194 protein-coding genes, 13 pseudogenes and 1 riboswitch (1 of these 208 running past the window's edge) are annotated in these 229808 nt (G+C 70.4%); of the genes and pseudogenes, 100 read left to right on the forward strand and 107 right to left on the reverse strand.

All coding sequences use genetic code 11. The annotated features are described in order from the left end of the window. The first annotated feature begins 582 nt into the window (after positions 1-582). The 3 genes from ACIBCM_RS06350 to ACIBCM_RS06360 all read left to right on the forward strand — a co-directional run bounded on the left by ACIBCM_RS06350 (position 583) and on the right by ACIBCM_RS06360 (position 4910). On the forward strand, positions 583-2970 hold the full coding sequence (locus tag ACIBCM_RS06350) for a Helicase associated domain protein (protein ID WP_399240806.1): 2388 nt from the start codon (positions 583-585) through the stop codon (positions 2968-2970). Between the two features lie 58 nt (positions 2971-3028). Next, positions 3029-4711, forward strand: coding sequence for a hypothetical protein (locus tag ACIBCM_RS06355; protein ID WP_399240807.1), 1683 nt, complete (start codon positions 3029-3031; stop codon positions 4709-4711). Between the two features lie 73 nt (positions 4712-4784). Next, entirely contained in the window at positions 4785-4910 is a 126-nt protein-coding gene (locus ACIBCM_RS06360) for a hypothetical protein (RefSeq protein ID WP_399240808.1), read from the forward strand. 175 nt (positions 4911-5085) lie between these two features. Here the strand turns inward: ACIBCM_RS06360 and ACIBCM_RS06365 are convergent, their stop codons facing one another. From ACIBCM_RS06365 to ACIBCM_RS06375, 3 genes and pseudogenes are all read right to left on the reverse strand, one after another. Then, on the reverse strand, positions 5086-5814 hold the full coding sequence (locus ACIBCM_RS06365) for a hypothetical protein (protein WP_399241288.1): 729 nt from the start codon (positions 5812-5814) through the stop codon (positions 5086-5088). 160 nt (positions 5815-5974) lie between these two features. Next, positions 5975-6406: pseudogene (locus ACIBCM_RS06370) on the reverse strand (helix-turn-helix domain-containing protein); the annotation flags it as partial. 121 nt (positions 6407-6527) lie between these two features. After that, entirely contained in the window at positions 6528-6650 is a 123-nt protein-coding gene (locus tag ACIBCM_RS06375; protein WP_399240809.1) for a hypothetical protein, read from the reverse strand. A 53-nt stretch (positions 6651-6703) separates the two neighbouring features. Between ACIBCM_RS06375 and ACIBCM_RS06380 the strand changes: the two genes are divergently transcribed. The 3 genes from ACIBCM_RS06380 (at position 6704) to ACIBCM_RS06390 (ending at position 8256) form a co-directional block, all read left to right on the forward strand. Next, the gene (locus tag ACIBCM_RS06380; protein WP_399240810.1) at positions 6704-6832 is read left to right on the forward strand and encodes a hypothetical protein; all 129 of its coding nucleotides are present in this window, start codon (positions 6704-6706) and stop codon (positions 6830-6832) included. A gap of 555 nt (positions 6833-7387) precedes the next feature. Continuing rightward, positions 7388-7573 (forward strand): hypothetical protein, encoded by a 186-nt coding sequence (locus ACIBCM_RS06385; RefSeq protein WP_399240811.1) that lies wholly within the window; start codon positions 7388-7390, stop codon positions 7571-7573. Between the two features lie 104 nt (positions 7574-7677). Beyond that, on the forward strand, positions 7678-8256 hold the full coding sequence (locus ACIBCM_RS06390; protein WP_399240812.1) for a hypothetical protein: 579 nt from the start codon (positions 7678-7680) through the stop codon (positions 8254-8256). 166 nt (positions 8257-8422) lie between these two features. Here ACIBCM_RS06390 and ACIBCM_RS06395 read toward each other — a convergent pair whose 3' ends face one another. From ACIBCM_RS06395 to ACIBCM_RS06410, 4 genes are all read right to left on the reverse strand, one after another. Beyond that, a complete protein-coding gene (locus tag ACIBCM_RS06395; protein ID WP_399240813.1) occupies positions 8423-9391 on the reverse strand; it encodes a hypothetical protein in 969 nt (322 codons plus the stop codon). 109 nt (positions 9392-9500) lie between these two features. Next, positions 9501-9953: a hypothetical protein gene (locus ACIBCM_RS06400; RefSeq protein ID WP_399240814.1), complete on the reverse strand. Its 453-nt coding sequence runs from the start codon at positions 9951-9953 to the stop codon at positions 9501-9503. A gap of 164 nt (positions 9954-10117) precedes the next feature. Then, positions 10118-10591: a peptidoglycan-binding protein gene (locus ACIBCM_RS06405; protein WP_399240815.1), complete on the reverse strand. Its 474-nt coding sequence runs from the start codon at positions 10589-10591 to the stop codon at positions 10118-10120. 115 nt (positions 10592-10706) lie between these two features. Next, complete coding sequence (locus tag ACIBCM_RS06410) at positions 10707-11162, reverse strand: peptidoglycan-binding protein (protein ID WP_399240816.1); 456 nt, start codon at positions 11160-11162, stop codon at positions 10707-10709. Between the two features lie 1870 nt (positions 11163-13032). On the opposite strand from ACIBCM_RS06410, the gene ACIBCM_RS06415 reads away from it, so the two are divergent. From ACIBCM_RS06415 to ACIBCM_RS06425, 3 genes are all read left to right on the forward strand, one after another. Then, a complete protein-coding gene (locus ACIBCM_RS06415; protein WP_399240817.1) occupies positions 13033-13188 on the forward strand; it encodes a hypothetical protein in 156 nt (51 codons plus the stop codon). A gap of 242 nt (positions 13189-13430) precedes the next feature. Further along, complete coding sequence (locus ACIBCM_RS06420) at positions 13431-13580, forward strand: hypothetical protein (protein ID WP_399240818.1); 150 nt, start codon at positions 13431-13433, stop codon at positions 13578-13580. Positions 13581-14236: 656 nt separating this feature from the next. Further along, positions 14237-16339 (forward strand): M4 family metallopeptidase, encoded by a 2103-nt coding sequence (locus ACIBCM_RS06425; protein ID WP_399240819.1) that lies wholly within the window; start codon positions 14237-14239, stop codon positions 16337-16339. Positions 16340-16556: 217 nt separating this feature from the next. Here the strand turns inward: ACIBCM_RS06425 and ACIBCM_RS06430 are convergent. After that, a pseudogene (locus tag ACIBCM_RS06430) lies at positions 16557-16901 on the reverse strand (transposase); the annotation flags it as partial. A gap of 81 nt (positions 16902-16982) precedes the next feature. Between ACIBCM_RS06430 and ACIBCM_RS06435 the strand changes: the two are divergent. After that, a complete protein-coding gene (locus ACIBCM_RS06435; RefSeq protein WP_399240820.1) occupies positions 16983-17264 on the forward strand; it encodes a hypothetical protein in 282 nt (93 codons plus the stop codon). A gap of 489 nt (positions 17265-17753) precedes the next feature. Beyond that, positions 17754-17900 carry a hypothetical protein gene (locus ACIBCM_RS06440; protein WP_399240822.1) on the forward strand — a complete coding sequence of 49 codons (147 nt, stop codon included), beginning with the start codon at positions 17754-17756 and terminating at the stop codon, positions 17898-17900. A 280-nt stretch (positions 17901-18180) separates the two neighbouring features. Here the strand turns inward: ACIBCM_RS06440 and ACIBCM_RS06445 are convergent, their stop codons facing one another. Further along, a complete protein-coding gene (locus ACIBCM_RS06445; RefSeq protein WP_399240823.1) occupies positions 18181-18693 on the reverse strand; it encodes a hypothetical protein in 513 nt (170 codons plus the stop codon). Between the two features lie 117 nt (positions 18694-18810). Here ACIBCM_RS06445 and ACIBCM_RS06450 point away from each other — a divergent pair, with 117 nt between their 5' ends. The 4 genes from ACIBCM_RS06450 to ACIBCM_RS06465 all read left to right on the forward strand — a co-directional run bounded on the left by ACIBCM_RS06450 (position 18811) and on the right by ACIBCM_RS06465 (position 22349). Further along, positions 18811-19059 carry a hypothetical protein gene (locus tag ACIBCM_RS06450; RefSeq protein ID WP_399240824.1) on the forward strand — a complete coding sequence of 83 codons (249 nt, stop codon included), beginning with the start codon at positions 18811-18813 and terminating at the stop codon, positions 19057-19059. Positions 19060-19858: 799 nt separating this feature from the next. Continuing rightward, a complete protein-coding gene (locus ACIBCM_RS06455) occupies positions 19859-20011 on the forward strand; it encodes a hypothetical protein (RefSeq protein WP_399240825.1) in 153 nt (50 codons plus the stop codon). Positions 20012-20212: 201 nt separating this feature from the next. Further along, positions 20213-21247 carry a helix-turn-helix transcriptional regulator gene (locus ACIBCM_RS06460; protein ID WP_399240826.1) on the forward strand — a complete coding sequence of 345 codons (1035 nt, stop codon included), beginning with the start codon at positions 20213-20215 and terminating at the stop codon, positions 21245-21247. Between the two features lie 484 nt (positions 21248-21731). Continuing rightward, positions 21732-22349: a hypothetical protein gene (locus tag ACIBCM_RS06465; RefSeq protein WP_399240827.1), complete on the forward strand. Its 618-nt coding sequence runs from the start codon at positions 21732-21734 to the stop codon at positions 22347-22349. Between the two features lie 667 nt (positions 22350-23016). Here the strand turns inward: ACIBCM_RS06465 and ACIBCM_RS06470 are convergent. Then, positions 23017-23605, reverse strand: a pseudogene (locus ACIBCM_RS06470) (transcriptional regulator); the annotation flags it as partial. Between the two features lie 16 nt (positions 23606-23621). On the opposite strand from ACIBCM_RS06470, the gene ACIBCM_RS06475 reads away from it, so the two are divergent. Together ACIBCM_RS06475 and ACIBCM_RS06480 are read left to right on the forward strand one after the other, a co-directional pair. Continuing rightward, on the forward strand, positions 23622-24371 hold the full coding sequence (locus tag ACIBCM_RS06475) for a maleylpyruvate isomerase family mycothiol-dependent enzyme (protein WP_399240828.1): 750 nt from the start codon (positions 23622-23624) through the stop codon (positions 24369-24371). 258 nt (positions 24372-24629) lie between these two features. Continuing rightward, entirely contained in the window at positions 24630-24902 is a 273-nt protein-coding gene (locus tag ACIBCM_RS06480) for a hypothetical protein (protein ID WP_399241289.1), read from the forward strand. A gap of 23 nt (positions 24903-24925) precedes the next feature. Here the strand turns inward: ACIBCM_RS06480 and ACIBCM_RS06485 are convergent. From ACIBCM_RS06485 to ACIBCM_RS06515, 7 genes and pseudogenes are all read right to left on the reverse strand, one after another. Then, positions 24926-25066, reverse strand: a pseudogene (locus tag ACIBCM_RS06485) (pyridoxamine 5'-phosphate oxidase family protein); the annotation flags it as partial. 46 nt (positions 25067-25112) lie between these two features. Next, on the reverse strand, positions 25113-25961 hold the full coding sequence (locus tag ACIBCM_RS06490) for an ABC transporter ATP-binding protein (protein WP_399240829.1): 849 nt from the start codon (positions 25959-25961) through the stop codon (positions 25113-25115). Beyond that, positions 25958-26968: a FecCD family ABC transporter permease gene (locus tag ACIBCM_RS06495; RefSeq protein ID WP_399241260.1), complete on the reverse strand. Its 1011-nt coding sequence runs from the start codon at positions 26966-26968 to the stop codon at positions 25958-25960. The genes ACIBCM_RS06490 and ACIBCM_RS06495 overlap by 4 nt, the downstream gene beginning before the upstream one ends. 41 nt (positions 26969-27009) lie before the next feature. Continuing rightward, positions 27010-27963: a FecCD family ABC transporter permease gene (locus ACIBCM_RS06500; protein WP_399241261.1), complete on the reverse strand. Its 954-nt coding sequence runs from the start codon at positions 27961-27963 to the stop codon at positions 27010-27012. An 83-nt stretch (positions 27964-28046) separates the two neighbouring features. Further along, entirely contained in the window at positions 28047-29108 is a 1062-nt protein-coding gene (locus ACIBCM_RS06505; protein WP_399240830.1) for an iron-siderophore ABC transporter substrate-binding protein, read from the reverse strand. 654 nt (positions 29109-29762) lie between these two features. Continuing rightward, positions 29763-29987 (reverse strand): hypothetical protein, encoded by a 225-nt coding sequence (locus ACIBCM_RS06510; RefSeq protein WP_399240831.1) that lies wholly within the window; start codon positions 29985-29987, stop codon positions 29763-29765. A gap of 394 nt (positions 29988-30381) precedes the next feature. Next, a complete protein-coding gene (locus tag ACIBCM_RS06515; RefSeq protein WP_399240832.1) occupies positions 30382-31134 on the reverse strand; it encodes an SDR family oxidoreductase in 753 nt (250 codons plus the stop codon). A gap of 85 nt (positions 31135-31219) precedes the next feature. Between ACIBCM_RS06515 and ACIBCM_RS06520 the strand changes: the two genes are divergently transcribed. The 3 genes from ACIBCM_RS06520 (at position 31220) to ACIBCM_RS06530 (ending at position 33583) form a co-directional block, all read left to right on the forward strand. After that, on the forward strand, positions 31220-31693 hold the full coding sequence (locus ACIBCM_RS06520) for an RrF2 family transcriptional regulator (protein ID WP_399240833.1): 474 nt from the start codon (positions 31220-31222) through the stop codon (positions 31691-31693). Positions 31694-32277: 584 nt separating this feature from the next. Beyond that, positions 32278-32793, forward strand: coding sequence for a hypothetical protein (locus ACIBCM_RS06525; RefSeq protein WP_399240834.1), 516 nt, complete (start codon positions 32278-32280; stop codon positions 32791-32793). 529 nt (positions 32794-33322) lie between these two features. Continuing rightward, a complete protein-coding gene (locus tag ACIBCM_RS06530; protein WP_399240835.1) occupies positions 33323-33583 on the forward strand; it encodes a hypothetical protein in 261 nt (86 codons plus the stop codon). 83 nt (positions 33584-33666) lie between these two features. On the opposite strand, the gene ACIBCM_RS06535 is transcribed toward ACIBCM_RS06530, so the two are convergent. After that, a complete protein-coding gene (locus tag ACIBCM_RS06535) occupies positions 33667-33888 on the reverse strand; it encodes a helix-turn-helix transcriptional regulator (RefSeq protein WP_054237256.1) in 222 nt (73 codons plus the stop codon). Then, on the reverse strand, positions 33888-34379 hold the full coding sequence (locus tag ACIBCM_RS06540; RefSeq protein WP_399240836.1) for a DUF2975 domain-containing protein: 492 nt from the start codon (positions 34377-34379) through the stop codon (positions 33888-33890). Before ACIBCM_RS06540 ends, ACIBCM_RS06535 begins: the two co-directional genes overlap by 1 nt. A 577-nt stretch (positions 34380-34956) precedes the next feature. After that, a riboswitch (cobalamin riboswitch) is annotated at positions 34957-35146 on the forward strand. 543 nt (positions 35147-35689) lie between these two features. On the opposite strand from ACIBCM_RS06540, the gene ACIBCM_RS06545 reads away from it, so the two are divergent. The 8 genes and pseudogenes from ACIBCM_RS06545 to ACIBCM_RS06580 all read left to right on the forward strand — a co-directional run bounded on the left by ACIBCM_RS06545 (position 35690) and on the right by ACIBCM_RS06580 (position 43689). After that, positions 35690-36679, forward strand: a complete 990-nt coding sequence (locus ACIBCM_RS06545; protein ID WP_399240837.1) for an ABC transporter substrate-binding protein — start codon at positions 35690-35692, stop codon at positions 36677-36679. A 47-nt stretch (positions 36680-36726) separates the two neighbouring features. Then, the gene (locus tag ACIBCM_RS06550) at positions 36727-37806 is read left to right on the forward strand and encodes a FecCD family ABC transporter permease (protein WP_399240838.1); all 1080 of its coding nucleotides are present in this window, start codon (positions 36727-36729) and stop codon (positions 37804-37806) included. Beyond that, a complete protein-coding gene (locus tag ACIBCM_RS06555) occupies positions 37803-38630 on the forward strand; it encodes an ABC transporter ATP-binding protein (RefSeq protein WP_399240839.1) in 828 nt (275 codons plus the stop codon). The genes ACIBCM_RS06550 and ACIBCM_RS06555 overlap by 4 nt, the downstream gene beginning before the upstream one ends. A gap of 234 nt (positions 38631-38864) precedes the next feature. Next, positions 38865-39478: pseudogene (locus tag ACIBCM_RS06560) on the forward strand ((2Fe-2S)-binding protein). A 136-nt stretch (positions 39479-39614) separates the two neighbouring features. Next, the gene (locus tag ACIBCM_RS06565) at positions 39615-39737 is read left to right on the forward strand and encodes a hypothetical protein (protein WP_399240840.1); all 123 of its coding nucleotides are present in this window, start codon (positions 39615-39617) and stop codon (positions 39735-39737) included. Between the two features lie 78 nt (positions 39738-39815). Next, a complete protein-coding gene (locus tag ACIBCM_RS06570; RefSeq protein ID WP_399240841.1) occupies positions 39816-41147 on the forward strand; it encodes a YcaO-like family protein in 1332 nt (443 codons plus the stop codon). Between the two features lie 77 nt (positions 41148-41224). Beyond that, positions 41225-42247 (forward strand): LLM class F420-dependent oxidoreductase, encoded by a 1023-nt coding sequence (locus ACIBCM_RS06575; protein ID WP_399240842.1) that lies wholly within the window; start codon positions 41225-41227, stop codon positions 42245-42247. Positions 42248-42366: 119 nt separating this feature from the next. After that, positions 42367-43689, forward strand: a complete 1323-nt coding sequence (locus ACIBCM_RS06580) for an MATE family efflux transporter (RefSeq protein ID WP_399240843.1) — start codon at positions 42367-42369, stop codon at positions 43687-43689. Between the two features lie 182 nt (positions 43690-43871). On the opposite strand, the gene ACIBCM_RS06585 is transcribed toward ACIBCM_RS06580, so the two are convergent. From ACIBCM_RS06585 to ACIBCM_RS06605, 5 genes are all read right to left on the reverse strand, one after another. After that, positions 43872-44723: an RNA polymerase sigma-70 factor gene (locus ACIBCM_RS06585; protein ID WP_399240844.1), complete on the reverse strand. Its 852-nt coding sequence runs from the start codon at positions 44721-44723 to the stop codon at positions 43872-43874. Beyond that, complete coding sequence (locus ACIBCM_RS06590; protein ID WP_399240845.1) at positions 44720-45277, reverse strand: carboxymuconolactone decarboxylase family protein; 558 nt, start codon at positions 45275-45277, stop codon at positions 44720-44722. The genes ACIBCM_RS06585 and ACIBCM_RS06590 overlap by 4 nt, the downstream gene beginning before the upstream one ends. 833 nt (positions 45278-46110) lie before the next feature. Then, entirely contained in the window at positions 46111-47286 is a 1176-nt protein-coding gene (locus tag ACIBCM_RS06595) for an RNA polymerase sigma factor (protein WP_399240846.1), read from the reverse strand. Continuing rightward, a complete protein-coding gene (locus ACIBCM_RS06600; RefSeq protein WP_399240847.1) occupies positions 47280-47627 on the reverse strand; it encodes a YciI family protein in 348 nt (115 codons plus the stop codon). Before ACIBCM_RS06600 ends, ACIBCM_RS06595 begins: the two co-directional genes overlap by 7 nt. A gap of 853 nt (positions 47628-48480) precedes the next feature. Further along, a complete protein-coding gene (locus ACIBCM_RS06605; protein ID WP_399240848.1) occupies positions 48481-50136 on the reverse strand; it encodes an amidohydrolase in 1656 nt (551 codons plus the stop codon). A 361-nt stretch (positions 50137-50497) separates the two neighbouring features. On the opposite strand from ACIBCM_RS06605, the gene ACIBCM_RS06610 reads away from it, so the two are divergent. From ACIBCM_RS06610 to ACIBCM_RS06625, 4 genes and pseudogenes are all read left to right on the forward strand, one after another. Beyond that, on the forward strand, positions 50498-50758 hold the full coding sequence (locus ACIBCM_RS06610; RefSeq protein WP_399241262.1) for a 3,4-dihydroxy-2-butanone-4-phosphate synthase: 261 nt from the start codon (positions 50498-50500) through the stop codon (positions 50756-50758). A gap of 133 nt (positions 50759-50891) precedes the next feature. Continuing rightward, positions 50892-51968 (forward strand): LLM class flavin-dependent oxidoreductase, encoded by a 1077-nt coding sequence (locus ACIBCM_RS06615; RefSeq protein ID WP_399240849.1) that lies wholly within the window; start codon positions 50892-50894, stop codon positions 51966-51968. Between the two features lie 42 nt (positions 51969-52010). Beyond that, positions 52011-52937 carry an alpha/beta hydrolase fold domain-containing protein gene (locus ACIBCM_RS06620; protein ID WP_399240850.1) on the forward strand — a complete coding sequence of 309 codons (927 nt, stop codon included), beginning with the start codon at positions 52011-52013 and terminating at the stop codon, positions 52935-52937. After that, positions 52937-53424, forward strand: a pseudogene (locus ACIBCM_RS06625) (flavin reductase family protein). The gene ACIBCM_RS06620 and the pseudogene ACIBCM_RS06625 overlap by 1 nt, the downstream one beginning before the upstream one ends. On the opposite strand, the gene ACIBCM_RS06630 reads toward ACIBCM_RS06625, so the two are convergent. The 3 genes from ACIBCM_RS06630 to ACIBCM_RS06640 form a co-directional block, all read right to left on the reverse strand. Next, on the reverse strand, positions 53372-55717 hold the full coding sequence (locus tag ACIBCM_RS06630; RefSeq protein ID WP_399240851.1) for an ATP-binding protein: 2346 nt from the start codon (positions 55715-55717) through the stop codon (positions 53372-53374). The pseudogene ACIBCM_RS06625 and the gene ACIBCM_RS06630 sit on opposite strands and share 53 nt — an antisense overlap. Before the next feature lie 69 nt (positions 55718-55786). Continuing rightward, positions 55787-57331: an AMP-binding protein gene (locus ACIBCM_RS06635; protein WP_399241263.1), complete on the reverse strand. Its 1545-nt coding sequence runs from the start codon at positions 57329-57331 to the stop codon at positions 55787-55789. 111 nt (positions 57332-57442) lie between these two features. Beyond that, the gene (locus ACIBCM_RS06640; protein WP_399240852.1) at positions 57443-58621 is read right to left on the reverse strand and encodes an aromatic ring-hydroxylating dioxygenase subunit alpha; all 1179 of its coding nucleotides are present in this window, start codon (positions 58619-58621) and stop codon (positions 57443-57445) included. 497 nt (positions 58622-59118) lie between these two features. Between ACIBCM_RS06640 and ACIBCM_RS06645 the strand changes: the two genes are divergently transcribed. From ACIBCM_RS06645 to ACIBCM_RS06655, 3 genes are all read left to right on the forward strand, one after another. Beyond that, complete coding sequence (locus ACIBCM_RS06645; protein ID WP_399240853.1) at positions 59119-60558, forward strand: MFS transporter; 1440 nt, start codon at positions 59119-59121, stop codon at positions 60556-60558. Positions 60559-60760: 202 nt separating this feature from the next. Further along, positions 60761-61300, forward strand: coding sequence for a hypothetical protein (locus tag ACIBCM_RS06650; RefSeq protein ID WP_399240854.1), 540 nt, complete (start codon positions 60761-60763; stop codon positions 61298-61300). A gap of 153 nt (positions 61301-61453) precedes the next feature. After that, complete coding sequence (locus ACIBCM_RS06655; protein ID WP_399241264.1) at positions 61454-62557, forward strand: NAD(P)-dependent oxidoreductase; 1104 nt, start codon at positions 61454-61456, stop codon at positions 62555-62557. On the opposite strand, the pseudogene ACIBCM_RS06660 reads toward ACIBCM_RS06655, so the two are convergent. Beyond that, a pseudogene (locus ACIBCM_RS06660) lies at positions 62515-62721 on the reverse strand (winged helix-turn-helix transcriptional regulator); the annotation flags it as partial. The gene ACIBCM_RS06655 and the pseudogene ACIBCM_RS06660 overlap by 43 nt on opposite strands. A 226-nt stretch (positions 62722-62947) precedes the next feature. Here ACIBCM_RS06660 and ACIBCM_RS06665 point away from each other — a divergent pair. Further along, positions 62948-64414, forward strand: coding sequence for an MFS transporter (locus ACIBCM_RS06665; protein WP_399240855.1), 1467 nt, complete (start codon positions 62948-62950; stop codon positions 64412-64414). 90 nt (positions 64415-64504) lie between these two features. Here ACIBCM_RS06665 and ACIBCM_RS06670 read toward each other — a convergent pair whose 3' ends face one another. The 5 genes from ACIBCM_RS06670 to ACIBCM_RS06690 all read right to left on the reverse strand — a co-directional run bounded on the left by ACIBCM_RS06670 (position 64505) and on the right by ACIBCM_RS06690 (position 69273). Further along, entirely contained in the window at positions 64505-66667 is a 2163-nt protein-coding gene (locus tag ACIBCM_RS06670; RefSeq protein ID WP_399240856.1) for a SpoIIE family protein phosphatase, read from the reverse strand. A 426-nt stretch (positions 66668-67093) separates the two neighbouring features. Next, a complete protein-coding gene (locus ACIBCM_RS06675) occupies positions 67094-67300 on the reverse strand; it encodes a hypothetical protein (RefSeq protein WP_399240857.1) in 207 nt (68 codons plus the stop codon). A gap of 84 nt (positions 67301-67384) precedes the next feature. Next, on the reverse strand, positions 67385-68059 hold the full coding sequence (locus ACIBCM_RS06680; protein ID WP_399240858.1) for a hypothetical protein: 675 nt from the start codon (positions 68057-68059) through the stop codon (positions 67385-67387). Positions 68060-68267: 208 nt separating this feature from the next. Beyond that, complete coding sequence (locus tag ACIBCM_RS06685) at positions 68268-68585, reverse strand: DUF6221 family protein (protein WP_399240859.1); 318 nt, start codon at positions 68583-68585, stop codon at positions 68268-68270. 166 nt (positions 68586-68751) lie between these two features. Further along, positions 68752-69273, reverse strand: coding sequence for a hypothetical protein (locus ACIBCM_RS06690; RefSeq protein ID WP_399240860.1), 522 nt, complete (start codon positions 69271-69273; stop codon positions 68752-68754). A gap of 25 nt (positions 69274-69298) precedes the next feature. Here ACIBCM_RS06690 and ACIBCM_RS06695 point away from each other — a divergent pair, with 25 nt between their 5' ends. Together ACIBCM_RS06695 and ACIBCM_RS06700 are read left to right on the forward strand one after the other, a co-directional pair. Continuing rightward, the gene (locus tag ACIBCM_RS06695) at positions 69299-69490 is read left to right on the forward strand and encodes a hypothetical protein (protein WP_399240861.1); all 192 of its coding nucleotides are present in this window, start codon (positions 69299-69301) and stop codon (positions 69488-69490) included. Further along, a complete protein-coding gene (locus ACIBCM_RS06700; RefSeq protein WP_399240863.1) occupies positions 69487-70923 on the forward strand; it encodes an amidase in 1437 nt (478 codons plus the stop codon). The genes ACIBCM_RS06695 and ACIBCM_RS06700 overlap by 4 nt, the downstream gene beginning before the upstream one ends. A gap of 226 nt (positions 70924-71149) precedes the next feature. On the opposite strand, the gene ACIBCM_RS06705 is transcribed toward ACIBCM_RS06700, so the two are convergent. The 3 genes from ACIBCM_RS06705 to ACIBCM_RS06715 all read right to left on the reverse strand — a co-directional run bounded on the left by ACIBCM_RS06705 (position 71150) and on the right by ACIBCM_RS06715 (position 74441). Next, positions 71150-71653 (reverse strand): hypothetical protein, encoded by a 504-nt coding sequence (locus ACIBCM_RS06705; RefSeq protein WP_399240864.1) that lies wholly within the window; start codon positions 71651-71653, stop codon positions 71150-71152. Between the two features lie 199 nt (positions 71654-71852). Then, on the reverse strand, positions 71853-72746 hold the full coding sequence (locus ACIBCM_RS06710) for an RNA polymerase sigma-70 factor (protein ID WP_399240865.1): 894 nt from the start codon (positions 72744-72746) through the stop codon (positions 71853-71855). A gap of 507 nt (positions 72747-73253) precedes the next feature. Then, positions 73254-74441: an NAD(P)/FAD-dependent oxidoreductase gene (locus tag ACIBCM_RS06715; RefSeq protein ID WP_399240866.1), complete on the reverse strand. Its 1188-nt coding sequence runs from the start codon at positions 74439-74441 to the stop codon at positions 73254-73256. A 222-nt stretch (positions 74442-74663) separates the two neighbouring features. Here ACIBCM_RS06715 and ACIBCM_RS06720 point away from each other — a divergent pair, with 222 nt between their 5' ends. Beyond that, complete coding sequence (locus ACIBCM_RS06720) at positions 74664-75374, forward strand: hypothetical protein (RefSeq protein ID WP_399240867.1); 711 nt, start codon at positions 74664-74666, stop codon at positions 75372-75374. Positions 75375-75401: 27 nt separating this feature from the next. Here ACIBCM_RS06720 and ACIBCM_RS06725 read toward each other — a convergent pair whose 3' ends face one another. Then, entirely contained in the window at positions 75402-76667 is a 1266-nt protein-coding gene (locus ACIBCM_RS06725) for an MFS transporter (RefSeq protein WP_399240868.1), read from the reverse strand. Between the two features lie 87 nt (positions 76668-76754). On the opposite strand from ACIBCM_RS06725, the gene ACIBCM_RS06730 reads away from it, so the two are divergent. After that, positions 76755-77222, forward strand: coding sequence for a winged helix-turn-helix transcriptional regulator (locus tag ACIBCM_RS06730; RefSeq protein ID WP_399240869.1), 468 nt, complete (start codon positions 76755-76757; stop codon positions 77220-77222). Positions 77223-77547: 325 nt separating this feature from the next. Here the strand turns inward: ACIBCM_RS06730 and ACIBCM_RS06735 are convergent, their stop codons facing one another. Both ACIBCM_RS06735 and ACIBCM_RS06740 read right to left on the reverse strand, forming a co-directional pair. Continuing rightward, entirely contained in the window at positions 77548-78360 is an 813-nt protein-coding gene (locus tag ACIBCM_RS06735) for an alpha/beta hydrolase (RefSeq protein ID WP_399240870.1), read from the reverse strand. Beyond that, the gene (locus ACIBCM_RS06740) at positions 78357-78974 is read right to left on the reverse strand and encodes a flavodoxin family protein (RefSeq protein ID WP_399240871.1); all 618 of its coding nucleotides are present in this window, start codon (positions 78972-78974) and stop codon (positions 78357-78359) included. Before ACIBCM_RS06740 ends, ACIBCM_RS06735 begins: the two co-directional genes overlap by 4 nt. A 200-nt stretch (positions 78975-79174) precedes the next feature. Between ACIBCM_RS06740 and ACIBCM_RS06745 the strand changes: the two genes are divergently transcribed. The 3 genes and pseudogenes from ACIBCM_RS06745 (at position 79175) to ligA (ending at position 82335) form a co-directional block, all read left to right on the forward strand. Continuing rightward, entirely contained in the window at positions 79175-79687 is a 513-nt protein-coding gene (locus ACIBCM_RS06745; protein WP_399240872.1) for a MarR family winged helix-turn-helix transcriptional regulator, read from the forward strand. A 204-nt stretch (positions 79688-79891) separates the two neighbouring features. Continuing rightward, a pseudogene (locus tag ACIBCM_RS06750) lies at positions 79892-80092 on the forward strand (dihydrofolate reductase family protein); the annotation flags it as partial. 197 nt (positions 80093-80289) lie between these two features. Continuing rightward, complete coding sequence (gene ligA, locus ACIBCM_RS06755; protein WP_399240873.1) at positions 80290-82335, forward strand: NAD-dependent DNA ligase LigA; 2046 nt, start codon at positions 80290-80292, stop codon at positions 82333-82335. Between the two features lie 225 nt (positions 82336-82560). Here the strand turns inward: ligA and ACIBCM_RS06760 are convergent, their stop codons facing one another. Continuing rightward, a complete protein-coding gene (locus tag ACIBCM_RS06760; protein WP_399240874.1) occupies positions 82561-83388 on the reverse strand; it encodes an IclR family transcriptional regulator in 828 nt (275 codons plus the stop codon). Positions 83389-83738: 350 nt separating this feature from the next. Beyond that, positions 83739-84554: an alpha/beta fold hydrolase gene (locus ACIBCM_RS06765; protein WP_399240875.1), complete on the reverse strand. Its 816-nt coding sequence runs from the start codon at positions 84552-84554 to the stop codon at positions 83739-83741. A 922-nt stretch (positions 84555-85476) separates the two neighbouring features. Between ACIBCM_RS06765 and ACIBCM_RS06770 the strand changes: the two genes are divergently transcribed. The 6 genes from ACIBCM_RS06770 (at position 85477) to ACIBCM_RS06795 (ending at position 92426) form a co-directional block, all read left to right on the forward strand. Continuing rightward, positions 85477-85893, forward strand: a complete 417-nt coding sequence (locus ACIBCM_RS06770; protein ID WP_399240876.1) for a Zn-ribbon domain-containing OB-fold protein — start codon at positions 85477-85479, stop codon at positions 85891-85893. Beyond that, positions 85886-87046 (forward strand): thiolase family protein, encoded by a 1161-nt coding sequence (locus tag ACIBCM_RS06775; RefSeq protein WP_399240877.1) that lies wholly within the window; start codon positions 85886-85888, stop codon positions 87044-87046. Before ACIBCM_RS06770 ends, ACIBCM_RS06775 begins: the two co-directional genes overlap by 8 nt. A gap of 46 nt (positions 87047-87092) precedes the next feature. After that, positions 87093-88274, forward strand: a complete 1182-nt coding sequence (locus ACIBCM_RS06780) for a CaiB/BaiF CoA transferase family protein (protein WP_399240878.1) — start codon at positions 87093-87095, stop codon at positions 88272-88274. Beyond that, a complete protein-coding gene (locus ACIBCM_RS06785) occupies positions 88271-88978 on the forward strand; it encodes an enoyl-CoA hydratase/isomerase family protein (protein WP_399240879.1) in 708 nt (235 codons plus the stop codon). The genes ACIBCM_RS06780 and ACIBCM_RS06785 overlap by 4 nt, the downstream gene beginning before the upstream one ends. 976 nt (positions 88979-89954) lie before the next feature. Then, positions 89955-91256 carry an MFS transporter gene (locus ACIBCM_RS06790; RefSeq protein ID WP_399240880.1) on the forward strand — a complete coding sequence of 434 codons (1302 nt, stop codon included), beginning with the start codon at positions 89955-89957 and terminating at the stop codon, positions 91254-91256. 711 nt (positions 91257-91967) lie between these two features. Next, positions 91968-92426 (forward strand): MarR family winged helix-turn-helix transcriptional regulator, encoded by a 459-nt coding sequence (locus ACIBCM_RS06795; RefSeq protein WP_399240881.1) that lies wholly within the window; start codon positions 91968-91970, stop codon positions 92424-92426. 165 nt (positions 92427-92591) lie between these two features. Here ACIBCM_RS06795 and ACIBCM_RS06800 read toward each other — a convergent pair whose 3' ends face one another. Together ACIBCM_RS06800 and ACIBCM_RS06805 are read right to left on the reverse strand one after the other, a co-directional pair. Beyond that, complete coding sequence (locus ACIBCM_RS06800; RefSeq protein WP_399240882.1) at positions 92592-93206, reverse strand: NADPH-dependent FMN reductase; 615 nt, start codon at positions 93204-93206, stop codon at positions 92592-92594. A 60-nt stretch (positions 93207-93266) separates the two neighbouring features. Next, positions 93267-94601: an LLM class flavin-dependent oxidoreductase gene (locus ACIBCM_RS06805; RefSeq protein ID WP_399240883.1), complete on the reverse strand. Its 1335-nt coding sequence runs from the start codon at positions 94599-94601 to the stop codon at positions 93267-93269. A 540-nt stretch (positions 94602-95141) separates the two neighbouring features. Here ACIBCM_RS06805 and ACIBCM_RS06810 point away from each other — a divergent pair. The 3 genes from ACIBCM_RS06810 to ACIBCM_RS06820 all read left to right on the forward strand — a co-directional run bounded on the left by ACIBCM_RS06810 (position 95142) and on the right by ACIBCM_RS06820 (position 98599). Then, on the forward strand, positions 95142-97463 hold the full coding sequence (locus ACIBCM_RS06810; RefSeq protein ID WP_399240884.1) for a SpoIIE family protein phosphatase: 2322 nt from the start codon (positions 95142-95144) through the stop codon (positions 97461-97463). 101 nt (positions 97464-97564) lie between these two features. After that, complete coding sequence (locus tag ACIBCM_RS06815; RefSeq protein WP_399240885.1) at positions 97565-97957, forward strand: hypothetical protein; 393 nt, start codon at positions 97565-97567, stop codon at positions 97955-97957. Between the two features lie 66 nt (positions 97958-98023). Beyond that, positions 98024-98599: an SMI1/KNR4 family protein gene (locus tag ACIBCM_RS06820; RefSeq protein ID WP_399240886.1), complete on the forward strand. Its 576-nt coding sequence runs from the start codon at positions 98024-98026 to the stop codon at positions 98597-98599. 66 nt (positions 98600-98665) lie between these two features. On the opposite strand, the gene ACIBCM_RS06825 is transcribed toward ACIBCM_RS06820, so the two are convergent. The 8 genes from ACIBCM_RS06825 to ACIBCM_RS06860 all read right to left on the reverse strand — a co-directional run bounded on the left by ACIBCM_RS06825 (position 98666) and on the right by ACIBCM_RS06860 (position 114082). Continuing rightward, the gene (locus ACIBCM_RS06825; protein ID WP_399240887.1) at positions 98666-103093 is read right to left on the reverse strand and encodes a hypothetical protein; all 4428 of its coding nucleotides are present in this window, start codon (positions 103091-103093) and stop codon (positions 98666-98668) included. A 316-nt stretch (positions 103094-103409) separates the two neighbouring features. Further along, positions 103410-104663, reverse strand: a complete 1254-nt coding sequence (locus ACIBCM_RS06830; RefSeq protein WP_399241265.1) for an ABC transporter permease — start codon at positions 104661-104663, stop codon at positions 103410-103412. Next, entirely contained in the window at positions 104663-105370 is a 708-nt protein-coding gene (locus ACIBCM_RS06835) for an ABC transporter ATP-binding protein (protein ID WP_399240888.1), read from the reverse strand. The genes ACIBCM_RS06830 and ACIBCM_RS06835 overlap by 1 nt, the downstream gene beginning before the upstream one ends. Further along, positions 105367-106635, reverse strand: a complete 1269-nt coding sequence (locus ACIBCM_RS06840; RefSeq protein WP_399240889.1) for a peptidoglycan-binding protein — start codon at positions 106633-106635, stop codon at positions 105367-105369. Before ACIBCM_RS06840 ends, ACIBCM_RS06835 begins: the two co-directional genes overlap by 4 nt. A 541-nt stretch (positions 106636-107176) precedes the next feature. Further along, a complete protein-coding gene (locus ACIBCM_RS06845) occupies positions 107177-108157 on the reverse strand; it encodes a hypothetical protein (protein WP_399240890.1) in 981 nt (326 codons plus the stop codon). A 4-nt stretch (positions 108158-108161) separates the two neighbouring features. Next, positions 108162-108350, reverse strand: a complete 189-nt coding sequence (locus ACIBCM_RS06850; protein WP_399240891.1) for a hypothetical protein — start codon at positions 108348-108350, stop codon at positions 108162-108164. An 890-nt stretch (positions 108351-109240) separates the two neighbouring features. Continuing rightward, positions 109241-110908, reverse strand: coding sequence for an IS1182 family transposase (locus ACIBCM_RS06855; protein WP_399240892.1), 1668 nt, complete (start codon positions 110906-110908; stop codon positions 109241-109243). Between the two features lie 138 nt (positions 110909-111046). Further along, positions 111047-114082: a family 16 glycoside hydrolase gene (locus tag ACIBCM_RS06860; protein ID WP_399240893.1), complete on the reverse strand. Its 3036-nt coding sequence runs from the start codon at positions 114080-114082 to the stop codon at positions 111047-111049. A gap of 734 nt (positions 114083-114816) precedes the next feature. On the opposite strand from ACIBCM_RS06860, the gene ACIBCM_RS06865 reads away from it, so the two are divergent. Continuing rightward, complete coding sequence (locus tag ACIBCM_RS06865) at positions 114817-118527, forward strand: protein kinase (RefSeq protein ID WP_399240894.1); 3711 nt, start codon at positions 114817-114819, stop codon at positions 118525-118527. Positions 118528-118646: 119 nt separating this feature from the next. Here ACIBCM_RS06865 and ACIBCM_RS06870 read toward each other — a convergent pair whose 3' ends face one another. After that, positions 118647-119882, reverse strand: a complete 1236-nt coding sequence (locus ACIBCM_RS06870; protein ID WP_399240895.1) for an MFS transporter — start codon at positions 119880-119882, stop codon at positions 118647-118649. A 465-nt stretch (positions 119883-120347) separates the two neighbouring features. Then, positions 120348-121121 (reverse strand): methyltransferase domain-containing protein, encoded by a 774-nt coding sequence (locus tag ACIBCM_RS06875; protein WP_399241266.1) that lies wholly within the window; start codon positions 121119-121121, stop codon positions 120348-120350. A gap of 28 nt (positions 121122-121149) precedes the next feature. On the opposite strand from ACIBCM_RS06875, the gene ACIBCM_RS06880 reads away from it, so the two are divergent. Next, positions 121150-121587, forward strand: a complete 438-nt coding sequence (locus ACIBCM_RS06880; protein ID WP_399240896.1) for a MerR family transcriptional regulator — start codon at positions 121150-121152, stop codon at positions 121585-121587. A gap of 362 nt (positions 121588-121949) precedes the next feature. On the opposite strand, the gene ACIBCM_RS06885 is transcribed toward ACIBCM_RS06880, so the two are convergent. From ACIBCM_RS06885 to ACIBCM_RS06900, 4 genes are all read right to left on the reverse strand, one after another. Beyond that, positions 121950-122705 (reverse strand): hypothetical protein, encoded by a 756-nt coding sequence (locus ACIBCM_RS06885; RefSeq protein ID WP_399240897.1) that lies wholly within the window; start codon positions 122703-122705, stop codon positions 121950-121952. Positions 122706-123340: 635 nt separating this feature from the next. After that, positions 123341-123508, reverse strand: coding sequence for a hypothetical protein (locus ACIBCM_RS06890; RefSeq protein ID WP_399240898.1), 168 nt, complete (start codon positions 123506-123508; stop codon positions 123341-123343). 183 nt (positions 123509-123691) lie between these two features. After that, complete coding sequence (locus ACIBCM_RS06895) at positions 123692-124867, reverse strand: DUF418 domain-containing protein (protein WP_399240899.1); 1176 nt, start codon at positions 124865-124867, stop codon at positions 123692-123694. Positions 124868-125309: 442 nt separating this feature from the next. Next, a complete protein-coding gene (locus tag ACIBCM_RS06900) occupies positions 125310-126263 on the reverse strand; it encodes a hypothetical protein (protein WP_399240900.1) in 954 nt (317 codons plus the stop codon). A gap of 332 nt (positions 126264-126595) precedes the next feature. On the opposite strand from ACIBCM_RS06900, the gene ACIBCM_RS06905 reads away from it, so the two are divergent. Together ACIBCM_RS06905 and ACIBCM_RS06910 are read left to right on the forward strand one after the other, a co-directional pair. Further along, positions 126596-127546 carry a helix-turn-helix domain-containing protein gene (locus ACIBCM_RS06905; RefSeq protein ID WP_399240901.1) on the forward strand — a complete coding sequence of 317 codons (951 nt, stop codon included), beginning with the start codon at positions 126596-126598 and terminating at the stop codon, positions 127544-127546. Positions 127547-127743: 197 nt separating this feature from the next. Then, positions 127744-129456, forward strand: coding sequence for a hypothetical protein (locus ACIBCM_RS06910; protein ID WP_399240902.1), 1713 nt, complete (start codon positions 127744-127746; stop codon positions 129454-129456). 85 nt (positions 129457-129541) lie between these two features. On the opposite strand, the gene ACIBCM_RS06915 is transcribed toward ACIBCM_RS06910, so the two are convergent. Next, the gene (locus ACIBCM_RS06915; RefSeq protein WP_399240903.1) at positions 129542-130234 is read right to left on the reverse strand and encodes a response regulator; all 693 of its coding nucleotides are present in this window, start codon (positions 130232-130234) and stop codon (positions 129542-129544) included. Then, on the reverse strand, positions 130231-131475 hold the full coding sequence (locus ACIBCM_RS06920; RefSeq protein ID WP_399240904.1) for a sensor histidine kinase: 1245 nt from the start codon (positions 131473-131475) through the stop codon (positions 130231-130233). The genes ACIBCM_RS06915 and ACIBCM_RS06920 overlap by 4 nt, the downstream gene beginning before the upstream one ends. A 216-nt stretch (positions 131476-131691) precedes the next feature. Between ACIBCM_RS06920 and ACIBCM_RS06925 the strand changes: the two genes are divergently transcribed. Continuing rightward, on the forward strand, positions 131692-133065 hold the full coding sequence (locus ACIBCM_RS06925; RefSeq protein WP_399240905.1) for a tannase/feruloyl esterase family alpha/beta hydrolase: 1374 nt from the start codon (positions 131692-131694) through the stop codon (positions 133063-133065). A gap of 327 nt (positions 133066-133392) precedes the next feature. Here ACIBCM_RS06925 and ACIBCM_RS06930 read toward each other — a convergent pair whose 3' ends face one another. Further along, positions 133393-134520 (reverse strand): N,N-dimethylformamidase beta subunit family domain-containing protein, encoded by a 1128-nt coding sequence (locus ACIBCM_RS06930; RefSeq protein ID WP_399240906.1) that lies wholly within the window; start codon positions 134518-134520, stop codon positions 133393-133395. Positions 134521-135472: 952 nt separating this feature from the next. Between ACIBCM_RS06930 and ACIBCM_RS06935 the strand changes: the two genes are divergently transcribed. Then, positions 135473-136738: a cytochrome P450 gene (locus tag ACIBCM_RS06935; RefSeq protein WP_399240907.1), complete on the forward strand. Its 1266-nt coding sequence runs from the start codon at positions 135473-135475 to the stop codon at positions 136736-136738. 108 nt (positions 136739-136846) lie between these two features. Here the strand turns inward: ACIBCM_RS06935 and ACIBCM_RS06940 are convergent, their stop codons facing one another. The 3 genes from ACIBCM_RS06940 to ACIBCM_RS06950 form a co-directional block, all read right to left on the reverse strand. Continuing rightward, a complete protein-coding gene (locus ACIBCM_RS06940; protein ID WP_399240908.1) occupies positions 136847-138310 on the reverse strand; it encodes an aldehyde dehydrogenase family protein in 1464 nt (487 codons plus the stop codon). Between the two features lie 111 nt (positions 138311-138421). Then, positions 138422-139351 carry an ROK family protein gene (locus ACIBCM_RS06945; protein ID WP_399240909.1) on the reverse strand — a complete coding sequence of 310 codons (930 nt, stop codon included), beginning with the start codon at positions 139349-139351 and terminating at the stop codon, positions 138422-138424. Beyond that, on the reverse strand, positions 139348-140070 hold the full coding sequence (locus ACIBCM_RS06950; protein ID WP_399240910.1) for a flavin reductase family protein: 723 nt from the start codon (positions 140068-140070) through the stop codon (positions 139348-139350). Before ACIBCM_RS06950 ends, ACIBCM_RS06945 begins: the two co-directional genes overlap by 4 nt. A 66-nt stretch (positions 140071-140136) precedes the next feature. Here ACIBCM_RS06950 and ACIBCM_RS06955 point away from each other — a divergent pair, with 66 nt between their 5' ends. Continuing rightward, positions 140137-141339 (forward strand): ROK family transcriptional regulator, encoded by a 1203-nt coding sequence (locus ACIBCM_RS06955; RefSeq protein WP_399240911.1) that lies wholly within the window; start codon positions 140137-140139, stop codon positions 141337-141339. A 202-nt stretch (positions 141340-141541) separates the two neighbouring features. Here ACIBCM_RS06955 and ACIBCM_RS06960 read toward each other — a convergent pair whose 3' ends face one another. After that, on the reverse strand, positions 141542-142735 hold the full coding sequence (locus tag ACIBCM_RS06960) for an N-acetylglucosamine kinase (protein ID WP_399240912.1): 1194 nt from the start codon (positions 142733-142735) through the stop codon (positions 141542-141544). A gap of 66 nt (positions 142736-142801) precedes the next feature. Between ACIBCM_RS06960 and ACIBCM_RS06965 the strand changes: the two genes are divergently transcribed. The 6 genes from ACIBCM_RS06965 to ACIBCM_RS06990 all read left to right on the forward strand — a co-directional run bounded on the left by ACIBCM_RS06965 (position 142802) and on the right by ACIBCM_RS06990 (position 149985). Then, positions 142802-144073: a 6-phospho-beta-glucosidase gene (locus ACIBCM_RS06965; protein ID WP_399240913.1), complete on the forward strand. Its 1272-nt coding sequence runs from the start codon at positions 142802-142804 to the stop codon at positions 144071-144073. A 189-nt stretch (positions 144074-144262) separates the two neighbouring features. Beyond that, positions 144263-145552 carry an extracellular solute-binding protein gene (locus ACIBCM_RS06970; protein ID WP_399240914.1) on the forward strand — a complete coding sequence of 430 codons (1290 nt, stop codon included), beginning with the start codon at positions 144263-144265 and terminating at the stop codon, positions 145550-145552. After that, complete coding sequence (locus ACIBCM_RS06975) at positions 145530-146543, forward strand: carbohydrate ABC transporter permease (protein WP_399240915.1); 1014 nt, start codon at positions 145530-145532, stop codon at positions 146541-146543. Before ACIBCM_RS06970 ends, ACIBCM_RS06975 begins: the two co-directional genes overlap by 23 nt. A 42-nt stretch (positions 146544-146585) precedes the next feature. Further along, positions 146586-147578, forward strand: coding sequence for a carbohydrate ABC transporter permease (locus tag ACIBCM_RS06980; protein WP_399240916.1), 993 nt, complete (start codon positions 146586-146588; stop codon positions 147576-147578). After that, positions 147575-149203 carry a GMC family oxidoreductase gene (locus ACIBCM_RS06985; RefSeq protein ID WP_399240917.1) on the forward strand — a complete coding sequence of 543 codons (1629 nt, stop codon included), beginning with the start codon at positions 147575-147577 and terminating at the stop codon, positions 149201-149203. Before ACIBCM_RS06980 ends, ACIBCM_RS06985 begins: the two co-directional genes overlap by 4 nt. Before the next feature lie 107 nt (positions 149204-149310). Next, positions 149311-149985, forward strand: coding sequence for a type 1 glutamine amidotransferase domain-containing protein (locus ACIBCM_RS06990; protein ID WP_399240918.1), 675 nt, complete (start codon positions 149311-149313; stop codon positions 149983-149985). Positions 149986-150053: 68 nt separating this feature from the next. Here ACIBCM_RS06990 and ACIBCM_RS06995 read toward each other — a convergent pair whose 3' ends face one another. After that, the gene (locus ACIBCM_RS06995) at positions 150054-151106 is read right to left on the reverse strand and encodes a hypothetical protein (RefSeq protein ID WP_399240919.1); all 1053 of its coding nucleotides are present in this window, start codon (positions 151104-151106) and stop codon (positions 150054-150056) included. 559 nt (positions 151107-151665) lie between these two features. Here ACIBCM_RS06995 and ACIBCM_RS07000 point away from each other — a divergent pair. Genes ACIBCM_RS07000 through ACIBCM_RS07015 form a run of 4 tightly spaced genes read left to right on the forward strand, consistent with a single transcriptional unit; the run spans position 151666 to position 155171 of the window. Beyond that, on the forward strand, positions 151666-152004 hold the full coding sequence (locus ACIBCM_RS07000) for an antibiotic biosynthesis monooxygenase family protein (protein WP_399240920.1): 339 nt from the start codon (positions 151666-151668) through the stop codon (positions 152002-152004). Beyond that, entirely contained in the window at positions 152001-152891 is an 891-nt protein-coding gene (locus ACIBCM_RS07005; RefSeq protein WP_399240921.1) for an NAD(P)-dependent oxidoreductase, read from the forward strand. Before ACIBCM_RS07000 ends, ACIBCM_RS07005 begins: the two co-directional genes overlap by 4 nt. After that, a complete protein-coding gene (locus tag ACIBCM_RS07010) occupies positions 152881-153933 on the forward strand; it encodes an amidohydrolase family protein (RefSeq protein WP_399240922.1) in 1053 nt (350 codons plus the stop codon). The genes ACIBCM_RS07005 and ACIBCM_RS07010 overlap by 11 nt, the downstream gene beginning before the upstream one ends. Beyond that, the gene (locus ACIBCM_RS07015; protein ID WP_399240923.1) at positions 153930-155171 is read left to right on the forward strand and encodes a cytochrome P450; all 1242 of its coding nucleotides are present in this window, start codon (positions 153930-153932) and stop codon (positions 155169-155171) included. The genes ACIBCM_RS07010 and ACIBCM_RS07015 overlap by 4 nt, the downstream gene beginning before the upstream one ends. A gap of 75 nt (positions 155172-155246) precedes the next feature. On the opposite strand, the gene tpg is transcribed toward ACIBCM_RS07015, so the two are convergent. The 6 genes from tpg to ACIBCM_RS07045 form a co-directional block, all read right to left on the reverse strand. After that, positions 155247-155804, reverse strand: coding sequence for a telomere-protecting terminal protein Tpg (tpg, locus tag ACIBCM_RS07020; RefSeq protein WP_399240924.1), 558 nt, complete (start codon positions 155802-155804; stop codon positions 155247-155249). Between the two features lie 4 nt (positions 155805-155808). Continuing rightward, positions 155809-157884: a telomere-associated protein Tap gene (gene tap / locus ACIBCM_RS07025; protein WP_399240925.1), complete on the reverse strand. Its 2076-nt coding sequence runs from the start codon at positions 157882-157884 to the stop codon at positions 155809-155811. A 432-nt stretch (positions 157885-158316) separates the two neighbouring features. Next, positions 158317-158943 carry a DUF6099 family protein gene (locus ACIBCM_RS07030; RefSeq protein WP_399240926.1) on the reverse strand — a complete coding sequence of 209 codons (627 nt, stop codon included), beginning with the start codon at positions 158941-158943 and terminating at the stop codon, positions 158317-158319. 3 nt (positions 158944-158946) lie between these two features. Next, positions 158947-159456, reverse strand: coding sequence for an RNA polymerase sigma factor (locus ACIBCM_RS07035; protein WP_399240927.1), 510 nt, complete (start codon positions 159454-159456; stop codon positions 158947-158949). Positions 159457-159945: 489 nt separating this feature from the next. Further along, complete coding sequence (locus ACIBCM_RS07040) at positions 159946-160236, reverse strand: hypothetical protein (RefSeq protein ID WP_399240928.1); 291 nt, start codon at positions 160234-160236, stop codon at positions 159946-159948. A gap of 334 nt (positions 160237-160570) precedes the next feature. Next, positions 160571-161410, reverse strand: coding sequence for an alpha/beta fold hydrolase (locus tag ACIBCM_RS07045; protein ID WP_399240929.1), 840 nt, complete (start codon positions 161408-161410; stop codon positions 160571-160573). Between the two features lie 65 nt (positions 161411-161475). Between ACIBCM_RS07045 and ACIBCM_RS07050 the strand changes: the two genes are divergently transcribed. Together ACIBCM_RS07050 and ACIBCM_RS07055 are read left to right on the forward strand one after the other, a co-directional pair. After that, positions 161476-161985: a MarR family winged helix-turn-helix transcriptional regulator gene (locus tag ACIBCM_RS07050; protein WP_399240930.1), complete on the forward strand. Its 510-nt coding sequence runs from the start codon at positions 161476-161478 to the stop codon at positions 161983-161985. Positions 161986-162512: 527 nt separating this feature from the next. Then, on the forward strand, positions 162513-163205 hold the full coding sequence (locus tag ACIBCM_RS07055) for an N-acetylmuramoyl-L-alanine amidase (RefSeq protein WP_399240931.1): 693 nt from the start codon (positions 162513-162515) through the stop codon (positions 163203-163205). 15 nt (positions 163206-163220) lie between these two features. Here the strand turns inward: ACIBCM_RS07055 and ACIBCM_RS07060 are convergent, their stop codons facing one another. Next, positions 163221-164720 (reverse strand): M1 family metallopeptidase, encoded by a 1500-nt coding sequence (locus ACIBCM_RS07060; protein WP_399240932.1) that lies wholly within the window; start codon positions 164718-164720, stop codon positions 163221-163223. A 179-nt stretch (positions 164721-164899) separates the two neighbouring features. Next, positions 164900-165730 carry a sigma factor-like helix-turn-helix DNA-binding protein gene (locus ACIBCM_RS07065; protein ID WP_399240933.1) on the reverse strand — a complete coding sequence of 277 codons (831 nt, stop codon included), beginning with the start codon at positions 165728-165730 and terminating at the stop codon, positions 164900-164902. 102 nt (positions 165731-165832) lie between these two features. Here ACIBCM_RS07065 and ACIBCM_RS07070 point away from each other — a divergent pair, with 102 nt between their 5' ends. Continuing rightward, positions 165833-166201, forward strand: coding sequence for a hypothetical protein (locus ACIBCM_RS07070; protein WP_399240934.1), 369 nt, complete (start codon positions 165833-165835; stop codon positions 166199-166201). A 325-nt stretch (positions 166202-166526) separates the two neighbouring features. Then, positions 166527-166937: a nuclear transport factor 2 family protein gene (locus ACIBCM_RS07075; protein WP_399240935.1), complete on the forward strand. Its 411-nt coding sequence runs from the start codon at positions 166527-166529 to the stop codon at positions 166935-166937. A gap of 296 nt (positions 166938-167233) precedes the next feature. On the opposite strand, the gene ACIBCM_RS07080 is transcribed toward ACIBCM_RS07075, so the two are convergent. The 4 genes from ACIBCM_RS07080 to ACIBCM_RS07095 all read right to left on the reverse strand — a co-directional run bounded on the left by ACIBCM_RS07080 (position 167234) and on the right by ACIBCM_RS07095 (position 169542). Continuing rightward, positions 167234-167719 (reverse strand): iron chaperone, encoded by a 486-nt coding sequence (locus ACIBCM_RS07080; RefSeq protein ID WP_399240936.1) that lies wholly within the window; start codon positions 167717-167719, stop codon positions 167234-167236. A gap of 71 nt (positions 167720-167790) precedes the next feature. After that, positions 167791-168468, reverse strand: coding sequence for a glyoxalase (locus ACIBCM_RS07085; protein WP_399240937.1), 678 nt, complete (start codon positions 168466-168468; stop codon positions 167791-167793). Between the two features lie 5 nt (positions 168469-168473). Beyond that, entirely contained in the window at positions 168474-169004 is a 531-nt protein-coding gene (locus ACIBCM_RS07090) for a helix-turn-helix transcriptional regulator (RefSeq protein ID WP_399240938.1), read from the reverse strand. 127 nt (positions 169005-169131) lie between these two features. Then, a complete protein-coding gene (locus ACIBCM_RS07095) occupies positions 169132-169542 on the reverse strand; it encodes a VOC family protein (RefSeq protein WP_399240939.1) in 411 nt (136 codons plus the stop codon). Positions 169543-170145: 603 nt separating this feature from the next. Here ACIBCM_RS07095 and ACIBCM_RS07100 point away from each other — a divergent pair. After that, positions 170146-170457, forward strand: a complete 312-nt coding sequence (locus ACIBCM_RS07100) for a hypothetical protein (RefSeq protein ID WP_399240940.1) — start codon at positions 170146-170148, stop codon at positions 170455-170457. Between the two features lie 170 nt (positions 170458-170627). Here ACIBCM_RS07100 and ACIBCM_RS07105 read toward each other — a convergent pair whose 3' ends face one another. The 4 genes from ACIBCM_RS07105 to ACIBCM_RS07120 form a co-directional block, all read right to left on the reverse strand. Further along, the gene (locus ACIBCM_RS07105) at positions 170628-171368 is read right to left on the reverse strand and encodes a class I SAM-dependent DNA methyltransferase (RefSeq protein ID WP_399240941.1); all 741 of its coding nucleotides are present in this window, start codon (positions 171366-171368) and stop codon (positions 170628-170630) included. Between the two features lie 406 nt (positions 171369-171774). Beyond that, positions 171775-172281: a cupin domain-containing protein gene (locus ACIBCM_RS07110; RefSeq protein WP_399240942.1), complete on the reverse strand. Its 507-nt coding sequence runs from the start codon at positions 172279-172281 to the stop codon at positions 171775-171777. A 137-nt stretch (positions 172282-172418) separates the two neighbouring features. Further along, on the reverse strand, positions 172419-172886 hold the full coding sequence (locus ACIBCM_RS07115; RefSeq protein ID WP_399240943.1) for an SRPBCC family protein: 468 nt from the start codon (positions 172884-172886) through the stop codon (positions 172419-172421). A 157-nt stretch (positions 172887-173043) separates the two neighbouring features. After that, positions 173044-173502 (reverse strand): carboxymuconolactone decarboxylase family protein, encoded by a 459-nt coding sequence (locus ACIBCM_RS07120; protein WP_399240944.1) that lies wholly within the window; start codon positions 173500-173502, stop codon positions 173044-173046. A gap of 86 nt (positions 173503-173588) precedes the next feature. On the opposite strand from ACIBCM_RS07120, the pseudogene ACIBCM_RS07125 reads away from it, so the two are divergent. After that, positions 173589-174463: pseudogene (locus tag ACIBCM_RS07125) on the forward strand (sigma-70 family RNA polymerase sigma factor). A 37-nt stretch (positions 174464-174500) separates the two neighbouring features. Here the strand turns inward: ACIBCM_RS07125 and ACIBCM_RS07130 are convergent. Together ACIBCM_RS07130 and ACIBCM_RS07135 are read right to left on the reverse strand one after the other, a co-directional pair. After that, positions 174501-175013, reverse strand: coding sequence for a hypothetical protein (locus tag ACIBCM_RS07130; RefSeq protein ID WP_399240945.1), 513 nt, complete (start codon positions 175011-175013; stop codon positions 174501-174503). Between the two features lie 329 nt (positions 175014-175342). Continuing rightward, positions 175343-176274, reverse strand: a pseudogene (locus ACIBCM_RS07135) (RNA polymerase sigma-70 factor). Positions 176275-176465: 191 nt separating this feature from the next. Here ACIBCM_RS07135 and ACIBCM_RS07140 point away from each other — a divergent pair. Next, entirely contained in the window at positions 176466-176945 is a 480-nt protein-coding gene (locus ACIBCM_RS07140) for a carboxymuconolactone decarboxylase family protein (RefSeq protein ID WP_399241267.1), read from the forward strand. Between the two features lie 503 nt (positions 176946-177448). Here the strand turns inward: ACIBCM_RS07140 and ACIBCM_RS07145 are convergent. Then, the gene (locus tag ACIBCM_RS07145) at positions 177449-178150 is read right to left on the reverse strand and encodes an NADPH-dependent F420 reductase (protein WP_399240947.1); all 702 of its coding nucleotides are present in this window, start codon (positions 178148-178150) and stop codon (positions 177449-177451) included. Between the two features lie 1051 nt (positions 178151-179201). Here ACIBCM_RS07145 and ACIBCM_RS07150 point away from each other — a divergent pair. Next, entirely contained in the window at positions 179202-179753 is a 552-nt protein-coding gene (locus ACIBCM_RS07150; protein ID WP_399240948.1) for a hypothetical protein, read from the forward strand. Positions 179754-180073: 320 nt separating this feature from the next. Here ACIBCM_RS07150 and ACIBCM_RS07155 read toward each other — a convergent pair whose 3' ends face one another. From ACIBCM_RS07155 to ACIBCM_RS07170, 4 genes are all read right to left on the reverse strand, one after another. After that, positions 180074-180847: an SAM-dependent methyltransferase gene (locus tag ACIBCM_RS07155; RefSeq protein WP_399240949.1), complete on the reverse strand. Its 774-nt coding sequence runs from the start codon at positions 180845-180847 to the stop codon at positions 180074-180076. A 706-nt stretch (positions 180848-181553) separates the two neighbouring features. Beyond that, a complete protein-coding gene (locus ACIBCM_RS07160; protein WP_399240950.1) occupies positions 181554-181967 on the reverse strand; it encodes a hypothetical protein in 414 nt (137 codons plus the stop codon). A 145-nt stretch (positions 181968-182112) separates the two neighbouring features. Next, positions 182113-182802: a response regulator gene (locus ACIBCM_RS07165; RefSeq protein WP_399240951.1), complete on the reverse strand. Its 690-nt coding sequence runs from the start codon at positions 182800-182802 to the stop codon at positions 182113-182115. A 35-nt stretch (positions 182803-182837) separates the two neighbouring features. Beyond that, positions 182838-184994, reverse strand: a complete 2157-nt coding sequence (locus tag ACIBCM_RS07170; RefSeq protein WP_399240952.1) for an ATP-binding protein — start codon at positions 184992-184994, stop codon at positions 182838-182840. Between the two features lie 450 nt (positions 184995-185444). Here ACIBCM_RS07170 and ACIBCM_RS07175 point away from each other — a divergent pair, with 450 nt between their 5' ends. Together ACIBCM_RS07175 and ACIBCM_RS07180 are read left to right on the forward strand one after the other, a co-directional pair. Continuing rightward, complete coding sequence (locus ACIBCM_RS07175; protein WP_399240953.1) at positions 185445-185786, forward strand: hypothetical protein; 342 nt, start codon at positions 185445-185447, stop codon at positions 185784-185786. Next, a pseudogene (locus ACIBCM_RS07180) lies at positions 185764-186069 on the forward strand (contact-dependent growth inhibition system immunity protein); the annotation flags it as partial. The gene ACIBCM_RS07175 and the pseudogene ACIBCM_RS07180, both read left to right, overlap by 23 nt. Positions 186070-186258: 189 nt before the next feature. Here ACIBCM_RS07180 and ACIBCM_RS07185 read toward each other — a convergent pair. Further along, positions 186259-186366, reverse strand: a pseudogene (locus tag ACIBCM_RS07185) (IS5/IS1182 family transposase); the annotation flags it as partial. 312 nt (positions 186367-186678) lie between these two features. On the opposite strand from ACIBCM_RS07185, the gene ACIBCM_RS07190 reads away from it, so the two are divergent. After that, positions 186679-187122: a hypothetical protein gene (locus ACIBCM_RS07190; protein ID WP_399240954.1), complete on the forward strand. Its 444-nt coding sequence runs from the start codon at positions 186679-186681 to the stop codon at positions 187120-187122. A 166-nt stretch (positions 187123-187288) separates the two neighbouring features. Here ACIBCM_RS07190 and ACIBCM_RS07195 read toward each other — a convergent pair whose 3' ends face one another. Next, entirely contained in the window at positions 187289-188026 is a 738-nt protein-coding gene (locus ACIBCM_RS07195; RefSeq protein WP_399240955.1) for an SDR family oxidoreductase, read from the reverse strand. 178 nt (positions 188027-188204) lie between these two features. Further along, positions 188205-188903, reverse strand: coding sequence for a TetR/AcrR family transcriptional regulator (locus ACIBCM_RS07200; RefSeq protein ID WP_399240956.1), 699 nt, complete (start codon positions 188901-188903; stop codon positions 188205-188207). A 277-nt stretch (positions 188904-189180) separates the two neighbouring features. Between ACIBCM_RS07200 and ACIBCM_RS07205 the strand changes: the two genes are divergently transcribed. The 5 genes from ACIBCM_RS07205 (at position 189181) to ACIBCM_RS07225 (ending at position 194506) form a co-directional block, all read left to right on the forward strand. Next, positions 189181-189624, forward strand: a complete 444-nt coding sequence (locus ACIBCM_RS07205) for a GNAT family N-acetyltransferase (RefSeq protein ID WP_399240957.1) — start codon at positions 189181-189183, stop codon at positions 189622-189624. Between the two features lie 274 nt (positions 189625-189898). Next, positions 189899-190378, forward strand: coding sequence for a diadenosine tetraphosphate hydrolase (locus ACIBCM_RS07210; protein WP_399240958.1), 480 nt, complete (start codon positions 189899-189901; stop codon positions 190376-190378). A gap of 480 nt (positions 190379-190858) precedes the next feature. Further along, the gene (locus ACIBCM_RS07215; protein ID WP_399240959.1) at positions 190859-191557 is read left to right on the forward strand and encodes a L,D-transpeptidase; all 699 of its coding nucleotides are present in this window, start codon (positions 190859-190861) and stop codon (positions 191555-191557) included. Positions 191558-191876: 319 nt separating this feature from the next. Then, positions 191877-193544 (forward strand): right-handed parallel beta-helix repeat-containing protein, encoded by a 1668-nt coding sequence (locus ACIBCM_RS07220; RefSeq protein ID WP_399240960.1) that lies wholly within the window; start codon positions 191877-191879, stop codon positions 193542-193544. Between the two features lie 251 nt (positions 193545-193795). After that, a complete protein-coding gene (locus ACIBCM_RS07225; protein ID WP_399240961.1) occupies positions 193796-194506 on the forward strand; it encodes a response regulator in 711 nt (236 codons plus the stop codon). Between the two features lie 93 nt (positions 194507-194599). On the opposite strand, the gene ACIBCM_RS07230 is transcribed toward ACIBCM_RS07225, so the two are convergent. The 6 genes from ACIBCM_RS07230 to ACIBCM_RS07255 form a co-directional block, all read right to left on the reverse strand. Next, positions 194600-195781: a GAF domain-containing sensor histidine kinase gene (locus tag ACIBCM_RS07230; RefSeq protein WP_399240962.1), complete on the reverse strand. Its 1182-nt coding sequence runs from the start codon at positions 195779-195781 to the stop codon at positions 194600-194602. A 141-nt stretch (positions 195782-195922) separates the two neighbouring features. Next, entirely contained in the window at positions 195923-196591 is a 669-nt protein-coding gene (locus ACIBCM_RS07235) for a helix-turn-helix domain-containing protein (RefSeq protein ID WP_399240963.1), read from the reverse strand. Between the two features lie 38 nt (positions 196592-196629). Next, positions 196630-197694: an alcohol dehydrogenase catalytic domain-containing protein gene (locus tag ACIBCM_RS07240; RefSeq protein ID WP_399240964.1), complete on the reverse strand. Its 1065-nt coding sequence runs from the start codon at positions 197692-197694 to the stop codon at positions 196630-196632. A gap of 255 nt (positions 197695-197949) precedes the next feature. After that, complete coding sequence (locus tag ACIBCM_RS07245; RefSeq protein ID WP_399240965.1) at positions 197950-200346, reverse strand: glycoside hydrolase family 65 protein; 2397 nt, start codon at positions 200344-200346, stop codon at positions 197950-197952. Next, positions 200343-201110, reverse strand: coding sequence for an HAD-IA family hydrolase (locus tag ACIBCM_RS07250; RefSeq protein ID WP_399240966.1), 768 nt, complete (start codon positions 201108-201110; stop codon positions 200343-200345). The genes ACIBCM_RS07245 and ACIBCM_RS07250 overlap by 4 nt, the downstream gene beginning before the upstream one ends. A gap of 343 nt (positions 201111-201453) precedes the next feature. Next, positions 201454-202410 (reverse strand): GlxA family transcriptional regulator, encoded by a 957-nt coding sequence (locus tag ACIBCM_RS07255; protein ID WP_399240967.1) that lies wholly within the window; start codon positions 202408-202410, stop codon positions 201454-201456. 72 nt (positions 202411-202482) lie between these two features. On the opposite strand from ACIBCM_RS07255, the gene ACIBCM_RS07260 reads away from it, so the two are divergent. From ACIBCM_RS07260 to ACIBCM_RS07280, 5 genes are all read left to right on the forward strand, one after another. Next, the gene (locus ACIBCM_RS07260) at positions 202483-202818 is read left to right on the forward strand and encodes a cupin domain-containing protein (RefSeq protein WP_399240968.1); all 336 of its coding nucleotides are present in this window, start codon (positions 202483-202485) and stop codon (positions 202816-202818) included. 252 nt (positions 202819-203070) lie between these two features. Beyond that, positions 203071-204102: a hypothetical protein gene (locus ACIBCM_RS07265; RefSeq protein WP_399240969.1), complete on the forward strand. Its 1032-nt coding sequence runs from the start codon at positions 203071-203073 to the stop codon at positions 204100-204102. 325 nt (positions 204103-204427) lie between these two features. Further along, a complete protein-coding gene (locus ACIBCM_RS07270; RefSeq protein ID WP_399241268.1) occupies positions 204428-205258 on the forward strand; it encodes a hypothetical protein in 831 nt (276 codons plus the stop codon). 97 nt (positions 205259-205355) lie between these two features. Continuing rightward, positions 205356-205886, forward strand: coding sequence for a carboxymuconolactone decarboxylase family protein (locus ACIBCM_RS07275; RefSeq protein ID WP_399240970.1), 531 nt, complete (start codon positions 205356-205358; stop codon positions 205884-205886). An 81-nt stretch (positions 205887-205967) separates the two neighbouring features. Further along, positions 205968-207254: an MFS transporter gene (locus ACIBCM_RS07280; protein WP_399240971.1), complete on the forward strand. Its 1287-nt coding sequence runs from the start codon at positions 205968-205970 to the stop codon at positions 207252-207254. Between the two features lie 216 nt (positions 207255-207470). On the opposite strand, the gene ACIBCM_RS07285 is transcribed toward ACIBCM_RS07280, so the two are convergent. Next, positions 207471-207812, reverse strand: a complete 342-nt coding sequence (locus ACIBCM_RS07285) for a hypothetical protein (protein WP_399240972.1) — start codon at positions 207810-207812, stop codon at positions 207471-207473. 176 nt (positions 207813-207988) lie between these two features. Then, positions 207989-208654, reverse strand: a complete 666-nt coding sequence (locus tag ACIBCM_RS07290) for a hypothetical protein (RefSeq protein WP_399240973.1) — start codon at positions 208652-208654, stop codon at positions 207989-207991. Positions 208655-209692: 1038 nt separating this feature from the next. Here ACIBCM_RS07290 and ACIBCM_RS07295 point away from each other — a divergent pair. Continuing rightward, positions 209693-210166, forward strand: a pseudogene (locus ACIBCM_RS07295) (zinc-binding dehydrogenase); the annotation flags it as partial. Positions 210167-210591: 425 nt separating this feature from the next. Here the strand turns inward: ACIBCM_RS07295 and ACIBCM_RS07300 are convergent. Beyond that, complete coding sequence (locus ACIBCM_RS07300) at positions 210592-211050, reverse strand: nuclear transport factor 2 family protein (RefSeq protein WP_399240974.1); 459 nt, start codon at positions 211048-211050, stop codon at positions 210592-210594. Between the two features lie 77 nt (positions 211051-211127). Here ACIBCM_RS07300 and ACIBCM_RS07305 point away from each other — a divergent pair, with 77 nt between their 5' ends. Then, on the forward strand, positions 211128-211736 hold the full coding sequence (locus ACIBCM_RS07305; protein WP_399240975.1) for a TetR/AcrR family transcriptional regulator: 609 nt from the start codon (positions 211128-211130) through the stop codon (positions 211734-211736). Positions 211737-212195: 459 nt separating this feature from the next. Beyond that, complete coding sequence (locus ACIBCM_RS07310) at positions 212196-212834, forward strand: isochorismatase family protein (RefSeq protein WP_399240976.1); 639 nt, start codon at positions 212196-212198, stop codon at positions 212832-212834. A gap of 219 nt (positions 212835-213053) precedes the next feature. Here ACIBCM_RS07310 and ACIBCM_RS07315 read toward each other — a convergent pair whose 3' ends face one another. Beyond that, positions 213054-215834, reverse strand: a complete 2781-nt coding sequence (locus tag ACIBCM_RS07315; protein ID WP_399240977.1) for an AAA family ATPase — start codon at positions 215832-215834, stop codon at positions 213054-213056. Positions 215835-216246: 412 nt separating this feature from the next. Between ACIBCM_RS07315 and ACIBCM_RS07320 the strand changes: the two genes are divergently transcribed. Further along, on the forward strand, positions 216247-216720 hold the full coding sequence (locus ACIBCM_RS07320; protein ID WP_399240978.1) for a MarR family winged helix-turn-helix transcriptional regulator: 474 nt from the start codon (positions 216247-216249) through the stop codon (positions 216718-216720). A 748-nt stretch (positions 216721-217468) separates the two neighbouring features. On the opposite strand, the gene ACIBCM_RS07325 is transcribed toward ACIBCM_RS07320, so the two are convergent. From ACIBCM_RS07325 to wrbA, 3 genes are all read right to left on the reverse strand, one after another. After that, positions 217469-218200 carry a CE1759 family FMN reductase gene (locus ACIBCM_RS07325; protein ID WP_399240979.1) on the reverse strand — a complete coding sequence of 244 codons (732 nt, stop codon included), beginning with the start codon at positions 218198-218200 and terminating at the stop codon, positions 217469-217471. A gap of 70 nt (positions 218201-218270) precedes the next feature. Next, entirely contained in the window at positions 218271-219458 is a 1188-nt protein-coding gene (locus ACIBCM_RS07330; protein ID WP_399240980.1) for a CE1758 family FMN-dependent luciferase-like monooxygenase, read from the reverse strand. 67 nt (positions 219459-219525) lie between these two features. After that, positions 219526-220167, reverse strand: coding sequence for an NAD(P)H:quinone oxidoreductase (gene wrbA, locus ACIBCM_RS07335; protein WP_399240981.1), 642 nt, complete (start codon positions 220165-220167; stop codon positions 219526-219528). Positions 220168-221072: 905 nt separating this feature from the next. Here wrbA and ACIBCM_RS07340 point away from each other — a divergent pair. Next, positions 221073-222332, forward strand: a complete 1260-nt coding sequence (locus ACIBCM_RS07340) for a ricin-type beta-trefoil lectin domain protein (RefSeq protein ID WP_399240982.1) — start codon at positions 221073-221075, stop codon at positions 222330-222332. Positions 222333-222624: 292 nt separating this feature from the next. Beyond that, complete coding sequence (locus ACIBCM_RS07345) at positions 222625-223722, forward strand: chemotaxis protein (RefSeq protein ID WP_399240983.1); 1098 nt, start codon at positions 222625-222627, stop codon at positions 223720-223722. Positions 223723-223818: 96 nt separating this feature from the next. On the opposite strand, the gene ACIBCM_RS07350 is transcribed toward ACIBCM_RS07345, so the two are convergent. Both ACIBCM_RS07350 and ACIBCM_RS07355 read right to left on the reverse strand, forming a co-directional pair. Next, the gene (locus tag ACIBCM_RS07350) at positions 223819-224316 is read right to left on the reverse strand and encodes a DinB family protein (protein ID WP_399240984.1); all 498 of its coding nucleotides are present in this window, start codon (positions 224314-224316) and stop codon (positions 223819-223821) included. 35 nt (positions 224317-224351) lie between these two features. Continuing rightward, positions 224352-224978 carry a class I SAM-dependent methyltransferase gene (locus ACIBCM_RS07355; protein WP_399240985.1) on the reverse strand — a complete coding sequence of 209 codons (627 nt, stop codon included), beginning with the start codon at positions 224976-224978 and terminating at the stop codon, positions 224352-224354. A gap of 87 nt (positions 224979-225065) precedes the next feature. On the opposite strand from ACIBCM_RS07355, the gene ACIBCM_RS07360 reads away from it, so the two are divergent. Next, positions 225066-225677 (forward strand): helix-turn-helix domain-containing protein, encoded by a 612-nt coding sequence (locus tag ACIBCM_RS07360; protein WP_399240986.1) that lies wholly within the window; start codon positions 225066-225068, stop codon positions 225675-225677. Between the two features lie 212 nt (positions 225678-225889). Here ACIBCM_RS07360 and ACIBCM_RS07365 read toward each other — a convergent pair whose 3' ends face one another. Next, on the reverse strand, positions 225890-226318 hold the full coding sequence (locus tag ACIBCM_RS07365) for a VOC family protein (RefSeq protein ID WP_399240987.1): 429 nt from the start codon (positions 226316-226318) through the stop codon (positions 225890-225892). A gap of 1563 nt (positions 226319-227881) precedes the next feature. Here ACIBCM_RS07365 and ACIBCM_RS07370 point away from each other — a divergent pair. The 3 genes in view from ACIBCM_RS07370 to ACIBCM_RS07380 are tightly spaced (at most 38 nt apart) and all read left to right on the forward strand, a layout consistent with a single transcriptional unit that may run on beyond the window. Further along, complete coding sequence (locus tag ACIBCM_RS07370; protein ID WP_399241269.1) at positions 227882-228661, forward strand: ABC transporter ATP-binding protein; 780 nt, start codon at positions 227882-227884, stop codon at positions 228659-228661. Beyond that, positions 228658-229581, forward strand: coding sequence for an ABC transporter permease (locus ACIBCM_RS07375; protein WP_399240988.1), 924 nt, complete (start codon positions 228658-228660; stop codon positions 229579-229581). Before ACIBCM_RS07370 ends, ACIBCM_RS07375 begins: the two co-directional genes overlap by 4 nt. A 38-nt stretch (positions 229582-229619) precedes the next feature. Further along, positions 229620-229808: the 5' end (the start) of an ABC transporter substrate-binding protein gene (locus ACIBCM_RS07380; RefSeq protein ID WP_399240989.1), read on the forward strand. The gene runs 942 nt beyond the window's last position; only the first 189 of its 1131 coding nucleotides appear in the window; the start codon lies at positions 229620-229622; its stop codon lies off the right edge, out of view.

Here is a 229808-nt window from a genome sequence, read left to right on the forward strand (position 1 = left end):
CCCGCGGAGCGGGATATGCCCCGATAAATCGGGGCATAGAAAATGACTCCGCTGACGCTCCGTCAAATTCTCTCGCAAGCGAGAGAATAGCATTCCGCTAGCGGAATGCTGAAGGGTTGTCAATTCGCGCAAGCGCGAATTGACGGAGTCTCGCAAGCGAGACTCCTCATGGCTGGCAGCAAGAGGGGGTGCATCGCGTGCGGGTCTGTGTAGGGCTTGAGAATCCCAGCCACCACCCCGGTAGCGAGAGTGGCGGACTGTCGGCCTGACGGGGTGCCGACCTCACTGCAGTGACGGGCTCCGCTGCGCTCCACCCGAACCCCTTCTCCATTTTTCCTCGAACCCGGCCGTTCACGTCCACTAGTACCCTCTCCAGTTGCTCCAGCGTACCCTTGAATCGTGCGCACGGGGCGAGATTCGGCCAAGTATCAGCCTGCAGGGGGAAGCTATCGCATGGGTGATGCATCACGGGTTCTGGCTGTGTAGAGTCTGGGGCTAGACACCACCACCCGGCCCGCCACTCATCGCGCCGGACTCTCATTTCTATTACGCGCCGCATTCCGCGAAGAGGAGAACACGGGAATGGCCGTGAAACTGCGTGAACACCAGATTGAGGCCGTAGCAGCCATTGTGCGCGGCCTCGATATCCCCCCGGGCGGTATTCCCTGGAATGGTCTGCGCGGGCAGGTGCACGCCGCGTGTGGAACGGGAAAGACCATCATCGCAGCGGCCTCCGCGAAGCGGATTGTGCCCAAGGGCCGCATTCTCGTGGTGGTGCCGACCCTGGATCTCCTGGCGCAGACCGTGAAGGCGTGGAGTGGTGCCGGGCACAAGGGGCCGGCGGTCATGGTGTGCTCGCCGCTGGACGATCCGGAGCTGTGGCACCTGGGGGTGCGGTGCACCACCAACCCTGTGCAGTTGGCGCTGTGGCACGGGACGGGGCCGGTGACCATCTACGCCACCTACGCGTCGCTGGATGTGCTCACGGAGGCGTTCGAGGGCGCCTACGGGCAGAAGCTCGCCCCGGTGGACCTGGCGGTGGTCGATGAGGCGCACCGGACCAGTGGGTCGATGGGGAAGGCGTGGGCGGACATCCACGACCAGGAGAAGATCCCGGCGCACCGCCGGCTGTATCTGACGGCGACGCCGCGGATCTGGCAGGAGCGGCCGCCGCACTGGGAGGTCGCGGAGGGGGTGCGGGACGCGCTGCCGCGCGAGATGGCGGCCTCCATGGACGACGAGAAGGTCTTCGGGCCGGTCCTCTACAAGCTCTCGCTGGCGTCGGCGGTGTCGCGGAAGCTGCTGGCGCGGTATCAGATCATCGTCCTGGAGCTCCAGGACCCGGTCGTGACGCCCGAGCGGCTGATGGGCGAGGAGCGGCACACCGAGGAGGTCCGCGGCCAGCGCCTGGGCGCTCTGCAGGCCGCGCTGCTGCACACGATGGAGCAGCACAACCTCCAGACCTGCATCACCTTCCACCACCGGACCATAGAGGCCCAGGCGTACGCGGAGGGCCTGGAGCGCGTGGCCAAGCGGCTGCACGCCGACCAGCCCGAGAAGTACCCGGCTCAGATCTGGGCGGACTGGCTGTGCGGCGAGCACGTCCCCGAGCGCCGGCGGGAGGTGCTGGGCACGTTCGGGACCACCGCCCGGCGGGCGGTGCTCTCCAACTGCCGTGTCCTGGGTGAGGGCGTGGACATCCGGGCCGTGGACTCGGTGGCGCTCCTGGACCCGAAGGGCGCGCCGCACGACATCGTGCAGGCGATCGGCCGCGCGCTGCGTCAGAAGCCCGGACAGGGAAAGCTCGCCTCTTTGATCGTGCCGGTATTTCTTCAGCCCGATGAACAGCCGGAGGACATGTTCACCTCGGGTTCGTACCGGCCTTTGGTGAAGGTATTGGAAGGTCTGCGGGCTCACGATGAAGAGGCCGTGGAATTGCTGGCGATCCCGCAGGAGCCTCAGAAGGACGTCGCGCAGCCCTCCGAGTACATCGATGCCGCGCCCGGTGATAACGAGGAAGAAACCCGGCTGTTGCTCCGTTTTGCGGCTCCGCGTGACCCGGTGATGGTCGCGGACTGGGTCAGCTTCAACGTGATCGACACGGAGCGGCAGGACTGGGCGCGCGGCTGGGCGAAACTCAAGGAGTTCACGGAGCGTGAGCATCACGCCCGGGTGCCGTACGAGCACAAGGAGGGCGCGTTCCCGCTGGGGACCTGGGTCGCGGAGCAGCGACGGGCGTACGGGGCCGGGCAGATGACCGGACGCCGGGCGCAGCGCTTGGAGAAGCTGGGCATGGCCTGGTCGGCGGCCGACGCACGGTTCCAGGAGAACCTGGCGGCGGCCCGGGTCTACTTCGCGGAGCACTGGACGCTGTGCGCCCCTCGGTCGGCCGCCGCGCTGGACAAGCCGGTCGGGCAGTGGCTGTCCAACCTGCGCCGTCCCGGTGCGCTGGCCGAACACCCGGAGTGGGAAGCCGCGCTCCTGGCGATCGACGAGGACTGGAACCCGTCGTGGCCGGCGGAGTGGCAGCGGCACTACGCCGCGCTGCGCGAGCTGGTGCGCGACGAGGAAGGTCCGGCGGAGGTCCTGCCCGGCTTTACCGTGCACGGGATGGACGTGGGGAAGTGGCTGGCCCGGCAGCAGACGCCGAAGGTGTGGGCGGCCCTGGCCGACGGGCAGCGCGAGCGCCTGGAGGCCATCGGCGTTCTCCCGCACGCACCCGAGCCGGAGGAGCCTGCGAAGCCGTCCACGGCGCCCGTGAGCCCCTTCGAGAAGGGCGTGGCGGCCCTGGCGCAGTACAAGGCCCGCACGGGCTCTGTGGCGGTCCCCAGGGCCCACGTAGAGGCGCTGCCGGACGGGTCAGAGGTGAAGCTCGGGGTGTTCCTGTCCAACAGCAAGAGCCGCCGGGCCAAGCTGACCGCCGACAAGCTCGCCGCGCTCGCCGACCTCGGGCTGGAATGGGCAGCGTAGATGTCTAGGCGCGACTGGCTGTCAGATCGGGGTGCAACGATGTTGTGGGGAGGCGTGCATGAAGATCGAGTGGGCTCATCTGGGTCAGCCGGCTTACGACCGGCTTGTTGAGTTGATCTTGTATCGGGTCATCAGTGGTGTGGGTCGGGTCGAGGCCGTCAATGGCAGGGGCGGCGACGGCGGGATCGACGTGCGCATCGTCCGAGGCGCTGAACTGGAGATCGTCCAGCTGAAGTTCTATCCCGATGGCTTTCCGACGTCCGCGCGCGGCCGGCGCAGCAAGATCCGGGAATCGTTCTCGCGGGCGGCGCAGCAGCAGCCTCAGATCTGGACGCTGGTGCTGCCGTGCACTGTCAGTGAATCCGAGCGTGATTTCGTCATGGGTCTGGGGGGCGGTGCTCCGGCCCCCCTCATCAGAATCGTGGACCGTACGCAGCTCGACTCCTACCTCACCCTCTACCCGGACGTCGCAGAGTATTGGCAGCGCGACAGTCTCCTGGAGGCGGCGAAGATCTACGGCCAGGAGACGGCCTTCCTCACAGGTGGTGTCGCCGATCTGAGGAAGCGGGTACGGACGCTCGGGGAGAGAGCCGATGCCCTGGACCCTCACTGGGGAATCAACTTCACTCGGCAGGGTGACACGACGATCCACACTCTGCGGCCCAAGCATCCCCAGGCCCCCGAGGTGAGCCCGATCAATCTGCATCTGACCACCCGGACGGAAGGTGCCCAGCGTGAGCTTGCGGAACGACTGTTCGGCTTCGGTACCGCGGAAGCGCTCACGCTGTCCGCGAGCGAGGTGGAGGAGTTCCGTCTTGAGGGCCCGGAGTGGCTGCGGGAGACAAGCCATCATGTAGCGGTAGAGATCCGCCCTGTGGGGAGGGAGCCGGAGACGCTGCGTGACGTGGACCTGGTCTTCAGGAACGGGGAAGGTCAGGAATTGGCCTCGTTCGGGGCGGTGGTGAAGGCGATCGGCGAGGGAGGGTTGGGCCGTTCTGTCGAGGCGAGCGTCCAGGGGCGAGGGGCGATGAGGCTGCTCCTGCCCCACGACACGACGCGGCCGGCGAAACTGGATTACACCTTCCAGTTGGAAGGCCTCACGCCCTCCGAGTCCCTTCAACTGCTTGAGCTTCGCAGACTACTGTCCAGCCCCGGACACTTCTCCTTGGAGGTCGATGGCCAGCAGGGGGTCTCGGGTGAGTTTCCCGAAGGCTCAGTCGACGATCCCGCAGCGCTGACCGAGGTTGACGCACTGGTGGCCTATGTCGAAGACCTGGACGTACTGCAGCGCCACTGCCGGCGGTTCTTCCCGGTCGACTTTGATATTTCCTGGTCGGACCGGCTGTGGGTTCGGCGAGCCCGGCTCCTTATCGAAGGGAAATGTGTCACGGTCCCCCACCGGAACCTGACTGTGACGCTCAATGGCTCCGATAGCACGATCCTCCGCAGCGCACTCAGCGAAGGCGGCTGTCTGACGATCGAATCGAACCAGTGCCCCATCCCGGTAGGTCGGCGGACCCTGAACCTCGGCCCCTTCGCCGTCTACCACCCGCGCATGCGCGCCGAGAACGGAAGAGCAGCCGAGGCCGCCCTGGACAGCAGGCGAGCCTCAGGATTCCGCGTGGTCTACGCGCCCCAGGACGGCGAGCACCTGCGGGCCTTCCTGCCAGCGACTACGCCCCCCGACCAGCCGCTCGCCCCGACGCCCCTCGGACTGCCGAACGCCGTCGACCTTCCATGACCGCGCCGCGTACGGCTCGCCGGTCCCGGCCCGCCGGGGCACGCTGGTCGAGGCGGCGGAGACGCAGCTCGGCATGGAACTGTGTGCTCGCCTCCAGCAGTTCCAGGACCGCTACGACCAGGCCGTGCGCGACGGCGACGCGGCCAGGCTCGCCGGAGTCCGGGCAAGCACGGCCGCTGGGGGCGGATCTGCGTCCTGAACGACGGTCACGAGACCTCAATGAAGGAACCGCACCGGGGCCGCAACAGCGAGGGCCAGCCGATCGCGTGGGTGGGCAGCGCCCCCGACAACTGGTGAGAGCACCAAGTCGCGCCCATGGACCGGAGTTGGAGGCGGTGTGACGCTGGCGGTGAGACGGCTAGGAGCACGCCGTGCTACGACTCCCAGCCTGTGAGCTCGTGGCGGAGTCCGTCGTTGAGTCGATCCGTCAGAATGTTCCCTTCAGGCGTAAGGATGTGCGGCTGGTGAGCTCCCATGTCGGCCAGCAAGTCCGATACGAGAGCGCAGGCCACGACAACAGCTTCCCGCTTGTCGGTGACGATGGCGGTCAAGTCCCCCGTCGTCTCCGCAGGAGCAGCGGGGAGCGGTAGCGCCGGGCTGCGTTGAAAGGCGCTTTCGGTCACGACCAGTCGTACGAGCTTGTCACTGCCGTCGTAGCGGTGCAGTGCGGCTGACAGCATCAGGTCACCGGCCGCTCCAGTCTCTGCGGCCCAGGCCGCAGCTGCTTGCACCAGGGTCACGAGGTCGAGTTCGAGGGTGCGCTGAGACATCAGGTTGGGGCCGTCAGGATCGCGCTGATCGCTGTGGAGGTTGATGGTCTGTGCTGTGTAGGAGCTGCCGTCCTGGTGGAGCTGGCCGGTAGGGAGGCCTTCGAAGCGGACCTGCCGGCGGCCCACCAACACCGGGTGCTGGGGCCGCGCGCGGAGTGTCACTCCGTGGCACGCAAGGTCTTGGAAGCGGTTGAAGGCAGCGTTGCGATCGGCCTGAGTGGTCAGCGAATAGGTCCCACGGACGGACGGAACTGCGGCCAGGGTGACCCAGCCCGGGTAGTAGGTCACCGGAGCGTTGTCGCCGTCCACGGTTCTGTTCAGATAGTCCGACAAGTGGCCAGCCCGCGTCGGTAACGTGTCGCAGGCGGTCGATATCGTCGGAGGCTGCCTGAAAGCGGTCACGGTAGCGCTGGGCTATCTCGGATTCGGCGAGGGTGCGGGTTGTGGTGCCGTGCCGGACATGCACGCGGAAGTTGTAATCGTTGCCGGGGGCCGCGACCGCGTGCGGGACCTGGGTGCTCGGGGGGACGGTGAGCACCCAGTAGATTTTGCCTGTCTTGGTCGCGGACTTCACGACTCGGACGCCCACGTTAGGAACGACGGGCTGGATCCAGTTCGCGAGCACCGAGCGGATCCATTCCTCGCCGTGGCCCGGGATCGGCTCGCAGGGGTCCAGGTGGTGGGCATGGTCCTGATTGCCGTCGTCGACGCCTATGACGACCATGCCGCCGGCGGTGTTGGCCATGGCGGACACGTCCTTGGCGAGCTCCTTCTTGCCCGCGTCGGTGCCTTTGTAGAAGTCCTTCTTCCAGTCGAGGTCGGCGCTCTCGGGTATCTGGCTGTCGACCGCACGTTGGAGATCGTCCTCGGTGAGGTGATCAGGGTGTTGTCCCAGGGCGGCGGTGAGCCGTGCGGGCAGAGCCATCCGTAACTCCAGTGTGTTCACCACATGCTGCTGACGATCGCCAGCCAGATCACGCTAAACGGCCCCACCGGGCCGTCACCACGCATTTCCCAAAATAGGGGCAGGGCAGGGCGGTAGGGGCCTACGGCCGTGCCCCCTGTCCGAAGTGCTCTTGTGTGAGCGCGCCCGGGGCCCTGTCCGCCCCGGGGATGGTGGCGACGGGGTGGAGCCCTTGGTCCTCGATCACGACGGCGAGGTCGTCCACGTCGCGGGGTCCGTTGTGCGGCCCTCCAGCAGCTCCGGCATCCCGGCCTGTTGATGGACGAGGACGACGGCGGCCCGCTGCGCCGGGGTGACAGCCGTGTCCCGGCCTGGGTGGTCGACGGCGTGCGGCGCAGCCGCCTCCTGGCCGTGGTCCTGATTGTTCTCCGCGCCGACGCGCGGTAGGGCCCGGCGCGCTGGCCGCCTTGGGTCCCGTAACCCTCCACGACATCAACTCGTTGAGGCGGCTGGTGCCGCATGAAACTGCCGCGACGGTGCCTGGCTGAGAGCTCCCGGCCCATGACGGGGAGACGGGTAGGCCCGAGACGCGCCGCGTCATCGCAGCAGAAGAGTTGTGGCCAGCCACAGTCCGCGTGACGTCATGGGCCCGCGCACAAGGACCGGCTATGACATCTCACGCAGGCAAGAACGCTGCTCGTCGGCAACAACACCTCACGGGGACGAACCGTCGCGCAGCGCTGCAGGACATCAAGAACGCTATCCCGCCCGCTCCGAAGGCCAGGAGCGCAGGCAGAATTCCTGACAGCTCGGCATACGCGCCGGTTGTACCGGCTGAGCTGATCGCTCTCGTCCAAGACTTCGTTCGCTGGGAACGAGGTCATCTGGAGGATGCTGTCCGCGCTGCACAGCAGCACATCGCACAGCCGGGGGACTGGCACCGTCTGGTGCTCTACGCCCTGACGGATGCCCTGGCCTACAACTTCTTGCTGGTCGGCACACTTGCTGCATACCTCCAAGAGCAAGGACTGGACGGGGAACTTCTGCGACGAGTTCGAGGGCTCGCGCGCCTACCCCCGATTCGAGGCCATGACCGCGGCAGAGGCCCGGCCATGGATCACAGCACGCACCGGGCCGAAAGGCGGCCGCAACTACAAACGCTGCCAGCGCTGTGCCCCCACCGTCTGAAGCTCCTGGCTGCGGGCGATGTGCGGTGCCCCTGCACGGCGCAGGGGCGGGCCGGTGGGCCGGAAACGGCCCGGGGAGCGGGTGCCGCGCGGCATAGTGCAGAGGTGACCGCAACACCGGACCGCCTGGCCCTGCCCGCCCGCCGACGGCGCCACGCGCGGCTGATCGCCGCCCTGACCACCCTGATCGGCGCCTGTGCCGAAGCGGCGGGCGCGGTGTATCAGCCGGTCGCCGACGCCCCGCCCGGCCAGGAAGCCGTAACGGCGGACCTCATGCCGTGCATCCAGGTCAGCCTCGCCGCCACCCTGCTGGATCGTGCCCACGACGAGGACAACGCCCGGTGGCCGGCCGCCGTGGAGCGGGAGCGGGTGGAGGCCCGGCGGACGGACGCCGCGCGGTGCGCCGTGGCGCGGGCCCAGGAACTCGCGGAGAATGCCGGGCCGCCCGGCCTGCCGTTGCCGACGGTGGAGCAGGCCGCCGTGATGGACCTGGCGAGTGCCGGTGACGCGGTCGCTGCGCGGTGGCGGCGCGACCCGCAGCAGGCGGTCGTCCTGGTGCACGAGCTGGCGGCGAGCGGCGAGTTCTTGGTGGATGAGGTCCTCGACGCGGCGGTCGACGCCGCCGTGCTGACCGGGTTGGTGGTGCTGCAGGAGGCTCGCGCCAGTTCCGTGGTTCGGCGGTGAGGTGGACCTTGTTGGTCTGCCCCCCCTTCCGCCCCCGTCCTCGACGTCCGCGTGCTGGGCTACGCCGGTCACGGGTAGGGGTATACGTACCCCTTGACCCGGACGAAGTTGTAACCCGCAGCGCGCGCGTCGCGGATGCCTTCCGATGTGTCGCCGGGCCCCGCCCTCAGTAGGGTAGGGGGCTGGCGTTCGACAGGACCTTTTCCGCGTTCCGTACCCTGGTCCGCAACAGGGCGGCGATCGTGCCCGTTGGATTCTCCTCGCCGAGGATCCGGTGCTCTTGTCGAGCGATCAGCTCCCTCAGTACACCGGAGAAGTTCACCTTCGCCCGGCAGTCGCGGTCGTCGAGGGCCGTGGCGATCTCGCTGGGAGAGACCGCCTTCTGCCGCGCCGCGTCCGACTCCCAGCGGGGGTCCGCCTGTGCTTCGTCGGGATTCTTGTACCGGTGTCCGCGCTCCTTCATACAGGAGGCCCAGGACCGTACGAGGGAGCCGAACCTGCCGCTGGAACGCGCCAGGTCGGCGGCCTGCTGCTCCAGAGCCTGGAGGCCCCGTTCAGCGTGGAGGTGCGGGTCCTCCCCAGGCACCAGGATCCGTGGGTTGCCGCCGTTCAGGGTGCGCCGGGTCTGCCCGTCGCACCCGCCCGTGGGCACGGCCTTCCCCTTGAACGTCCTGACCGACCCCGAGAAGACTCCGTCGTGCTCGGGGCTGATGACGATCGGCCTGCTCTCTCTGCGGGAAGCCGCTGCCATCTCTCCGGCGAAGCCCTCGGGGCCCCGGTAGCCGTACTTCTCAACCTGGTGGGCGCCCAGCCAGCCGAGCACGGTTGCGTGCTTGGGATACGGCGATGGGCGTACCTCGGGCAGTTCCATGGCGAGTCCGGCGGACGCCATACAGGTCCGCAGCAGGCGCATGGTCGCCCGCTGTACCAGGATGTTGTCCTGCTTGGACGGTTCGAGGGTGTCGAACGGCAGGGTCAGTAGCCGTTGCGCCGACAGCTCCTGCCCGATCAGTGCCCGGGCAGGAGGACCGGTCGGCGAACCGGTCGACTCCGTGTCGCAGCCGGTCGCGGCCGTCAGGGCCAGGGTCAGGGCCAGGACGACGGTCCGCATCCGGTGGTGCCGGGAATCAGGCACGAGAAACCTCGACGGGCTCGGAGGGGCGGAGATCGAACCCCCGCGCGCGGTCCGCGTTCCGGGCAGGAGGTACGGACACCGCGCGCGGGTGATCGGGGCCGCAGAGCTGTTACCGCCAGACCACGGCGGGGCCGTACTGGACCGCGTTGTGCTTGTACTTCGCCTGGACCTTGTAGGCGTGGGCGTCGTCTACACCGGCGGTGTAGTACCGCTGGGCCCAGCCGCTGCTGCCATCGTGGCTGCCGCAGTTGTAGTACTGGTTGTTTGACTGGTTGATCCAGCCGAGGGCGACCAGGTCGGTCATGCCGCCGTTGACCAGTTTGGCCCAGGCATACCACTTGCCCTGGTAGGTGCCCTCCCGGACCATGATGTGCTGGCCTGGGCCGACCGCGCCCGTCGTGCCGGGGACGGTCCGCTGGTTGGAGGCGACCGCAGGGTCGGGCAACCAGCTGCCGCACCAAGTGGGCGAGTCCGCGGCGGCAGCCGGCGGTGCCGTCAGCGCGAGTGCCGCTGCGGTGGAGATTCCGGTCGAGAGTACGGCCGCGATCAGTCGCTTTCGCATGAGTCTTCTCTCCCTGGGCGTCGGAGTGAGGCGGAGCAGTGATGGATGTCGTGGCGCTGGTGTCGCGGCCGGTCGGTCGTAGGGGAGCGGGGCGCTACCGCCCGGCAGCCGGATGAGCCGCGCCGGTGACGGGTACGTACGCAGCAGATAGGAGTCCGAGGGGGCTACGGGTGCGCAGGAGCCGACCCCGGTAGCCCCTGGAAGGGCGGGGACCCCAGGCCGCCCGGGCCGTCGACGTGGTCGCAGGCGAATCCAACGATCCGCCACCAGATCGCGTCACGGGTGCGCGGCCCGTAGACGCCGTCCGCCGTCACCCCGGCACGGGACTGGGCATGCCTCAGCGCGGCCTTGGTGGCGGGGCCGAAGATCCCGTCGGCGGTGAGGCCGGCGTCATAGCACTCGTTCAGGTTCACCTGCAGTGCGCGGACCGCGCTTGAGGAGTTGCCGCTCCCCAGTACGCAGCTCACGCTTCCTCCGTAGGAGGGCAGTGTCGTGGTGGCACCGGTGACCGTGTCGTACCGGACGGTCGAGTTGCAGGTCGAGGTCGCGGCCTGCGCCGGGACCGCGCCGAGGACGGTCGTGAAAACGGCCGCGCTGACGGCTGCGGTCAGGATGCCGGCCGGTTTGCGGATTCGCATTATTTCTCCTGGTCGATGTGCGAGGTCTCTTATCCCGGAGCAGGGCCGGGTGGGACCGTCGTCGGCCCGACGGGCGGGGCGGGGCCGGACGGGAAGCGCCGGACGCAGACGGCCCTCAGTTGATCATCTGGAGCCAGTACCAGGTGTTGCGCCCGATCACACCGTCGACGGTGATGCCCACGTTTCCCTGGAAGGTACGGACGTAACTCCTGGTCGTGGGCCCGAAGATGCCGTCGATGAACCCAGGACCGGGAGCCCCTAGGTGGGAGGAGAGCAGTGACTGCGCATAGCGCACGCACGCACCCGTATTGCCCTGGCTCAGCGTGACATTGGGAATCGTCATCGTGCCGTGGCCGGGGGTCGGGCGGTAGACGATGGTGCCGACCTGGTTGACGCAGGCCGGGCGGTACGAGGCAGCGGTGTACTGGGGCGAGGCCCCGGCTGTCAAAGCGGTCGGGCCGCCCGCCGGTGACTGATGGTCGGCGGCCTGCGTGGGAGTGCTGGTGAGCAGTACGCCCCCCGTGGCGAGGACGCCCGCCGCAAGCACGGCCGTAACGGTCTTCTTGATCATGTCGTCCCTTCCTTATACCCGCCGTCCTGAAAGTCACCGTGCCACCTGTCGCAATGGACCGTCCATGGAAATCCGTGCACACGAGTTGCACGTGCGTGCACAACAACGCGAACGGCTCGAAGCACTCGGCGTCAAACTCCTGCCCCGCCCCGCAGGCACAGCGGCCGGGGAGCAGCGGGCGGCGGCCGTGAAGCACCCCGGGAAAGGCCCAGACGCCTTCCACAAAGGACTGGCCGCCCTCACTCAATACAAGGGAGAGGGAAGGACACCTGAAAGTCCCCAGAGGGCACACAGAGATTCTGGAAGCCGGATGGGGACCGGACCGGGACGGGCCCGGCGGGGTCGAAGTCCGGCTCGGGGTGTTTCTGAGTAACAGCAAGAGCAGGCGCGCCAAGCTCAGCCCGGAGCGGCTTGCCCAGCTCGCGGACCTGGACTCGACTGGGCAGCGGAGTGACGTTCGGGCGGGCGTACAGGAACGGGACGGCGCCCGCGGTCTCTCACCGTCACGGGCAGTGGCACCATCCACGGAAACAGCCGCCGGGCAGCACCGACACCGGATGGCCGGCAGTCTCCCACCACCCCACCGACACAACACCCCGCCCTCCAGGGGCCGGGGGTGTCGGCCGCTCGCAGACCCCGGACTCCACTGGGCGGGAGGACGCCGTGATCGCCTTGCCCGTCTGAGGGTCCAGGTCGGCTCGGTCGTACTCGGAGTGCCAGCAGGACGCGTCAGCCTTGCGACAGCGCCACCTGGGCGGAAGTGTCAGCGTCACTTCGCCGGCGGTGGTGCTGGGGGTGGGGGTGGGGGTTGTCTCCCCGCGGCCGATGGCACGATCGATCTTCTTGATCTCTGCCCGTGCGAACCCGATGCGGCGGTAGTCGTACCGCCGCATCGGGCGCATGTGCTGGTTCTCCTACTTCGAGGCCGTGGTCATGAGTCATCCTGGGCACGGGAGCTTTCTCTCACCCACACCGGCGGTGCGTTGTCCGCGTACTGCTCCCGTTCCCGAGGCACGAGCGGGGTACTCCTGGGAGGGATGAGTGCTCTGGCGGGCTGCTCGAGCGGGGCCTTGATCACTTTGTGCTTCGGCTTGAGTGACCTTGGCTCCTGCCTGATGGTGCTCGGCTGCCGTAAGTAGTCGGGGATTTCACCTGCGACAATCCGGGCGGCTCGATCGCGTGCCGCGGCCTTGAGCGCAGCCTTCCGCGCCCGCTTGGCCTCGCGAGATTCCTTCGGCATCCACCCAGCGTATAGCGGCCCCGTCGCGTGCGACATGCTGGTGACGGACATCCGCGGCACACAGAGCGGCGAACAACTCCGCCTCACCGCAAAGGGTTTCGGATTTTGCCGGGGTCGCGTGCCATGGCACCGTGAAGAGATGCATTCGACCGTCGGGGCGGACGGACGAAGTCGAGCGGCTCCTCATCAACCTCGCGTACGAACTGTCCAAGGACGGCGGGGACGAAAGGGTACGCGCGCCGGGCAGCATGGTCCCCGCGTCCGCGTCTTCTACGGCGGTCCCGGAGAGGACCGCAACCCGGCCAGGTTCACCGGGGGCCTGCGGACCGAGGGCTGCCTCGTCGACACCCGGCGGGCCGGACCGAGCGAACAGCGGTACCCCGAACTCACCCGCCTTGGAGGGACCCGCCCGCAGTACAGGCCTCATAGGCCGGCTCTGGCACGAAGCAGACCCCTTCCCCGCCGGCCCACAGGGCCAGCCCGCGCGTTCGCGCCTTGGGAGCCGTGGCCACCGCTCCCCCGGATGTTCGCCGTTGTCCGTCTTCGTCCGCCCCGAACCACGGCGAACACCCCACGTGCGACGTTCGGACCACATCAGATGTCCGAACACTCCCCGGGGGGAGAGCCACCATGAACCGTTCCGCCATTGTCCTGCTCGCCACCGGCCTGATCATCATCACCGCCACGCTCACCGGTGGCGCAGCGGGCAAGCCCGCCCGCCTCCGCGCCGGAGCCGCGTTCGGCGCCACCCTCACCCTCGCCGCCGTCACCACGCTGCCGAAATGAACACAGGAAGAGCCCGGGCGCGTGGCCGACAAGGCGGTTCTGGCGGGATCGGCCGGTGACGGCAGCGTGCCCCAAGCCCAGGAAGCGTCCGATCTCGCCCACAAAGCTGCGGCCGGCGGAGCTCCCGGCGGCCTCGGGCAGCCGGCGATGATGCGGGAAGGATCGGCCTTCCCGACCAGGCGGAGCACTACGCGCGAGCCGCGGCCGAACACGGGCTCCCCCGTGCACTGGCCGTCCTGGCGGTGAGCCGCGAGAAAGCCGGTGACAAGGAACACGCCACCAGGCTCCGGGAAACAGCCGACACCTGCGGTGACCCGAAAGCCCTCGCCGGTTTCGCCCGCCTCCAGTACGGAGCCGGCGACATCGAAGGAGCGGCCCGCACCGCCCTCTGAGCACTCGGCCGGGGAGACGCCCCCTACCGCCGCCACGGCTCTGACACCATGTGGGCACGACTCCGGCCACACGGCATCGAACCCGACAGCGCCCCCACACACCCTCCCACCAGAGCCTGAGAACGACGTACGGCAGCACCCCCAGTCCCAAGGCCAGGCCGACCGAGCAGCCCAGGGCTTGGGCACCCCGGATACGGCCCACGGCGCCGAGCGGCGTGAACGCGCCCGCACGGCGCCGAGCGGCGCTTCGAGGACAGCCGGTTCGCGGGCGTCCGCGATGCCGCCGGGTGATACGGCGGCGGCCGCCGCTTCCCGTCCCCGGGTGCGAGTTCCGAGGTGCCGGCCGCGGGGCGGCGGCGATCGGTTCGCACCGCCGTACGAGCCCGGGCCGGAAGCCGGGCGGGCAGCGGTGAGTTACGGCCAATTCGCGTCAGGACTCGTGCCGTATCGGCATGCAGGGAGGCACGCTTCCCCGTGCCCCGCCGTCACACGAACACCAGCAGCCCCGCAGGACACCCGCAGATCTCGGTCCGGGTGCCCGAAGCCCCGGTACCGCCCGCAGGGCTGTGCCCCGCACCGTACGCACGGCCCGTCCGGCACCCCCGCCGGCGGGCTCTCCCGACCGTGCCCCGCACGGCCGTCACAGAGGAGATCGGATGACCCGGTTACGCAGAACACCGGCCGCCGCGGTACTCGTCACGGGCACCGCCCTGCTGGCGGTGACCCTGCCGCCGGCCACCGCCGGAGCGGCACCCCCCACACCCGCCGCGGTCCCGCGCGCCGGAGCGCTGCCCGTCGCCCTCAGCCCGGACCAGCGGGCCGGACTGCTCGCCGAGGCGACCGCCGCCCGTGCCGCCACGGCAGCCCGGCTCGGCCTGGGGCGCAAGGAGCGGCTCGTACCGCGCGACGTCATGAAGGACGCCGACGGCACCCTGCACACCCGCTACGAACGCACCTACGGCGGGATGCCCGTCCTCGGCGGCGACCTCGTCGTCCACACCGCGCCCTCCGGCGCCGCCAAGGGCGTGAACAAGGCGACCCGGGCCCGGATCTCCGTCCCCGCCACCGGCCCGGTCCGCAGCGCCGCCTCCGCCAGGACGTCCTCGCTCGCGGCGGCCGAGAAGGCGCGTACCAAGGGCGCGGTGGTCCGCAAGGCCCCCCGCAAGGTCGTCTGGGCGGCGAGCGGACGGCCGGTCCTCGCCTGGGAGTCCGTCGTCGACGGCACCCAGCCCGACGGCACACCCAGCGAACTCCACGTCGTCACGGACGCGAGCACCGGCGCGGAACTGAACCGCCGCGAGGCGGTGTCGAACGCCCTCGGCAGCAGCGCCGGAACCGATGTCGGCACCGGCACCGGGCGGGGCGCCGCCGAGACAGCCCGGAAGACCGCCCCCGCCCGCCAGCGGGCCGAGGCGAAGGGGACCGGCCACAGCCGCTACAACGGCAAGGTCAAGCTGGGCACCTCGCGCTTCGGTTCCCTCTACAACATGACCGACAGTGCCCGGGGCGGGCACCGGACATACGACGCCATGAACGACATCTACGGCTGGAACAGTCCCAAGCTCGTCACCGACACGGACAACGTCTGGGGCGACGGCACCTCGGCGGACCGGCAGACCGACGCGGTCGACGCCGCCTACGGAGCCCAGGTGAACTGGGACTACTTCGCCGAGGTCCACCAGCGCTACGGCGTCCGGAACGACGGCGACGGCGGGTCCAGCCAGGTGCACTACTCGCAGCGCCACCGGGGCGCCTACTGGTGGGACTCCTGCTTCTGCGTCAAGTACGGGGACGGCGGCACCACCCCGTACACCTCCATCGACATGGCCGCCCACGAGATGGCGTCCGCGCTCGTCGCGAGCACCACGAAGTTCTCCTACTACGGCGAGTCCAGCGGGATCGGAGAAGCGACCAAGGACATCTTCGCCGCCGCCGTGGAGTTCCACGCGGACAACCCCCACGACCGCGGCGACTATCTGACCGGCGAGAACGTCGACCACAGCGGCCTCAACCACCGGCACCGCCAGATGGACCGGCCCTCGAAGCAGATCAGGGGCACGGACTACTGGCACCCCCGGATCGGCAGCAACCAGGCCGGGGTGTATGCGGCCGGTCCGGCCACGCACTGGTTCTACCTCGTCTCGGAGGGCGACGGCGCCAAGACCGTCAACGGCGTCGCCTACGACAGCCCCACCCACGACGGACTGCCCGTCACCCCCATCGGCCGCGAGGCCGCCGAACTCATCTGGTACCGCGCCCTCACCCTCTACATGACCTCCACCACCGACTACCTCGGGGCGCGCGCCGCCACCCTCGCGGCCACGGCCGACCTCTACGGGGCGTCCTCGCGGACGTATCACCGCGTCGCGGACGCCTGGGGCGCCGTCAACGTCGGCGTCCGGCCCGGCGGCTCTGCGAGGCCGGTCGGCCCCACGTTCGAGAACACCGCCGACTATCCTCTCCCCGCCTGGCCCACGCAGGGGGAATCACCGATCACCGTCACCGGCGTCCCCGGAAAGGCGCCCACCATCCTGCTCGTCGACGTCAACGTCGCCGAGAGCTCGCCGCTGATGGAACTGGTGGCGCCGGACGGCACCGCCTACCCCCTCGTCAACGGCCCTGGGGGCGAGAACGGGCCCAGCATCTCCACCACCGGCGTCGACGCGTCGTCGGAGACCGCCAACGGCACCTGGAAACTGAGGGTGAAGTCCCAGTCGTCGTACCCGGGCTTCATCGACAGCTGGAAGCTGCACTTCTGAACCCGCGGCATCCCGCCACCCCCTCATGACCTCACGGGGCCGGCGGCCGGACTCCCGGTCCGGCCGCCGGCCCCGTGCCGGTCCGCAGGGCATCTACGCGCTCCGGCCACCACGGGCTCCCGCCCGGTCAGCAGCGCCCGGCCCGCCCGGCGAACACGGCGGATCACCCGATGCAACGCCGACGCCGACGGCACCCCCGACCCGTCCTCGGAGGCAGCCAGCCGGCCACGCGGCGGGAGGCGATGTCGATGACGGTGGCCAGGTAGAGCCAGCCCTCGTCGGTGGCGATGCAGGTGATGTCGCCGCACCAGCGGGTTTCGACCGCTGCCGGGTCGGGCCGGAAGTCGCGAAGGACCAGGTCAGGGCGGGTGGCCGCGTCGACCTCGGCCTGCTTCACCCAGTCCCGCACCGCGGCCCCGGTCAGATCGAAGTCCCTGGCGACCTGACCGACGGGCCGGTCACCGCGTCGGCACAGCTCGACAATCTCGGCCTTGAACTCCGGCGTGAACGAACGGCGAGGGCGAGGCTTCTTCTTCCCCATGCTCTCCATGATGGACATCATCCCGGGGCAGAACCCCTGATCTCCGATGTCCGTCAAAGCGGATCAAGCCCAGTCTCGGGCTGGTCCGGCTACACGGACAGCGTGGTCACCTTCTACCAACGGTCCGTCAACATCACCGGAACCGTGAAGTCGAACACCACCGGCTGCGTACGCGCCGAGTTCAAGGTGTACTCGGGCGTTCATCTGACGGACACCCAGTACCGGACCGCATGCGGACGCGGAACCGGCTCGTCCAAGGGCTTCAACTTCACCTCACCCACCCTGAGGGGAGGCGCAAGCACCGTCGTGGTCACGCTCGACGCGGTGACCGCCAACGGCCGATACCTGGAGTACATCGACGACGCCACCGCCTACAACCCCTGACGACCGGGGAAGAGCGGCTCGACCACCGCCCGGCCACCCTTCCCTGAACGAGGCGTACGTTCATCGCCTCCACCACCCGCCGGGGCCACCCGGACCCACCGGCACAGAACCGCCGTACCTGTCGGTGAAAGCGGACGCCGCCCACGGGCAGCAATTGACGTAGCACCCAAGCACGGCAGTCCGTACGGCCGGCGAACGCTCCTCCTCGCGGACAAGACCGGAACATGCTGCCCGCCTTCCCAGGGGCGGGGCCTTCCCGGGAACTTCATCCGCATGGGCATGGCGTCTCCAGACCGATCACACTCCGATGGCACGAATGTACCGACCATCGACGTTCCCATCGCAACGATCAACCGTCCCCCTTGCACATCACCTACCGGGACCTCGTGGACACTCCCGCTCCCCCGCTTCCGTGAGACCCCGGCCCGGGGTCTCGTACGTCACCGCGCAGCACGGCGTTGCGGTGGCCGACAGGGACGGCAGCTCCGGGTGGGCCGTCGCCGAGCCGGCATCGCCGACGACCCCGCCCAGCTCGCCACGCTCCGCGCGAAGACAAGCGCCTGGTGGGCACAGCGCGAAGCCGACGACGCCGCACTCGACGCCATAGCCCGCGCCAGCGGCCTCCACACCCCCTGACCGCCACCCCAAAGCTCCCAAAAACGGGCTGAATCACCTGGCGGTCACGCGGTCACCGCAGGTCCACCGGGTGTTGTCGGCGTACAGCCGAACGGTGCACCGGTAGGCACACGGGTACATGCACGTCGCTTCGTGAACCCCAGGCTGGAGCCGGAGGCATGCGGGTGTCCCGGGTCAGCGCGTTTGATCAGAGTGCCGAAGAACGCTGAAGGCTCTTTCATGTGGACGGTCACGTGAGCGTGACCGCCCATCCGGCACCGGCTCAGCCGCGAGACACGGGTCAGAAAGCCTTCGCCTCCAGGTGATACGAAGTGTCGACCGAGAAGCCGCTCGTGGACTTGCCCCTGATCTCCAGCACGTACTGGCCGGGAGCCAGGGGCCCGATGCCGCCCCAGATACCCCAGGCGAAGCGACGCGTCAGCCCCGTCCGGAACGGCGCCGAAAACTCCTGCAGAACCAGCGGAAGACCGTTGAGGGATGCCGTGGCCTCAGCCACTGTCAGGGACTGAGGGACTTTCGAGTACGACCTGGTGTGCTGCATGTTGAGGACAGGGAAGAACAGCGGCCGGCCGGAGGGAACCGCGCAGCGCCGCACCACACGGCCGCCGTAGGTGCCGGCGAGGAACCAGAGGTCGCTCGGCTGATTCCACGCAGCGTGTTCCCCAGTCAGGTCCCGGACCGGGCTGAGATCATCCGGGGCGGACAGCGCCCACTTCCACCATCGGCCCGCGAGTTCCCCGCCCTCCTTGCCGCTCAGCTCCCATGTGCCGCCGATCGGTTCCGTACCGCTCATGATTCCCCTCCCTCACACGGCCCCTGACCGTGGGCTCGTTTCGAACAAGCGGACACTACCCCGGGGGCGCATCAATGCCTCGACGGACCCCCTGAGAGAAGGGGGCGCGGTTGCGCCGTGCCACGGAGCGGTCTCCCAGGTCACCTCGCTCCCGCCGCAGCCGACGGCGAGGGCGAACAGCCGGTCCTGCTCGTTCTCGTCGACCGACAGACCCCAGCTGAGCTCTCGCGGCTGCTCGAACGAGGCCATGCCGACGTGGTGGAGCTGCAGACCGGACGCGGAGAGTGGTTCTGCGCGCTGGCGTGGGCGCCGGTGCTGGGTGAGCAGGGTCGAGAGGCCGACGCGCTGGAGACGCTCGCCCCGTAGATGGCGACGGGCTGGTGGACGGCTGTTGTCGCCGTAGCCGAGTACGGCGGGCACTTTTCTGGCTCACGTCGTACTTCCACGCAGGGTATGTACAGGATGTTGCCGTAGGCGGATCCGGAGTCGCTGCTGGCGTTGGGGGGAGACGACGGTTCGGAGCGTCATGGTTCGCAGGCGGTGTTCGGGTCACCGGGCCTGTTCGTGCAGGCCGCCGAAGCGGAACGTGAGCGCAGTGGGGGCGGGCAGCGGTACTGACGTGGCCCTGACCCGCCACTCATCCACCGGTTGGAGAATCTGTCGTAGAACTCGACGTCGACTTCGCTGTTGCAGCCGGCCGGGGTCCCGCCGGACCCGCGCAGACAGGGGACCGGTGTCACAGAAAGACTGATTCCCCGTCGGCTCTCCCCCGTGATGCACGTTGGACCGTGCCATGTGCAACACACCTGGATCCAGCAGACGTTGAGGTGAGAGCGGGTTTGCTCGTGGACGCACCCGGCGTGCTGCAATTGCATGCAGGCCCCAGGCCGCACAAAAGTGACGGGACGTGAACGGCATTGATCCGTTTAACGGACAGTCGCCATGGCAGCGACCACTGGCCACGGGGTAGCGTCCGGCGAGTCAGCCCGGCCACCAGTTCCCAGCCGGACGCCGTGCTGACCCACCGTCCACCCGTGTATGACGATCAAGGAGCTCGCACATGGCCCCTGACCCCATGTCCAGCCGGCGAACCGACCGGAAAACACTGGCGCACGCTACCACCCGGAAACCTGACGGTGCGCGAAAGCGTGACTGTCGTGTCACGGTGCAGCTCGGTGCCTTCCTCGCGGTCCTCGTGGCAGGTGTGATCCTGTGGCTCGACCCCGCCGCAGTGGAAGCCGCCGCCGTCGCGGCCGGTGTCACCATCACAGCGGCCAGGCGCTCCCACCTGCGCTATCGCCACCAGCAGGCTCGGTAGAGCCGACGTCTCCCTGGGGTGCGGGCCGCCTTGTGCCAGCGCCCGCACCACCAGCGGAATCGCCCGCAGGGGCGTCACCGGCCGTCTTCCCGACGCCTCGTGAACCGCTTCCGGGCGAAGAGTTGCCATTCCCGGACGGGCCAGCCGTCGGGAAACCCTCAAACGTGGGACTACCGAGCCATGACACCCAAAGGGCCCTCCATGCCCTGCCCGAGGTCCGGCTGCACAAATCGGGTCGAACAGACCCCCGGTGTAGGCCGACGCCGCAAGTACTGCTCAGAAGCATGCGGCGCCAAATTCCGTAAATACCAGCGTGAACGCAACTCTCTCCCGATCGACATCCACGCCTCCGGCCTCGTCGACCTCTACACCGACCAAGCCGACGAACTCTCCCACTTCGTCCACGAGGGCAGAGCCCTCGAAGCCCTCGAAACCCTCGCCTACCTCCAGGCCGACTCCGACCGCCTGCGGGCCGTCCTGGTGGAACTGGGCCACGCCCAGAAACTCACCACCGCGGACATGGCCGCCCACCTCCACGTCAGCAAGGACACCATCACCCGCTGGAAAGGCGCCGGGACCCGGCACCGCATCCGTACCCAACGCCCCGACGACGACACGGTGCCGCCCGACGCCCCCCGACCCGGCACCAGACACCCCCGCCCCGCCCCCGCGCCACAGCGCCTCGCACGCGCCGACGGGCCGGCAGCCGTGCTGGCACGGGCCCTGGCCCAGCTCCACACCGACGCCGGCCAGAATCACAGCTCCCTCGCGGCGGCCATCGGCGTCCACCGCTCCTACATCCACTACATCGTCACCGGCAGCCGCATCCCGTCCTGGAGGGTCGCCCAGGCCTTCGCCACCGCGTGCGACGCGGACCCCGAGGACATACGGCCGCTGTGGGACGCCGCCCGCGGCTACCAGACCGCCCGCCCCGCGACGCTCGACGCCGTCCTGCGCGGCCTCAGCCTCGCCGCCGGACACCCCACACCCGACCATCTCCACACCCTCGCACCCGACCTGCCCCCCGAACTCATAGCCGCCGTCCTCGACGGCCACGCCTTCCCGGACTGGCCCATCGTCCGGCGCCTGGTCGCCGCCATGGGAGGAGACACCGACACCACACTCCTGCTCTGGGCAAACGCCCGCCGCAGCCGAGACCTCCCACCCACCTCGCCCCTCCCACCGGAACCCGAGCACCAGCCCCGGGGCCCCGCCTACTTCCGCGCCTCCGGATAAACGCACACGAAGACCGCCTCCGGATCCGGGGATCCTCGGGTTGAACTTCGGGGCGTGGAAGTGGTCCGGGGCGGACAGGCCGACCGTGAGCCGGGCCGCGGCCGCGAGGAACGCGGTGTTCAGGTCCGGGCCACTGCGTACGGCAGCAGGCACTCCTCATCAGAGATCAGCGAGACGTCGCGCACCGACTGGTATTGGCTGTGTTCACGAGAACGGGCAGCGAATGTTCACCACTTCCGGAGGCGTCTGAGCGAGCCGTGGGAATCGAACAGCTCGTGTGCAGGGGCGGATGCGGCTCAGGGAGCACGCGGTGTGGCCTTCGCGTAGGCGGCATCGCCGTGGGCGTGCCTCGATCGGCCGGAGATCGTTTGAAGGGGTGACCGACCAGGACCGAAGGCTTCGCCACCCTTGCTACAGGGTGCCGTCGCAGGGTCGTCAGATGAGCCCGGGCGTGAACGGGCCAACGTCTACGAGAGGCAGTTCCATGAGCCGGACATACGAGAACTACTTCCGGGCGGCTTACGGCATCGATCCCGAGGGGGAGAAGCTGAGCCCCAGGATCCACGAGATGGCCAAGGAAGCCGTCGTGATCGAGGAAAGAAGCGTCCGGAACCATGCAAAGATGATTCTGGCCGATTTGCCCAGTTTGCTCCAGCGCTGGTCTCTCGGTGAAGAAGGTTACGTCGCCCTCGCCAATCTGGACGAGGTCGTCATCCCGAGTGAACCGAACGCGCAGGTCATCGAGTTGATGATGCGTGGGTTGTTCCGGGCGCCGAGTGCGAAGAGGCTTGCGGCCCTCTACGCCGGCAAGGATGACAATCGTTGGATCGGGGACTACGACGACTACGACATCGAGCACTTCACTTGTAGCGAGTTGCCCGAAGAGTTGATCCTGCCGGTGCTGTTCGCCGCTGACGCCAAGCCCGTGGAAGCGCGTCTCACGCTGAGCCCGGATCCCGACGAGGTCCGTATCCGGCTTGCCGAGCCCAACGCCGACACCGTCTACGCCATCGCACGGGTCATCTACGAGATCGAAACCGAGCTTCCGAAGAGGAACCCCGATGCGTCCGAATTCTGGTCGGCACGCACCTTGTCCACCTGACGCTCAGCCGAGGGCGCTCAGTTCGGTGGCGTACCGTTCGCGACCCGCCGCGGTGCCACCGTGTCCCTCCCAGTCCCGTGCCGAGGAGCGCGGGCCCAACGGTCAGACAGCGGCTGTCATCGCGCGGCGAGGCCCTCGTCGTGGGCGGCACCCGCACCTGGGCTGATCTCTGTCAGCCGCACCAAGGCCCCACCGGCACATCTTCCGCGGGAGGACGAGCAGCTTCGTCGTCACGACCGCCCCACGCGGGCGGTCGTTGGCGGTATCCCGCCAACTGTGACCGCAACAAGGTCGCGGAGTCCCTCCGCGCGGCCGACCTGGAGCCGCCGCGCTCGACCATGCGTCACCGTGCGGCACGGCCAGGGCTACACCCTGCGTGTCAGTGCCGCCCCTGCGGTGCGCATCGCGGTCTTTTGGACCCCTGCCGGCCCCTCGACGCCACTCAGGGGACCTCGGCGACGCCGTCACAAGCAAGGCCCGTCGAAGGGTCCGCACACCCCGTCACCACCTGGGAGACCCGACCTGACCAAGATCCACTATCGGCGGCTCGCGGGCTCATCTCCACGGTCCTCTCCGGTGGGCCCAGAGGCGGAAGCGACAATCGAACAGCCGCCGACCGGGGGTGCCTCCGGAAGTGGTGAACATTTGCTGTCCCTTCTCGTGAACAAAGCCACTGGTATGCCTCTTCGTCGGGGAACCCGCCCCTCCAGCCGGAGTTGACGACCACGGACTGCTTCACGGTGGCCGCCGGCGGCGCGAGGTCCATCGGCCCCGTCCCCGGGCTGTAGCCGGACACCCAGTTCCGGGTCGTCTGCCTTCGTCGAAAGGCGCAGCGCGGTTGTCAACTCCAGCCCGGAGACGGCCGTAAAGCCGCGTGGGGTGATGACCCGGGTTGCGTAGGTGCCGAGAACGCGAGCGATGCCAGCCGGCTCCATCTCCGTCACGCCCGGCCATGACCGGGGATCCGGGGCGTCCCAGGACAGGATCGCGAGCTGCACGCACTGCCGCTCGCGGCCCTGGGGCTTGCGGTAGACCCTGGCCCACGGGCCGAAGTCGCGCTGCGTCAACTGCCACCTCGCCCTGCTGATCTGCCGGACGACCGGGTGGTCCTCCGGCAGCCCCAGCTTCACCGCGGCCGCGGCGGTGAGCACGATCAGCGGATCGGAGTCCTTGCCGCACCGGTGGAGATTGGCTGCGCCGATGCTGCCGGAGTAGCAACGGGTCGGTGAAAACCGGAGGGCCGCTGTCAGTGCCGGGTGATAGGAAGCGGGGATGACTCAGACACCTGCATTCGAAGACCTGCTGTCCCTGGTCCAAGACCGCTCCGCCGCCCTGCGCAGCAGCGTCGCGGGCTCCCCCGATCTGGATGTCCGCGTCCCCAGCTGCCCCGACTGGTCACTCCGCGACCTCGTCGAGCACCTTGTCGAGGTGCACCGGTTCTGGGCCGCGGCAGTCGTGGCCGGCCCCAGCGAGATGCCCCCGGCCGTGGCACCGGCCGATGACACGCTGTCAGCCGACCTCCTGGCCCGTTCGGCCGCAGCCACCGAGGAGCTGATCGCCGCCCTGCGAGCCGCTGGTCCCGCGGTGGGCTGCTGGACCTGGTGGGGCAACTCCGACGTGCCGACGACGAGCGGTGCCGTGGCGCGCCATCAGGTCCAGGAGGCCGCCGTTCACGCCTTCGACGCCCAGTTGGCCGCCGGGACTCCCCGGCCCGTCCCGGCGGTCGTTGCACTCGACGGCATCGCTGAGTTCATCGGCGTCAGCCACGGCACCGCCGGCCCCTGGCCGCACGAGCCTGCCCGGATCGGACTGCACGCCGCTGAGGGCGAGTCGTGGCTGGTCGACCTGACGGCATCGGGCTCACACGTCATCGACGGCCGACACGAGACGGCCGCCGACCTGCACGGATCGGCGAGCAATCTGTTGCTCACCCTGCACGGCCGCCTCCCCCTGGACAGCCTGCGGAGCGAGGGTGACCGCGCCACCCTGGAGAACCTCCTGAGCTGGCCCGACCTGGACTGACCTGCCAGCCCGGGCCCTACGCGATGATGTGCGATGTGGGGGCTGACGGGACGGCCGCCGGTACTTCCGCGAGAGTGGAGATCCACCGGGGTAGACGATAGACCCAGGGCCTTCAGCAGGCTTCTCTGTAGTTCCACTGATGCCCTGGAGCCTGTGACTGCCGATACCCGCCTCATGGACCGCGGGGCGGATCTTGGCGTGCGCGAAGTACCGACCTGAGTCCTACAGAATCAGCGTGGAGCCATGGAAGGACACAGAATGAGCGAGTCGAACGCCGAGTCGGCGGCCATAGCAGAACTGGTCAGCGAGGCACGCGAGGAGGCGGAAGGGCGAGCTGGTGACTGTGCGTACCGGGAATCGGGAGGCTGGGAATCAGTCGCACACAATGTCGACTTTTGGTATGAGTGGCATTGGGATGAGGTGAAGGAAGAGCTGGAGGGCCAGGCCGAGGAGCGCAACCTGCGATGGGCGGCCGTTGAAACCGTTGTACAGGCCGCCTTCAAGGAGACGTTCCGGAAGTCCTTCGGCTGAGGAGGAGGGCAGACGTACCGCAGGGCCCGGCCGTTGAACCGCAGGACGTCCCGGCTCCCTGAGATGAGGTAGAGCAGCCCAGCGTACGGATTGCTGAGGATGTTGTGGAGCCTGTCGCCCCGCCGGTTGCCGGGGCGGCACGGTGTGCTTGGCCCCGGGGCCACCGGCGGGAGTGCGGGCTCCGCTCGGGGGCCCTGTGGCCAGTGTTCGTCAGAGGGACTCGCGCGTCGCGGCAGGTCCTGGCGCTCCGATCTCCGTGTGTCTGACGTTGTGCCGTCCAATGGGAAGCATCAGGGGACGGCCGGAGACGGGGTCTTCGATGATGCGGCTGTCCAGACCGAACACCGCGCGGACGGTCTCTTCCGTCAGTACCTCGTTCGGCGGGCCGGCCGCGTGCAGCCGTTTCGACGCGAGGGCGACGATGTGGTCGGCGTACCGGGCGGCGAGGTTGAGGTCATGCAGGACCATGACGACGGTCGTCCCCCGCGCATGGTTCAGATCCGTCAGCAGGTCAAGAACCTCGACCTGGTGGCTCGCGTCAAGGAAGGTGGTGGGCTCGTCCAGCATCAGGATGTCCGTCTGCTGGGCGAGTGCCATCGCGATCCACACCCGCTGGCGCTGGCCCCCGGAGAGCTCGTCCACCGAGCGGTCGGCGAGCGGCATGGTGTCCGTCGCTTCCAGGGCCGCCGCGACGGCCTCGTCGTCCTCGTGCTTCCAGCGCGAGAACATCCGCTGGTGCGGATGACGCCCGCGGCCGACGAGGTCGGCCACGGTGATCCCCTCGGGTGCGACAGGCGACTGGGGCAGCAGCCCGAGCGTGCGGGCGAGTTCCTTGGCCGGCAGCCGGTGCACCTCCTTGCCGTCCAGCACGACACGGCCCTCGCGAGGTGCCAGCAGCCGGGACATGGAACGCAGGAGCGTCGACTTCCCACAGGCGTTCGCGCCGACGATCGCCGTGATCCGGCCGGGCGGTACAGCCAAGTCGAGGGATTCGACGACAGTACGGTCGCCGTAGCCGAGGGAGAGCCGTTCGGCCGCCAGAGAGTGGACTGTGGTCACAGGGAACCTCCCGTGCGGTTGGTGCGGATGATCAGATAGACGAGATAGGGCGCACCGAGTACACCGGTGACGACACCGACCGGGAAGCGGGTGTCGAAGGCGAACTGGCCTGTGAAGTCGGCGACCAGGACCAGCAGGGAACCGACCAGCCCCGCGGGGAGGAGCAGCGAACCGCTCGTCCCGGTGATCCTCGCCGCGATGGGCCCGGACAGGAATGCGACGAAGGCGATCGGCCCGGTGGCCGCCGTGGCGAACGCGATCAGCCCGACAGCGGCGACGATCACCGTGACACGGGTGCGTTCGACCCGGACGCCGAGGGCGGAGGCGGTGTCTTCCCCGAGTCGCATCGCCGACAGGTTCCGGGCCTGCGAAAGCAGTACGGGGCACAGCACGGCCAACGCCACCGCGGCGGGCGCGGTCTGGTCCCATGTGGCGCCGTTGAGGCTGCCGGTCAGCCAGCGCATCGCCTCCTGGAGATCCCATTCGGCGGCCTGGGACAGTACGTAGGCGACAACGCTGTCGAGCATCGCGGCTATGCCTATGCCGATGAGAATGAGCCTGGTGCCGACCACGCCGTCCTTGAAGGCCAGGGTATAGACGAGGAGGGCCACGGCCAGGGCGGCGGCGATCGCGATGACCGACACCTGTGTCTCGCCGAGGGACAGCATGACGATGGCGACGGCGGCCGCCGCGCTCGCGCCCGAACTGATGCCGATGACGTCGGGGCTGGCGAGCGGGTTGCGGAGCATGGTCTGGAAAGTGACGCCGGCCAGGCCGAAGCTGAAGCCCGCCACCACGGCCAGCACCGCTCGCGGCAGCCGCAGCCGCCCGACGGTGAACGACGCCCCCGGCACCTGCTCGCCGAGGATGACCCGGATCACGTCGTCGAGTGGATAGTACGTTTTGCCAGCCACGAGGCTTACGCCGAACATGACCACCACGAGCACGGCCAAGAGCAGCGCGACCGCTCGGTGGCGGAGCCTCCGGCGTACCCGGCCACGGGACACGGCCCCGGTGGCGGCGGGTCCCGGGGAGAGGACGACGGTGTTCACAGGGCACGCACCTTCTGTCTGCGGACGATCCAGATGAAGAGCGGCGCGCCGATCAGCGCGGTCACGATGCCCACGTCGATCTCGGCGGGCCGGGCCACGACCCGGCCGACCACATCGGCCGCCGTGAGCAGCGCTGCGCCCAGCAGTGCGGCGAAAGGCAGCAGCCAGCGGTGGTCCACACCGATCAGCAGGCGGCAGGCGTGCGGGACGACAAGACCGACGAAGGCGATCGGCCCGGCGACCGCGGTCCCCGCGCCGCACAGCACGACGGCACCGAGCGCGGCCGTGCCGCGGGCCACGGCGACCCGTTCGCCGAGCCCCGCCGCGATATCCTCCCCGAGGGCCAGTGAATTCAGTGCCTTTGCCGACAGCAGGCAGATCACCAACCCCACAGTGAGAAAGGGCAGCACCTGCCCGATGCGCTCGAAAGACGCGCCGCCCACCCCGCCGATCTGCCAGAGCCGGAAGCTCCCGGCGATGTCGTTGCGGGGCAGCACGACAGCGGTGACGAGAGACGCGAAGGCGGCGGAGGTCGCCGCCCCGGAGAGCACCAGTTTCAGGGGCGTGGCACCGCCTCGTCCGAGCGAGCCGACCCCGTACACGAACAGGGCCGACAGCGCCGCCCCCGCCATCGCGACCCAGATGTAGCCGGTCGGTGAGGAGAGCCCGAAGAACGCGACCGCCGTGACCACCGCGAGTGACGCGCCCATGTTGACGCCCAGAATGCCCGGATCGGCCAGCGGATTGCGCGTGACCCCCTGCATGACGGCGCCCGCGAGCCCCAACGCCGCGCCGATCAGCACCGCGAGCACGGTCCGGGGGATCCGTTTGACGGCAGCCGCCTGCTCCAGGGTCGTGTCCGCGCCACCGAGCGCGGCCCAGACGTCGGACCAGCCGACGGGCCGTGAGCCGAACGCGATGGAGGCCACCATGAGCGCGGCCAGCATCATGGCCAGCGCGAGGAGCCACAGCAGTTGGACACCCGCCGGACGCCGCACGGTGGTGGCGCCCGGCAGACGGCGGGGCTCCGCCGTCACTTGACCTTGTCCGCGGCCTTGGCGAGCGCGGCGGCGTAGTCGTCCAGCACCCACGAGATCGACAGCGGGGTCGGGTTGGCCGCAGTCGCCAGGGGTGAGCTGCCGGGCAGCAGGTACATCGAGTCCCGTTCGACCGCGGGGACCTTCGACAGCAGCGGGTCCTTGCGCAGCGTTTCGGCGAGCTCGCCCTTGTCGTCGCCGTAGCCGGTGATGACGTCGACGTCGTCGAACACGTCGATCTGTTCGGCGCTGCGGGTGAGTGCGAACTTGTCCGTGCCCTTCGACAACTCGGCGATACTGCCGGGCATCTTCATGCCGAGGTCCTCGAAGAACAGCGTCCGGGTGTCGTTCGCGGTGTAGAAGCCGACCTTGCTCACGTCGCCCGGGTCGACGTGAGTCATGAACATCGCCGACTTGCCCTTGAGCTGGGGGTACCTGGCGGCGATCCGACCGATCTCGCCCTCCAGGTCCTTCACCAGCTTCTCACCCTCGTCGGCGAGGCCGATGGCCTTGCTGTTCGTCCGCACGATCTCTCGCCACGGCGTCGCCCACGGCGCGTCGGGGTACGCCACCACGGGGGCTATCTCGCTGAGGGTGGCGTAGTCCTGCTTGGTCAGCCCGGAGTAGGCGGCGAGGATGACGTCCGGGTCGGAGTCGGCGACGGCCTCGAAGTCGATGCCGTCGTTTTCGTCGAACAGGACCGGTGTCTTCGCGCCCAGTTCGGTCAGTTTCTTCTCGACCCAGGGCAGCACCCCGTCTCCGTCGTCGTCACCGAAGTTGGCGGCGGCCATGCCGACGGGCACGACGCCGAGCGCCAGCGGCACCTCGTGATTGGCCCAGTTCACCGTGGCAACCCGCTTCGGCTTCTCGGCAATGGTCGTCTTGCCCAAGGCGTGCTCGACGGTGAGCGGGAACGTCGTCGAGGACGACGAGGGCCCCTTCGCGCTGTCGCCCTTGTTGTCCTTGCCGTCGTCCCCCGCGGAGGAGGAACCACCACAGGCCGAAACGGCCAGGAGAGCGACGGCAGCGGCAAGCAGCCGCAAACGATGTGAACGCATGAGCTTCCAACCCCACTGATCTGATGCCAAGTGCCGGTCCTCGCACGCCTGGATCCGGGATCCGTCGTGGAGTGTGCACTGCCCCGCACGCAAGAACTTAGGTAAGCCTTGCCTTTGCACTCTAGGATAAGGGTGATCCGTGTCGCAACCAGTCTTCTGGGACACCGGATGGAGCGACCGGGACATGTGTCCGCGAACGCGGGAGAACGGGAACGCCCTGGACACCGCCGGGAAGGCGACAGCTCAGGACGCCCGGAATCCGCCCGGGGTGAGCATTGCCGTCCGCCGGAAGGCCGTCCCGGACGAACGCGTTGACGAGGACCGAAGGCCCTGATCCCCTTCACGCCGCCGCGGACCCGGATCCGGGTGCCGGACGGCGGACGGCGGACGGCGGACGGCGACATTCTTCCCGACTCCCCCGCTTCCTCTGCCTGACGTATCGTTTCCTCAGGTCACAGGGGTTGCAGGAGGTTGCAGAAAATTCGGTCCCGCATGGAGTCGGAAGGGCCCCGCCGAGACGCTGAGGTCGCCTTTGATCGCGACGGCTCCGGTCGGCAGGGGTGAGGTGGTCTCGATCTGCTGGGCATTTGTTGCGAAAGCGCCCACCCAGGACGGCGAACACAAGACCGTGGTGGAGTGACTCATCACCCAGGCCTACGGCGGGCCGCTCCCCTGCATGGGGGGACACTGCACGATGAATCCGTCGCCGTCATCCTCAGCAGGCTCGATCCCGTCGGTCTGCACCTGGACGAACTCCTGGAAAGCCGACCAGGCCCGCGCGACGTCGTCGACCACGTCCGGGTCCAGCCCATGGCGTCGGAGGATCAACGCGAACAGCTCGGAACTGTTCCTCCCATGCGTGGCCATGCCGGATGCCAACTGATCATCGTCGGCTCCAGGATGGCACCCACCAACAGGTCGACAAAGGGCAGCGACAACGGGCAGTGCTCGGGTTCGTTGGATCTATCGCAGCAACATCCCGACCTGGGAACCAGCCATCGATGAACCTCCGGACTGCGGACAACCCCCGGGGTCGGCAAGACCCACATCGCCGTCGCTCGCGCGGTCGCGGCCGGCACCGCGGATGCAGGGAGCCACACCGGGCCCAGCAGAGTCCCTCCGCCGAACAGCCGTGACACGAATCGCCGGTGACGATGGAGCCCTGCGCTGCGGAGCGTGCCCGGCCACGGGGACGGCCCCCGAACCGGCGCTGCTCCCGGGCAGCCCGTCGGGGGCCGGGGGCTGTCCGGACAGGGGCGCGGCGAAAGGAACGCTATCGCTGCCGCGCGAGCCACTCGTCGAAGGTGGTCGGCGCGATACGGGCGCCCGCACCGGGCAGCAGCACATCACCGGCCATCGCCGAGCCGAACAGCGCTGACCATGTCGGCACGAGCTTGACGTTACGGCCACGCGCTTCGTAGGTACGCCGGGCCATGTCCACCAGGTCCTGCGGCTCGGGACCGGCGATCTCGCGGTAACGCCCCTGCGGTGCGCCTGTGGCGATCTCGGCGAGGATGTCGGCCACGTCCGCGGGTGCGATCGGCTGGACCAGCAGTGGCGCGACGGTGGCGGTGCCTTCCCGCTCGGTCCAGCTCGTCACCATCGCGGCGAAGTCGTGGAACTGGGTCGCCGGAACGATCGTCCACGGCGTCGGGCCCTCGGTCACGAGACGCTCCTGCTCCCGCTTGCCGGCGTAGTGCGCGTTGCCTTCGACACGGTCGGCGCCGGCGATCGAGAGCAGCACATGGTGGCGGACACCGGCCCGTTTCCCGGCGGCGAGCAGCGTCCGGGTGGTGGTGCCGAAGTACGTCACCGCTTCGTCCCGGTCGGTCGCCGTGCAGTTGGTGGCGTCCACGACGGCGTCGACGCCGGTCAGTGCGGGGGCGAGGCCGTCGCCGGTGGTCAGGTCCACGCCCAGGGAGCGGCTGATGCGCACGACGTGGTGTCCGGCTTGCTCCAGGGCGGCCACGGTGAGGGCCCCGATGTTCCCGGTTGCTCCGGCAACGGCGATTCGCAGGGTCCGCATGGCGATCTCTCCTCTGTCCCTCACGCTGCCGCCGGAGAATATCTCGGACTAAAAAGATCCGCAATATCTGAGATAAGATCGGGCCATGAAGCTGCCCGTGAGTACGGAATGGCTGCTGCACTGCGCCACATCGCTGGCCCAGCTCGAGGCGGGGGCCACCGCGTCGGCGGCCCAGCTCGCCCAGTACTTCGACCTGCCGGCGGCCTATCTCGCCAAGCAGCTGCAAGCGCTGGTCAAGGCCGGCGTGCTGACCGCGACGACGGGCCCGCGCGGCGGGTTCCGGCTGGCCCGCCCTGCTTCCGAGATCACCCTCCTGCACATCGTCGAGGCAGTCGACGGTGCGTCCTCGCCGTACGAGTGCCGCGAGATCCGCCAGCGGGGACGGGGAGCACTGCCCACCGAGGAGTGCCGGAACCCCTGCATCCTCGCCGAGAAGATGGCCGAAGCCCACGAAGCCTGGCGGCGCAGCCTCGCCGCGACCTCGCTCGACGAAATCATCACCGCACTCCCCCCATCGGCCCCGTCCCGCACCCGCCTGCGCCTGACCGGGGCGCCGTAGACCATCCGCCACCCCAGCCGACGTCCCGAAGGCCGCGCGGACAGGCGGCTGTTCGGGCCCGGCTTCAGGGGCGCGCGCCCCAGACGCAGGTGGTCCACGCTCGGCGGATCAGGCTCCGCCCACAGCACCCCCGCCCGCGCGGCCAACCACCGCCAACCACCCCAACCACGACGAGAACGGCACTCCACCGCCTGCGCGCCGTACACGGACAACGGACGGCGTACTCTCGCGCCCAGCCCTGATGATCAGCCGGCCGCACGGGCACGAACGGGGCCTGTGCGGGGCCGGATCCATGACCGGAGAAAGGCGTGGGCACAGACCGAACGGCAGCTCCGGATGGCCGGCGATCCCAACGGGCAGCAGAGTCGTCAGCCGCGGTTGGTCAGAGCATTCCGGCGTGATATCACACCGGAGGACGCCGGGGCGCCGACGCGGAGGGGAATTCAGGTGGAAGGCGCAAGGAAGCGGCATCCTCCCAGGCCCAAAGGGCAGTCCACGGAGCAGGGAGAAGCTCTATGACAAGCCGTCGCATGCCGGCCGCGTTCTATCTTTCCGTGGGCGACCGACCTCCCAAGAGAGGCCGTTTGGAGAGTCTGTCGGACTGCCTCGGCATCACCGACCGGATGGTCGAACCGTGGGGTCCTGACGGGACGGATCTGGTAGCCGGCCGGTGGGCGGGGATCATCTGCGAGTCGGTTCTGCTCCCGCTCACACACTACGACGCCCTGATGATCACCTTCCGGTTCGAGACACTTGAGGCGATGACGGATTCAACGTCAGGCGACGCTCTTTTCGAGGACGGAGCGATCACCCTTGTCCACGCTTTCCGTGATGCCTGCACCGAACTCTCGCCCGCCTCCGCCTTCATCTCCACCCATCCGTGGACGGACCCCGAATGGATCGTCACCCACCAGGAGGAGAGAGTCGTGAACGGATCTGTCACCGAACTGCTCGCACAGCAGATCGGAGCCCTCTATCTCAATCCGGCGGACACGAGGCACCTGCACGAGGCCGGTCCCCACCCCGAGGGGGACGTACTGACCTGGGACCACGGGGCGATCGTCTTCCGCGGACGGGGACGAAGCCGCTGGTACGGCTGAGCGGCACCGACAGCGGCCTCCTCTCCGACGCTCCGATCACCGTGTCCGCGGTCCCGCACCGCCCTGGCACGAAGGCAGCCGTGGGAGCCGTCCAAGGAGTCATCCAGTCCAGCAGGCCGGCGCGCCGGCGGATCGGGCCAGGTTCCCGGCTTGATGAAGCGGGACTCCGGCCCGTACTTCGGCGGCCAGGCGTTCCTCCCTGTCAGCGGCATCACGCGGTCGGGGTGTGAGCGAGGGCGGCGGCGTGAAGGCGCACGGCGAGGTGCCGGGTGGACCCGTGGTGGAGCTGGGATGCCCGGTGGGGTTCGAGGGACGGATCCGGACGTTGGCCGCCCTCACCGGCGGCCGGATGCGGCTGGCCCCGGACGGGCATCCGACCCCATCACCACAGGTCAGGGGTGCGACCCGGCTGGGGAGCGAGGCGGTGGATGCGGACGCGCGAGGGCCCGGAGTCCACGATCAAGGCTTCCTTGCGTCTGCGGGAGAACGCCCTTTGACCCGTAATTCGAACAGGTGATCTAATCTGGCTATGGCACGTCACACCTTCCCCACCGACCTCCTGGAAACCCAGACCGCCTGGTACACCACCTACCGGGACCTCGCCGGCGCCGCCGCACCCAGCGGAGCCGCCGTGCTGCGCCGAAGGCTCCTGGGCCTGTCCGCGCGTATCGCCGCCCACCCCTACTGGGACACCCCCGCCGGAACCCCCGCCGCCCGCGTCGCCCTCAAGGAGACCGCCCGCGCCCTCGCCGACCACCGCCCCGGCCCCGCGGAACGGCAGGCAGGCTGACCACGCCGCCGCCCGGCCCCGGGATGCCCGCGGATCTGGTCAAAGGCAGGCGGGACCGGCGATGCCGCGTCGGCAGGCACGGTTCATTCGCCCGCGGTGTCCTCGGCCTCCCAGCGCAGCAGATCGCCCGGCTGGCACTTGAGCACCTCGCACAGCGCGGCGAGCGTGGCGAAGCGCACCGCCTTGGCGCGACCGTTCTTGAGCACCGCCAGGTTGGCGGGCGTGATCCCCACGCGGTCCGCGAGCTCGCCCACGGACATCTTCCGCCTGGCCAGCATCACATCGATGTCGACGGCGATCGGCATCAGATCACCTCGCCCAACTCGGCCTGCATCTGCGCCGCTTCGATGTCGCGCGCGACGGCCTGGGCAAGCAGCATCCGCAGTACGAGCACGATGAGCGCGACCCCCAGGATGGCCACGCCGACCCCGCCCATGATGACGGTGACGCCCGGGTCGTCCCGCTGGCCCGGCGCATTGATGACCGTGACCGCGAACCACACGAGGGCAGCCGCCACGATCGCACCGATCACGCCGTCCACGTACCGGAAGGCCGCGTGGGAGAACACGGTTCCGCGTCGCACCATCGTCACCAGCCGCCATACACAGACCAGGGCGACCTGGACCGACACCATGCCCAGGATCATGATCACGCGTAGCGCGGTCAGCGGGAGCGACCCGTCCTCCGGGTCGCTCCCGCTGGCCAATGTCCACACCATCAATGCCTGCACGAACACTGTGCCGATGAGCACCACCACGAGCACGGCGCGCAGCGCACGCACGGTCAGCTTTCCCATGACTCACCCTTCCATCGAATCGCAATGGAAATCTATCGAGATTCGATAGATGGAGCAAGGGCTGGACCGGAGAACGGGGAACGGTTTCGCACCACGGCGGGACACGATGCGGGCGGTCGCCGGGTGCGGCGAGGGTGATCCGGTGCCGGTGCCGGTGCCGATCCCGCTGCCGCGAACGCAATCGGGTGTGCTGTCAGGGGATACGGCCGACCTTCGGGACGATCACGGTCATCATGTCGGCTTCTGGCTGGTACTGGATGCGCCAGTCGCCGACGGAGAGCCGCCGGCAAGCAGAGCCACCCGGTTGCCGGGCGCCCGGTGGGCGTGGAGTGCTGCTCGCGGTGCGCGGCCGCCACCCCGGGAGCCGAAACCGTGACCACAGCCCAGGCCACAGTCCCCCAGCCCTCCGTACGCGCGATCCGGCCGGAGAGGGCACCTGGTGGCCGGTATCACGAGCAACCCGCCCGAGGGGCGGGGCCGTTTCCGGGCAGGTCGGACGCGGGGCGGAAGGTGACGGCGGCGCATCGGCGGCATCCGGGGGTACGGAGGGAGTTTCCGTCGCGGGCCTATGTGCCGATGTGACCTTCTGTCATGCTGTCGTCGGTAAGGGCGACGGCGGAACGAGGAAGCCGGTGTGAATCCGGTGCGGTCCCGCCACTGTGATCGGCGAGCGGATCCCGAACAGACCACTGCCCCCTGTGGGTGGGAAGGCCGGGACGAGCACTGACCCGAGAGCCAGGAGACTCACGCGGTCGCCTCCTCGAAGCAACTGGGGCGGATTTCCCCGGAGAGGAGAGTCTGTCGGGATGCCCGCAGAGAGGAAGCCTGCCGTCGCGGTTCTGCGGCGGTCCGTGCTGTGCCGGGACTGCCGTCGCGACAGGCCCCAGGGTGACCGGGCTCGATCACGGAGGGCAGCCCGCGCGTCTCACCGAGCCCGCCCCGGTGCGGGCCTTCGGCCCGCGGCGATATGTGCGAGCGCGCTGATGCCGTTGTCGTACGACCCTCGTTCGGAGGATGTGCCGCACGGGGCCGATCAGCCCGGTGCGGGCTCGGCTGTGCCACCCGCGCGGCGCGGGCCATCGCCGCTTGTGTCCGGGGCGGATGGCCGGGCGTCGCCGCGCCACCGCGCTTGCTCGGCCCGGTCGATTCCACCGCGCCCCGGCGCACCAGGCCGGGTCCGCTCTCCGGCGCTGTCCGCCTCTGACGCCCCGCTGTCTTGAGGCGTCTGACTCCTTCCTTCCGGCGAGCCTCCTGATTCCGCCCTGTCTCCGGACCGCTCGGCACCCTCCTGCGGCGAGAGGAATCCCTCCATGAAGGGCAAGCGCCCGATATCCCTGCTGTCGGCGATGGCCGCGGCCCTGCTGATGGCCGGCTGCGGCGGCGCGGTGGGCCCGGACAGTGCCCCGGCGGGGGGCTCCGCCGCCGGGGGGTTCCCGGTCACCCTGTCCAACTGCGGTGTGAAGACGACCTATGAGCACCCCCCGCGGCGCGCGGTGTCGCTGAACCAGCACGCCACCGAGGTCATGCTGGCGCTGGGGCTTCAGGAGTCGATGGTGGGCACCGCCTATCTCGACGACCGGGTCCTGCCGCAGTACCGGGAGGCGTATGAGGGGATCAAGGTTCTGGCGAAGGAGTATCCCTCGTTCGAGACGCTGCTGGCCGCGGAACCGGACTTCGCCTACGGCGGTTTCGGGGACACCTTCGACCAGCAGGAGGGGCGCGGTCGCGGTGCGCTCGCCAAGGCGGGCGTCAGCTCCTATCTGAACATCGAGGAGTGTCCGTCCGGGCCGGTGACGATGACCACGATGGACCAGGAGATCCGGAACGTGGCGAGGATCTTCGGGGTTGCGGACCGGGGGGAGCGCGAGCTGGGGAAGCTTCACCGCGCGCTGGACGGGGTCGAGGGCAGACTCGCCGGTGTCACGCCGGTGAAGGTCTTCGTGTACGACAGCGGCGACAAGACCGCTTTCACCGCGGGCGGCGGGGGCGTCGGCAACGAGATGATCAGACGGGCCGGCGGGGTCAACCTCTTCGGTGACCTGGACAAGTCGTTCGGTGACGTGTCGTTCGAGCAGGTGGCGGAGCGCGCGCCCGAGGTGATCGTCATCTACGACTACGGTGACATGCCGGCCGAGGACAAGAAGCGGTTTCTGCTGTCCAACCCGGCACTCAAGGACACGCCCGCTGTCCGGAACAAGCGGTTCGCGGTGCTGCCGCTCTCGTCCACGGTGCTGGGTGTCCGGGTGCCGTCCGGTGTGGAGTCCCTGGCGCGCCAGTTGCACCCGGAACGCTTCCGGTGACCCGCGCCACCGGCACCACAGGGGTGCCGGAGACCCGGGGAACGTCCGTGAGGGCCGATGGAGCATATGAGCCGATCGGGGCGGCCGGTGTCACGGCTGTCCGCCGTCCCGGGATCCCCTACCCGATCGTGCTCGTGGTGTTGATCGTGCTGCTGGTGGCCGCGGCCACGTTCGGGATCGCGGTCGGCTCCGTCGGTGTCCCGGCCGATCAGGTCTGGGGCATCCTGCTGCACCGGGTCCATCCGGCGCTGGCCGAGCCGGACTGGACACCGGTCCGCGAGACCATCGTCGTCGACGTCCGGCTGCCCCGGGTGCTGCTGGCCGGTGTCGTGGGTGCGGGCCTGGCGGTGTGCGGCATGGCGCTGCAGGCGCTGGTGCGCAATCCCCTCGCGGACCCGATGCTGCTGGGGGTGTCGTCCGGCGCCTCGGTCGGAGCGGTGCTGGTCGTGGTGTTTCATGTCGCCGCGTTCGGTGTGTTCTCCCTGCCGGTTGCCGCGTTCCTCGGTGCTCTGGCCGCCCTCGTCGCCGTCTACTTCCTGGCCCGGTCCGGTGGGCGGATGACGACCGTGCGGCTGGTGCTGGCGGGCGTGGCCACGGCGGAGGTGCTGTCCGCGCTCGCCAGTTTCCTGGTCGTCACCTCCAGCGACCCGCACAAGACGCAGTCGGCGCTGCGCTGGATGCTCGGCGGACTGGCGGGCACGACCTGGACGGTGGTGTGGGTTCCCGTCGGTGCTGTTCTGCTCGGCACGGCCGTGCTTCTCGGCGTCTGCCGCACCCTGAATCTGCTGCTCGCGGGTGAGGAGGCGGCCGTGGCGCTCGGCCTGGACGTGCACCGGTTCCGTGCCGCGCTGTTCACCCTGGTCGCCCTCATGATCGGCACCATGGTCGCGGTGAGCGGCCAGATCGGATTCGTCGGACTGATCATGCCGCACATGGTGCGACTGGTGGTCGGCGCCGACCACCGCCGTGCGCTGCCCGCCGCGGCGCTGCTCGGGGCGGCTTTCCTCATCGCCGCGGATCTCGCGGCCCGTACGATCATGAGCCCGGAGGAGATTCCCGTGGGCATCCTCACGGCCCTGGTCGGCGGCCCCTTCTTTCTGTGGCTGATGCGGCGGAGGCAGGCATGACGCATATGGCCGTGGCCGCGGCGGCGCCGGGCACGCTGACCGTGGAGAACGTGTCGGTGGCCGTGGGCGGGCGGGCGCTGGTGGACCGGGTGTCACTGCGGGTGGCGCCCGGCGAGGTGGTGGGGCTCGCCGGTCCCAACGGCGCGGGCAAGTCGACCCTGTTGCGCACGGTCTACCGGGCGCTGCGTCCCACCTCGGGGCGGGTGCTGCTGGACGGCGAGGACGTCCGGCGCATGTCCGGCAGGAGTCTGGCGCGGCGGCTGGCCGCCGTCCTCCAGGAATCCGCCGGGGAGTTCGAGCTCTCGGTGTACGAGGTGGTGGCGATGGGTCGCACTCCGCACAAGCGGGCCTTCGAGGGCGACGGGGCCGGTGACCGCGGTGTCATCATGAGCGCGCTGGGCGACCTCGGCGCCGCGGACCTGGTGCACGCTCCCTTCAGCCGGCTGTCCGGTGGTGAGAAGCAGCGGGTGCTCATCGCCCGGGCGCTGGCCCAGCGCGCGGGGACGATGGTGCTGGACGAGCCGACCAACCATCTGGACCTTCGCCATCAGCTCGACACCCTGCGTCTTGTGCGGGGGCTGGGCGTCACGGCGGTCGTCGCTCTCCACGACCTCAATCTGGCGGCGGCGTTCTGTGACCGTATCTGTGTCATGGCGCACGGCCGTGTGGTGGCCACCGGGCCCCCCGGGGCGGTCCTCACAACGGAGCTTCTGGCCGAGGTCTACCAGGTCGATGCGGACGTCGTACGGCACCCCAGGACCGGGATTCCGCATATCGCCCTGGTTTCCGGCGATCCCTTCGGAAGGGGTGATCCACCAGCCTGACGCATTCCGGCGCCGCGCCTGCATCCGACGCTTTGTTCCACGGCAAGGAGGTTTCCTCGCCGTGCCCGGGGCTCGTTTTTCTGCCTGCCCGGAAATCCCTGATCCGCGCACCCCAGTTCTTTGCGCAACGGACCCGAAAAGAAGGGGGAGTCGATATGGACGCCCTGAGGAACGCCCCGGCACCGATGTGTCGCCGCCGCCCTGGAGGAGGCCGCAGCGGCCGGCGCGTTCTTCATGATCGAACGGGGAGACTCGGACGAGGGGTGGCACCCGGTCGAAGACGCGTACGCCGCCGGATGCTCGGATCTGATCGCGGCGACGTGCGACCGCTACGGCGTCCGCGAACCGCGCGTCGGGGCCTCCATCGTGCAGCTCGGGCACGCCGCACGCCTCTGGTCCCCGGTGCTGGCCTGCGCCGTCATCCGCGGGATCGTCCCCGATCTGCACGGGCTGCACCGCGCCGACAGCGGCCCGGCGCTCAGGCTGCCCTCGTCCCCGACCGGCTGGTACGCGGACGGCGTACCGGCCCTCACACAGGCGCTGTACGAGGTGGTGGTCGTCCGGCAGCTGGATGCGCTGGCCGCCGGTCTGCGTGTCAAGGTGGCCCCCCGGTTGCTGGCCGGGAACGCGGCATCGGCACTGGCCGAGGCCGGGCGCGCGGTCCTGGCGGTGCGACCGGACCTCCGCGCGTCTCTCACCGGCCTCGTCGGGGACCTGCTGGAAACAGGCCGTCTGGCCGGTTCGGGGAATATCACCGCCCGGATCTCACCTTTCTCCGCCGCAGCTGCTGCCTTTACTACCGCGCGCCGTCGGGGGAGAAATGCGGGGACTGCGCGCTCGCGGGGTGAATTCCCGTAATCCCTGTCTGGAAAGAGTGTTGAGAATGACAGCCCGCCCATCTACCTTGTTATTGCAAATCTCTTGCAAGTGCACAGGATGTGCAGCAGAGCGGGCGTGTCCTGTGCCGGTCTGAGGAGGACGCACATGGCGCACCACGGCTGGGCCGAACCCGAGGAGCCCCGGAACGGGCTCAAGTCCCACACCCCTGCGGTAGACGCACCGTTCGAGTGGCGTGAGGACGAGGCGCCCGAGCAGAACGAGGACTGAACAGTGCGGCGGGGGCGGCATCGTTCCGCCCCCGCCGCGACCCCGCCGCCCCAACGCCGGAGAGGAACACGAAGCGCCGTGGTGCCAGACCTGGTCGAGCGGATCACCCGCGACCGGCCCCGGGTGGAGACCGTGCCGAGCTGCGTCTCCTACAGCGCCCGTCTGTCGGCACACCCCGACTTCGCGCCGTGGGTGCTCGACACCGTCACGGGCGGAGCCGCGCTCGGCGACCACGACCAGGCGCGCGAAGCGGCCGTGGGCGAGGCCGTCGAGCGGTACTGCGGCAACGCCGTCCCCCGCGCGCTGCCCACCGCCTCCTGCCGGCAGCTCACCCGTACGGGCGAAGTCGCGGTGGATCCCCGCGAGTTCGCCCTGTACTCGCCGTCGCAGTACGCGCACCGGGGATTCCCCTTCGTGGCGCCGACCCCCGATCTGGAGATCGCCTGGGTGCCCGGCACGGACCTGGCCGACGGGGAACGGGTCCTCGTTCCGGCGTCACTGGCCTATGTCAACTACTTCCGCGGCGCGCACGCGCACGAGCCGCCCCTCAACTATCCGCTCCTCGCGGGCACGGCCGCCGGACCGAGCCACGAACGGGCACTGAGCGCCGCCCTGGAAGAGGTGTTCGAGCGTGACGCGGTGACCTTGTGGTGGCTGAGCGGGGCGGGGGCCACCGCCTTCCTCCCCGACCCGAAAGGACCGGTCGCCGCCGCCGTCGCCGAGGCGGGAACCGCGGGCCTTCAGGTCACCTTCCAGCGCATCCCCTCGACGTTCGACATCACCGTCGTCGGCGCGTTCATCGAGGACCCGGCGCGACGGCTCGTCGCGTTCGGCAGCGCCTGCCGCTCCACCGCCGGGGCCGCGGCGGCCAAGGCACTGACCGAGGCGGTCGGCATGCACGAGACCGGGCTCGAACTACTCGACCACGACGGCGACTTCTGGAGAGGCGTCCGGGCCGGACGTATCTGCCACCGGCCCTACCGGCCCCAGCGAACCGACCGCGCCTACCGACAGGACTTCCGTCCCGACCTGCGCGATGTCAACGACGTCCGGCTGCATCCGCAGCTCTATCTCGACCCGGGCATGCAGGACTCCCGGCTCGACCGGCTGCGCGCACCCGGCGCCGTCCGCCCCCCGGCCCCGGCCGCCGGCGCCGGGCTTGCGGGAGGTCTGCGGCAACTCGCCGCACAGGGGCTGCGGGCCCTCGCCGTCGACCTGACGACACCGCACGTACGGGCCGCCGGTATGCACGTCGTCCGGGTCCTGGTCCCCGGGCTCAGCTGCAACGCGCCGGCCGCCTTCCCGTTCCTCGGCGGACGCCGGCTGTACGAGGAGCCGCCCGCCCGCGGCTGGGTGCCCGGGCCGCTGCGGGAGGAGGACCTGGTGCGCGATCCCCTGCCCTTCGCCTGACTCCGCCGGCCCGGAGCCACCCGTCATGAGGCCGTCTCACGGACCGACCATCCCCCGTACGAGGAAGGAGCCGCTGTATGCGCCTCGGGCTGGCCCTGGGCTATGGCGGAGAACCCATCGAGCAGGTACTGCCGATCGTCGAGCGCGCCGAGCAGATCGGCGTGGACTCGGTGTGGAGCGTGGAGGAGTACGGCCCCGACGCCGTCAGCGTGCTCGGCTATCTCGCCGCCAGAACACAGCGGATCGAACTGGGCACCGCCATCATGCAGATCCCGGCCCGGACACCGGCCGCCACCGCGATGACCGCGATGACCCTGGACATGCTCTCCGGTGGCCGTTTCCGGCTCGGCCTCGGACTGTCCGTCCCGTGGATCGTCGAAGGCTGGCACGGCCAGCCGTACGACAGACCGCTGCGCCGGACCCGCGAGTACGTCGACATCGTGCGCCGGGCCGTCGCCCGTACCGAACGCGTCGAGTACCACGGAGAGGTCTACCAGCTCCCCTACCGGGGCCCCGGCTCCAGCGGACACGCCCGCCCGGTGAGGTCGGAGATGGCTCCCCTGCGGACCGCGATCCCGCTCTATCTGGGCGCGGTCGGCCCCCGCAGCGTGGCACTGACCGGCGAGGTCGCCGACGGCTGGCTCTGCGCTCTGTACGCGCCCGAGCACGAAGCCGCCCTGACCCGCCCGCTCGACGAAGGCCTCGCCCGGGCCGGCCGCAAACCCGGCGACGTCCGGATCTGCCCCATCCTCTACGTCGCCCGCGCCGACACCCTCCAGGAAGGCCGCGACGCGCTGCGCCCCCTGTTCGCCCACCTCATCGGAGCGGTCGGCCCCGGAGCCCGCAACACCTACTTCGACGTGGCCTGCCAGATGGGATACGAGGGCCCGGCACGCACGATCAGAACACTGCTCGCCGACGGCCACAAGAAGGACGCCGTCGCCGCCGTCCCCGACACACTCCTCGACCAGGCAGCACTCCTCGGGCCCCTTCCCGCGATCACCGACCGGATCCTCGCCTGGAAGGACTCCCGCGTGGACACCCTGATCCTCCTCGACCGCGACCTCGAACTCCTGGAAGCGGCTCAGAGCGCGCTGTGAACGACCGCTCCGACACCGCCCACCCCCCGGACGGACACCCCGGCGGGGACAGCCCCCCAGCCGTCCCCGCCGGGAGAGAACCCACCGGGCACGACCCCGCACGCCCGTCCGCACGGCGGGTGTGGACACTGGCGTATCCGCTGCTGATCGCCGGCCTCACCCAGATCACCCTGAACATCGTGGACACGGTCATGCTCGCCCGGCTGTCCACCCGCGCACTGAGCGCGTTCGCGCTCGCCGCGCCCGTGTACCTGGTGGCCCTCATCGTCGTACGCGGCTGGGCGACCGCCGTACAGGTACAGGTCGCCCAACACCATGGAGCAGGACGCCCCGGCGAGGTCGCCCGGGTGGTCCGGACCGGCACCATCACCGCGATCCTCACCGGTACCGCCGTCGGGGCACTCCTGTACACCACGGCCACCCCCGTACTGAACCTGCTCGGAGCCCCGGACAACCTGGTCGGACCGGGTACCGCCTATCTGCGCGTGCTCGCCTGGGCCGTGCCCGTCGCCGCGGTCTCCTTCACCCTGCAAGGCGCTTGCGCCGGGATCGGCGCCACCCGGGTCTCGATGTACACCGCCCTGCTGGTCAACGCGGTCAACCTCCCCCTCGGCCTGCTCCTGATCTTCCGGACCGGCCTCGGGGTCACCGGCGCCGCCATCGCCACCCTCGCCGCGACCGCGGCCGGGACCGGCTGTCTGCTCCTGTACTGCCGCACGCGCCTGCTCCGGCGCACCGGTGACACGGACGGCGACTCACCGAAGATCACCCGCGACCTGTGGCGCATCGGCTGGCCCGAAATGAGCACCCTGGGCATCGGCTACTTCAACGAAGCCCTGCTCGCAGGCTTCGCCGCCCGGATGGGCACCCACGACCTGGCGGCCTACCGCATCGTCGACAACCTCCTCCTCGTGATCTTCACCGTCCTCGCCTCGGGGGCCTCAGCCGTAACGATCCTCGCCGCACAGGAGATCGGCAGCGGCAACCACCTCCGTGCCGACGTCTGGCGGCGCACCGGCACCAGACTGCTGCTGCTCATGCTCACCCTCCCCTCACTCGCGGCCCTCGCCCTCGGCCGCCCACTGATCTCGCTGGTCACAGGGGACCCCACCGTCGCCGAACGCGCCTGGGAAGCCCTGCCCCTGGCACTGCTGAGCATGGCTCCCATGGCGCTCGCCATGCCGCTCGGCGCACTGCTGCGGGCGGCCGGAGACACCAGATCAGTGATGATCGCGTCGGTCACCTCCGACTACCTGCTGCTCATCCCGGTCGCCTGGATCCTCGGCGTCCACACGGGCCTCGGCCTCCCCGGGCTGTACACGGCCTGGACGGCGTTCGCCGCCCTCTACGCCTTCCTGCTCCACCGACGCCACCGGCACCGCTACCCGCAGCACGACAGCACCGAGGCAGACACCTCCGCCTCCCCGCCCGTCTCGTCGTGACGGTGACCGTGGGACAACCACCTGCACTGCCTGGGCATGGGGGCAACCCCGGAGCTCGACATGGGGTCGGGCCGGGAGGCGGGTGGGCGGCGGTCCCGGCACCGGCGCCGGGGCGTCGACGTCGGGACCGGGAAGAGATGTGGGCCTCGATCGTCTGGATCACCGACCCTGTTCGGGGCAGCTCAGTTCAGGTGTCGCAGCTTGGCCGGGTTGCGGATGATGCGGATCTCGGTGATCCGAGCGTCCACGACCTCGACACAGGCGACGGAGTCCGGACGGCCCGCAACCGTGAGCAGCAGTCCCGGCCGGCCGTTGACGTCGACCGCGTGCAGTTTGGGGTCGTCCATCGGCTGGGTGAGGACGGCGGTGAGGAAGCGGGCGACTTTCTCCGCGCCGCGTTGCGGGTGGACGGCGGCCTTCACTTTGCCGCCGCCGTCACTCCACGCCGTCACATCGGGGGCGAGCAGCTCCATCATCCGGTTGAGGTCGCCGCCGAGACAGGCGGCCAGGAACTCGTCGGTGATCCGGCGCCGCACCTCGGCAGGTGTGCTGTAGCGCGGTCGGCGGGCCTGGATGTGGGACCTGGCCCGGTGGGCGACCTGTCGTACGGATGCCTCGCTGCGCTCCAGCATTCCGGCGATCTCCTTGAGCGAGAAGCCGAAGACTTCCTGTAGCACGAAGACGGCTCGCTCCAGTGGAGAGAGGGTGTCGAGTACGACGAGCATGGCGAGGGAGACCGACTCGGCGAGTTCCACTTCCTGGCTCGCGTCGGGCTGTGTGACCAGTGGTTCGGGCAGCCAGGGGCCGACGTACCGCTCGCGGGTGGCGGCGGCCGACGTGAGTCGGTCGAGGGCGAGGTTGGTGACCGTACGGGCCAGATAGGCGGCTGGGTTGTCCACGGGGGTGGGTACCCGGCTGCAGCGCAGCCAGGTGTCCTGCACAAGGTCCTCGGCATCGGCGACACTGCCGAGCATGCGGTAGGCGATGCCGAACAGCATGCGCCGGTGTTGTTCGAAGACGGCCAGGTCGATCATGCCTGCGACGGTACCTCGCAGGTGTCCGAGAAGCCCTGGCTCGTCAGACCGAAGGCGCTGTTCATGCGCGAGCGGTAGTTTTCCAGGGCGACCATGGCGGTGAGTTCAACGAAGGCGGCCTCGCCGAGCCGCTGGATCAGGGCGGCGGTGAGTTCGTCGGTGACGCGGGGCTCGGTCTCGGTCATGGCTTCGGCATAGTTCAGGACGAGCTGTTCCAGCTCGGTGAAGGCGTCCTGGTTGTCGCGCCACTGGGGAACCTTGGAGATCTTGTCCATCGGAAGTCTGAGGGCGTCGGCCTCCCAGTGGCCGAAGTCCATGCACCATGAGCAGTTGATCCTGGCTGCCGCGGCCATGACCGCGAGGTGCTTGAGGCCCGGGTCGAGGCGGTTCCACTTCGCTGCACCGCGCTCCTGCCGGACAAAGGTGAGCAGTACCCGTGCGTTGTGGCCGACGGCCAGACCGGGGTCGAGCACCTTGCCGTAGGTGCGCCGGGAGTACCAGGCGCCGATGCGGTTCAGCAGGGTGCTGGGCGGGGTGAGCGAGATTCGGGCCATGGCGGCTTTCTCCATCGTGTCGTACGCGTGACTCGGGCGTCTGCCGAGCCGGCTCTTCCCAGGGCTTCTGGAAGTACGACGAGGCAGCCCGCCGGAGTGTGACATCCGATGCCCCCGGCCTGCCTCGCGGAACAGGCAAGCGGCGCGGCGGCCTCAGGGCCACTGACAAATGATCACCGAGCGGGGATGTGCGTGCTCGTTCCCCTTCCCTTGCCGTCCTGACGCCGGTCGGTGATTCTGGGCAGGCGCCAGGGCAGGGGAGAAAACGGCGACGGCAAGAGGACGCGCGGCAGCGGCTTGCCGCACGCACCGCGCCGGACGTGGGGCAGTGGGAAGTGGTTGTCGAGACTCCGGACCAGGCGGAGCTGCGTACGCGGTTGAGCCGTCTTCGGGAGGCGGGAGTCGACGGTTCGATGATCCGGATCGACACGCTGTGCGGGCGCCTTGCGCTGCCGACCGCTTACCGGCTGAGCCGCTTCGTGACGGACCCTGCGCAGGAGTCGGAGCACGCGCACTCTGATGATTGGTCTTGTGGCAGGCCGAGGTGAGTTGACGGATGCGGCGTGGGAGCGAACAGAGCCCCCGCTGCCGTCGGATGGAGTCGTCCGTTGCGTGATCACCGGCAGGTTGGTCAACGGGGTCCTGTAGTGGCCCCGGGACCGGGGTTCGTGGGGTGATCTGCCCGAGCGGTACGGGCCCCGGCAGACCGTCTACGAACGGTTCACCCGCCGGGAAGCGGACCGGACCTGGGCGAGGCAACTGAAACCCGCCCCGGCCCGCCACGACGCGGTGGGCCGGGTGGAGTGGACCTGCCATGGTGACCAACCCGAACCTCACATGCCTGCCAACTCCGTCAGCCGGCGTTCGAGGAAGCGCCGTTCGGCGCCGTCGTCAGTGAGTTCCCTGGCACGCCGGTATGCGTCACGCGCCTCCTCGAAACGGCCGAGACGTCGCAGCATCTCGCCCCTGGTCGAGTGCAGGTACCGGTAGTCGTCCAGGCCCAGCAGGCCGACGATACGCAGGCCGGCCTCGGGGCCATCGGTCTCGGCGACGGCGATGGCGCGGTTGAGCTCCACGACCGGCGAGCCGGTCAGCCGGCCGAGCTCGCCGTACAGCGCCGCGATCTGCGCCCAGTCGCACGGCACCTCGGCATGCAGTGAGGCGATGGCAGCCTGCAGGACGTAGGGCCCGCGGCCGCCCCGAGCGAGCGCCCGGTCGAGTTCGGCACGGCCACCGGCGATGGCGTCGGGGTTCCACCGGGAACGGTCCTGATCGCCGAGCAGCACGAGCTCCCCGTCGCGCACCCTCGCTTCGCGCCGGGAGTCGTGCAGGAGCATCGTCGCCAGAAGGCCGTGGACCTCCGGGTCGTCCGGGAGCAGCCCGGCGAGCGCACGTCCCAGCCAGATCGCCTCCGCCGCCGGCTCGTCCCGGCCGCCGTAGCCCTCGTTGAAGATCAGGTAGACGACCGCGAGGACGGCGTCGAGACGTTCTTGGAGCAGATGGACCGGCGGCACGCGAAACGGGATCCCCGCGGCCTTGATCTTCCGTTTGGCCCGCACCAGCCGCTGTGCCATCGTGCGCTCCGGCACCAGAAAGGCGCGGGCGATCTCGTCGGTGGTGAGCCCCCCGAGGGTGCGCAGGGTGAGTGCGACCTGCGCCTCGGTAGCGAGTGCCGGATGGCAGCAGGTGAAGATGAGCTCCAGACGCTCGTCCGGAAACGTGCTGGCGTTCATCGGCGCCTCCTCGCTCTCACCCGCGACGAGCAGGCCGTACTTGGCCGCGCGCGCCCTGTCGCGACGGATGTGATCCGTCGCGCGGTTGCGGGCCACCGTCATCAGCCAGGCACGCGGGTTCCCGGGGACACCGTCGCGCGGCCAGCGGTCGGCGGCCGTGGCGAACGCCTCCTGCGCGGCTTCCTCTGCGAGGTCGAAGTCGCTGAGGAAGCCGATCAGGGTGGCCAGGATGCGGCCCCATTCCTCACGGAAGACCTGGTCGAGCGTGGTTACCAAGACACTTCCGAGGGGCGGATCTCAACGGCGCCACCGTAACGTGCCGCGGGGACGCGGGCAGCCAACTCGATGGCCGCGTCGAGGTCGTCGGCCTCGAGGACGAAGATTCCGCCCAGGGACTCTTTCATTCCGACGAACGGACCGTCCGTGGTCAGGGTCTTGCCGCCTTCGACCCGCACGGTGGTCGCATTCTCGGGCCGGCCCAGCGGCGGCCCGGGAGTCACGCCGGGCGTCTGGTTGATCCCGTTGTAGTCGGCGTAGACCTGCTTCTGCTCCTCCTCGGAAAGCGCGGCCTGCCGCTCCTGCGCGGTGCCCTGGTAGATCAGCACGACGTACTTCATCACTTGCTCCTCATCACGGCCGGTTGGTCACTACCAAGACGAACGACGCGTCAGGAAATCGACAACCCGCCTCCGGCAATCATGGGCTCGTCGTCACGCCGCCCCGCCCTGCACCGCGCCTGGTGACCGCTGGAAGACCGGCGACGCAACCCCGAGGATCGCATGTCCCGAACTCACGGCCATCCTCGAAACCGGCCTGCCGCGCATCAGGACTACTCCGTGCGATACCCGACCCCACAGGAGGCCGCCGCTCCGCGGGCGGGACTGAAGTGGTCGCGACTGGGGGATGCCACTCCTGCGGCAGCCGCCGACAGCGTGACCCGGTCGGATGGCGTCCCGCCGAGTGGAATAGCCGATCACGGTGATGGGATCCCCGGGTCGCGGCCCGAATCGCCCTCGCCGAAGGCCCTGTTGACGCTCGCCGGGCCGCGACCAGCGGTGATCGCACGACGGCCGGGAGCGGCACGTACCGGACGGGTCCGAAGCGGAGGCGACGGACCGTGATCGGCCACACCACGACGGGGGACACGTCCCCCGATCGCCGTCCCACAGTCCGCCGACGCCGCGGACGGCCACGCCCCAGCGGCTGAGATCGAGCAGGGCGCAAACTGCGCGTTGAAGGAAGGGGGGTGACGGTGGCGATCAGGGTGTCTGCGTCCCATACCGGCGGATGCCGCACCGCGTGAACCGCCGCCGCGGTCCCCGCAGGAACACCGTCCCGGCGCAGGCGGGCGACGGCGAGGTCCCCGGGTAGTCGGGATCTGTGGTGTGGACGACGTCGAGCCGGTCGATCTGCCCGGCGATCCCCGGGTTCCCGGCATCGGCCAGGCCCTGGACGACTTCCCGGCTCGTCTCAGAGCTCGCGGGCCAGGGCGCCGTCGTCGAACTCGACCCGGCCACCGACGACGGTCGCCCCGATCTGCAGGTGATCGATCCGGTCCGGGGCGACCTCGAGGAGTTCGTCCGAGAGGACGACGAAGTCGGCGAACCGTCCCGGTGTGAGAGCTCCCTTGCTGCCCTCCTCGTGGGCCGCGAACGCGGATCCGATGGTGAAGGCGTGCAGCGCCTCCACCGGAGTCAGGGCCTCTGCTTCGCCGAGTGGCTGCCCGCCGGACGTTCGCCGGTTGACCATGGCGTGTATGCCGCGCAACGGCTCACCGCTTACCACCGGGCAGTCGCTGCTGCCCGGCAGCGCCGTCCCCGCGGCGAGGAAGGACCGTCCTCGATAGCACCATGCGGTGCGCGCCGCCCCGAGGGCCTGGATCATCCCGTCGCGGATCTCGTGGACGAACCTCCCCTGGGGTACCGGGACGGCGCCGAGCGTCGCGATGCGCGGCAGCTGATCGGGCCGGGTGACCGCGCAGTGCTCGATGCGGTGTCGGGGATCTCGGCGGGGGTGCCGGTGCTGCGCCTGTTCGTAGGCGTCGAGGACGAGGTCGATCGCGGCGTCGCCGATCGCATGGGCAGCGATCTGCCAGCCGAACTCATGGGCCCTGACGATGCGCTCGATGACGACCTCGCGTCCCTCGCGGAGGTAGCCGGATCCGCCCGGAGTGTCCGCGTAGGGCTCCGACAGATGGGCCGTGCGACCGATGAGCGAGCCGTCGACCATGAACTTGGCCGCCGAGACCTTCAGCCACTCGTCACCGAACCCACTCGCCACACCGAGGTCGAGGCCGAACCAGGGCCGGCCGTCCTCGAACGGGGTGATCTCGTGGAGAACGTCGGCGGACGGCATCACGCTCGTCCGGACGCACAGCTCTCCGCGCCGCCGTGCCTCGGCGAACGCAGCCAGGTCGGCGCAGTTGTTGCCGAGCAGCCCGGTCGTTCCGATGCCCGGCTCGGTCACCGATGTGATGCCGGACGCGACGGCCTGGCGAGCCGCTCGGCCGATCGCCACCGCGAACTGCTCCGCGGACATCGGGCCGACGGCCTCGAGCGCGACGTCGACGGCGGCCTCGGCCAGCAGGCCCGTGGGACGTCCCGTCTCGTCGACATCGATCGTCCCGCCCGCGATCTGCGTGACGGGCGGCGCCGTGCCGATGCCCATCCGGGCGAGCGCGGCGGAGCTGGCGACCGCGAGATGTCCCGAGCAGTGCAGCACAAGGGCGGGGCGAGGTCCGCAGGCACGGTCGAGCTGTTCCCGGTCCGGGTGTGCGCCGAGCTTGTTCTGGTCGTACCCGACCCCGAGCACCCAGTCGCCGGGCGGCGTCTGCGCGGCGTGCTCGGCGACCCGCCGGTACAGCACGTCGAGGGTCGGCGCGGTGTCCGGTCTCAGGTCGATGCGCAGCAACGCCGTGCCGGCCGCGCTGAGGTGGTAGTGCGCGTCGTTGAAGCCGGGCACCACCGGCGCGCCTCCGAGGTCGACCATCCGGGCGGCACTGACCCCGTCGAGCTCCTCGTCCAGGCCGACGATCCGACCGGCCAGTACGCCGATCCGCCGCGCCCGCGGCCGGGAGCGGTCGAGTGTGGTCACCCGGGCGTTGGTGTAGATCGTGTCGATCTGCACGCAGTACCGTCCTTCCGAATGCGACTGGCGATCCGACGATGATGACCGGCTCGGACGGTGGCGGAAACGGGAGGAATACCCGTCCGCGTACCCGCTCCGCGGGCCCGTTTCCAGCAGGTGGCGACGAGCGATCCCGATGGCGTCCCGCCGAGTGGTGTAGCCGATCACGGTGATGGAATCCCCGGGTCGCGTCCCGAATCACCCTCGCCGAAGTCCCTGTTGACGCTCGCCGGGCCGCGACCAGCAGTGATCGCACGACGGCCGGGAGCGGCACGTGCGCGGCAGGTCCGAAGCGGAGGCGACGGACCGTGATCGGCCACACCACGACGGGGGACCCGACCGCGATCCCCGGGTTCTCCTGGTGTCCCGGGGCTTCTCGCACGGTCGCCCGGCATACGCGCGGGCCGACTTCCCGGAAGCCGCCGTCGGCGTCGCGCGACTATCCGGACTGGCCCCGGTCGGCACGGTCGGCGCGTTGTGCGGTCTGGTGTCACGCGACGACCCACGGAAGCCGACTGGCCGGGAAGAACTGATCGCATTCGCCCGGGAACACGGTCTCCGTGTCGTGGCGGTGCCGGAGATCGTGGACCGACGCCGTCGGCACGGCCCGGGCGCCGCATGATCTCCCGGCCCGGAATGCGTAGCGGTAGGGGACATCTCCCGTAGCAGCCGAACACAGCGCGTTGCGATTGTTGGGGCCGAGCCGACGCGCCGGCCACCTTCGCCGGCCGGCGCGGAAAATGAGGAGATGTCGTATGCGGGTCAACCTCCTGTGCATGTTCGCGGGCAACAGTTCCTTGAGCGACGTGCAGGTGTACGAGAACGAACTGGCGCTGGCGCTCGACGCGGAATCGATGGGGTTCGACCGGGTCATGGCGGTCGAACACCATTTCACGGACTACGCGTTCTGTCCCGACAACGCGCAGTTCTTGAGCTACGTCGCGGCCAGGACCTCCACGATCGAGCTGTTCCCGGCGGCGTTCATCCTGCCCTGGAACGACCCCGTCCGCGTCGCGGAGAAGATCACGATGCTCGACCACCTCAGTGGCGGTCGGGCCGTCCTGGGCCTGGGGCGGGGCCTGGCCCGGCGGGAGTTCGACGCGTTCCGGCAGGACATGGCCGAGTCCCGTGATCGTTTCGACGAGGCCGCGGTAATGGTGCTCGAGGCCCTGGAGAGCGGTTTCATCGAGGGCAGCGGGCCGCATTACGTCCAGCCGCGCGCCGAGCTGCGGCCACGTCCCTTCCAGTCCTTCGCGGGCCGTTCGTACATGGTCGGCACCTCACCCGCGTCCATCGACGTGGCGGCCCGGCTGGGCCTGGGCGCGATGAAGTTCGGGGCGGCGCCGTGGGAGACCGTCGTCGACGAGGTGCGCCGGTACCGCGAGAGCTTCGCCGCCCATCACGGCACCGTGGCGCCGCCGCTGATCACCGGTGATGTCATGGTCTGCCATGACGACGACAAGCGCGCCGAGGAGCTGGCGCGGGTCCACCACCGCAACTATTTCGTCTCGGTACTGAGGCACTACGAGCTGCTGAGCGACCACTTCAAGGAGATGCTCGGGTCGTACGCGCACTACGCCGGCGTGGCCGAGGCGATGCGGGGCACCACTGAGGAGGCGTCCTTCGAGGGCTACTTGAGCGCCAATCTGTGGGGGGATCCGAAGCGGATCGTCGATCAGCTGGCGCGGCGGCGCGAGCTGCTGGGTGACTTCGAGCTCGGGGTGGCGGTGAACTTCGGGGACATCGACATCGAGCAGGCCCGCCGCAGCATGCGGCTGTTCGCCGACAAGGTCCTCCCCGAGATCAAGAACTGGCCGGCCGGAACGGCGTGACGTGCGGTCCCCCTTCGAATACATCACCTGGAGGCGAAAGCGATGACCAGTGCGCAGCACGAGGCCGTCGTCACGATGCTGGAGAACGAGCCCCGGCGTGGCGACACCACACTCGACGCGATGCGAAAAGGCTATGACCGGGGACTGCTCGCCTTCCGCCCGGCCGACGGGACGACGACCCGGGTGGTGACCTGCAACGGCGTCGGCATCCACCTCGTGAGCGGTCCGGGAGCGAGCACCGATCGGACACTGCTGTTCGTGCACGGGGGAGGGTACGTGCTGGGCTCGCCGCCCGCGTACTACGAACTGGCCGGCCGCATCTCGACGGCGTGCGGTGCGCAGGTGGCGGTCGTCGACTACCGCCGCGCACCGGAGGCACCGGCTCCAGCGGCCCGTCACGACGTGCACAGGGCCTACGCCTGGCTCCTGGAGAACGGTGCGGATGCCTCCCGGACCGGGCTGATCGGGGATTCAGCCGGGGGCGGGCTCGCCCTGCTCGTCGCCGCGCAACTGGGACGGGGCGACCTGCCGGCGCCTGCGGCCGTCGTCGCGCTCTCGCCGTGGATCGACCTCTCCGTCGGACCGGACTTCCCGGACGAGAGCGCGGTAGCCGACCCGATGCTGACGCGCGAGGGCCTCCGCTGGTTCGCCGGCACCTATCTCGGCGGTGCCCGCGCCGACAACCCCGAGCACAACGCGCTTCACGCCGATCTGTCCGCGCTGCCTCCGGCGCTGCTGCAGTCGGGGCCCAGGGACATCACCCACGCGGACGCGGGAGCGTTCGCCGAACGCGCGAGGGCGGCAGGCGCCGAGGTCGTGGTGGAGGTCTCCCCGGGCCTCGTGCACAACTGGCACGCGTTCGGTCCGGACCTTCCAGAGGGGCATGCGGCGCTGGCCCGGGTCGGCGAGTTCCTGGCCGGGCGGTGGACGGCGTCCTCGACGGACTCGTCCCGGCCTGAGGGGGTCTGATGGAGACCCCCGCGGACGCGAGGTGGTTTCGCCACGTGCTCGGGAACTTCCCGACCGGGGTGACCGTCGTGACAGGGCTCGATCGCTCCGGCGGGCCGCAGGGATTCGCCTGCGGCTCGTTCTTCTCGGTCTCGCTCGACCCGCCACTGGTCGGGTTCTGCGTCGGGAAGAGTTCCACGTCCTGGCCCCGGATGGCGCCGATCGCGCGGTTCTGTGTGAACCTGCTTGGCGCCGGGAGGGCTCGCTGCCGCTGTTGACCGAGGCACTCGGCTGGATCACGTGCACGGTCGCGAGCGTCCACGATGCCGGTGACCACCTGATCGTCGTCGGATCGGTGCTGGAGCTGAGGCTGAACGACCGGCAGCCCAAGCCGCTGGTCTTCTACCGGGGGCGCTACGGGCGGGTGGCGGACGGCGTGGACCCGCGCATGTGCGCTACCGGGGCGCCCGGGACACCCACCACACCGCCACCTGCGCACGCGAGTTGAACCCCAGCTTGCGCAGGATGCGCTCGACGTGTCCTTCGGCGGTCCGCTCGACGTGTCCTTCGGCGGTCCGCTGGGCGATGACCAGCCGCTGGGCGATCCTCCTGTTCGTCAGTCCTTGACTGATCAGCTCGGCGATCTCCAGCTCGCGCGGTGTCAGGCCGTCGAGTGGCGAGGGCGCCGGAGCCCGGTGGTCCGGCAACGGTGTCAGCGCGCCGCCGATGATCCTGTCGACCGCTTCGGCGGCGGGGGTCTGCATTCCGCGGCGGTAGGCGGCCCGGTAGACCTCCTCGCCCAGCGTCACCCGAGCGTGCCGCTGGGCGTTCGCGTGCAGCCGTCCCCACCCGGCGAAGTGCAGGAGGGAGATCCCGGCGTTGCCCCACGCGCTGTCCGCGACGCCGAGCAACCAGGCGACCGAATCCGCCTCTCCGCGCTCCGCGGCGATCCAGGACAGCGCCTCGAGGCAGCAACCGACCGTGACCGGATCGTCGAAGTCGCGGTTGTTCTCCAGGATCGCTTCGAGCAGTTCGACGGCTCGGTCCCACTCCCCCTGTATCCGCCGCAGATCCGCGAGGATCCACATGAGGTAGGACTGGCTCCAGCGCGCCCCCTGGTCGGTGCACTCCGCGATGGCCCGTTCGCACAGTTCGATGCCGGACTCCGCTTCCCCCGTCGCGCCCAGCACGCCGGCCAGGTCGGCACTCGCCAGCCAGCGGCCGGGGAGGTCACCTGCCCGGTCGTGCCGCTCGACGGACTCCTGCAGCAGGGCCCGTGCCGACGCGTAGTCCTCGTCGCAGGCGGCGAGGAGCCCTGACACGTACCCCGCGCAGGCCGCGCTCCTGCCGTCGCGGATCCTCGCGGCCAGCGTGGTCGCCTCGTGGCTGTGTCGCCGCGCGGCCACGAGATCACCTTGGTAGAACGCCAGCCATCCGGCCACGCACAGGCCGCGGGCGCGTGCCGCGTCGCCCGCCCCGCCCCGCGCGGCCGCCGCCAGCAGCCGCTCCACATGCCGGCGGCCCTCGCTGATGGCGTGCACCTGCCAGAAGAAGTGGAGGTCCGCCGCGATGTGCAGCCCGGCGATCGCCTCGTCAGGGGTGGTGAGGCAGAACTCGATCGCGGCCCGGATGTTGTCCCGCTCGGCCTGCAGCCGCCGGCTCCACCCGAGCTGCCGGGTTCCGGACCAGGCGGCGACGGACTGCTGCGCCGTGGCAGCGCACCAGTCGCGGTGGTGCGCGCGCATCCGTTCCGTCTCGCCCGACTCGCGCAGCCGCGACCGCCCGAACTCGCGCAGGGTGTCCAGCATCCGGAACCGGACCGTGCCGTCCCCGGTCTCGTCCCGGATCACGATCGAGCGTTCGACGAGGTCGTGCAAGCGGTCCAGCAGCGATTCGACGGGGAGGCCCTCGCCACCGCACACCCGCTCGGCGGACGCGACGTCGAAGCCGCCCGCGAAGATCGACAGACGCGCCCAGAGGGTCCGGTGCGGCGGGTCGAGGAGGTCGAAGCTCCACTCGACCACGGCGGCCAGCGAGCTCTGACGCGGTACCGCGCTCCGGTGGCCGATGGTGAGCAGGCGGAACCGGTCGTCGAGTCTGCCGGCGATCTCCTCGACCGAGAGCGATCGCAGGCGGACCGCGGCGAGCTCGATCGCGAGCGGGATCCCTTCGAGCGCACGGGCCAGGCGTCCGACCGCACCCGGAGCGAGCTCCAGTTGGAACGTCGGCACGATGGACCGGGCCCGCTCGACGAACAGGTTCACGGACTCGAAGCGCATCAGGTCGCCGCCGGCCGCGTCCTCGGGAGGGACCGTGAGCGGCGGTACGTGCACCACCTGTTCGCCCTCGACCCCGAGCGGTTGCCGGCTGGTGGCCAGGATCCTCAAGCCCGGCGCGGCGCGCAGCAGCGCACGGGCCAGCGCCGCGCAGCCGTCCACCAGGTGTTCGCAGTTGTCGAGCAGCAGCAGGACCTGCCGGTCGCCGAAGTATCCGAGCAAGGCGTCGAGCGGCGCGGTGGACGATCGGTCCGGGAGGCCCAGCGCCGCGGAGACGGCCTGCGGCAGCAGGCTCCTGTCGGTGAGCGCCCCCAGTTCGACGAGCACCACCCCGTCGGGGAACGCGCGATGCTTCTGCTCGGCGACATGCAGCGCCAGCCGGGTCTTGCCGATGCCGCCCGCCCCCGTCAGGGTGACCAGGCGGCTCGACACCAACGCCTGCCGGACGTCCGCTGCCGCCTGCTTGCGCCCGACGAAGCTGCTGAGCTCGGCGGGAAGGCCGATCGGGGATCGTGTTGCTCTCACCACGCCGCGACTCCTCATATTTGAAGGGCGCATCCGTCGCCGTTTGCGCCATCATGACGCAGGCGACGCTCAGCAGCCGGAGCGTAGCCTGCGACGCAGGATCTTCCCCGACGGGGACCTCGGGATCTCCTCGACGAAGCTCACGTGCTTCACCCGCTTGTGGGGCGCCACCGCGGTGGCGACGTGGACGAGGACCGCGTCGGCCGTGAGGCCCGAGCCCGGGCGCCTGACCACGAACGCCTTCGGTGCCTCGCCGCCGACGTCGTCGGGAACGCCCACGACGGCGGCGTCGAGGACGTCGGGGTGGCGCAGCAACGTCGCCTCGAGCTCGGCCGGAGCGACCTGGAAACCCTTGTACTTGATCAGTTCTTTCAGCCTGTCGACGATCGTGAAGCAGCTGTCGGCGTCCACGACCACCATGTCACCGGTGTGCAACCAGCCTGCCGGGTCGATCGTCGCCGCGGTCGCCTCCGGCCGGTCGAGGTAACCGCTCATCACCTGCGGACCTCGGATCCAGAGCTCGCCCGCCCCGCCGGACGCCACGTCGGCGCCCGACTCCACGTCGACCACGCGGCACTCGGTGCCGGGCAGCGCGTAGCCGATGCTGCCCTTCGGGGCACGCGGTGCCCCGGCCGGCTGGAGGCCGGGGTCGGGCGAGATGTGCGAGACCGGCGAGAGCTCCGTCATGCCGTAGCCCTGCAGCACGTCGACGGCGCCGCCGAGCCTCTCCTCGCAGGTGTGTGCCAGCGCCTCGTCGAGCGGAGCCGCACCGGAGGTGATGCTGCGCAGCGAGGACAGGTCGTAGCGGTGCAGTGCCGGGTGCTTGTTCAGCGCCAGGACGATCGGTGGGACGACGTAGGCACGGGTGATCCGGTGGCTCTGGACGGCCCCGAGGAACGACTCGATGTCGAACCGCGGCATCGTCACGATCGTCGACCCGGTCTGCAGCCCGAGGTTCATCAGCACCGTCAGACCGTAGATGTGGAAGAACGGCAGGACGGCGAGTACCCGTTCCGCTCCGGACGCCAGGGTGGACGTGGGCCGGAGCTGAGCGATGTTGGCGACCAGGTTCCGGTGGGTGAGCATGACGCCCTTCGGCAGTCCGGTCGTTCCGCTCGAGTAGGGCAGAGCCGCCAGGTCGACCGCCGGCTCCACCGGCACGGTGGCCGACGGAGCCTCCGTGGCCAGGAGGCCGGCCAGCGTGAGGCGTTCGCCCGCCCCGTCGACCACGACCAGTTCCTCGACCGAAGTGCCGTCCCCGACCGCTGCCTCGGCTCGGTCCACGGCAGCGGCGACGGTCACCAGGACGCGTGCCCGCGAATCACGCAGCTGGTGCGCGATCTCCGTCGTCGTGTACGCGGGGTTCATCGTGGTGCTGACCGCGCCCGCGGCGGCGGCGCCCAGGAACACGACGGGGTACCAGATGGAGTTCGGGCACAGGATCGCGACGACGTCCCCGCGGCGCAGGCCGCGCGAGACCAGGGCCGCGGCGAATCTGTCGACGTGGTGCGCGAGTTGCCGGTAGCTCAGCTGCTCCCCGGTCCGCCCGTCGACCAGCGCGGGCCGGTCGGCCCGATCGGCCGCGCCGCGCAGCACGAACTCCGGCAGTGACATATCGGGGACGGTGACATCGGGGAATCGGCTGCGCACGGACGGCCTTCCGGCTCGCTGGGGTGGGTTCACACGGGCGGTGGAGAGCCACTTCTGCATCTGCCCGGACCCCGGTCACCAGCGGCCGGTTGTCGGGGCGTTGTCGACCATGCGGTGGACCCACCACTGGTGGAGCGCCCAGATCGGCAGTTCGCGCTGGTTGTAGGGGCCCGGGATGTACTCGCCGGACTCCATCGACTTCTGGACGGGACGGGTGCACCGCTCGTCCTCCTCCTGGATGAGGTCGGCGAAACCCTCCTCGCTGTGCCTGAACTTGTCGTAGCCCGGGGACGCCGTCGCCGACGGGTGGGTCAAATAGAACCAGGTGAACGTCGACTCCCGCGGCCCGTGCGGAAGTGTGATGTACGCCTGCAGCCCGTCCACTCGCTGGTTCAGGATGAGGTTGGGATAGACCGCCCAGAACACCAGCTTCTCCGACGCCCAACCGGGGAGGTCCGCGATGGGCGGGATGCCCGCGTCTTCCGGATGGAGGTACAACGCGTCGGCGTCCGATCCCGTCGGGGTCTCGTTGGCGTACGGGTAGTGCGACTCGCTGTAGTTCTCGCCGTCGCCGGGGTCGCCGTAGCTGATCTTCGCGGGAACCGAGGCCTCGATCGATGCCCGGTGCGTGCCCAGGATGTGGTAGCTCTCGATCCCGTTCTCGAACATGATCTTCCAGTTCCAGTCGCACTGGTAGGGCCGCTCGTACATCATCACGAGCTCATCGGCGCGCCACGGCCGGAGGGCCGCGTCGATCCGGCCCAGCCTGCTGCCGAGACCGGCCGCATCCCGATCGAAGTTGACGAAGACGATGCCCTGCCACACCTCGGTGCGGACCTCGGTCAGGCGAACGCCGCAGTTGGCGAACTCCGGCATCAGCGGCGCATGGGTGACCTCGCCGTCGAGGTCGTAGGTCCAGCGGTGGTACCCGCAGCGGAAGAACCCCGCATTGCCGCTTCCCTCGGCCACCTCGTTCCCGCGGTGGCGGCAGACGTTGATGTAGCAGCGCACGGCACCTGAGGTGTCGCGGACGAACACCAGGGGCTTGCCGGCGAGGTCCATGGTCGTGTAGTTGCCGACCGAGGCGAGCTTCGCGGCGGCGAACACGGCCACCCACTCGCGGAGGAAGATGCGCTCCACTTCCGCGGCATAGATCTCTTCGTCGTGGTACACCCGGCCGGGAAGGTAACGAGCTTCGTCCAACGGCCGGCAGGTCGCGCCTGCCTCCTCGGCGGTGAGGACGGGAGCAGTCATCGGATCGCCCTTTCTGGGGTGGTGGAAACGCGGACGGAGGAACGGGACCCGATCCGCAGGACCGAGCAGGTCGCGCACCTGCGGGTCGCGTACATCACGACCGTGCCGCAGAGGGTGGCGCGGCATCGTGCGGGTGGATCGCCGGAACCTCTTCCTCGTAGTGGTAACAGCCCGGCGCCGGCCTGGCCTAGGGGAGAAACCCCCGACCGCCCGGTGGAACCACGCGCTCTGGACGAGCCGCCCATTTCCGCCGCCGGGCAGCCCCGGCCCCGGGCCACGGTCCCGGCCCGCTCGATCGGACGGGTACCGGAACAGGTGGAACTCCCGTTAGCCGGGTCGACCGCCGCTGCGACAGTCGGGCATCCCCGAAACGCGCACGGCATCCCGAGGACCGCCGGGCCGCAGGCGGCCGAGGTGTGATCCCACCTGCCCGCCTCCCCCGTACGTCCTGTCGACGCGGCCCGCTGCGGGTCCACGTCCCAAGCGAGGTGTTCGACATGTCCCCACCGCGAACAGGCACACCCGACCGGCTCGCCGCCCCCGGCGTCAGGCTCGGCGCCCGGAGCTGGGCGATGCTCGCCGGCCTGTGCAGCCCCTTGGTCGTCGACTCGATCGAGGTGGCGTTGGTCAGCGTCGCCCTCCCGGCCATGAGGACCGATCTCGGCATGTCCACGGCCGCGATGCAGTGGATCGTGACCGGCTACACCGTCGGCTTCGGAGGGTTCCTGCTCCTGGGCGGAAAGGCCGCCGACCTCCTCGGACGACGCCGGCTCTTCCTGGTCGCCGTCGCCACCCTGATGATCATCTCGGCGGGGACGGCGATCGCCCCCACCGGCGAGATCCTGATCGGGCTGAGGTTCCTCAAGGGCGCCGGCCTGGCGTTCGCCACCCCGGTGAGCCTCTCGATCATCACCGGCCACTACACCGGCCGCGCCCGGAACAAGGCGCTGCAGGTGTACGCGGCGTCGGCCGGTCTCGGCGTCGGCGGAGGGCTGGTGCTCAGCGGGCTGCTCACCGGTCTGAGCTGGCGATGGGCCGTGCTGCTTCCCGTCCCGTTGCTGATCGCGGCCCTCGTGGTCTCCTACTTCCTCATCCCGGAGACAGGCCGGCCGACCCGTGTCTCCTCGTCCTTCGACGTCGCGGGTGCGGTGATCGCGACCGGAGCGATGCTCCTCGTGGTCCTGACCCTCGTCGAGGCTCCGGCGGCGGGCTGGGGATCGGCACGCACGCTCGGCTCGTTGACCGTCGCCGTCGCGCTCGTGGCTCTGTTCATCGCCGTCGAGGTGCGCGCCTCCGACCCGCTCGTCCGGCTGGGCGTCCTGCGCTCCGGTTCGCTCGTGCGGGCGAACCTCGCGGCGATGTCGCTCTACGGTGCGGAACTCGCGTTCCTGGTCATCTCCACCCTCTACATGCAACAGGTCAGGAGGTGGTCGGCACTGGAAGCCGGGCTCGCCATCCTTCCGCTCCCGGTGATGGCGCTGTTCGCCCCGATGTTCCGGCCGGTGCTCGACCGGTTCGGCGCCACGCGGACGACGGCCGCCGGGATGGGCGTCGCGGTGGTCGGCTACGCGCTGTCCCTGACCATCGGAACGGACTCGGGCTACGCGTTGACGATCCTGCCCACGATGCTGCTCATCGGTCTGGCGTTCGCGTTGGCCTTCGGCCCGCTGTTCATCGCCGCCGTAGAGGACGTCGCTCCACACGAGCACGGGCTCGCGAACGGCCTCGTGAACACCTCCCTCCAGTCCGGGGCGGCCCTCGTGGTGGCGACGGCCGTCGCGGTCAGCTCGACGGCCACCGGCACGAACCTGTCGTCCCCGGGACTCCTGCACGGCTACCGGGTCGCGCTCGTCGTCGTCCTGGTGGTGGCGGTGCTCGGTCTGCTCGCGGTCCTCCCCGGGCTGCGACGGGCGTCACCGCGCGGAACGTCGACGTAGCGGGGCGCTGTTCGACCTTTCCGGCACCGGAGCAGGGGTCCCCGAGGGACGTTGCACACGTCGAACCCGAGGACCCGGAGGTGGTGCCGGCACCATCGGGTGGGGGGTGTTCCGGCTACCGCCCGTACGGGTGCTGGACCCATTGGGGCCCCGGCGCCCTTCTTCTACTGTCTCCGGGCAACGACGCCTCAGGGAGACCGTTATGAGTGAACAGAGCCGACGACATGTCCTGGGTGCCGCCGCGCTGACGGGCGCGGCCGTCGCGCTGCCGGCGGGGCCGGCCGCCGCCCGGGCCGGCAGGCCACGGGACGCGATCCGGGTGACGCCGGAGGATGCCCGGTATGGACATCTGGTCTCCCGGGGGGCCAACCGCTTCCGGGGTACCCCCGACGAGGTGCTCCTGGCAACCTCGGCCGCGCAGGTCGTCCAGGCGGTGCAGGATGCCGTACGGCGTGGCCGACGGCTCGCCGTACGCAGCGGAGGCCACTGCTTCGAGGACTTCGTGGACCACCCGGAGGTCCGGACGGTCATCGATCTGTCCGCGATGCGGGACGTGTACTACGACCCTCCCTCGTATCCCCGCTGCTGCATCAGCAGCGAGGCCGCATGCACCATGCGGTCTCTGGTGCCCAGTTCGGTCGCGGGTGTCATGCGGCCAGCCTGCTGGATACAAGTTCACTACAGAGTTGCCGACCGCACTCCCCCGCCGTCAGCGTCCTTCTTGCTAGAACGTTCTATCTAGAACACTCGCCGTCACTTCCGTGCCATGGAAGCGCGCGTGAACCGCAGGCAGGCCACCGTCGGCGGGCTGGACTTGGTCCGCGTCCCAGCGGGCGGAGAGGCACCGCCACACGGCTTCGGTGCCCGCACCCGTGCCGTCGGCTGCTGCGGCCCAATGGGGGCGGCCACCGCGGCCGCTTTTCTCAACTCCGGCCACCCCACGACGGTATGGAACCGCACCACGGCCAAGGCGGACGCGCTCGTCGCTGATGGGGCCGTCCTGGCCGCATCCCCCGCCGAGGCGGCCGCCGCCAGTCCACTGGTGATCGTCTGCGTGCCCGACTACGACGCCTCGGACGCAATCCTGCTGCCGATCGCGGACTCGTTGAAGGGCCGCACACTGATCAACCTCACGGCCGATACGCCGGCACGCTCCCGCACCGCCGCGGCCCGGGCCGCCGAGCACGGCATCGACTACCTCGACGGGGCGATCATGCCGCCAACCTTCACCATCGGCACCCCTTCCGCCGTCGTGCTGTACAGCGGCCCCGAGGAGACCTACCGGGCCCATGCCGGGACCTTGGCCGCGGTCGGCGGTTCGCACACCCACCTCGGCACCGAACCGGGTCGCGCCGCAGGCTTCGATCTGGCTCTGCTCAACATCTTCTGGACGTCGTTGAGCGGTCTCACCCACGCTTTCGCCCTCACCGAAGCCGAGGCTATCGACGCCGCGGACTTCGCGCCGTTCGCCCTGGGCATCGTCGGGCTCCTGCCCGAATCCGTCACCGGCATGGCGGGCGAACTGGAGCGCGGCGAGTTCCCCGCCGACGGATCCAGCATCCTCTCGAACGTGACCACGATGGACCACATCATCCACGCCGCCGAGAGCCGCGGCATGGACCCCGGGCCGCTCAGGGCCGTCCGCCCCCTCGCCCCGGCCATTGTCGACGCGGGCCACGGCGGGCCGACAACCTCGCCGCCTCACCCGGCACTACCTGGACAACCGGTCCTGACGCCTCTGCGGCATCCCCGGAACGTCCCTCATCAGCTTCCTGGATCGGGGATGCCGGGCTCCCTCCCCGCCACGGGACCCGCACAACGCTGCGAAGCCGGCATCTGCCCCGCTCACGCGGCCGGGCGAGGCCCGGACGGCGGCTCGTCCCCGCGCACCGTGCTCTGGTACCACCTACCCCACTGGTCCAGCTGCTCGGTGATCGAGTCCAGGCTGTGCCCGACATCGGTCAGCGTGTACTCGACGCGCGGCGGGACTTCCCGGTAAACGGTCCGCTTCACCAGACCGTCGCTTTCCAGTTCCCTCAGCTGACGGGTCAGCATGCGCTGGGTGATGCCCGGCAGCGCGCGCCTGATCTCACCGAAGCGCAAGGTGCCCGGAACCAGCTGCTTGAGAATCGCCAGTTTCCAACGGCCCCCGAGAACCTCCATGGCGAACTCGACCGCGCAGTAATCCGGACTCTCCTCGACACGGGAACGCACAGCTGACCTCCATTGGTATACCAAAGAGCACTATGGGACAGAAAAGTCCGTACTTGTGGTGCATGCCGGTACCTACTGAACTGAGAATATGGTGAACAGGGATGCGCCCGCGCCGGTGGGCGCGCCAGCGGGAAGAGACCAGCCGGTGTCGCGCCAACGGTGGACAGTCCTGGCTGTGGTGTCAGGCAGCCTGTTGCTGTGCGGTATCGACCTCACCGTGCTGCACGTCGCGATACCGAGCGTGAGCCGGGATCTTCGGCCCGACGCCGCGCAGTTGCTCTGGATTGTCGACGTGTATTCCCTGGCGCTCGCTGCCATGCTCGTCACCTGCGGAACCCTCGGTGACCGTATCGGCCGACGCCGCATGGTTCTCAGCGGCTTCTCCACTTTCGGCCTGGCCTCGGCCGCGTGCGCGTTCTCTGCGTCCACCGGACAGCTCATCGCCGCACGTGCGGCATTGGGCGTCGGCGCGGCAATGATCATGGCTTCGACAGTGGCGATCATCAGAGTCGTGTTCACCGACGACCGTGAGCGGGCCTTCGCGATCGGCGCCTGGACCTCCGCCCACAGCGTCGGGGCGACCATCGGGCCACTGGTCGGCGGGCTCGTCGCCGAGCGGTGGGGCTGGGGCGCCGTCTTCCTGGTGAACGTCCCCGTCATCATCGTCATCCTGATCGTCGGGGCCCGCGTCATCCCCGAGTCGAAGAACCCCGTACCCCGACGCTGGGACCTGGCCAGCGTGCTGCTTTCCGTCACCGGCCTGGGCGGCGTGCTGTACGGCCTCAAGCAGGCCGGCGAACACGGCGGCGTGAGCACCGCGATCCTCGTCACCACCCTCGGCGGCGCGGTGCTGCTGTACGTCTTCGTACGCCGCCAACGGCGCCGGGCGGAGCCCTTGCTGGACTTGTCGCTCTTCGCCGAACGACGCTTCACCACCGCCACTGTCTGCGTCATCGGCTGCTTCGGCAGTTATGTCGCCCTGCTGTTCTTCTTCACCCAGTGGCTGCAGCAGGTGGGCGGGTACTCCCCACTGCACGCAGGTCTCTCACTGATGCCGTTGGCCGCCGCCAACGCCATCGGTGCCCTCACCGCGCCCTGGGTGGCGAACCGGTGGGGCAATCGCGGGGCGCTCACCGCGGCGCTGCTGCTTTTCGCCTTCGCGTACGCGGTCATCGCCGCCGTCGGCGACACCGGCCGCTACGGCCTGCTCCTCCCGTCACTGCTCGCCGCCGGATACGGTGCGGGCATCGTCATGACGCTGGGCGCGGACTCCATCATGAGCGCGGCCCGACCCGAACGCTCCGGAGAGGCGGCCGCCATCCAGGAGACGTCCTTCGAACTCGGCGCGGGCCTCGGTGTCGCCGTCCTCGGCACTGTCATGGCCGTCGTCTACCGCACCGGTATGCCGCCGGTTCCCGGCCTGGGGCCGGACGAACGGGTCACCGCCGGCGAGTCGTTCGCCGCCGCCGAGGAACTCGGGTCACGCCTGCCCCCGGTGACCGCGGACGCCGTGCTGGAAGCGGCCCGGCAGGCGTACGACCGCGGCTTCGCCGTCATCGCGGTGATCGCGACGGTCGCACTGGTCATCACCGCGGCCCTGGCAGCCGTCCTGCTCCGTCCGGGCAAGGCCGACAGCGCCTGAAGCGCCGCATTCATCCGGACCGTGCCCGCACCACTCAGCCGCTCCTTGCGGAGCCCGGCGCCGTGGGCGACGGGCCGACCGCCCGCGCCCTCAGGCGGGGAGGGGCTGTTCGGCCCAGATGACCTTTCCCTCGCGGTTGTGCCGCGTACCCCAGCGCTCGGCGAGCTGCGCGACGAGCAGCAGTCCGCGGCCGCCCTCGTCGAGGATCCGGGCACGACGCATATGCGGGGCGGTGCTGCTGGTGTCGAAGACCTCGCAGGTCAGCGTGGACTGCAGGATCAACCGCAGCTGGATGGGGCCCTTGCCGTAGCGGATCGCGTTCGTCACCAGTTCGCTGACCATGAGCTCCGTGGTGAAGGACAGTTCCTCCAGTCCCCACACGGCCAGCCGGTCGGACGCGAAGGCACGGGCCCCGGAGACCGCCGCCGGATCGGACGGGAGGTCCAGCGTGGCGACGTGGCAGGGGTCGAGTGCCCGGGTGCGTGCCACCAGAAGGGCGACGTCATCCGCGGGCCGGCTGGGCAACAGCGCGGCCAGCAGCCGGTCGCAGATCTCGTCCGGCGATTCCGGCGCCCGGGTGAGGACGTCGCGCAGCACGGTGCGCGCGGCGTCCGCATCACGGGTGCGGCTCTCGATGAGGCCGTCGGTGTACAGGGCCAGGAGGCTGCCTTTCGGCAGTTCGAGCTGAGCTGTCTCGAAGGGGAGTCCGCCCAGGCCCAGGGGTGGGCCGATCGGCATCTCGGCGAAGTCGACCGCACGGGAGGCCGGGCCGTCCCCCTTGGCGGCCAGGGGGATTCCCACGGCCGGCAGGACGTGACCGGCGCTGGCCAGCGAGCAGAGGCGGGACACCGGGTCGTAGATCGCGTACAGACAGGTGGCGCTGAGCTCGCCGTCGTCCTGTCCCTCCTCGCGCTGCAGCCGGATGACCACGTCGTCCAGGTGCGTGAGCAGTTCATCAGGCGTCAGATCGATGTCCGCGAGAGTACGGACGGCCGTGCGCAGGCGGCCCATCGTGGCGGAGGCGTGCAGGCCGCGGCCGACGACGTCGCCCACCACGAGGGCGACGCGGGCTCCGGACAGCGGGATCACGTCGTACCAGTCACCGCCCACGCCCGCGCGTGCCCCGCTGGGCAGGTAACGCGAGGCCGCCTCGACAGCGGACTGCTCCGCCGTATGCCGGGGCAGCAGACTGCGCTGGAGGGTGAGCGCGGTCAGGCGCTCGTGGGTGTACCGGCGGGCGTTGTCGATGGAGACCGCCGCTCTGGCCGCGATCTCCTGGGCCAGGTGGAGGTCGTCGTCGTCGAACGGGACCGCGGTGCGGTCGCGGAAGAACTGGACGAGGCCCAGGGTGTTTCCGCGGGCCTGGAGGGGCAGCAGCAGCACCGAGTGGAACCCGGGGGCGTCCGGGGACGCGTCGCGGTCCGCGGCCGGAGTCCACCACGCGGGGACGGGGGAGGCCGTCACGTGGTGCAGGAAGGGCTGCCCCGTGCTCAGGGAACGAGCAGGCTCCGACTCCGCCGGGTAGGTGTGCGTCCGCCCTGTGGCGACGGGGAGGCCCCCGTCGCGGGCGGGCGCCTGCGCGATGCGACGCAGCAAGGGCTCGGCCGCCGGTGGGTACAGCGTGCCCCCGTCGTGGAGGACGGAGTCGAGGAGGTCCACGGTGACGAAGTCGGCGAAGTCCTCGGTTCCGACCTCCGCCAGCTCCTGAGCGGTACGGGTGATGTCGAGGGTGCTCCCGATCCGCCTGCTCGCCTCGTTGGTCAGCATGAGCCGCTGCCGCAGTCGGCGCTCGCGCTCCTCCTGATACGCGGCGACCATCTGTTCCGAGCCCCGGTCGACGTATGCGAAACCCTTCGCGATCAGTCGCATCGTCGCGTCGTTGATCAGCCGCCAGTCGGCGGTGAGCCGGGCGGCCTCCTCCTGGATCTGCTGGAGCAGGGTCAGGTGACCGAGCTGGTAGGCACGCAGTTGGCTGCTGAGGGGGATACCGAGCCGGGCGGACTCGTGGGCGACCTCCAGGGCCTGGGGAGGGAACTCGACCTCGGCCGCGTCGAGGCCGTGCTCGAACATGTCCAGGAAGGCGGCCACATGCCCGGTCGCCTCCTCCAGTGTCAGGGCGGTCAGGTCGTCGTACACCCACACTTCGGGAAGTTCGTCGCGCAGCCCCCGTACCAGCGCGTCGGCCACCTGGTTCGCCCGCGGTCGGAGCCCCTGAGCCAAGCGACGCAGAAACGCGTCGACGTCCGTCTCCATGAAAGAAAATTTACCGAAAGATCAGGACATACGCCCTCACCTCGGGGTCGGATCTTGGAGGTGCCGCACCCTGAGCTCTCGACTCGAACTCGCATGCGATACGAGGCCGAGTTATCGAGTTCCGGCGTCCCGTCCCGCCCGGCCGTCGGCGTCTCCCCACGGCCGCACCGCCGGGACAGCGCTGTCGGCGCTCTTGGAAGATCCCCACCTCTTGCTCAAGCGTTCCCCAGGGACCTGCTCACTCTGACTCCCCCACGAAATTTTCACGAAGAGTCGATTCTGTCTCACTTTCCGTGAAGAGCCTGCATTGAGTGACGCCTACGCGCAGAGAACTGGCCTCCCAGTGTCAAAACGGCGGGTCCTCGGCGCAGTCCCCTGTCCGCTGCTTGCCCACCACAGATCGTGTTCCGCCATGCGGGTGCGAAGTTAGCGGGCGGCGTTGTCGTTCGCGTTCTCCGGAGTACTGGTGTCGCGGTCCCAGGCGTTCAGCGCGTCCAGTGCGCGGTCGCGTTTGCATCGTTCTGTGCTGGTGCCGAGCAGGCGGTGGAAGTGGTCAGCCAGCTCATTCCGGTGCCCGGTGAGGGGGTGGTGCTCCCCGAGGGGGACGGTGGCGACAACGGCCCCGTCGTGCACCTTCGCGTCACCATGGGTGAGGAACGGTTGAACAGTGGAGTGGATCACCGGGCGCGGCCGGGCCGTCTTGCGCCCGGTGCGGGGTCATTCCGCCAGGCCGCGTTTCCGCAGTTCCTCCAGCGATTCCAGGAAGTCCCGGAAGTACCGGGATCGCTTGGGGGCGACGGCGACCATGGTGTCGAAGGGTGAGTACTGGAAGCGGTCCACGAACAGTTTCGCTCTCCTGGGCAGTGTTTGGGGATCCAGGCCTTCCAGTTTGTCCCGGTGCAGCAGGAACTGGGTTTCGGGGTCTCTTCTGATGAGGTTTCCGGGCACCAGGTCGAGGGCGACGTCGGTGAACTCGGCCTCCGAGATGTCGAGGGCCCAGTCGACGGAGGCGTAGGCGTCCACGATCGCCCCGGTGGCGTACGGGTGCAGCTCGGAGCCTGCGGGCGCGAGAGGCGTGGCGGCGACCAGGGGGCCGATCCTGCCCTTGAGGGTGACACGGGAGAAGACACACCCCCGGATCAGGGGCCAGCCCCTGACGGTCAGATGCTCGATCGTGATGTCCTCGAACCGGACTCCCGCGACCGAGCAGTTGTCGAGGGTGCACCGGGTCGCGGTGATATTCCGGGCGACCAGCGGGGGTTCCGGGTCGTCGAACTGGACCAGGGAGCAGACGATGAACACACAGCGGTCGAACCGGAGATCTTGCACCACCCCCCCGGCACCGCTCCACAGCCTGTGCTCGAACGTCCTGCCGCTCACCACCGTCGCCATCGCCCGCCTCCCGTCACCGTCACCGTCACCGTCACCGTCACCCGAAGATAGCCCTGACACGGCCGGCGCCGACCCTCGTGCATGTAATCACCGGATTCTTTCCGGCAAGCGCCGGGCCAGGGCCAGGGTCGGCGCCCCCGGTCATGTCCCCGACGCCCGGAAACGGTACGCAGCCTCGTCGGACGCTCTGCTCGTGTGCTGCGCTGTTTCAGGTCTGGGCGGGGAATTCAGGATGGCCGGTGCAGGGCAAAGCAAGGTCACGCAAGTCGTGGTACGGCCAAGGATCGCCGGCGTGACGGGCCAGGATGCGCCGCTTGGCCTCGACCTCGCGCAGGACTCGGGCCGGGTCGTGCAGAGCCACATGCAGAGCGACCGTGGGGTGGAAGCCGACGAGGTCTACCTGGCAGAAGTCGACCCTGTGTCCTTGGGCAGACCACTCCCCGCATCCGTCACCGTCGCAGCGCCGGGCCAAATCGGCCTCCTCGTCCAACCGTGCCTCAAGGAACCTCACCAGTTCTTCAGCCATGGAAGCATTCTCGATGCCGCCGCCGGGGCCGGCGGCCGGGTTGGGGCACGGTGAGCCGACGACCGTGGTGAACCAGGGCCCGGGCGGCGGTGGAGCCGTCCGGACCTGGAGACCCCGCGCAGCCGCGCGGGGTCTCCAGCAGGCGTCGGCGCGATGCCTGAGGATCTCAGGCGGGGGTCCTTGCCTGTGTCCCACGGTCGAGGGGTGTCGGCCGCTCGGCGGCCGGCCGGGGCCTGCGGATCGCGCGGACGATCCGCAGGACGATCACCAGTGCGCCGGCTCCGGCCGCGACGCACAGGGCGATGAAGGAGTCCGGTACCCACGTCAGGAGTTGGCCCGTCCCCGTGAACTTGACCGCCATGGCGATCAGCGTCCCCGGCAGTGCACCCGCCAGCACCCATACGGCGGTTCCGGCGATCCGGCGGACCGCTGATACGGGTACGGGTGTGCGGCGCAGCAGCAGTGCCGAGCGCACCGCGGCCGCGAGCATCAGGACGGCCAGGGCGGTGGTGCCCCACACCGTCACGTCGTACAGCCTGGTGGACGGGGAATCGGCCGGTGCCGGTGCGCCGGCGAGGATGCGGGCGGCGCCGAATCCGACCTGCATGACCGCCTCGTCCTGGAGCAGTCCATGGAGATTCTGCTCCAGGACGAGGGAGAGGTTCCGCTCGGGGAGCAGGAGCAGCATTCCCGCGTAGCCGGGGGTGGCACCCGTGTGCCAGATCGCCTTGTCGAGCGGCGCCTCGAGCCTCGGCTACACCGCCGTGTTCGTCTTCCTCGCTGTGCTGGGCGTCACCAGCGGTGTGCTCGCCATGGCCTTCGGCCCCCGTACCACCGGTGTGAGCCTGGAAGCCGCCCCACCCTCCGAAAGCCACCACACAACACAGGAGCCCGCCCGCCCATGACCGACCTGTCCTTCGCCTCCGCGACCGAACTCACCGCCCTCGTGCGACGCCGCGCGCTCTCGCCCGACGAACTCATGCGCCACACCCTGGACCGGATCGAAACCGCCGACGCCGAGCTCAACAGCGTCGTCGCCCTGGACCCCGAGCGGGCACTCGCCGAAGCCGCCTCCCTCACCGCGCGGATCGCCCGCGGCGATGACGCCGGCCCCCTCCCCGGCCTGCCCGTCCTGGTCAAGGACCTCGAAGACGCGCAGGGCTTCGTGACCAGCCGGGGCACCAGTGCCTATCGGGACAGCCCGCCCACGACCCGCGACGGCATCCACATCGCCCGGCTGCGCGCCGCCGGCGCCCTGATCATCGGCAAGACGAACGTGCCGCCGATCGGCGTGAGCGTCCACACAGCCAACGACGCCTTCGGCACCACCCGCAACCCCTGGAACCCGCGAAAGTCCCCGGGCGGCTCCAGCGGCGGAGCCGCCGCGGCGGTCGCCGCCGGACTCGTCGCCCTCGGCACCGCCGGAGACGGAGGCGGCTCCACGCGCATTCCCGCGGCGCTGTGCGGGGTCGTCGGACTCAAACCGAGTCGCGGCCGCATTCCCCAAGGTCCCTCCCGCCTGCCCAACTGGCCGCAGCACATCTGTCTCTCCGGCATGGCCCGCACCGTCCGCGACACCGCGTTGCACCTCGACGTGGCCGCCGGCTACCACCCGTCCGACCCGAACTCCCTGCCCGCACCGCCGAACCCGTACTCGGACAGCCTCGACAAGCCTCTGCCCGTCCTGCGCGTGGGAGTCCTGCGCACCCTCGGTATCGCCGCCCCCCGTCCCGAGATACTGCACGCCCTGGAGCGAACCGCCGCCCTCCTGCGAGACCACGGCCACGATGTCCGGGACGACGATCCCGCGCTGCCCGGCGCCGCCGAGTTCCCCGCGCCCTTCCTCCTGCGGCAGCGAGTCCTGGCGTACAACCGCCTCCTCGGCGTCCTCGACGACTTCACCGCCCGACGCGGCGACTTCGAACCGTGGTTCGCCGACATCCTCGACGGAGGCCGCACCCTCACGCCCGGCGACTTCGCCGCCTACTGGACCCACCGGGGACGGCTCGACCGGTGGACGGCCGAACTCTTCGAGCGGTACGACCTGCTGCTCATGCCGACCGTACCCACCACGGCATGGGCCGCGGAGGGCCCCGACATAGCGGCGGCGGTGCACGAATGGACCCTCCCGGTCTCCTACACGTCCGTCTTCAACGACACCGGCCACCCGGCGATCAGCATCCCCACCGGCCTGAGCCCGGACGGACTGCCCTGCGCCGTGCAAGTCATCGCCCCGCACCGCCGCGAAGACCTCGCACTCCGCGCCGCCCAAGCCATCGAAACCGCCCTGGGCACCTTCCACCCGCCGGCCTTCACCGGCCCCCGCCCGGCCCCCTGACCCACACGCGAACCAGGCGCCCCGGTTCTGCCTTCGTGTGCACGTGGTCGAAGTCGCGGGCGCACCGGGGTGATTCGGCCGGCAGTGCGCCCCCCTCCGGGGCCGGAGGGTGACCTCCATCGGCCGGTTCCCGGGAGGTTCCGGTGAGCGGTGGGCAGGAGCCGGTCCGAGAGCACCTCGGGCGTGTCCGGCGCCGGACACCGCCGTGCACAACACCTGAATCGCGTCAGTGATCTCGGCCTGTCGTCCGCGCGGAGCAGTCGTGTCCGTCGCCGGGCAGGCCCACGACGTTCAGAACGGGTTCCTCGTCCTCGGGTATCGCGAAGGTGAAGGTCGCTCCGGACGGGATGGCCACGAGTGTGGACTGGTCGCCGAAGGTCAGCGGCGCATAGGGCTCCCAGGAACACCCGGCCTTGTCCAAAGCGGAAACGACGTCCGCGCGCTTCAGCCCCGCTGGGAAACCACCCGTCCCTCCGACAACCGACGGAGGCAGTTCGACAGTCTCACGCCAGGTCTGGAGGCAGATGAGAGAGACCTTGCGGCAGCGGCACACGCTCAGCTCAAGATCTCCGTAGGCGAAGAGCCTCGGCCACCTTCTGTTCCGGCTCATCGATCCGATGTCCCACGGCTCGCCGAGCGCCGAGGTCACATCGCTCCAGTCCGCACCACTGAACACCGGCCCCAGCCGGCCGATCTTGGCCATGCCGGCCAGGACACCGAGAATCTCCACGAGCCGGAGCCTGACAGGTGCTCTGACCGGCAGTCCAGCGATTTCACGGACCAGTCGTGGCGTTCGGTGTCACGCGGCTGCCGGGTGGGAGTCCGCCACGCCGAAGGGGCCTCGGGCGCTCTCGGTCTCCGGACCGGCTCACAGTGGCAGGTCACGGTGACGGGCCGCTACGGCGCGAACCGCGTTCGGTGGGCCGTGTTCATCGCGTCAGCGGGGTCTCGGTTGCGACGCGAGTCAGCTTCTCCGGGTTGCGGACGTAGTACATACCGGTGATGAGGGCGTCCTCGACGCGGACCACCATGACGCCGTCGATCTCACCGTCCAGACGGAAGACGAGTCCCGGCCCGCCGTTGACCACGGCCGGACCGGCGGTGACCGTGGCATCGGTTCTGCCGAGTCCGCCGGCCAGGAAGCGGATCACCTTCTCGGCGCCGATGACGGGCCGCAGCGCCGCCTGCTTGATGCCGCCGCCGTCGCTGACGACGACGACCTCAGGCGCGAGCACATCGAGCAGCCTCCGCAGGTCCCTGGTTTCCAGCGCCTGCCGGAACGACTCCAGAACCGCCCGGGTCGCGCTGGCGGAGACCACCGAGCGGGGCCGACGGGCGTCGATGTGCCGGCGTGCGCGGTGTGCGATCTGGCGTACGGCCGCGGGGCTCCTGCCGACGGCCTCGGCGATCTCGTCGTAACCGACGTCGAAGACCTCGCGCAGCACGAACACCGCCCGCTCGGTCGGTGACAGTGTCTCCAGGACGAGCATGAGCGCCATCGACACGCTCTCGGCGAGCACGACGTCCTCGGCGACGTCCGGCGCGGTGAGCAACGGCTCGGGCAGCCACGGTCCGACGTACGCCTCCCGGCGGCGCTTGATGGTGCGCAGCCGGTTGAGTGCCTGCCGGGTGGTGATCCGGACCAGGTAGGCGCGCCGGTCGCTCACCTGCCCCAGGTCGACCCTGACCCAGCGCAGCCAGGTCTCCTGGAGGACGTCCTCGGCGTCGGCCGCCGATCCGAGCATCTCGTAGGCGACGGTGAAGAGCAGATTGCGGTGGGCGACGAACGTCTCCGTCGCCGTGCTGGTGGCGTGGTCACTCATCTCGTGAGCTGTCTCCTTCGCGGCGGTCCCTGGTTTCCGACGACGGTCGATGGTGCATCCATCCCCAGCGAGGTCCCCGTTCATCGGTGTCTGTTCGACCCGCCCCATTCACCCGGTACGACCGGCTGTGGGGTCGGCGTCCGGTGCACGGCCGCCACCTGACAAGCCCTGCCGGGCGGCACATACGCAGCCGGTGAGCGGCTCAGGGACGAAGCGGCTCCACGGCGATCGGGGCTGCGGGCACGAGACGGACGAGGTTCAGGATCACGAGCCCGTACCTGACCGAGGCGGCCGTGACCGACCATCGCACCGGCCATGAGCACACCCGGCACGCACGACGGGCTTCTCCCTGGGTATGAACGCTGTGCTGATCCCGCCGCCCGGGGCGGCCGCGGCCGGCAGTCCGGTGGCCGTTCTCGGAGTGGGGTTCACGGAGTCTTCCCTTGTCCGGTGTCGGTGGCTCCGGTGTCGGCCCGACCGATCGCCAGTGGTTCGCCGGACTTCCGGTCAGCGGTGGACGGCTGCCTCGGCGCGCTGGGCCCGCAGCAGCTGTCGGCGCTTGTGGTCCTTGAACTTCCAGGTGAACGAGCCGGGCTTGAGTGCCTCGTCCGCCAGTACCCTGACGACGTCCGTACAGGCGCGCTCCTTGATCCCCGCGGCGATGCGGCCGCCGATGTGGTACCTGTTCGCGGTGTCGTCCTTGGAGGCGAGCTGTACGGCGGCGGCACGACGGCCCAGGGCGATGCACTGGCCGAAGAAGCCCACGTTGATGGCCTCGGGCTGCGCACCCGTGATCCGGGCCAGGACCGTGTCGGCAGCGTGCGCTCCCAGCGGACGAGCGGTCTGGCAGCTCATGCGCAGCGGCATGTCCGAAGGGGCCGCCGAGTCCCCTGCGGCGACGATGTACTCGTCGTCCACGCTCGTCAGCGTCTCGTCGGTGAGCAGACGGCCCAGGCTGTCGGTACTCAGCCCGCTGCGCGCGGCCAGGTCCGGCACGCCGAACCCGGCGGTCCAGATGGTCACCGTGCTCGGCAGTTCGCCGCCGTCATCGAGTCGCACGGCATCACGGGTCACCGCCGTCACCTTCGCGCCGGGACCATCGAGTACGGTCACACCGAGCTTGGACAGGCGCTTGGCAACCGACCGCCGAACCCGCGGATGCAGATAGGGGCCGAGAACCCCGCCGCACACCAGAGTCACCCGTCGGCCCTGCTCCGCCAGCTCGGCAGCGGTCTCGATACCGGTCGAACCGGCTCCCACAACCGTCACCGGGGCCGTCGCGGGCGCTCCGTCGACCACCGTCGCCAGCCGCTGTGCCTCCTCCAGGGTGGCGATCGGGTAGGCGAACTCGGCCGCCCCGGGCACGCGCGGGCCGGCGCTGCCACTGCCCACCGCATAGATCAGATAGTCGTAACCGACCGTGCCTCCGGCTGCCAACGCCACGCTGTGCCCGGCCGCGTCGATGCGCGCCACGGTGTCCACCACCAGCCGGACGCGCTCGCCCAGGACCTCACGGTAGTCGACGGCCGCCGTATGGGATCCGCCCACCAGCTGGTGCAGCCGGATCCGCTCGACAAAGGCCGAACGCGGGTTGATCAGCGTCACCGTCACGTCGTTGCGCTGCGTCAGACGATTGGCCGCCAGGACGCCCGCGTATCCGCCGCCGATCACGACCACATCGGTGTTCCCAGTCACGGTGTCTCCTTCGTTTCGAGGGGTTCGGGCACAAGACACCGCATGGCCGATCGCCGTGACAGCATGTGAGGCAGATCACTTCACGGGAGCTCGGTACACGGTTCTCTCGTTCGGCAGGGGTACGGATGGCGACGGGCGCGGCAGGCGTACTGCGTCTGCGGCCGGCGGGTACGGGGCCGGCTCCCGGCTGTGCCGGGCGGCCCACCCCACTACCTTCGGCACATGAAGAGGGCCGACATCCTTCGCAGCCTCGCCGTGAGCGGGCGGGACACCGCCCCGCGGCGACTCACCCAACTCGCCGCAGAACTCGGCATTCCGGCTGCCGACCTCCTCGTGGTCGCGGGCCATCCGGTGCCCGCGGAACTCCTTCCCCCCGAGCGCGACGCCAGGGTCATGAAGCAGTTCGCCTACCGCGTCAGCCACTGCGACCACCCGCAGCTCGCCGCCCTGGAGGCTTTCGTCCGCTCGCTGCCCCGGGTCTCCGCGTCGGAACCCTTCGTACAGCCGACGTGGCCGGGCCGCCGGCCCGCCGAGACCAGGTTTGCCGCCGTACTCGGCGGGCTGATCCGCAATCGCGGCTTCGGCCTCCGCGAACTGCCGTTCATGGGATTGTCCTTCAGCACGCTGCTCGGGATGGTGTGGCGCTGGGACCCGAGTCCGCACCATCGGCTGCGGCTGTCTGCCGTGGCAGGTCCACTGGGCTGGACACTGCCCGATCTCTTCGCGGTCGCCGATGAGCCGTACCCGGAGGAACTCCGCCCGATGCTGCACTGTCACCATCTCGGGCGGGTGTTCGCGGCGGCCGTTCCCCTGACCACCGCTCAGCTGATCGAGTCCGCCGAGGAAGCGGACCGGCTGAGCGTACGTGAGGACCACGGCGTATGGCAGCCCGTCTCGCAGGGCTTCGCCGCGGAGTGTCCGGACTTTCCCTGAGTGCAAGGTTCGCGATCGGCCAGGGCTTCAGGGACACGCCGATGTTTGCCGTTCCGCGTTCTGCCCTGCTTCCGCATTCCGCGTTTCCTCGGGACACGGCGTGCGCCTGCCGCCTCCGATCGGAAGCCCGGAGCGCTGGAGGCCCGGCTCCCGTCCGGTCGCCCAGACGATCAACGCGCAAACCGCGAATCCGGCTCCGAGGAGACTGGAGCCGGCCCATCCGCAGGAGGCGAAGACGGAGGTGGCGGCGGCCGCGCCGAGGGCGGAGCCGAGGGAGTAGAAGACCATGTAACCGGCGATGACGCTGCTCGTACGCTCCGGGTGCACGGTGGTGAGCACGTGCTGGTTGCTCACATGCACGACCTGGACAGCGAAGTCGAGCACCACGATGCCGATGATGAGCAGCCACAGGGACCGGGGCAGTTGCGCGGTCGCGGCCCAGGAGGCGATGAGCAGGGCCAGCGCGAGGCCGGCCATCGGGGCCGCCCGCCCCGAATCAGCCCACCGTCCCGCGCGCGCCGCGCCCAGCGCGCCGACGAGCCCGGCAACGCCGAACATGCCGATCTGGCTCTCGCTCAGTTCCCACGGCGCGTCCGCCAGCGGCAGGGACAGCCCGCTCCACAGAGTTCCGAACGACGCGAACAAGAAGAACGCGATCAGGCCGCGCGTCAGGAAGAGCCGCTGTCCGAACAGTCCGCCCGACGAGACCACCGCCTGCCGGTACCGCATGGGCCGGTGAGAGCGATCCGCCCGTGGCAGAGCGCGCAGAACGAGGGCCGCGAGCCCCAGTGCCAGCACACCGAGCACGACATAGACGCTTCGCCAGCCCCACTGCTCGGCGAGTACGCCGGTGACGACCCGTGCGCCCAGAATGCCCACCACCACACCCGAGGTCACGGCGCCGATGTTCCGCCCGCGTTCGGCGGGCGGCGAGACCGACGCGGCGTACGCCACCGCGGTCTGCACCACGACCGCGAACATCCCGGCCAGCGCGAGCCCCGCGAAGGCCATCCACGCGGCGGACGCCGCGGCCGTCAGAACGAGGCCGGCCGCGGTGATCATCAGATGCACCGCGATGAGCCGGCGCCTGTTGGCCACCACGTCGCCGAGCGGCACCAGCAGCACCAGGCCGGCCAGATAGCCGAACTGACCGATCGAGACGATCCACCCCAGCCGGCCCGCCGGCACGCCCAGGCTCTCTCCCATCGGCGCCAGCACCGGCTGCGCCGCGTAGACGCTCGCCACCGCGACACCGCACACGATCGCCAGCAGTACCCGTCGCCGGACGTCCATCGCACCCCGATCGAGATGAGTAGCAAAATGAAACCAATGCGACCGTAGGGCATTATGGTTTCAATACGCAACTCATCAGGAGGTGTCATGCCGCGCCCCTCGACCACCGCCCCGAACCCCGCCTGGACCGATCCCGACTGCCCCGTCGCCCGCACGCTCGATCTGGTCGGCGACCGCTGGAGCCTCCTGGTCATCCGGGACGCGATGGACGGGGCACGCTCCTTCACCGAGTTCCAGCGGCGCACCGGCATCGCGCGCAACATCCTCAGCGACCGCCTCCGCAAGCTCAGCGCCCACGGTCTCCTCGCCCGGCGGACCGCGCCCCCGGGACGCCGCCCGGAGTACGTACTCACCGACAGCGGCCGCGACCTCTTCCCCGTGCTCCTCGCCCTGCGCCAGTGGGGCGAGCGCCATGCCTTCGATCCCGGCGAGCCCCACTCCACCCTGGTCGACGAGCACGGCATCCGCGTACCGGACATCACCCCGATCGGCACCGACGGCACCCGACTCGACGCCGATTCCACCCACGTGCGCAAGACCGGCAGAACCGTGTGAGGTGTCCGTGAGGTGACCGTCACCTCGCCGTGCAGTACCTCACCTCGTTTCTCCTCCCTCATCGCCCTCGTCGATGTCGGCGGACTCCGGGGCACGCAGGGGACGTGGGCCGCCATCCGCTTGGGACGACGGTCCTGGCGCCGCCGTTCCGCCCGTCCGGGATCCCGGGTGTCCCGGGGCCCGACGCCGTAGCGCCGCAGGGCCGGTACGGGCCCGGGTGCGGCGGGGACCGGGGCATCCGGCGCGAGTGGTCCAGCGGGCCCCTGGCGGTCGCCCCCGGTCATCCGGCCGGTGGTCATTCGGCAGGTGGTCATTCGGCAGGTGGTCATTCGGCGGCCTCCCGGCCGAAGACACGGCCGAGGAAGGCGTCGAGGGCGGTGCGGGCGTCCTCCTGGTGGGGGCCGCCGAAGATCTCGGCGGCGTGGAGGGTGCCCGGGAGGACGGTGGTGCGGGCGGCGGGGAAGCGCTGGGCGACCTCACGGAGCCGGGTCTCGTCGGCGAGGGGATCGCGTTCGGTGCCGAGGAGAAGAAGTTCGCCCCGGTAGCCGTCGCCTTCCCCGGCGTCGGCACCGCCGAGGGTGGCGAGCGGGCTGATCCCGGCGACCCCCTCGGGCCGTTCGGCGCTCCGGTCGGCGGCCAGGCCGAGCATGACGGTGCCGCCCATACAGCCGCCGACCCAGGCGACGGTACCGGCGCCCCGGCCGCGCAGCAGAGCGGTGGCGGCGAGGACGGTCTCCTCCCGGTCGTCGCCCCAGTCGAAGGTGACGACCTGGTGGCCGTGCCGGGCCAGCCGCTTGGCCTCTGCGGCCCATTCGCAGGCGTCGCCCCAGGAAATGGGCGCGAAGACGATGCCCCGGGGCCCACTGCCGAGGGCGACCATCCGGCCGCTGGTGGAGCCGGGCAGTCGATGGGCGGTGGCACCGGTGCCCTGGTAGCAGCCGGGCAGGGGCGCTGAGGCGGTCACCGTCCCGGAAGCACCGGGGGTGGGGGTGGTGTCGTTCACCGAGGTCTCCTGACGGGTGCCGTCCTGGTCGGACGCGGGCCGGGGGTTCCCGGCGGAGGCGGTGCAGCCGATGGTGGCGGCGAGGGCGAGGGCCGCACCGGCCGCCAGGGCCCGTAGCCGTACGGCGCGGTTCATGTCAGGACCGGGACTGCGGTGGCCCGGCCCCGGAGGTGGACGTGGGTCACCTCGGCGACCCGGCGGCCGAGGGCCTGGGCGGTGCGCAGATCGCTGGCGCAGGGGGCGGTTTCGGCGCTCTCGTCGTTGTTGGACTGGGACATGGCGCCCAGCCAGCTGCCGAGGCGGTTGAGGTCCGCGCTGCTGCCACTGGAGGTGTTCCAGCCGCCGTACTCGGCGAGGCCCACCCAGATCATGCCGTGCTGGGCGGCGAAGAGGGTGATGTCGACGAGGGTGTGGAGCTTGTCGCCCGCCATGTTGCCGCTGTTGGTGAAGCCTGCGGCGATCTTGTCGCGCCACTGGAGGTCATTGCCCCAGACCTTGCTGGTGGCCTCGACGAAGGTGCGGAACACAGCGCTCGCCCCGCCCATGTAGGTGGGGGTGCCGAAGATGATGGCGTCCGCCTCGTCCAGGGTCCGCCACAGCTCGTCGTCGAGGGCCGTGAGCGGCAGCAGCCGTACGCCGGTGTCCGGTACGGCCGCCGCGCCCGCGGCCACGGCCTCCGCCTGCCGTGCGGTGTGGCCGTAACCGCTGTGGTACGCCACCGCGATCTGCACCTGCGTGTTTCCGTTCACAATGCCTCCAATGAAAGCTATAAGGAAAGCTTTTCTGTGAGACATAAGCTAGCGGCCTTCCCTGGAGCTGTGCAACCAGTGGGAGTGGGTGGCTTTGGCGCCGGTGACCGGCGCGGAAGATCTCTTTATACTGAGGCAATCAGCGGTGCGGAGGCCCGGCCGGCAGCGGACACCGCGGATCCGGGCGGGAGAGGCGGATCATGGCAGAGCCCGACCACGTCGACGAGATCATCGCGGCGTGGCACACCCAGTTGCCGGACGTGGCCGGCCTCCCGCTGGAGCTGGCCAAGCGGAGCGCTCTGCTCACCTCCGCCTTCGACATCGCCGCCGCGGGGGCCCTGGAGAAGCTCGGGCTGACTCCGGCGGAGTACGGCGTCCTCGCCGTACTGCGCCGGGTGGGGCCGCCCTACCGGCTGCGACCGACAGAGCTGACCCATGCCCTGCTGCTCTCCTCGGGCGGCACCAGCAATGTCATCAAGCGGCTCGCCGGGGCCGGTCAGGTGGTCCGCGAGGCGGCCGAGGACGACGGGCGCAGCTCCTGGGTACGGCTGACCCCGGCCGGGGTGGAGGCCGCCGAGACCGCCGTACGGGAGGTGACGGCGGCACACGGCCGCCTGGTGGAACGGATCCCCCCGGCCCAGGCCCAGTTGCTCAACGAACTGCTGCGCTCGGTGCTCGCCTCGGTCGAAGAGGGTGTACTGGTCCGCGGGTGAGGGCGGGTCAGCGGAGCGCTCGCCCCCGCAGGGGGCGGATCGTGGCGGCCCGGGCGCACGCTCCAGTACCCGGCCTTCTGACGGACCGGTCCGTCCGGGCGACGGAGAGGAGGCCGTTCTCGGTGAGGGTGGTTCTCAGCCTTCGGCACCCACCGCCGCCCGCGGGGCCCTCGCCGTCCCCGTGATGTGCGCGCCGCGCTCCTCGACCTCACCGTCGACGGCCCGAACCTCGCGGCGCAGGCGATCGCCGCCGGTCTGGTGGACGAGTACCGCCTCTTCATCACCCCGAGCGTGGTCGTCGGCGGAAGACGATTCTTCCCCGACGGCGTGCGCTTCGGCCTCGAACCGGTCGAGGAGCGTGCCTTTGACAACGGACTGATCTGCGCACGCTACCGGACCCGCTGAGCCGCTTCCGCTGGTCTCACCTGTTGGCGGCCGAGGCGGGACGGACCGGGAACGGGCCGCCAGGACGCAGGGGCAGGAACCCACAGGAACCACCCGCCGTAAAGGGACGAACCGGGCTGCGGGACCAGCGGTGCCCAAGCGCCGTCCACGGGTGCGCGCGGAGCTGATTGTCAGACCCATGCGACAGGATCACCTGTATGACGACTGCCGCATCTGCCCCTTCGCCGACCGACCGCGCCGGCTACGACCACGCGGTCGAGCAGGCCCTCGCCGCGAGCGCGGCGTACTACGGGGATGGGGACACCACCCTCGACGACGCCTCCTACGACGCCCTCGCCCGCGGCATCTGCGCCTACGAGCAAGCACACCCCGACCATATCCGGGCCGACTCGCCCACCGGGAAGGTCGGCGGCGGCGCGGCTCCGGTGGGCGACGTGGCGCACACCGTGGCCATGCTCTCCCTCGACAACGTCTTCGACGCCGAGGGTCTGCTGAAGTGGGACGCGTCCCTGGCCCGCAGGATCGACCACCCGGTGGAGGGCGGTTACGCGGTGGAGCCGAAGCTGGACGGGGCGGCGATGGCCGCGCGCTACCGGGACGGGCGCCTGGTGCAGCTCGTCGGACGTGGGAACGGCACGCACGGTGAGGACCTCAGCCACGCGATCGGGTCGATCGCCGGCCTTCCCACCCAGGTACCCGGCCGGGCCACCGTGGAGATCCGGGGTGAGGTCCTGCTGACCCGGGACCAGTTCGCCCGGGCCAACGAGATCCGCGCGGCACACAACGCGAAGGTCTTCTCCAACCCGCGTAACGGCACGGCCGGAATCCTGCGCGCCAAGGACCGGCCGTACACCATCGAGACCACCTTCTTCGCCTACGGGGCGGTGGAACTGGACGGAGCCGGCTTCCTCACGGGCACCAGCCACGAGGCCGTGATGGAACAGATCGCCGCACTGGGCGTGCAGACCACCTCCGCCACCGACGTCGCGCTGCGCGTGTACGCCACTCTGGCCCACGCACAGGCCCGCGTCGACGAGATCCAGCAGCTGCGCCCCGAGTTGCCGTTCGGCATCGACGGAGTGGTCGTCAAGGCCAACGACCACTCCGAACAGCAGGCCGCCGGTTCCGGCACGCGTCACCCGCACTGGGCCATCGCCTACAAGCTGCCGCCCGTGCAGGCACAGACCAGGCTCCTGGCGGTCGAGTGGAACATCGGCCGCACCGGCCACATCGCCCCGCGCGCCGTGCTGGAGCCGGTGGAGGTCGACGGCAGCACCGTCACCTATGCGACGCTGCACAACCCCGCCTTCATCCGCAACAGCGGGCTGAAGCTGGGCGACACCGTTTCGCTGTACAAGGCGGGGGACATCATCCCGCGCGTCGAGGCACCCGTGGTGGCACTGCGCACGGGCGAGGAGACGGACATCGTCCTGCCCGAGGCGTGCCCGGGATGCGGCGGGGACATCGACACGTCCGGTGAACGCTGGGAGTGCGCGGCCGGGGTGAGCGGCGGGTGCGGGAAGCTGCCGTCCCTGAAGTACGCCGTGGGCCGCGACCAGCTCGACATCGACGGTCTGGGCGTAACATATCTGGAGGCCCTCATCGAGGCCGGCCTGGTCGGCGATGTCGCCGATCTGTTCTTCCTCACCCGGGAGCAGCTCGCTGAGGCGACGGGAAGCGACAAGCGCGCCGACGCGCTGCTGCTCCAGCTCGCCGGGGCCAGGAGGCAGCCGCTGCACAGGGTATTCTGCGCGCTGGGTGTGGTGCGTACCGGCAGGACGCTCTCGCGGGAGATCGCCCGTCACTTCGCCACGATGGACGCCATCCGGGCTGCCACGCCGGATGAGCTGGCGGAGGTCAACAAGCTTCCGGGAGCCAACGCCCCGAAGATCGCGGCTCACATCGCCGCATTGGGTCCCGTCATCGACAAGCTGGCCAGGGCCGGGGTGAATATGACCGAACCCACCGCCGAGGGTGCGGCCACGGGGAGCCGGCCGCTGGCGGGCGAGGCGGTGGTCGTCACGGGCGGCATGCACGGGCCGCTGGCCGGGCGCAACCGCAACGAGATGAATGAGCTCATCGAGCGTGCGGGCGGGACGGCCTCCAGCAGCGTGTCCAAGAAGACGACCATCCTCGTCGCGGGCGAGGGCGCCGGGTCCAAGCTGGCGAAGGCCGAGCAGCTCGGCACCAGGGTGCTCACCGAGGACGCCTTCGCCGCACTGGTCGCCGACTACCTGGCCTGACCCACTCCTTCCCCGAAGGCGGGACGGCCCACGAGCCGTCCCGCGCGCGTGCGCGGCACCGGCCCAAGCCGCAGACCCGATCGGGCCGCCCGGCGGATCACGCCGGTCCGGGCCGACTGCGCCTGCACCGGCCTGCTCGGCCGTTCCCGACGGCACAAACCTTCCGCCGTCACCGGATCGCGGATGTCCCAACGGAGTTCTTCAGGACGCGGCCCGCGCCCGGGGTCACCGGTCTTGGGTGGCGGCCGGTATCCCGCCCACCTGAGCGGTCACCGCCTTCGCCGCTTCCATGACCGCTGTGGCGAGTTCCGTCTCCAGCCCCGGAGTGAATCGGCTGTCCGGCATCGTGATGCCCACATCGCCGATCACGCCGCCGTGTGGGCCGAAGACGGCGGCCGTGACCGCCACGGCTCCGCGGATACGCTGCCCCCGGGAGAAGGCGTACCCCTTGCTGCGCACATCGGCGAGTACGTCTTCCAGTACTGCCGGATCGGTGATCGTGCGCTCGGTGACGGCCCCCAGCCGCCCTGATTCGGCGAGTTCGCCGCGGACGTCCTGCGGAAGGTAGGCCAGGATGGCCAGGCCGCTGGCGCCCGAGTGCAGGGGGAGCCACCGGTTCAGCTCCATCACGTACCGCAGCGGGTGCCGTGATTCGACGCAGGCACCGAACATCATCTGATGCTGGAGGTCGTCGTACACACCGAGGAAGGCGCTCTCCCCGGTGGCCCGGGCGAGTTCGCGCAAGGAGGCGTGCGCCGCCTGCCGCAGGGGGAACTTGGCGGTCGCGGCCCAGGCGAGCCGGTAGAACTCCAGCCCGATCCGGTAGTCGCCGCCTTCCGCGTGCGAGACCAGGCCGAGCTTCTCCAGATCGCCGAGAAGGCGGTGGGCCGTACTCGCGCTGACGGACAGCTCGGTCGCGAGCTGGCGGACGCCGAACGACTCGGCGCGTGAGTCGATCATGGCGGTCAGGATGCGGAAGGCCCGGGCCAGCGGATGGCGCTGCCGCATGGAAGTCTCGCTGGCACCATCCGGCGGGGGGAGGGCGGATGCCATGGTGGCCGAGCTCCTTCACGAGTGGAGGCGTCACACCCCGGGCCCAACCCTGGGGTGGTCAGCGGAAGCACTGTCAACGAATCTGCTGAGCGAAACTGCCATTGCACTTAACGAAACACTAGCACGCGGCCGATGCCCGGCCCGCACCCTACGGCGCTCGGCATGCGGAACAGTGACACCCCGCCAGGACGCCCGGTCAGGGCTCTGGATCACCCGCCGTGACCCGGCGCGCCGACCAGCGGGGCACCCCGACGCGCCGGAACCCGCCTCCGCGAAGCCGTCGCGCCCGGAAGCACGGAGCGCGGCCGGGCAGCCTGCCCCGGCTCCGTGTCCCGCGTACGCGGGTGCGGCTACCGCAGCCGGGGAGAGGGGGAATGCACGGCGGCGAGGAAGGACCTCAGCGTCTCGGCAAGGGGGCCGGGCCGCTCCAGCGGAATCAGGTGGGACGCGTCCCGGAGCTGAGTGAACGTGCCCTGCCGATAGGCCGCCACCAGTTCGCGTACGACCTCGGCCGGGGTCGAGGGGTCCCGTTCTCCGGCAATGCCCAGTACCGGGATATCGGCGACCGCAGCGGCGCCGGTGTTGTCGAATGCCGCCAGTGCCAGCCATGCGGCCTTCCACTGCTCCACCGTTGTGCGGTCCAGCTGCTCCCGGGCGTAGCGGACCGGTTCCGCCCCGGCGTCGTCGAGCAGGTCGGCACTGAACCACCGCCGCAAGGTGGTGTCCCGGACGGCGGCCCTCCCCTGGAGTTCCAGCGTCTGCGCGCGCTTCGTCATCGTGCCGGCCGGGAACCGTACCGCTGTCGCGACCAGGGCCAGCGAGGACACCCGGGCGGGCCGGTCGGCGGCGAAGCGCTGGGCGACCGCGCCGCCCAGCGAGACACCCACCACATCGGCCGTGTCCAGCTCCAGGATGCTCGTCAACTCATCGAGGTCACGGGCGAGTTGGGCGATGCCGGTCGTCGGTGCGGCCTGGCGTGCCGAGCCATGGCCGCGCAGGTCGTAGGTGATGACCCGGTAGCCGGACAGGCCGGCCGCCGTCGCGGACCACATCCTCTGGTCCAGGAGCGCCGAATGCACCAGGAGGACGGCCGGCTCCCGCCTGTCCCCGGATTCGGCGGGCTCGGGGTGTTCCGTGTACTCCGGGTGTTCCGTGTACTCCGTCACGAGTGTGGTGTGATCGGAGAGCCTGACGGTGTACGAACGCTGTGGCACCGCCGGGAGGGCCGTCCCGGACACCGCACTGTCGGCAGGCGGTGCGGAGGAAGCGTGATACGGCTGCTCAGCCGATCGTGAAGGGTTCACCGGTATCTCCACTGAGTTCGTCCCTGACGGATTCGGTCCCGATGCGTGTGCGAGGTGTGACTCCCGGCCGTTCTCCCGGTCCGCGCCGCCGCGGCCGGCCTGCCGGAGGCATGGTGTACGGCTCTGCGCGGCTTGTGCCGGTCCCGTACACCGGCACGCCCGGAGCGAGCCCCGGGGCCGTACCGCCGCGGCGAGATCCGGGCCGGGTGCCGCACCGGCCGGTCCGGCGGCGCCGTCCACACCGCCGAAAGGGCACTGGGGCCGTGCCGCACGATCCGTCACCTTGGATGTTCCCCGCCACTCCGGCCGATCGCCCGACCGGCGAGACGGGTCACGCCACCGCCGACAACCGATCATCGTTCCGTTAAAGAAGAAGTAATTTCCATTGAACGGAACGCCACTGTAACCCGGCACTCACCGCGGAACAAGGGGGCACCGAGGGCACCACCAGGACAGCCCCACTCCCCCGCGACCCCACCGGCGAATGACCGGCCGAACCTTCCCCGCAGCCGCCGCAGCCGGCACCTCAACACCGCCGTACGCATCGCGGGGCAATGACGAACGTGCGCCGCAGGGGTTGACTCCACGAGCCTTCAGCCCATACAAACGTCCCGCAGAAGAGAACTCCCGTTCTCTTCAACAGAACACCTTCGATGCTTGCAGCCCTCACGCACATTAACCCGTCGCCCGCGGGGCCGGCAGGCAGCAACCCCACCCGGCAGACGGACGCGCCGTGGTCCCACCCCACGGACGTTCGCCGCCCCACACCCAGAGGAGGCCAGCCATGACGGCACCGGTCACCGAGCCCGAGGGCGTACGTGTCCCGCCGGGCCACGTCGATACCGACGGCACCCGACTGATCGGCGGGCACTGCGACGCCTGCGACGTCACCGCCTGTCCGCCTCCGGCCCAGTGCCCGGGATGCCTGGGCGAGCTCAGGCCGATGCCGCTGTCGCCGACCGGCAATCTCTACAGCTACTCCGTGATCCACATCGGCCCGGCCGACCGTGCCGTGCCCTACACCGTGGGATACGTCGACCTCCCCGAGAGTGCCCGCGTATTCGCCCACATCACCGAAACCGACGAGTCCGCGCTGCGCCCCGACACGCCGGTCCGTCTCCGGCTGACCGGGCACGAGGACGGCCATCTCGCCTCCTGGGTACCCGTGGCCGGCGCGGCGAAGGGAGCCGACCATGCGTGACGTGGTCATCGTGGGGGCCGACATGGTCCCGTTCGCCAAGCACCGCGACCGCACCCTCGCGGACCTCGGCGCCACCGCGGTACGCGGTGCGCTCAAGGACAGCGGCGCGGACCAGCGTGACATCCAGGCCGTCTACTCCGGCAATGTCGTCGGCGGCATGCTCGTCGGTCAGCGCATCGTGCGTGACCTCGGCCTCGGATCCATCCCGGTCGTCAACGTCGAGAACGCCTGCTCCTCCAGTGCCACCGCACTGCGCGAGGCCTTCATCGCCGTCGGCGCCGGGCTGTACGAGACCGTTCTGGTGATCGGCGCCGAGAAACTCACCTCGCTCGGTGGCGGACCGCTGCCTCTGGCCGAGGAGGACCACGAGGTCGCCGCCGGCCAGATCATGCCCGCCGTCTACGCGATGCGCGCCCGCCGCTACCTCTACGAGAACGCCCTGACTCCGGCCGACCTCGCCGAGGTGTCGGTCAAGGCCCGCCGCCACGGCAAACTCAACCCGTACGCCCAGTACCGCAAGGAGACCACGGTCGAGGAAGTGCTGGCCTCGCGTCCCGTCGCCACACCACTCACCCTGTTCATGAGCTGCCCGAACGGAGACGGCGCCGCCGCCCTCGTGGTCACCTCGGCCGACAACGCCCACCGCTTCGGCGCCCCGCCCGTGCGCATCCGCGCCTCCGTGCTGCATTCCGGTGAACTCACCAACGGGTTCAGGGACATGACGATTCCTCAGATCACGGTCCACAGCGCCGCCGAAGCCTATGAGCAGGCGGGCATCGGACCCGAGGACCTGGACGTCGTGGAAATGCACGACGCCTTCGCCATCGCCGAACTCCTCTACTACGAGGCCCTCGGCCTCGCCAAGCGGGGGGACGCGATGTCCCTGCTGCGCAGCGGCGCCACCTCCTTCGGCGGCACCACCGTCGTCAATCCCAGCGGCGGGCTGCTGGCCAAGGGACATCCCATCGGGGCCACCGGTGCGGCCCAGGCCGTCGAAATCGTCTGGCAGCTACGCGGTCAGGCGGGGGACCGCCAGGTCGAGGGAGCCCGGCTCGGACTCACCCACGCCACCGGCGGGGGGATGTCCGGTGTGGATCACGGCGCCTGCGCCGTTCACATCCTTGAAGCGCCGAAGCGGCGGAGCACCTCATGACCCGTACGCTCCGCCCGACCGCCACCGAGGAAACGGCAGAAACGACATGATCCCCCAAGGACCGCCCCTGACCGGCCTGCGGGTCCTGGACCTCACGACCTTCCTGTCCGGCCCCTACGCCACCCAGATCCTCGCCGACCTCGGCGCCGACGTGGTGAAGGTCGAACCGCCTGCCGGGGACTCCAGCCGGGCGATCCCGCCGCACTTCATCGACGGTGACAGCGCCTACTACCTCAGCGTCAACCGCAACAAGCGCAGTGTCGTGCTGGACCTGAAGACCCCCGAGGGCGGCAGCCGCCTGCGCGAACTCGCCGACGTCGCCGACATCGTGATCGAGAACTTCCGGCCCGGGGTACTGGACCGCCTCGGCCTGGACTACGACGGTCTCAGCGCCACGAACCCCGGCGTGATCTGGTGCTCCATCAGCGGTTTCGGACAGGACGGCCCGTACCGGCAGCGGCCCGCGTACGACATGATCGTGCAGGCACTGTCCGGCGGCATGAGCCTGACCGGGCTGCCGGACGGCCCGCCGGTACGCTCCGGGATCCCCCTGGGCGACCTGAGCGCCGGCATGTACGCGGTCATCGGGGTACTGTCCGCGCTGCATCAGCGCGGTCCCGGGGGCCGGGGACGCAGGCTGGACATCTCCATGCTGGACTGCCAGATCTCCATGCTCTCCTACCAGGGTGTGTACCACCTGCTGGCCGGCGTCACCCCGGGCCGCCAGGGCCGCGCCCACGACTCCATCCCCACCTACCGTGCTTTCACGGCCGCCGACGGCGTCGACGTCATGGTCACCGCCAACACCGAGGGCATGTGGCGCGGGCTGTGCGAAGTGCTGGGCGTCCCCGAACTCCTGGACGACCCCCGGTTCACCGACGGCGGCGCACGCCAGGCCAACCGCGAGGAGCTCGGACCGCTGCTGGAGAAGGCCTTCGCCGCCCGCCCGGCCGCCGACTGGCTTCCCGACCTGCACGCCGCCCGGGTGCCGGCCGCTCCGGTCAATGCCGTACCGGACGCGCTGGCCGATCCCCAGGTCCGCCACCGCCAGATGGTCATCGACGTCCCCGAGGACGCGGGACGGCCGCCCCTGCAACTGCTGGGCAATCCCGTCAAGTTCGCGGACGGCGGGCGGGACCGCGACGTCACCCGTCCGCCGCGGCTGGGCGAGCACGGGGACGACGTGGTGCGTGACTGGCTCGGTCCGCAGAGGGGCGGCAGTCGATGACCCCTTCGGTGTCCCCCTCCCTCACCGTCCGACGCGAGCAGGACGACGTCGCCGAGGTGGTCCTCGGCACCGCCCGTCTGACACTGCCGGACATCGCCGCGCTCACCGAGGCGATCCGGGAACTCGACCCCGCCACCAGGGCCGTGGTGCTGCGCTCCTCGCTCCCCGACTTCTGCCTCGGCCGTGCTCCCTCACCGCCCGACGGACCGGCAGCCGGCCCGGAGCAGATACGCGCGACGGTGATCACCCCCATCCTCGACCTGTACGAGACGATCACCACCGCGCCGTTCCCGGTCATAGCGGCGGTCCGGGGCCGCGCACACGGACTGGGGTTCGCCCTGGCCGCCGGCTGCGACCTCGTACTGGCCTGCGAAGACGCCACATTCGCCCTCCCCGAGATCAACGCCGGGTTCGCCCCGCTGCTGGCTCTCACCCAGCTGGCACCCGTCCTCCCGCGTCCGCTCGCCTTCCATCTGGCTTCCTCCGCACACGAGGTGGACGCCCGCCGGCTGTGGATGGTGGGAGCCGTCGCCCAGCTCGTACCCGACGACGAACTGGAGGTCGCCGCACACCGGGCCGCCTCCCAGGTCACTTCGGCCGTCCGGGACGTCAAGCAGTTCCTCAACCGGCGCACCGGGGAGTCCCACCGGTCCGACACCTCATTCGCGGCCGGCGTCCTCAGTGCGGCGCTGTCCTCCGTATGACCGTCCACACCCCTTCGTATGACCGTCCACACCCCTTGAAGGCACCATGCCCACCACCCTCCGACCACACAGTCCGGTCCACCGCCGGGCGCTGCACGATCTGCGTCATGCAGTGACCGCAGCCGCTCCCCGGCAGGCGGATACCCGGACGGATTCATCACCCGTGCCCGCCGCGGCTCGCCCCCTCAGGCACTTACCCACCCGGGTCCAGGGCGCCCCGGGCACCGGAACCGTCATCGGCGCACGCCACCACGACACCTGCCCGACCGTTCGTCGAACCGGCACCACCCCACGCTGACCCACAGCTCCACCCGGGTGACCGCCGGTGCCCTCCTCCCCCTCCCCGAAGGGACGGCGATCCGCTTGAACACCGACTTCCCACCCCGCGGAACAGCCGCGGAACAGTCCCGCTGCGGCGGCCGGGCGCCCGCATCCCCCGGGCGGCCGCCGACCGCCCGGCGCAGGCACACCCGCACTGCCTCGGCATCGAGCACCCCTTACGCTGGATCGCAGGGGCCGTCAACCGGATCAGCCGGCCCTCATGTCCGCACCCCACGGCGTCCTGCCCGCCCGACCGCAGCCGGCCTGCGGCGCGCACCTGGAAGATCCCGGGTTCCCGCGACGGACCCACCCCCGCACACGTGTGCCGGAAGCTGCGGCCCACCCGCCCCCACCCCGGACGGACACCAGGGCGCAAGAACACGCGACCCGCCCCACACCGCCCTGTGCCCCCGCCGCACAAACCTAAGATCACACCAGGTGCCGCCGTGAGCAGCACAGCCAAAGCGGTCTCCCCACACCGCAGCCGCAGCACAGATGCCGGGCCCCAGGGGCCGCGGCGCAGCGACCTGGCGCTTGCTCGGACGAGCAGCCCCAGCGCCCCTTTCTCTTGCACCAAGGAGCACGGCCCCGATGGAGCCGCCCGGTATCCCCGCCGGCGTCCAGGGCCGGCCGACTGCACACCCAGGAGTGTGGCATGACGATTCACGAGGACAGACCGGAAGCGAAATCTGTTCCCGGCACCGGGCCCCAGAGGCTGCGAGACGCACCGCGCTACCTGTGGCTGGTCTTCGCCTCGACGTTCCTCGGCTGGGCGTTCGACGCGATGGACCTCAATCTCCTCACCCTCGTGCTGACGGAGACCATCTCTGATCTGGCCGACACCACGGACCGTGGGACGATCGCGTCGATCGGCGGAACGATCATCGCCCTCAAGCTCCTCGCCTGGGGTGTTGGCGGCATCGTCTTCGGCGCACTGACCGACCGTTTCGGCCGGGCCAGGATTCTGGGCATCACCGTGGTGATCTACGCCCTGTTCACCGGGCTGAGCGCCGTCGCCACCAACGTATGGCAGTTGGCCGCGTTCCAGATGCTGGCCGGCCTGGGCATCGGCGGCGAGTGGGCCGCGGGCGCCGCCCTGCTGGCCGAGACATGGCCCGACAAACTGCGCCCGAAGATCATGCAGTTGATGCAGATGGGATTCGCCGCGGGCTTCTTTCTCGCCGCGCTGCTCGCCCTGATCGTCGGACCGTTCGGCTGGCGCTGGGTGTTCGCCGCGGGCCTGGTGCCCATCCTGCTCACCGTGGTGATGCGTAAGTTCATCCGCGAACCCGAGCGGTGGCAGGCAGCACGTGAGGCGGCGCCCGCTGACCAAGGCACCCTGCGTACGACCCGGCGGCTGCTCGACCGTGACCTGCGCAAACCGACACTGATCGCGGTGCTGCTCGGTATCGCCATGATGGTCGGGTCCTGGGGCGGGCTGACCTGGCTGCCCTCATGGATCACCGAGCTGTCGGGTGGACCGGCCCATGTGGGCGACTCGCCGAGCCACGCGTTCATGCTGCTCAACGCCGGGGCGATCGCGGGCTATCTGACCCTGATGGTCCTGTCTTCCGTACTGGGCCGCCGGACGATGTTCGCGCTGTTCTGCGCCGGTGCGCTCGCGGTCTCCCTCGTGCTGTTCACCCAGGTCGACACCCTGTCGGGGGTGATGTGGATGATGCCGCTCTACGGATTCTTCGTCGTCGGCGGCTTCGGTATCTTCGCCGTCTATCTGCCCGAACTGTTCCCCACGGTGGTACGGGCCACCGGGCAGGGACTGGCCTGGAACTTCGCCCGGGTCATCACCGCGTTCGGCGTCCTGGGCAGCAGCGCCCTGGTGACGGCGTTCGGCTCGTTCCCCGCCGCCGCGGCGGCGGTGGCCGCTGTCTATGTCGTCGGCCTTGTGGCGGTCTGGTTCGGCCCCGAAACCGCCGGCCGCGCACTGCGCGACGTATAGCCGGGCGCTCACCGCGCGACGTACGGCGACGGAGACGGACACCACCACGAGCCGGACGACGACCGTCGCCACCCGCCTCGGCCCAGCCCACCGTCACCTTCTCCGTGGCTTGACGGTGCTCCGGCCTCCGGGCCCGGCATGGCATCGCCCTCTCTGCTGCTCATGCTCTGGAGGGTGGTGTCACCGGCCCCGGAGGCCCCGGCGGAAAGGGGCTGACGCGGGGCCTGAACACCGGCCTCACCCGTGCCGGAAGAGCTCTCCGTCACGCGAACACGGCGGTCCGGTACCCCGGAAAGGCCGCACCACAACGTGATGACGAGGACGCACGTCATCGGCACCGGCATATCGACGGGCGAGGGACTTCCCCACACCGGGCCGCCCGGGCCCCGTCCAGGGACACAGAACGCCCGCACGGGCCCCTCGGGGGCCCGTGCGTCCTCGCGTATCACGGACACCACCGCACGGGTCGATCCGGCCGGGCCATGGCCGCACACGCGTCCCGGGGCCGACCGCGGCGCCCACGGCCCCCTCCCGGCCCACCGTGTTCCGGCCCTCGTCCTCACGGATCCCGGGCCGCCCGATCCGGGTGCGGAAGCCGCCCTCCCCTGGCTTGCCGCTCCATCGAGCGGCTGACATCATCGGCGAAGACCTTTGGCAACCCGAACACATGACGGTGCCCGCGGACAGCTAGCGACAGGCGTGGAAAGTTTGATGGACCTCCGGGACACGAAAGGTACCGGTCGGCAGGAGAGCACCCGTCTCGCCGCTGTGGCGGACGCGCGCTACTTCATGCGGCGGGCCTTCCGCATCATCGACGAGGAAGCACGCAGGGCCGGAGTCGACCCGCTGGAGTGCCAGGCACTCGTCCAGCTGATGGGAGCCCCCGACCGGACATTGTCGGTGACACAGCTGTCGGCACGGCTGGATGTTCCCCGCCCTCTCGTGTCACGGCTGGCCAAGACACTCGACGAACGGGAACTGGCCCGCCGCAGCCGTTCCCCGTCGGACGCCCGCGTGACCCTGGTCGCGGCGACCGAGACGGGCGCCGTCCTGGTCACCGGCGTCGACGCCGCGGTACAGCCGCGTTTCCGCGCCTTGCGGGAAGAGTTCCCCGAAGACGTGCGGCGGCAGGCACTGGGCATCTGGGCCGACAACTTCGGCGTCGGATGACGCCGGGCGGCTGGTCCGACGGCCGGGACCGCCGGACCTGTTCCGGGCAGTGGGCGGCCGCAGGGCCGGATGCACGGCGAAGGGGCCTTTGACCCGCTGCACGCGGCTTCAAAGGCCCCTTCGCCGTCAGCCGATCCGATGCCCGGAAGGCCGGGCGGACCGGGGTCAGACGACCTGCGAGTAACTGCTCGCGAACGCGTGCACCTGCTCACCGACCGTGGTCAGCTGTGCGCCGACCTTGAGGTCGCTCACCGCGCCGTCCCTGTCGAACGGCTTGCTCGCGGAGTTGATGACCACTCCCAGCGGCGTCGGCCACCCGCGCAGCGCGTGAACCGTGGACCGCAGCGCCGTCAGCGTGGCAGCACCGGCCTGCCAGCCCGCCGCGGTGACGATGCAGCCCACCGCCCGGTTGTGAGCGTAGGGCGTCCGGTCGGAGGCGAGGCCCTGGAGATAGTCCATGGCGTTCTTGATCAGCCCCGAGACATTCCCGTGGTAGCCCGGACTCGCGATGATCAGGCCGTCCGCACGGCGCACGGCGGTCAGGAGGTGCGCGGCGATGTCGTCCGAAGCCGGGTTCTCCGGATCGTAGATGGGGAAGTTCAGGCTCTGGGCCGTGATCATCTCCGTCGAGGCGCCGAGCCGCTCGGCGGTGGCCAGCGCGTGCCTCAGAGCGGTTTCCGACGTGGAGTGAGGGCGGAGCGTTCCTCCGATGCCGACGATGTACGGCGCCCGGCGCGCATCAGATGCGTGGCCGGCGGGAGCGGCGGTGACGATGCTCATGTGACGTGTCCTTCGGTGAGTGGGAGGGGCAGGGGGGCGCGCCGGCAGCTGGCCGGAGAGTCAGGCGTGGGACGTGGTGGCGGCCGGAACACCCAGACCGAGGTTGTCGCGGAAGGTCTCGTGCTCGTAGTCCAGATGGAACAGCCCACGGCGCTGCAGCTCCGGGACGAGCATCTCGGCGATGTCGCGGAAGCCGGACGGAACGATGTCGACCATCAGGTTGAAGCCGTCGGCTGCGCCGCTGTTGAACCAGACCTCCATCACATCGGCCAGTTCCTCGGCCGTACCGACCACCTGCTGGTGTCCCCCGCCGTAGCGGGCGATGAGCTGCCGCACCGTCAGGTTGTCCTTGGCGGCCAGGTTCACCAGCGAGCGCCGGAAGCCGACCGAACCGCTGAACTCCTCGTCCGGACCGATCAGATGGTGCGGGAAGGGCTCGTCCAGCTTCAGGACCTCCGGGTCGAGCCCGACCCGCCGGGCCAGCTTCACCAGTTCCGGACCCGTGCCGAGCCGCTCGTCGAGTACGGCCTTGCGCCGTTCCGCGTCCTGCGACGTCCTCCCGAGGACAGGAGAGATACCGGGCAGGATCTTGATGTCGTCGGGAGAGCGACCGTAAGCGGCCGCACGCCGGCGCATGTCGTCACGGAACGCGATGGCATCCTCCATCAGATGCTGGGCGGTAAAGACGACATCCGCGTACTTGGCGGCCTGGTCCCGGCCCTCGGGTGACGAGCCGGCCTGGAAGATCACGGGCCGTCCCTGGGGGCTGCGCGGAAGGGGGAGAGGGCCGCGCACCGAGAAGTGGTCACCGGTGTGGTTGATCTCGCGCACCAGAGACGGATCGGCGAACAGCCCCTTCTCCTTGTCGCCGACGAGCGCGCCCTCACCCCAGCTTTCCCACAGCTTGACGACGACGTCGATGAACTCGTCCGCGCGCTCGTAGCGGTTCTCCCGTGTCGGCAGCTGACGCCCGCCGAACATCGCGGCCACGGCCGGAATGAACGTCGCAACCGAGTTCCAGCCCGCCCGTCCCCCGCTGAGGTGGTCCAGAGAGGCGAACCGGCGCGCCAGGTCGTAGGGCTCGCAGTAGGTCGTGGAAGCGGTGCCGATCAGTCCGATCCGGGACGTCGCCGTGGCCATCATGGCCAGCACGATCGTGGGGTCGAGCGCACCGAGGGAAGGACGGTCCGTACCCTCCTCGGCGTTGGTCAGCGCGTCGGCGAAGAACAGCCCGTGCAGCTTGCCCGACTCGGCGATACGGGCGACCTCGACGTAGGTCGCCTCACTGAGGTAGTCGGAGGCCTCGCCCTCACGTGCCATCCACGCGCCGAGGTGCATACCGAGCCCCATGACGGACGCGGAGAGAATCAGTTTCTGGCCAGGTGTGTTCGTCATCTGTGTCCCTGAATGTGCGGATCGCGAGTGATCGAATGACGGGGCACGCAACACCAATTGCGTAACCTGAGTTAACCAAAAAGTAGCCACAACGCCAAGGAACGTCAAGAGTCCGGCACACCACAAACAACAACCGGCCCCGGCGATGCCGCCGGGGCCGTATCGACCCGCCCGGGAGATCACCCGACCCGGCACGGCCACGGCCGCCCCGGCGGACGCCGCCGGTCTCCTCCCGCGGCTTCTCCACGCGCCGGCGAGGAGCAGATTCATGCCGTTCCGGCGGCCCGGCGGCCCACGGCATCCGCGACCTCCCGTACGGCTGCGCGGCACCACGGGCCACAGCCCCCAGGGCAGCACCGGCCCGGGGCCTGACCAGCTCAAACGCCACTTTCAGACGGAGGGAAGGACGACAGCCGCCCTCGCCGAATCGCCCGTCGCACTCCAGCCGCTCATATAATGGTGAGCGATCAGTACCTGCCAGCGGCCGCCGGTCCAGCGGTCGCTGCCCGCCCGTCGTACGCCATTCACCGGGTGGATCCCATGGATTCTGAGCTCTCTCCACCGCTCGCCGTCGACCGTGGTGGGCTGGAAGCACGGCGTGACGAGGCCATCGCCTCGGCACTACGCAAGGTGTACGACCGGTTGCAGCCCGGTTCCTGCACCGCCTACCTCCTCGCGGCAGACGCCGAGCTGCTGGTCGCCGCGATGACCGTGCACACCCCCTTGAGCTTCGCCATCACACCCGCGTTCAGGGTGGACAACTTCGCCTGGCCCGCGGCCCGGGCGTTCCAGACTGGCAAAACGGTGAAAGTGGACGCGGAAGACCTGCAGATCCTGTGCCGCCGGACACCGGCGCTCCTCGTCTCCACCCCCTTCCCCATGGTGCTCGTGGTGGCACCGATACGGGCGACACCACACAACCGCCTGGGAGTCATCACGCTGCGCTGCGTGCCGCCGCGGGAGATCAGTGACGGCGAGCTGGAGTATGTGCAGAGGACCGCGGACGAACTGGCGGCCGAGCTGCAGAGCCTGGTGGAACAGGGCCTGCCGCTGGAAGGGCCTTCGATCCCCTTGTTCATCTCCAGCCGGCCGGAGCCCGGGGCCGCCGGCGCCGCCTCGGGAGCCGTTCAGCAGCACCGGCAGGCGACGGCCTCGTCGTCCACACCGGGCAGTCCGTTCCTCTACCAGCTGCAACGGCTCGCCACCGAACTCACCGCCGCGGTGGACACCCAGGGCATCCTCGCCGTGGTACAGACCCAGATCCTCCGGCCCTTCGGGGCCAGGGCCGTGGCCTTGTGCGTCACCGAAGGCGAACGCCTCCATGTGGCCGGGGCCGCGGGCCTCTCCCGCGAAGTCCTCAACCGCATCGAGGGAACACCGCTGTCCCAGCGAAGCCCCGAGACCGACACCATCACCGGTGTCGGCGTCAAGATCTTCACCACGGCCGGCGAGATCCGGCAGGAGTATCCCGGTCTCGGTATCGATCCCGAGCGCCAGGCGCGGGCCTATCTGCCGCTGATCTCCAACGGCCGCGCGGTGGGCTGCTGCCTTCTGGAGTTCACCGGGCCCGGCCGCCCCCTGGCCGCCGAGGAGATCGCCGTACTGGTGATCATGCTGGAGCAGGTGGGTCAGTCCCTGGAACGCGCCCGGGCCTATGAACGTGAGCACGCGCTCACCCAGACCATCCAGCGCAGCCTTCTGCCCAGGAGTTTTCCCCATCTGCCCGAGGTGGTCGCCACGGGCCGCTACTTCCCCGCGACCGAGGGAGCCGCCGTGGGGGGTGACTGGTACGACGTCCTCACACTGCCCAACGGCGGGGTCGGGCTCGTCATCGGCGACGTGGAAGGACACAGCCTGGAGGCCGTGTCGGTGATGGGGCAGCTGCGCAGCGGAGTGCGGGCCTACACCGCCGAAGGGCACGACCCTGCCCGCGTCCTGGAGCGGAGCAACCGTTTGCTCGCCGAACTGGACACCGATCTGTACGCCACCTGCTGCTGTGTATGGCTCGACCCGGCGACCGGGCTCGCCCTCGCCTCGACCGCGGGCCATCCCGGGCCGGTCATCAGCGACTCCCGGGGGCAGATCTCCGAGCCCCGGCTGCCCGTCGGGCCGCCGCTGGGTGTGGGCCGGCAGACCGCCTACCAGCAGGCCGAATTCCAGATGCAGACGGGCTCGGTGGTAGCACTGTTCACCAACGGTCTGCTGGACTCACGACAGCTGGGGACCGACGCCGCGGTACACGAACTGGTCCGCCGACTGGCCGACCACAGCTCCGAGAACCTGGAGACGCTGGCCGACATCCTGGCTTCCCACCGCGCTCCACCGGCAGAATCCGGTGATGACGATGCCGCCCTGCTCCTGGTGCGCTACGAAGGAGTCCAGCCGCGTGACCGCCCGCGTGTGGCACGAACCTCGATCCACCGCCACGACCTGCGAGGTGTCGCCGGAGTACGGCGCTTTCTGCACGATGTGCTCCACGAGTGGAACAGACTGCCGCTGCTGGACGACCTGGAGCTCCTGGTCTCCGAGATCGTCACGAACGCACTCATCCACGCCCACAGCGAAGTAGATCTGCGATTGAGGGAGTATCCGGACCGGATCCGGGTGGAGGCGCGTGACAGCGATCCCTACCCACCGGTGCCGACCGTCCTCCTCAACGACGAGAGCAGCAACCAGGAAGCCGAGTCCGGACGCGGTCTTCTGATCGTCGAGGCGCTCGCGCTGGCATGGGGAAGCTCGCCCGCGGGACGCGGTAAGACCACCTGGTTCGAAGTCGGCACCGAAGCGGCGGCCCCCGCGCCCGGGACCGACGATCACCCCTCGTCCCCGGCAGGGGACTTCGACCCCGCGGCCGGGCAATGAGAGGGTGAGGAAGGGCAGTCCGCAATCCGTCGGCACCGGTCCCGGGCGGGGCCGCCGTCCCCGCGCTTCGCGCTGTCATACCCCCGTCGTACGCTGCCGTCATGAGCGTCTCTCTCTACTACAGCGCGCACCGCGCCACACCGCTGACCGAGGCCGAGTCGGCTTCCGTCGCGCGCGTCGCCGCCGAACACACGGCGTCGTTCCCGTACGACGACGAGGAAAGCCTGTACCTGTACGACCGGAGTCCCGCCGAACCGCAGGAGATCGTCGCCGGGTCCACCAAGATGCCGTTCGATCCCGGTCGTCTGATGCCGGTGATCGCTCATGTGCTGGATTCCGTATCGGAATTGCGCAGGGCCGTACCGGACGCCGAGTGGCGCGTCCATATGGACGATCTCGACATCCCGTGGGATGAGGCCGAGGGGTATGCCCTGCCCGGGATGCGCGACGCGGATCTGATCGCGGAACTCGCGGCGGACGGCTACAACTCATGAGTGGGCCGGTGCCCCGATCGTGGGCGCGATGGCCCCCTCCAGCCGACAACAGACGGGATACACGCTGTGCAGGAACTGTGGCACCGCTTTGAAGAGTGGCTTCGGCAGCACGCGCCGGGCGATCATTCCACGCTCCGTCCGGGAGCGTCGGACGCTCAGTTGTCCAGGCTGGAGCGCGAGGTGGGGTTTCCGCTCCACGGTGAACTGACGTCACTGCTGTCGGAGCACAATGGAGTGACACCGCGCAGGTCCAGCATGGCACCCGGCGCCTTTCTTCTCGGATACAGCCCGCTGGGCACCGAAGCAATCTCAGAATGGCACCGGAATCTTTCCGCTACGGCACACGAAGCGGTCGAGGACGGTTACGAGGAAGACGTGGTCGGGCACACGGCGCACACCCAGTGGGTTCCCTTCGCTCAGGCTCTCACCGGTGATCTGCTGTTCGTCGACCACCGTGAGGGCCACTACGGAGAAGTCGGCGAGATCTCGTTCGGCGATCCCGGTTACCTGCCGCTGTGGCCGTCCATGACTCTGATGCTGTCCGATCTGTGCCACGCGGTGGAGGGATCGCTGCGGCTACCGGTGACGCGCCGTCGTCCCTCGGTCCATGAAGGGCGCATGCTGGAATGGGTCATGGACTGAACCCCGGGAGGCAGCGCCCTGCCGGATCACCGTCATCCGGCAGGACGCTTCGCTCAGGTCGTACCGTCAGTTGAGGTTGCAGACCGAGTTGATGTCGCAGTACTCGAATCCGGTCTGGACGAAATAGGCGTCGCTGTCGAGCAGGCGGATCTCGGAAGTGAACCGCCCGAGGTCGCCACCGGCATCCGTATTCTGCCTGGCCGGGACCGCGGCGCGGCCGCAGATCTCGTTCCACGTCGGATACGGATAGTTGTTGTCCAGCTCCAGCATCCAGCTGCCGTCGGCCCGCTTGTCCGCGTAGAACTGCGCGCAGTGCTTGCCCGAGGACAGCGTCATCCCGCCGCTCTCACGGGATTTCGCGAACGGGTACTCGTCGCAACTGGTGCCGTCCGCGTTCGGATGCGGGTTCCATTCCGCGACCGCGAGCATGCACATCTTGTCCCGGTTCTCCTTGGCCTTCACCTCATCCGCCAGGCGGTGCAGTGGCTTGTTGCGCTGCTCGCTGCCGGGGTGGGAGGCCAGCTTCTCCATGAGCACCCAGTAGTACGCGGCGGCGGCCGGGTACTTCTTCGTGTTCATCTGAAGCGTCGGGGTGTACTTGTGGAAGACACATCCGGTGTTGCCGCCCACTTTGTTGTCACAGCGGACATCGAAGGCGTTGTTGGCCCACCGCGGGACGGCCTGGACACCGGCGCCGGGTGTGGACCAGGCAGTGTTCCAGGTGAAGTCCAGCTTCGATTCGCCCCCGGTGGTCCTGTTCCAGGTGTAGGTGTTGGTCCGGGTGGCGACGTGCAGGTCACCGGGGGTCCATGTGGTACTGCCCATCCAGGGGCCGGTGCTTTCCGTGCAGTCGGTGGTCGGCCAGCAGTCCTCCGCGAAGGACGTCAGCGTCGTGGAGGTGAGCCCCGTCATAGTGATCAGGGACAACTCGGTCCACGTGGTGAACACGTTCGACCTGGGGTCGAGGTTGATCTCCTGGATGATCTTCATGGTCGCGTTACCGATGGGCACACCGTTGCGACTCGCGGTCAGCGGAAGCATCCCGCGCAGACACCCTTGCGTCCTCGTCTGCATGGCCGCGCCGTTGACGTTCGCACACCAGCCGACGGGGCCCGCCGCGGCGGCGCGCTCAACCGTCGTCTGGGATGGGGCCTTCTTCCCTTCCAAGGGAACGTAGGAGCCGCACCAACGGATCCCGTCACGACCGGTCGCGCACGTCCGCTTCCCCTGAGCAGCGGCCGCCGGTAACTGCGGAGCGGCGCCCGCCCTGACCTTCTGCGCGGCCACGAAGTCGATATCGGGCGCGTTCGGGTTCGCCTCGGGGAAGGTGACGTCGTGCAGACCGTCGTAGTCCCCGGGCACAAAGGCGATGGCGTCGAAGGCGATGTCCTTGGTGCCGTTGCCGCCGTTGAAGTTGTCCAGGCTGACCTCGGGGACGGTGCTGTTGAACTGGTAGGCGCCCAGGTCGACCCACTTGTTGGACTGGTTGGCGTCCTGGGAGATGGACGTGACCGTGGTGCCGTGGGCGTGCTTGATCCGGTATGCGGCGCCGGCGGTCTGCGCCCCGTGGTCGGGGATGTGCGCGTACACCTTGGCCTGGCCGCCGTGTTCGGTGATACGACTGCCCAGTTTCCAGGTGCCGGTGACCTTCATGCGGTCTCCCGGCGGCGGGAACGGCTCCGGCGAGCGGGTGTGGGTGAACCAGAAGTGGTTGCCGTAGCCCGCGCCGATCTGATGCGTGTCGATCTTACCGGGGTAGGTGGTGACGGTCTTGCCGGTGTCGGAGTCGATCAGATCCCATGGCTGGTAGGTGAAGGTGAAGGTGCCGTCGGACTTCACCGCACCGCAGCCTCTCGTCGCTGATCCCGCCGGGACCGTGCCGTTGGGCAGGTCGTCCACGATCAGCGCGTTCGCGGGCATGCCCGTGAGGCAGCGCGGCGGATAGGAGGCCGCGTCCGGCTGTTCCGGGTAGGTGGTGTTGAATCGGTGCACCGCGTTGCCGCACTGTGCGAGCGTGGTGCAGTTCTTCCAGGTGGCGGACTGATCCCACCAGCAGTGCAGCCAGTGCGGGTTGCTCGCGCTGTCGCCGCTGTCCAGCAGGCAGGCGCCCATGCCGGGGTCGTTGGAGTCATTGTCGCCGATCTTTGAGGGGTTGCAGTCGTTCGAGGCGTCGCAGAAGAGATCGATCGGCGGCTTGGCCCTGGTGCGGTCCGGGTTGCTGTTCCACCAAGCGGGCCGGTAGCCGGCCTGGAAGTCGCCGGGAGCGAACATCGCCGAGATCGGGCGTGCGGCCCAGCCGATCACCTTCTCCTCGTACGGCCAGTGCTGAGGAGAGGCGGCGTGGCTGTAGTCGTCCGCCCCCGTCGGGGACTCCAGGAAGGGGGTGCGGTTGGCCTTCCACAGCGGGTTGGCCGGGTTGTTGGTCCAGCCCACGCCCTTGTGTCCGGCGGAGTCGGGGGTGTCGTAGAAGCCGGAGTTGTACGCCCACAGGGCGAAGAACCAGTTCTCGATCCACCGGGGGTGTCCGTCGTTGATCCTCATGCCCGCACGGCGGGTCTGGTTCCACTTGGCGGACAGAATCCGCGCGCCGTAGGAGATGTTGGCGGTGTAGTCCAGCGCCACCGCCTCCTGGGTGAAGGGGCTCAGAGGCGTCTCGCCCGGCTTCTCCCTGCCCGCCAGGCGCATCCCGTCGGTCGCCTGGGTGATGCCGTAACCGCAGTCGGCGTCGGACCAGTTGATGCGCCACGGGTCGGCCTGGGTGCCGTCCGCGGTGTAGTCGGTGCCGTAGTAGTTGCCGATCAGACTGTTCGCCGTCACACCCGGCACCGCGAACCGCGTGGCCTGCCACATGTTGGATTCCTGCGCGGTGATGCCCAGAAGCACCTGCGCGGGTATGTGCCACTTGTCGTTGGCGCCGTCCTCGGGGTCGAGCGTGCCGTTGGGGTCGCCGTCGAGGACGAGCGGGGGGAAGAGGTTCTGCGGTGTGTAGCCGCCCGCGCCGGTGTTCTTCCAGTTGGGCGAGCGGTAGAAGTCGAGCCTGCCGACCACTGCCTGGTCGGCGGCCCACTCCACCTGGCGCGGGGTGGGCTGGAACGCCTGTTTCCGGACATCGTTGCGGGCCACCGCGCAGTACCGCTCGCCGGTGCCCTCACCGGGGTCGGTCGGCGACGCCGACTGTGCCCGGGCCCCTGTGGTCCGCGCGGACGGGCCGCTGTCACCGTCGCCGGTCCTGGCACCGCCCATCAGCGCCGGCGATGTCCGGACGCCCGTGGAGGCGTTCCTGCCGCCCGTGGCGGGCTTCGCGTCCAGGGTGACCGTTGTGCCGGTGGACAGCACCGTGAGCCGTATGCGCGCGGCGCGGGCGGCGTCGGCTTCGTTCGGCGTGATCAGGCTGGTCCTGCCGTCCGCCCACGTCGTCGACACGGCGGCATGCCCGAGGCTGGACATGCGCGCGCCCTTGGACAGACCACCCGGGTTGGAGATTCGGGCGGGCAGCCTGCCCGTGCTGGAGGCTCTGCCCATGATGAACACACGGCCCGAGGCCGTGCCGGCCAGATCCCATTCCGCGAGCTTCCCGGCCGCCACCGTGGCGGGCGCCGTTCTACCGCCGCGCGTCCCGGCGGGGGTGAGGTGCCTGGCCCAGCTCCGCGGCCCATTCGATGCCTTCTTGTCCAGCTCACGCTCGATGAACGTCACGCCGCCGTCGCCGTCGGCGGTGAGCTGGAAAGGCACCGTACGGGTGCGTACGAGCTCGGTCTCCCTGGACCCGTTCAGGCGGACCAGCCTGTTGCCGTGTGCGGCGACGATCCCGTTCCTGACGGGGATCGCGGAGGTGACCTGGCCGGGGAGGGCGATCGGCCCGGAGTGCCGGCCGGTCGTCGCGTCCACGGTGATCAGCCGGGTCCGCTGCTCTGTGTCGCCGTCATGCGTGAGCTGTGTGAAAACAGCCTGCTCGCCGTTCCCGCAGCCGGGGCTGAAGTAGGCCAGGGACGCGGTGAACGGGAGCTTGGTGACTTCGCCGGACACGAGGTTCACCACGGCGGTGAACGCGCCACGGACCATCAGCTCCGGGCGGTTGGTGAACGTACGGGGCGCGTAGGCGACCGCCGCGTACGTGCCGGAGGAGGTCAGACAGGCGTTGCCGATCCAGGTGTCGGCGTCGAAGCCGTCCTCCCGGAGCGTGGCGGCTGTCCTCCACCCGTAGCCGTTCGCCTCGTCGGCGACGAGCAGGTGGAAGCCGGTGCCGTCCCCGCTCGTGGTGAAGGCGGTGTCCTGGGATGCTCCGTACCGCGCGCCCAGGGTCGTGGCGCGATCCTTCGCGGGGATCGCGGACGGCCGGGCGGGACCGGTCCCCGGCCGGCTCTTCCCGCTGTGTGTCGCGCTCTTCGGCACAGTGGGCTCAGCGGCCTGCGCGGGCAGGCCGAGGGGTATCGCCAGTGCGGCGGCCACCGTGATGGTGACCGGCACGCACAGGCGCCGTATTCGTCTCTTCACACTCTTCCTCTGGTTGGATGGATGACCCGCTCGGGCGGTGGATGCCGGCCGGGCGGATCGCTACCGCCGGATTCCTCGGGCGGAGGCTGTGTGCGCGGAGTCCGTCCGTGGCCTTCCACTCCGTCGGCCGTGGAAGGCCGAGGACGTCGTGGTGACCGCTTCCCCCGGCAGGCGTGCGGCCGGCCCGGGCAACGGCGCGATCCCTGAGTACGTTCATGACCGGGCCATGACCTGCGACAGAGGCATCGTGGACGGCGTCACGTCGTGCGAAGCCCACCGGTGCACGCGATGGCGGTGTCAGCACGCTGTGGAAGGTTCACCGTCGAAGCGCCTCCACGGGCGGAATACGGGAGGCGCGCCACGCGGGATACAGGCCGGCGAGAAGCCCGGTGACACACCCCAGCACAGGCGCGGCGGCGACCGCTTCCATGTGAATGACGGGTGTCCACTGACGAGCGGCACAGACAGCGACCACGGTTACCGTGCCGAGGGATGTGCCGACCAGACCTCCCAGCAGTCCCAGGGTGGCCGACTCGGCGAGGAACTGGAGGGTGATGTGACCACCGCCTGCTCCCAGGGCTCTCCGCAGCCCGATTTCGCCGGTGCGTTCCATGACGGCAACCAGGGTGGTGTTGGCGATGCCTACGGCGCCGATCACCAGGCACAGCGCGGCGAGCAGGAGGAAGAGATGGCTGAGGTCTGCGTCGACCGCCGAGCGGAGGACGCGCGGGTCGGGCGGCGCGACGGCCCGGAAGTACTCGGGGTGTTCCGGAAGCAGGGCCAGTGCGGCCTCGTGGGCGATCTGGGGGGCGGCACCGAGCCGGGTTGATACGAGCATCCTGGCGCGGCCGGCGCTCGGAGGGCCCCACATCCGCTCGGCCGCTGTGCGGGGGATGACGACGGACAGGAGGAGATCGGACTTGCGGTCGACACCGCTGAGGATGCCGATGACGGTGAACGGGGTGTTCCCGATGAATACGGCCGGCTCGGTCCGCAGGGTGGTGATGCCGAGGCGGGCCGCAACCGAGGTACTGATGACAGCGACTCGCTGCTGGTGGGAGTTGTGGTAGGAGTCGAAGAGCCGGCCCTCGGAAAGCGTCGGGCCGGCGGCGTTGAGGACGCCCGGCGAGGCGGACACCACGGTTGTGTCGCCGACTGCGCCGACGGCGTCCTCCAGTGGCCGTGCGCTGACGGTCTGACGGGGCCCCAGCCTCACATTCCAGTAGACGCCGGCCGCCGTGACACCGTGGAGCCGTTCCATGCGGGCGTCGGCGTCAGCGGGAAAGGCCAGGGGGACGGTATCGGGGGTCTCACCGCCGGTGTCTTCGATGTTGACTTCCGTGGCGGCGAGTTCGCTGAAACGGCCGTCGATCTGTGATGCGGCAGTACCCGTCAGGCCCAGGACGGCGACGAACGCTCCGACGCCGAGTACGGTGCCGAGCACGGTCAGGGCGGACCGGGCCGGACGCTGGAGCATGCCTGTGACGGCTTCGGACACCAGGTCGCGCAGGGACAGTGACGAACGGCGAACTCCGTGGTCCGCGCCGCCGCGGCGATACGGGGCGCGGATCACCGGGCCGTCCCCATGGGGCTGAGGTCCCTCAGGCTGCCGTCGAGCATCGTCAGGGTGCGCCGCCCCTGGGCGGCAACACGCGCATCGTGGGTGACCACCACGAGCGTCATACCGGCGTCATGGAGTTCGCTGAGCAGGCCGAGGACGGACGTGGTGGTGCCCGAGTCGAGGTTGCCCGTGGGTTCGTCGCACAGGAGCAGTGACGGGCGGGTCACCACGGCGCGTGCGATGGCGACGCGCTGCCTCTCCCCTCCCGACAAGCGGGTCGGCAGGAAGTCACCGCGGTGTCCCAGACCGACTCGGTGCAGCGCCTCCTCCGCGCGAACACGCCGTTCTCGTCGGGGGACTCCCTGGTACACCATCGCGAGTTCCACGTTCTCCAGGGCGGTGCGGTGGGCCAGCAGATGGAATGCCTGGAAGACAAAACCGATACGTGTCCCACGCAGGGCCGCGCGCTGTCTTCGGGTGACGGTTCCCGTGTCGATACCGTCCAGCAGATACCGGCCGCTCGTCGGTGTATCAAGCAGACCCGCGATATTGAGGAATGTTGACTTTCCCGAACCGGACGGGCCGACCATCGTCACGTATTCGCCGCGGCCGATCCTCAGATCGCAGGTGTCCAGCGCCACGACCCGCGGCCGGCCGCTGTAGCACATCCCGACGGATCTGAATTCCATGACCGGCGGCGGTGCGGCATCCGTCATCGGGGCGTCCCGTCATCGCCGCCTGCCGGCCCCACGCCCACCACAACCCGATCACCGGGAGAAAGGCGGGCCTGCGGCACGGGGGTGATCTGCACGAGCCCGTTCCCGGACATCCCGGTCCGTACTTCGACCCTCTCCTGCGAACCTCCCGGCTCCAGCACCGAGACCGTCGTCCGGCCGTCGGCACCGGCCGAGAGGGCGGCCGACGGGACGGCCAGCACCTTGCTTCTCGAAGAGGCCGCCTCGATCGTCAGCCGAACATCCTGGCCGGTGAAGGACTCGGGCAGCGCACGATCCGGCTTGACCCTGACGGTGTGGCCCGCGAAGTCCTGCCGCGCTTCTCCGGCACTCTTCGCGGAAGGCTCAGTGGCCACGGAGAGCACCGAGCCGGGGACCTCCTCGCCCGAGGTCTCGGAGAAGATGCTCACCTTCTGGCCCGCATGGACCAGGCCGACTTCATGAGCGGCAACCGATCCGCGCACCATCAGAGTTCCGGCCGAGAGCGTCAGGAGTTTCCCGTCCGGCTCTTTCCCCACCGACGCGGTGATCTCTCCGGTCCGGACCGGCCCGGACCGGAGATAGACCAGTTCGCCTGCCGGCACGATCACTCCTGTCTCGGGCACCGGCGCCCTCGGGTCCGGGCTCCCGGCCGCCTCACCGCCGGCCGGGAAGGCGGCGGCGTCCTCCACGGGCGCGGTCAGAGGTTCGTAACCGCGTGAGCGGTAGAAGGCGGCGGCGGCACGCTCCGTGCCCCGGCCGAACACCCCGAAGTCATCCTGGCCCGGGAAGTAGCCCAGCTTCGTCAGCGCTCGCTGGAACTGAGCCACGTCCTTTCCCCGGCAGCCCCGCCCGAGGTCTCGGTACGAAGGCAGTGCCCCCGGCAAGGGGATCACCGGCCGTCCGGAGATCTCGACGAGAACCTGCCCGAAGGTGACCGCGGCGCCCCTTTTGGTCCTCACCTCCGTCACCACCGATCTCACAGCACTCTTGTCCGCCCCGAAGGCCGCGACATCCACGCTCTGAGCGGCTTCCACGGTTCCGCGTGTCACCAGCGTCTCGGCAAGGACACGACGCTTCACCTCGGCGGTGAGGACATCAGGAGCCGGAGCGGCCGTCTCGGCCGCCACCTGCGCCGGAGACTTGATGAACACCGCGGCCCCCACCCCGCCGCCCGCGGTACCGATGGCGCCGGCGACCAGGCACGCCAGTATCCGACGGCGGCGGGACAGCCCCGTGCGCCGCCCCGCCATGCTCTCTTCACTCACCGGTGCGCCTTCCAGCGAACGTGTCATTTCCCCGCGAGTCCCAGATTCACGCCGCCCCGGAAATCCACGGGAGACTGGGCGATCACGGCACCGTGCCTGCGACATGATTCCTGGACGGAAACGCTTGAGGGGAGCGTCCCGCAGGACAGACTCCGGTACTGCTCAGCGGCATTGCGCGTGGCCACTGCCACTCTGCGCAACGCCGCAAAACCACCGGGGTTCCCCTTGATCTCAGTCAGCACGGCCTCCGTGAACCTCTCCACCGCGTCAACCATTTCTGCACAGGATCCGGAGAAGAGTTCCGCAGTGGCCGAGCTGCACGGGGAGTTGGTTCCTTCACCAAAGGTGCCGGCGAGGCCGTCGATCTGAGGGGACAGTACGTCATGGACCTGTTCGGCCCTGAGCTCACGGGCGCCCGGGAGCGAGGGTGCGGCACTGCTGGAAGTGCTTTCCCGGTTCGAATGCCCCGATTGTTCCACCGAAGGTGAATCGCATCCCGTCAGGCACAGACCGAGGACAAGAAGCCCCCGGAGCCGGCGGCTCACGGGGATTCCTCAAGGACCTTTGAAGCAATCTCCAGAGCGGTCTCCATATGGCGCTTCTCCGAGATGAGAGCCTCTTCCCTGTCGCTGATCATCCGGTTCTGGATGCGAGTTTCAACACCGTGCCACACGGAGATCAGGTTCGTTTTCTTCTTGCACGTGACATCAGCAACTGCGGTTGCTATTTCAGTCCGCTCCGGCCCGGGATTGGTCACGGCCTCCGATATATCCGTCGGGGAGGAGTAGATATATCCATTCCCCTTCATACACGACGACCAAGCCGCAAACACTGCCAGGACTTCCGGGTCCGACAAGGACTTCCCCTGACTCTCCTTGTTGATCTCCCCCGCCAGATCGTGAGGTGCCTCTGTCGTGATTCTTCTTCTGGCTTCGCCGGAGCACCCGCCCTCGGGAATAAGCTTCCCGTTGGAGCGGTCTCCTCTGCGTACACCGCTGTTCGGATCGGCATCCCCGATGAATACGCGAATCTCGGCATCGCTCATACGCGACCCTGAAGATTCCGTCTCGGGTTTCCCGTCCCTCACACCAGGCAGGTGATATCCATGGTCTTTCGCCGTTTCGAGGTCGGCGACCCCATACCGCCGGGCGCGGTTCGTTCCGTTCTCGCCCAAATTCTCCGTGGTGTTGAAATTCGGTCCCACATAATCGAACCCAAATTTAGCCATGCATTGCGTGATCAGAACTTTGGAAGCCTTCATGAGCTGCATCTCCTGCCCGGTATCGAGCAGGTACTTCTCAATCGGCAGCGGGGGGACGGTCGCCCGCTCCGCACGGCTCGGACCCCGGCTGTGCGCGGGCGGAGCATCCACCCCCTTCGCGTCAGTTCCGCGGTCGCCCTCATCACAGCCGGCCAGAAGGGCCAGCAGAGTCGACGCCAGCAATACGGGCCGCGCCAGTCCGGCGGCTCCTTGCGCCCGGCCGGTGGCCGGGCGCAAGGAACGGCTCGCGTCAGAAATCATGGGCTCAGCCAACACTCAGGGTCTGCTGAGAGGCGTTGTTGTTGTAGGTCGTGTTGAGGTTCCCGTACCACGGATGCGAACCGGAGTACCCGTACGCCGGCCAGTTGTCCCAGGGGCCGACATACTCGGAGTGGGCGTACACACGCATAACGCCGTAGTAGTAGTTGCAGACAGACGCAGTATCATTTTTCACCGCTCGCCCATTACCACTGCCACTCGTAATGAATTTCACGCGCGGATCTACATGAGGATTGTTCACACAGTAGTCGTAATTATGGCAGTTGATCTTGATGCCGACGCGGGAACCCCCATTGTTCGATTTATAGTACAGGCAGAACGCATCGGTACTCGTTCCACAGCTGCTGATGACGGGATAGGGCTCCGCATGAGCAGGAACTGCCATTGCGGGCACAGCCGCGACGGCGGATACGGCTAAGGCTATGATCTTCGAGCGCATTTATTCTCCCCCAGTGCGAATGAAAGACTACCCACGACTCCGGATATGGCATCCACCTGCCGAGCCGGGCCCTTGCACCCCGCACTGTCCGTGAACCAAGGGGCGCACGAAAACCGTTGGGCCACCTTTGAGGCGAACCCGCCCGGCATTTCCCCGCACCTTCACCATGTCCGAAATCTACAAACCCTTCGGCCTCACCGGCATTCATGAAACCGATCATGCCGGTCCGACAGCCTCCCGGGTTCCTGCAAACTGGTCCAGACCATAGAACAGGGCCATAGGGCTGTCCACCCCGGAAAATAAGACACTGACTCGAATTGACTAACGGATCGTCTATGCGTTTACCCTCGCCCATGAGACGCCGATGTGAATCCTCATGAGAATGTCTCATGAGGTGAGTTTTTCGGGTTCTTGCCAGGGGTCAGTGCGGTGGCGGGCCGGGGAACGCCGGGAAATGGCTTCCTCTGCGTTCGTTGACAGCGGTGAACCGGCGGTCGGCGGGCGCCGGCTACGGCGTTGAGGGGATTCCCGGAGGCGGCCGGGCACGGAGCACCGCAGGTCCGCGCAGCACACACGGCGGCCCCCGCCCGAGGCAGGGACGCTGTTGGCGAATTCGGAGGCTGGCCCTACTTCGCCCCGTCGAGCGTGAGCTCGGCGGGGCGAAGTGCTGCGAAGTGGCTGGTGCGGGTGCGGGCCCGGGGTGTGCCGGTGAGGTGGGCGTCGATGCGGGCGAGGTTGATGGCGGCGCCGGTGAGCTGGTGCTGGAGGCTGGTCTTCGCGAGGCCGCGGTAGCGGGATCGGCGCAGACCGCAGCGCCCGACGGCTTGGGAGATGGTGCCCTCGATGCCGGCGCGGGTCTTGTAGCGGTCCTTCCATGTGTCGGTGTCCTGGTCGGCGCGGGCCTGGCGGAGGGCTTCGTGTTCCTCGCGGGGCCGCAGGGTCAGGCGCCGGCCGACGTTGGAGGTGGTGCACTGCTCGCGCACCGGGCAGGGCCGGCGGTCTCCGCCGTTGAAGCGGACCCGGATCACCGGGGTGCCCGCGGGTGAACGGTCGGGGTTCCAGCGGGTGGTGGTCTTACCGCCGGGACAGGTGACCTGCTCGTTTCCCCAGTCGATGGTGAAGTCATCGGCGGTGAAGCCGTTGTTCGCGGTGGACTGGTGGCTGACGACGCCGGCGACCGGCCCGGTGAGCGTGATGCCGTACTCCCGGCAGGCCTGCACGAGCAGATGCGCGTCGACGTATCCGGCGTCGACCAGGTGCTCGCCGGGCAAGCGGCCGTCCCGGGCGAGGCAGGCGTGCACGGTGTCGGTCATCGAGATGTCGGGAACCGTTGCCACCGTGGTGGCCACGTTCGTGATCAGATGCGGCGCGTCCGGCTCGCAGGTCTCGGTGAGGTGGACCTTGTAGCCGTCCCACAGGGTGTCGCGTTTGACGCTGCCGCGTGCCTCGGTGTCATAGGGCGTGACCAGGCGCTTCGCGCCCGGCGGCCGGTCTTTTGGGTCCCGTCGCCTCACCTCGCCGTCCACCTGCTGGAAGTACTGGACCCAGACCTGCCGCAAGGTCTCCACCTGCTCAAGCGTCCGCAGCTCTTCGGGTGCCCCGGGTGAGAAGACGGCTTCGAGCAGCCGTGTTCCGTCCGCCCCGATCCGCAGGCCCACCTCATCCCGCTTGGCGCGGGACTTGGGGAAGCGGGTGTCCTCGGCCCGCGTTGCGTAGTGGCGGAACCAGTCCGGCTCCGCCACACCTCGCAGCCAGTCGGGGGCGGCCCGGGCGATCTCGTTGAGCGCCGCCCGCAGGGTCTCGGCGACCAGCTCCAGCCAGCACACCTGGCGGGCTGCGGACTGCACATGAGTGGAGTCGGTCCTGGCTCGGCCGGCGGTCTTCAGCAGGCCCTTTTCCCCGGCCGCCGCCAGGATGCCGTCCAGCACCCGCCGCCCGGCCTCCGCCTCCACCAAGCGGTCCCGGAACTCCGAGAGCACCGAGAAATCGAAGCCCGGATCATCAAGGTCCAGTCCCAGCGCGTACTTGAAGTCGATCCTCGCCCGGACCGCCTCCGCCGCCTGCCGGTCGGTGAGCCCCTCCACGAACTGCAACACCAGCACCAGCACCAACCGGCCCGGTGACCAGGCAGGTTTCCCCCTCGTCGGGAACAGGTCCGCGAACTCGTCGTCGCCGAACAGGGGCCCAAGCCCGTCCCGAATCCGGATCGCCAGACTGCCCTTCGGGAACGCTGCCCGCGCCACCCGCACCGTCTCCGCCGGGACCTCACCCGGCCCGCTCGGCTGCATCGACATCCGCACCCACCCCAAACGACAACGTCGGCCTTCAAGACCACAACCGGGTCTTGAAGGCCGACGTCACGCGAACCCCCGAATTCGCCAACAGCGTCCAGATGGTGCCGGAGGCCGCCGCGTTTTCCCTCGTCGGGCCCGTCAGTTCATGGGCTGGACCCAGATGTTGCGGTAGCGGACCTTGTTGCCGTGGTCCTGGAGACGGACAGCGCCGGTGAAGGCGCCCTCGGCGATGGAGCCACCGGTCGGGCCGGTGATGGCCACGTCGTCATGGACCTTGACGCCGTTCCAGACCACGGTCACCCGGGCGTCCTCGGTCTTCTTGCCCGCACTGTCGTAGCGCGCGGCGCGGAAGGTGATGTCGTAGGACTGCCAGGTCTCCGGGGCCTTCGAGGCGTTGCGGTCCGCCGCCTTCTGCTGGTAGATCGCGGCGGCCTCGTTCACGGCCAGCTTCGGAACGCCGAAGGAGTCCAGGACCTGGATCTCGTAACGCTCCTGGAGGTAGACGCCGCTGTTGCCCCGGTCCTGGCCGGTCACGTTGTCCGGCAGCTTCGGCACCCGGAACTCCACGTGCAGCTTGTAGTCGCCGAAGGACTGCTTGGTGCGGATGTCACCGCAGCAGACCTCGACCGAGCCCTCCGCGGCACGCGGCCAGGCGACCGCACGGCCGTCGGTGTGCTGCCACTGCGACAGACTGCCGTCCTCGTCGAGCAGGTCGATCCGGGCGCCCGGCCGGTTGAGGTGGATCATGTCGAGGTTGACATGGCCGTCGTCGCCCTCGTCGTACCGGTAGGCGATGGTGTTGGCGCCCTTGCGGAGCGTCAGCCGCTCGGTGTGGGTGGCCCAGATGCTCCACGAGCCGGTCGGGGGCAGTGCGGTCTGGCGCACCTTCTTCCCGTTGACGTAGACGCTGATCTTCTTGGTGCCGGTGAAGGGGTGCGGGCCGTTGGCGTAGCGCAGGCCGACGTCGTACGTGCCCTTCTTGCCGGTCTCGACCTGGAAGGTGGTGGTGGCGCCGACGGTGCCGTAGCCGTCCACGAAGCCGCCGCCGGAGAAGCCCTTGTGCTCCGTGGCGATCCCGGCGCCACCGGACCGCTTGGCCTCCTCGGCCTCGTACTCGGTCGGCGTCGACCGGTCGCCGGGGATGGCGTTCAGGGTGTACCAGGCCTCGGTGCTCCACAGGGCCTGACCGTTCGCGGCGGTGAAGGGGCGCGGGGAGCGGACGTGAACCACCCGGTCGGCGCGCAGACCGGGGATCTCCAGCCGGACCTGGGTGCGGTCACGGGAGACGACGGCCTCGGAGACGGTCAGCGGCTCCTCGTCGATCTTGGGTCCGCCGTACTGGGGAGTCGGCGAGTAGCGCCACTGCCGGACCTCGTAGCTCTGGGCCAGGTTCTGGGCGATACGGTCGGCGGTGGCCGGGGAGAGCGGCTGGGTGTACTTGAGGACGAAGCCGTCGTCGGTGGCGCGCATGGAGTGGATGTCGAAGGCGCTGGTGCCGTTCGGGGTGAGCTTCTGCAGACCGAAGCGGAGCTTGCCCTCCTGGCCCCAGTTGCCCTCGGCGCCCAGGCCGCCGGCGTAGATCGCGCCGTCGGGGCCGACGCTGATCCGGTTGACTCCGGCTTCCAGTCCCTGGGTGTGGCGGAAGACCGCGCCCTGGTACTCGCCGTCGACCTTCTCCAGGCTGGCGCGCTGGAGTCCGCCGTAGGTGACGTCACCGAACAGAAGCTGCCCGGCGAAGGGACCCTTCTTCAGGGTGAGCGGAGTGCTGGGCGAGTTGGCTATCTCGTTCTGCGGCAGCCACAGCACCGGCTTGGTGACCGGCCGGTCGTCGAAGCGGCCGGAGACGGTGGCGGCGCCGTCCTTGGCCCGGGTGTAGTGGTTGAAGAAGCGGTCCTTCTTCACCTGCACCAGCTTGGAGGCGGGAAGCCAGCCGCCCTGGTTGTCGGTGACGAAGATCTCCTTGTCGGGGCCCCAGCCGATGCCGTTCGGGGTGCGCAGACCGCCCGCGAGATAGGTGACCTTGCCGGTCTTCTTGTCGATCTTGATGGTGGTACCGCGGTCCTTGACGGGCTGCGGATCGGTCGTGGCGCCGCCGTAGTCGATGGCGACGGAGAGGTTCAGATAGAAGCTGCCCTTGTCGTAGAGCAGTCCGAAGGCGAACTCGTGGAAGTTGCCGCCGTAGGGCCAGGAGGCGATCTTGCGGTAGCTGTCGGTGACCTCGTCGCGGTTGGTGTCGTTCAGCTCGGTCAGCTGGTGCTTCTCGGACACGTACAGCTTGCCGTCGACGTACTTGATGCCCATCGGCTCGCGCAGCCCGGAGGCGACCTTCTTGGCCTTCACCTTGTCGGGGCCGGTGGCGCCGGTGACATTGCTGAGGAGGTAGACCTCGCCCTCGGTGGTCTGGCTCTCGCCCCAGGTGGTGACGGCGAGCCGGCCGTCGGGCAGCCAGTCCATCGCGGACACCTTGGGCTCGAAGCCGGCCGGGCGCAGATCGGTCAGGGAGTAGTTGGGGTGGACCCCGGACAGCGGGAGCCCGTCTCCGGGGCTGTCCTGGCCGCTGACGCACTCCTTGCGGCCCGGCGCCGTCACCCGGACCACTCCGGCGTCGGTGCTCAGCACCGAGTTGGGGACGAGGGTGAAGTCACTCGCGCCCGGCGGTTTCCACTGGAGGGTGAGCTGCTGGCCGCCGCCCGCCTCGAAGTGCTCGACGCGCAGCGGGTGCAGACCGGCGGTCAGCTGGACGGTGCCGTCCTTGGGTTCGGCGGCGTGCAGTCCGTCGTGGTCGATGACCACCCGGTTGTCCAGGAGCAGTCGTGAGCCGTCGTCGCTGATCAGGCGGAAGTCGTACGACCCGTCCTGGGGGACGTTCAGATAGCCGATGGCCTGGGTCATGAAGTTGTCGGCGAGGCCGAAGTCGGCGTCGCTCGACCAGTCCACGACCGGCATCAGCTTGTCGACGTTGGGGGTCTGGCCCTCTTTGAGCTCGCAGAGCTTCTTCAGCGGCGACTGCAGGTCGAAGACCCGCAGGGTGACGCCGGGCTCCTGAGGCGGGATGTCGGCGGCGGCCCGATCCGGCCCGACGGCGGCGGCGGGCGACCAACTGCCGGCGACCAGCCCGGCGAGCACAAGTGCCGCCATGCGTCTGGGAAATCGACGGTACGGCCGTGATCTCACACTTCCTCCTGGCACAGGGGTGGACGGACGGGCGGCTGCCCGTCCCGGAGTGCGCGCAGTCGGCACCCGTTGGGGGGGGAAGGAGGTGCGGGTGCGCTCTACGCATGTCTGCGGGGGTGACCGGGCTCACGGTGGGGCCGCCGGTGCGAGCGTGAGCAGTTGTGCTGGAGCGGTGGTGCTGGAGCACTGGTGCTGGAGCGGAACGCCTTGAGGGGTGACGCGAAGACGATGAAGCGGTGACCGTTCTCAACGGTGGTGGTCCGTCAGCACCGTTGTGTCTGCTGTGGTGCGTGCGACTGACACTAAGGACTTTTCTTTACACGGTCCATACTTCGTCCACAGAGAGTTGAAAGTTTTTGGACAACGAGCGTTGGCAGGGAAGTCCGGGGACCAACCCGCGCCTGGATCGGCCGGGCCCCCGCGGGGGCCCATATCGGGTCATACGCCCCTGCCGCGGGTCGCCGGCCGGGCGCCCAGGGGCGCGGTGGGCGGCCCGTCGGCCGGATCGACGGTCTCGGCCCCGGAGCCCGTCCCGGGGGCCCTGAACCCGTCTCGACAGGTCGGCCCCTTCTGCGTCTCCCGGATGACGGGGCGGGGCGCAGCCCCCTGCCGGACAGCCGCAGTGACCCGCCTTCTTGACGCCGGGTCACCGGATCCCGGCCGTGTCCGGCAACCGGACCCGTGCCATCGGGTGTCCCAGCAGTCAACCGTCGGCAACCAAGGGGGCGTTCGCGTTGACAAGTCCACTCGCAGCGGAGGACCCGGAGCGGTTGGGTGACTACTGGGTCGCCGCGCGGCTGGGGTCCGGCGGTCAGGGGGTCGTGTACGAGGCGTACGACCGGGACGGTACGCGGGTGGCCGTGAAGGTGCTGCGCCGGGAGGCGGCTCCGTTCGCATGGGACCGGTTCGCGAAGGAGGCGGAGGCGGCCCGGAGGGTCGCGCCCTTCTGCACGGCCCGCATCCTCGGTGTGTCCGTCCCCCCGAAGGGCGTCACGGCGCCCGAGAGCACCGTGCCGTACATCGTCAGCGAGTACATACCGGGACCCGCTCTCGCGGTCCAGGTCCAGCGGGACGGGCCGCTCGGCCCGGACGCCATACTGCGGCTGGCGATCGGCACCGCTACGGCGCTCGCCGCGATCCACAGTGCCGGCGTGATCCACCGTGACCTGAAGCCCGGAAACGTACTGCTGAGTCCCGAAGGTCCACGCATCATCGACTTCGGCATCGCGCACGCCCCCGACATGTCCCTGACCGCAACGGGTGCTCTGATGGGCACGTTGGGATACATGGCGCCCGAGGTCCTGTCCGGCATGCGTGCCACCACCGCGTCCGACATCTTCGCCTGGGGCGCGGTCGTGCTCTTCGCGGCGGGTGGCGGCGAGCCCTTCCGGGGCTCCCATCTCGGTGAGGTCGCCCACCGGACCGCGTCCGTCAACCCCGACCTCGGTGCGATCCCCTCCCGGTTCCGCCCGATCATCGCAGCGGCCCTGGCCAAGGACCCCGGCCTGCGGCCCTCCGCACAGGAATTGCTCATCGGCCTGATCGGCGGGCAGAGGAAGGCCGCGGATCCTCGGCGCGCCCTGCTCGAAGCGGGCGCCCGCCGCGCAGCCTCGCCGGAGGCGGGAGACATCCCGGCCGCGGTGTCCGATGTGCCGCTGGGCGAGCGCGCGGAATCCGCTTTCACCGCGCTGCCACCGGCTCACCAACTCGCCGCCCATGAACTCCTGTTACGCCTGGTCTCCCCCGGTGACGCCGTCGACGGCTCCCAGGACTCCGTACGGACCGCGAGCCGCGACGAACTGTACGCGGGGCGCCCCGAGAGCGAGCGGCGGGCCATCGACGCGGCCGTCACCGTGCTCGCCGGGGCCGGTGTCCTGGAGGCCTCCGAAGAGGACGGTTCCGTCCGGCCCGTCAGCGCCGCGCTCCCTCCCGCATGGCAGAGGCTGCGTGACGCTGTCGATGCCGACCGGCCCCGCCTCCTGGTCCACCGGGCCGTGGGTCACGCGGCCCGGCAGTGGCACGCGCACGGCGAACGCCAGGACGATCTGCCGCACGGCACCGCTCTGCGCACCTTTCTGGACTGGCTGGCCACGGTCCCCTTCCATCTGCGGCCGAGCCCTGTGGAGATCCGCTTCCTGGAAGCTGCCCGGCAGGCATCAGCCGGCGCCGCCCGCCGCAGACATCAGCTCCTCTCGGGTGTGGCGGTGCTGACGGTCATGGCACTTGTCGCCGGGACGCTGGCATGGCTCCAGAGCCGGGAGAGCGCCCGGCGCGGCGCCGAGGCCGAACTCCGCCGCGAGCAGGCGACGTCCCGCTCCGTCGCCGCGATCGCCGACAGCCTCCGCGGCAGCAGCCCGGACACGGCCCGGCTGCTGAGTCTCGCCGCGTGGCGCACGGCGCGGACACCGGAGGCACGATCGTCGCTGAGCGCCGCGGCGATGCAGCAGGCGACGGGCGTGGTCAACGTACGCAGGACCAACTTCTCCCACGAGAACCGGGAGCAGCTCATCGACCGGGGGCGCACGTTCACCACCCACGTCAAGGACAAGACGGAGCTGTGGGATCTGACCAAGGGCCACGAGGGCGCGGCCGAACCGCGGCTCACGGTGATGGACGGCGTACCGGCGGCGGATCCGCTGTTCAGCCGTGACGGACAACTCCTACTGAAGAAGGGCGCATCCGACACGTACCAGGTCGTGTCCACCCGCGACGGGGAACCGTTCGGCGGGCCCGTTCCCCGCCGGCCCGGGTTCCAGCCGACGCAGTTGTCCAACCGGGGGCACGTACTGTTCAGCCCGGATTCCTTGCCGCACGGACGGCCCGTAGACACCTACCGGATGGTCTCGCCCGGCGGCCGTACCGTCTCCTGGACCGCCGAGAAGGACAGCTCGGTCCAGCTCTCACCGGACGGCACGCATTTCACCTCCTGCGTGGGCAGCGGACATCCTCTGAGGGTGTGGGCGATTCGCCCGGGGAAGGCCGCGCCCCGGTTCGTCTTCTCCAGTGCCCCGGCCCCGTCGGACGACTTCGGGGATACCATCACCTGCGGTACGGAGGTCACCTTCAGCACGGACGGCAGCGCGCTGGGCCTGCAGGACGAATACGGCTTCCACGTCTGGTCCACCGCCGACGGCCGCAAAAGGGCCTCGCTGTCGACGGAATCAGCGATCCTGCGCGCTCAGCTGAGTGACAGTGGCCGCTACGTTCTGACCTCCACCACCGAAGATCCGATCAGTGTGTGGGCCCTCGACGGTTCCAGCGATCCTCTCTTCCGGCTTGCCACCAGCGCCCGTACCAACGACAGCCTCGACCAGATGTCCCTGGACGAAGAGTCCAAGACGCTCACTTACCTCACCACGAACACCGCACAGGCACACCGCGTGGACCTCACAGAAGCCCTGTCGAGCAGTGCGCGGGGACCGGACGCCACGGGCTCGGCGCTGTCTGCCGACGGCCGGACCTTCGTCTACCGCGACGACAACGACCCACCCCTCCAGCACTTCGTCGACGCGCGCACGGGCAGAGAATCCGGCAGGCCGCTGCCGCACCGGCCCGGCCCCCAGGAGAGCGCGGCGACTCTGCGGAGCGCGCTGTCCCCCGACGGCCGCATGGCCGCGTTCACGGACGCCCGGCCGTCCGGCGGCAGCGTCAACCGGTCCGTGGTCGTGTGGGACCGGTACACGCGAAAGGAGCTGCTGCGCGTCCCCCTCCCGGAGTCGCACTCCGCCTTCCTCATCAACGTCTCCCGCGACAACCGGTACCTCGTCTTCAACAAGGACGTCCCGGGCCTGCCCGCCGGAGAAGGCACCACCTTGGACGTATGGGACATACGGGCCCGCAAGCTGGTACGACGTTACACACAATCCCAGTTCGGCTTCGGTCAGTTCAGTCACGACAGCCGCCGCCTGGTCACCACCGACGGCGATGTCCTCGACCTGGAGACCGGCGCCGGCCGCCGGGTCCGATTCGGCGGCGACGGAGCCAGCCACCTGGCCTTCTCACCCGACGGGGAACTCCTCGCCGTCGTACGCCCCAGCGGCTGGATCGAGCTGTGGGACAGTGAGGTCCGCCGCCCTCTGGCCCGCATGCCCAGCAGCGCCGTCCACGGCGGCACCCGCGCCGGATCCCTGATACTGAACGCCGTCTTCTCGGCCGACGGCGATCTGCTCGCCGCGACCGTCGGCAGGGAATCGGTCCAGCTGTGGGACGTCAAGGCCCGTATCGCCCTGAGCCAGCCCCTCGAAATGAGCGGCCGTACGATCGACTCCCTGGCCTTCGACGGCAGCGTGCTGCGCACCCTCAGCCTCACCGGCAGCCGCGTCCAGTCCGTCGACCTCGCACCCGACTCGCTCGAAGCCACCGTCTGCGCGAAGGCCGGCCGCGACATCAGCAGACAGGAATGGCAGACCTACATCCCGGATCTGCCCTACCGCAGCCTCTGCTGAGAGCGGTCCGCCTCCGGAGGACGGAGGACCCCGCGGCCATGGGCCGGGGCCTCCGGCGCCGCCCCGTTGTCCGTACCGGCAGTTACTCGGGTCCGGTACGGACAGTGGCCGCGTGGTCCTCACTCCCGCTTGAGGTTCCTGATCGCAGGCACCGCGAGCAGCAGTCCGACGACGACCAGGACCATCGTCGAGGAGAAGAGGAGCACCGGCGTCACGCCCACCCACAGGGCGGCCGGACCGGCCGCGAGCTGGCCCACCGGCCGCATGACGACCGAACCCGCGACATCGTAGGCGTGAACCCTGCCGAGAACGTCGGGCGGGACCCTGGTCTGAACCGCCGTGTGGAACATGACCAGCCAGAACGCGGCTCCCGCACCCCACACGGCATAACCGCCCGCGATCAGCGGTACCGACAGCTGCGACGCCACCGCCACGACGACGACCACGGTGCCGGCCTGAGCGAGGGCGCCTGCGCGCAGCGGGTACACCGGACGCAGGCGCACCGCGGCAAGGCCGCCGATCACGCTTCCGGCGCCGAACATCGCCATCACGAAGCCGAGGGTGCCCTCCCCGTACTCCAGTGTGACAAGGCTCGGGCCGAGCGTCAGAAACGGACCGTTCACGGTCGCCTGGAAGAGCATGAAGATCACGATGACGCCCCAGAGCCAGGTGCGCGACGAGAACTCCCGCCATCCCTGGACGAGGTCGCCGCGGACGGACGACTGCCGCACCGCCCGCACCATGCGCAGCCGCATGGCGAGCAGACAGGCGCAACTGATGGCGAACGTCGCGGCGTCGATCACCAGGACCACCGAGACGGACCAGAGCGCGATGAGCACTCCGGCCAGGGCGGGCCCGAGCACCGTCATCAGTGATTCGGCGACGCGGATCGCCGCGTTGGCCCTCTGGACCTCACGAGCGGTACGCGGGATGACGCTCACGTAGCCGGGCTGGAAGGCGGCCGTGGCGGTCCCGCCCAGTGCGAGCAGCAGGACGATCAGCCAGAGGTCCGGAGGGCCGACGGCGAAGGCGATCGCGAGACCGCCCTGGAACAGCAGCCGGGCGAGGTCCGCGACGACCATGACCCGGATCGGAGTGAACCGGTCGACGAGCACGCCGCCGAAGACGACGAAGAGGGCCAGGGGCGCGCCATGGGCCGCGAGTGCGTATCCCACGCCGGTGACGCCGTGCCCGGCCTGAAGTACGGCCACCGTGATCGCCGTCGGCACGAGCATCTGGTCACCGAGCACGGATATCGTCCGGGCCGTGAAGAGGAGCGTGAAGTCCCGGGACCAGAGCCGCTCCGGCAACTCGACCCTCTCGTGCGAGAGCGCCGCGATCGGGGTCTCAGCCATGACGGACGGCGTCGTACCCGACGCGATCCCCGATCTCCGGCTCACGGACCGGGCGGGCCACCCTGGGGAAGTGCGTGGACATCAGGTCCGTCCCCGGCACCCACCGCCCCGCACAGCGGCCGGCGCGCACCTGCCCGAGCGGCTCGGCCGGAGCCCCCGGCACGGGCGCGTACGGCGTGACGGGTGCGTGGACGGGCTGCCCGCACATCGGCTGTACCTCCTCATGGACTGTTCCTCCCAGCGGATCGCCACCCCACGGTACGCGTGCCGGATCGCCGTGGAGACGGACATACGGCGGTCTCCTTGCTCTCCCCGGCGGTCGGAAGGCGGTGAGTGCCCGCGGGGCTCGAACCGTCCGATGCGGGTGAAGAGGTAGCTCCGCTCCGCCGGTTCACGTGGGAGTCGGTCCGTTCCCGAACCCACGGTCAAGCGGAACGCGTCAGCTCGCGCCTGTATGTCCTTAATCTAGGCGGAGGCGGCGGCGGCCACGAAGAACGGAATCGCGATCAGCAAGCGGTCGGCCCCGGCACGGCGGCGCTGCTCGGCGAGCCACTCGTCGGCCCGGTCACGGCCGACGGCGCCGCTCGTGCAGACCGGCTCGATGAGCCTGGTGAGCAGCGGCAGCATCGCGGGGTCGGTGAAGACGCTGGTGCGGACCTCGACGGTGATGTCGTTGAAGCCGCCGTCAAGGAGCAGATTGCGGTACTGGCGGCCGGCGCGGGGCGCGCCCAGAAGGTCGGCGCGGGCGTGCACGATCGTACGGGTGAGCGCCGCGTCGTCCGAGTCGATCATGATGGCGTCCCAGTCCTGCCCGACCAGGACGATCCTGCCTCCCGGGTACAGAACGCGCCGGGCCTCCGCCACCGCGCGCCCCGGCTCCCGGAGTAGGTGGAGGACCTTGTCGGCACGGTAGCCGTGCACGCTCGCGTCGGCGAACGGCAGATCCTCCGCCCCCGCCTCCCGGAACTCGGCCGCCGGCCACCGTTCCCGGGCCGCGGCCAGCATCCACGGGTCGGGATCCACGCCCACCGCGTGGACACCGCGTTCGGCCAGGTCGGCGACGGCGCGTCCGGCGCCGCAGCCGATGTCCACGACGGTCGAGCCGGGGACGAGCGACAGCAGTTCGTAGGAGCGGGACCGCAGCAGGCCGGCGCTCGGGATCCGGTCCGCCGCGTCGAGTACGGCCAGCAGGGCTTCGGTGTCGCGGTGTGTTCCCACCGCTTCCTGGTTCTTGGACATGGACGCCAGACTGCGACTTAATGTCGACATGAAGTCAAGCGGAGAAGCCGGTGCGGACGCAATGAGCATCGGCGCCCTCGCGGCACGGTTCGGACTGGCCACGCACGTCCTGCGGCACTGGGAGTCGATGGGCCTGCTCCACCCCGTACGGGACGCGGGCGGACGGCGTCGCTACGGTGCGGACGACCTCACCCGTGTGGCGACGATCCTCGTCTTCAAGAAGGCCGGCCTCGGCCTGGACACCATCAGAAGCCTGTCCGCCACCGTCGACCACACCACCCGGCAGGGGATCCTTCGTGCCGAGGCCGAGGAGCTCCGATCGAGAATCGCCGCGGCCCGGGCCTCACTGGAACTCATCGAGGGCGGCCTGAACTGCGCGTACGAGGACGTCACCCAGTGCCCGGATTACCAGCGGCTCATCACCGAGCAGGTCGGCTCCCCGGTGCCGCCCCACGGGCGGACGTGAGGCGGGCAGCCGCCTGCCGCGCGGGAGACCGAGCACGCCCCGGACGGGGCGAGGAACCCCCGGAAGTAACCATGGGTCAGGCCGGGGGTGCGGTCTCCGGCAGGTGATCGGCGCAATCGCTGAACTGCGGAACACCACAGGGCAGTGGCGGGAGTTGCCTGACGGCTTCGGCCCGTGCCGGACCGGGGCACCGGTTGTGTTCGGTCGACGGCATCCGGGAAACGCCACTCCCGCACGCCGGGGTCTCAACGAGCCCCCTCTGAGGCGACAGTGACCTCATTGCCCTGCAAGGCCCGTCCTGAACGCCGGCCACCGACGGCCACCGACGGCCGGCGTACGGCGGCCCCTGACCACCTGGCCACCTACCCCTGGGGCGGCAATTCCTCCAGCGGGGCGACCGTGCGCCCACCGCGTATGACGGGCAGCCCGCTCACCATCCGATCGATCAGGGTCTCGTAGCGCAGGCCGGCATCCGCCAGACAGAGATCATCGCCGGGGGAATCGCCTTCGCAGAGGAGGACTTCGGGAACCAGAAGGTCGGCCAGGCGGGCGAGGGGCGCCGGATCCTCGGCTGCGAGGCCGCTGTCTTCGAGGTCGAGATACCCGGGCACCAGGGCCCGCCCGCGCAGGCGCCCGGCGATCCCGGGAAGGAACTCGTCCCACATGATCGCCAGCGTCGCACGCACATCGCCGAGGACCTCGACGTGTTGATCCGTGGAGTTGCCGAGGAAGGTCTCGACCTCGATGTCGCCCTGTACCAGGAGGTGCGAGCTGCCGCTGAGGACGAGATTGGCGACTGTCAGATCGCCGAGCACGATCAGCGCCGGGCTGCCGTACTCCAGGTTGAGAACGTTGCCGTCGACATGAAGGTCGCCGTCGATGACATAGCCGGTGACCGCGCCGTCGATTCCCTCGTACTCGGGTCGGCCACCGGCCTTGATCCAGGGGTTCTGGTGCCGGTACTGATGGTCGTCCAGCCAGAGCGAGCCGGGAAGCGCCGCAGGGCCCGGGTGCAGAATGTACTCCTCCTCTTCGAGATTGCCGTAGGTCTCCTGCGGGAAGCCCCGTCGCTCGAAGAGAGCAGCCGTCTCCGCCCATGTCCGGTAGATCGTCTCCATGGACGGCACAGTAGACGCCCGCACCGACAGCTCCGTACCGGGCCGCCATGGAGGAGAAGCTCCGGCGGTGAATCCAGGCGGTGGCGGGGGCACCGACGCCCCCGGCCGGGCGGTCGGGGGCCGGTTCCGTCACTGGCGTACGGCGATCCCTGACGCGCTCCCCCACAGGAGGGCCAGGGCAGCCGTCCTGGCCGGCGGAGGTCGGGGGCGCCCGGGGGGAGGGCGGCGCCCCGGATCGGATCACCGAACCGCTGCGGTGACGGCCGGTCCTCGCCTCCTGATTCGCCGTCACCTCAGGAACTGGTTGGAGGCAGGTTCTGGAGCCCCATCCTCCGGTAGACCGTTTCGGGCGGCTCCACCGAGATCCGCCAAGCCAGGTCTTCGAAGTACGCCATGCTGGTGTATCTGTGCAGTTGCCGTTCCAGATACACATAGGGTGCCAATATCGACCAGGCGCGAGCGACGCTTCTCCCGTAGGACCCGATGATCAGCGACTCTTCGGTGATCCCGTGAGCGACGAGCTTTCCCAGATCGTTGCAGAAGAGCCCTACGCGCAATACATGCTTCCTCGATTCGACCGGAAGCAGCGAAATCGCCAGAGGCTGTGGGTGCTCGTCGGTCAGACGGTTCAGAACCTAGTCGACGGCAGCCAGGTAGTCCTCGTCCCGCACTTCCCGGAAGGCTTCCAGGACCATCGACAACACGTTCGCCCTCTTGGCGGACACCAGCTGCCTCAGGGCCAGACCGGTGGAGATCGCGAGCGCTGCCACCGAAACCAGCAGTGTCACCAGGCCAAGGACCACGACAGACCCCTTCCGTCCTCAGTGATGACTGAGACATCGTGCCGCCGCGCTCTCTGCTGCTGATGGGCCTCGGACGTCGGACGCGAGGGAGCACGTCGGGTTCCCCTTCCCCTCAGCGCCAGGATTGAACGCCCAGGACCCTCCTTCACGGGCTCCGGCCCGGGGAACGGGGCCGGAATCGGCTCAGCGCCGCAAGGCCCGCTTCTGGAGCGATTCCAGCGGACCGGACCGGAAGCGCCGGAGCCACAGTGCCGAACCGGCCATCAGCACGGCGCACACCGCCGCCCACATACCCATGACCCACCAGGGTTGCCATGAGTCACCGAGCCGATGCGCGAGCCCGAGGCCGAGGCCGTACGCGAGGAACATGCACAGCACGTTCTGGAGGACGTAGCCCGAGAGGGCGGTCCTGCCGACGGCGGAGAGGCCGTTGAGCAGCGGGCCCGGAGTCCGTATCCGGTCCACCAGTGTGCCGATCAGCCCGATGTAGCCGAGCGCCATCAGCGGGCCCGCGGCGTACCGGTCCAGGAGGAACAGGTCCGCGTCCGCCAGCGATGTGACCAGGCTGAGCGGGAGTCCGAGGCCCAGGCCCCACACGAGCAGATGTGCGCGGATGCGGCGGCCGGCCCCGTCGGAGCCGAAGGCGCCCGCGCGGAAGAGCCGAACGCCCAGCAGGAACAGGAAGACGAGAAGGGGCAGTGTCAACAGCGGCTCCATACGGAAGGCCGGCGCGTGCTCCAGCCGGAACGCGACCTGTTCGAGGTAGCCGCCGTGCGCGTACAGGTCGGTCTCCTGTCGCGAGACCGGATCGCCGTTACCCGCTTCGTACACCGTCAGGGCGACCGTCAGCAGACAGATCACCGTGAGATGCAGCCCTGCCGCCCACCACATCACCCTGCGCCGTGCCGTGGGCGAGCGGGTCAGCAGCCACGCCACGAACAGCGCGGTGACCGCGTACCCCATCAGAACGTCCCAGGCGAACACGAGGAGGAAGTGCACGGTCCCCTCCGCGAACAGGAACAGGGCCCGCCACCGGTAGCGTCCCGGCCAGGGTTCGCCGCGGCGGGCGGCCGATTCGTACTGGATGGCGAGCCCCACACCGAACAGGATGGTCAGCAGTGACAGGAACTTGCCGTTCGCCAGCATTCTCATGGCACTCCCGACGGCGTCCGGGAGTGAGGCGAAGGACGCCTCGGCCATGCCTCCGTTCAGAACGCCCCATTCCGACCCCGGGCTCGTGAAGACCCAGACGTTCGTCATCAGGGTCCCCAGAATCGCCGCCCCACGCAGTACGTCGAGCAGCGGGAGACGGGCGGACTTGCCAGACGTCCCGACGGGCGGGGAGATGGTTTCGGTCATACGTTCATCGTCCCGGCGCATCCGTCCGTGTACGTCATGACCACAGACGAACAGCCGCTCCGTCGAACGATGTACCAGCCGGTGAGCAGGGCTCCCGCTTGCGTACGACCGGCCCGTCACCGAGTGTGAACAACCGGGCACAAGTCCCCCGGCTGCCCCGGCCCCCGGCCGTCGGCCCGAGTCGCTTCGCCCGCGCGAGGACGCCGCCGAGGCCCATCTCCGGGGCCGGGACCACGAGTCCGGTCGCACACCGCAGCCGTGCGGCTACGTACCGGAATCGACCGACAACGCCCACCGGCCACATGACCGCCGAAGATGAGGGCAGGGGAGGCAGCACCGGGACGAACCCACGCATGAGGCCCCTACCGTCAGAGCAGCGACGCACCCGTGGGTGCGCCCCTGGTCGACATTCCGGCTCCGGACGGACCTCGTACAGTCCGCGCTATCCGCCGTACTCCCGGGCATCTTCGGCGGCCGGCCCTTCCGCCCGGATCTTCGGTAACCGCGAGGTGATCGCGCCTTCGTTGCGGCCGAACTCCTGCGACAACTCGGGCATGGAAGCATCTTGGGTGCAGCGCTGGGCGAGCCGCTGTTCGTCCTGGGATTTCCAGGGTTTGTACGCGTTGGGGTACAGGCGCCGCTTCGCCTCCACGGTGTACGCCTTCGGTACTTCGGGCTCAGCCGGGTCGCTGGGACGGGGCGCGAGCCTGAGACCGTACAGCTTCCAGCGGATGGACTCTTCGCTGCGCCCGAGTTCTACGGCGAGTTGCTTCGGGCTCTTGCCTGCCCGGTGATGTGCTGTGAGGTAGTCGACGGCTTCGGGGGACCATGCCCGGCCGGGACGGGTGGCTTTGCCCAAAGCCGGGGAAACGCAGTCCGGCGAAGCGGCGGCAGAGGCGGTCTCCCCAGCGGAAGTGAGGAGACGGCTGATCTCGCTGAGGTCGCATGTGTCCATCTCCCCGGTCAGCTCGCCGTGGACGACTCCGTCGGCGTCGCAGACGACGACCGTGATGTCCGCACGGCCATCTGCCAGGACATCGGCGTGCAGCAGGTAGCGGCGGCGGGAATTGCCGGTCTCCAGCCTCACGGTCGTCGCGTCCCGCTCTGCGGCGGTGGCCGTACGCGCGCGGTGGCGGGCCGGAGACAGTAACTCGTGGACATGCCGGGTAGCCGCGAATGAGCCGCCGTCGTCGAGCCGGTAGCTCGTCCGGCTCGCTTCCCCATCGCATGCCGCGTAGCGAACCTCGACCCGCTGGCCGTCGAACGGACCAGGGGCCTGGCCCGGTGCGGTGTGCGGGAGGGTCAGAACCCCGCGCCCCGGCCGGGCATCGTGGACGACGGCGTCCGGATCTCCGTGCCAGGTGCCACGGGCATCACGGAAAGCGTAGATCAGCACAACGAGCCGCCCTTCATCCGCTTGAGACGTCAGTACATGATGGCTTGGCCAACAGCAGCGCGGCCCCCGGTTGGCGAACTCCGCGGCCGTACCCGCCTCTCGCCCGGCCAGGGCGGCGACGTGGCCACACCGGTCGGCGCCGAAGCCGTCCCGGGCGAGAGCGCCCGTGGTGCCCGGCTCCGTGTGCACGGACGTCCAGGTGGCGGAGACGGATGTGCGTGGACCGTCACGGACAGACCCGTCACCCTGGGCTCGGCCGTCCGGGCACGCGTGAAGAATTCACGGCACCGGTCGTCACGGGGAATACTGCTGCGGAGGTGACGGTGATGCTGGTGAGCGAGTTCACTACGGAGGGGGTGAGCCCGCCCGAGCGGTTCTCCTGCTTCGTGGAGACCGCCAACCGCTGGCATGTTCCCAACGCCTTCCGCAGCGACCGGGCGTGCGATTTCCGGGCGGGCATGCGGACCCTGGACCTCGGCGCCTTCCATATGACCTGCCTGTCCTTCCGGCACCTGGAGATCGACCGGACCACCCGGCACATCCGGCGCGGCGACACGGAAGCCCTCCAGTTCCACGTCCTGCTCCAAGGCTCCGGTTCCTTTGCCCAGAACGGCGTCGAAACGCCCATGAGACCGCGGCAACTGGTCATCGCCGACACCTCCCGCCCCTCCCGCGGTGTCATCACCGCCGCGAACGGCACGCCCTGCTCCCTGGTCGTGTCCGTCCCCCACCGGCTGCTGCCCCTTCCGCCGAGGACGCTCAGGGAACTGACCGCCGCGGCCATCCCGCTCGACAGCGGTGTCGGCGCCGTCACCGCACGCTGGCTGAGCGAACTTTCCACCCGCTCCCCTCAGTTCCGGCCGGCCGATGTACCCGCCCTGGCCGAAGGCACCGTCGAACTGCTCACCGCCCTGCTGCACCGCCACACCGCCGACCCCGGCGCCCGTCCCCAGGCACTGCCGGCGGAGATCCACGACTTCATCCGGCGCCACCTTCACGACCCCGCACTCACCCCCGCGGTCATTGCCGCCGCCCACCACATCTCCACCGCACACCTCCACCGGCTCTTCCGTCACCAGGAGCTGACCGTCGCCGCGTCGATCCAGACCCAGCGCCTCGAACGCCTCCGCCGCGATCTGGCCGACCCCCGCCTGCGGGCGTACACGATCACCGCGCTCGCCGCCCGGAGCGGGTTCACCAGCGCCACCCATGCAGGCCGCCTCTTCCGCCGGGCCTACGGCACCCCGCCCAGCGACTACCGAAGGCGCACACTGCCCCGCTGAACCCCCGGAGCACCGGCGACGGCCGGATCGGAGAACCGGATCAGAGAACCGGCCGTCCGGCGGCCCCGGCCACCGCCCACACCGCCCACACCCGCGCGCGACCAGGTGCCCGCCGCCGGGCGTCCCGAACCGCGGAACGGGGCGTGATATCCCGGCACCCGGCCGAGTCCGCCGTGACGGGCCATACGCTGGCGCGCATGTCGACGCGAGAGCCGGAACCCGGCCTGAGGGAACGTACAGCCGACTGGGTCGCGGAGGGGCCTGAGGGCATCTCCACCGCGCCGGTCCGCGTACCGGGCGGCTGGTGTGTGCTCAACGGCGACGGCGAGGCGCTGTGCCTCGACGACGAACTGGCGGTGCTCGCCCGGTTCCCGGCACCGGACGGGGTCGGTCTGTCGCTGCCCGGGCGGCACGCGGCGGTGAGCGCGGATCGCCGGTGGGCGGCGTTCGCCGGTGACGGGCAGATCGCCGTCGTCGACGCCGGCGGCCGGACCGTCTGGCGCACGCTCCACCCCGACCTGCTCGGAGCCGGCGGGGTCCGGTTGCCTGGCGCCGTCGCGTTCCCGCCCGGGGACGGCCACCTCCTGGCGTTCGTACCGGTGTCGGGCGGCGGGGAGGAAGGGAGCGGCGCCGGGCGGCTCGAACGGTGGGTGGTCGAGCTCCCCTCCGGGCTCGTGCGTTCCCGTACCGCCACCGGGTACCGCGAACGGGAGGGCCGGATCCGGCCCGACGGTCAGGGATCCGGCGAAGCGGACCTGGTACGCGAGGGGTGCCCGGCCGACGGCCCGGCCGGGCACCTGGTGCTGGACGCCCGGACGCTGGAGCCGGCGGCGCGGGTGCACTACCCCGATCCCCGCCACTCGCCCCGGACGGCCGGCATCGTGGGCGGCGGGGACGGCACCTGGGTGACCTGGGCGAAGGACCAGCCGCTGCAGCGCTGGCGGCTGCTGCCGGAGCGTATGGCCGAACTGAGCGGCGAGGCACCCGTGGAGACGGTGGACGCGCCGGTCCGGCTTCCGTACGGCTGGTCCGCCGTGGCCACCGACGGAGCGGCCGTGCTGCTCGGGGAGGATCTCCGGCTCCTCGCACGGTTCCCGGCGCCCGGGCCGTCGCCGGTCCTGCGCGCGGCGGTGAGCCGGGATCTGCGGTGGGCGGCGTTCGCCGGACTCGGGTACATGGCCGCGGTCGACGCCGACGGCCGGACCGTGTGGCAGGTGCGCCACCCCGACCTGATGGACTGTGTCTTCACTCCGCTGCCGGGAGAAGTGGTGTTCCCGCCCGAGGACGCTCATCTGTGGGCGTTCGTACCGGTCCTGGGCGACAACGACGAAGAGGACGGCGCCGGGTACCTCGAACGCCGGGTGATCGAGCTCGCCACCGGACGGGTGCTGTCCGTATCGCCGGAGACCTCGTACTTCGAACGCGCGCTGCGGATTCATCCCGACGGCCGCACGTTCGGGGAGACCGCCTTCGACGCCGACGGCGAACACGGCGCCTGGGTGCGATGGACCGGGGAAGGCACGGCCTCGCTGCTGGGAAGGGTGTACGCCACTCCGCAGGACGTTCATCCCGATCGGCTCCACTGGCTCGCCTCCGGGGGCACGGGGCCCGTTCTGGGACGCTTCGACAGCGCGGACACCGTCGAGTACTGGGACGAGTGGTACGAGTACGAGGACACCTGCTTCGCCTCGGACCGCGACATCCTCGTCCGGCGTACGGCCGGCGAGCGGGTCGAGCATGTGCTGGTGGCGATGTCGGACATCAAGGCCGTCGCCGCGGCGGTGCGCTATCCCGGCGCTGACGGTGCGCCGGGAACCGGCACCGTCGTCGGCGGGAACGACGGTACGTGGGTGACCTGCGAGGACGGCCGGCCCCTGCGCCGGTGGCGGCTCCGCGACCAACGGCCGTGATCATCCGATCCGTCCCGCCCCGCCTGATCGGGCCACCAACTCGGGCGGCCGCTCGCACATGTGCACCACGATCTCCACGACCGGCTCAGAGCAGTCCGTGGTCACGGGCGTACAGGGCGGCCTGGGTGCGGTCGCGGAGGTTGAGGCGGCCGAGGATGCGGGAGATGTGGTTCTTGACGGTGCCTTCGCTCAGGAAGAGCCGGGTGGCGATCTCCCGGTTGGTCGAGCCGCCCGCGAGAAGGCGCAGCACCTCCACCTCGCGTCCGGTCAGTACGTCGGCCGGCCCCCGGGCCTGACGGCCTGGCCGCTCCGGGGCCGGGGCCACCGGAGCGGTGGCCGTCAGCGCGGCGGCCAGGTCGGCCATCACCGAGGTGTCGAGCTGGGCGACCCCGGCGTGGACGAGGCGTACGGAGCGGGCGAGTTCGGCGGAGGGGAGGTTCTTGAGCAGATAGCCGACGGCCCCGGCTCCGAGCGCGCGGGCGACGTAGTCCCGGTCGTCGAACGTGGTCAGCATGACGACCCGGCAGGAGGGCACCCGGGTGGCGAGGACGGCGGCGGTCTCGATGCCGTCCATGCCGGGCATCCGTACGTCGACCAGGGCGACGTCCGGCCGGTGGGTGACGGCGGCCTCGACCGCCCGCGGTCCGTCGCACGCGGTGGCGACGACGGTGACGCCCGGCTGGATGCCGAGGAGCGAGGCAATCCCCTCCCGTACGAGCTCCTGGTCGTCGACCACCAGGACGCGCACGGGCGCACCGGGATTCCCGGGGCCGCTCATCCGGCGCTTCCCGCATGCAGCGGGCTGCGGGGAACCATGACGGTGACCACCGCTCCCCCGGCTGCCGGGTGATCGTCGAAGTCGACGCGCCCGCCGAGGAGTTGGACCCGTTCACGCATACCGCGGATCCCGAAGCCGGTGCCGCGGGGACGCGCGGTGGGGGCGGCGGCGAAGCCCCGCCCGTTGTCGGTGACGACCAGCCGGGCGGCGGACTCGCCGTAGGCGGCCGTGACGTCGATACGGGTCGCCCGCCCGTGCCGGTGGGCGTTGGTGAGCGCCTCCTGGGCGGCCCGGTACAGGGCGGTGAGTGATTCGGCGTCGTACCCGGCCTCGTCCCCGGTGATCCGGAGGGTCACGGTCAGGCGGTCGTCGCCGAGGTGTCGGACCAGGTCGGCGAGCGCGCGGGTGAGGGAGAAGGGGCGGGCGTCGCGCAGCGCGCTCACGGATGCGCGGACCTCCGTGAGCGCCCTCCCGGCGGACCAGCGGGCGTCCGACACCGCTGTGGCCGAGGCCCCCGGGTCGAGTTCCCGGAACGCCTCGGCCTTCTCCAACTGGATGGCGACGGCGGTGAGATGGTGTCCGAGGCTGTCATGGATCTCCCGGGCGACCCGGTTGCGCTCGTCGGCCGTGGACAGCTCCGCCACCCGCAGGGCGTACTCCGACAGCCGCTCGTGCGAGTTCTCCAGTTCGGCCAGGACGCCTTCCAGCCGTACCCGCCCCTGCTGCTCCCGCACGGCGACGGCTGCCATCGACAAGGCCAGCGCCAGCCCCAGGGCGAACATCAGCAGGTCGGACACGTACGCCGACCGCACCCACCACCCGGGTACCCACAGCGTGTAGCCGGCGACCAGCAGGGCGACGCAGCCCGCACCGCTGACGAGCCCGGCCCGCCGGCCGAACGCGAGGCAGGCGGTGAACGGCACCAGCACGAGCAGGGCCCGCGAGACACCTGAACCGTCCAGCGCGGCGACGGCCGAGAACAGCACCAGGCGAGTGGCCAGCAGGGCCGCCGCGGGACGGGCGGGGGTGCCGGGTGACCGGCGGCGCCGTTCGACGGGTTCGAGGGCGAGGAGCAGAAGCAGCCCCGCCACGAAGCCCGCGATGCGCCCGGCGTGCACGGGGCCGTCCGAGACGGCCGTGTGGTAGATCCCCCCGGCCAGGACCGTCGTGTACAGCACGGGCGGAATCCACGGCACGGCGGTCGGCGGTGAGGCCATCGGATCCCCCTCCACAAAGCTCATCACCAAGGGACGGTACGGGACCGAGGCCGCCGGGCACCGGTCCCGCCCGAAGTGTGGCCACCGGTCATGTGCCGATCGGCACGGGTGGCCCCGGCGGGTGTGCCGGATGCCCGCGAGGTGTGGCCGTCCGGCACTCCTCGGCATCAGGGCCCGCGGCCTACGGTCCACCTGTTCCTGTTCACCGCACCACCCATCCCGAGAAGGAGTGCTGGAGCCATGTCCCGCCCGATGTACCGACGTCGGCGCCTCCTCGCCGCCCTCGTACCCGCCCTGCTGGCGGTCGGCCTCCTCCCCTCAGCCGGGGCGAGCGCCGCCGAACCGGCCTGCGAAGGGGAGCGGCTGCGCGTCCCCGGCGCGGAGCGCCTGGTCAGCCACTGCGTGGACGACCTGACCACGACCGGCACCCGTCCGCTGGGCCTCACCAACCCACAGGACTACGCCGGGCTTCAGGCCCGCAACACCGTCAACCCCTCGAACGTGCCCGGCATCCAGCTCGACGGCTACTTCCCGGACACCTCCCGCACCAACACCAACAACGGCTGGAACCACGACAGCCAGTTCGTGATCCGGCTGCCCGACAACTGGAACGGCGGCCTGGTCGTCGCGGGCCCGCCCGGCCTCCGGCGCCAGTACGCCAACGACCAGATCATCAGCGACCAGGTACTGGCGAAGGGCTTCGCGTACGCCGCCACCGACAAGGGCAACACCGGCCCCGAGATGTACCGGGACGGCGCGAAGCCGGGTGACGCGGTCATGGAGTGGCATATGCGGCTCACTCAGCTGACCGTCGCCGCCAAGCGGGTGGCAGCCAGGCACTACGGCAAGCCGCCCACCCGGACGTACGCCGCCGGCCTCTCCGCGGCCGGCTATCTGGTGCGCTGGCAGCTCGAGCACTTCCCGCGGCTCTATTCGGGAGGCATCGACTGGAACGGCCTGCTGGTCACCCGGGACGAGCCCAACCTGCTGACCAACCTGCCCCCGGCCCTGCGTGCCTTCCCCCGGTGGGAGCGGGGCGAGCCCGGCGCGGCCGAGGCCATGTACGCCGAGGGGTACCCCAGGGGCTCCGAGGTTCTGTGGAAGGCCCACTACCTGAACCAGTGGGACCTGCTGCAGCGCGTCATCCGCGAGGAGTTCGACCCCGACTACGACGGCGCCACCCAGGCCGGCACGCCGTTCTGCGCCGAGGGGACGGGCGCCGGCTGCGACACCGACTACGACTACGCCTCCAGGCCCGACAGCGTCCACGACGCGATCGAGCGGGTCTCACTGACCGGCCGTATCACCCGGCCGCTGATCACCGTCCAGGGCACATTGGACGTCCAGCTGCCGATCACCCGGACCGGCGATGTGTACGACCGGATGGTGAAGGACTCGGGCCGGGGCAAGCTGCACCGGTACTACCGGATCGAGGGCGGCACCCACGCCGACGGCTTCCACGACCTGGCGCCGAAGGTCGTACGGCCGATGCAGTCCTGCTTCACCGCGGCCTTCGACGCCCTGGTGGCGTGGACACAGCGCGGTGTCACCCCGCCGCCGAGCCGCACCGTACCCCTGCCCGGCGGCGAGGCGACCACCGGCTGCACACTCTGACGGCCCGGAACGCCCGGGAGCCGGCCTCGCGCGGAGGCCGGCTCCCGGGTCCCTTGGCCGGAGTCAGCGGTGCCGGGGGCAGGTCCCGCTTCCGGACCAGGTGTCCTCGCGGCCCGTCCGGCGCCGGACCGCGATCACCACGAAGATGCCGGCGAGGAGCGCGAGCCGGGCGAGGACTCCGGTGACCGTGGCGGCCGTTCCGGTTCCGGGAAGCCGGCCCCCGGGTTCCGCGGGCTTCGAGCCGGTCCCGGCCGTGGGCGAACGGTTGACACTCCGGAGCCCACGGAGGCGTGGCGGCCCTCTCCCGGGCCCCGCTCGCGTCTCGCGCTACCGCGCCGCCCCGGGCCCGGCCGCCGTGCGCCCGTACACACGGCTCACGTTGTCCTCGGGCACCGGCATCGTCCGGGCCGCCGGGCCCGCCGAGAAGGCACGGAGCACGTTCTCGGTCGCGCGGGTGACGAAGGCTCCGGTGCGCGCGTCCAGCCCGTGGTTGCGGCCGTTCTCCCGGGTGCCGGCCATCAGGCCTTCCACCCATCGCATGGTCCCGGCGGCGAAGACACCGGCACCGCTCGGGACGGTGTAGTACGCCGTGTCCGCATGGCTGCTCCGCCCCTTGCAGATCAGCGGGGAGTGGGCGACGATCTCCAGCGGCCCCGGGGTGGGCGCGTCCGGGGTGACCCGGTCGTACTCCACTCCGACGAGATGGGCGAACGAGTCGCCCGTCCGCACCCCCGTGTCCGCGAAGATCCAGTGGTCCGCGTTGTGGACGACGTAGGAGGCGTCGGTGGGATAGCCCTCGTAGAGCACCCCGGTCAGGGCGGACTCCGGGGCGGGCGCGGGCGGTGATCTGAAGTCGTTGGTCGGCATCGTGGGGTGGTCCGCCAGCGCCGGGTCGCTCCGGTAGCCGGACTTGTAGCAGACGACCGTGCGCAGGGCTCCTCCCGGCCCGGGCTCCAGCCTGATCCGGCGGAAGCACGCGTTGGCCCCGAGGAAGGCCACGTTGGCTCCCGCGTCCCGGGCTTCGGTGACATGGCGGCGCTGCTGCGGGGTCCAGTACTCGTCGTGGCCGAGCGAGATCACGGCGGTCGCCCCCTTGAGCACCGAGGGGTCCCGGTGGACGTCCATACCGGTGGTGTACGCCAGCGGGATGCCGAGCCGCTCGGCGAGCGCCACCGCGGCCCGTTCGTAGACGGGGAACTTCTCCGCGCCGTTGCTGTCGTACGGCCGGTCGAAGCTGACGGCCAGCGACCGGGTCCCGTACGAGCCGTCACCGCCCGCGTAGAGGCTGTACCCGCCCCATCTGTTGTACGCCTGCCAGGTCGCGGCGGCGTGCATCAGCAGGGTCCGGCCCCGGGCGGTCGCGGAGCGGACGATCAGCGGTACGTACCGCTGGTGGCCGTTCTCCGCGTCCAGCCTGAGCAGATACGCGCCTTCGGGCCAGCCCTCGGTGCTCACCCACGGCGGAGCGCTGCCAGCCCGCCCGTACCGTCTGGGTGGCGCCTTGCGGACCCGGCCGGCGCTGTGCACGGCCCGGCAGGCGGCCGGACCGCCACCGCAGCCGCGCCTGCGCGCCGCCGTACCAGCCCATCCGGTAGGCCGAGACGCGGAAACCCGGTGCCGTGGTGGAGACGTACAGCCCGAACTCCTCCCCCGGCAGCACACTCACCCGGTCGGTGTAGCCCTCGACCGCCCCGGGCGGGCCGACCGACCGGACGCGCCAGTCGGAGGTGCCCGGCAGGTCCCGCTCCGGGGCCGCGGGGCGCCCCGTCCGGCCGGGGCCCGGTCCGGAGGGCGCCTCGGCGGTGAGGCCGCAGCCGGTCACCACCCCGATGGCGGCGCCACTCGCCCCCGCAGCGGCCGCGCCGAGGAACGTCCTGCGGTCCAGAGCGCGCCCGGGGCGGCCGTCGGGGCCGTGGCCGGGGCGGGCCGAGTCGTCGTCCATCGTGTCCGTCCGCGCTGCCGTGCCGACGCTGCCGTACCGTCGCGCTGTCGGATCGATCCTGCGGCGGCCCGCGTACGCGGGCGACCGGTGGAGGGCCGAATGGCCGGTACGGGCGGAGGCGCCTCCCCCTTCCCCCAGCCCGCCGGTGCCCGCGCCGGGGCACCGGGGCCGTACCGCCGTCCCGTATACGCCGGGGGCCGGGCGGATCGCACCGGGGGCGGGATGCCGTGCGACCGGATGTCCTCACCGGGAGCGGACGAGTGCGCGGGCGGCGGCCCGTGCACCGGAACCGCCCGTGGCACCCGACCGGCGCGGCTCCCGGGACCCGGCGCCCAGCCGGGCGGCATCGCCGTCCCGGCAGCCAAGTGGCCAGGGTGGCCCCGGACTTACTCACCCTGCCGTGCAAGGTTCGGACCGTCATGGCAATCGGACATCGGGATGATCGTCTGCTGCTACCGTGCAGCGGTGCCCACTCACGCAAAGCCCGCGTCACTGCTGTCCGCCCTGAGGCCCCGGAGCCAGGACCGTCTCTACGACTTCTACCGGGATCTGCGAAACACCGACGAACTCTTCTGGGACCGTCATCTCAACGCCTGGATCGCCACCAGTCATGCTGTGGTCAGCAGCACGGCGAGTGATCCACGCTTCTCCTCGGTGCGCTATCCGGACATCGAGGCGGTCTCCGAGGAACTACGGCCGCTGGCCCGGGTCCTGAGCCGGCAGATGCTCTACAGCGACGCCCCCGACCACGCCCGTTTACGCGCCCTGCTCAGCAGAGCCTTCACGCCCCGGGCCGTGGCGGCGCTCCGCGGCCGCATCTCCGACGCCGTCGACCGGATCATCACCCGCGCGGAGCCGGCCGGCCGGCTGGACATCGTCGCGGACCTCGCCCGCCCTCTGCCCCTGGCCGTCATCTGCGACCTCCTCGGCGTCCCGGAAGAGGACCGGCCCGTCCTGTCCTCCTGGTCCGACCCGATCGCCGCGGCCATCGGCAGCTCCCGGCTCGACGCCGACGAATCCCGGACCGCCTCGCAGAGCATGGCCGAGATGCTCGCCTACCTCCGGGAACTCCTGACCCGCGAGGACGGCCCGCCCGCGCCCCACACCCTGCGCGCCCTTCTGGCCACCGGGACCGAGAACCCGGACCAGGACTTCGATGAACTCCTCGCCAACACCGCCCTGCTCCTGATCGCCGGGCATGAGACCACCACCCACTTCATCGGCAACGCGGCACTCGCCCTCCTCGACCACCCGCGGGCCGCCGGGCAACTGCGCGACCGCGGGGACCTGATCCCCGCCGCCGTCGAGGAACTCCTGCGCTACGACAGCCCGGTGCAGTTGCTGCTGCGCAGGGCTCGGCACGACCTGGACCTGGCGGGCCGCTCCATCGCCGCCGGTCAGGCGGTGCTGCTGGTGTGCGGCGCCGCCAACCGGGATCCCGCCGCATTCCCCGACCCCGACGTACTGGACTTCGAGCGCCCCGGCGGGCGGCACATCGCCTTCGGGTACGGGCCGCACTTCTGCCTCGGCGCGGCGCTGGCCCGGCTGGAGGGCGCCGTCGTCCTGGAGGCACTGCTCACCCGTCTGCCCGACTGGAAGCTCGACGGCGCCGCGCCGCGCTGGCAGAACAGTCTCAACTTCCGGGGACTGACCGGCCTCGACATCGCTTTCACCCCGTCCCCCGCACCATCCCAAGAGCCGTACGCGGGCCCGGTCGACCGGATCCTGTAGGCCAGGATCCATCCGCAGGACCAGCGGTCCGGGCCCGGTGGACCGGGGCCCGGCCCACCGGGCGGGGGAGGGCCGGGCACGGGAGCGCCCCCAGGGGCGGCGCAGCGGTCAGCGCGGGATGAAGACCGGCTTCAGGTGGGTGAAGAACACGATCCCGTCCTCCGCGCCCTCGTACTCACCGCGGCCGCTGTTCTTGCGGCCGCCGCCCGGCACATGGTGGTCGCCGACGGAGGTCGGCATATTGATGCCGACGCGGCCGGCGTCGACGGCGGCCGCGAAGCGCCGGGCCCGGTCGGTGTCCCGGGTGAAGACGGCCGCGCACAGGCCGTACGAGGTGTCGTTGGCGAGGCGGATCGCGTCGTCGAGGCCGGTGGCGCAGAGCAGGGAGACGACCGGGCCGAACACCTCCTCCTGGACCAGCGCCGAGGCGGGGTCGGGGCGTTCGACGACGGTGGGCTGGATGTAGTAGCCGTTCGCCACGTCCTCGCCGGTGTGCGCGCCGCCACCGACGAGAACGGTCCCGGTGAGCGTGTCGGGCCTGAGGTAGGAGAGGACCTTGTCGTACTGGACCTTCGAGCTGACCGGTCCCATGTCGGTGCCCTCCGAGAGGCCGTCACCCACCCGGACCTGCCGGGTCCGGGCGACGAAGCGGTCCCGGAACTCCTCGAAGACCGGTTCCTCGACGATGATCCGGCTGGTCGCGATGCACCACTGCCCCGCCGCCGTGTACGAGGCGGACACGGCGGCGTCGATCGCGCGGTCCAGATCGGCGTCGGCCAGGATCACGAGCGGATTCTTGCCGCCCATCTCCACCTGGACCTTCACATCCCGGCCGCCGGTGTCGCGGGCGACGGCGAGCCCGACACGGGTGGAGCCGGTGAAGGAGATCGCGCCCGGCACCGGGTCGTCCACCAGAGGGGCTCCCGCGTCCTGCCCGGTCCCGTACACCAGGTTGAAGACACCGGGTGGCAGACCGGCCTCGGTCAGGGCGGCACCGGTGATCTCCGCGGTCACGGGGGTGAGTTCGGACGGTTTGACCACCACCGTGTTGCCCGCGACCAGGGCCGGCACACTCTTGCGGATGACCGCGCTGAAGGGGTAGTTCCAGGGCGTGATCAGCGCGGCGACACCCACCGGCGAGCGGGTCATCTCCACGTCCAGGCCGGACGGGAGCGACCTCTCGCCGTACAGCAGCCCGGGCGCGATCTCCAGTTGGTATCCGGTCGCCGCGAGCGCGCGGGCGATCTCACCCTCGCACTCCGCGAGCGTCTTCCCGGACTCCAGCACGTCCGCGGTGGCGAGTTCGGCGGCCCGTTCCCCGAGGATGTCGAGCGCCCGGCCGATGATCCCGATCCGCTCCCGTACGTCCGTGGCCGCCCAGCCCGGTGCGGCGGCCTTCGCCGCCGCGATCGCCTCGGCCACGTCCTCGGCCGCGGACGCGGGGCAGGTGGCGACCGTCTGATCGGTGTCGGCCGGGTTCTCGCGGGAGATCGTGAGCCCCGAGACGGCGGGTCGCCAGGTCCCTCCGATCAGATTCCGCACATGCCGGATGCCTTCGGTGGTGGTTCCCATGATGTCGGCCTTTCCCTGTCCACGAGTGCGATGTCCTGGTCGTTCGTACGGGAGTCCCCTGACTGGTCACCGGCCGTGCGCCGGGGATCAGCAGTCAGGAAGGGAGTTCGGTCATTCAGAGCGGACCGGAGCGAGGGCGGCTCCGGCGAGTGCGAGGGTGCCGAGGATCTCGGCCCGGCCGCCGAGCGGCGACGGCAGGAGGTAGTTCTCGATGTCCGTCACCACGGGGGTCACACCGGGGTCGTCGCCGAGCCGTTCGACGGTGGCGTCCCGCAGTGCGGCGAGCATCCCGGGCACCGCCATGAGGACTCCGGCGACGACGATGCGATCCGGTGACAGGAGATAGGTGAGCGCGGTGGTGAGCTGGGCGAGGTACCACGCCTCCAGCCGGACCGCCTCCCCGGGCAGCCTGTCGAGATCCGCGCCGGTCAGTCCGCCGAGCGCCGAAGGGCTCCAGCCGAGGCGTGCCGCGATCGCACCGGCCTTCGCCAGCCCCTCCAGGCAGTCGCGGTGGTGCCGGCAGCGTCCGGCCACCTCGTCGGACGGGTGGCGGGCGACCGGCAGATGGCCCATCTCCGGGTGGGCACGGCCGTGCACCGGTCGTCCGCCGGTCACGGCGCCCGCCCCGAGTCCGGTGCCGACGGTGAGATACGCGACGGTGCCGAGCCCCCGCCCGGCACCGGCCGACCACTCGGCCATCGCGGCGCTGTTGACGTCCGTGTCCAGCACGATGGGGACGTCGAGCGTACGCCGGACCGCGCCCACCAGGTCGTAGCCCTGCCACCGCGTCATCAGCGTCGAGGTCACCCGGCCGTACTCCGGTTCTCCGGGGCGCAGCCCCAGCGGGCCGAAGCAGGAGAGCCCGAGCGCGGTGACCTCGCCGTACCGCTCCTGCTGTCCGGCCAGATACCGGGTGACGCGGTCCACGGTCTCGTCCGGCGAGGTGACCGGGAAGCCGGCCGTGGCGTGGACGTCGCCGGGTCCCGTACCGATCGCGCACCGGATGCGGGTGCGTCCGACTGCTATCCCTGCCAGCATCATTCCTCCTCGGTGTCCTCGGGGCGCTGGGTGCTCTGTCTGTGATGTCTGCGCTGGCTGCGCTGTTCGGGGGTGACGGGTGCCCCGGTCTCCGGGTCCCAGTACGGGCGGGGCAGCGAGAACACCTCGCCGAACCGCGTGTACGCGGAACCGGCCAGCCTGCCGACGGGCGCGAGGTGCCGGGGGGAGACCCGGCCGTCGCGCCAGACCGAGGGGTCGACCCGGATGTGTACGACCTCCCCGATGACGAGGTTCGCGCCGCCGACGGAGATCTCGCGTTCCAGCCGGCATTCGAGATGGGCCCTGGCCTCGGCCACGTGCGGCGCGGTGACCCGTGCGGAGGGCCGCGCCGTCAGGCCCGCCCACTGGAACTCGTCCTCCTCCGGCGGGAAGTCGGCCGCGGTGAGGTTCATCGCCTCGACCAGGTCCTCGGACACGATATTGACGACGAAGTCCCCCGACGCCCGGACGTTCCGCAGGGTGTCGCGGACTCCGGTCGCGCTGAAGAGGATGTGCGGCGGCTCATGGGCGACGAGGTTGAAGAAGGAGTGCGGGGCGATGTTCGGGACCCCGCCGGGGCCGCTGGTGGACACCCAGGCGATGGGGCGGGGCACGACCAGAGCGGTCAGCAGAAGGTAGGTCTCGCGGTGCGGCCAGGCACCCGGATCCAGTTCGAGTGGTTCGTCGAGCCGCCGGGGCGGGCCGCCGGTGGGGTCCTTCATGATCGACCGCCCGAAGTGTGAGTACCATTGGCGCGCTCATCCGTCGCGTCCGAGGAGGTGGGGACCGTGTTTGTCGAGCACCGTACCTTCGCCAGGGCCGATCCCTCGATGGTCCGCGCCATCAACCGGCGGTCGGTCATCGACGCGATCCAGCACCACGGTGTGCTGTCGCGGTCGCAGGTCTCGCGGGTCGTCGGGCTGTCCAAGCCGACCGTCTCGCAGGTGTTCACGGATCTCGTCTCCGCCGGACTGATCCGTGAGGCCGGGTCCACGCACGGGAGCCAGGGTCCGAAGGCCGTTCTGTACGAAGTGAGCAATGAGGCCGCCTGGGTCGTCGGGATCGATGTGGGGCGCCGCTGGGTGCGCGCGGCGCTCGCCGATCTGTCGGGCACCATCGTCGCCCGCCACGACGAGCGGGTACGGCTGCGGAGCAACCGGACGCTGCTCGACCAGATCGGGGCGATCACCAAGACGGTGATGCGGGACAAGGGCGTCGGCTGGGCGCAGGTCAACCAGGTGACGGTGGGCAGCCCGGGTGTCGTCGACCCCGCGCGCGGGCTGATGATGCTGGCGGCGAATCTGCCGGGCTGGGAACGCCAGGGCATCGTCGGGGAGATCCGGGCGCAGTTCGAGACGGACGTCGACATCGAGAACGACGTCAACCTGGCCGCCCTGGGCGAGTTGTGGAAGGGGTACGGCCGGCAGTGCGGCAACTTCGCGTATCTGTCGGTCGGTACGGGAGTGGGCCTCGGCCTGGTGATCGACGGCAGGCTGCACCGGGGAGCGCGCGGGCTCGCCGGTGAGATCGGGTACCTCCCGATCGGTCTGGACGGCGGCGCGGAGAGCGGACCGCCGTGGCGGGGCTGGTTCACCAGCCCCGCGGTCTCGGACGCGATCGCCCGCCTGGGCGCGGCGCGCGGCGCCGAGCGCCCGATGACGCTGCGCACGGTCTTCTCCCTCGCGCGCAAGGGGGATCCGCTGGCCCGCGAGGTGGTCCAGACACAGGCACGGCTGCTGGCGCGGGCCGTCTCCACCGTCGCGGCGGTGGTCGACCCGGAGGTGGTGGTGCTCGGCGGCGGTGTCGGCCACAACGGCGATCTGCTGATGCATCCGATCGAGACGGAGCTGCGGTCGCTGACACCGCTGTCGATCCAGGTCGTGAACTCCATGCTGGGCACGGAGGCGGTGCTCCACGGCGCGGTCGGCAGTGCGGTGTCGACGGCCTGGGACCGGCTGCTGAGCGAGCCCCCGCCGGGCCCAGGCGGCTGAGCGCCGGTCGCGGTGGGCCGGGGGTGGCCGGCAGCCCTGTGGGTCCTGGCGGTCCCGGCGCACCCGGTGGTGTCGGCGGCCCTGCCGGTCCGGACGGGCGCGGCCATCCCGGAGGACCCCGTGGCCGTGCCGGACCCGACGGTCCCGGCAGTCCGAGCGGACCCGGTGGGCCCGGCGGAACCTGCGCCCGTGCCGAGGGTGCTCATACCGGGCCCGACTCGATCGCCGTTCCGCTCAGCGGGTCCGCGGGCCCGGGTGCCGGCTCGTCGGCCGCCGCCCGGGGCACCCGGCGGCGGCCGAACGCCCGGGCCACGCGCTCCTCGGCGCCCGGTTCGGCGTCGTCGAGCGACGCCAGCCCCCGCAGCGCCGCGCCGAGGACCGGCGGGGAGGTGAGTACGCGGATGAGCGCGTGGGGTGCGACGGCGGTGATGCCCTCCCGTACTCCGTCGAGGAACGTGCGGTCCCCGGAGTCGAAGAGCCCGCCGCCGAGGACGACCGGGACACGGGTGCCGGCGAGTTCCAGGCGGCGTACGGTCGTGGAGACATAGGTGACGATCTCGTCCGCGATCCGGTCGATCAGTTCGCGGGCGACCGTGTCGCCCTCGGCCGCCGCGCGGAAGACGGTCGGCGCGAGCGCGAAGAGCTGGCGTTCCTGGATGCGGGACGTGTAGACGGCTTCCGCGACGGCCATCGGTGTGGGCAGCCCGTAGTACTCCGGGACGGCCCGTTCCAGGATCGTCCGCCGGCCCCTGCCGTCCGCCGCGCGCACGGCCTGGCCGAGTGCGCGCACACCGAGCCACCGCCCGCCCGCGACCCAGTCTCCGGAGATCCGGCCGAGTGCGGGAAACCGCAGTTCGCGTCCGTCGGGTGCGATGCCTACGCAGTTGAGGCCGGTGCCCGCGCCGACGGCGACGCCCCACTTCTCGGGGCAGCCGGCCCACAGCACGGAGAAGGCGTCGTTGTTGAGGACGAGCGAGTCGGTGAGCCGTTCCGCGCGCAGGGCGGCTCCCACCCGGCGGTCGTCCACCGGCAGATCGATCCCGGCGAGGCAGAAGACGCCGACTCGTGCGATCGGGGTGCCGGAGGGGAATGCCGGATCGGGCGGACCGGCGTGCGGCCCGCACGGATCCTCAGGACCTGTCCCTTCGCTCGGGTATCCGGCCTCGGCGCGCAGCAGCGCGACGCCTTCCCGCAGGGCGCCCACGGCTCCCTGTATCCCGAGCCGCTGATGCGACGAGCCCGGCCCGCGTACGGCGGCGACGAGTGTGCCGTCCGCCGCCACCAGCGCCAGATCGGTCTTTGAGTTTCCGCCGTCCACAGCGAGGACGGCCGCCTTCGTCATCGTGTCCCGTGCCACCTGTGCCCCGTCGTCCCGAGTCCCGCAGTTCTCTGTCACTCACGACTATAGTAAGGGATCATAACTATCTACTGCGTTTCCTTCCAGAGAAGAGGAGTGATCCGCATGGCGGTCAAGATCGCTGTGATCGGCGGGGCCAGCACCTACACCCCGGAGCTGGTCGACGGACTCGCCCGGTTCGGGGACCGGATCCGCGTCGGGGAGCTGGCCCTGCACGACATCGCCGCCGAACGGCTGGAGACCGTCGGCGGGATCGCCGGCCGGATCCTGCGGCGGCACGGCTGGGAGGGCCGGCTCACCACGACCACCAGCGTCCCCCGGGCGGTCGAGGGCGCGGACTTCGTCGTCGTACAGCTGCGGGTGGGCGGCCAGGAGGCCCGGCTCCTCGACGAGACCATCCCGCTCTCCGAGGGCCGCGTCGGCCAGGAGACCACCGGCGCCGGCGGGTTCGCCAAGGCGCTGCGAACGGTCCCCGTCGTGCTGGACCTGGCCGAGCAGGTGGCCCGGCACGCGGCGCCCGGCGCCTGGATCGTGGACTTCACCAACCCGGTCGGCATCGTCTCCCAGGCACTGCTGGACGCCGGACACCGGGCGATCGGGCTGTGCAATGTGGCGATCGGGCTGCAGCGGAGGTTCGCCGGGCTCCTCGGTGTCGCTCCGGACCGGGTGGAGCTGGAGCACGTCGGCCTCAACCACCTCACCTGGGAGCGCGCGGTCCGGGTGGACGGCGAGGACGCGCTGCCCCTGCTGCTCCGCGCACACGGCGACACGCTCGCCGGACATCTGGAGCTGCCGCGCGAACTGCTCGACGACCTCGGGGCGGTTCCGTCGCGCTATCTGCGGTTCTACTACCGCACCGCCGACATGGTGGCCGCCCAGCGGGCCGGCGACATCCGCGCGCGGGAGGTGATGCGGATCGAGCGGGAACTGCTGGAGCTGTACCGGGACCCGTCGCTCGACACCAAGCCCGAGCTGCTCACCCGGCGGGGCGGCAGCCACTACAGCGAGGCGGCGGTGCAGCTGATCGCCTCGCTCCACGACGACCGGGGCGATGTGCAGGCGGTCAACGTCCGCAACGACGGCACCGTCCCCGGCCTGCCGGACGACGCCGTGGTGGAGGTGTCGGCGCGCATCGGGGCGGACGGCGCCACGCCGGTGGGCGTCCGTCCGCTGCCGCCCGAGCTGCTGGGGCTCGTCCAGCAGGTCAAGGCGTACGAGAGGCTCACCGTGGAGGCGGCCCTGACCGGCGACCGCCGCACCGCACGACTGGCCCTCATGGCGAATCCGCTGGTGAAGGACTGGGCACCGGCGGGGGCCCTGCTGGACGCGCTGCTCGAACAGCACCGCGGAAACCTCCCCGCGGTCTGGACGGGCTGAGGACGGCGCCGACGGCGATGGCACCGGCAATGGCGATGAGGAGCGACGGCCAAGGACACGACTTGGTAAGCAGCCCTTCCTATCTATTGCCACAGCAGAGACACGGGATTACATTCACCACTCCCGGGAGGGCCATCACATCGGGGACATTCAGCCCGAACCCTCGCGCCAGGCGAAGGAGGCGTTCAGATGGAGGGATCCCGACGGACCGGAGGCCGCCGACGCGTACCGGTCGTCCTCGTGGCCGTGGGCACGCTGGTGGCCGCGCTCACCGCGGGGTGCGGCAGCGGGGACAGCGGCGGCGGCAAGGTCCGCCTCACGATCGGTACGTTCAACGACTTCGGCTTCAAGGATCTGTACAAGGAATACATGGAAAAGAACCCCGATGTCACCATTGTGGAGCGGGTGAGCGACTACCAGACGCACCACAAGCAACTCGCCACCCAGCTGGCCGCCGGCCGCGGCGCTCCGGACGTGGTGGCCGTCGAAGGGGACTTCCTCGCCCAGTTCACCGCGCAGCCGCAGAAGTTCCGCAATCTGTACGACTTCGGCGCCGGCGAGCTGGAGAGCCAGTGGCTGCCCTGGAAATGGGCGCAGTCCAAGGCCGACGCCAAGACGCAGATCGGGCTCGGGACGGACGTCGGCGGGCTCGCCATCTGCTATCGCAAGGACCTCTTCGAGAAAGCGGGGCTGCCCAGCGACCGGAAGTCGGTCTCGGGACTGTGGCCCGACTGGGAGAGCTACATCAGGACCGGTGAGCGGTTCATGGAGGCGAAGACCGGGGCGAAGTTCTTCGACAGCGGGGCGCTGATGTTCAACGCGGTGCTCGGACAGGCGCCGAAGGCGTTCTACGACGAGGACGACTCGCTCATCGTGGAGACCAACCCCGCGGTCAAGGAGTCCTTCGACCTGGTCACCAAGGCGACGGAGGCCGGACTCTCGGCGAACATCGCCGCCTTCAGCCCCGCCTGGGGCACCGCGTTCCAGCAGGGCAAGTTCGCCACGGTCACCTGCCCCGCCTGGGTGACGGCCTTCATCCAGAGCCAGGCGCCCAAGACGTCCGGCCAGTGGGACATCGCCTCCGTGCCCGGCGGCGGCGGGGGCAACTGGGGCGGCTCCTGGCTGACCGTACCGAAGCAGTCCAAGAACGCCGACGAGGCGTACAAGCTGGCCCAGTGGCTGACCGCGCCGGAGCAGGCGATGAAGGTCTTCAAGAAGATCGGCAATCTCCCTTCCACACCGTCGCTGTACGAGGACCCGGCGATGACGGGCTTCAGAAAGCCGTTCTTCGGCGACGCGCCGATCGGGCAGATCTTCACCGACTCCGCGAAGGCGCTGAAACCGCAGTACCAGGGCCCCGCTTCCGCCGCCGTGCGGCTGGCGGTCCAGAACGGCATCCGCCGTGTCGAGCAGGGCAGTGAATCACCGGCGGAGGCCTGGAAGAAGGCAGTGAGCGATGCGAAGAAGGCTGCCGACTAGCCACGCCGGGGCCGGGGCGGCGCTCGCGGGCGGGGCCCCGGCGGGAGCCGGACCGGCGGACGGGAAGAGGCCGGGGCCCGACCGGGGATCGCTGCTGGTGCGGCTCGACGAGAAGTTCTCGCCGTATCTGTACGTCTCCCCGTTCTTCCTTCTCTTCTTCGGCTTCGGTCTGTTCCCCATCGGCTACACGCTCTATGTGTCGCTCCACGAGTGGCAGCTGATCAGCGAGAGCCCCGACGATTGGGTGGGACTCGGGAACTACGCCCGTCTGATCTCCGACGAGTACTTCTGGAACGCGCTGTTCAACACCCTCTCCATCTGGGTCCTGTCCACCGTCCCGCAACTGCTGCTCGCACTCGGTCTCGCGCATCTGCTCAATATCCGGCTGCGCGCCAGGACGGCGTTCCGGATGGGAGTGGTCCTGCCGAACGTCGCCTCCGTGGCGGCCGTGGGGATCATCTTCACCCAGTTGTTCGGGCGGGACTTCGGGCTCGTCAACTGGGCGCTGGACCTGGTCGGCATCGGCCCGGTCGACTGGCAGGCCGGCCGGGCGAGCTCCCATGCCGTCATCTCGGTCATGGTGATCTGGCGCTGGACCGGCTACAACGCCCTGATCTATCTCGCGGCCATGCAGACCGTCCCGAGGGAGCGGTACGAGGCGGCGCTCACCGAGGGCGCGAGCGGCTTCCAGATGTTCCGCCACATCACCATTCCCTCGCTCCGGCCCGTCATCGTCTTCACCGTGATCATCTCGACGATCCAGGGCCTCCAGCTCTTCGCCGAACCGCTGCTGTTCGACCCGACACCCGGCGGTGTCACGGGCGGCTCGGACCGGCAGTTCCAGACGCTCACGGTCTACCTGTACGAGCAGGGCTTCCGCGAGTTCGACTTCGGCTACGCGGCCACCATCGCCTGGGTCATGTTCCTGATCATCATCGTGGCGGCGGCCGTCAATTACCTGATCACCCGGCGGATCCGCAGCAGCGACTGACGACGGCGGCGACCTCCGGCACGGGGAAGGAGAGGGAGAACGATGACCGGCAATGACACAGGGCCGCACCCGGCCGTCCGGGCTCCGGTCCGGGCCTCGCGCGCCGGCGGCCCGGACGCCCAGCGCGCGGGCCCCGGACCCGGACCCGGCAGCGGCGGCAACGGCGGCAGCGGCAGCGGCAGGGCCCGAAGACGGTACCGCCGTTCACGGTTGCAGCGGCTCCACGAGGCCGGACCGCTCACCTACGCGCTGCTGACCGCCGTCGTCCTCGCCTCGGCGTTCCCGCTGTACTGGACGGCCGTCGTCGCCTCCCACGACAACGAGGCCGTCGCCCGGACTCCCCCGCCGCTGCTGCCGGGCGGCAGTCTGCCGGAGAACATCCGCCGGGTCTTCGAGACCACCGACTTCCTGCTCGCCCTCGTCAACTCGCTCATCGTCGCGAGCGCGATCACCCTGTCCGTCCTGGTGTTCAGCTCGCTCGCGGGGTTCGCCTTCGCCAAGCTGCGGTTCCGGGGCAGACAGGCACTGCTGATGATCGTGATCGGCACCATGATGGTCCCGACCCAGCTCGGCATCATCCCGCTGTACATCCTGATGGGGCGGCTGGGGTGGGCCGGAACCCTGCCCGCCGTGGTCGTACCGGGCATGGTCACGGCCTTCGGCGTCTTCTGGATGCGGCAGTTCATCAGCGAGGGCGTGCCCGACGAACTGATCGCCGCGGCCAGGACGGACGGCTGCCACACCTTCCGCGTGTACTGGCACGTGGTCCTGCCGGCGATCCGCCCGGCCGCCGCCGTACTCGGCGTCTTCACCTTCATGCAGGCGTGGAACGACTTCTTCTGGCCGCTGGTGGTGCTCACACCGGAGGATCCCACCGTGCAGGTGGCGCTCTCCACGCTGTCGGCCGGATACTTCCAGGACTACTCCCTGATCCTCGCGGGCACGGCGCTGGCGACGATCCCCGTACTCCTGGTGTTCGCCCTCCTCGGACGGCAGATCATCGGCGGAATCATGGCAGGGGCGGTCAAGGGATGACGAGGGGCTACCGCTATATCGTCGTGGGCGGGGGCAGCGCGGGCTGTGTCCTGGCCGCCCGCCTCAGCGAGGACCCCGCCGTCCGGGTCCTGCTGCTGGAGGCCGGACCGCCGGACGACTCGGAGGACATCCGGGTCCCCGCCGCCATGCCGAGACTGTTCCGCGGTCCCTACGACTGGGCGTACTCCACCGTCCCCCAGCAGCACGCCGCCGACCGCAGCGTCTACTGGCCCAGCGGCCGGACCCTGGGCGGCACCTCGTCGACGAACGCCATGATCTATGTACGGGGCAGCCGGGCCGACTTCGACTCCTGGCGCGATGCCCACGGCTGTACGGGCTGGGGCTTCGACGACCTGCTGCCGTACTTCCTGCGCGCTGAGCGCGCGCTCGGAATCGGGACGCACCGGCACCGCAGCCGGCTGACCCGGGCCTGGGTCACCGCCGCCGAGTCGTACGGGCTGCGGGCGAACGACGGCTTCGGCGCGGATTCGCCCGACGGCACCGGGACGCTGGACGGCGTGGGCTTCTACCGGCTCACCCAGCGGCGCGGACGCCGCCGTTCGGCCGCCGACGCCTATCTGCGCCCGGCCGCCGGGCGCCGGAATCTCACCGTGGCGACCGGGGCCCTGGCGACCCGGGTCGTCATCGAGGACGGGCGTGCCACCGCGGTGCGCTACCTCCGGGACGGCGTCGAACACGAGGCCCGTACGGACGGCGAGGTCATCCTCTGCGCGGGCGCGATCCGCTCGCCGCAGCTGCTCATGCTGTCGGGCGTGGGCGACGGAGGTCATCTCGCCGGGCACGGCATCGAGACCCTCGTCGCGGCACCGGCGGTGGGGACGGGGCTCCAGGACCATCCGCGGGTCGACATGGTGTGGCGGACGCCGCCGTCCGCGCCCGTCCGCGGCAGCGCACTGCTCTGGCGGACGCTGGGGCGCGGGCCGTGGACGTCCAACGGCGGTGAGAGCGGCGGATTCCTGCGCACCCGCGAGGGGCTGCCCGCGCCCGATCTCCAGTACCACATCGTCCCGCCGGCCATTCCCGGCTCCGGGGACGGGGACGGGGACGGCTCGGACCGGGTCCTGGTGCTGGTGACCTGCTCCGACGTACGCAGCCGCGGCCGGATCGGGCTCGCGTCGGCGGACCCGTCCGCCGCGCCCGCGATCGACCCCGCCTATCTCACCGCCGAGGCCGATCTGGACGTTCTCACGGCGGGGGTGCGCATCGCCCGGGAGATCGCCGCACGGGAGCCGTTCGCCGGGCTGACGGCCGGAGAACTCCTGCCCGGTCCGCATGTGCGCGGCGGCGAGCGGGAGATACGGGAGTGGATCCGGCACAACGTCGTCACCATGCACCATCCGACGAGCAGTTGCGCGATGGGCGGAGCGGACACCGCGGTCTGCGACCTTCGGCTGCGGGTGCGCGGAGTGGACGGCCTGAGGGTGGCGGACGCGTCCGTGATGCCCTCCGTACCGAGGGGGAACACCAATGCCCCGACGCTCGCGATCGCGGAACGGGCCGCCGATCTCATCCGCGGCACGGGTCCTCCACCGGAGAGCGGTCGGGACACCGGTCCGTCAGCCGTCCGGCCCGGGCCTTCCGGGCGCCCGCCGGGCCGTCCATGAGCGACCGCACCGCACCGTAGCGCACCGCACCGTCCCGCAAGCGGTCGCCGACCGCCTGTCCGCCGGACCGACCGCCCGACCACCAACCGACCGCCAGGAGACATGAGATGCCCCGACCCCGCACGCCGTCGATCCTGTTCGTCCTCACCAGTCACGGCACGCTCGGCGAGTCGGGCCGGGAGACCGGATTCTGGCTCTCCGAGGCCGCGCACCCCTGGCAGGTGTTCACCGACGCCGGCTGCCGGGTCGAGATCTGCTCCGTCCGGGGCGGTCGCCCGCCGGTCGACGGCGCCGACATCTCCGACCCGGTGCAGCGCGCCTTCCTGGAGGAGGTCGATCTGGATACCGCCGCCCGGATCGACGACCTGGACCCCGCGGACTACGACGCGGTCCTCTACGTCGGGGGTCACGGCGCGATGTGGGACTTCCCCGGCAACCCGGCGGTGGCCCGCCTCGGATCCGCGGTGTACGCGGCGGGCGGGACCGTGGCCGCCGTGTGCCATGGACCGGCGGGGCTGCTCGATCTCACCCTGCCCGATGGCCGCCCTCTCCTCGACGGGCAGAACGTCACCTCGTTCACCAACGCCGAGGAGCGCGAGAGCGGTGTCGACGCCCTGGTGCCCTTCTTCCTCCAGGACGCGCTGGCGGAGCGCGGGGCCGACCACAGCGATGCGGGCGTCTACCAGGCACATGTCGTCGTCGACGGCCGACTGGTCACGGGCCAGAACCCGGCGTCGGCGACGGGTGTGGCGGAGGCCGTGCTGACGCTGCTGGCCCGCTGACCAAGGCGCCGGGAGCAGGCCGTTCCTGACGCTCCGTTCCCAGCACGAACCGAACGGGATGTGACCAGTTACTGCATCAGTTCGGTGTGGGGGTGTTCCGGCGCGTCCGGGCAGATGTAGAGCTGCTGCTTGTAGCCGCTGCCGATCTGGACCTTGGTGGGTTGCCTCGCATCGGAAGAGCCGGGGCCGGTGGCCGGCCCCTCGGCCGGATGCCCGTACGGATTCCAGCTGCGGGTGGTGCCGGAACTCTCGAACGTGGCGATGGTCAGCAGGGCGTCCATCTCGCTGTCGCAGGCGGGGCAGAGCCTGGGTGCGGGGTCGGTGGGGCCCCAGGAAGGCCAGCCGCCGGCTTTCCAGCCGGGCGCGACGGACAGCGCGCTGTCGTAGAACTCCTGCGGGTAGGGCGCGTAGGAGCTGTCCACACCCGCGTCGGCTGCCTGCCAGAGGCTCCAGTTCCCCAGCTGCTCCCGCAGTTCCTTGCTCAACTCCATGGGACTGGGGTACTCGGTGACCCGCTCGGGGCTGATCAGGCAAGGCTCGGGCAGATAGTGGTCGAACTGCATCGCGGGCGGTTCCGGGGGCGTGGTGAGATGCTCGGTCACCGTGGCCGCCGACCGCCAGAACAGCGCGGTCCTGGGCATGACCGGGTGGTCGAAGGGACACCACAGGACCTGGAGCAGGTCCGCCCCTTCGGGCGCGTGCAGATCGGGTACGTCCCGTACGTACAGCTGCGCGACCGGCAGCATCGCCATGGAACCCTCATACGGCCGGGCGACCGCCGGCTCCGGTGGAAGCTCCCGAGGGGGACGGATACGGCGGAGGGACTCCTGCTCCCCCGGGGTCATGCTCCTGTTGTGCGCGGCGGCACGTATCCGTCGCTCCAGCCTCACGTCCGCCGGGGACATGGCGGGGTTCATTCCGTCCACCGCATGAGGTCCCCCGCAGTGCGGCCAGGGCTCGTCGGCGGGCCACAGCAGCGGCCCGCCGACCGAGCTGTCGTACGGCGACGGAGACCCGGGGCGGGGGTGCAACCGGGTCGCTGTGCGTGCCAGCGGGGCCAGTCGGGGGAAGATCGCGGTGACGTCGAGTGGCCGGGGCGGAGTGGTCGGAATGCCGTTCATGGCCGCAATCCTGTCAGCAGCCTCCGGCAATGCCGCTCGCGGTCACCCCGGGAGCAACTCCCTGCCGGCCGGTCGCTCGCGGTGCCGCCGGCGAACTCCGGAGCAAGCCGGCCTACGACGGACCACGGACCGCCCAGAGCGAACGCGTGCAGGCAGCAGGCCGGGACCGTCACCGCAGAACCGGTCGTGGACGTCCTCGGACCGGCCCGGCCGATCACCGAGGCCCCCGTCGCCCTCGCCCGTACCGCGCCCCCCCGGGGCACCCGTACCGCCCCAGCGGCAGCCGGCCCGTTCCCCGGGGCCCGCGGTCTCCGGGGGCGCCCGGCCCCGAGAACCCGGGCGCGCACACATGAACGGGCCCCGTCGCCCGGGCCGCCCTCAAGCCCCGGAGGCCACTCGGCTCAACGACACCGCGCGGGGCCGCTCACCCCACCGGCTGAGCCTAAAAACGGGTGCCCTGTGTCCCCGTTGGACCGTCCGCGCTTCGGAGTTGCGTCGCCCCATCCGCCATGAGTCCGTGGGAATCGTGCCACGCCAGATCTCACTGTCAGGAGGAGAGATGCGCACTGAGACCAACAGCCCCGCGAGCGACAAGCTGTCCGTGGTCTACGCGGTCCGTGTCGTCGAGGGCGGCGAACAGGGGTTCCGCGAGGCGTACGACCGAATACGGAAGTCCGTCGCGAGCGTCCCGGGACACATCATCGACCGTCTCGGCGAGCCGATCGACGACTCCCGCCAGTGGGTGATCACCAGCGAGTGGGAGACACCCGAGCACTTCTTCGCCTGGCTGCGCGGCGAGGACCACCGCGCACTGCTCGGGCCGCTGCGCGCCTGGGTCGAACAGACGCAGTCGCTGCGGTACCGGGTCGTGCAGGAGACCATGAGAGTGACGTCATGACCCGCGACACCGGCCCCGTGGCCGTCCTCGGACTCGGCACGATGGGCACCGGACTGGCCACCCGTCTGCTCGACCAGGGACTTCGGGTACGGGTCTGGAACCGCACCCCGGAGCGCGCGGAGCCGCTCGCCCGGGCCGGTGCCTTCTCCGCAGCCCACCCCGCCGACGCTGTCGAGGGGACGAGCGCCGCCATCTGCACCGTCGCCGACGGGGACGCGCTCACCGCCGTGCTGCGCGGGCCCGACGGGATCCTCGCGCAGGGGCCCTACCCCGGCTCGCTGGTCTGCGCCGGGACGGTCGCCCCCGAGGAGGTCGTCCGGCTGGCCGATGACACCCATTCGGTCCTGGACGTCGGGATGCTGGGCAACCGGGAACACGCCCGCACCGGCGAACTGCGGTTGTTCGTCGGAGGGGAGGAACGGGTCTTCACCGCCGCCCGTCCCCTGCTCGAACTGCTGGGCAAGCAGGTCGTCCACCTGGGCGCGCCCGGCTCCGGCATGCGGATGAAGCTGCTGCTCAATCTGCTGATGGGGATCGAGATGCAGGCGCTGGCCGAGGCGGTCGAACTGGCCGCCGCCAGCGGACTCGACCGCGAACTGGCCCTCACCACCATCGCCGGCAGCGGCTTCGCCTCCCCCGTCATGGCGTTCAAGTCCAAGCGCCTGGCCGCCGGACGCTTCGACAAGCCCGACTTCCGGCTGCGGCTGATGGCCAAGGACCTGCTGCTCGCCGTCGACGAGGCCGAGGCGGCCGGACTGCGCCTGCCGCTCACGACCGCCGCCGCCGAGACCCATGTCCGTGCCACCGGCATGGGCCACGGCGACGAGGACTGTATGGCGGTCAGCCACGCACTCACACCGAACGCGGGAACCAGCCATGATCATTGACATCCACGGGCATCTGTCCCCACCCGAGGCGGCCAAGAAGTTCCCCATGCCGCCCAGCCTCACCGATGTCGACGGCATGCTCGCGGCCCGCGCCCAGGCGGGGATCGACCTCACCATCATCGGCAGCCCGGTCGGCGCCGGCGCGATGGCACGGATCCCCGGCGTCGACAACTACGCCCAGCCCCGGGACCGGCTGCGGAAGTTCCACGCCTGGATGTCCGGTCTGATCACCACCTTCCCGGACCAGCTGCGCGGATATGTGTACGCCAATCCGTTCGGCGACGACGATCATCTCGAAGGGATCCGGGAGACCCTGGCAGACCCCGCGTTCGTCGGGCTGATCACCACCTCCAGCGTCCACGGCGAACTCCTCGGCTCACCGCGGGCCGACTCCTTCTTCGCCCTGGCCGCCGAGGCGGGGGCGCCGGTCCTGGTCCATGCCCCGGCCGAGCCGATCGGCACCGACCGGGTCGACCATCTCGGCTTCGTCGAGCAACTCGGCCGGTTCCACGACATCTCCCTGAGCATGGCCATGATCGCGTTCGCCGGCTGGCTGGAGAAGTATCCCGCCCTGCGGCTGATCGGTTCCACGGGCGGGGGCGCGCTGGCACTGCTCCCGGAACGTCTGCAGACCGCGGCGCGTCCCCGGCACTGGGGCGGCGACGGCGCCTCGGGCCCCCCGACGGCCCGGCCATCCGGCGCACCGGGGAGCGGCGGCCCGCCCCCCGGTGCCGCCCGGCCGCCCGCCGGAGCGGCGAAGCCCCCGGCCGGGGGCGGGACGATGCCGCCGTCCGCCGACCCCGCGGCGGCACTGCGCCGGATGTACGTCGACACCAGCACCTTCAGCCCGGCGCACCTGGGTCTCAACGCGGAGGTCCTGGGGCCCGAGCGGATGCTGTTCGGTACCGACTCGCCGCCGCTGTCCGTGCCGCTCGGGGAACTCGTACGCCTGATCGAGAAGCTGCCCGTCGACAAGGCGGCCCAGCAGCTCATCCTCGGCGGAAACGCCGAAGCCGTCTTCGATCTGAGGAGCCGTCCGTGACCACTGTGAACGACCCCGTCGCCGAGGCCTCGCGCTGCACGCCCGAGTTCCGCCGGAATCCCTATCCGGTGTACAAGCACCTCCGGGACACGGCGCCCGTCTGCCCGATGCGTCCGCCGCACGGCATCGACACCTATCTGATCACACGGCACGAGGACGCCCGGGCCGCGCTCACCCACCCGGGGCTGAGCAAGGACATGTACGGGTCCCTGGACGCGTACCGCAGGATCTTCGGTGACTCGTCGGTGGCCCTGGACGACAACATGCTCAACTCCGACCCGCCCAAGCACACCCGGCTGCGCAAGCTGGTCGGCTCGACGTTCACCCCCCGCCGGGTGGAGTCGCTGCGGACGCACATCAAGGAGGTCGTGGGGTCGCTGCTGGACGACTGCCCGACCCGGGAGCCCGTCGATCTGCTGCCGGCCTTCGCGTTCCCCCTGCCGATCATCGTGATCTGCGAACTGCTCGGCGTGCCGCTGGAGGACCGGGCGGACATCCAGACCTGGTCCACCACGGTGGCCCACACCGGCTTCGGCAAGGAGGCCAAGCAGGCGCAGCAGCGGGCGGAGGAGAGCCTGCACGCGTACTTCACGGAGCTTCTCGCCCGTAAGCGGGAACGCCCCGGTGACGATCTCCTCAGCGCGCTGACCGAGGCCCGGGACGAGGAGGGCCCGCTCACCGAACAGCAGTTGGTGTCCACGGCGTTCCTGCTGATGTTCGCCGGTCACAAGACGACCGCGTATCTGATCGGCAACTCCATCCACAACCTCCTCACCCACCCCGATCAGCTGCGCGCGGTGAAGAAGAACCCGGAGCTGATCGGGCAGGCGGTGGAGGAACTGCTGCGCTACGACGGCTCGGTGGAGAGCGCGACCTTCCGCTACGCCAACGAGGACCTGGAGATCGCCGGGACACTGATCCCGAAGGGCGCTCTGGTCCAGATCGCGCTGAACTCCGCCAACCGGGACCCGCTGAGGTTCGAGGAGCCGGACGTGCTGGATGTGACGCGGCCGTCGAACACCCAGAGCGCGCACCTCGGGTTCGGACACGGGGTGCACTACTGCCTGGGCGCTCCCCTGGCGCGACTGGAGACCCAGCTCGCCCTCACCGGGCTGTTCGACCGGTTCCCGCGGGTCGCCCCGGCCGACCCCACCCGGGAGCCGACGTGGCTGGAGGTGCCGTTCCCGGCCTTCCGCGGTCTGACGGAACTGCCGGTCGTCCTCGACCCGTCCAGGTGACAACCGGAGGGGGTCCGGCCGGCGCTCCCCCTCCCAGGCCCTCGGCGTCGCGGCCGCACCCTGTGCGAGCCGGTGTCAGTAGTCGAGATCGAGATAGTCGATGTCATTGATTTCGACGTCCGACAGCCCCATGGCGCGGCTCCCGCCGTCCTGGAAGTACACGTCCTTGAATCCTTCGGCGATGATCCGTCGCATCTGCCGGTCGCCCGCTCCGGCGTCGCGGGCGTCGAACAGCCTGCGGGCGTAGGCCGGGGGGAGGTGCACGGTGAGCCGTCGGAAGCGTCCGTCGTCGGTCGTGCCGATCGGCGCGGTGTACCCGAACCGGGCCCTCGTCTCCACGGTGATCCCCCCGGTGGTGGCGGCCTTCTTCTGCTGGCGCCTGCGGACCTGGGGCTGCCAGCGGGACCGTACGGCCGCCTCGATCCGGTCGGCGATGGCCTTGGGCGGGTGCTTGCGTTCGCCCGTGAGGTAGCGCTCCACGGACCGCTGGCTCACGCCGATCTCCGCCGCGACGGCCCTGGTCGTTCTGAGCCGCCTCATCAGGAATTTGATGCGGGCCTTGACCGTCTTGGGCGGCTGGCGGGTGAAGCTCTCCCGGTCGGCGCGCTCGATGGCGTCCTCGATCTCCCCCACGGCTCTACTCCCCTTCGTCCAGGACGGCGTCGCCGCCCTTGATGTGGCGTGCCGGGTTGAGGCCCTGCTCCATCAGGCCGACCGCCCACAGCATCGGCTGGACGCCCTCCAGCTTCGCCAGACCCGGCGTGGGTCCGAGCCGGAACCCGCCCGGCTGCGGCTTCCCGGAAGCCGCGTAGGGCAGGAAGTCCAGGGGCGAGTCGCCCGGAGAGGGGTAGACGACGCAGTCGGACAGCACGGCGAGCGGGAACAGGCCCGTCATCGACGCCATGTTGCGCAGCTTGCGGTGCATGTTCACCCGCGCCTTGCTGATGACGGCGGCCCGGACATCGGGGCGCCAGGTCGGCCGCTCCAGGGCCGGCCACCGCTCCCCCTCCTTGTACTTACGGCCCTGGGGGCGCTCGCGGAGCTTGCCGACACCGCCTTTCACCGTCGCCTTGATCGCGGACAGCACGGCCGCCATCGCCGGGTCCACCCGCTTGTGCCGCTCCATCGCCGCAAGAAACTCGGAGTCGGACAGGTCCTTGGTCACGCCGAGGTCGGCGAGAGTGTCGACGTACGCGTTCTTGAGCCGGTCGTGCCACGGGTCCAGATAGGCGCCGGTCTCCCTCCGCAGATACGCCTCGATCGGATGGACGTTGTAGCCGAGTTCCTGGGCGTAGGCGACGGTATGCGTCTGGTACCAGGCAGGTCCCTCGGGCCGGACGCCGGACGGCGTGAACGGCGACGGCAACCGGGGGTCCAGCTCAACATGTGACAGGTCGACGTACCAGCTGCCGGGGATCTTCGGGTTGAACTTCGGCCCGTGGAAGTGGTCCGGGGCGGACAGACCCACCGTGAGCCGGGCCGCGGCCGCGAGGAACGCCGTGTTCAGGTCGAGGCCCACCGCGTACGGCAGCAGGCACTCCTCATCGGTGAGCGTCTCGACCGACCGCACCCACTGGTACGCCTCTTCATCGAGGAACCCGCCCGTCCAACCGGAGTCGACGACCACGGGGTGCTCGACGGTGGCCTCGGGCGGTGCCGGGTCCATCGGCTCCGTGCCCAGGCTGCCGGGGTTGTGGCCGGATACCCAGTTCCCGGTCGCCTCGTCCCGCGCGGCGCGCGTGGGCGGTCGCAGGGCGGTCATCAGCTCCAGCCCCGACACGGCCGTGGAACCGCGCGGGGTGATGACCCGCTGGGCGTACACGCCGAGGACACGGGCGATGTCCGCCGGCTCCATCTCCGCCACGCCGGGCCAGGACCGCTCGTCGAGGGCGTCCCAGGACAGGATCGCGAGCTGCACACACTGCCGCTCACGCCCCTGCGCCGTGCGGTAGACCCTGGCCCACGGACCGAACCCGCGCTGCGTGAGCTGCCACTGCGCCCTGCCGATCTGCTTCACGACCGGGTGGTCGGCGGGCAGACTCAGGGAACGGCGCTGCTCGTGCCCCTCCAGACGCTCCGGCAGCCCCAGCTTCACCGCCGCGGACGCGGTGAGCACGATCAGCGGATCACTGTCCTTGCCGCGGCGGTGCAGCCGCGCCGCGCCGAGGCCCGACTCCTTGAGGGTCCACTCCACCAGCTCGGGCACGGTGACCGCCGGACACTCCAGCACGATCCCGCCGACCCCGTACGCACAGCCGTCCCCGTCCAGCACCGCCAGCGGGCCGTGCTGATACGGCGCGGCGGCGATATCGGGAACGACGGGATTGCGGGCCGGACGGCGCGAGGTGACGGCCGGACGGAAAAGCCCCGCGGGAGCCGCCCCGGCGTCCGGAGCCCCCGACGCGGCCGGCCCGGTGGAGGCATGTGGCGCTTCCGGCTGCGCGTCGGCGGTGGCGGGGCCCTCCTTGGGGTACTTCGCCGCCCATCCGTTCAGCAGCCGCTGATACGCCTCCAGGCGCGGCGACTTGGGCTCGGACCGGCCGTTCTCGTAGTTCTTGACCGTCTGCGTCGTGGTCTTCAACGCCCGTGCGAGGCGGACCTGGGTGATACCCGCGGCCTCACGGAGCCTCGCACGCTCCGCCGGAGACGGAAGCTGCGGCTCCTCCTCCAGCAGAGCGTCGATGTTCGCGAACAGCTCTTCCTCAGATGCCATATCTGTCGACCTCCACCACCCGAACGCTAGCAGTCTTTCCTCTTTATTTAACTCACTTCTTTAACCCGATCGAAGTAATTCGCCTCGATGGAGGAGAGCAGGACGTCAACCGGCCGCAAAAACCCTCGGCGTTGATGACGGTCCGGCCGACGAAGTCACCGCCGAAGCCAGGGCGCCCCTTACCGGACCGTCCGCGGCTCTCCGGCGGCACCGTGGTCGGGGCGGGTGGCGCTGTACGGGACGCTCGCCGTCGTCACCTCCGGAACACTCGCCGCGATCGGCCTGTACGCCGGGACCACACCGTCACCTCAAGCCCTCCCCGAGGCGATCGCCCGAGCTGACCAGCCTGCTCGCATCCGACGACTCCCGGCGCCGACGCTGCGTCGGCCACGCTGCCGGGCGGGCAACAGGGCCGCCGACAGACTCGGGCCGTCACCCCCCGGTGCGAGTGATCTCCTGGGTCGCCGGACTCGCACTCGTGTGCGGCGTCACCGGGAGGTTCCGCAGCGTCATCCTGATTCGGTCGCCCATCGCGTCAGCAGCGTCGATGATCTCAAGGCAGTGCCAGTACAGGCCCTCGTCGTCCGTACTACAGGCGACGCCGACCATCGTCGTTCCCACCTCGGCAAGCAGGGGAAGCAACCCGCTCAGCGCCTCGTGGGCATCTGGCACGCCGGAGAGTCGTTCGGCTCGGAGGCGGGCATCGGTGACCGGCCCCAGGGTGGCGGGCACCAGGCGATCGAGTTCGGCACGGCGGACTGCGTCGGCAAGCCCCGGCTGACCGTACTCCACCAGGTAGCTGCCGATCTCGTGGGCCAGAGCCAGTGCTCTCTTCGCTTCCTTCACAAGGTCCGACGGCGCGGCAGTACCCGCGAGAGCCCGTCGGCTGATCCTGATGAGGTGAACCGCGTCCCTGCGCGGGCTCGTCGGGCCCGCGTCCTCAACCTGAGGGGAGTATCGGGCTCGCAGCCGGGCGAGCCGATCCCGAGTGGCCCTGTCGTCGCTCCACATCTCGTCCACCGCGTGGGCGGCATCACGGAGGCGATCCTCAATGCTCATCCGTCACCCCTCCCCGTCCTCGCCGAGCAGCATCTTGAGAGTCTTGCGCGCGTGATGCACATGCGTCTTCACCGAGCCGGTCGAGATACCCATGATGCCGGCGATCTCGTCGAGCGGCAGATCGTACTGGACCTGAAGGGCGATCGCCGTGGCCTGCCGTGGCGGGAGTTTGCGTACGGCGTCCAGGATGGCCAGTCGGTCGTCCTGGACCGCGAAGGCGTCCCTGACCCCCGGTGGGGAACGGTCCGGAAGTTCGTACGGATCGGTACTCACCCCTGATCGCCGACGCGCCTCCTGGGCATCGCCGAGCCGTTGGCCGGCAACCTTGAAGAGCCAGGCCCGCGGCTGTTGGAGTTCCGTGACTGTTGACCAGTACCGGAGGGCGCTCATCATGGTTTCCTGTGCCGCATCGTCGATCACGGCCCCATCACCCTCCAACCAGACGAGATACCGGCGGACCTGAGGCTCCCAGTGTGCGAAGAACAGGGAGAAGTCCTCCGATTCAGGCTTCACGTACTGCCCCGTCCCCCTGTGTGCCACGGATGTCCCACGGTTAGGGACGCCGACTGTCCCGAGCCGCTGAACCGATCGCTGTGCCGCGTCCGCTCTCACAGCCATCCGTATCTTCCACCTCAATACCGCCCCTGGGGAGCCGTTCAAGCATCATCCGCAACGTGGCCCGGCGCTCCCGCTCGATTCCCGCGTCCACCCGGCCGCGTGCAAGCTCGTGCAGAACGTCCCAGAGGTTCGGGCTTCCGGTCCGGGAGCGAAGCAGGATCCCCACAAAGGCGAGAACGGTCGGTACCAGAACGGCGATCAGGTCTGCATTCACCGGCGTAACACTCCGTCAGTCCGTGCCGTGGGCCTCCTGCCCCGGAACTGCCCACTACAGGGACCGGGGGCCGAAAAGGTTGAACGCAGGCGGTGGACGAACGCAGAAGCGACCGAGGGGAACTGCCCCGCCGACGGCTCGTCCTCTCCTCGCGACGACGGCGCGGGCAGTCAGTACTCGCGCGTCCTGGACCACCACCAGCCGCCCACTGTCCATTCGCCCGCCGGTCCGGGGTTCGGCAGGGTGCGGCGTTCGAACTCGTCGTCGATACGATCTATCAGCCGACCGAGATCACGCCGGGCACCGCAAGGGAGGTGGAGCATCGCCTCCTCCAGATCATCGCGGGCGTACTCCACCTCCAGTCCGGGCTGCCAGACCTGGAACGCGTTCAGATAGCGGCCGGATTGCCCGAATGCGCACTCGAAACGGGCGAGTGCGTCAGCAACCGCGTCAGGCCACATACGCTCTTCTTCGACACGCCGAACAGCGGCACGCGTTCTCGCCGAAACACCACGGATCTGTCGAACGACAACATGTCTGCGAGGCCGCCATCGCTCAGCACGGACGGCCTTCGGGCGCCTACGCGGCATCGCCCTTTCTGATCAGCATGCCGTCATTTTGCCACGAACGCGGCCGGCTTCGCACGCACGATCGAGTCCCCTGCCGCCTCGGGTGTTCCCCAGGAAGACCGAGTTCTCCCCCGAACCGATGCGGCACCCCCTTCACGCTCTTCCACGCGCTCGGCCGACAGACAGACCCCGGCCGTATCGCTTGTCTCGCAGTCGATTCGGATACTCAGGCCAGGTACTCGGTCAGGTGCCGGTTGAGCAGGGCCGCGTCCTCCGTCGGGATGGTGTGGTGGGACGCGTTCGCCAGTACGGCGACGTCCGCCTGGGGCATGAGGCGCTGTACGGCGGCGGCCGTACGCCGGGGGTTGTGGGCCCGGCTGCGCTCGGCCAGGAGCACCAGGGTGGGCACGGTGCAGGACCGCAGAGCCTCCGCCCCGGGACGGCGCATGACCAGGATCTTGGACCGCCGGGCCCCGATGGTGCTGTCGAGGAAGGACTGCCAGCCGGGATCCTCCGGAGCGCGTCCTGTCTCCCACCTCAGGAATCCGCGGTGGCGGGCGACGGAGGGCTTCACGAGCGCCGGAAGCGCGCGCAGGAGGTAGCGGACGCTCATGCCGGCGAAGCAGTTCGTCGGGTCGAGGAGGACGATCCTGCCGAGCCGGGCGGGCGCGTGCAGCGCGTAGTTCAGGGCGATCCAGGCGCCGTAGGAGTGCCCGCAGAGATGGGCGCCGTCGAGTTCGAGGGAGTCGAGCAGGTCGTCCATCCAGGCCGTCAGATCGGCGATGCCCCGCAGCGGTGCCCCGTCGTGGACGCTGCGGCCGATGTCGCCCATCACATCGACGGCGTACACCCGGTGGGCGCGAACGAGTTCCCCCACATTGGCGAACCAGACCATCGACGTCGTTCCGCCACCGGGCAGCAGGACGAGCGGGACACCGCTCTCGGGGCCGCTGATGTGAACCCGGGTACTCCCTGAGCGGGTTGGTACGTCGACGCTGCTCACCGCCACCGGCCAGCGACGCAGAGCCGCGTCGTAGGCTGCATCGAACTCGGTGTCATGGGACATGGCTCCGCCCTGGTTTCTCGTTCATCTAGAATCTCGACTAACGAGATATTATTCGGAGGGTACGCGTGGATGACAAGGACTCCCGGCTCGAGATGGTCCACCTGCTGCGCGCCGTCACCGTGGAACTGGACCTGTTCGCCGCCGGGTTCGCGCAGGAGTACGCACTGCACTCCACGGACGTACGGGCCTTGATCCACCTGGTGGACGCGGACCGCACGGGCGTGACCGCCACTCCGGGGATGCTGGGCGCGCACCTGGGGGTCAACTCCGCCTCGACGACGGCCCTGGTCGACCGGCTGGAGCGCAAGGGGCTGGTCCGCCGGGACCGTGACACCCGTGACCGCCGAAGGGTGCTGTTGGTTCTTGAGGACAAGGCCGTCACCATGGGCTGGTCCTACTTCGGACCGCTCATGGGCGAGATGATGACGGCGATGGACGCGTTCGACGAGACCGAGCTGGCCACGGTGCGGCGGTTCCTGCTCGCCATGCGCGACACCACGGCGGCGGAACGGCTGTCGTCAGGGGGCGACACCGCGGGGAAGCCCGCGCGGCCCGCCGTACCGTCGGAGGACTGAAGGCGGGCACCGGTGCCGCCGGCGCACCGGCCGTCGAGGACCGGGGCAGCCCCTGCGTCCCCCGTTCGCACCGGCGGGTCCGCGGGGCCGGGCCGCCGCGGGACCACGGGCTCGCCCTGGACGCCGGGCGGGATCGCGCGCCGGGGACGGGCGCGGTGATGGTCTGCGCCGAGGAGTCCCTGGATGCCGTCGGCCATGGCCAGGGCGTCGTACCGCTCACGGATCCGGCCGTCCCACCGCCGTACGGGTGCGGGCCGTTCGGCCCGCAAGGGGGATCGGCGGAACGGTCGCACGAACCACACCTGATGCCCTGACAGGCCCTCCACCGTCGGCCGGAAGTACGGCGTCGCCTCGGGCGCGCAGCGGCCCGGTCAGGGGTGAGGGTGTGCGCCGATCGGTGGGAGACCGGCTTGCTGAGGTGCGGGCACTGGTCAACGATCAGCTTACGGGAAGCGCCGCCCATCAATCGTGATGATCCGATTCATGGCGTGTCGCCCTCTGTCTGTTCGACCTCCTGAGGAGTGGCCATGGAAGAAGACAGTCCGCCCAGCCGCCGACGGCTGCTGTGGGGTGCCGCCGGCGCGGCCGGTACAGCTCTGGCCGCCGTCGGGCTGACCCAGCTGACGGGATCCGAGGAGAAGGTGAAGGCCGCGCCGCCGCGCCCCGTGAAGAAGGCCCCCGCCGCGGGACCGCCCGCGACCCGGCGCAAGGACCCCTCGGTGGACTACGCACCCGCCGTCTGGATCGAGGCCAACGAGTCCAACTACAACACGGCCGACCGTCCCGAGGACTATCCCATCGAGTACGTCGTCATCCATCTGACGACGGATGTCGTTCCGATCATGCTCGCGACGTTCAAGGACCCCGCCGAGCGGGTGTCCGCGCACTACATGATCAGCGCGACCGGCAGACAGATCATCCAGTGCGTGCGTGAGTGCGATGTTGCCTGGCACTCCGGAAACGTCTGGTACAACCACCGGAGCATCGGTATCGAGCACGAAGGCTGGATCGAGCAGCCTGGTTTCACCGATGAGATGTACGAGACATCCGCCGTCCTCACGGCCACCATCTGCGCGAAGTACGAGGTCCCGATCGACCGGGAGCACATCCTGGGCCATATCGAGGTCCCGCTGTCCACGCACGAGGACCCCGGCCCCTCGTGGAACTGGGACAAATACATGAAGCTCGTCGAGACCGCCCACCGGCGCATCAGGATCTGACACCGCGTCGCCCCCTCACGCCGGCTTGCCGTCGCCGTAGAGCCACGAGTCCCAGATCTGGTCGAGATCGCGGCCGGTCCGGGCCTCCGCGTACGCGGTGAAGCCGTCCGTGGAGGCGTGGCCGTGACGGTGGCGCAGGGTCCAGCCCCGTACCAGAGCACGGAAGGCCTTGTCGCCCACGGTCTGCCGGATCCTGTGGATCACCATCGCGCCGCGCACGTACACCGGCTGACCGGAGATGTCCGAGGCGTCCGGCGGCGCGGCGGGCGGGAAGTCCCACTCGTTGTCGTCCGCGGCCTTGGCGTGGTTGCGGTCGAAGTGCGCCTGGGCGCTGGCCCCGCCGTGTTCCTCGGTCCACAGCCACTCCGCGTAGGTGGCGAAGCCCTCGTTGAGCCACATGTCCCGCCAGGTCCGCGGGGTGACGGAGTTGCCGAACCACTGGTGGGCCATCTCGTGCACCACGTTGGTGGTGTTCAGGATGCCGGCCGGAATGGTCGGCCTGGTCTGGGTCTCCAGGGCGTAGGGCACATCGGCCGCCTGATCGACGATCACCCCGGCGGCGGAGAAGGGGTAGGGACCGAACCAGCCCTCCGACCATTCCATGATCTCGGGGAACCGGCCGAGCACCGCTCCGTCCGCTTTCGCGGTCGTGTCCATCGCCGACAGGACGGGAACGCCCGAGCGGGTCCGGGAGGTCCTGATGTCGTAACTGCCGATGGCCACGGTCGCCACATAGCTGGCCATCGGCTCGGGCTGGTGCCAGTGGAAGGTGGCACGGTCGCCGCTGGTGCGCCGGGCGCGCAGCCGTCCGTTGGAGATGGCCTGCACCCCCTTGGGGACGGTCACGGTGATGTCGTACGAGGCCTTGTCCGAGGGGTGGTGGTTGCCGGGGAACCAGGACATCGAGCCCGTCGGCTCACCGAACGCCACCGCTCCGTTGCCGGTCCGCAGCCAGCCCTCGCGCCACCCGTGATCATGGGTGACCGACTCCGGAGTGCCCGCGTAGCGCACGACGCTGCGGAAGACGGACCCCTTCCTGAGGTGAACGCGCGGCTGCAGGGTCAGCTCCTGCCCGTCCTGCCGGACCCGGGCCTCGTGACCGTCGACGGTGGCGCTCTGCACCTCCAGGCCGAGAAGGTCGAGATTGAAGGCGCTGAGGTTCCCGGTGGCCTTCGCGGTGATCTCCGCGGTGCCGTCGAGCCGGCCGCTGCCGGGATCGTAGGCCAGTTTCAGGGCGTAGTGGGTGACGTCGTAGCCGCCGTTGCCGAGTTCCGGGAAGTACGGGTCATCGGCGCCTGCGGCCGCGGGGCGTCCGCCCCGGAACACCGGGCCGGCGGCCCCCGGCCGGGCGGTGTCCGCTCCGGGACGGGCACTGGCTCTCGCGTCCGCGCCGGTACGGACGCCCGCCCCACCGCCGCTCTGGCCGCCGGACTCCGAGCACGCGGGGAGTACGGCGAGCAGGCTGGCGGCCGTGAGGGCGGCCAGACGTCCGGAGGTCTTCACAGAGCCGATCATCACCCGGCCCCCGGGCACCCCGGCCCCGCCACGCTGTGCGCATCGCTCCACCGGCGGGTAGGCCGGATGCCGTGCGCGTCGAGCCGTACGGCCGTTCGGACGACCTCCACGATGCGTTGCTCACCCCGGGCGCGCGGCTCCGCCGACCGCGACCCCACGCGGTGCGGAGGGAGTCCCGGCTAAGGGCTGTCCCGCACCCAGGGCCGCAGTTTCTCGGGATTGCGGACCACCCAGATCCGGGTGACGCGCCTCTCGAAGACGTCGAACGAGGCCACGGTCAGAACGACTCCGGCACGCCGGGCCACCAGGCCCGGCACGCCGTTGACCGACCGCTCCAGGAGTTCGAGCCCCGGAGCCTTGTCGGCGATGGCGGCCATGTACTGGGCGATGCGCGCATCGCCCTCGACGGGGCGCAGGACGGTGCCGACCATGCCTCCGCCGTCGGCGGTCATCACGGCAGCCGGGTCGAGGAGGCCGACGAGGGCCCCGATGTCCTTGGTCTCCCAGGCCTCCTTGACGTGCCTCACCACCTCGGCCTGGCCCGGCGCCGCCACCGGGGCCCGTGCGGCGCCCACGCGCCGCCGGGCGGAGGCCGCCAACTGCTTGCAGGCTCCTGGGGTCCGGCCGAGAACACCGGCGATCTCGGCGTACGGGTACCGGAAGACCTCGTGCAGGACGAACGCCACCCGCTCGGCGGGCGTCATCGATTCCAGGACGACCAGGAAGGCCATGGTCACCGACTCGTCCAGGACGATCTGGTCGGCGGGGTCCGCGAGGCCGGTGGGACCGTTGGGGCCGGCATCGCCCGTGCGGCCCCACTCGGCGTGGTCGGGCAGCGGCTCGGGCAGCCACGCGCCGACATAGCGTTCACGCCGGACCCGCGCCGAGCCGAGCAGGTCCAGGCAGATACGGCTGGTCACCGTCATCAGCCAGGCTCCCGGGGACAGGATCTCCTCCCGCCGGCGTCGCTCGCCGGCCACCTCATCCGCGCCGGTCCCTGCAGTCCCCATGCTGCTTCCGGCCCCCCTCGCCTTACCTTTCGCGGGCCCGCTTCGTCGCACAGGTACGACCATATCGATCTAGTGCCCAAGGGCGGAAAAGGGGACCGTGGCATGGCCACTCAGGTGACGGCGAAGGCACAACGCAGCTCCTCGTTCCTACGGACCGCGGTCGCCCTGCAGACCCTGACCATCTTTCTTCAGGCGGTCTCCGCCGGGCTGCTGCTCACCACGTCCTACGGAGAGGCGCTGCACAGTGCCGGAGCACGGGTGATGTACGGGGCGTCGATGCTGTACGTGCTCGCCGCGGTGCTGGCGTGGAAGCCGGGCGGCGGGTCGCCCCGGCCGGTCCGGCACGCGTCGGGATTCCTCGTACTCGCCTCGGTCCAGGTCGTGCTGGGCATCGCGCACGTCCCCTCGGTCCATGTTCCCCTGGGTGTCCTGATGTTCGGTCTGAGTCTGCTGGCGCTCGCCCGGCGCTGAGGTCCGAGAGGGGTCCGAGGGCTCGGCCCGGTCCGCACCTCGCGAATCATCCGGCCGTTCGCCGGTGCCGTTCACGGACGGCCGGTGGGCACGGACCGAGCCGTTGCCTCCCCCCGCGGACGGTCCCGGTGCCGGACCGTGTCATGGAGCGATGAGTTCCCGGCACATCCCGGGTCTGCACGCCGTGGGGTCACCGGCCGCCGGACGACACGGTCGGCCCACATCGTCTCCCCCGGCGCATCCGGTCGGATGCCGCCGGGAGGAGACGGGGCCGACCGGCTCTGTCGCAGCGGCCGCGGCGGACGGAGAGGAAGAACGGGATTCCGTGTCCGATGACACTGAGCACGTCCGCGGGTTGATCGAGCGATGGGCGCGGGCGGTGCACCGGGGCGATCTCGACGCCGTGACGGCGGATCATGCCGAGGAGATCGTGATGTTCGACGTGCCTCCGCCGTTCGAAGGCGTACGGGGCATGGCGGCCTACCGGGAGACATGGCCGCCGTTCTTCGAGTGGCAGGCCCAGGGCGCCTCCTTCGACATCGAGGAGCTGAACGTCACCGCGGGCGACGATGTCGCCTTCGCCCATGCCCTGCTGCGCTGCGGTACCGAGCCGGAGCCGGCCGCCCGGCCCGGGTTCCGGTTGCGGCTCACCCTCGGGCTGCACAAGGAGGAGGACCGGTGGATCGTCGCTCATGAACACCACTCCTTCCCCGACCTCGGCGGCGGCGACCCGTAGGCCGAACGCCAGGTGCGGAACGTACACGAGCACTGGTTCGATCGCACTGCCCCGAAGGACCCGGGCGGGCTGATGGAGCACATCGCGGACGATGTCGTCTCGGCTGTGATCACATGCGCGGGACCTGGCAGGGCCCCGGCCCTCTCCGGTGCCGCGCTGTCCCCCGGGCCGCCCGGCCGACGGCCGCCCGCCCGCTTTCCCGGAGGATCGGCCCGGCCGGGCCGGCGCGCCGTGGCCCGCGTACGTACATCGTGCACGGCTCGCCGGTTCGCGGCCGGTTCCTCCCCCGGCCCGCCTCAGCCCGCCGCTTTCTCGATGAGCGCGCGGATGCGCTTCTCGTCGTCCGCGGTCAGCTCCCGCAGCCCGTAGGCGACCGGCCACATGGCGCCGTCGTCGAGTGTCGCCTCGTCGCTGAAGCCGAGCGAGGCATACCTCGTCTTGAACTTCTCCGCGCTCTGGAAGTGGCACAGCACCTTGCCGTCCTTGGTGTAGGCGGGCATCCCGTACCAGAGCTTGGACTTGAGGCCCGGAGCGGCGGACTTGACGATGTCGTGGATCCGCTCGGCCAGGACCCGGTCCGCTTCCGGCATCTCGGCGATCTTCGCGAGCACGTCCCGCTCCGCCGCCGACTCCTTCTCCGCCTTGGACGAACCGCGCCGCGCCACCGCCTTCTTCTGCTCCTGCGCGTGCTCCTTCATCGCGGCCCGCTCCTCGGCGGAGAATCCGGCGTACTGCTCGTCGGCCGGTCCGGAGTTGCCGGCGGACGGCTTCGTGGACTTCATGGCGGGTTCCTCTCGTACGGAGTGATGTCGTACAGGGTGATGCGGGTCCGGGTGGGGGTGCGAGCCGTGGGTCAGGACCGTGCGCGCGGCGTGGACGTCCCGGGGGCGGGCCCCACGGCGGCCTCCCAGACGAATCCGTCCGGGTCGGTGAACGAGCCGGCGGTGCCGCCGAGGACGATGCGGTGCGAGCCGGTGCCATCGGCGGGGACCCCGAGGTCCTTCGCCAGGCCACGGCGCTTGTACAAGGCGAGCTTGACGGGGCTGGACTCGTCGGAGGTGAACTCGGCGTACTTGCCGCCGAAGCTCCTGGCCACGGTCAGCCCCCGTTCGACGTAGAACTGCTTGCCGGCCTTCACATCCTCGACGCCGAGCAGCAGGACCATCTCGTCGATCTCGCGGGTCGCGGGGCCGGTGTCCCTCTTCGCCGGAGTCGCGATCTTCCAGATCGTCCCGTCCGGGGCCCGGACGACGCCCCCGTACCCCCACATCGACTTCGTGGCGGGCTTCAGCAGCGTGGCGCCGGCGGCCGTGGCGGCGCCGACGAAGCCGTCGACCGTGGCCGGCTGGGACACCGTGAGAGCCAGGGTGAAGCCGCGGAATCCGGTTGAGGGCGCCTCGGACGCCCGCTGATGGATGTACGTGTCCACTCCGAGGGCGGCGGAGAAGCTCCGGGCGACCTCGGGGTCGGCCACCTCAAGGGTGACGGAGGCGAGGGATGTGCGGAATGTGGTGGAAGCGGTGGTTGTCATGGCTTTTACGCTAGAGGCTGCCCGGCGGCTGGGGCTTCTCGAATCCTGACCGGTCTCGTCATCTGCTTCGCCACGCACGCCGGCATCCCCTCCACCGTGATCGCGGAGCCCGCTTCACGGTCACCGGCATCGGCATGACCGGCATCGGCGTAACCGGCGGCCGCATCCGCCGCCTGCCGCCGGAAGGCCCCGGGCGGCATGCCGACCAGCTCGGTGAAGCGGGTGGTGAACGTGTCCAGCGACGCGCAGCCGGCCGTGAAGCAGACATCGGTGACACTGAGGTCACCCCGGCGCAGCAGCGCCGCCGCGCGCTCGATACGACGGGTCATCAGATACGCGTACGGCGACTCACCGTAGGCCGCCCGGAACTGCCGGCTGAGGTGCCCGGCGGACACATTCACCTCGCGGGCGAGCGCCTCCACGTTCAGCGGCTGCGTGTAGTCCCGGTCGATCCGGTCACGGACGCGGCGCAGCCGCGTGAGATCCGCCAGGCGACCCGCCTGGACCCGTGCGTCCCGCCACTCGGGCTGACACATGAGGACACTCCCCTTCCCTTGTCTCGAACGTCTACGAGTGCCCGGGCGCCTGCCGGAACAGGCACCCCGGGCACTCGGTGGAGCGAACCGTTCCAGCCGGTGGGACCCGTATCGCCACCCGCACGGCTCAGCGAAGCTCCTGGATGCGGATCAGGTTGCCCGCGGGGTCGCGCACGGCGAAGTCGCGGATGCCGTACGGCTGCTCCGTCGGCTCCTGTACGACCTCGGTGTCACCGGTCTGCACCTTCTCGAACGTGGCGTCGAGGTCCGGGGTGGCCGGCAGGATCCAGCCGTAGGTGCCCTTGGCCATCGTCTCGGTGATGGTGCGGCGCTCGCCCTCGGTGACTCCCGGGTCGGCGGCCGGCGGTGCGAGCAGGATCGATGTGCCGGGCTGATCGGCCGGGCCCACCGTGATCCAGCGCATCCTGCCCTGCCCGACGTCGCTGCGGACCTCGAAGCCGAGAACGTCCCGATAGAAGGCGAGCGACGCGTCCGGATCGTCGTGCGGGAGAGAAGTCGTGTGGATGCTGATGCCCATGCCGGGCAGGGTAGGGCGACGCCGTGAACCACGCTTCTCGATTCCTGATCGATCCAGGCGCGCACACGGGCTCACCGGCACCCCTCCCCCAGGTGCGTCCGGCGCCGGCCCTGAGCCCCGGCCTCGGCACGCGACGGCCGCACCCGGGTGCCACGCCGAAGGTCGCGGCCCGTCGGGTTGCGCTCGGCCACTGGAGTGATGGCCGGAATCAGTCGGGTCTCCCAGGTGCGGCGACGTAGGCTCGTGTCCATGAATGTGCTCCTGCCGTTCCTGATCTTCGTTGGGGTCCTTGCCGCGGCCATGGGCTTCTTCGCGTGGCTGGCATCGCGCATTCGCCGACGGGGCCTCGCCGGCGGGGCCATGAGTGCGGCCCTGGCCTCGTACGAGGAGGCGTTCCGTATCACGGCTCACGAGGCTCATGTGGAGATCCGGGCCCAGGCGGAACGCAAGGCGCCGGCCCTCTCGCCCGACGGCCACGGGGGGCGCAGCCCTGGCGGCGGCCAGAAGGAGACCGGGAAACGGCGGCCGTCCGAGCCGCGGACTCGCCGATCACGACGGGGCCCGGGCCGCTGGCTCGTTCGGCTCAGGCGCGGCAGGTGACCGGTGCACCCCGTGTTGCTGGCGGCCGTCGCGCTGGGCGCAGCCGTGTTCCTGACGGATCGGGTTCTCCTCGTGATGGAGGCACGGGGCTGGATCTACTGGCGCAAGACCAAGGGTCTGTCGTCCATCGGTGTCGACCTCATCCAGGCGGGTGACCCCGGGGCCCAGGCGGTCAAGCGGGCCATGGAACAAGAACGCGTACGCAAGAACGTCAGGCCCGCGGAGGATCCGCCTTTCCGGGTGGACCTGGACAGGGGCACGGTGCACATCCGCCGCACCGGACACAATGAACCGGAGCAAGCACCTCCGATGTGATACGGGCCGGTTCCGTGGCAGCCGAGCCGAACCGGACCGGGGCTGCCGAGCATGCCCCGGCTGGGCGTTCACCCGCCCTGCGCCCGGCCGGGCACCGGTGAACGCGGTCGTGCCCCCCGCCCGGTTGACTCCCGGCGGGGGGCATCATCCGACGGGCGGGCGCCTTGTGGTCAGCCGACGGGCCTCTCCCAGACCGAGACATGCCGGCTGCTCTCGCTGGTAAAGGCGTCCCGTGTCCATCCGTCCCACCGCTCGCGAAGCCGCAGCCCGGCGAGCTGGGCCATCAGATCGAGCTCCGAGGGCCATACGTACCGGAAGGGAATCGAGGTGTACTCGCCACGGCCGTCGACAAGATCGATGTAGTTCGAACTCATCGCCTGGGTAGCGACGTCATAGACGTCGAACGCCCATCGCGTGGGGCTCACGTGGTAGGGCACGACACTCTGCCCGGCCGGGAGCTTCCGCAGTTCGGGGAGATGGACCTCGACGACGAAGCAGCCTCCGGGCTCCAGATGGTCCGCGACATTGCGGAAGCAGGCCACCTGCTCCGCTTGAGTCGTCAGGTTCATGATCGTATTGAAGACCAAATACGCGACGGAGAACATCCCGTCCACCCTCGTCGTCGCGAAATCACCGATCGTGACGCCGATCGCATCGCCACCCGGCTTGGCACGCAGGCGGGCGACCATCGCCCGTGACAGGTCGATGCCGTGGACCTCGACTCCGCGCCGTGCGAGAGGCAACGCGATGCGTCCCGTCCCGATTCCCAGTTCCAGGGCCCGGCCGCCGTCGGCGAGGCCCGCCAGAAAGTCGACCGCGGGGTCGAGGACGCCCGGCTCGAACATGTCCCCTTCCGACTGGTCGTAGCCGGACGCAACACGCTCGCCGAAGTACCCGTCCTGATCGTCCATTGGCCAGACCCTACCGGGGGGCCTTTCGCGGCGCACGCGAGTTTCTCACCGGCTGCGCCGCCCCGAGCGCACCCCCGGGTGCGCCACCGGTCGATGGGGCGGGTGGTGGGCATGGGGAGGATGGCCAGCGGGAGCAGTCCGGCCTCGACCGTGGCGCGGTCCAGGGTGAGGCCGCTGTAGCGGCCGACTCCGGTGAACACACGTGCCGGGATCTCGTGCGCGTGCTCCTCGCAGTACCGCTCCGCCTCCTCCTCGCTGGACACACCGTCGTACGGGGACGGGAACACCGCCCCCGCCGCCCGCAGCGCGGCATCAAGCTCCGGCCGGTCGGTCGCTGTGGGAGGGGAGCAGCGAACCGGTGTCGCTGCCGGAGGCTGTGCCGGGAGCCACCGAGCTGAGACCTCTCTCAGTCGAAATCCTCCACGAAGTAGCTGTCGTGCCGGACGCGGAACTCCTTCAGCTCCTCGGGGCCGCGCCGCGACATCTCCGCGACCCGCTCGAAGTACTCCTCGCGCGGGGAGCCCGGGGAGAAGAGCATGAGCAGGGACACGGGGTCGTCGGTCACGTTCTTGAAAGCGTGCAGACCGCCGGCCGGCACATACAGGAAGTCGCCCTCACGGCCCGTGATCCACTTCTCGCCGTTGAACAGCTCCAGTTGGCCGGAGAGGACGTAGAAGGACTCCGACATCGCCCGGTGGAAATGGGTCCCCGCCCCGGCGGACCGCGGGCCCAGCACTCCCTTGTACAGACCGAACTCGCCGCCGGTCGACTCCTCGGTGGCGAGATAGCTGGTGGATCCGCCGGGTGAGGAGACCTCCGGCGGGGTGCCGGCCGAGCGGAAGGACGCGTTCACCTCGCCCTTGGCGCCGTGGTAGCGGGGCTCCGGGTACTGCATGTTCTCGACGTACGACATCGGGCGCTCCTTGTCGGCAGGTTCCCCTCAAGGGTGTCCGCCGCGGCCGGGGGGCGCATCGGACCCGCGAATGATCGTCCCGGAGGGCTCGGACGAGGCCCAAGGGCCTAGGACCTGCCCGGGCCGGGTGAACGGGGTCAGCCACCCCCCTCGACGTACGAGGCCAGGTTGGCCGGCGAGGAGGCGATCCCCGCCTCGTGGACCGCTTGGTCGATGCCGGGAGGCACGCCCGTGGCGGTGACGGTCACCTCGGTCCCCACACCGGTGGCCGTGAGGTGCCAGGTCATCGTCATGGTGCCCGCGTACGACGGGTCGTCGGCCTCGAACACCGCCCGCTGCACCACGCGCTCCGGCGGCACCAGATCGGCGAACCGCACCTCGACCACATCCGTCGCATCCGTGGTCTTGCCCGGGCTGTCGGTGGGATCGAGGTAGGTGAGGACCATCCGGAACCCGCCGCCGGGCCGGGGGTCCCACCACTCGACCCGCCCGCGCATGCCGTCCGGCGGCAACCATGCCTCGATGGCCGCCCGGTCGAGGAGGGCGCTGCACACAGTCGCCGGCGGTGCCGCTACCACCCGGCCGGCGCGGTCGGTCCTCTCCATGACCGAAGTTTGTGCCAGGGAGTGTCTACAGGGCGCGTCACCGGCAGCCGAACCGACGGGAACGGCGAAGCCGCGCATGAGCTCGCCGGGAGAGACACGGATCTCCCGGCGAGCCCTGTCGGCACCGCGCGGTCAGCGGGTACGCGCCACGCCGGGCTCAGCCCCAGGTCTTGCCGGCCGGTTCCTTGATGGTGCGGTTGATCCGGTTGAAGAAGTTGGTCAGCGCGATCTCCAGGTTGATCGCGCCGATCTGCTCCTCGGTGAAGTGGGCGTTCACCTCGTCCCAGATCTCATCGGTGACGCCCTCCGCACCGTCCTGCAACCGGGTCGCGGCCTCGGCCAGCGCCAGTGCCGCGCGCTCCGCGTCGGTGAAGAACGGCGCCTCGCGCCACGCCGCCACATGGTGCAGCCGATCGTCGGTGTCACCGGCTTTCTTCCCTGCGGCGACACTGGCGTGGACGCACGCCGAGCAGCCGTTGATCTGGCTGGCGCGCAGATGGACGAGCGCGAGCAGCTTCGGGTCGGCGCCCCCGGCGGCGATCGCCTTATGGAGGTGCTGGATCGCGGTCCACAGATCGGAATGGTCCGGGTTCTTGTTCCTGAGACGGTTCTCCATGGGGGACTGCTCTCCTTCATCGGGTTACGTTGCGGGTGATGCGCGCGTCATCCCTATGACGGAGCAGCTTCGAGGAAGGTAACAACATGTCCGGCGCCTCTCCCACGGATCCGATCGCCGATGCCTTCGAGTCCCCGCGCGACCGGCTGCGGGCCGTCGCCTACCGCGTGCTCGGATCACACGCCGATGCGGAGGACGTGGTCCAGGAGGCGTGGCTGCGTCTCTCCCGCCAGGACACCGACACCATCGACAACCTCGGCGGCTGGCTGACCACGGTGGTCGGCCGTATCAGCCTGGATGTCCTGCGGTCGGGCCGGTCCCGCCCGGAAGTCTCCTTCGACGACCGGCTGGAGGAGTTCACGGTGACGCTCGACGACACTCCCGCCCCGGACGACCTCGTGGCGCTCGGGGACTCCGTCGGCCTCGCGCTCCTCACGGTCCTCGACTCGCTGCGCCCGCACGAACGGCTGACGTTGTGCTGCACGATGTGTTCGCCGTGCCCTACGAGGAGATCGGCACCATTCTCGGCAAGTCCGCCGACGCGACCAAGACGCTCGCCAGCCGCGCCCGCAGGAAAGTACGAGCCGCCGAGCAGTCGGCGAGCGGTGTAGGGCAACGGCGCGAGGTGGTTCAGGCCTTCCTGGCCGCGGCCGGCGAAGGCCGGTTCGAGCAGCTGCTGGAGGTGCTCCACCCCGAGGTGACGTTCACCGTCCACGCCCCGGACGGCCGGTTCGTCGTGCTGGGAGCCACCGAGGTCGCCTCCCGCGCGCGTCTGGTCGGAAGCGCCGCACGAGGGCACGCGGCGACCGTCAACGGCCACCCCGGCGTCATGTCCTGGAGCGAGGACGGCACCCCGCTCTCCCTCCTCGCCTTCACCGTCGCCGACGGCCGCATCACCGAGATCACCGCCCTGATCGACCCCGCCCGGCTCTCCCTCATGGACCTGCCGGGGCCGGTGTGACTCCCCACCGGCGCCCGCCGCTCCGACTCAGCTGCGGTCAGCTGTAGTCGTCGGGGTGGTCCTGCATCCACGTATTGATCTTGTCGCGGGTGCCGATCAGCAGGGTCTGGTGCTTCTTCAGGTTCTCGAAGGACCGGTCGTCGCCGATCTCCGCTTCGAGCTTCTTGATCAGGGCGATGGGCTCGGGAAAGTGGCCGGGGCCTTTCGGGTCCGCCTTCATGGCCCGGTCCATGCCCCGCAGTTCGTCATGGACACGGCCCAGGAAGTAGGCGCAGTTGCCCGGGGTGCAGGATTCGCCCAGAGTCGCCTGGAGCCCGGCGAAGGCGTCACGGACCTTCTCGACCGGTTCCCCATCCGGTGCGGAGGGCGGCGCGGAGCCGTCGGAGTCTCCACCGGACACCGAGGACGGCGCCTCGGGCGTCCCGGGCGACGTGACGGCTGCGACCGGGCCGCCGGGGGCCCCGTCGTCCTTCTCCGGCGTACCGCACGACACGCTGAGCGCGGCCAGGGCGACGACAACGGCCGCGCCCCGGGCTGTGGACCTGAACATCGGCTTCCCCCGTGATCGTCGAGTCAGCCGACCCTACACAACCCCCGCGGACGCACGGGAGGGCCCTGAGCCGGGAAGCCCTCGGCGGTCCGGACACCTCCTTCCCCATCACGCCCGGCCCGGCCTTCGAGGGAACCGGGAACGAAGCCGCGGCGCACTGTATCCCCGCGGCGGGCGGTCCCGCGTACCGCCGGCCGGTCCGGGCGGACCGTACGCCACCGCGGACCTGCCGGGACCGGCTCACCGGCGTCGCTCCGTCGCGTGCCGCAATAACGTACGCGGGCCGGACGAGGTCCGGACCCCGGCGTATCCGGCATGCGACTGGGGCACTAGCGGCGCAGGGTGGTCTCCCGGTCCAGACGCGACAGCTTCTCGGGGTTGCGCACGGCGTAGAGCCCAGTGACCAGGCCGTTGTCGATGCCCATCGCCAGGACGGTGTCGACTTCGCCGCCGAGTCTGACGATCAGCGCCGGGTCGCCGTTGACGTGTGCCGGCTGCATCGACATCGTGGCGGCGATCCTGCCCAGCACATCGGCCACCTGCTCGGCGCCCACGACGGGCGTCAATGCAGCGCGTACGACTCCACCGCCGTCCGTCAGCAGAACGACGTCCGGCGCGAGGATATCGAGCAGGCGTTGCAGGTCGCCTGTTTCCACCGCCCGCTGGAACGCCTCGACGGTGCGGCGGTTCTCGGCGGCGGAAGCGACCTGGCGCGGCCGGCGCGCGGCGACATGGGCCCGGGCCCGATGGGCGATCTGGCGGACCGCTGCCGGGCTCTTGTCGACTGCCTCGGCGATCTCGCCGTACCCGAGGTCGAACACCTCGCGCAGCACGAACACCGCCCGCTCGGTCGGGGTGAGCGTCTCCAGCACCAGCAGCATCGCCATCGAGATGCTGTCGGCCAACTCGACGTCCTCGGCCACATCGGGCGCGGTCAGCAGGGGCTCGGGCAGCCAGGGGCCGGCGTAGGACTCCCTGCGCCGGCCGAGGGCGCGCAGATGGCTCAGCGCCTCCGGGTGGTGATCCGGACCAGGTACGCACGCTGGTCGCGCACGATGCCGGGATCGACGCCCACCCAGCGCAACCAGGTCTCCTGGAGGACATCCTCGGCGTCGACGGCCGAGCCGAGCATCTCGTAGGCGACGGTGAACAGCAGATTGCGGTGGTCGACGAACGCCTGGGTGACGCTGTCCATGCGGCCGTCATGAGCGATCGGCCCGGCTGTGTCCCCTGTCCGGTCCCCGTTGCTTCGGTCATTCATCACCGGCTCCTGCCCGTTCGCTCTCGACTGCGTCGTACACCAGACGCCGCTCTCCCCCGCGTTGTGACGCCCGTGACCAGTGACGCACACCACATCGCCGCACGGTCACAAGGATCGGGCCGTCGGCAGCTTGTGTTCGTCCAGTGCGGCAGCACACGACACCACAAGTGAGCACGAGTGAGGACGACATCATGGAACCTCGTTTCAACCTGTTCGACAGCCCGACCGCCGCGAAGGTCGCCAAGCGGTTCTACAACGTCTCGTTGGCCATGGAGGGGTCGACACTGCCGAAGGCCCTGCGGGAACTGGTGGAGCTGCGGGTCGGCCAGATCAACGGCTGCGGATTCTGCGTCGACATCCACACCAAGGAGGCCGCAGCCGCTGGTGAGACCGCGCTCCGGCTCAACCTGGTCGCCGCCTGGCGGCACACCACGGTGTTCACCGAGCCCGAGCGGGCCGCGCTGGCGCTCGCCGAGGAAGGTACCCGGCTCGGCGACCACGGCGTGTCCGACGAGACCTGGGCCGAGGTGCGCAAGCACTACGACGACGACCAGGTCGGTGCGCTGGTCTGCCTGGTCTCCCTGATCAACGCGGCCACCCGGATGAACGTGATCGTGCACAATCCCGGGGGCTCGTACGAGCCCGGCATGTTCACCGGTATGTCCAGCTGACCGGCAGATGAAAGCGGCCCGCCCCGTGTCGTTGTTCGCCCCGGGGCGGGCCCTTGCCTGCCACAGACGTCAGAGTTTCGCACCGTCCCGAACGACACGGACACGGCCCCGAAGGCCGTCCAGCACTCAGAACAAGCACCGTTACGGTTCCGGAGCCGGGCCCGCACCGCGTTCCCGTCGGCGACACGGAGGGAGACGCATCCCGAGTGACATCGCCGGTCGTCGTGATCAGGAAGGGGCATCTTCGCTGCGTGCCGGCATAGGTGCGGACGACGGCCGGTCCCGGTGTGCCGATCCCTTGATCGTTTTCGGTAGGGGCAGTTCGCCATTCAATGCGCGTGCGGCCGGCGACGGTGGTTCGCTCAGATGACGCGCTGTGTTCTGCGGAGTGCGTCCCGGCCGGTCCTCACGCAGTCCGTGGTCGCTCACGCCACGCCCGGTGACGCCGATCGGTGCGGCGATGAAGGCGATGTCGAGCGATCTGGTCACCGGCCGGTGCCGGCTCACACCGCCGGCGCTGTGGCTGCTGCAGGGCCGGTGGGACGGGCGGGGATCACCTCGACACTGAAGACATGGCTTCCGAGAGCCGTGGCGATGCCGATGAAGAGCAGGGCGAAATGCTCCTGACCGGCGGCGGTCCCGATGCCGCCGAGGTCCATCCGGCTCTTCTCGGGCCAGCCGAGGTCGGCGAGAAGCCGATGGGTCAGGGCCTTGGCCTCCGCGTCGTCGCCGGAGAGGAAGACGGTCCCCGGCCGCTCCAGAATGCCGGGGTCCACCATGACGGCGTTGTCGACGGTGGCGAGGGTCTTCACCACCCGCGCGCCGGGGTACGCCAGCTGGATCTCCTCTCCGAGGCTCAACACCGGGTGCGAGAGCGCCATCTCCTCGGTGAACCCGACCCCGATGTCCACCACCGTCTTTCCCTCCAGCGCCGCCGCCCCGACCTCCGCCAGCACCGCCATCGACGCCGTCCCCGGCGTCGCGTTCACCACCACCTCGGACCCTTCGACCGCCGCCCGCAACCCGGCCACCTCGGCCCCCTCGACCGCCGCCACCTCCCCGGGCCGCCGCGACCCCATGACCACCTGATGCCCGGCGGCCGACCAGCCCCTCGCAAGTGCCCGTCCGACATTGCCTGTTCCCAGAATTCCGATACGCATGAGGAGGACGGTAGTGAGGGGGTGGGCACGGGCGGATCGGTCCACAGGCGTAGGCGGGGCGTAGGACCTGACGGAGGGGTTCTCGTCCTGTGGTCGTCGGTCCTCGCACAGCCGGCACACCTTCAGGGCGGTCACGGCCGGGACCTGACCAACCCGGTCACCGGTGCCCCACAGGCCACGACAGAAACACCGTCATCGCGGACGACGGATACCGGGCACCGGCCCGGTCATCCCACACCGCCGAGAACGCGGACAGGGCGATGGCTTGCGCCGACCTGATCCGGGAGACGGTCCAGCCGACTCGCGCGGAGGGCGACCCCGTCCGAGAGGTCCACGTCCCTCCGGCCCGGGAGAACACGGGCGCGTTCGCCACCCTGTTGCGCGTTGGAGGATCTCTATCTGGTCCACCATGCTTCTGGACCCTTCCATCTCTTCCGGGTGCACCGCGGGAGCTTCCGGATCCGCCGATCACGAACAGTTGAGGGTGGTCCCGTCATCGCTGGTCAGGGGCGAGACGATCACGGTGGGGCTCACGAAGGAACTGCTCAAGAACCGACCCACGAACGGACTCACGGCTGGGACCACGGCCGTGATCACGGAGGGGCCGGGTACACGTCCCGGAACCCGGGAGGCCATCAGCAATGACATTTCTTGCCGGACTCGCGTTCGGGATCACACCGTGAACGTTCGGGCGGGCGGGCTGCGCGGCGGTACACGGTATCTCTGATCTGCCTGCGCGACCGTCTGCCGTACCGGCTCGGTGTGTTCCCGGCCCGAGGGCTGTCCCGTGGGCAGCGGATACCGGGCTCATGTCCTGCGGCTTGCCTGCCGCCGGGGCCGAACGCCGGACCGGAACCACACAGTGACGATCCACGCGCAGCGGACATCCGCCGTCAGGGTGAAAAGCCCCGGAAATCCACACAAAGGAAATCTCCTCCTTTGGCTTTGGTTGTCACCGTGCGGTTCATGGTGGACTCGTTTGCGCAGGTGATTCCGGGCGATCCGGAGGAGCTGCCAGAATCCGTCCATGGTTGCGACGACATATCTGACCCTGGCAGCACACTAGGTTGAGTTCGGCCTGGTCACCGGGGAGCGGATGGACGCCGCCCTGGCGGCGATTGCCAGGCTCGGCTCCGGCCTCGACGAGACGGAGCTGGGAGCGGAGGACATCGCGGAGGTGCTGGAAGAAGCCGGTGTGGCGGTGATCGTGCCCGGCGGAGATGTGGACGACCTGGAGGAGAGTTACCAGGAAATCCTGGAAACGGCGGCGGCGTGTTCCGGCGGCACGGTCACGGTGTCCGGCGTGAAACTCACCGAAGACGAGAACGGTGATGAGTGCCTGAACTTCCTCCTCAACGGCAAGCCGACATCGTGGCCGGTCGAGCATCAGGCCGACGGATATCTCGACCAGCTCGCAGTATGGGAGTACATCGACGAACTGGAGCCCGGGGCCGATGATCAGCGGGTGTTCCACCCGATTCCCGGCGGGACGGCCGAGGAGGACGTCTATGTCCTGGCGACACCGGAGCAGGCCCTTGCCCTGCGGGACGCTTTCCCTCTCAAGCTCGATGTCCAGGGCCTTCCGGAACCCGGGGAACAGTCCAAGGCCGGAACGGAGGCGTCTCTTCGCGCCCGCGGGCCAAGATGAGCCGACCAGGCGCCATGTGGTGATCCGTACCCGAATCCCGGTGCAGACTCGCGCCAGGACCGTGCCGTCCACGGGGACAACACGGCTCCCGAACAGCGCCCGCTGAACCGGGTCCCACATGACACGGTGCCGGCCTGAGCCTCAATCGAGCCGGCCGCGAACTCAGGACACTCCTCACCGTCCGGACCCGCCGTCGCCGCACCATGCCGGAACCACCTGACCAAGCACCGCCCGTACGGCAACCGTGTTGCTGGTGACGCGGGTTGCAGCACTGGAAGACGGGGCCCCGGCACCCGCGGCCACAACGACCGGCCGGCGCGCTACGGTTTGCCCGCGACACCTCCGTAGATGTCCGTCGGCTCCGGCGAGGTGCCCGGGTCAGGGCGCCACAGAGGGCACGAGACGATCCCGGGGGCCAGGAGATCGAGCCCCTCGTAGAAGGTGGTGATCTGCTCGGGGGTGCGCAGGACGTACGGGACAGCGCCGGTGTCGTCGTACCCTTCCTGTGCCTTGGTGAGGTCGTCGTCGACACCGACGCTGTCGTAGTGCACGAAGTAACTGCCCGAGGGGAGAGCGGCCTGGAGGCGGCGGACGATCGCCTGTGCCTCACCGAAGTCCTGGATGTGGCCGAGGATGCCCATGAGCATCAACGCGACAGGGGCGCGGAAGTCGAGGATCTCGCCCACCGCGTCCAGGATCGCCTCCGGGTCGTGCAGATCCCCGTTGATGTAGGTGGTGACGCTCTCAGGGGTGCCGGGAAGCAGGGCCGCGGCGTGTGTCAGGACGATCGGGTCGTTGTCGACGTAGACGACACTGGCACCCGGGGCGATCCGCTGGGCGACCTGGTGGGTGTTGTCGTACGTCGGCAGGCCCGTGCCGATGTCGAGGAACTGGCGCACACCGAGGTCACGCGTGAGATGAGTAACCGCACGGATCAGATACTTGCGGGATTCACGGGCCATCGTCGCGATCTGAGGGGCGAGTGCGAGGTAGGCGTCTCCAGCCGCGCGGTCGACTTCGTAGTTGTCCTTGCCGCCCATCCAGTAGTTCCAGATACGTGCCGAGTGCGGGACGGACGTGTCGGGTTCACGCATGTTGTCCTCCGAGACGGGATGAGTGGTGGTCAGGTCGTGCGGCACCGTGCGGGTCGGACTACCGAAAGTTGGTTCGGGTTCCGGGCACGGTCCCGCCGAGGACGCGGACAGTGCGGTCGGCGGCAGCCGTCCTCGCGTTCGCGTCATGGTACGGAGAGACGGCGGCGGTGTCCGGGCAGATGCGGAACATGCCGGGTAAAAACCGGTGATGCGGAGAAGGCGGGCAACACGCTCCGGGGGCGTTGACCGGATACGTCCGGCCGCCCCGGTCCCGGGGATGCGCAGGGAACAGCGGGAGCAGGCCCGGACCGGAGGAGAGACAGAAGGGACCTGCCCTCGTCAACGTCATGCCCAGACCGTGGGAAGCCTTCGGCCTCGGCGCCCCGGCCGACAGGTGACGCTCACACCCCCGGGGAATGCCTTCGGACCGAACCGAGCGTGGGCTCGGTCCGGTCCGGTGGGCGGCAGGGTGACGGGTCCCGCGGTGTGCGGGCCGGGTGAGCGGTGAGGGGGCGGCCCGGCGGCGTCCACCTCGGTGCAGCCAGCTCTGGCGAGCGCGGCCCTTCGGCACCCGCCCGCCAGAACTCGAGAGCACCCGGCCGCGCCGGCCCCCGGGCCCCCGGGCCTCAGGGCCTCAGGGCCTCAGGGCCTCAGGGCCTCAGGGCCTCAGGGCCTCAGGGCCTCAGGGCCTCAGGGCCTCAGGGCCTCAGGGCAGTACGTTGACCGTGCCGACGTTCACGTATCCGCCGATCGCCGCAGGCGCACCGGCCGGGTTGAGGCAGCTCAGTGAGGCGATCAGCGCATAGGTCCGGCCGGCCTGGAGCAGCGGCAGGGCGATGTCCTGCCGGTAGTCGGAGCCACCGCTCAGCGGAACGGGCGGGGACTGGGCGGTGAAGTCGTGGGAGCCGCCGATCTCGTCCACGCTCACCCGCAGGATCCAGGTGCCGGCGAGCAGCGGAACGAGGAAGCCGGTGACGCCCCACTCGATCCGTACGGTGAGGACGGTGTCGTGGTTGATCACATCGGCGGGCTGCTCACCCGGGTCGATGACGACCGCGCTGATCTGTCCGGCGAGTGCCGTGGTCGGAAGGGGAAGCGACTGGAAGGATCCGGGAACCATCTGATGCTCCTGTCGGGCTGGTCGTGTCGGTGAGCGACTCCCCACATCGTGGGCCGCCCGGCCGTACGTGACCTGAGGCACCGGTCCCGTATCGCCCGGGCAGTCCGCCCTCCCGGACCGGGACTCCGCTCCCGGTCCGGGCGGGTCACGACGCTCCGGTGGGGCCGTCCTGCTCCCGGGCTCTGCCGAGTCCCGCGTCCCGGGCCCGGGCCACCGCCGCCGCCCGGTCGTGCACACCCAGTTTGGAGAGGATCGCGGAGACGTGGTTCCGGACGGTCTTCTCCGTCAGGACCAGTCGCCGCGCGATCTGGTGGTTGCCGCGGCCGGTGGCGAGGAGTTCCAGAATCTCCCTTTCCCGCTCGGTGAGTTCGGGGAAGACCCGGGACGCGTACTGCTGGTGCGCGCCGGTGAAGAAGGAGACGATCCGGCGGGCGACTGCCTCCCCGTACACGGCGTTGCCCGAGGCCACGGCGAGGACGGCACGGACGATCTCGGCACGGTCGGCCCCCTTGAGGAGATAGCCGTGCGCCCCCGCCCGCAGTGCGCCGAACAGCGCCTTGTCCTCCTCGTGCATGGTCAGAACGAGGACGGCGGTCTCCGGCCGGTGGGCCAGCAGGGCGCGGATGGCCGGGATACCGTCGGTGCCCGGCATGGCGAGGTCGGTCAGGACGACGTCGGGCGCGGTACGCGCGGCGACCGCGATCAGTTCCTCACCGCCGGCGGCCTCACCGACGACCTCGACGTCCGGGCTGGAGGCCAGGGCCGCACGCAGACCGAAGAGGAACATGGGGTGGTCGTCGGCGATGACGACCCGTACGGGGATGCGTTCACTCATGGCTCCTCCACGGCTCCGGGGTCCAGGGCGCTGCTTCACGGCTCCTGCGAGGGTGGCGGCGGATCCGGGCGATCCGGGGTTTCGGGACGCTCGGGGTCTTCGGCTCCTCGGCGGACTCCGGGTGCTCCGCGCGTTCCCGGGGTGCCCGAGGAGCCGGGAGGTCTCGGCGGTGCCGGGAACCGGAACGGCTCCGGCCGGTCGGGCGGCTTCGGGGAACCCGGGTTCCCCAGCGGCAGGGTGACGGTCACGACGGTGCCGTGCGGCGCGGACTCGACGACGAGTTCGCCGCCCTGCGCGTTGGCCCGGCGCCGCATCGACGCCAGCCCCACCCCCGCCGTGGCGTCCGGCGCGATCCCGTCCCCGTCGTCACCGACGCTGATCCGCAGCACCGCCCCGCGAGCGGCGACGGTGACCGTGCAGGCGCGGGCGGCGGAGTGCCGGGCCGCGTTGGTGACCGCCTCCGTCACGATGCGGTACGCGGCGGTCTCCACATCCGGTGGCAGCGGCGGGAGTTCACCGATGCGCGCCTCCACGGACAGGGCCGGTGAGACGGTGCCCAGGTGCTTCCGGACCGCTTCGGCCAGGCCGAGGGCGTCCAGGACGGTGGGGCGCAACCCGTCGATGATGCGGCGGATCTCGGTGACGGCGGTGCCGACCTCGTCACCGATACGGGCCAGCAGGGGGCGGCAACCGCCCAGGTCGCCGAGGTCCAGCGCGGTGGAGGCCGCCTGGAGGCCGAGTGCCATGCCGGACAGCGAGGGGCCGAGCCCGTCGTGGAGGTCGCGGCGGAGGCGGTCGCGTTCGGTGTGGGTGGCGGCGACGACCCGGTCGCGTTCCCGCTGGAGCGCCTCCGCAAGGTGCAGGGCGCGGACGAGTACGGCGATCTGGGCCGCCATCGCGGTCAGCAGCCGGATATCGGCCCGGCTGTAGTCGTCGCCCGGGTTCCGGCGGGCGATCCGCAGCGCGCCCACGGTGTGCCCGGCCACCCGGAGCGGCACGGTGTGCCCGCCGATGGCGGGGGTACGGCCCCGGGCGCCGAGTACCCTGCCGTCCGGCGCGGTCACCTCGGCGCCCGGCGCGCGGACGGCACCGGTGACAGCGTCGAGCGCGGCGGGCAGCAGATCGGTTTCGCCCGCCGCCGCGACCTGGTCACGCAGCCGGGTCAGGGCGCTCAGCGGGTCACGGCGGGCACCGTAGACGAGCCGGTCGGCGGCCCGCTGGAGCCTCGCGCGTACGGGCGCGAGCGCCACCGCCACCAGCAGGGCCGCCAGCACCCCGGGCAGGGGGCGGCGGTCGAGCGCGGAACCCGCCAGCATGGTGGCCAGCAGATAGACGACGACCACCAGGCCGGTGAGGGCCGCGTAGACCAGACCGCGGCGGAGCACGGTCTCGATGCCCAGCAGCCGGTAGCGCAGCACGCCCACCGCGACGACGACCGGCACCAGATAGACGCCGACCGCCAGGGCGGGGCGGGGCAGATCAAGGAACGTCAGTGCCAGCAGCGGTCCGGCCGCGCACACGAACCAGGCGAGCTGCTGGCGCTCGGGCGGCTCGGCCCGCGCCAGCCGGACGGCCGTCCCGGCCCAGATGGCGACCGTGGACAGCACGAGCGCGGGGACGCACACGCCCAGCAGCAGGGCCACGACCACGGCTTCGGGCAGGGCTGCGGGCGGATGGTGACCGGGGGCGATGTCGTCGTACGCGGGCGGGTGGAACGGTACGACGAGGATGAACAGCGTGACGGCGAGGGCGACTCCGGCCACGGGCAGGCGCCACCATCTGCTCGCGAGGCGTCCGTCGGGGTAGTACGCCATCACGACCGTCGGCGCGGCGAGAACGGCCGGTGACCAAAGGCCCGTACTGGCCGCCGCCGCGATGTCCGCGCCCGGCCAGGAGGGCTCGGCCAGCACGACGCCGTAGCCGCCGTAAGCGGCGAGTCCTATCTGCAGCACCGACGAGGCACCGGCGCCGAGGAACAGCCACCCGAGGACGTTGCGGGGGCGCAGCATGATGAGGATCGCCCCGGCCAGCTCCCACTCCAGGCTCCCGCCGCCCACCACGCCCACGAAGTAGGCGTGGTCCCCCAGCCGTTCGGCTCCCGGCAGCGTGGTGATCCAGCCCGCGCCGGCCATCACGGCGGTGCTGGCGAACACCACGGTCCAGGCGATCACGCGCGTACCCGTTCGGGACATCCGTTCAGGGTCCCGCAGGTGGCGTCCCGGGGGCTATGGCGCGTGACGTGCCGCGGCCGGGCTTCCGTCCCGGCGTCCGGGACCCGGGGCCCGCTGAGGGACGCGGAGACGCCGCCGGGCGCGATGCGGCGACCGGCCCCTGGCCGTCAGGTGACGGGAGCCGCCATCGGCGTACCGTTCACCCGGGGGCCGGGACGACGGCGCTCGGCGGGCCGAGGTCCTCCCCCGTCAGGAAAAGGGGCGTACACGATGTGCGGGGGCCGGCCTCCGGCACCGACAACTCCGGTATCGTCGCCGTGAGTTACGCCGGCGGCGGACTTCCCCACCGGAAGCGGCGGCGGGGCCGCCGGCGCCGGAGCCCGCCGTCGAACACCGATCCCCATGCTGTCGGCAACGGCCTCTGAGCAGATGGCGAGCCGAACCGTGATTCGAGACCTGTACAACGTCCGGTTGCGGACCGCGGAAGGCACCGGCACCCCGCTGACCGACGAGGAGGAACAGCGCTACCGGGCTGTGCTGTTCAGCGAACTCGGCACCACGATCGCCGGCCAGGGCTGGGTACGCTACCCGGCGTACACACCGGAGGAACGCCTCCGGCTCGTCGGGGTGGCACACCGCCTGAGCGCCCACTGGGGACAGCAGGTGTTCGTGGAGGCGGAAGACCAGTGTCGCCTCAGGCTCTTTCTCGCCGGACACGAGGCACGGCCACAGCAACTGCCGGCGGGTTCCCGAGACCGCGTTCGAGATCTGGTCGTGGGACGATCGCCCGGTGACACGCCCCTTGGATCGTGACCGATCCCTCGAAGAACTGGAACGTGACTGCCGGCCGGGTCCGCCGGCCGACGCCACCCGTCTTCTCACCACCGCACACGCCTTGCGGCGTCGGCCGATCGGCGAGCTGACCGTCGAGGACATGCGCTTGTTGATCGGGCAGGACATCGGCCTGCCCTACCTCCTGCCGCTGTCAGTGGAGGTACTGCGGGAGAACCCGATGGCGGAGGGGCACCTGTACGCTGGTGATCCGCTGTCAGCGGTCCTCACCAGGAACCCATCGGTGTGGGCCGAGTTCCCCGAACTCGGCCGAGAGCTTCGCGGGATCGTCTCGAAGTTGACTGGCCTGCCCCCTGACCTGGAGCGGAAGGCTGATCGCTTCCCGGTTCCCCAGGGCACCGACGCGGGAGGTTCCCCACGGAAGGGACGGTCGGCGCAGCCATGGAACGTTTCGCGGAAGCGAGCGTGGACCGGGCCGCGTGGCCGTCCGGCCGCGGGCGAGCCGGCGGACCATGACGCCGGTCATCGCCCAGCGGATCACGGTCTCTGAGCGGGCCGGGCTGGTCTCGTGGTCACGCGCGAGGCGGCGGTGGGCGGTGAGCCGCAACGGCCGCCCCTGGGACGCCACCAGGATCACAGCAGCCTGTCCCTGCCCGTGGGCCCGTTCCCGTGGGCGGGCGCGGGCGAACGGGCGGTGGGGCGCCGCGTCGGCGTACGGGGGGTGGGTGGGCCGTTGCGGCGGGGCGTCCTTCGATGGCGGCGGCCCGCTCCGGAAGGCGGCAGCGAGCCACCGTCCGTGCAGAAACCGACAACACGCGTGCACTCATCGCCGATGACATCACACGGCTGCCGCCGGATGATCCTGCCAGGTGCCCGTGACTCCGGCATCGAAGCAGACAAAAGGGGAGTGCGTATGAGCTACAAATGCGCTGCGCGTATCGCAGGTGCCGCGATCGCCGCCTTCGGCATGGTGGTGGGATTCACCGGACAGTCGGCCGCCGCGGACGTATGGTTCCGTGCAGTCAACCCGAGCCGGGGCGCAGAGGCCAGCGGGGAGTTCCTCTACCCGAGTTCGGGGTGCGGCTACACGAAGATCAAGAATCCTGCCTATCCCCATATGAACACGATCAAAGACACGGACGCGGACGGCAATGGCGCGATTGCCTACATCGGCTACATCCCGTGCAACAGGACCACGGGACAGATCGTGGAGAAGAAGCTGGCGAGCGTGGCGGGCGAGGGCAACATCGCGGATCTGCCCACGACCACCTACTACAACGTCAGGTGGGCTGCCGTGCGAGTATGCGAGTACTACGGATCGAATCAGCACATCGACTGCGGTGGCTGGACCAACTGACCAGTTCGTCGTCTGAGGCCCCGGATCCGGAAGGCCCCGCGTGCTCCTTCGGGGAGGCCGCGCCGGCCTGTCCGTCGCCTTGGCCGGGGGCCGCCCACGATACCGGCGCCGACCGGCTGCCACCCGCTGCCGCCATGGCGACAACGGCCGGTTCGGCGTGCGGGAGTCAGGCGATGCCCCCGTTGGCGTACAGGACCTGGCCGTTGATCCACCGGGCCGGGCCGGCGAGGAACGCCACGGCCTCGGCGATGTCCTGCGGGGTGCCCAGGCGTTCGAGCGGTGCCGCCTTGGCCAGGCCGTCGATCGTGGCTTCGTCCTTGCCCTCGAGAAAGAGCGGCGTCGCGGTCGGTCCCGGGGCCACGGCGTTGACGGTGATGTCCTTGCCCCGCAGTTCACGGGCCAGTACGAGCGTCATGGCCTCGACCGCTCCTTTGCTCGCCGCGTAGGCGCCATAGGACGGGAGCCGCAGCCGGGTGACGGACGTGGAGAAGTTGATGATCGCGCCACCGCCGCGTACGCGCCGTGCTGCCTGCTGGGAGACCACGAAGGTGCCGCGGATGTTGGTGCGGTGCATACGGTCGAGGTCGTCGAGGTCCAGCGTCGCGATGGGTGAAAGGATCATGATGCCGGCAGTGTTGACGACGACGTCGACACCTCCGAACTCCCGCTCCACCGCGTCGAAGGCGGCGGACATCGCATGCTCGTCGGCGATGTCGGCACCCACCGACAGGGCTCTGCCGCCGGACGATGTGATGTCGGCGACCGTCGCGTCCGCCCTGGCCTCGTTGCCTGCGTAGTGCACGCCGACGGCGATGCCGTCCGCCGCCAGGCGCCCGGCGACCGCCCGGCCGATACCACCGGAGCCCCCGGTGACCAGGGCGACGCGGGTCGTGTTGCTGCTCATGATGTGTCCTCCGGTGCTTCGTACGGAGAGTGGGAGGCTACGGACGCCCGGCTTCGGGCGTGCTTGTCCGGCGTCGCGAGCCCGGGGCTCCGGCGGTGCGGACCGTACGGGCTCATGCGGTGCGGACGGACCGGACGCTGCATGCGGTGCGGACTTCGTTGGCGCGGGCCGCGGAAGGTCAGCCCTGCGTACCGGCCCCAGGGATCTGGGCCAGCCACTGCCGGAGCAGTGCGGACTCGGCCGGCGTGAAGGGCTCGGGCGTGAACGCGTCCATGGACGACAGCAGGGTGGTGGCGGCTGTCCGCCATGCGTCCTGCGGTGCGGTGTCCGCCGCCGGGTCGAGGAGGATGGCCCGGTGGATCGCGTCGCGGACCATGTCGGACACCTTGATGTCCGGGTACAGCGTGGGACGCGTGATCAGGGCGAGGGCGACGCCGGTGTTCGCCGACATGACCATGCGGGCGGCAGCATCCGGTGCGACCCTCAGGCGCCCCTGCCTGGCGAGCCGTTCGAGGACCGAGCGCAGGATGTGCATGGCCTCCTCCGCCGGCCCGGGATCCGAGCCCAGCGCCGAGGAGAACATCAGCTTGTAGGCGTTGGGGTGTGCCAGCGCGAACATCGTGTGGCTGTCCCATCCCGCCCGCAGATCCCGCAGCGGGTCCTCGGACTCCTCTGCGGCCCTCTTGCTGCCCAGGTACTGGCCCCAGACATGGTCGACCGTGGCTCTGAGCAGCCCGTTCTTGTCGCCGAACAGCCGGTACAGCACGGGCTGCTGGACGCCGGCGGCCTCGCTGATCGCACGGGTCGACACCTCTCCGCCGGGAGAGCGCGCGAGCAGCTCCGCCGTCGCCTCGATTATCACTGATCTCGTATCCACGGAATCAACGATAACAGCACCTAATCAATGACAACGTCATTTCGTTATCGATGATTTCGGGGTGTCGCGAACTGACTCGGTGGGGGCCCGGCAACTGTTGGAGGCCTTGTCGTTGACGTCGAGCCTGAAGCCGTTGAGCACCGAGCCCCCACCACCGCCTTCGGCGAACACGGCGCAGGCGGTGGCTCGGGACCGCGCGTACGTTCAGCAGCAGTGGTGCTGTGCGGGCATGGCAAACATGGTTGACGTCCACGGCGTACTGAGGTCTCCTGCTGCCATGCCTGACGACCTTCACATCCGGCAGCCGGACGGCGACGCGGGGCTCAGAGACTGGCAGCACATCCACAATGTCGTCATTCCGACCCACCCTCTGTCTCTGAGTGAGGTACGGGAACGGGCCCAGCGCCACCACTTGGACATCGCGTATCTCGGTGACGAGCCCGTGGGCTGCAGCACGGTTCGTCCGCCGACGGAGGAGACCCGGACGGCCACGGTGATCGCCCGGGTGCTCACCGCTCACCGCGGGCGGGGATTCGGCGAGGAAATCTATGCGCGCGGGCTCAACCGGGCGCGGGAGTTGGGCGCCCGGGTGATCGAGACCGTCGTCCTGTCCTCCAACGAGGACGGGCTGCGCTTCGCACGGAAGCACGGGTTCGTCGAGACCGAGCGATACCTGCTGCCGGGAGACACCATCCCCTGGATCGACTTGCGACTCGCCTGACCGGTGCCTGCCCGAGGCTCTTGGCTCCGGGCATGGCGCCCAACCGGCGCCGGGTGACCAGACCTTCGGACACCGCGCCACGGCCGTACTCGGGCACGGCGAATCGCCGACGGAGGCGGCTCCAGCGGTGGAGGCCGGGGCGGCAAACGCGCCGCGAGCACATCCGCGTAGTGCGCACCACCGTAGATTGTGCGCAGGGAGGCCTATCCGCTCACCGAGGCGCGGAAGGCGGGGTCGAATTGCGGTCCCCGACCGCCGGAACAGGGGTCTGGGTATGTGTGGTGACTGGCGGACGGATCGGATCGGGGCTGCGCTGAGGGGCGAGAACCCGACCGTACTGCGACGGTTGGCCGCGGGGTTCGCGGTGATCGGGGACGTCCAGTTCCTGCCGGGCTACTCGGTTCTGCTCGTGGACGAACCGGATGTGCGGCGGTTGTCCGATCTGCCGAGGTCGAAGCGGCTTGCGTTCCTGTCCGACATGGACCTGCTCGGTGAAGCGGTCGAGCGTGCGTGCCGACGGCTGGATCCGGCGTTCCGGCGGGTCAACCTGGAGATCCTGGGAAACACGGACCCGTTCTTGCATGCGCACATCTGGCCCCGGTTCGCGTGGGAGCCGGCCGATGTGGTGGGCCGTCCGGTGTGGCTCTATCCGCGTGAGCGGTGGAGCGACGAACAGTTCGGGCTGGGTCCGCAACACGACGAGTTGCGGAATGCGATCAGCGGCGAACTGGACCGGCTGCGTTCGGTGGCCTGACGTTCCGGGTCCGCCGACGCGGGGGCGGGCAGCCGGGTCGGCGGGAGTGCGCCGGTGGTCGGCGTACCTCCGGCGGGACGAGCCCGGTGAGCTGTCCCCGCCCTGTGACCGGTCGCCGCGCCTCGCGGTCGGCCAAGGCCAGGAGGTCGGGGTTGCCCGTCTGTTGTGCGCCTTTGGGGACCGCAGTCTTCGGGTGGATCACCAGCGGCTTCCGGCTGGTCCGGCTTCATCCGGGTGGAGGGTTGTGCGCGGCCGAGTGGGTGACCGGCGTCGCGTGGCGGGCCGGCACGGCTTTTCGTGGACGAAGGGCACCGTCTCCCGTCTCACGCACAGCGGCTGAGACGGGGTGGTCGTGGAGCTGAGCCGTCACTGCGAGGAGTGCGGGTATAGAAAGCAGAGGGATTACGGCGGCTGCTGTCAGGGGGGCCGGCATGGCCGGCGCTGGCGGTGACCGTCATGGTGTGGGGGTCGGGTGCCCAGGTGGCACGCGCCGAGTCGGCGGTCGGGGAAGCCGGTCCGGGCGGCGGTGGTACGACGGCCGCGGTGCGGGCTTCGGGGTCCGGGAAGGCGTACGGCAGCGGTGGGCGGGTGCCGGAGTGCGCCCTGTCCGCGGGTCCGTATCAGCGGGAGGTGGAGGCGCATCTGGGTCTGGTGGTGGACGGTCTGCAGTCGCCCACGGACTGTGAGGCGATCCGGGCGTACCAGGTGAAGCACGAGATCGAGCCGGCGGAGGGGTATGCGGGGTTGTACACCTACCGGGTGGTGGTGTGGGAACGGGCTCTGGCGGAGGGGGACGCGATCGAGGGGTGTCCGGACAAGGGAGGGATGGTGGTGTGCGTGGACAAGAACCGGCAGATCCTGTGGGTGGAGAAGGCGGGGAAGGTTGTTCTCAGACCGGTTCCGGCGCGTACCGGCATGCCGGGGTACGGGACCCGGACGGGCTGGTTCCAGATCTTTCGGCGGGAGGAGGATTTCTGGTCGGACCTCTATGGGGGGCCGATGCCGTTCGCCCAGTTCTTCTCCGGTGGGCAGGCGCTGCACGGCAGCTATCGCCCGATCTTCGAGGACCCCGGCTCGTACGGCTGCGTCAACCTCCGGTACGAGGACGCACAGGCGCTCTGGAACGGCGTGGGGCTCGGTGACGAGGTGTATGTGTGGGGGCAGCGGACCGGGGGCTGAGCGGCCTCCTGAGCGGGAGCAGAGGTCCTTGGAGCCCTCTGCTCCCGAAAAGTGGAGTGGCCGGTGGCATGTGCCGAAGCCCGCCCGGAGCATACGGCCCCGGCATCCCTCTCCCTGATGTTGCGTCAGAGTAGGGATACCGCCATTGCGGGTCCCGCCTCTGCGGTGTCAGCGCGTCAGTTTCCCCTGCCGGTTCCGGTCATCGCACAGTGGGGCGTTCAGCGAATCCGAGCCGGGTGCCCAGCGCCGTGCGCGGGCGGCCCCGCCCTTGTCACGGCCGCCGTTCTCCGGTGTGCCGTACGGACCAGCAGGTGAAGACATGAGAAAGCTGTACGCCCTTCTGCCTGCGCTGGCGGCTGTCGCCGCGGTGTTCCCCGCCACACCCAGTCATGCCGCCTCCACGCTCATCGTCGGCCAGAATCCGGTCACGTGCCCCGGTCAGGCCTTCATGAGCATCCAGGCCGCCGTCAACGCGGCGGTGTCCGGGGACACCGTCCAGGTCTGCCCCGGCCTGTACGCGGAGATCGTCACCATCACCACACCGAACCTCACGCTGACGGGCGCGACCACCCCGCCGGCCGACTGCGACGTGGTCACGGCGCCCGACCCGACGACGGACTCCATCATCGCGACCACGAATGTCAGTGATGCGGTCGTCAACCTGATGGCGGACAACCTCACGCTCCAGGGGTTCACGATCCAGAACGGCGGTGCCGGCCCGGCCACCTCCGGCGTCTTCACGTCCCACCTCCACTCCGGTTACTCGATCACGGACAACCTGATCCAGAACAACCTGATCGGGATCTACCTCAACACGACCTCCCCGGCGACGCAGTCCGAGGTCGCGCGCAACTGCATTCGCCAGAACAACCTGGGCACGCCCGCCGCGGGTAACGGCATCTACTCCGATCAGGGCATCCACAACGTGCTGATCGACAACAACGCGTTCTTCCAGAACGTCAACGACGCGATGCTGATCACCCAGGCCGACCCGTTCACCGTCGACAACGTGAACATCAACCACAACGTCTCGCATCAAGACGGTCGTCTGCTCACCATCTTCGCCTCGACCAACAGTGTGGTGACCGACAACACGGTCGTCGACGCCACCGACCAGGCGATCACCATCGGGAACGAGAACACCGGACTCCAGATTCTGCGCAACGGCATCCAGGGCGGCGGTCTCGGCATCTTCTCGACCAGCGCGTTCGTACCCACGGCGCCCGGGAGCAGTCAGGTCACGATCAGCGACAACACCATCAGCGGTACGTCGGGTGACGGCGTCTCCCTGGACGTGAACTCGCTGGCGGACTCGACCATCTCGAACAACAGCGTGACGGATGCGGGCCGGGATGGTGTGTTCATCGACGACACCACCGGGAACGACGGCAACACGGTCACCGGCAACACGCTCACGGGCAGCGCCCGCTTCGACTGCGAGGACCTCACCACCGGGACCGGCACCGCCGGGACGGCGAACACCTGGACCAGCAACCAGGCCCAGACCAGCAACCCCGCCGCCCTGTGCCCCGTCCAGCCTCCGTCGCTGACGATCAGCAAGACCCACGAAGGCGACTTCAAAGCCGGCAAACAGGGCACCTACACCATCACCGCCGGCAACGCGGGCCCCGGCCCGACCGACGGCAGCACCGTCACCGTCACCGACGTCCTGCCCCGGGGACTGACCGCCGTCAGCATGACCGGCACCGGCTGGACCTGCGACGTGACCACCCTGACCTGCACCCGCAGCGACACCCTGGCCGCCGGAGCCACCTACCCGCCCATCACCCTCGTCGTCGACGTGCCCTGCGAGTGCAAGTCCAAGCGCGGAGGCGGCGGCTGCGAACCCCGCAAGGGCATCGACACCGTCACCGTCACCGGAGGCGGCGACAGCACCACCCACACCGCCACCGACCCCACCACCATCAAGGGCAGCGAACACTGCAAGAAGCCCAAGGACGACAAGAAGCCCACCCACCACCGGTAACCGCACACAAACAGCACAGCGACGACCGGCACCCCTGACCCATCGCACCACCCGACGGGTGGTTGCCGGATCCAGCCCCCGACGGCCGGACCCGGCAACCACCCCAACTCATGGGCCGTCACACCGGTCTCTCGGCTTCCGCCGCCAGGACGGCGGATCCGTGTGAACGCAGCCCCGCCGGAGGGCGCTCCCTCTGGCACGAGGTCCCTGGGGAGGTCATGATCGGCGGAGGGCGATGTCAGGAGGACGTCATGGCCGAGCAGCCACCCCGGGCGCCCGGGCATTGGACACGGGTCTTCCTGGTCGACGACCACGAAGTGGTCCGCCGGGGGCTGCGCGACCTGTTCGAGGACGAGCCCGGCATCGAGGTCGTCGGCGAGGCCGGAACCGCCGCGCAGGCACTGGCCCGGGGCCCGGCGCTCCGCCCCGATGTCGCCGTGCTCGACGTACGGCTGCCGGACGGGGACGGCGTCACCGTCTGCCGGGAGCTGCGGGCCAGGGTGCCGGAACTGGCCTGCCTCATGCTCACGTCCTTCGACGACGAGGACGCCCTGCTGGACGCGATCATGGCCGGCGCGGCCGGTTATGTGCTCAAGGAGATCAACGGGTCCGACCTGGTGGCGGCCGTACGCACGGTCGGGGCGGGACAGTCGATGCTCGACCCCGTGACCACGAGCCGTCTCATCCGCTCCCTGCGCGGCCCCGAGGAGGATCCGCCCCGGGACCCCAGATTGGCGGCCCTCTCCGAACGGGAGCGCGCCGTGCTCGAACTGATCGGCGCGGGGCTCACCAACCGGGAGATCAGCCAAGAGCTCCATCTGTCGGAGAAGACAGTGAAGAACCACATCTCCCGCCTGCTGTCGAAGCTGGGAGTCGAACGACGGGTACAGGCCGCGGTGCTCGCCGCGCATGTCCACGACACCGAGGAACATGCCCGCGAGGACATGCGCAAGGAGCCTTGACGGCCACGGGGCACCCGGTTCGGCCACCAGGCCGCCGGTTCGGCACCGGGCGCCCGGCGGCCGGTTCGGCCACCAGGCGCCCGGCTCGCGTACTCAGTCCCCCGGATCGCCGATCGGCACCGACCAGATCAGCCGGGTGCCCTTGTCGCCCGCCGGGGAGACGGTCAGCCGTCCGCCCCGGGTGCCGGCCCGCTCCTCCAGATTGCGCAGACCGCTGCACCGGGCCGGTGCGGCGGTGCCGATGCCCACCCCGTCGTCGGTGACCGCGACCGTCAGACGACCGCTCCGCGCCACCACGGACACCTCGGCACGGGAGGCACGGGCGTGCCGGGCCACATTCGCCAGTGCCTCACCGGCCACCGCGATGACATCGTCGGCCACCTCCCGGGACACCTCGGTGTCCACCAGCCCCTCCAGCCGCAGGGCAGGGGTGAAGCCCAGGGCGGGCACGGCCTGCTCCAGAGCGCGGACGGTCCGCACCCGCAGACCGGCGGGACCTGCTGTGCCCTCCGTCTGCCGCAGTCCGAAGATCGCCGAACGGATGATCTTGATGGTTTCGTCGAGGTCGTCGATGGCCCGCACCAGGCGTTCCGCCGCCCGGGGGTCGTCCACGAACCGGCGGGCGCTCTGAAGGGTCATCCCGGTGGCGAAGAGCCGCTGGATGGCGAGATCGTGCAGGTCACGGGCGATGCGTTCACGCTCGGTGAGCAGGGCCATCCGTTCGGCGTCGCGACGGCGGCCGGCGAGTTCGAGGGCCAGCGCGGCATGACCGGCGAAGCCCGGCAGCGGGCGGGTCTCGGCGTCGGTGAAAGGCGGGCACGCCGCTCGCCGGGCCAGCATCAGCACACCCCGTACCGGATCCCCCGAGCGCACCGGGACCGCGACCGCGGGCCCGAGGCCCTTCCAGCGCCCCGTCCCGGGGATCAGCCGGTCGTCCCCCGCGACATTCGCCGTCGTCGTCAGCGCGTTCTTGGACAGGGCGAGCCCCGCCAGGGTTCCCTCGCGGGGCAGCCGGGTGCCGATGTACCGCCCGGCGTCCTCACCGAGCGCGAGCGCCGTTCTCAGGCCGCCGTCGGGCTCCACCAGATAGACGACCCCCAGATCGGCGCCGGTGATCTCACGGGCCCGCTCCACCATCTTCTCCAGCACCGTGTCCTCGGGGGATCCCGACAGCAGGGCGTTGGTGAACTCCGCGCTGGCCGCGAGCCAGCGCTCGCGGAAACGGACCTCCTCGAACAGCCGGGCCCGGTCCGTTCTGTGCGCGTCCCCGCCCATGGGTCCTCCGGGGAAGCCGACTCGCAGTGTCTGCGGGAAACGACTTCCACCGTAGCGCCGCCCCGGCCGCCGGGCGCGCCGAGCGGGCCGGGCGGGGACCTCAAGCGCCGGGAAGGGGCAGGCAGGAGCGGGAGGGGAAGGTCAGGAGGGGCCGAGCTCATTGGTGATCCGCCGCCCGGTGATCCGCCGGGGTGTGATCGCGAGCCAGATCGGACGGCCCTCGCCCGCCCAGGCCAGCCCGGGTGCCTTCGCCTCCAGACTCCGTACCTCCGCCTCGCCGGTGACCAGGCGGCCCGGCCCCACCGCGAGGACACTCCACCCCCGCCGGAAGGTGTCGTCGATACGGTCCACTTCGAAGCAGACCTCCTGCACACCGGCGGAGTAGGGCGCTGTACCCGGCGCGGTGCGGTAGAAGATCTCACCCTCCGACACGAGATAGTTGACGGGTGCAATCACCGGGCCCTCCGGGGTCTCCACCGCCACTCGGCCCACTCCGCCCCGGGACAGCAGCGTCCGGCACTCGTTCTCGTCGAGTACCCGGAGGGCCGCGCCGGCGGGTGCGGTTCCCCGGCCCGGCGGCTCGTCGGCCGTTCGCCCGGTGAGCGCGTCGACGCTGGTCCCCAGGGCCTCGGCGAGACGCAGCATCACCCCGATCCCGGGTGCTTCGCCCCGCTCCTCGATATAGCGGATGTAGCCCGGTACGGCGCCGCTCCGCTCGGCCACCTCCTCGCGGGTGAGTCCCAGCTCCTCCCTCCGGGCGGCCAGCCTCCTGCCGAAGTCGGTGCGGTGCCGGGGCGGCGGCGCGTCCATGGCGGTCTCCCTACGGTCCAGTCGGCGGCGCGGCCGGTTCAGGTCGGTACGACGACGTCGTGCGGGACACCGCCGAGAACCACTTTGAGGGCGCCGGTGTCGGCGGCGCGGCCGAACACGTCGTACGCCTCCTCCATCCGGCCCAGTTCGAACCGGTGGGTGACAAGGGAGGACGAGGAGAGGGTGCCATCGGCGAGCAGCCCCAGCAGAAGATCCGTGGAAAAGGTGTCGACCAGGCCCGTCGTGATCGTCACATCCTTGATCCACAGATCCTCCAGGTGGAGGGTCGCGGGCCGGCCGTGCACACCGACGTTGGCGACCCGTCCGCCGGGGCGTACCACACGCGCGCACAGCTCGAAGGTCTCGGGAAGCCCGACCGCCTCCACGGCCACATCGCAGCCGAGTCCCCCGGTGAGATCCGCGACCAGCTGCTCCGGCTGCTCGTTCCCGTTGACGGTCACCTGGGCGCCGATCTCGCGTGCCGCCGCCAGCCGGGACTCCGCCACGTCGATGGCGATGATCCGCGCCGGGGAGTAGAGCCGTGCGGTGGCGATCACGGCGAGCCCGATGGGCCCCGCGCCCACCACGGCGACCGTGTCACCGGGCCGCACCCGGCCGTTCAGCACCCCGACCTCGTACGCGGTGGGAAAGATGTCGGCCAGCAGCACGGCCTCCGCGTCGTCCACCGGGCCGGGCAACTGGTGCAGGGACAGATCTGCGAAGGGGACCCGGACGTACTCCGCCTGGGTGCCGTCGATCAGATGCCCCAGGATCCAGCCGCCGCCGCCCTGGCAGAGGCCGTAGCGGCGCTCCCGGCAGAACCGGCAGCGACCGCAGGGCGTGATGCAGGAGATCAGTACCCGGTCGCCCGGCCGGACCGTGCCGGCCTGGGGGCCGGTCTCCATGACCTCGCCCACGGCCTCGTGTCCGAGTACCGTCCCGGGGGCCACTTCGGGTACGTCCCCCTTGATGATGTGCAGATCGGTGCCGCAGATGGTGACGGCGTCGACGCGAACGACGGCGTCCGCCGGGTCCCGCAGCCCCGGATCGGGAACCTCGCGCCAGGCGGTCCGTCCCGGACCTTCGAAGACAAGGGCCTTCATGGCGGCGGCCTCGCTTCCTTCGAGTCGGTGCCCCTGAGAACACAGTGCCGGGAGCACCTTCACGCTGTCACTGGGCCGGTCGGGCCCACGCCGGCCCGTCCGGCCCCTCCCCCGATGGCCGGCGCCGGGGTGGGTGCCGCGCACGGACCTCGTGCGCGCGTGATCTCGCGAACCGGCAGGACCGTACCCCTCCGCCCGGTGGCCGGGTGTGTCGTCGCACGTGCCGGGGGTGAACGGCGACTCGGGAGCGAAGTCTCAGCCGCCGGACCAGTCCGCGGTACGGGTCTCACCGGGACTCACGACCAGAACGCCGCCGGGGAGTTCGACGCGGACCGGTGCCCGGTCCGAACGCGGGACGGTGACCGACAGCCGTTCCCCTTCGAAACGCAGCCGGATGCCCCAGTGGCCCTGGTAGCGGAGCGCGAAGCCGTAGGCGGCCGGGTCGGTGGGGACGGGGACGGGATCGAGCCGCAGTACGCCGTCCCGGGGCTCCAGCCCGGTCAGACACCGCTGGACCAGATCGAGGGTTCCGGCCATGGCACCCAGATGGATGCCCTCGCCGGTGGTGCCGCCCTGGAGGTCGGCGACGTCCCCGGCCAGGGCCTCCCGGGCGAAGGCCCAGGCGTCCGCGCGCCGGGCGCGGGCGAGGACCCAGGCGTGGACCAGGCTGCTGAGGGTGGAGCCGTGGCTGGTCCGGCGCAGATAGTAGTCCACGGTCCGCTGCCAGAGCTCGTCGTCCAGGCGGTGCCCCAGCTGCCGGAAGAGCGCGGCGAGTTCGGCGGGCGGGAAGAGGAAGCCGAGCATCAGCACATCGGCCTGCTTCGACGCCTGGTAGCGATTGACCGAGTCGCCCTCGGCCTCCAGGATCCGGTCGAGCCGGCGGATGTCCCCGTAACGGTCGCGGTATGCCTCCCAGTCCAGCTCGGCGAGGTCCCCGTACCCCTCGAACTGGCTGATGACCCCGCTGTGGAAGGGGACATACAGCCCGTGGGCCACCTCCTCCCACCGGTCCGTTTCCCCGGAGGTCACACCGCTGCGTTCGAGGAGATCCCGGCGGAGCGGCACGGGCAGACTCCGCAGCGCGGCGAGTGCCCTGCCGAGGACCCAGGCGGCCGTGACGTTCGTATAGGCGTTGTCGTCGATCCCCGGACGTCCACCGTCCGGGTAGGCGTCGTGGTACTCGTCGGGACCGACGACACCCGTGACGCGGTAGCGGCCAGGGCCGGTGTCGTAGACGGCCCGACCGGACCAGAACTGCGCGATCCGCACCAGCATTTCCGCCCCCGGGCCGTGCAGGAACGCGGTGTCTCCGGTGGCCTCGCCGTAGCGGACCACGTTGTACGCGACGGCCGAGCCCACATGGTGCTGGAGCCGTGAATGGTCCGGCAGCCAGCGTCCGGACCGAGGGTTGAGGTGGATCTCCTGGGTCTCCTCACGGCCGTCACTCCCGCTCTGCCACGGGTACGAGGCCCCGGAGTACCCCGCCTCCCGGGCATTTCGGCACGCCCGCTCCAGCCGCCGGTGGCGGTAGGTGAGCAGGGCCCGGGAGACCTCGGGGAAGTGCAGGTTGAGGTACGGCAGGACGAACAGCTCGTCCCAGAAGACATGGCCCCGGTACGCCTCCCCGTGCAGCCCCCGGGCGGGCACCCCCGCGTCCAGGTCGGCCGTGTGCGGGGAGAGGGTCTGGAGGACATGGAAGAGATGGAGCCGCAGCACCCGGCCCGCCTCGCCCGGTACCTCCAGCCGTGTGGCATCCCACAGCCTGGCCCAGGCATTTCGGTGCTCCTCGATCAACGACTCGGGGTCGGGCGCGTGCAGCGCTTCGTCGACCGCCGCCGTCACCGGGCCGCTGATGGCCCGGTCGAGCGTGGTGTGGACGGCGACCACCTTGTCCACGGTGACCGTCCGGCCCGCTTCCAGCGGCAACCGCCATACGTGGGCCACCCGCGCGCCCCGGTGCGCCAGCCGGGAACGGACGCCGTCGGCACGGGCGTCGGCCGTGGTACGGGCGGCGACCGCGATCCCGGTTCCGGAGTCCGAGGTACGGCAGCTCAACCGGATCAGGTCCGGTTCCCGTTCACCGGTGCGGACGTCGGTGAGGTGCCGGCCCGCGAGCTGCCGGTACCGCTCCACACCCGCGTTGGCCACCCTTCCGTCGATCGCGGATTCCACCTCGATCGCGCCGGACCAGTTCTCGGCCGTCAGCCCCGTGCGCAGCAGCGCCAGATGGGGACGGGCCATGTGCACCAGGCGCAGCTGCCGTACGGTGAACCGCCGGCCCTCCACCTCGAACCGCGAGATCCGCTCCAGGATCCCCGAACGCAGGTCGAGCCGGACCCGGTGCGCGAGCGGCTCATGGCGGTCCGGCGACAGCCACGGGGAGGGGGCGGGTTCGGTGAACCGGACCCTGAGCGGCAGCCAGTCGGGCAGATTCACCAGGTCCTCGTTCTCGACCGAACGGCCCGCGACGGTGGAGGTCAGACGGTTGTAACAGCCCGCCGCGTACGTGCCCGGGTAGTGCACGTCGTCGGCCCGGCATTCGGGCAGGGCGCCCCGGGTCGCGAAGCAGCCGTTCCCCAGCGTGAGCAGGGCCTCGCGCAGCCGCTCCCCCGCGGGGTCGTAGCCCTCGTACCCCCACTCCCAGCCGTTCATGGGTCCTCGTCCTCCCTCAGAAGCCCGTCGAGTCCGGTGACGACGAGGTCCGCGCCGTGGTGGAGCAGACGGGCGCGCCGGTCCGGCAGATCGGCCCGGTCGACTCCGACGACCAGGGCGAATCCGCCACGGTGCCACGCCTCGACCCCGGCGACCGCGTCCTCCGCCACGGCGGTGGCCCCCGGCCCCGGGCCCAGACGGCGGGCGGCCTCCAGGAAGAGGGCGGGGTCCGGTTTGCCGGGCAGGTGCGCGGTGTCGTTCCCGTCCACGACGGTGTCCAGGAGCGGACGCAGACCGGCGCGGTCGAGTACGTCGCCGGCGTGCCGGGAGGCCGACGCGGCGCCCAGGGCAACCCCCCGGGTACGCAGTCGCCGCAGCAGCCGGACGGCATCCGGGAAGACCTCGGCTCCCTCCGTCCCCAACCGCGAGAGGTAGGCGCGGTCCTTGACGGAGGCGACGGTGCGGATCTGCTCCTCCGAAGGGTTCAGCCCCCGGGATCGGAGGAAGTCGCGCGCGCCGTCGAGGCGGGACTTGCCGTCGACATGGCGCAGATACTCGCCGACGGCGTCGAACGGAGGCTGGGAGCCGTGCCCCTCCTCCGTGAGGAAGGCGTCGAACGCGTCCTTCCAGGCAGCCGCGTGGAGCCGGGCGGAGTCGGTGAGAACCCCGTCCGTGTCGAAGACGACGGCCCGGATCTCCCGGTCCGTGCCGCGCAGGCGGACCCCGCCGCCCCGGGGTCCGGGCGTGCCGGAAGCGGTCGTCATCCCGGCCTCACCGGTGCGGCACCACAGTGGTCGGGACCGAGGATCTGCGGGGATCCGTCGAGTCCGGCGGTGACGGTGAGCGACACGGCAGACACCTCCAGGAGTACGGTTCCGCACCTGGCCTCGCCTCTCAGGATGAGGGGGCGGGCGGGGAACCGCGAGGTGCGGAAGGGACCGGCCCGGTGCCGACCGGCCCCGACTGCGCCAACAGAGACTGCGGCGGGGCCGGGTCCGTTCACCTCGCTCCGGCCCGGGGAGTCTCGCTGCCGGGAGTTGCTTCACCCCCGCGTCGCAGCTCGGCCTCAGCGCACCGGGTGAGCGGGGCCACCACGGCCCCGTTGGATCACGGCGTCCGGCCGTCGGCGTGAGGGGCCCGGAACGCTCGCCTGTAGGCCCCGGGGGTCGTGCCGGTGCGGTCGCGGAAACGGCGGCGCAGATTGACCGCGGAGGTGAGGCCGACGCGGGTCGCGATCGTCTCGACCGGCAGGTCCGTCTCCTCCAGCAGGGTCTGTGCCGCGCTCACCCGCCGGGCGAGCAGCCACGCGCCGGGACTGGTGCCGAACTGATCGGCGAAGCGCCGGGCCAGAGTGCGGGTCGATACGCCCTGATACGCGGCCAGGTCGCCCACCGACAGTGGTGCGCCGAGGCGTTCGCCGGCCCATTCGACCAGGCCGTTCAGCTCGTTCCCGGGTTCGGGAGGCGGCGCATAGGGTGTCCGGCCGTCCTCGCGGTGCGCAGGCAGCACCATGTGCCGGGCGAGGAGAGCGGCGTACGCGGCCCCATGGTCGCGGCGGACCAGACGCAGGCACAGCTCGAAGCCCGCGCCCCCGCCGGCGCTGGTGGCCACGTCCCCGTGGTCCACGTAGAGCCTCTCCGGTTCCACCCTCACCCGGGGGAACTCACGGCGCACCCGCTCGGCGTACGACCAGTGCACGGCGGCCGACCGCCCGTCCAGCAGTCCGGTGCGGGCCAGCGCGAACACCCCGGAGCAGATGGTGACCAACCGCGCTCCGCGTGTGTGGGCCAGCAGCAGTGCCCGGCGCACGGCATCGGAGAGCGGCTCCTCCACCGGCACCCAGCCCGGGATGATCACGGTGTCCGCGGTCTCCAGCGCCGACAGGCCCCGCGACACATACATCGTGTACCCACCCGTGGTCGGCACGGGACCGGGCGTCTGCGTACATGTGCCGAACGTGTAGTGCTGCGGCACGGCCGCCCGCTCGGTGCCGAAGACCTCGACGGCGCAGCCCAGTTCGAACACGGACTGCACCGGCCGCACCAGAGCCACTACGCGATGCATGGCACGAAAGCACCCCACGGTGTCATCGCGGGCTCTGCCCCGTCGTGGCCCGCGCCCGGCACTGTTGCGGGCATGCACCCCGAAATCCTTGCGCAGGAGGGCTACACCTCCGCCTTCGTCGACGATTCCCCGGTCCGTGAGCTGTTTCCCGGCATCCGGTTGCGTCCCCTGTGGCGTGCGCCGAGCGGCGCGCACGCCAACGTGCTGGAGATGGACGCGGGTACGTCCTGGCCGACCCGCGACATCCACGATCCGGGCCCGGAGGAGGTCTATGTCCTCGCCGGAACCTTCAACGACGGAGCGCGTGACTACCCGGCCGGCACGTTCCTGCATGCCCCGGCCGGGTCATGGCATGTGCCCTCGACCACCACCGGATGCACGCTGTTCCTCTTCTACCCCGAGAGCTGACCCGTTCCGCGCAGAGGCCGGTCGGCCGCCGGGGGACCTCCGTGGCGGCGCGCGCACGGGTTCCGGTGATCACGGAGTGGCGACGGGCCGTGATCACCGAGGATGCCCGCGCCCGCGCCGCCGTCACGGCCGGCCGGCCGGACCACTGCGGCACCACTTCGCGGCCCCGCTGCCCAGGTCCCCGGCAGATGGGCCGCCGGGCGCTGCCGGGGGCACGCCGACCGGGCCTGTCGGGCGTTTAGGCTCGCATCCATGACGAGGACAACGCCCCCGCGCCCGCTCGATGTCGAGGCGCTCTTCCCGGAACTGGCCGCCTTCCGGGGGACGACGACGCGGCTCCATCCGCGGCCGGGCAGCCCGGGCCCCTCGGACAGTTCCGTGGGCGGTCCTCTGCTGTGGCCCGCGGACGAGCCGTGGCCGGTATGCCGTGAGGCCCACGGCCGTGGGCGCGGCCTGCGCCCGGCCGACATCCGCCGCCATCGGCGCATTCTGGCCGCCGCGTGGAGCCGCGAGGAGACTCCCGGACCGACGGACGGAGAACGGAGGCTCCTGGAGGAGCTGCACCGGGAGCACCGGATACCCGGGGCATCCGAGACCGACCCGCTGCCGATGATCGGCCTCGCGCAGCTGTACCGGCGAGATCTGCCCGACCTGCCGGCGGGTCCGGGCGACTGCGATCTGCTCCAGGTCTTCTGGTGCCCCTTCGACGCACACGGCCCGCGCGGATACGACCCGGGGCTGCACCTGCGCTGGCGGCGGTCGTGGGAGGTCGGCGAGGCGCTGACCGCACCGCCGCAGCCGCTCGTCGTCGGGGCCGCCGGCTTCGTACCCGAGCCCTGCGTACTGCACCCGGAGCAGGTGGTCACCTACCCGTTCGCCGGCCTGCTGCCCGAGGAGCTGCGCGCCCGGATCCACGCCTGGGAGGACGCCCTGGAAGAGGAGGCCGAACAGTCGGCCGACGACAGCACGCCGGAGCCGCTCGGCTACCAGTACGACCTGTCCATCCCGCCCGGCTGGCGGGTGGGCGGCTTCGCCTCCTGGCACCTGACCGACCCCTACCCCATGGACTGCCGGACCTGCACGACACCGATGCGCCTGCTGCTGACCGTCGACAGCTCGGAGTGGGACGGCGGCAGCGGCAGCTGGAAGCCGCTGGAGGACCGGAACCTGCCCACGCACCGGTATGCCTCCCCCACGGAGGTCGTCGTGGGCCGCTGGGGCGAGCTCAACCTGTTCGCGTGCCCCGGCGATCCCGGTCATCCGCATCGCTGGAGCATTCAGTAGCCGGCCGGGCCCGAGTACGGCCCGGTGACGGATCCCGCCGCCGGGGACGGTCACGGTGATCGCCCCGGCCGCAACGGCGCGGGACCGGTAGAGGGCCCGTGACCCGGCGCCGCGGCCCCCGGCGGGCATGGACCCAGCGGCTGTACGCCGCCCCGCCGCGGGTGGCAGGCATCGGCCGCCGACGTCTTCCCGAGTGAACGTCCCCCTTGCGTTTCATGGAAACACCCCTGGCGGGAATACCCCCAGGGGGTATATGGTTCCCTCAGGTGCCCCGGAAACGGACGGCACCCGAAGACGCATCACACAGGTGGAGACGGAGACCATGATGAAGAACCATTCCGGCCACGACATGGCCGGCCACAACGGACACGGCGGAGCCCGCCCCGGTGGGCTGTCGGTCTCCGAGAACGGGTACACCCTCGAATTCGACTCGACGATCTTCTCCGCCGGGGCGCAGACGGTCACCTTCCGGGTGACCGGTCCCGACGGACGGCCGGTGACCGAGTACACGCCCGAGCACGAGAAGGAACTGCACCTCATCGCCGTTCGGCGCGACACGGCCGGGTTCCAGCATGTGCACCCGGTCATGGACGAGAAGGGCACCTGGAGCACCGTAGTGACCCTGGAGCCGGGAGACTGGAGGTTCTTCGCCGACATCCACCCGGCCGGCCACGACGGGACCATGACACTGGGGATCGACGCCTCGGTCGCCGGGCCGTACGACCCCCGGCCGATTCCCGAGGCCACCGGAATCGCGCGGATCGGCGAGTACACCGTCGCGCTCGGCGGTGAACTCCTGCCCGGCGAGGCGAGCGAACTGACGCTCACCGTCAGCCGGAACGGGCGTCCCGTCACCGACCTGCAGCCCTACCTGGGCGCGTACGGACACCTGGTGGCACTGCGGGTGGGCGATCTGGGCTACCTCCATGTCCACCCGGAGGGCGCGCCCGGTGACGGCAGCACCGAGCCGGGGCCCGAGGTCACCTTCATGGCCGCCGCGCCGTCCGGCGGCACCTACCGCTTCTACCTGGACTTCCAGCACAACGACGTCGTCCGGACGGCCGAGTTCACGGTACGGACCACCGCGGTCCCCCGCCCGGACACGGCACCCGGGACCGCACCCGGGCACACGAACCACCACCACGCACACCACTGACCGTGTACGCCACCGACGAGCCGCCGCGACCCGCGGCGCGGCCCGGAGGCGCGCCACTCCCCGCCCCCGGTACATCCACCACTCCGGAAGGACCGCCATGCCCCGCCTGACCCGACTCACGCCCGAGACAGCGGTCGGCGCCTCGCGCGATCTCCTCGCCGAACTGGTCTCCCGTCACGGCCGGATCGGCGACATGGTCTCCACGATGGCGCACTCGCCCGCCGTTCTGGGCGGCTATCTGCAGCTCAGCCGGGCCATGGGACGAGCCAGGCTCAAGCGCGAGATCAGCGAGCGGATCTCGATCGCCGTCCAGGTCCAGCAGGGCTGCGGGCTGTGTCTCGACGCGCACGTCAGCGCTGCCCGTGCGATGGGAGTGGACGAGGAGGAGATCGAGCGAGCCCGCGCGGGCACCTCGGCCGATCCCGCGGTCGCGGCGATCATCGCCCTCGCCCTCCAGGTCTACCGCGAGCCGGCGTCGATCACCGACGAACAGGTCATCGCGCTGCGTGAGCACGGCTACAGCGACCGCGCGATAGCCGATGTCGTCGGCGTCGTCGCACTCAACATCCTCACCGGCTCCTTCAATCTGCTCGCCGGCCTCACACCGGGGGGCGACAGCGATGCGTAGAGACATCCCCGCCTGTACTCGCGGGGCACGGCCTCCACCCCGGGGCCGTGCCCCGCCGCATGGATACGGAAGGAACCCGCCATGCGCCTGTTCGCCATCCGCGACTACCGCTATCTGTTCGGCGCCCAGATCATCGCCCTGTTCGGTACCGGACTGACCACCGTGGCCCTCGGACTGCTCGCCTACGACCTCGCCGGCCCGCGCGCCGGGATGGTCCTCGGCACCGCCCTGACCATCAAGATGGTCATGTACGTGGTCATAGCACCGCTGGCCGCCGCCTACGTCGACCGGCTTCCCAGAAGGACCTTCCTGGTCCTCCTCGACGTGGTGCGCGCCGCGGTGGTCCTGGCACTGCCGCTCGTCAGCGAGGTCTGGCACATCTATGTACTGATCGGCCTGCTCCAGGCCGGCTCCGCCGCGTTCACCCCGACGTTCCAGGCCGTCATCCCCGACATCGTCACCGACCAGTCCGACTACACGCGCGCCCTGTCCGCCTCCCAGGTCGCCTACACCATGGAGAGCCTGCTCAGCCCCGTACTGGCAGCGGTCGCCCTGGCGTTCATCAGCTTCAACTGGCTGTTCCTGGGCACCTCCGCCGGATTCCTCCTCTCCGCCCTGCTCGTCCTGAAGACCCGTATCCCCAACGCCCGTCCCAGCGCACACACCCAGGCATGGGACAAGGCGGCAGCGGGGATCAGGGCCTTCCTCAGGACACCGCGGCTGCGCGGCATCATGGCGCTCAATCTCGTGGTCGCGGCGGCAGGGTCGATCGTCGTCGTCAACACGGTCAACTACGTCCGTGACGAGCTCGGCGGCTCGCAGTCCGGCGTCGCGTGGATGCTCGCCGCCTCCGGCGGCGGAACCCTTCTCGCCGCCCTCGTGCTGCCCCGCGTACTCGACCGGATCACCGCCCGCACCGTCATGACGACCGGCGCCGGAGTCCTGGTGGGCGGCACGATCGCGGCCGTGGCTCTCCTCGCGGCCGGCCTCACCACATGGACCGGTACGGCGATCGTCTGGACCGTGATCGGCATCGGCATGGCGCTGATCGTCACACCGACCGGCAACGTCCTGCGCGCCTCGGTGCGGCCGAACGCCCTTCCCGAGGTCTTCGCGGCCCAGTTCTCCCTGTCGCACCTGGCCTGGCTGATCACCTACCCCATCGCGGGATGGCTCGGGACGAACTCCGGCTTCGCACTCGCCTGGTCCGTGCTTGCGGCCCTCGCCGGGGCGGGTGCCGTCGGCGCCCTCCTCCTGTGGCCGCGCCACGACGGACGGCGGGCCGTGACGGAACCCACGGCGGAGCCCGTGACGCCCGGCCGGCCCGCGCCCCGGACGGACAGGTCCAGCCTGTCCAAGGCCGCGTGAACACTCGGACGGTTTCGGTCGGACCCGCACCCGGCCGGGGATGACCGGCCCGGCTCGGGGCAGTGCTCGCCGCTGTCCCGGGCCGAGGGCACTCACGAAGACGTGCGCTCCTCGGCGGCGGCCCCGGACCCAGTCCGGTGAACCCGGACCCGATCCGGTGAACCCGAAGCGGTCCGGAACGGCCCGGACGCCGTGATCGCACCGGCGACGGCGTGATCATTCCACGGCGTCGGAAACCCCTTGAGCCCTGGCGGCCCGGCAGCGTTCCACCTCGTCGGCGACCAGTTCCATGAACCAGCGCATGATCTCGTAAGGGATGACGTGCTCGTCATGGCTGTGGATGTGGACGGTCGGTTCCGGACCCGGGTCCTCGTCGGGAACGAAAGCCACCAGGAAGGCCGGTCCGGGCACGTGGGACTCGGCGCCCGGAATCCCGGTCCACGGTGCCGGAGCGGGAACGGCCTCGCTCAGCTCCACGGCCCAGGAGTCGTCGGGGAGGGCGTAGTGGAACTGGATGGCGTAGTGGCGGCCCGCGTACTCTCGCAGCTCTGCTGGCATGAGGGCAGGTTGTCATATCCGTGGGACCGGGGCCGAAGGACAATCTCCAGGTCACCGGGCCCGGGGCCGCCGCCTCGCCGGCCCGCCGCACACAGGGGCGCGCCTCTGTTGCCGGCCGTGGGCGGATCCTTCACGGCGGCCCGCCCTCCTGCGATCCGCCGTCGCGGGAGGCGGGGTCACCAGTCGACGCGCGCGGTGATCCATTTCTCCAGGGCGTCCGCGTCCTCGCCCGGCGGCAGGTCGAGGTCGCGGCGGAGCGGGGTGTAGGACAGCTGGAGGTGGGTGAGATAGCCGTAGGGGCCGTTGTCCGCCGCCGGGCCGAGGACCAGGGCATGGGTGGGCGTGCGCCAGACGCGGTGCGTCATCGCGGGGCCGGTGACGACGGCCGCGTCCGACACGATCGTCCGCTCGGGAGCGGACCCCAGGCATTCGGCCACCGACCGCGCCGCCCGGTCCAGCACGTCCTCGCAGTCCTGGACGGTGCCCGGACGCACCCCGGCCCAGCCGGGCTGCTTCCGCCAGTCGTCCATGAGACCGAACAGCCACCGCCCGTTGCGCCCCTCCTCGTCGTCGGGGTCGACGGGGTAGACCTCGCCGAAGACCAGGAAGTGCCGGGCCTCGGGGTACCCGAAGGGTACATAGCTGTCGCTGTAGAGCACATGGCCGTGCCCGGTGACCAGAGCGTCACAGACCAGGGAGTGCTCCCAGACCCATCCGCGCCGCTGCACCACCGCCTCGGCGCCGGCTTCCGGAACCTGAGGCTCGGCCGGCAGACCGACGAGTTCGGCGACCGCCGCGACGGTCAACGGCCGGTGGGCGAGGGCGTGTACGGGAGTGGGCACGCACTCCACTCTATGGGCTGCCGGTCTGGGCCGCCCTCCCGTGCCGTGCGGGCGGCAGACGGATCGGTGTGTTCCACGGCCGCACTCCGCAGGTCGCGCCGTTCCCCGGTGGCGGGCACGGCGCGAACGCGGTTCGCGTACCCCCCGTCTGACACTCCGGCAATCACTGTACGGTCTTCGGCCGGCGGTGGGCATCTCTGCCGGACCCGCCGCACGACGGTGCACCGCAACGGTGGTGAGCCACCGGCCCCCATACACGTGATGCCAGAAACGATTCCTTACTTAATCTGGACACTTCCTTTATCATCCGGCATGGATCACGCAACTTCTGCGCGAGTCGTTGCCCAAGCACCGGAGTGCTGATTTACTTCCGGCCATGTGAAGTCGCTGGACGCCTTGCCGTGCCGCCATCGCGGAGTAGACGACCCGCTTGCGAGGGAGCTTCCCATGTCCATCGATCGGCATCCCGCCACCGGTCCGGCCGCCGGGAACGAGCCCGGCGCGGTCCGGCCGGAGAAGTGTGCGGTGCCGAGCTTCTCAAGTCCTGGCGGGCGCGCCCGCGGGGACCGTATCCGCCCCGGTCGTGACCCGGATCGCCGTGGACCGGTGGCCGCCCGACAACGCGAGGCACCACCGGACCGTCGGCCCGGTGGCAGTCGTCCACCGCACACGGTTCACCGGAACCGTCCCGAGTGAGTTCCGTTCGGAGCGCGCCCAGCGCCCAGAGGACAAGGAGTTCGGTCATGCGCAGACGACAGCACAACCGACGCACAGCACGGTGGCTCCGTGCGCTCCGGGGAGCCCTCGCGGGCATAGTCCTCGCCGCACTGTTCCTTCCGGCCTCGGCCGCGTCGGCCGCCGGGCGTCCGCCGCTGGAGACCCCCACCGCCACCCTGGACGCGGCCCTGCGCTGTCCGGCCTCCTTCGCCCACCCGGACCGTGAGCCGGTTCTGCTGGTCCACGGAACCGGGATGGACCACCAGGACGCATGGTCCTGGAACTACGCGCCGGCGCTGACCGCGATGGGCTACGACGTGTGCCGTGCAGATCCTGGCCGTCGACCCGGTCGCCGGGCGACGGGAGTGGGCGCTCACGTTCGGTGCCACCGAGGCGGTCACCCCCGAGGAACTGGGCGAGGCCGTCGAGCGGCTCACCGGCGGCGCCGGATTCGACTACGCCTTCGAGGCCGTCGGCAGGCCGGTCACCCTCCGCTCGGCCTACGACACCGCCCGCCGGGGCGGCACCGTCTGTGTGGTCGGCGCGGGCGGGCCGACGGAGATGACCGACTTCAGCATGGCCGAACTGGTCCTGAGCCAGAGGAAGATCCTGCCGTCGGTGTACGGCGGCGAGGACGTGCGGCGCTCCTTCGCCAGGATCATCAGGCTGTGGCGGGCCGGCCGGATCGACCTCGCGTCGATGATCACCCACCATGTGCCGCTCACCGGCATCAACGAGGCCCTGCGGCAGATGCAGACGGGTGAGGCCCTGCGTACCGTCGTCGACATCACCTGAACCACCGGAGCGCGGGGCCCCGGCCGGGGCCGGTGGTCGGCGGCCGGTTCGGGGAGGCGGGGGCGGAGGATCCGCCGTGCGCCGACGCGAGCGTGCGCGACCGCGCGCCGAGGACTGCCACGTACGTCGGGAGCCACGGTGCCACCGCTACGGCGCCGGGTCCTCGAACCCGGCACCGTCCTGCGCCTGCCCTCCGAGGAGGTCCCCTCCGAGGGCGTCCGCGCACCCGCCCGCCGGCAACCGGCCCGGCTCGCGGACGGCCGTACGGCCCTGTGGGCCGGCCGCACCACCCTCCCGGGCGGGGCCGGGGCTCCCTCGGACTGGGCTTCGACACCTCGGACTTCGAACCGTCCGAATGAGGCGGCACGGCGAGGTGGCGCCGGGCGTCTCAGTGCCCTTCCGTTCGCCGCCCTTCGCCCTTCCGTTCAGTGCCCTTCCGTGAGCGCCCGGGCGATGGCCGAGACGTCCTGGTACTCGCGCCAGTGGACGACGCGGCCGTCCCGGACCCGGAGCACCAGAACGAAGGCCGCGGTCGCGCGGCGGCCGGTCGTGGTCACCCTTCCGCCGACCTCGTACTCGGCGACGATCACCTCGGGATCGGCGGTCTGACGGACCGTGACGTTACGGAACTCGTCGAACCGGACGGGCAGAGCACTTCTGCCCGCCGCCGTGAACGCGGCGACTTCCTCGCGTCCGACGATCCGGCGGGGCCCGCCCGGCGGGGCGAACGGCAGGTCGACGATGACGTCTTCGGCGCAGAGGTCCCCGCTCAGGCCCACCGCCCCGGCCAGCACGTTGGAGCGGAATCGCTCGAAGACCTGGAGCGGGCTCAGCGCCGGTGCGACATCGGCGGCCTCGGGCATGGCGATCCCCTTCGACGACAACCCCATAACATGAGTGACGACTCGGGAACGAAAATATGAGTCGCTGCTCAGGTTGTCAACGAAGGGCCGGCACCGCCGTGACGCACTCCCCCTCCCCCGCCGATGCGGGCAGGCCGCTGCGCGCCGACGCACAGCGCAACCGGGCCCGCATTCTCGCCGCCGCCGAGGCGGTGTTCGCGGAGAAGGGGCCGTCCGCTTCCACAGAAGAGGTCGCGGAACGCGCCGGGGTGGCGATCGGCACCGTCTTCCGGCACTTCCCGACCAAGAAGGACCTGCTCACGGCCATCATGAAGAACCTCCGGCAGCGCCTGACCGATCAGGCCGACGCGCTGACCGCGAACGGAGACCCTGCCACCGCCCTGTTCACCTTCTTCGCCTCCCTGGTCGAGCAGGCGGCGGCGACCAGGACCGTGGTCGAACTGCTGACGCGGACCGGCGTCGAGATCCGCCCCGACGGGCCCGTCCGAGACCTGGAACAGGCCCTTCACACTCTCTTGTCCCAAGCCCAGCGAGCCGGCGCCGTCCGCCCGGACATCACGGTGGCCGAGGTCGGCGCGCTCCTCACCGCAGCCTGCCACGGCACGCTCAACGGCGGCTGGGACGAAGACCTCCGGCACCGGACCTTGTCGATCTTGTTCACCGGAATGCGCACCCCGCCGGACGCGGCAAGCGCCTCAGCCGAGTAGCGCCGGGCGACCGCCCGCCGTCCGCCTTGTCCGCGTCCTCCTCCGTGTCCGCGTCCTCCTCCGTGTCCGCGTCCTCGTCCGAGTCCGCCAGGACCTGATGACAGGTCATCGTGGGCCCTTGGGTGCCTGACTCCGGGGGCGCCACAGGCTCTCCCGTCCGGGGCAGAAACCACGTCAAGCGCAGACATCCTCGAAGGAAGGCTCGAACGAGGGGGCAGACAAGCGATACGCGGCCGGGGCCAGGGCCCGTCACATCCGTGCCGCGCGAGGAGTTCGGCCCCAGTCGATCGACCGCACCCGACGCACCCGCCGAACGGCAGTCGTGCGACCGATGTACCGCCCCCGGCCGGCGCCCGGAGACTCGTGTCGCGGTGGACGTCCCGCCGCACCTCACCGTTCGATCGCCTCGGTGCCCGGTGCGTTGGCCGGTGAGATACGAACCTCGGGAAGGGCAGCGACATGAGTGAGCAGGCACGTCCCGTCTTCGATGCCTCGGAGACCGTCCTGGCACTGATCGACTACCAGGACGGGGTGCTCGACCTGGTCTTCGAGCAGGACCGGAGGGTCATCGAACTCAACACCCGCTATCTGGCGAAGTTCGCGAAGGCCATCGGCGTTCCGGTGGTGCTCAGCACGGTCGGCGTCGAGATGGGCGTCAACGGGCCGACCATCGAGAGCATCCGGGCCGAGCTGTCCGATGTCGAGGAGATCGACCGGTCCCAGATGAACGCCTGGGAGGACTCCGCCTTCGTGGACGCGGTCAGGGCGACCGGCCGCGGGAAGGTGGTGATGGCGGGAATCGTCACCTCGGTGTGCCTGGCCTTCCCCGCGGTCGACGCGATCGCCGACGGGTACGAGGTCGCTTTCGTCGCGGACGCGGTGGGTGACGCGACCAGGGAGATCCACGACACCGCGGTGCTCCGGCTCGTACAGGCGGGGGCGGTGCCGGTGACGACGATCGCGCTGATGGCCGAGTGGTTCCGCGACTGGAAGTCGCCGCTCGCCGCCGCCGCCCGGGAACTGTGGGTGCCCTACAAGGAGGAGTGGGCGGCCCTCAAGCGCAACCCTGAGTTCGTGGAGCCCAAGGGCCTGGTGTGACGGCCCCCGGAACGCGGGTGTGATGTGGCGCGCGGGCCCGAGTCCGTATGCCTTCCGGGCAGCGCCTGCCACGGGCCCGCGCACCCTCGTCGGAGCCGCCGGCTTCAGTCCTCGCCTCGGCGACGCCGTCGCCCGCCGGTTCCCCGTGCTCCTCGTGCCGGTGCCGGACCCGGGCGAGGACTGACGACCGGCACGGCATCCGCCGCGGACGGCGGGTGCTCATACGCCGCCGTCCGGCGCGTCCAGCGCGTTGAGGGCGTCCCGCAGCGCGGCCCGTGTGGTGATGCCGAGTTTCGGATACACCTTGTACAGATGGGCGCCGACGGTCCGGTGCGAGATGTAGAGCCGCTCCCCGATCTGTTTGTTGCTCAGACCGGATGCCGCGAGGTGCGCGATCTCCAGCTCCTGTGGCGTCAGCAGGCGCTGGGCGGCTTCGGGCCGGGTCGCGCGGCCGGCCGCGCGCAGCTCCGTGCGGGCTCGCTCCGCCCAGGGCGCGGCGCCGAGCCGGGAGAAGACGTCCGCGGCGGCCGTCAGCGGTGCGCGGGCCCGTCCCTTGGCGCCGGTACGCCGCAGCCGTTCGCCGAGCGCCAGCCGGATCCGGGCCGCCTCGAACACCCAGCGGTCCGCGTCCGGCGCCGACAGGGCCCGTTCGAAGTGGACGACGGCCTCGTCGTCCGGAGCGCACAGCCCGGCCCCGCCCTCGACCAGCATCGCGTAGCGGTCCGAAAGGCGGGCGATGTCCAGCTCGCGCAGGGTCCGCAGATGTGCGGCCGCCTCCGCCTCGCGGCCGGTCCGTACGGCCGCTTCGATCAGGTCGTAGGCACCCCACAGCGCGTGTGCCGCATAGGGCGCCAGAGTCCCGGCCGGAGTGAGTGCCGTCGCATGGCGGTACGCGGACTCGTAGTCGCCGGCGCCCAGTGCGACCAGCGTCCGCGCCTGGTGGGCGAAGGCGACGGCCGCGCCGACGCCTCGTCTCGTCCCCCAGCGCACCATCCGTTCGGCCAGTGCTTCCCCGGCCTCGGTCTCGCCCCGGGCGCCGTGCAGCAACGCCTGGTTGTACTGGAAGCACCAGGCGAGGAACGGGTGCCCGGCATCGCACAACACCTGTCCCTCGTGGGCCAGTTGCCGTGCCTCCTCCCACTCGCCGGTCAGGAAGTCCTCCATGCACAGATGCATCAGGACAGCCAGGTGCCGGCGGGCCGGTCCACCGCCGTCCCGCCCCTGACGCACCAGCTCCCGGAGCCGGTCGCGCAGTTCGCCGACCCGGTCGACGTAGACCATCGCGGTCGCTCCGCGGACCAGGACCGCCGGATCCGCCGTCCGGCGCAGTACCTCACGGACCGCGTCCAGGCCGGGAAGGGCCGCGGTGCCGGTGCGCGCGGGGTCGGGGAGGGTACGGGCGGCCATCGCCAGCACCGGCGGCGCGGCCGGTTTGAGGCGGCCCACGGTGTCGGTGAACGGCGCCCACGGTTCCTCCCGCCCGCTCCACCAGCAGACCAGCTGCAAGGTGTGGAGTGCGTCGAGCAGTGCGGGATCCGCCGCGTCATAGACCGGTCCGGCCGCTTCGATCGCACCGACCAGCATTTGGTGCGCGGCGCCCGGGCCGGCTTCGGTGTGGAGGAGGACGTACGCCGTCGCGGCCGCCGCGTACAAGGCGGCGCCCGAGCCGGGATCGGCGCTCCGTACCTGCCGGAGCAGGTCGGCGGCGCCCGTGATGTCACCGATCGTTTCGGCGCGCAGATACGCTGCCTCGGCCAGCCGCCGGGCACGGTCGCCGGCCGCCGGGCTGAGATCGGCGGCCCGGGTCAGGGCGGCGACGGCGCCGATCGCGTCGCCTCGACCGAGTACCAGGTGTCCTGCCTGTTCCAGGAGTTGTGCCACGGGTTCGGCCGGTTCGCACGCCGCCTCCGCCAGATGCCGGGCCCGGCGTTCGGGGTGGTCGCCGAGGGCTTCGGCGAGTGCCAGGTGCGCGGCGCGGCGCTCGGCGATCGTGGAGGCCTCGACGATCGCCGAGCGGACGAGCGGGTGGCCGAAGGTAAGGCGCCGGGCGGCGCTGTCCGTCCCGACCAGGCGTTCCTCCTCCATGGCGGCGAGGTGCGCGAGGACCGCGGCGCCCGGTCCCGCGGCGTGGTGCAGGACGCGGAGGTCACCGGTGCCCTCCAGCGCGGCGAGCAACAGCAGCCGCCGCGGGCCTTCCGCCAGGGCGGTGACACGGGGGACTAACAGTGCGCGCAGACGCTCGCCGAGGGGCAGCACGGCGGGCAGTTCCTCCAGCGCGGTCTGCTGCCGTTCACTGAGTCCGGCCGGCAGCTCCAGCAGGGCGAGCGGATTGCCGCGGGCCTCGGCCGCCACCCGCGACCGGACCCCCGCGGCGAGAACCGGGTACCGTGCGGCGAGCAGCAGCCGTGCCGAGTCGTCGTCGAGCGGCCCCAGTTCGAATCCGTACAGGCCGCTGTGGTCGAAGACGGTCTCCGCACCGCTGCGGGAAGCCCCGAGGAATCCGACCCGGCCGCCGGACAGACGGCGGGCGACGAAACCGAGGACCACGGCGCTGGCCCGGTCGAGCCGGGGCAGGTCGTCGACGACCAGGAGCAGCGGCGCCTCGGCCGCGACCCGCCGCAACAGGGCCAACGTGGCATTCACCAGAATCAGCTGGTCCGGCGCGGGGCCGGGACCGATGCCGAGCGCGACCAGGAGTGCCTGGCGGTACGAGGACGGCAGGCGTTCGATGTCGTCGACCACGGGCAGCAGGATCTGATGCAGCGCGGCATGGGGCACATCCGCCTCGAACTCGACGCCGTCGGCGCGCAGAACCCGGGTCCCGGACGCGCGCACCGCCTCGGCGACGGCGTCGAGCAGTGCCGTCTTGCCGACACCGGCCTCACCGACCACGTGCAGGCCGCGGCCGGACCCGCCCTCGAAGTACTCGCACACCCACCGCACGTCCTGGATGCGGCCGACGATCCGCGACCGCCGACTCCACGGTTCGCTGTCACTCATCGCTCGCGCCTGCCTCGCTTCCGCTGGTCCGTACACGCGGCGGGGCCGGTGTGCGTACGGGGTGTGGTCCCGTTCCGTCCTGCGGCGGGGGAATCGGTGGGCGGACCGACGGCGCCACGGCCCGCACTCCGTCGACGGGAGTGCTCCCGGCCCGTACGACTGCCGGGGGGGTCCCTCGCCGCACCGGGTGCGGCCCACCGGCCACCGGCCCATCGGCCCGGGTGACGGTGGGTCAGCCACTCCTGCCGTAGACACTCCTGCCGCGGGTCGAGTCCGGGAACCGCCTGCGACCCGGCACCGGCCGACCTTTCCTTGACGCGTCAAGGAAAACAGAAACTCCTTGACGCGTCAAGCATTTCCGGGGCGGGCGCCACGCTAGCTCCTTGACGAGTCAAGGAGCTACAGTCATTCCATGCCCGCCGACCAGCAGCCGCTCCAGCCCCTCACCGCGTCCGAGGAGGCGTTCACCCGTGAGCTGAGCCGCGTCATGCTGGCCCTGCCACGCGCGGTCGACGCCGACATCACGCGGGAAGCCCGGCTGCCGCTGTCCGAGTACACGCCCCTGATGCATCTGTCCGAGGCGCCGGGAAGAGCGATGCGGATGAACGAGCTGGCCGCCGCGTGCAGTCTCACCCTGAGCGGGATGACCCGTGTCGTGACCCGGCTGGAGAGGCAGGGCTGGGTGGAGCGCACCAAGTGCGATGAGGACAAGCGAGGCTGGAATGCCGTACTGACCGACTCCGGCCTCGCCCGGCTCGAACGCGCCTGGCCGACCTTTCTGTGGAGCGTACGACGGCATCTGGTCGACCACTTCGACGGCCTTGACCTTCCCCGGCTCACCGCCGCGCTCCGGCAGGTCGCGACCGCCTCATCCGTGCGCGGCTGACCCGCCCCGCCGACGCCGGCCGGCGCGGCCCGCTGCCGCCGGGCATGCCGGGCTCCGGCTTCCCGGGGCGGTGTGCCGCGCCCGCTCCACAGCCCGGCCAGTCCGTCGGGGCGTCGGGGCGTCGGGGCGTCGGCTTCAGGCTGCCGTACGGTCCCCCGGCGGCGTCGAGGCTCCGGCTCGGGTGGCCGACGAGACCCAACCGGGCGTACCGGCCGGGACAGGACCTGAACAGGTCGACCGCGCGGGGCGGACCCCATCGGTGCGCGGCGACGCCACGGTGTTCCCGGCGCTCCGGGACATCGTCCCCGCTCCGACGTACTCCGCGTCCCGGCCGCGGGTACCGCTGTGGCGGCCGGTCCGGCGGGGCACCACGGCGAACGGCGATATCCCGTGCGCCCGGTGGCCCCGGAGCGTCCCCCGGCCGTGGCCCCGCCGGCCTCACGCGGATCGCCGGTCGCGGTGATCGCCCTCATCGCGCCCGGGACATTCGGGCCCTGATCGCGGGGAGCATGGGTTCCGGAGGACGCCCGCCGTGCCGCCGGCACCGCCGGGGACCCTCTGCACGGCCGGGGCGATCCGGGCACACAGTCGCGGGAGCAGCCACGAGCGTGCGGCGGCCTGTGTCGCCGCGGTGGTGACGGCCGCCGCCCCGCACGACGACGGGAACGGAAGACCTCTGCTGCTCATCGCCTGCCTCGCGCCGATCCGACCGTGTACGTGCACCGGCCTCGTCCGGCCCCGGAAACCGTCACGCACGACGGGAGTCGTCCCCGTGGCCGCCCGCGGCGAGCCGCATCAGATCGGTCGTGACGTCGACATCGCCGGCATCGTGTTCCGCCCGTGTGGCATGGCTGCCGAAACGGTGCTGGTATCCGGCCCAGGCGCCGTCGGCGATCGACCGGCCCACGCCCGCACGCAGCAGGAGCACCAGTTCGGTGGCCGCACGCTCGATCCGGCCGCCCAGCGCGCGGTCCGCCCAGTCCTCGGGCGCGGCGAAGAGGGAGGTCGGCACGGGAAGCGCGCGCAGAAAGGCGAACAAGGGCCGCAACTGCTCGTCGACCACCATGGCGTGCCGGGAGGTTCCGGCCGTGGCGGCGAGGATGACCGGGGTGGCGATGAGCAGATCGTCGTCGAGGACGTCGACGAAGGACTTGAACACCCCGCTGATGCCCGCCTTGTACACCGGGGTGCCGGCGATGACGGCGTCGGCGGCGGCGAGGCGCTCGAAGGCCGCCCGGAGGCGTTCACCGGGAAAGCCGGAGACCATCGCCCGGGCGATGTCGACGGCGAGCGGACCGAGTTCGATCACCCCGACGCTCGCCTCGGTGCCGGCGGCGCTCAGCAGGTCCACGGCCCGCTGCGCCGTCCGGTCCGCGAGCAGCCGGGTGGACGAGGGTTCGCTCACTCCGGCGCTGACGACGACGAGACGCACGGGTGCGTCCGGCCCGGCGGCGGGCTGTGGGGCGGGGCTCGCATTCACGTGCGGGTTTCTCTCTTCGTCTCGGGGTGTGGTGTCGCCGCCCGGCGGCTGCGCCGCCGACGTGCCGCGCTCACACGGCCTGCGGGAAGACGGCCTCGACGGACGGGTCGCTGTCCTGGTACGGAGACGCTCCGGAGAGGTTGTCGCCGCGGTTGGGGTTCGGGCGCGGTCGGCGCGGCTCGGCTTCGCCGTACTTCCGCCTCACCAGGGCGGCGTGTGTGGGGGCGTCGGGCACGCCGGGCGCGCGCCTGGCCGCCATCTCCTTGCGGAGTACCGGTACGACCTCGCCTCCGAGCAGTTCCACCTGTTCGAGCGCCGTCTCGACGGGCAGGGCCATGCCGTCCAGCGCGAAGAGCTGGCGCTGGTAGTCGCCGAAGCCCTCCCGGAACGTGAGGACCTTGTCGATGACCTGCTGGGGGCTGCCGACGGTCAGCGGGGTGCGTGCCATGTAGTCGTCGAGCGAAGAACCCTTGAACATCGGGTACTCCTCGAAGTACGGGCGGAAGGCGTCGACGGCGTCCTGGGAGCGCCGGGCGATGAACGCCTGCCCCCCGAGGCCCACGATCGCCTGTTCCTTCGTACCGTGCCCGTAGTGCTCGAAGCGGGTGCGGTAGAAGTCCACCAGCGGCTTGAAGTGCAGATTCGGCGCCAGGATGTGGTTGGCGAAGTACCCGTTGCCGTAGTAGGCGGCCTGTTCGGCGATCTCGGGCGTACGGATCGAGCCGTGCCAGACGAAGGGCGGTACGTCGTCCAGGGGGCGGGGTGTCGAGGTGAAGCCCTGCAGCGCGGTGCGGAACTCGCCTTCCCAGTCGACCACGTCCTCACGCCACAGCCGGTGCAGCAGGTTGTAGTTCTCCAGGGCCAGGGCGACCCCCTTGCGGATGTCCTTCCCGAACCACGGGTAGACGGGCACGGTGTTGCCGCGCCCCACCATGAGATCGAGCCGCCCCTTCGCCACGTGCTGGAGCATGGCGTAGTCCTCGGCGAGCTTCACCGGGTCGTTCGTGGTCACGAGCGTGACCGAGGTACTGAGGACGATACGCCCGGTCAGCGCCGCGATGTGCGCGAGCAGGGTGGTCGGCGACGACGGGATGAACGGGGGGTTGTGGTGCTCCCCCAGCGCGAACACGTCCAGGCCGACCTCGTCCGCCCGTTGAGCGATGCGCACCACGTTGGCGATCCGCTCCGCCTCGCTCTGGGTGTAGCCGGTGACCGGGTCGGGGGCGATGTCGCCGACCGAGAAGATGCCGAATTGCATGGTGTCCGCCCTTCGCGGCTGTCCATCGGATACGGGTCGTCCCCGCCGGAACGCTGGCCGGGCGGGTTCAGGAGCACGCGCGTCCGCGCTTCAGCCAGGCCGCGAACCGGACGGCACGCCGGGCCTGGAATTCCATCGAGGCGAGTTCCACCTCGCCGGGCGGCTCCTCGCCGACGGCGGCGACATGCCCGGAGCCGTACGGAGTGCCGGACCGGAACTGGATCGGGTCCGTGTAGCCCGGCGCGACGATCACACAACCCCAGTGGTAGAAGGTGTTGTTGAGTGCCAGGATCGTCGACTCCTGGCCGCCGTGCCGGGTGCTGGTCGCGGTGAAGGAGGAGGCCACCTTGTCCGCCAGCAGCCCTTCGGCCCACAACGGCCCTGTGGTGTCGATGAACTGCTTCATCTGCGACGCGGGCAGCCCGTACCGGGTCGGCGCCCCGAAGAGGAAGACGTCCGCCCACGACAGATCGTCGTGCGTCGCCTCCCTGACGTGCTGGGTGACCTCCCGGTGGGCCGACCAGCCGGCGTTGGCGGCGATCGCCTCGGCGGGGGCCAGCTCGGGCACCTTGCGCAGCCGTACTTCGGCTCCGAGTTTCTCGGCGGCGGTGGCCGCGGCCTTGGCGAGGGCGAACACGGTCCCGGTCGCCGAGTAGTAGATCACCGAGACATTGACCGGAAGGGGCAGGTCTTCGCTGATGTCGTCCATGATCGCTCCGGTTCTTGGCAGGGGTCGGGAACCGTGGGGCGGCTTCGACCCGCGGCACGCTCCCAGCCTCGGGCCCCCGGCGCCCTCCTCGCATCGGTCATCCGACTGCCCGTCCGACCCCCTGCCGCGGACCGGTCATCCGACTGAACTCCCCTCCCGCCAGGGCCTCCTGCCCCTGCTCGGCGCGGGGGCCGGCCGTGGCCGGTGGTCCGTACCGCCGCACCGGGGGCCGCCGACGGCCCGGCCGCGCGGAGCGAGGTGCGCGAACGGCTGGACGGGACGCCGCACTCGACGTACTCCCGGCAGCACCGCTTACGGGCGGGGGAAGGCCCTCCGAACACCCGGGCGGCCGACGCCGTACGCGGCGCGCCGGGACGCGACGCACCCGGCGGCCCCGGGTTTTCGGCGCCGCTCTCGAAGGCATCGCTCTCGGCTCAGCCGGCCCCCGAACGACGGCACGAACGGACGGCTGCTCCGGGTCTGTCGACGGATGCCGATGGTCCGCCTGCCCCGCAGGGGGCGATCACAGGGCGCCGGACAGGTGTTCACGCGCTCGTGCGACCGGTGGAGCAGTCCCGTACCTCCGGATGTCCCAAGCCCCGTATGACCGGACGGTGGGACTCACGCCTTCCGTGTGTCGGTCGGACGCCCGTGCCGCCTTCTGTGATCATCCTGACTCCGGTGGTGGACGTGTCACCGTGAGCCGGAGGCGGATGATGAGCGGGGACCGGAAGCATCCCGGGCAACGTGTTCCGGTCCGGCCGGCCGCCGTGTTCCTCATGGTGTGCGCGCTGCTCGCGGCGGCCTGCTCCACCGGTTCCCCGGTCCCCGGACGGTCTCGGCGCGAGCGGGCTGTGCCGGCCTCCTCACAGCATCCGCCGCAGTGCCGCCGCACGTTCGTCGGGGTGGCGCACCCGGACGACGACATCTTCTTCGTCAACCCGGAGATCCGGCGGACCATCCGCGCCGACTGTCCGGTCGACACGGCCTATCTGACCGCCGGGGACGGCGGGAAGAAGAACCACCGGGCTGCGGTGGCCTACGCGGACAGCCGGGAGTACGGAGTCAAGGCGGCCTACGCCGAGACGGCGGAGGCCGCCAACCGCTGGGACCGGGCGGATGTGCGGGTGGACGGGGTGACCGTACGCTCGTACCGGCTCGCCGACCGCGGCCGGACCACCGACGTCCGGCTCACCTTCCTCGACCTCCACGACGGTCTTCCGAACGGCAGCCAGGCGAACAGCCTGCTGCGCCTCTTCGAGGGGAGCCGGCCGAGCATCACGGCTTTCCGCGGCGATGCCCGGTACACCGAACCCCGGCTCCTCGCCACCCTGGCCGCGCTCGTCGGACTGAGCCGGGCGGAACGCATCCTCACCCTCGACCACGACAACGCCTCCTTCGCCTTCGCGCTCAGCGGCGGAGTCGACCACAGCGACCACGGCATCGGCGCCCGGTATCTGCGCCGCACCGGCTACGCGCTCGGTGTCCCCGTCACCGCCTACCTCGGCTACACCATGTCCCAGCTGCCGGCGAACCTCACGCCCGGACAGGAGGCCGAGAAAAACGAGGTGGCGCGCTGGTACATCGCCAGCCGCGAGTGCCACGGCACCGGGATCTGCACGATGCCAACACCCTACGAAGGCCCCCTGCAACGGGACTGGAGCCTGTGGGTCCGCCGCCAGTACCGGCAGATCCACCGGGATCCGCGACCGGGAGAGATCATCGGCGACATCGGCCGCACCACCCACGCCACCGGCGCGGACCCCGCGCAGTGTCTCGACGCCGGGACCGCGGCCCCGGACGCCTCGGTCCGGATCCACGGCTGCGACGGATCCGGATCCCAGAGATGGGACCTCTCGCACGACGGCACGATCAGACCCCGCTCCGGCCCCTCCCTCTGCCTCACCGCCGTCGGCAAGGCCGCCGCACTGAGGCCGTGTGCCACCGGCGTCCCGGATCAGACCTGGGTCCGTGAGCCGTGGAGAGCCGCGACTTGGAAGCGGACCGCCTGGCGGCTCCAGGGGGCCGGACGGCGTTGTCTGTTCCAGGACGACCGCGACCTCCCCGCCGACTGGGACGCCCGGAACCGGACCAGCCCCCGGCTGACCCTCTCCGACTGCGGCACCACGCCCCGCCCCGAGCTCTACTGGCGCTGGAAGGACTGACACGCTGCCCCGCCCGGCCCGGCCCGGCGACCCGACGGCCCCCGAACCACGGTCCGCGGCGGTCCCGGCGCGGGCCATGCCGATCCGGCCCCGGGGAGCGGAGCGACCTGCCCGGGGAGCGGCCGGACACCTCGTACGCCCGGAGCACACCACGCGGCGCGCACTGCTCACATGACGTCAGACCGTTTCGGTGATCTTCCGCGGGCCTGGGGATGTTGCAGCGCTGGCGAGGGCGTCGACCCGGTGGAATCTCCCTGCGACCACTCAGCGAAACGCCTTCGAAAGGGTCTCCATGCGCCCCGCTCTCAGCCCCGCCGTCCTCGCCGAGTTGCGCCGGCCGCGCTCCTATCCGGCGGTGTCCATCGTGATGCCCACACACCGCCGGGAGCCGGACAACGCACAGGACCCGGTGAGGCTGCGGAACCTGATGGCCGAGGCGAGGGAGAAGATCGAGGCCGATCCGGAAGTCTCCCGCGCCGGACGGAGTGATGTGCTGACGCAGCTCGACCACGCCCTCGACGAGGTCGATCTGGTGCACGCCGAGGACGGTCTGGCGATCCTCGCCGCGCCCGGCGAGTACCAGGTCTGGTCGTTCGGGCGTACCGCACCCGCCAGGGTGGTCCTGTCCGACACCTTCCTCACCCGGAACCTGGTCGCGGCGCAGGCCGCCGAACGCCCCTACTGGGTGCTGGCCGTCGCCGCCGACCGTGTGGTGCTCTGGGACGGCGGCCGAGAGCGTGTCACGGAGGTGTCCGGGCACGGCTTCCCGCTGGTACGCGCATCCGCCGAGCCCGATCCCCAACGCCAGGAACGTATCGGCGACTCCCCCAGCACGTTCCGCGACAAAGAGACCAAGACCTTTCTGCGGGGGGCCGACACCGGCATCGGCAAGGTGCTCACCGCGGACCCCCGCCCGCTGTACGTGGTCGGCGACGCCGCCGCTCTCGCGCTGCTGGATGCCGTGGGCTCGATCGCGGAGGCGGCCACCGAGCAGATCTCGCACGGCGGCCTCGCCCGGGCCGGTGCCCAGACCGTCCACCAGGTGGTCGCGCCCGCTGTCCGCGCCCACGCCGCTGACGAGGTCGAAGGCGCCCTGGCCGGGCTCGACCGGGCCCGCAGCCGTCAGGAGTTCGCCGCGGGCCTCGACGAGGTCTGGCTGGCCGCCGGGGAAGGCCGCATCGACCATCTGGTGGTCGAGGAGAACCTCCGCACCACCGTCCGCGACGACGGCGAGCACCTCGTCCCCGCCGAGGACGACCAGCCGGGGGCCCGTGAGGACATCGTCGACGAGGTGATCGAGCGCGCCCTCGGCACCGGCGCCAAGGCCACCTTCGTACCTGACGGCACGCTCTCCGGCCATCAGCGGATCGCCGCCGTCCTGCGCCACTGAGCGGCCTTCAGGCGGACGCGGACCACACCCCTGTCACGGTCCGGGCCGCACCGCCGGAGTGCGGCCCCTCTCCCGGCGTGCCTGCCGGGCGGTGGATCAGCGGCCGGTCGAGCCGTCGATCAGTTCGCGGAGGATGTCCGCGTGGCCCGCGTGACGGCCGGTCTCCTCGATCATATGGGTGAGTGCCCAGCGGACACTGGGGGCGGGGTGGTCCGGCCGCGGCCGGGGGACCGGTGCGCCGAGGTCGGTGCACCGGTCGAGCACGTCGTTCGCACGCTCGACCGCTTCCCGGTAGCGGGCCACGACATCGGCCACGCTGTCCGTCGGCGGGGCCCGGAAGGTCGCTTTCCAGTCGGTGACGTCGTCCCCGAGAAACAGCGAGCGCTCGACGGAGGTCAGATGGGTGAGCAGGCCGAGCAGATTCGTGCCCGACGGCACCGCGGCCGTTCGGACCTGTGGTTCGGGAGCGCCGTCGACCTTCGCGGCGATCGAAGTCCGGAGGTAGCCGAGGAATCCGCGCAGGACCTCGCTCTCGCTGTTTCCGCTGCGGGGCGGCGGGGTGTCGCGGCGCCTGCGGGGCGTGGTGCTGGGCACAGGGGCTCCTTGCCTTCGGGGAACCGGCCGCCCGGTCAGGCGGTGCGGCGGATATGGAGGACGTGGTCGGTGACCTCGGCGGTGCGCCCGCCCGGGCCCGTCGCGATCCGGCGGGGTGTACCGGCCCGCTCGATGGTCCATGTGGCCGGGTCCAGACCGATGTCCGCGGCGACCTCCCGGGGGCTCGGGTACCGGACGCCGGGATCCCGGTTCCACGACCACGGCGCTGCCGAGCCGTGGTCGGCGACCAGCAGCCGTCCGCCCCGGCGCAGCGCGTGTGCGGCCGTACGCAGGACGGCTGCCCGGTCCAGGCCGAACGGGGTGTGCAGGTAGTGGGCGCAGATCAGGTCGAATCCGCCGGGCGGAAAAGACTCGTGCACATCGTGCCGTACGGCCGTGACGCGCTCACCCAGACCCTGTGAGCGGGCGAGGGCGGCGAGCCGTTCGACCGCCACGGCCGAGATGTCGGCGGCGGTGACGTGCCACCCCCGGCGGGCGAGCCACAGCGCGTCGCCGCCGTCGCCGCATCCGAGATCCAGCGCGTCACCGGGCGGCAGGCCCGTCACCGCCTCGGTGAGGCGGACATTCGGCTGCGGGCTGACGGCCTCCGGCCGGGCCGCGTAGACGCCGTCCCAGAACGCGACCGCATCGGTGGTGCTCATCCGGACTCCTTGTGTCGGCTATGCGCCCAGTCTTGGGAGCCGCCCGGGATTCGGCACGGGATCTTGCGGTTATGGCAAGCTGAGCCGATGGATCACCGGACGGACGACGACGACGTGCTCGACGCGGTCGGGCCCCGGCTTCGGGCGATACGCCGAGACCGTGGCATCACCCTTGCCGGCCTCGCGGCGACGACCGGCGTCACGGAGAGCACACTGTCCCGGCTGGAGAGCGGGCAGCGCAGGCCGAGCCTGGAGTTGCTGCTGCCGCTGGCCCGTATCTACGACGTTCCGCTCGACGACCTCGTCGGCGCCGCGCGCACCGGCGACCCCCGGATTCACCTCAAGCCGCTCAGTCGGTTCGGCATGACCTTCGTGCCCCTGTCCCGGCGGCCGGGCGGCGTGCACGCCTTCAAGATGATCATCCCTGCCCAGCCGGAACCGCCGGCACCGACCCTCCGGACGCACGAGGGCTTCGAATGGCTCTATGTGCTCAACGGTCGCCTGCGGCTGGTACTGGGCGAGCGCGACCTGACGCTGCCTCCCGGGGAGGCCGCGGAGTTCGACACCTCCTTGCCGCACTGGCTGGGCAGCGCCGACGGCGGCGCCGTCGAACTTCTCATCCTGTTCGGCCTGCAAGGGGTACGGGCGCATGTGCGCGCTGAGACTCATCGGTCGTCGCGGGCCGGGAACCAGCGGTGACGGGCCTCGGCGGCCCGGCGGCCCGGGCCGCCCCTCCGGCGGGGAAGGGCCCTGCGGCCCCGAGCGCCGACCGCTGAGTGGCGCTCTGGGCGGGGAGACCCAGCCGGTCCGGGCACCTGGTCCGGCGATCGGCTCCACGGCGCCCCGACGGTCAGGAACGGTTCTTCCTCTCGACCGGTCGGGGGCCGGTACGAGGACGCGTGCGCGGCCCCTCAGTCGAGACAGAACTCGTTGCCCTCGATGTCCTGCATCACCACGCACGCATCGTGGCCGTCATACAGGAGGCGCACACGGACCGCGCCGAGCGGGACCAGTCGTGCGCACTCGGCCTCAAGCGCGGCGAGGCGCTCTTCACCGACGAGCCCGGTACCGACCCGCACATCAAGATGCAGCCGGTTCTTGGCGGCCTTGCCTTCGGGAACGCGCTGGAAGAACAGCCGGGGGCCCTCGCCGGAGGGATCGGTGCAGGCGAACCAGGAATCCCGCTGCTCAGGCGGCTGCGAGTCCTTGAAGTCCTCCCAGGTGGCAAACCCCTCCGGAGGCGGTGGTACGACGTACCCCAACACCTCGCACCAGAAACGGGCGAGGCGCTCGGGTTCCGCGCAGTCGAAGGTGACCTGGAACTTCTTGATCGACGTCATCAGGCCACCTTACGGGCGACCTCAGACGACCGCACCGGCACCTCGGCCGCGTCCGAACCTCCTCCGCCGGCGGGCCGTGACCTGTTCGTTTCGGTGGAGGGCCGCGGACGCGGTGATGTCATTCACGTGCCGCTGGGACGGGAGACCGGTCGTGTTACGGGCCATCCTCCCAAGCCGTCACGGTGCCGGTCCACGGGTCGTAGTATCCGGCGCGCACCGACTCAACACCGACGATCCGGGTCAGGGTCCTCGCCACGGTGCGTTCCCGGCCCGCGGTGCACGCGAACGTCACGGAGCAGGCCGTGCCGTCGTCACGGCGACGGTAGGTCAGGGAGCCGATGTCCACATTCCGCGACTGGAGGGCCGTCACGATCCGAAGCAGTACGGACGACGATGAAGGCGCCCCGACCAGGACCTCGGCAGCGCACCAGACGTGGGCAGGGTGGTACGCCCCCGACGAAAGAACGCTCACCGCGGTCGGCCGGGTTCTGCGCCGTGCCGGGCCGTAGCGGACCCATACCGCCCGGTCCGGACGCGTCCGATGTCCTCGCCGCCAGGAGCCGGGACCGGCAGCCCGGCCACGGCGCGACGACGGGTGACGGGCAGCCGTTCGACGAGCTGTCGGACGGCGGCCGGGACTCCGTCCGGCGTCGGCCGCGGTCGTCCGCTGCCGGAGTGGACTCGGTCAGGGAAGTGGCCGGTGTCGGCGGCGGCTTGAGTCACGGCCCGTCCTGGGACCCGATGACGCCGGCGCCGATGACGGCGATGTCGGCGGTGGCACTCATCCGGACAACCTCCACGGGAGCCGGGCAGGACCCACTCCCGCCTCGGGCCCCAGCATCGCGGACGGAAGACCACGGGTTCGAGCGACCGGGATTGAATCCTCGGCCACTCGGCTTCGACACTTGTTGAGGGTTTCCCGGCCGGGCCGGCCGTGGCCCTCGTGGGCACCCGGCCGCGCAGCCCGCCCGGGTGCCGGCGGGTGGACGAGTAGACCGGACCCGTACAACCGGTCCAGGTCCACCGGGTGCTCCGCCCGGCCGGCCGGGTCGTGGCGACGTCCACGCCATCACCGCGTACCGATGGAGCGTGGAGCACCGTTGCACACAGTGCACCGGTGTGGCGGACCGGGGAACGGTCCTTGGGCGGCACACGGCGGGACGGAACCGAGCGCCGATGGTTTTTTACCCGGAGACGGCACTCCCCCGCTCACGGCCGCCGTCCGGCAGCGGTGGCCGCCCCGCACCTCACCGAGGACGCGCTCGCACGGGGCGGACGCGGCTGGCGGAGGCGGTGGCGTCAAGTCGGCACAGCGGCTCATCCTGGCTGGTCAACGGCCTGATACCGCATCATCGCCACCGAGGGTGGGTGCCGGTGACAGGGGACGGGCCGGGGGCCTTCGCGGGCGGAGCCGCCGCCCGGACGGTCAGGGGAACCCACACAACCCGACCACAGGCATCACGTAAAACCCCTTCCCGAATCTGACGGTACGTCATATTGTCACGTCCACCCGCCCCCCCGTAAGCCCTCCGTCGAGGAGACACCGTGGGAGAACCGCACCCGATGCCCACACCACCACCGAAACTCCGAGCCACCGACCTGACCCGCAGCTTCGGCCGCGGCTCCACCGCGGTGAACGCCCTGGGCCCCGTGGACCTGTCCATCGCCCCCGGTGAGTTCACCTGTGTCGTGGGGCCCTCCGGCTGCGGGAAATCCACCCTGCTCAGAATCGCCGCGGGGCTCCTGCGCCCCTCCACGGGCGAGCTGGAGATCCGTACCGCGTCCCCGAGACCGGCCGCGATGATCTTCCAGGACTACGGCATCTACGACTGGAAGACGGTCCTCGCCAACGTCCGCTTCGGCCTGGACATCCAGCGCGTGCCCCGCCGCGAGGCCAATACCCGCGCCGCCGACTGGCTGGCCCGGATGGGACTCGCCGACTTCGCGGACGCCTACCCCGCCGCCCTCTCCGGCGGGATGCGCCAGCGCGTGGCCATCGCCCGCGCGCTCGCCGTGGAACCGGAGATCCTGCTCATGGACGAGCCGTTCGCGGCGCTGGACGCCCAGCTCCGCACCATCCTCCAGGACGAACTCCTGGAGCTGACCCAGACCACCAGGACCACCACCCTGTTCATCACACACAGCCTGGAGGAGGCCATCGTGCTGGGCGACCGGGTCCTGGTGATGTCGGCGCGGCCGGGCCGTATCATCGCCGAGCGCCACCCCCCGTTCGCCCGCCCCCGCTCCGGCGAGGTCCGTTCGGCACCCGAGTTCACCTCGCTGAAGAGCGAACTGTGGGAGCTGCTGCGCGGCGAGGTACGCGGAGAGGCGGTGGCCGCATGAGCACCGACCTGGACAAGAAGTCCACCGCCGGGGGAACCGGCCGGGGGGCCGCCCCGGACCGGGCGCACGCCGGCGCCGCGACCGAACAGCTCCTGGTCCGCCGGCCCGGCCCCCAGGAACTCCATCCCGTACGCACCTACCGCCGACGCCGCGCCCTGGAACTCTCCCTGGCCGTGGCCGTCCCCCTGTTCCTGGTCCTGATCTGGCAACTCGCCGCCGCCCAGGGCTGGATCGACGACCGGATCTACCCCGCGCCGAGCACGATCCTCGCCGACGGCTGGGAGCGCGCCGGAGACGGCGAGCTGTGGCCGGACGTCTGGGCGACCCTGAAGCGGGTCCTCGGGGGCTATGCCATCGGTACCGGCGCCGGATATCTGCTGGGTCTGCTCATGGGCTCGCTGTCCCTGGTCAGGGCAGCGCTGGAACCACTCCTCGACGCTCTGTACGTCGTACCCAAACTGGCCCTGCTGCCGATCTTCCTCAACATGTTCGGCCTGGGCGAGGGCCCCCAGGTCGCGCTGGTCGCGGCCACGGTGTTCTTCTTCGTCTGGATCTCCACGATGGCGGCCGTGATCGCGGTGCCGGACGGGCACCGGGACGCGGGCCAGGTCTTCGGGGCGTCCCCCTGGCAGATGTTCCGCCATGTGCTGCTGCCCGCTTCGCTGCCGGCCGTCCTGGTGGGCGCGCGGATCGCGGCCGGTGTCGCGGTCCTGGTGATCGTCGCCTCCGAGCAGATCGCGGCCACCAACGGCCTCGGTCATCTGATCTTCGACTCCCGGGCGCTGTTCCAGAACGACGTCATGTTCGTGGGCATCGTCTGTGTGGCCGTCCTCGGCGTCATCTTCTCCGAAGTCGTACGGATCGCCGGGCGGCTGCTCACCCCATGGGCCCCGCGCGACCGCGGCCGCGGCCAGTCATGACACACCTTTTCTTGTACGGATTCATGTACGGAGGCAGTATGCGCACGCGCACCACCGTGCTCGGTCTGCTGGCCGCGGGCTCCTTGCTCGCGTCGGCGGGCTGCGCACAGCAGGACGACACCTCCTCCGGTGCGGCAAAGCCCCGTACCGTCAAGGAGGTCGCCGGATGTACGTCCGGCTGGACCGACCCGGCCGTCCTGACCGCGGACCGCAAGCCCGCGCGCTGC

The sequence above is a fragment of the Streptomyces sp. NPDC051018 genome, from assembly GCF_044456085.1.
GTDB lineage: Bacteria > Actinomycetota > Actinomycetes > Streptomycetales > Streptomycetaceae > Streptomyces.

Bases quoted from the DNA above. Each gene is read 5' to 3' on its own strand.
- ACIBCM_RS06350 (WP_399240806.1), top strand. From the start codon at position 583: ATGGCCGTGAAACTGCGTGAACACCAGATTGAGGCCGTAGCAGCCATT.
- ACIBCM_RS06355 (WP_399240807.1), top strand. From the start codon at position 3,029: ATGAAGATCGAGTGGGCTCATCTGGGTCAGCCGGCTTACGACCGGCTT.
- ACIBCM_RS06360 (WP_399240808.1), top strand. From the start codon at position 4,785: ATGGAACTGTGTGCTCGCCTCCAGCAGTTCCAGGACCGCTACGACCAG.
- ACIBCM_RS06380 (WP_399240810.1), top strand. From the start codon at position 6,704: ATGGACGAGGACGACGGCGGCCCGCTGCGCCGGGGTGACAGCCGTGTC.
- ACIBCM_RS06400 (WP_399240814.1), bottom strand. From the start codon at position 9,953: ATGCGAAAGCGACTGATCGCGGCCGTACTCTCGACCGGAATCTCCACC.
- ACIBCM_RS06405 (WP_399240815.1), bottom strand. From the start codon at position 10,591: ATGCGAATCCGCAAACCGGCCGGCATCCTGACCGCAGCCGTCAGCGCG.
- ACIBCM_RS06410 (WP_399240816.1), bottom strand. From the start codon at position 11,162: ATGATCAAGAAGACCGTTACGGCCGTGCTTGCGGCGGGCGTCCTCGCC.
- ACIBCM_RS06415 (WP_399240817.1), top strand. From the start codon at position 13,033: ATGAACCGTTCCGCCATTGTCCTGCTCGCCACCGGCCTGATCATCATC.
- ACIBCM_RS06425 (WP_399240819.1), top strand. From the start codon at position 14,237: ATGACCCGGTTACGCAGAACACCGGCCGCCGCGGTACTCGTCACGGGC.
- ACIBCM_RS06445 (WP_399240823.1), bottom strand. From the start codon at position 18,693: ATGAGCGGTACGGAACCGATCGGCGGCACATGGGAGCTGAGCGGCAAG.
- ACIBCM_RS06460 (WP_399240826.1), top strand. From the start codon at position 20,213: ATGCCCTGCCCGAGGTCCGGCTGCACAAATCGGGTCGAACAGACCCCC.
- ACIBCM_RS06465 (WP_399240827.1), top strand. From the start codon at position 21,732: ATGAGCCGGACATACGAGAACTACTTCCGGGCGGCTTACGGCATCGAT.
- ACIBCM_RS06475 (WP_399240828.1), top strand. From the start codon at position 23,622: ATGACTCAGACACCTGCATTCGAAGACCTGCTGTCCCTGGTCCAAGAC.
- ACIBCM_RS06480 (WP_399241289.1), top strand. From the start codon at position 24,630: ATGAGCGAGTCGAACGCCGAGTCGGCGGCCATAGCAGAACTGGTCAGC.
- ACIBCM_RS06500 (WP_399241261.1), bottom strand. From the start codon at position 27,963: ATGATGCTGGCCGCGCTCATGGTGGCCTCCATCGCGTTCGGCTCACGG.
- ACIBCM_RS06505 (WP_399240830.1), bottom strand. From the start codon at position 29,108: ATGCGTTCACATCGTTTGCGGCTGCTTGCCGCTGCCGTCGCTCTCCTG.
- ACIBCM_RS06515 (WP_399240832.1), bottom strand. From the start codon at position 31,134: ATGCGGACCCTGCGAATCGCCGTTGCCGGAGCAACCGGGAACATCGGG.
- ACIBCM_RS06520 (WP_399240833.1), top strand. From the start codon at position 31,220: ATGAAGCTGCCCGTGAGTACGGAATGGCTGCTGCACTGCGCCACATCG.
- ACIBCM_RS06530 (WP_399240835.1), top strand. From the start codon at position 33,323: ATGGCACGTCACACCTTCCCCACCGACCTCCTGGAAACCCAGACCGCC.
- ACIBCM_RS06535 (WP_054237256.1), bottom strand. From the start codon at position 33,888: ATGCCGATCGCCGTCGACATCGATGTGATGCTGGCCAGGCGGAAGATG.
- ACIBCM_RS06540 (WP_399240836.1), bottom strand. From the start codon at position 34,379: ATGGGAAAGCTGACCGTGCGTGCGCTGCGCGCCGTGCTCGTGGTGGTG.
- ACIBCM_RS06545 (WP_399240837.1), top strand. From the start codon at position 35,690: ATGAAGGGCAAGCGCCCGATATCCCTGCTGTCGGCGATGGCCGCGGCC.
- ACIBCM_RS06555 (WP_399240839.1), top strand. From the start codon at position 37,803: ATGACGCATATGGCCGTGGCCGCGGCGGCGCCGGGCACGCTGACCGTG.
- ACIBCM_RS06565 (WP_399240840.1), top strand. From the start codon at position 39,615: ATGGCGCACCACGGCTGGGCCGAACCCGAGGAGCCCCGGAACGGGCTC.
- ACIBCM_RS06575 (WP_399240842.1), top strand. From the start codon at position 41,225: ATGCGCCTCGGGCTGGCCCTGGGCTATGGCGGAGAACCCATCGAGCAG.
- ACIBCM_RS06585 (WP_399240844.1), bottom strand. From the start codon at position 44,723: ATGATCGACCTGGCCGTCTTCGAACAACACCGGCGCATGCTGTTCGGC.
- ACIBCM_RS06590 (WP_399240845.1), bottom strand. From the start codon at position 45,277: ATGGCCCGAATCTCGCTCACCCCGCCCAGCACCCTGCTGAACCGCATC.
- ACIBCM_RS06600 (WP_399240847.1), bottom strand. From the start codon at position 47,627: ATGAAGTACGTCGTGCTGATCTACCAGGGCACCGCGCAGGAGCGGCAG.
- ACIBCM_RS06615 (WP_399240849.1), top strand. From the start codon at position 50,892: ATGCGGGTCAACCTCCTGTGCATGTTCGCGGGCAACAGTTCCTTGAGC.
- ACIBCM_RS06620 (WP_399240850.1), top strand. From the start codon at position 52,011: ATGACCAGTGCGCAGCACGAGGCCGTCGTCACGATGCTGGAGAACGAG.
- ACIBCM_RS06635 (WP_399241263.1), bottom strand. From the start codon at position 57,331: ATGTCACTGCCGGAGTTCGTGCTGCGCGGCGCGGCCGATCGGGCCGAC.
- ACIBCM_RS06640 (WP_399240852.1), bottom strand. From the start codon at position 58,621: ATGACTGCTCCCGTCCTCACCGCCGAGGAGGCAGGCGCGACCTGCCGG.
- ACIBCM_RS06645 (WP_399240853.1), top strand. From the start codon at position 59,119: ATGTCCCCACCGCGAACAGGCACACCCGACCGGCTCGCCGCCCCCGGC.
- ACIBCM_RS06650 (WP_399240854.1), top strand. From the start codon at position 60,761: ATGAGTGAACAGAGCCGACGACATGTCCTGGGTGCCGCCGCGCTGACG.
- ACIBCM_RS06655 (WP_399241264.1), top strand. From the start codon at position 61,454: ATGGGGGCGGCCACCGCGGCCGCTTTTCTCAACTCCGGCCACCCCACG.
- ACIBCM_RS06670 (WP_399240856.1), bottom strand. From the start codon at position 66,667: ATGGAGACGGACGTCGACGCGTTTCTGCGTCGCTTGGCTCAGGGGCTC.
- ACIBCM_RS06680 (WP_399240858.1), bottom strand. From the start codon at position 68,059: ATGGCGACGGTGGTGAGCGGCAGGACGTTCGAGCACAGGCTGTGGAGC.
- ACIBCM_RS06685 (WP_399240859.1), bottom strand. From the start codon at position 68,585: ATGGCTGAAGAACTGGTGAGGTTCCTTGAGGCACGGTTGGACGAGGAG.
- ACIBCM_RS06690 (WP_399240860.1), bottom strand. From the start codon at position 69,273: ATGCTGCTCCTGCTCCCCGAGCGGAACCTCTCCCTCGTCCTGGAGCAG.
- ACIBCM_RS06700 (WP_399240863.1), top strand. From the start codon at position 69,487: ATGACCGACCTGTCCTTCGCCTCCGCGACCGAACTCACCGCCCTCGTG.
- ACIBCM_RS06710 (WP_399240865.1), bottom strand. From the start codon at position 72,746: ATGAGTGACCACGCCACCAGCACGGCGACGGAGACGTTCGTCGCCCAC.
- ACIBCM_RS06720 (WP_399240867.1), top strand. From the start codon at position 74,664: ATGAAGAGGGCCGACATCCTTCGCAGCCTCGCCGTGAGCGGGCGGGAC.
- ACIBCM_RS06725 (WP_399240868.1), bottom strand. From the start codon at position 76,667: ATGGACGTCCGGCGACGGGTACTGCTGGCGATCGTGTGCGGTGTCGCG.
- ACIBCM_RS06730 (WP_399240869.1), top strand. From the start codon at position 76,755: ATGCCGCGCCCCTCGACCACCGCCCCGAACCCCGCCTGGACCGATCCC.
- ACIBCM_RS06735 (WP_399240870.1), bottom strand. From the start codon at position 78,360: ATGAACCGCGCCGTACGGCTACGGGCCCTGGCGGCCGGTGCGGCCCTC.
- ACIBCM_RS06745 (WP_399240872.1), top strand. From the start codon at position 79,175: ATGGCAGAGCCCGACCACGTCGACGAGATCATCGCGGCGTGGCACACC.
- ligA (WP_399240873.1), top strand. From the start codon at position 80,290: ATGACGACTGCCGCATCTGCCCCTTCGCCGACCGACCGCGCCGGCTAC.
- ACIBCM_RS06760 (WP_399240874.1), bottom strand. From the start codon at position 83,388: ATGGCATCCGCCCTCCCCCCGCCGGATGGTGCCAGCGAGACTTCCATG.
- ACIBCM_RS06770 (WP_399240876.1), top strand. From the start codon at position 85,477: ATGACGGCACCGGTCACCGAGCCCGAGGGCGTACGTGTCCCGCCGGGC.
- ACIBCM_RS06775 (WP_399240877.1), top strand. From the start codon at position 85,886: ATGCGTGACGTGGTCATCGTGGGGGCCGACATGGTCCCGTTCGCCAAG.
- ACIBCM_RS06780 (WP_399240878.1), top strand. From the start codon at position 87,093: ATGATCCCCCAAGGACCGCCCCTGACCGGCCTGCGGGTCCTGGACCTC.
- ACIBCM_RS06785 (WP_399240879.1), top strand. From the start codon at position 88,271: ATGACCCCTTCGGTGTCCCCCTCCCTCACCGTCCGACGCGAGCAGGAC.
- ACIBCM_RS06790 (WP_399240880.1), top strand. From the start codon at position 89,955: ATGACGATTCACGAGGACAGACCGGAAGCGAAATCTGTTCCCGGCACC.
- ACIBCM_RS06795 (WP_399240881.1), top strand. From the start codon at position 91,968: ATGGACCTCCGGGACACGAAAGGTACCGGTCGGCAGGAGAGCACCCGT.
- ACIBCM_RS06800 (WP_399240882.1), bottom strand. From the start codon at position 93,206: ATGAGCATCGTCACCGCCGCTCCCGCCGGCCACGCATCTGATGCGCGC.
- ACIBCM_RS06805 (WP_399240883.1), bottom strand. From the start codon at position 94,601: ATGACGAACACACCTGGCCAGAAACTGATTCTCTCCGCGTCCGTCATG.
- ACIBCM_RS06810 (WP_399240884.1), top strand. From the start codon at position 95,142: ATGGATTCTGAGCTCTCTCCACCGCTCGCCGTCGACCGTGGTGGGCTG.
- ACIBCM_RS06815 (WP_399240885.1), top strand. From the start codon at position 97,565: ATGAGCGTCTCTCTCTACTACAGCGCGCACCGCGCCACACCGCTGACC.
- ACIBCM_RS06835 (WP_399240888.1), bottom strand. From the start codon at position 105,370: ATGACGGATGCCGCACCGCCGCCGGTCATGGAATTCAGATCCGTCGGG.
- ACIBCM_RS06845 (WP_399240890.1), bottom strand. From the start codon at position 108,157: ATGATTTCTGACGCGAGCCGTTCCTTGCGCCCGGCCACCGGCCGGGCG.
- ACIBCM_RS06855 (WP_399240892.1), bottom strand. From the start codon at position 110,908: ATGTCGATGCAGCCGAGCGGGCCGGGTGAGGTCCCGGCGGAGACGGTG.
- ACIBCM_RS06870 (WP_399240895.1), bottom strand. From the start codon at position 119,882: ATGGCTGAGACCCCGATCGCGGCGCTCTCGCACGAGAGGGTCGAGTTG.
- ACIBCM_RS06875 (WP_399241266.1), bottom strand. From the start codon at position 121,121: ATGTCCAAGAACCAGGAAGCGGTGGGAACACACCGCGACACCGAAGCC.
- ACIBCM_RS06880 (WP_399240896.1), top strand. From the start codon at position 121,150: ATGAAGTCAAGCGGAGAAGCCGGTGCGGACGCAATGAGCATCGGCGCC.
- ACIBCM_RS06885 (WP_399240897.1), bottom strand. From the start codon at position 122,705: ATGGAGACGATCTACCGGACATGGGCGGAGACGGCTGCTCTCTTCGAG.
- ACIBCM_RS06895 (WP_399240899.1), bottom strand. From the start codon at position 124,867: ATGACCGAAACCATCTCCCCGCCCGTCGGGACGTCTGGCAAGTCCGCC.
- ACIBCM_RS06910 (WP_399240902.1), top strand. From the start codon at position 127,744: ATGTCGACGCGAGAGCCGGAACCCGGCCTGAGGGAACGTACAGCCGAC.
- ACIBCM_RS06915 (WP_399240903.1), bottom strand. From the start codon at position 130,234: ATGAGCGGCCCCGGGAATCCCGGTGCGCCCGTGCGCGTCCTGGTGGTC.
- ACIBCM_RS06920 (WP_399240904.1), bottom strand. From the start codon at position 131,475: ATGAGCTTTGTGGAGGGGGATCCGATGGCCTCACCGCCGACCGCCGTG.
- ACIBCM_RS06925 (WP_399240905.1), top strand. From the start codon at position 131,692: ATGTCCCGCCCGATGTACCGACGTCGGCGCCTCCTCGCCGCCCTCGTA.
- ACIBCM_RS06940 (WP_399240908.1), bottom strand. From the start codon at position 138,310: ATGGGAACCACCACCGAAGGCATCCGGCATGTGCGGAATCTGATCGGA.
- ACIBCM_RS06945 (WP_399240909.1), bottom strand. From the start codon at position 139,351: ATGATGCTGGCAGGGATAGCAGTCGGACGCACCCGCATCCGGTGCGCG.
- ACIBCM_RS06950 (WP_399240910.1), bottom strand. From the start codon at position 140,070: ATGAAGGACCCCACCGGCGGCCCGCCCCGGCGGCTCGACGAACCACTC.
- ACIBCM_RS06965 (WP_399240913.1), top strand. From the start codon at position 142,802: ATGGCGGTCAAGATCGCTGTGATCGGCGGGGCCAGCACCTACACCCCG.
- ACIBCM_RS06970 (WP_399240914.1), top strand. From the start codon at position 144,263: ATGGAGGGATCCCGACGGACCGGAGGCCGCCGACGCGTACCGGTCGTC.
- ACIBCM_RS06975 (WP_399240915.1), top strand. From the start codon at position 145,530: ATGCGAAGAAGGCTGCCGACTAGCCACGCCGGGGCCGGGGCGGCGCTC.
- ACIBCM_RS06980 (WP_399240916.1), top strand. From the start codon at position 146,586: ATGACCGGCAATGACACAGGGCCGCACCCGGCCGTCCGGGCTCCGGTC.
- ACIBCM_RS06985 (WP_399240917.1), top strand. From the start codon at position 147,575: ATGACGAGGGGCTACCGCTATATCGTCGTGGGCGGGGGCAGCGCGGGC.
- ACIBCM_RS06990 (WP_399240918.1), top strand. From the start codon at position 149,311: ATGCCCCGACCCCGCACGCCGTCGATCCTGTTCGTCCTCACCAGTCAC.
- ACIBCM_RS06995 (WP_399240919.1), bottom strand. From the start codon at position 151,106: ATGAACGGCATTCCGACCACTCCGCCCCGGCCACTCGACGTCACCGCG.
- ACIBCM_RS07000 (WP_399240920.1), top strand. From the start codon at position 151,666: ATGCGCACTGAGACCAACAGCCCCGCGAGCGACAAGCTGTCCGTGGTC.
- ACIBCM_RS07005 (WP_399240921.1), top strand. From the start codon at position 152,001: ATGACCCGCGACACCGGCCCCGTGGCCGTCCTCGGACTCGGCACGATG.
- ACIBCM_RS07010 (WP_399240922.1), top strand. From the start codon at position 152,881: ATGATCATTGACATCCACGGGCATCTGTCCCCACCCGAGGCGGCCAAG.
- tap (WP_399240925.1), bottom strand. From the start codon at position 157,884: ATGGCATCTGAGGAAGAGCTGTTCGCGAACATCGACGCTCTGCTGGAG.
- ACIBCM_RS07030 (WP_399240926.1), bottom strand. From the start codon at position 158,943: ATGAGCATTGAGGATCGCCTCCGTGATGCCGCCCACGCGGTGGACGAG.
- ACIBCM_RS07040 (WP_399240928.1), bottom strand. From the start codon at position 160,236: ATGTGGCCTGACGCGGTTGCTGACGCACTCGCCCGTTTCGAGTGCGCA.
- ACIBCM_RS07045 (WP_399240929.1), bottom strand. From the start codon at position 161,410: ATGTCCCATGACACCGAGTTCGATGCAGCCTACGACGCGGCTCTGCGT.
- ACIBCM_RS07055 (WP_399240931.1), top strand. From the start codon at position 162,513: ATGGAAGAAGACAGTCCGCCCAGCCGCCGACGGCTGCTGTGGGGTGCC.
- ACIBCM_RS07060 (WP_399240932.1), bottom strand. From the start codon at position 164,720: ATGATCGGCTCTGTGAAGACCTCCGGACGTCTGGCCGCCCTCACGGCC.
- ACIBCM_RS07065 (WP_399240933.1), bottom strand. From the start codon at position 165,730: ATGGGGACTGCAGGGACCGGCGCGGATGAGGTGGCCGGCGAGCGACGC.
- ACIBCM_RS07070 (WP_399240934.1), top strand. From the start codon at position 165,833: ATGGCCACTCAGGTGACGGCGAAGGCACAACGCAGCTCCTCGTTCCTA.
- ACIBCM_RS07080 (WP_399240936.1), bottom strand. From the start codon at position 167,719: ATGAAGTCCACGAAGCCGTCCGCCGGCAACTCCGGACCGGCCGACGAG.
- ACIBCM_RS07085 (WP_399240937.1), bottom strand. From the start codon at position 168,468: ATGACAACCACCGCTTCCACCACATTCCGCACATCCCTCGCCTCCGTC.
- ACIBCM_RS07090 (WP_399240938.1), bottom strand. From the start codon at position 169,004: ATGTGTCAGCCCGAGTGGCGGGACGCACGGGTCCAGGCGGGTCGCCTG.
- ACIBCM_RS07095 (WP_399240939.1), bottom strand. From the start codon at position 169,542: ATGGGCATCAGCATCCACACGACTTCTCTCCCGCACGACGATCCGGAC.
- ACIBCM_RS07105 (WP_399240941.1), bottom strand. From the start codon at position 171,368: ATGGACGATCAGGACGGGTACTTCGGCGAGCGTGTTGCGTCCGGCTAC.
- ACIBCM_RS07110 (WP_399240942.1), bottom strand. From the start codon at position 172,281: ATGTCGTACGTCGAGAACATGCAGTACCCGGAGCCCCGCTACCACGGC.
- ACIBCM_RS07115 (WP_399240943.1), bottom strand. From the start codon at position 172,886: ATGGAGAGGACCGACCGCGCCGGCCGGGTGGTAGCGGCACCGCCGGCG.
- ACIBCM_RS07120 (WP_399240944.1), bottom strand. From the start codon at position 173,502: ATGGAGAACCGTCTCAGGAACAAGAACCCGGACCATTCCGATCTGTGG.
- ACIBCM_RS07130 (WP_399240945.1), bottom strand. From the start codon at position 175,013: ATGTTCAGGTCCACAGCCCGGGGCGCGGCCGTTGTCGTCGCCCTGGCC.
- ACIBCM_RS07140 (WP_399241267.1), top strand. From the start codon at position 176,466: ATGGAACCTCGTTTCAACCTGTTCGACAGCCCGACCGCCGCGAAGGTC.
- ACIBCM_RS07150 (WP_399240948.1), top strand. From the start codon at position 179,202: ATGGACGCCGCCCTGGCGGCGATTGCCAGGCTCGGCTCCGGCCTCGAC.
- ACIBCM_RS07155 (WP_399240949.1), bottom strand. From the start codon at position 180,847: ATGCGTGAACCCGACACGTCCGTCCCGCACTCGGCACGTATCTGGAAC.
- ACIBCM_RS07160 (WP_399240950.1), bottom strand. From the start codon at position 181,967: ATGGTTCCCGGATCCTTCCAGTCGCTTCCCCTTCCGACCACGGCACTC.
- ACIBCM_RS07165 (WP_399240951.1), bottom strand. From the start codon at position 182,802: ATGAGTGAACGCATCCCCGTACGGGTCGTCATCGCCGACGACCACCCC.
- ACIBCM_RS07170 (WP_399240952.1), bottom strand. From the start codon at position 184,994: ATGTCCCGAACGGGTACGCGCGTGATCGCCTGGACCGTGGTGTTCGCC.
- ACIBCM_RS07190 (WP_399240954.1), top strand. From the start codon at position 186,679: ATGAGCTACAAATGCGCTGCGCGTATCGCAGGTGCCGCGATCGCCGCC.
- ACIBCM_RS07195 (WP_399240955.1), bottom strand. From the start codon at position 188,026: ATGAGCAGCAACACGACCCGCGTCGCCCTGGTCACCGGGGGCTCCGGT.
- ACIBCM_RS07205 (WP_399240957.1), top strand. From the start codon at position 189,181: ATGCCTGACGACCTTCACATCCGGCAGCCGGACGGCGACGCGGGGCTC.
- ACIBCM_RS07210 (WP_399240958.1), top strand. From the start codon at position 189,899: ATGTGTGGTGACTGGCGGACGGATCGGATCGGGGCTGCGCTGAGGGGC.
- ACIBCM_RS07220 (WP_399240960.1), top strand. From the start codon at position 191,877: ATGAGAAAGCTGTACGCCCTTCTGCCTGCGCTGGCGGCTGTCGCCGCG.
- ACIBCM_RS07225 (WP_399240961.1), top strand. From the start codon at position 193,796: ATGGCCGAGCAGCCACCCCGGGCGCCCGGGCATTGGACACGGGTCTTC.
- ACIBCM_RS07230 (WP_399240962.1), bottom strand. From the start codon at position 195,781: ATGGGCGGGGACGCGCACAGAACGGACCGGGCCCGGCTGTTCGAGGAG.
- ACIBCM_RS07235 (WP_399240963.1), bottom strand. From the start codon at position 196,591: ATGGACGCGCCGCCGCCCCGGCACCGCACCGACTTCGGCAGGAGGCTG.
- ACIBCM_RS07240 (WP_399240964.1), bottom strand. From the start codon at position 197,694: ATGAAGGCCCTTGTCTTCGAAGGTCCGGGACGGACCGCCTGGCGCGAG.
- ACIBCM_RS07245 (WP_399240965.1), bottom strand. From the start codon at position 200,346: ATGAACGGCTGGGAGTGGGGGTACGAGGGCTACGACCCCGCGGGGGAG.
- ACIBCM_RS07250 (WP_399240966.1), bottom strand. From the start codon at position 201,110: ATGACGACCGCTTCCGGCACGCCCGGACCCCGGGGCGGCGGGGTCCGC.
- ACIBCM_RS07255 (WP_399240967.1), bottom strand. From the start codon at position 202,410: ATGCATCGCGTAGTGGCTCTGGTGCGGCCGGTGCAGTCCGTGTTCGAA.
- ACIBCM_RS07260 (WP_399240968.1), top strand. From the start codon at position 202,483: ATGCACCCCGAAATCCTTGCGCAGGAGGGCTACACCTCCGCCTTCGTC.
- ACIBCM_RS07265 (WP_399240969.1), top strand. From the start codon at position 203,071: ATGACGAGGACAACGCCCCCGCGCCCGCTCGATGTCGAGGCGCTCTTC.
- ACIBCM_RS07270 (WP_399241268.1), top strand. From the start codon at position 204,428: ATGAAGAACCATTCCGGCCACGACATGGCCGGCCACAACGGACACGGC.
- ACIBCM_RS07275 (WP_399240970.1), top strand. From the start codon at position 205,356: ATGCCCCGCCTGACCCGACTCACGCCCGAGACAGCGGTCGGCGCCTCG.
- ACIBCM_RS07280 (WP_399240971.1), top strand. From the start codon at position 205,968: ATGCGCCTGTTCGCCATCCGCGACTACCGCTATCTGTTCGGCGCCCAG.
- ACIBCM_RS07285 (WP_399240972.1), bottom strand. From the start codon at position 207,812: ATGCCAGCAGAGCTGCGAGAGTACGCGGGCCGCCACTACGCCATCCAG.
- ACIBCM_RS07310 (WP_399240976.1), top strand. From the start codon at position 212,196: ATGAGTGAGCAGGCACGTCCCGTCTTCGATGCCTCGGAGACCGTCCTG.
- ACIBCM_RS07315 (WP_399240977.1), bottom strand. From the start codon at position 215,834: ATGAGTGACAGCGAACCGTGGAGTCGGCGGTCGCGGATCGTCGGCCGC.
- ACIBCM_RS07320 (WP_399240978.1), top strand. From the start codon at position 216,247: ATGCCCGCCGACCAGCAGCCGCTCCAGCCCCTCACCGCGTCCGAGGAG.
- ACIBCM_RS07330 (WP_399240980.1), bottom strand. From the start codon at position 219,458: ATGCAATTCGGCATCTTCTCGGTCGGCGACATCGCCCCCGACCCGGTC.
- wrbA (WP_399240981.1), bottom strand. From the start codon at position 220,167: ATGGACGACATCAGCGAAGACCTGCCCCTTCCGGTCAATGTCTCGGTG.
- ACIBCM_RS07345 (WP_399240983.1), top strand. From the start codon at position 222,625: ATGCGCCCCGCTCTCAGCCCCGCCGTCCTCGCCGAGTTGCGCCGGCCG.
- ACIBCM_RS07355 (WP_399240985.1), bottom strand. From the start codon at position 224,978: ATGAGCACCACCGATGCGGTCGCGTTCTGGGACGGCGTCTACGCGGCC.
- ACIBCM_RS07360 (WP_399240986.1), top strand. From the start codon at position 225,066: ATGGATCACCGGACGGACGACGACGACGTGCTCGACGCGGTCGGGCCC.
- ACIBCM_RS07365 (WP_399240987.1), bottom strand. From the start codon at position 226,318: ATGACGTCGATCAAGAAGTTCCAGGTCACCTTCGACTGCGCGGAACCC.
- ACIBCM_RS07370 (WP_399241269.1), top strand. From the start codon at position 227,882: ATGCCCACACCACCACCGAAACTCCGAGCCACCGACCTGACCCGCAGC.
- ACIBCM_RS07375 (WP_399240988.1), top strand. From the start codon at position 228,658: ATGAGCACCGACCTGGACAAGAAGTCCACCGCCGGGGGAACCGGCCGG.